This is a genomic window from Sphingobacterium sp. ML3W (assembly GCF_029542085.1).
Classification (GTDB): Bacteria; Bacteroidota; Bacteroidia; order Sphingobacteriales; family Sphingobacteriaceae; genus Sphingobacterium.
Window position 1 is genome coordinate 2997841 of the sequence record NZ_CP107036.1, and the last position, 230686, is coordinate 3228526.

189 protein-coding genes, 1 tRNA gene and 2 pseudogenes (2 of these 192 running past the window's edge) are annotated in these 230686 nt (G+C 38.9%); 62 read left to right on the forward strand and 130 right to left on the reverse strand.

The window, feature by feature from the left end:
• The 6 genes and pseudogenes from OGI71_RS12735 to OGI71_RS12760 all read right to left on the reverse strand — a co-directional run.
• On the reverse strand, positions 1-994 hold the 5' portion of the coding sequence (locus tag OGI71_RS12735; protein WP_223577858.1) for an MBL fold metallo-hydrolase. 506 nt of this gene lie to the left of the window's left edge; 994 of the gene's 1500 nt are visible here — the first part of the coding sequence; it begins with the start codon at positions 992-994; its stop codon lies beyond the left edge, outside the window.
• Between the two features lie 72 nt (positions 995-1066).
• The gene (locus tag OGI71_RS12740) at positions 1067-2314 is read right to left on the reverse strand and encodes an MFS transporter (RefSeq protein ID WP_282255851.1); all 1248 of its coding nucleotides are present in this window, start codon (positions 2312-2314) and stop codon (positions 1067-1069) included.
• A 551-nt stretch (positions 2315-2865) separates the two neighbouring features.
• Entirely contained in the window at positions 2866-3534 is a 669-nt protein-coding gene (locus OGI71_RS12745) for a metalloregulator ArsR/SmtB family transcription factor (protein WP_223577848.1), read from the reverse strand.
• A gap of 388 nt (positions 3535-3922) precedes the next feature.
• A pseudogene (locus OGI71_RS12750) lies at positions 3923-4147 on the reverse strand (colicin immunity domain-containing protein); the annotation flags it as partial.
• 85 nt (positions 4148-4232) lie between these two features.
• Complete coding sequence (locus tag OGI71_RS12755) at positions 4233-4586, reverse strand: ATP-binding cassette domain-containing protein (protein ID WP_282255852.1); 354 nt, start codon at positions 4584-4586, stop codon at positions 4233-4235.
• Between the two features lie 931 nt (positions 4587-5517).
• A complete protein-coding gene (locus OGI71_RS12760) occupies positions 5518-5841 on the reverse strand; it encodes a MerR family transcriptional regulator (RefSeq protein WP_282255854.1) in 324 nt (107 codons plus the stop codon).
• Between the two features lie 102 nt (positions 5842-5943).
• On the opposite strand from OGI71_RS12760, the gene OGI71_RS12765 reads away from it, so the two are divergent.
• A complete protein-coding gene (locus tag OGI71_RS12765; RefSeq protein WP_282255855.1) occupies positions 5944-6987 on the forward strand; it encodes a nuclear transport factor 2 family protein in 1044 nt (347 codons plus the stop codon).
• 49 nt (positions 6988-7036) lie between these two features.
• Positions 7037-7651 (forward strand): isochorismatase family cysteine hydrolase, encoded by a 615-nt coding sequence (locus OGI71_RS12770; protein WP_282255856.1) that lies wholly within the window; start codon positions 7037-7039, stop codon positions 7649-7651.
• Between the two features lie 59 nt (positions 7652-7710).
• Here the strand turns inward: OGI71_RS12770 and OGI71_RS12775 are convergent, their stop codons facing one another.
• Entirely contained in the window at positions 7711-8244 is a 534-nt protein-coding gene (locus OGI71_RS12775) for an STM3941 family protein (RefSeq protein ID WP_223577789.1), read from the reverse strand.
• Between the two features lie 736 nt (positions 8245-8980).
• Here OGI71_RS12775 and OGI71_RS12780 point away from each other — a divergent pair.
• From OGI71_RS12780 to OGI71_RS12790, 3 genes are all read left to right on the forward strand, one after another.
• Positions 8981-9598, forward strand: a complete 618-nt coding sequence (locus OGI71_RS12780) for a hypothetical protein (RefSeq protein WP_282255857.1) — start codon at positions 8981-8983, stop codon at positions 9596-9598.
• 842 nt (positions 9599-10440) lie between these two features.
• Positions 10441-11274, forward strand: coding sequence for a hypothetical protein (locus tag OGI71_RS12785; RefSeq protein WP_282255858.1), 834 nt, complete (start codon positions 10441-10443; stop codon positions 11272-11274).
• Between the two features lie 437 nt (positions 11275-11711).
• Entirely contained in the window at positions 11712-11900 is a 189-nt protein-coding gene (locus tag OGI71_RS12790) for a hypothetical protein (protein ID WP_282255859.1), read from the forward strand.
• A gap of 449 nt (positions 11901-12349) precedes the next feature.
• Here OGI71_RS12790 and OGI71_RS12795 read toward each other — a convergent pair whose 3' ends face one another.
• The 32 genes from OGI71_RS12795 to OGI71_RS12950 form a co-directional block, all read right to left on the reverse strand.
• Positions 12350-13666, reverse strand: a complete 1317-nt coding sequence (locus OGI71_RS12795) for a thioredoxin family protein (RefSeq protein ID WP_282255860.1) — start codon at positions 13664-13666, stop codon at positions 12350-12352.
• Between the two features lie 157 nt (positions 13667-13823).
• The gene (locus tag OGI71_RS12800; protein WP_282255861.1) at positions 13824-15416 is read right to left on the reverse strand and encodes a hypothetical protein; all 1593 of its coding nucleotides are present in this window, start codon (positions 15414-15416) and stop codon (positions 13824-13826) included.
• Positions 15417-15739: 323 nt separating this feature from the next.
• Positions 15740-18145: a polysaccharide biosynthesis tyrosine autokinase gene (locus tag OGI71_RS12805; protein ID WP_282255862.1), complete on the reverse strand. Its 2406-nt coding sequence runs from the start codon at positions 18143-18145 to the stop codon at positions 15740-15742.
• An 11-nt stretch (positions 18146-18156) separates the two neighbouring features.
• Positions 18157-18951: a polysaccharide biosynthesis/export family protein gene (locus OGI71_RS12810; protein WP_223577766.1), complete on the reverse strand. Its 795-nt coding sequence runs from the start codon at positions 18949-18951 to the stop codon at positions 18157-18159.
• Between the two features lie 62 nt (positions 18952-19013).
• Positions 19014-20099 carry a nucleotidyltransferase family protein gene (locus OGI71_RS12815; protein WP_282255864.1) on the reverse strand — a complete coding sequence of 362 codons (1086 nt, stop codon included), beginning with the start codon at positions 20097-20099 and terminating at the stop codon, positions 19014-19016.
• The gene (locus OGI71_RS12820; protein WP_282255866.1) at positions 20089-21213 is read right to left on the reverse strand and encodes a glycosyltransferase; all 1125 of its coding nucleotides are present in this window, start codon (positions 21211-21213) and stop codon (positions 20089-20091) included. The genes OGI71_RS12815 and OGI71_RS12820 overlap by 11 nt, the downstream gene beginning before the upstream one ends.
• 5 nt (positions 21214-21218) lie before the next feature.
• Positions 21219-22340 (reverse strand): glycosyltransferase family 1 protein, encoded by a 1122-nt coding sequence (locus OGI71_RS12825; protein ID WP_223577754.1) that lies wholly within the window; start codon positions 22338-22340, stop codon positions 21219-21221.
• Positions 22337-23488: a glycosyltransferase family 4 protein gene (locus OGI71_RS12830; protein ID WP_282255867.1), complete on the reverse strand. Its 1152-nt coding sequence runs from the start codon at positions 23486-23488 to the stop codon at positions 22337-22339. Before OGI71_RS12830 ends, OGI71_RS12825 begins: the two co-directional genes overlap by 4 nt.
• A gap of 9 nt (positions 23489-23497) precedes the next feature.
• Positions 23498-24778 carry a hypothetical protein gene (locus OGI71_RS12835; protein WP_282255868.1) on the reverse strand — a complete coding sequence of 427 codons (1281 nt, stop codon included), beginning with the start codon at positions 24776-24778 and terminating at the stop codon, positions 23498-23500.
• 6 nt (positions 24779-24784) lie between these two features.
• Complete coding sequence (locus OGI71_RS12840) at positions 24785-25780, reverse strand: glycosyltransferase family 2 protein (RefSeq protein ID WP_282255869.1); 996 nt, start codon at positions 25778-25780, stop codon at positions 24785-24787.
• Between the two features lie 10 nt (positions 25781-25790).
• Positions 25791-26870, reverse strand: coding sequence for a GDP-mannose 4,6-dehydratase (gene gmd / locus OGI71_RS12845; protein ID WP_223577746.1), 1080 nt, complete (start codon positions 26868-26870; stop codon positions 25791-25793).
• Positions 26871-26896: 26 nt separating this feature from the next.
• Positions 26897-27745, reverse strand: a complete 849-nt coding sequence (locus OGI71_RS12850) for a hypothetical protein (protein WP_282255871.1) — start codon at positions 27743-27745, stop codon at positions 26897-26899.
• A gap of 4 nt (positions 27746-27749) precedes the next feature.
• Positions 27750-28631, reverse strand: a complete 882-nt coding sequence (locus OGI71_RS12855) for a glycosyltransferase (protein WP_223577742.1) — start codon at positions 28629-28631, stop codon at positions 27750-27752.
• 8 nt (positions 28632-28639) lie between these two features.
• Entirely contained in the window at positions 28640-29572 is a 933-nt protein-coding gene (locus OGI71_RS12860; RefSeq protein WP_282255872.1) for a glycosyltransferase family 8 protein, read from the reverse strand.
• Entirely contained in the window at positions 29569-30558 is a 990-nt protein-coding gene (locus OGI71_RS12865; RefSeq protein WP_282255873.1) for a glycosyltransferase, read from the reverse strand. The genes OGI71_RS12860 and OGI71_RS12865 overlap by 4 nt, the downstream gene beginning before the upstream one ends.
• A 2-nt stretch (positions 30559-30560) precedes the next feature.
• Complete coding sequence (locus OGI71_RS12870; RefSeq protein WP_282255874.1) at positions 30561-32087, reverse strand: lipopolysaccharide biosynthesis protein; 1527 nt, start codon at positions 32085-32087, stop codon at positions 30561-30563.
• A gap of 6 nt (positions 32088-32093) precedes the next feature.
• The gene (locus OGI71_RS12875; protein ID WP_282255875.1) at positions 32094-33110 is read right to left on the reverse strand and encodes an acyltransferase family protein; all 1017 of its coding nucleotides are present in this window, start codon (positions 33108-33110) and stop codon (positions 32094-32096) included.
• A gap of 7 nt (positions 33111-33117) precedes the next feature.
• A complete protein-coding gene (locus tag OGI71_RS12880) occupies positions 33118-34080 on the reverse strand; it encodes an NAD-dependent epimerase/dehydratase family protein (protein WP_282255877.1) in 963 nt (320 codons plus the stop codon).
• Positions 34081-34089: 9 nt separating this feature from the next.
• Positions 34090-35256, reverse strand: coding sequence for an MraY family glycosyltransferase (locus OGI71_RS12885; protein WP_282255879.1), 1167 nt, complete (start codon positions 35254-35256; stop codon positions 34090-34092).
• A 58-nt stretch (positions 35257-35314) separates the two neighbouring features.
• Positions 35315-36475, reverse strand: coding sequence for an acyltransferase (locus tag OGI71_RS12890; RefSeq protein ID WP_282255881.1), 1161 nt, complete (start codon positions 36473-36475; stop codon positions 35315-35317).
• Positions 36476-36731: 256 nt separating this feature from the next.
• Positions 36732-37937, reverse strand: coding sequence for an OmpA family protein (locus OGI71_RS12895; protein WP_282255883.1), 1206 nt, complete (start codon positions 37935-37937; stop codon positions 36732-36734).
• A 1244-nt stretch (positions 37938-39181) separates the two neighbouring features.
• Positions 39182-40315 carry a hypothetical protein gene (locus OGI71_RS12900; protein ID WP_282255884.1) on the reverse strand — a complete coding sequence of 378 codons (1134 nt, stop codon included), beginning with the start codon at positions 40313-40315 and terminating at the stop codon, positions 39182-39184.
• A gap of 8 nt (positions 40316-40323) precedes the next feature.
• On the reverse strand, positions 40324-40755 hold the full coding sequence (locus OGI71_RS12905) for a hypothetical protein (protein WP_282255885.1): 432 nt from the start codon (positions 40753-40755) through the stop codon (positions 40324-40326).
• Between the two features lie 936 nt (positions 40756-41691).
• Positions 41692-42141: a response regulator transcription factor gene (locus tag OGI71_RS12910; protein ID WP_223585384.1), complete on the reverse strand. Its 450-nt coding sequence runs from the start codon at positions 42139-42141 to the stop codon at positions 41692-41694.
• A 672-nt stretch (positions 42142-42813) separates the two neighbouring features.
• The gene (locus OGI71_RS12915) at positions 42814-43653 is read right to left on the reverse strand and encodes a hypothetical protein (RefSeq protein ID WP_282255886.1); all 840 of its coding nucleotides are present in this window, start codon (positions 43651-43653) and stop codon (positions 42814-42816) included.
• Positions 43654-44177: 524 nt separating this feature from the next.
• Complete coding sequence (locus tag OGI71_RS12920) at positions 44178-44723, reverse strand: hypothetical protein (RefSeq protein ID WP_223585382.1); 546 nt, start codon at positions 44721-44723, stop codon at positions 44178-44180.
• A 66-nt stretch (positions 44724-44789) separates the two neighbouring features.
• On the reverse strand, positions 44790-45335 hold the full coding sequence (locus OGI71_RS12925; protein ID WP_282255887.1) for a hypothetical protein: 546 nt from the start codon (positions 45333-45335) through the stop codon (positions 44790-44792).
• Between the two features lie 108 nt (positions 45336-45443).
• The gene (locus OGI71_RS12930; protein WP_282255888.1) at positions 45444-48284 is read right to left on the reverse strand and encodes a hypothetical protein; all 2841 of its coding nucleotides are present in this window, start codon (positions 48282-48284) and stop codon (positions 45444-45446) included.
• Positions 48285-49495: 1211 nt separating this feature from the next.
• A complete protein-coding gene (locus OGI71_RS12935) occupies positions 49496-50929 on the reverse strand; it encodes a hypothetical protein (protein ID WP_223585379.1) in 1434 nt (477 codons plus the stop codon).
• Positions 50930-51103: 174 nt separating this feature from the next.
• Positions 51104-51484, reverse strand: a complete 381-nt coding sequence (locus tag OGI71_RS12940; RefSeq protein WP_282255889.1) for a hypothetical protein — start codon at positions 51482-51484, stop codon at positions 51104-51106.
• A 749-nt stretch (positions 51485-52233) separates the two neighbouring features.
• A complete protein-coding gene (locus tag OGI71_RS12945; protein WP_282255892.1) occupies positions 52234-52674 on the reverse strand; it encodes a hypothetical protein in 441 nt (146 codons plus the stop codon).
• A 932-nt stretch (positions 52675-53606) separates the two neighbouring features.
• Positions 53607-54062 (reverse strand): response regulator transcription factor, encoded by a 456-nt coding sequence (locus tag OGI71_RS12950; protein WP_282255893.1) that lies wholly within the window; start codon positions 54060-54062, stop codon positions 53607-53609.
• Positions 54063-55234: 1172 nt separating this feature from the next.
• Here OGI71_RS12950 and OGI71_RS12955 point away from each other — a divergent pair.
• Complete coding sequence (locus tag OGI71_RS12955) at positions 55235-57049, forward strand: mechanosensitive ion channel domain-containing protein (RefSeq protein ID WP_282255894.1); 1815 nt, start codon at positions 55235-55237, stop codon at positions 57047-57049.
• Between the two features lie 50 nt (positions 57050-57099).
• On the opposite strand, the gene OGI71_RS12960 is transcribed toward OGI71_RS12955, so the two are convergent.
• Entirely contained in the window at positions 57100-58026 is a 927-nt protein-coding gene (locus tag OGI71_RS12960; RefSeq protein ID WP_282255896.1) for a GDP-L-fucose synthase, read from the reverse strand.
• A gap of 149 nt (positions 58027-58175) precedes the next feature.
• Positions 58176-58712, reverse strand: a complete 537-nt coding sequence (locus OGI71_RS12965; RefSeq protein ID WP_282255897.1) for a cysteine hydrolase family protein — start codon at positions 58710-58712, stop codon at positions 58176-58178.
• A 254-nt stretch (positions 58713-58966) separates the two neighbouring features.
• Here OGI71_RS12965 and OGI71_RS12970 point away from each other — a divergent pair, with 254 nt between their 5' ends.
• Complete coding sequence (locus tag OGI71_RS12970; protein ID WP_282255898.1) at positions 58967-59428, forward strand: VOC family protein; 462 nt, start codon at positions 58967-58969, stop codon at positions 59426-59428.
• A 208-nt stretch (positions 59429-59636) separates the two neighbouring features.
• On the opposite strand, the gene OGI71_RS12975 is transcribed toward OGI71_RS12970, so the two are convergent.
• The 8 genes from OGI71_RS12975 to OGI71_RS13010 all read right to left on the reverse strand — a co-directional run bounded on the left by OGI71_RS12975 (position 59637) and on the right by OGI71_RS13010 (position 70604).
• A complete protein-coding gene (locus tag OGI71_RS12975; RefSeq protein ID WP_282255899.1) occupies positions 59637-60779 on the reverse strand; it encodes a TlpA disulfide reductase family protein in 1143 nt (380 codons plus the stop codon).
• Positions 60780-60814: 35 nt separating this feature from the next.
• Positions 60815-62236: a PKD-like family lipoprotein gene (locus tag OGI71_RS12980; RefSeq protein WP_282255900.1), complete on the reverse strand. Its 1422-nt coding sequence runs from the start codon at positions 62234-62236 to the stop codon at positions 60815-60817.
• Between the two features lies 1 nt (position 62237).
• Positions 62238-63050 carry a DUF4843 domain-containing protein gene (locus OGI71_RS12985; RefSeq protein WP_282255901.1) on the reverse strand — a complete coding sequence of 271 codons (813 nt, stop codon included), beginning with the start codon at positions 63048-63050 and terminating at the stop codon, positions 62238-62240.
• 12 nt (positions 63051-63062) lie between these two features.
• On the reverse strand, positions 63063-64550 hold the full coding sequence (locus OGI71_RS12990) for a RagB/SusD family nutrient uptake outer membrane protein (RefSeq protein ID WP_282255902.1): 1488 nt from the start codon (positions 64548-64550) through the stop codon (positions 63063-63065).
• A gap of 75 nt (positions 64551-64625) precedes the next feature.
• Positions 64626-68000, reverse strand: coding sequence for a SusC/RagA family TonB-linked outer membrane protein (locus tag OGI71_RS12995; RefSeq protein ID WP_282255904.1), 3375 nt, complete (start codon positions 67998-68000; stop codon positions 64626-64628).
• Positions 68001-68119: 119 nt separating this feature from the next.
• Positions 68120-69289: a FecR family protein gene (locus OGI71_RS13000; protein ID WP_282255905.1), complete on the reverse strand. Its 1170-nt coding sequence runs from the start codon at positions 69287-69289 to the stop codon at positions 68120-68122.
• A gap of 65 nt (positions 69290-69354) precedes the next feature.
• A complete protein-coding gene (locus OGI71_RS13005; RefSeq protein ID WP_282255906.1) occupies positions 69355-69942 on the reverse strand; it encodes a sigma-70 family RNA polymerase sigma factor in 588 nt (195 codons plus the stop codon).
• 293 nt (positions 69943-70235) lie between these two features.
• The gene (locus tag OGI71_RS13010) at positions 70236-70604 is read right to left on the reverse strand and encodes a hypothetical protein (RefSeq protein WP_282255907.1); all 369 of its coding nucleotides are present in this window, start codon (positions 70602-70604) and stop codon (positions 70236-70238) included.
• 31 nt (positions 70605-70635) lie between these two features.
• On the opposite strand from OGI71_RS13010, the gene OGI71_RS13015 reads away from it, so the two are divergent.
• The 7 genes from OGI71_RS13015 to OGI71_RS13045 all read left to right on the forward strand — a co-directional run bounded on the left by OGI71_RS13015 (position 70636) and on the right by OGI71_RS13045 (position 80495).
• The gene (locus OGI71_RS13015) at positions 70636-70920 is read left to right on the forward strand and encodes a hypothetical protein (RefSeq protein ID WP_282255910.1); all 285 of its coding nucleotides are present in this window, start codon (positions 70636-70638) and stop codon (positions 70918-70920) included.
• Positions 70921-71347: 427 nt separating this feature from the next.
• On the forward strand, positions 71348-71911 hold the full coding sequence (locus OGI71_RS13020) for a sigma-70 family RNA polymerase sigma factor (RefSeq protein WP_282255911.1): 564 nt from the start codon (positions 71348-71350) through the stop codon (positions 71909-71911).
• Between the two features lie 92 nt (positions 71912-72003).
• A complete protein-coding gene (locus tag OGI71_RS13025; protein ID WP_282255912.1) occupies positions 72004-72987 on the forward strand; it encodes a FecR domain-containing protein in 984 nt (327 codons plus the stop codon).
• 230 nt (positions 72988-73217) lie between these two features.
• The gene (locus OGI71_RS13030) at positions 73218-76574 is read left to right on the forward strand and encodes a TonB-dependent receptor (RefSeq protein ID WP_282255913.1); all 3357 of its coding nucleotides are present in this window, start codon (positions 73218-73220) and stop codon (positions 76572-76574) included.
• A 32-nt stretch (positions 76575-76606) separates the two neighbouring features.
• On the forward strand, positions 76607-78124 hold the full coding sequence (locus OGI71_RS13035; protein ID WP_282255914.1) for a hypothetical protein: 1518 nt from the start codon (positions 76607-76609) through the stop codon (positions 78122-78124).
• Positions 78121-79038, forward strand: coding sequence for a hypothetical protein (locus OGI71_RS13040; protein WP_282255915.1), 918 nt, complete (start codon positions 78121-78123; stop codon positions 79036-79038). Before OGI71_RS13035 ends, OGI71_RS13040 begins: the two co-directional genes overlap by 4 nt.
• A 32-nt stretch (positions 79039-79070) precedes the next feature.
• Positions 79071-80495, forward strand: a complete 1425-nt coding sequence (locus OGI71_RS13045) for a DUF5689 domain-containing protein (RefSeq protein ID WP_282255916.1) — start codon at positions 79071-79073, stop codon at positions 80493-80495.
• A 315-nt stretch (positions 80496-80810) separates the two neighbouring features.
• On the opposite strand, the pseudogene OGI71_RS13050 reads toward OGI71_RS13045, so the two are convergent.
• A pseudogene (locus OGI71_RS13050) lies at positions 80811-81098 on the reverse strand (transposase); the annotation flags it as partial.
• Between the two features lie 100 nt (positions 81099-81198).
• Here OGI71_RS13050 and OGI71_RS13055 point away from each other — a divergent pair.
• Together OGI71_RS13055 and OGI71_RS13060 are read left to right on the forward strand one after the other, a co-directional pair.
• Positions 81199-81804 carry a hypothetical protein gene (locus OGI71_RS13055; protein WP_282255917.1) on the forward strand — a complete coding sequence of 202 codons (606 nt, stop codon included), beginning with the start codon at positions 81199-81201 and terminating at the stop codon, positions 81802-81804.
• A gap of 10 nt (positions 81805-81814) precedes the next feature.
• Positions 81815-82576 carry a leucine-rich repeat domain-containing protein gene (locus OGI71_RS13060; RefSeq protein ID WP_282255918.1) on the forward strand — a complete coding sequence of 254 codons (762 nt, stop codon included), beginning with the start codon at positions 81815-81817 and terminating at the stop codon, positions 82574-82576.
• A gap of 177 nt (positions 82577-82753) precedes the next feature.
• Here OGI71_RS13060 and OGI71_RS13065 read toward each other — a convergent pair whose 3' ends face one another.
• Positions 82754-83578 (reverse strand): SDR family NAD(P)-dependent oxidoreductase, encoded by an 825-nt coding sequence (locus OGI71_RS13065; protein ID WP_282255919.1) that lies wholly within the window; start codon positions 83576-83578, stop codon positions 82754-82756.
• Between the two features lie 91 nt (positions 83579-83669).
• Here OGI71_RS13065 and OGI71_RS13070 point away from each other — a divergent pair, with 91 nt between their 5' ends.
• The 4 genes from OGI71_RS13070 to OGI71_RS13085 all read left to right on the forward strand — a co-directional run bounded on the left by OGI71_RS13070 (position 83670) and on the right by OGI71_RS13085 (position 85987).
• Complete coding sequence (locus tag OGI71_RS13070; protein WP_282255920.1) at positions 83670-84020, forward strand: helix-turn-helix domain-containing protein; 351 nt, start codon at positions 83670-83672, stop codon at positions 84018-84020.
• Between the two features lie 163 nt (positions 84021-84183).
• On the forward strand, positions 84184-84441 hold the full coding sequence (locus OGI71_RS13075) for a hypothetical protein (protein WP_282255922.1): 258 nt from the start codon (positions 84184-84186) through the stop codon (positions 84439-84441).
• Positions 84442-84626: 185 nt separating this feature from the next.
• The gene (locus tag OGI71_RS13080; protein WP_282255924.1) at positions 84627-85424 is read left to right on the forward strand and encodes a hypothetical protein; all 798 of its coding nucleotides are present in this window, start codon (positions 84627-84629) and stop codon (positions 85422-85424) included.
• Positions 85425-85822: 398 nt separating this feature from the next.
• Complete coding sequence (locus tag OGI71_RS13085) at positions 85823-85987, forward strand: hypothetical protein (RefSeq protein ID WP_282255925.1); 165 nt, start codon at positions 85823-85825, stop codon at positions 85985-85987.
• 127 nt (positions 85988-86114) lie between these two features.
• On the opposite strand, the gene OGI71_RS13090 is transcribed toward OGI71_RS13085, so the two are convergent.
• Positions 86115-86339, reverse strand: coding sequence for a hypothetical protein (locus OGI71_RS13090; RefSeq protein WP_282255927.1), 225 nt, complete (start codon positions 86337-86339; stop codon positions 86115-86117).
• 21 nt (positions 86340-86360) lie between these two features.
• Positions 86361-86618: a hypothetical protein gene (locus OGI71_RS13095; RefSeq protein WP_282255928.1), complete on the reverse strand. Its 258-nt coding sequence runs from the start codon at positions 86616-86618 to the stop codon at positions 86361-86363.
• 465 nt (positions 86619-87083) lie between these two features.
• Between OGI71_RS13095 and OGI71_RS13100 the strand changes: the two genes are divergently transcribed.
• Positions 87084-87269: a hypothetical protein gene (locus tag OGI71_RS13100; protein WP_104383004.1), complete on the forward strand. Its 186-nt coding sequence runs from the start codon at positions 87084-87086 to the stop codon at positions 87267-87269.
• A 20-nt stretch (positions 87270-87289) separates the two neighbouring features.
• The gene (locus OGI71_RS13105) at positions 87290-89008 is read left to right on the forward strand and encodes a hypothetical protein (protein WP_282255929.1); all 1719 of its coding nucleotides are present in this window, start codon (positions 87290-87292) and stop codon (positions 89006-89008) included.
• A 240-nt stretch (positions 89009-89248) separates the two neighbouring features.
• Here the strand turns inward: OGI71_RS13105 and OGI71_RS13110 are convergent, their stop codons facing one another.
• The 3 genes from OGI71_RS13110 to OGI71_RS13120 form a co-directional block, all read right to left on the reverse strand.
• Positions 89249-89905, reverse strand: coding sequence for a response regulator transcription factor (locus OGI71_RS13110; RefSeq protein WP_282255930.1), 657 nt, complete (start codon positions 89903-89905; stop codon positions 89249-89251).
• Positions 89906-90137: 232 nt separating this feature from the next.
• On the reverse strand, positions 90138-91334 hold the full coding sequence (locus OGI71_RS13115; protein WP_282255931.1) for a GTP-binding protein: 1197 nt from the start codon (positions 91332-91334) through the stop codon (positions 90138-90140).
• An 11-nt stretch (positions 91335-91345) separates the two neighbouring features.
• Positions 91346-91567 (reverse strand): hypothetical protein, encoded by a 222-nt coding sequence (locus OGI71_RS13120; RefSeq protein ID WP_282255932.1) that lies wholly within the window; start codon positions 91565-91567, stop codon positions 91346-91348.
• Positions 91568-92226: 659 nt separating this feature from the next.
• On the opposite strand from OGI71_RS13120, the gene OGI71_RS13125 reads away from it, so the two are divergent.
• Positions 92227-93036: a helix-turn-helix transcriptional regulator gene (locus OGI71_RS13125; protein ID WP_282255933.1), complete on the forward strand. Its 810-nt coding sequence runs from the start codon at positions 92227-92229 to the stop codon at positions 93034-93036.
• Here the strand turns inward: OGI71_RS13125 and OGI71_RS13130 are convergent.
• Positions 93033-95435 carry a TonB-dependent receptor gene (locus tag OGI71_RS13130; protein ID WP_282255934.1) on the reverse strand — a complete coding sequence of 801 codons (2403 nt, stop codon included), beginning with the start codon at positions 95433-95435 and terminating at the stop codon, positions 93033-93035. The two genes, OGI71_RS13125 and OGI71_RS13130, sit on opposite strands and share 4 nt — an antisense overlap.
• Positions 95436-96046: 611 nt before the next feature.
• Between OGI71_RS13130 and OGI71_RS13135 the strand changes: the two genes are divergently transcribed.
• Entirely contained in the window at positions 96047-96985 is a 939-nt protein-coding gene (locus OGI71_RS13135; protein ID WP_282255935.1) for a proline dehydrogenase family protein, read from the forward strand.
• Between the two features lie 832 nt (positions 96986-97817).
• On the opposite strand, the gene OGI71_RS13140 is transcribed toward OGI71_RS13135, so the two are convergent.
• From OGI71_RS13140 to OGI71_RS13180, 9 genes are all read right to left on the reverse strand, one after another.
• Positions 97818-100028 (reverse strand): DUF4838 domain-containing protein, encoded by a 2211-nt coding sequence (locus tag OGI71_RS13140; RefSeq protein ID WP_282255936.1) that lies wholly within the window; start codon positions 100026-100028, stop codon positions 97818-97820.
• Between the two features lies 1 nt (position 100029).
• On the reverse strand, positions 100030-101562 hold the full coding sequence (locus OGI71_RS13145) for a YaiO family outer membrane beta-barrel protein (protein ID WP_282255937.1): 1533 nt from the start codon (positions 101560-101562) through the stop codon (positions 100030-100032).
• A 4-nt stretch (positions 101563-101566) separates the two neighbouring features.
• Complete coding sequence (locus OGI71_RS13150; RefSeq protein ID WP_282255938.1) at positions 101567-103003, reverse strand: glycosyltransferase; 1437 nt, start codon at positions 103001-103003, stop codon at positions 101567-101569.
• 23 nt (positions 103004-103026) lie between these two features.
• The gene (locus OGI71_RS13155; RefSeq protein ID WP_282255939.1) at positions 103027-104163 is read right to left on the reverse strand and encodes a HEAT repeat domain-containing protein; all 1137 of its coding nucleotides are present in this window, start codon (positions 104161-104163) and stop codon (positions 103027-103029) included.
• A complete protein-coding gene (locus OGI71_RS13160) occupies positions 104156-104536 on the reverse strand; it encodes a response regulator transcription factor (RefSeq protein ID WP_223583678.1) in 381 nt (126 codons plus the stop codon). The genes OGI71_RS13155 and OGI71_RS13160 overlap by 8 nt, the downstream gene beginning before the upstream one ends.
• A 483-nt stretch (positions 104537-105019) precedes the next feature.
• A complete protein-coding gene (locus OGI71_RS13165) occupies positions 105020-106438 on the reverse strand; it encodes a TlpA disulfide reductase family protein (RefSeq protein WP_282255940.1) in 1419 nt (472 codons plus the stop codon).
• A 151-nt stretch (positions 106439-106589) separates the two neighbouring features.
• Positions 106590-108074, reverse strand: coding sequence for a RagB/SusD family nutrient uptake outer membrane protein (locus tag OGI71_RS13170; RefSeq protein WP_282255941.1), 1485 nt, complete (start codon positions 108072-108074; stop codon positions 106590-106592).
• A 2-nt stretch (positions 108075-108076) separates the two neighbouring features.
• Positions 108077-111700, reverse strand: coding sequence for a SusC/RagA family TonB-linked outer membrane protein (locus tag OGI71_RS13175; protein WP_282255942.1), 3624 nt, complete (start codon positions 111698-111700; stop codon positions 108077-108079).
• Between the two features lie 164 nt (positions 111701-111864).
• The gene (locus tag OGI71_RS13180) at positions 111865-113016 is read right to left on the reverse strand and encodes a FecR family protein (protein WP_282255943.1); all 1152 of its coding nucleotides are present in this window, start codon (positions 113014-113016) and stop codon (positions 111865-111867) included.
• Positions 113017-113246: 230 nt separating this feature from the next.
• Between OGI71_RS13180 and OGI71_RS13185 the strand changes: the two genes are divergently transcribed.
• Together OGI71_RS13185 and OGI71_RS13190 are read left to right on the forward strand one after the other, a co-directional pair.
• Complete coding sequence (locus OGI71_RS13185; protein WP_282255944.1) at positions 113247-113807, forward strand: RNA polymerase sigma-70 factor; 561 nt, start codon at positions 113247-113249, stop codon at positions 113805-113807.
• Between the two features lie 442 nt (positions 113808-114249).
• Positions 114250-114411 carry a hypothetical protein gene (locus OGI71_RS13190; protein ID WP_282255945.1) on the forward strand — a complete coding sequence of 54 codons (162 nt, stop codon included), beginning with the start codon at positions 114250-114252 and terminating at the stop codon, positions 114409-114411.
• 335 nt (positions 114412-114746) lie between these two features.
• Here OGI71_RS13190 and OGI71_RS13195 read toward each other — a convergent pair whose 3' ends face one another.
• The 6 genes from OGI71_RS13195 to OGI71_RS13220 are packed head-to-tail and all read right to left on the reverse strand — an operon-like array spanning position 114747 to position 119339.
• The gene (locus OGI71_RS13195; RefSeq protein ID WP_282255946.1) at positions 114747-115448 is read right to left on the reverse strand and encodes a lycopene cyclase domain-containing protein; all 702 of its coding nucleotides are present in this window, start codon (positions 115446-115448) and stop codon (positions 114747-114749) included.
• A complete protein-coding gene (locus OGI71_RS13200) occupies positions 115445-115903 on the reverse strand; it encodes a sterol desaturase family protein (RefSeq protein ID WP_282255947.1) in 459 nt (152 codons plus the stop codon). Before OGI71_RS13200 ends, OGI71_RS13195 begins: the two co-directional genes overlap by 4 nt.
• 37 nt (positions 115904-115940) lie before the next feature.
• Positions 115941-116777 (reverse strand): phytoene/squalene synthase family protein, encoded by an 837-nt coding sequence (locus tag OGI71_RS13205; RefSeq protein WP_282255948.1) that lies wholly within the window; start codon positions 116775-116777, stop codon positions 115941-115943.
• Between the two features lie 4 nt (positions 116778-116781).
• Complete coding sequence (gene crtI, locus OGI71_RS13210) at positions 116782-118260, reverse strand: phytoene desaturase family protein (protein WP_282255949.1); 1479 nt, start codon at positions 118258-118260, stop codon at positions 116782-116784.
• 12 nt (positions 118261-118272) lie between these two features.
• Entirely contained in the window at positions 118273-118689 is a 417-nt protein-coding gene (gene uraH / locus OGI71_RS13215) for a hydroxyisourate hydrolase (RefSeq protein WP_282255950.1), read from the reverse strand.
• A gap of 8 nt (positions 118690-118697) precedes the next feature.
• Complete coding sequence (locus OGI71_RS13220) at positions 118698-119339, reverse strand: helix-turn-helix domain-containing protein (RefSeq protein ID WP_282255951.1); 642 nt, start codon at positions 119337-119339, stop codon at positions 118698-118700.
• A gap of 242 nt (positions 119340-119581) precedes the next feature.
• On the opposite strand from OGI71_RS13220, the gene OGI71_RS13225 reads away from it, so the two are divergent.
• Positions 119582-120283, forward strand: coding sequence for a family 16 glycoside hydrolase (locus tag OGI71_RS13225; protein ID WP_282255952.1), 702 nt, complete (start codon positions 119582-119584; stop codon positions 120281-120283).
• A gap of 52 nt (positions 120284-120335) precedes the next feature.
• Here the strand turns inward: OGI71_RS13225 and OGI71_RS13230 are convergent, their stop codons facing one another.
• On the reverse strand, positions 120336-120734 hold the full coding sequence (locus tag OGI71_RS13230; protein WP_282255953.1) for a hypothetical protein: 399 nt from the start codon (positions 120732-120734) through the stop codon (positions 120336-120338).
• 431 nt (positions 120735-121165) lie between these two features.
• On the opposite strand from OGI71_RS13230, the gene OGI71_RS13235 reads away from it, so the two are divergent.
• Positions 121166-122443 carry an AI-2E family transporter gene (locus OGI71_RS13235; RefSeq protein WP_282255954.1) on the forward strand — a complete coding sequence of 426 codons (1278 nt, stop codon included), beginning with the start codon at positions 121166-121168 and terminating at the stop codon, positions 122441-122443.
• Positions 122444-122518: 75 nt separating this feature from the next.
• Here OGI71_RS13235 and OGI71_RS13240 read toward each other — a convergent pair whose 3' ends face one another.
• Positions 122519-122746 carry a hypothetical protein gene (locus OGI71_RS13240; protein WP_282255956.1) on the reverse strand — a complete coding sequence of 76 codons (228 nt, stop codon included), beginning with the start codon at positions 122744-122746 and terminating at the stop codon, positions 122519-122521.
• Positions 122747-122761: 15 nt separating this feature from the next.
• Between OGI71_RS13240 and OGI71_RS13245 the strand changes: the two genes are divergently transcribed.
• Positions 122762-123073 carry a zf-TFIIB domain-containing protein gene (locus tag OGI71_RS13245; protein ID WP_282255957.1) on the forward strand — a complete coding sequence of 104 codons (312 nt, stop codon included), beginning with the start codon at positions 122762-122764 and terminating at the stop codon, positions 123071-123073.
• Between the two features lie 217 nt (positions 123074-123290).
• On the opposite strand, the gene OGI71_RS13250 is transcribed toward OGI71_RS13245, so the two are convergent.
• Together OGI71_RS13250 and surE are read right to left on the reverse strand one after the other, a co-directional pair.
• Positions 123291-124415 (reverse strand): aldo/keto reductase, encoded by a 1125-nt coding sequence (locus OGI71_RS13250; protein ID WP_282255958.1) that lies wholly within the window; start codon positions 124413-124415, stop codon positions 123291-123293.
• 19 nt (positions 124416-124434) lie between these two features.
• Complete coding sequence (gene surE, locus OGI71_RS13255; RefSeq protein WP_282255959.1) at positions 124435-125169, reverse strand: 5'/3'-nucleotidase SurE; 735 nt, start codon at positions 125167-125169, stop codon at positions 124435-124437.
• A 54-nt stretch (positions 125170-125223) separates the two neighbouring features.
• Here surE and OGI71_RS13260 point away from each other — a divergent pair, with 54 nt between their 5' ends.
• The gene (locus OGI71_RS13260) at positions 125224-126132 is read left to right on the forward strand and encodes a diacylglycerol kinase family protein (RefSeq protein WP_282255960.1); all 909 of its coding nucleotides are present in this window, start codon (positions 125224-125226) and stop codon (positions 126130-126132) included.
• A gap of 110 nt (positions 126133-126242) precedes the next feature.
• The gene (locus OGI71_RS13265; RefSeq protein WP_282255961.1) at positions 126243-126830 is read left to right on the forward strand and encodes a hypothetical protein; all 588 of its coding nucleotides are present in this window, start codon (positions 126243-126245) and stop codon (positions 126828-126830) included.
• A 157-nt stretch (positions 126831-126987) separates the two neighbouring features.
• Here OGI71_RS13265 and OGI71_RS13270 read toward each other — a convergent pair whose 3' ends face one another.
• From OGI71_RS13270 to OGI71_RS13320, 11 genes are all read right to left on the reverse strand, one after another.
• Positions 126988-128259, reverse strand: coding sequence for an RICIN domain-containing protein (locus OGI71_RS13270; protein WP_282255962.1), 1272 nt, complete (start codon positions 128257-128259; stop codon positions 126988-126990).
• A 32-nt stretch (positions 128260-128291) separates the two neighbouring features.
• On the reverse strand, positions 128292-129173 hold the full coding sequence (locus OGI71_RS13275; protein WP_282255963.1) for a metallophosphoesterase: 882 nt from the start codon (positions 129171-129173) through the stop codon (positions 128292-128294).
• Entirely contained in the window at positions 129164-130927 is a 1764-nt protein-coding gene (locus tag OGI71_RS13280) for a RagB/SusD family nutrient uptake outer membrane protein (protein ID WP_282255964.1), read from the reverse strand. The genes OGI71_RS13275 and OGI71_RS13280 overlap by 10 nt, the downstream gene beginning before the upstream one ends.
• Before the next feature lie 72 nt (positions 130928-130999).
• Entirely contained in the window at positions 131000-134464 is a 3465-nt protein-coding gene (locus tag OGI71_RS13285; protein WP_282255965.1) for a TonB-dependent receptor, read from the reverse strand.
• Positions 134465-134580: 116 nt separating this feature from the next.
• Positions 134581-135564 carry a FecR domain-containing protein gene (locus OGI71_RS13290; RefSeq protein ID WP_282255966.1) on the reverse strand — a complete coding sequence of 328 codons (984 nt, stop codon included), beginning with the start codon at positions 135562-135564 and terminating at the stop codon, positions 134581-134583.
• Positions 135565-135641: 77 nt separating this feature from the next.
• Positions 135642-136211 (reverse strand): sigma-70 family RNA polymerase sigma factor, encoded by a 570-nt coding sequence (locus tag OGI71_RS13295; RefSeq protein WP_282255967.1) that lies wholly within the window; start codon positions 136209-136211, stop codon positions 135642-135644.
• 408 nt (positions 136212-136619) lie between these two features.
• Positions 136620-136904, reverse strand: coding sequence for a hypothetical protein (locus OGI71_RS13300; RefSeq protein ID WP_282255968.1), 285 nt, complete (start codon positions 136902-136904; stop codon positions 136620-136622).
• 26 nt (positions 136905-136930) lie between these two features.
• Positions 136931-137515: a hypothetical protein gene (locus OGI71_RS13305; protein ID WP_282255969.1), complete on the reverse strand. Its 585-nt coding sequence runs from the start codon at positions 137513-137515 to the stop codon at positions 136931-136933.
• Complete coding sequence (locus OGI71_RS13310; protein ID WP_282255970.1) at positions 137506-140217, reverse strand: GH116 family glycosyl hydrolase; 2712 nt, start codon at positions 140215-140217, stop codon at positions 137506-137508. Before OGI71_RS13310 ends, OGI71_RS13305 begins: the two co-directional genes overlap by 10 nt.
• 837 nt (positions 140218-141054) lie before the next feature.
• Positions 141055-141957, reverse strand: coding sequence for a dihydrodipicolinate synthase family protein (locus OGI71_RS13315; protein WP_282255971.1), 903 nt, complete (start codon positions 141955-141957; stop codon positions 141055-141057).
• Between the two features lie 27 nt (positions 141958-141984).
• The gene (locus OGI71_RS13320) at positions 141985-142485 is read right to left on the reverse strand and encodes a cupin domain-containing protein (protein ID WP_282255972.1); all 501 of its coding nucleotides are present in this window, start codon (positions 142483-142485) and stop codon (positions 141985-141987) included.
• A 101-nt stretch (positions 142486-142586) separates the two neighbouring features.
• Here OGI71_RS13320 and OGI71_RS13325 point away from each other — a divergent pair, with 101 nt between their 5' ends.
• Entirely contained in the window at positions 142587-144008 is a 1422-nt protein-coding gene (locus OGI71_RS13325) for a PLP-dependent aminotransferase family protein (RefSeq protein ID WP_282255973.1), read from the forward strand.
• A 269-nt stretch (positions 144009-144277) separates the two neighbouring features.
• Here the strand turns inward: OGI71_RS13325 and OGI71_RS13330 are convergent, their stop codons facing one another.
• From OGI71_RS13330 to OGI71_RS13355, 6 genes are all read right to left on the reverse strand, one after another.
• Positions 144278-146680: a PQQ-binding-like beta-propeller repeat protein gene (locus tag OGI71_RS13330; RefSeq protein ID WP_282255974.1), complete on the reverse strand. Its 2403-nt coding sequence runs from the start codon at positions 146678-146680 to the stop codon at positions 144278-144280.
• A 135-nt stretch (positions 146681-146815) separates the two neighbouring features.
• Positions 146816-148630, reverse strand: a complete 1815-nt coding sequence (locus OGI71_RS13335; protein ID WP_282255975.1) for a RagB/SusD family nutrient uptake outer membrane protein — start codon at positions 148628-148630, stop codon at positions 146816-146818.
• Between the two features lie 13 nt (positions 148631-148643).
• Complete coding sequence (locus OGI71_RS13340) at positions 148644-152006, reverse strand: TonB-dependent receptor (protein WP_282255976.1); 3363 nt, start codon at positions 152004-152006, stop codon at positions 148644-148646.
• Positions 152007-152260: 254 nt separating this feature from the next.
• Positions 152261-153361 carry a FecR family protein gene (locus OGI71_RS13345; protein ID WP_282255977.1) on the reverse strand — a complete coding sequence of 367 codons (1101 nt, stop codon included), beginning with the start codon at positions 153359-153361 and terminating at the stop codon, positions 152261-152263.
• Positions 153362-153412: 51 nt separating this feature from the next.
• The gene (locus tag OGI71_RS13350; protein ID WP_282255978.1) at positions 153413-153958 is read right to left on the reverse strand and encodes a sigma-70 family RNA polymerase sigma factor; all 546 of its coding nucleotides are present in this window, start codon (positions 153956-153958) and stop codon (positions 153413-153415) included.
• 223 nt (positions 153959-154181) lie between these two features.
• Entirely contained in the window at positions 154182-155480 is a 1299-nt protein-coding gene (locus OGI71_RS13355) for a crosslink repair DNA glycosylase YcaQ family protein (protein ID WP_282255980.1), read from the reverse strand.
• Positions 155481-155668: 188 nt separating this feature from the next.
• On the opposite strand from OGI71_RS13355, the gene OGI71_RS13360 reads away from it, so the two are divergent.
• The 3 genes from OGI71_RS13360 (at position 155669) to OGI71_RS13370 (ending at position 157966) form a co-directional block, all read left to right on the forward strand.
• Positions 155669-156046: a nuclear transport factor 2 family protein gene (locus OGI71_RS13360; RefSeq protein ID WP_282255982.1), complete on the forward strand. Its 378-nt coding sequence runs from the start codon at positions 155669-155671 to the stop codon at positions 156044-156046.
• Positions 156047-156386: 340 nt separating this feature from the next.
• Positions 156387-156728, forward strand: coding sequence for a hypothetical protein (locus OGI71_RS13365; protein ID WP_282255983.1), 342 nt, complete (start codon positions 156387-156389; stop codon positions 156726-156728).
• Between the two features lie 299 nt (positions 156729-157027).
• Positions 157028-157966 (forward strand): alpha/beta hydrolase, encoded by a 939-nt coding sequence (locus OGI71_RS13370; RefSeq protein ID WP_282255984.1) that lies wholly within the window; start codon positions 157028-157030, stop codon positions 157964-157966.
• Between the two features lie 120 nt (positions 157967-158086).
• Here the strand turns inward: OGI71_RS13370 and OGI71_RS13375 are convergent, their stop codons facing one another.
• The 3 genes from OGI71_RS13375 to OGI71_RS13385 all read right to left on the reverse strand — a co-directional run bounded on the left by OGI71_RS13375 (position 158087) and on the right by OGI71_RS13385 (position 160453).
• Positions 158087-158743, reverse strand: coding sequence for a hypothetical protein (locus OGI71_RS13375; protein WP_282255986.1), 657 nt, complete (start codon positions 158741-158743; stop codon positions 158087-158089).
• Positions 158734-159228 (reverse strand): sigma-70 family RNA polymerase sigma factor, encoded by a 495-nt coding sequence (locus OGI71_RS13380; RefSeq protein ID WP_282255988.1) that lies wholly within the window; start codon positions 159226-159228, stop codon positions 158734-158736. The genes OGI71_RS13375 and OGI71_RS13380 overlap by 10 nt, the downstream gene beginning before the upstream one ends.
• A gap of 232 nt (positions 159229-159460) precedes the next feature.
• Positions 159461-160453, reverse strand: a complete 993-nt coding sequence (locus OGI71_RS13385; protein ID WP_282255989.1) for a phosphotransferase — start codon at positions 160451-160453, stop codon at positions 159461-159463.
• A gap of 175 nt (positions 160454-160628) precedes the next feature.
• On the opposite strand from OGI71_RS13385, the gene OGI71_RS13390 reads away from it, so the two are divergent.
• Positions 160629-161705, forward strand: a complete 1077-nt coding sequence (locus tag OGI71_RS13390) for a DKNYY domain-containing protein (RefSeq protein ID WP_282255990.1) — start codon at positions 160629-160631, stop codon at positions 161703-161705.
• Positions 161706-161968: 263 nt separating this feature from the next.
• Here OGI71_RS13390 and OGI71_RS13395 read toward each other — a convergent pair whose 3' ends face one another.
• Complete coding sequence (locus tag OGI71_RS13395) at positions 161969-162298, reverse strand: hypothetical protein (RefSeq protein ID WP_282255991.1); 330 nt, start codon at positions 162296-162298, stop codon at positions 161969-161971.
• 428 nt (positions 162299-162726) lie between these two features.
• Between OGI71_RS13395 and OGI71_RS13400 the strand changes: the two genes are divergently transcribed.
• Together OGI71_RS13400 and OGI71_RS13405 are read left to right on the forward strand one after the other, a co-directional pair.
• Entirely contained in the window at positions 162727-163449 is a 723-nt protein-coding gene (locus OGI71_RS13400) for a ferritin-like domain-containing protein (RefSeq protein ID WP_282255992.1), read from the forward strand.
• Between the two features lie 21 nt (positions 163450-163470).
• Positions 163471-164304: a ferritin-like domain-containing protein gene (locus tag OGI71_RS13405; protein WP_282255993.1), complete on the forward strand. Its 834-nt coding sequence runs from the start codon at positions 163471-163473 to the stop codon at positions 164302-164304.
• A 62-nt stretch (positions 164305-164366) separates the two neighbouring features.
• Here the strand turns inward: OGI71_RS13405 and OGI71_RS13410 are convergent, their stop codons facing one another.
• Positions 164367-164633: an anti-sigma factor gene (locus OGI71_RS13410; protein ID WP_282255994.1), complete on the reverse strand. Its 267-nt coding sequence runs from the start codon at positions 164631-164633 to the stop codon at positions 164367-164369.
• Positions 164634-164707: 74 nt separating this feature from the next.
• Here OGI71_RS13410 and OGI71_RS13415 point away from each other — a divergent pair, with 74 nt between their 5' ends.
• Both OGI71_RS13415 and OGI71_RS13420 read left to right on the forward strand, forming a co-directional pair.
• A complete protein-coding gene (locus OGI71_RS13415; RefSeq protein ID WP_282255995.1) occupies positions 164708-165157 on the forward strand; it encodes a hypothetical protein in 450 nt (149 codons plus the stop codon).
• Positions 165158-165228: 71 nt separating this feature from the next.
• Complete coding sequence (locus OGI71_RS13420) at positions 165229-165552, forward strand: helix-turn-helix domain-containing protein (protein ID WP_282255996.1); 324 nt, start codon at positions 165229-165231, stop codon at positions 165550-165552.
• A gap of 2 nt (positions 165553-165554) precedes the next feature.
• Here OGI71_RS13420 and OGI71_RS13425 read toward each other — a convergent pair whose 3' ends face one another.
• The 3 genes from OGI71_RS13425 to ppsA form a co-directional block, all read right to left on the reverse strand.
• Positions 165555-166013, reverse strand: coding sequence for a VOC family protein (locus tag OGI71_RS13425; RefSeq protein ID WP_282255997.1), 459 nt, complete (start codon positions 166011-166013; stop codon positions 165555-165557).
• Between the two features lie 112 nt (positions 166014-166125).
• Positions 166126-166926, reverse strand: coding sequence for a DUF1080 domain-containing protein (locus OGI71_RS13430; protein ID WP_282255998.1), 801 nt, complete (start codon positions 166924-166926; stop codon positions 166126-166128).
• Between the two features lie 263 nt (positions 166927-167189).
• Positions 167190-169622: a phosphoenolpyruvate synthase gene (gene ppsA, locus OGI71_RS13435; protein ID WP_282255999.1), complete on the reverse strand. Its 2433-nt coding sequence runs from the start codon at positions 169620-169622 to the stop codon at positions 167190-167192.
• Between the two features lie 126 nt (positions 169623-169748).
• Here ppsA and OGI71_RS13440 point away from each other — a divergent pair, with 126 nt between their 5' ends.
• The 3 genes from OGI71_RS13440 (at position 169749) to OGI71_RS13450 (ending at position 172007) form a co-directional block, all read left to right on the forward strand.
• On the forward strand, positions 169749-170633 hold the full coding sequence (locus OGI71_RS13440) for an AraC family transcriptional regulator (RefSeq protein WP_282256000.1): 885 nt from the start codon (positions 169749-169751) through the stop codon (positions 170631-170633).
• Positions 170634-171022: 389 nt separating this feature from the next.
• Positions 171023-171104: transfer RNA gene (locus tag OGI71_RS13445), tRNA-Leu, on the forward strand.
• A gap of 420 nt (positions 171105-171524) precedes the next feature.
• Complete coding sequence (locus OGI71_RS13450) at positions 171525-172007, forward strand: hypothetical protein (RefSeq protein WP_282256001.1); 483 nt, start codon at positions 171525-171527, stop codon at positions 172005-172007.
• A 231-nt stretch (positions 172008-172238) separates the two neighbouring features.
• Here OGI71_RS13450 and OGI71_RS13455 read toward each other — a convergent pair whose 3' ends face one another.
• The 5 genes from OGI71_RS13455 to OGI71_RS13475 all read right to left on the reverse strand — a co-directional run bounded on the left by OGI71_RS13455 (position 172239) and on the right by OGI71_RS13475 (position 175961).
• Complete coding sequence (locus OGI71_RS13455) at positions 172239-172622, reverse strand: hypothetical protein (protein ID WP_282256003.1); 384 nt, start codon at positions 172620-172622, stop codon at positions 172239-172241.
• Between the two features lie 130 nt (positions 172623-172752).
• Positions 172753-173721, reverse strand: coding sequence for an ROK family protein (locus OGI71_RS13460; protein WP_282256004.1), 969 nt, complete (start codon positions 173719-173721; stop codon positions 172753-172755).
• Positions 173722-173983: 262 nt separating this feature from the next.
• Positions 173984-174724, reverse strand: a complete 741-nt coding sequence (locus tag OGI71_RS13465; RefSeq protein ID WP_282256006.1) for an SDR family NAD(P)-dependent oxidoreductase — start codon at positions 174722-174724, stop codon at positions 173984-173986.
• Positions 174725-174892: 168 nt separating this feature from the next.
• A complete protein-coding gene (locus OGI71_RS13470; RefSeq protein WP_282256008.1) occupies positions 174893-175351 on the reverse strand; it encodes a hypothetical protein in 459 nt (152 codons plus the stop codon).
• A gap of 172 nt (positions 175352-175523) precedes the next feature.
• On the reverse strand, positions 175524-175961 hold the full coding sequence (locus tag OGI71_RS13475; RefSeq protein ID WP_282256010.1) for a GNAT family N-acetyltransferase: 438 nt from the start codon (positions 175959-175961) through the stop codon (positions 175524-175526).
• A gap of 656 nt (positions 175962-176617) precedes the next feature.
• Here OGI71_RS13475 and OGI71_RS13480 point away from each other — a divergent pair.
• Together OGI71_RS13480 and OGI71_RS13485 are read left to right on the forward strand one after the other, a co-directional pair.
• On the forward strand, positions 176618-177649 hold the full coding sequence (locus OGI71_RS13480) for a hypothetical protein (RefSeq protein WP_282256011.1): 1032 nt from the start codon (positions 176618-176620) through the stop codon (positions 177647-177649).
• Positions 177650-177802: 153 nt separating this feature from the next.
• Positions 177803-178441 (forward strand): hypothetical protein, encoded by a 639-nt coding sequence (locus OGI71_RS13485; RefSeq protein ID WP_282256012.1) that lies wholly within the window; start codon positions 177803-177805, stop codon positions 178439-178441.
• Positions 178442-178963: 522 nt separating this feature from the next.
• On the opposite strand, the gene OGI71_RS13490 is transcribed toward OGI71_RS13485, so the two are convergent.
• The 3 genes from OGI71_RS13490 to OGI71_RS13500 all read right to left on the reverse strand — a co-directional run bounded on the left by OGI71_RS13490 (position 178964) and on the right by OGI71_RS13500 (position 182161).
• Positions 178964-179971, reverse strand: coding sequence for a bestrophin family ion channel (locus OGI71_RS13490; RefSeq protein WP_282256013.1), 1008 nt, complete (start codon positions 179969-179971; stop codon positions 178964-178966).
• 262 nt (positions 179972-180233) lie between these two features.
• Complete coding sequence (locus OGI71_RS13495) at positions 180234-181484, reverse strand: outer membrane beta-barrel protein (protein WP_282256014.1); 1251 nt, start codon at positions 181482-181484, stop codon at positions 180234-180236.
• On the reverse strand, positions 181484-182161 hold the full coding sequence (locus OGI71_RS13500) for a sigma-70 family RNA polymerase sigma factor (protein WP_282256015.1): 678 nt from the start codon (positions 182159-182161) through the stop codon (positions 181484-181486). The genes OGI71_RS13495 and OGI71_RS13500 overlap by 1 nt, the downstream gene beginning before the upstream one ends.
• Before the next feature lie 63 nt (positions 182162-182224).
• Here OGI71_RS13500 and OGI71_RS13505 point away from each other — a divergent pair, with 63 nt between their 5' ends.
• From OGI71_RS13505 to OGI71_RS13520, 4 genes are all read left to right on the forward strand, one after another.
• On the forward strand, positions 182225-183073 hold the full coding sequence (locus OGI71_RS13505; protein ID WP_282256017.1) for a hypothetical protein: 849 nt from the start codon (positions 182225-182227) through the stop codon (positions 183071-183073).
• Positions 183074-183229: 156 nt separating this feature from the next.
• Positions 183230-183634 carry a cytochrome c gene (locus OGI71_RS13510; RefSeq protein ID WP_282256018.1) on the forward strand — a complete coding sequence of 135 codons (405 nt, stop codon included), beginning with the start codon at positions 183230-183232 and terminating at the stop codon, positions 183632-183634.
• Between the two features lie 12 nt (positions 183635-183646).
• Entirely contained in the window at positions 183647-184195 is a 549-nt protein-coding gene (locus tag OGI71_RS13515) for a YceI family protein (protein WP_282256019.1), read from the forward strand.
• 18 nt (positions 184196-184213) lie between these two features.
• Complete coding sequence (locus OGI71_RS13520; RefSeq protein ID WP_282256020.1) at positions 184214-185152, forward strand: DUF5777 family beta-barrel protein; 939 nt, start codon at positions 184214-184216, stop codon at positions 185150-185152.
• A 154-nt stretch (positions 185153-185306) separates the two neighbouring features.
• Here the strand turns inward: OGI71_RS13520 and OGI71_RS13525 are convergent, their stop codons facing one another.
• The 8 genes from OGI71_RS13525 to OGI71_RS13560 all read right to left on the reverse strand — a co-directional run bounded on the left by OGI71_RS13525 (position 185307) and on the right by OGI71_RS13560 (position 200188).
• A complete protein-coding gene (locus tag OGI71_RS13525; protein ID WP_282256021.1) occupies positions 185307-187637 on the reverse strand; it encodes a glycoside hydrolase family 95 protein in 2331 nt (776 codons plus the stop codon).
• Positions 187638-187681: 44 nt separating this feature from the next.
• A complete protein-coding gene (locus OGI71_RS13530) occupies positions 187682-190051 on the reverse strand; it encodes a discoidin domain-containing protein (RefSeq protein WP_282256023.1) in 2370 nt (789 codons plus the stop codon).
• A gap of 95 nt (positions 190052-190146) precedes the next feature.
• Positions 190147-191355 (reverse strand): DUF4998 domain-containing protein, encoded by a 1209-nt coding sequence (locus OGI71_RS13535; RefSeq protein ID WP_282256024.1) that lies wholly within the window; start codon positions 191353-191355, stop codon positions 190147-190149.
• A 33-nt stretch (positions 191356-191388) separates the two neighbouring features.
• Positions 191389-192567 (reverse strand): DUF5000 domain-containing lipoprotein, encoded by a 1179-nt coding sequence (locus OGI71_RS13540; RefSeq protein WP_282256025.1) that lies wholly within the window; start codon positions 192565-192567, stop codon positions 191389-191391.
• Between the two features lie 53 nt (positions 192568-192620).
• Positions 192621-194534: a RagB/SusD family nutrient uptake outer membrane protein gene (locus OGI71_RS13545; protein WP_282256027.1), complete on the reverse strand. Its 1914-nt coding sequence runs from the start codon at positions 194532-194534 to the stop codon at positions 192621-192623.
• A gap of 20 nt (positions 194535-194554) precedes the next feature.
• On the reverse strand, positions 194555-197917 hold the full coding sequence (locus OGI71_RS13550) for a TonB-dependent receptor (protein WP_282256028.1): 3363 nt from the start codon (positions 197915-197917) through the stop codon (positions 194555-194557).
• Positions 197918-198109: 192 nt separating this feature from the next.
• Complete coding sequence (locus tag OGI71_RS13555) at positions 198110-199285, reverse strand: FecR domain-containing protein (RefSeq protein ID WP_282256029.1); 1176 nt, start codon at positions 199283-199285, stop codon at positions 198110-198112.
• A 303-nt stretch (positions 199286-199588) separates the two neighbouring features.
• Complete coding sequence (locus OGI71_RS13560) at positions 199589-200188, reverse strand: sigma-70 family RNA polymerase sigma factor (RefSeq protein WP_282256031.1); 600 nt, start codon at positions 200186-200188, stop codon at positions 199589-199591.
• A gap of 519 nt (positions 200189-200707) precedes the next feature.
• Here OGI71_RS13560 and OGI71_RS13565 point away from each other — a divergent pair.
• The gene (locus tag OGI71_RS13565) at positions 200708-201181 is read left to right on the forward strand and encodes a hypothetical protein (protein ID WP_282256032.1); all 474 of its coding nucleotides are present in this window, start codon (positions 200708-200710) and stop codon (positions 201179-201181) included.
• Between the two features lie 19 nt (positions 201182-201200).
• Here the strand turns inward: OGI71_RS13565 and OGI71_RS13570 are convergent, their stop codons facing one another.
• The 7 genes from OGI71_RS13570 to OGI71_RS13600 all read right to left on the reverse strand — a co-directional run bounded on the left by OGI71_RS13570 (position 201201) and on the right by OGI71_RS13600 (position 210554).
• A complete protein-coding gene (locus OGI71_RS13570; protein WP_282256033.1) occupies positions 201201-201776 on the reverse strand; it encodes a hypothetical protein in 576 nt (191 codons plus the stop codon).
• A gap of 32 nt (positions 201777-201808) precedes the next feature.
• The gene (locus tag OGI71_RS13575) at positions 201809-202771 is read right to left on the reverse strand and encodes a hypothetical protein (protein ID WP_282256034.1); all 963 of its coding nucleotides are present in this window, start codon (positions 202769-202771) and stop codon (positions 201809-201811) included.
• A gap of 194 nt (positions 202772-202965) precedes the next feature.
• Entirely contained in the window at positions 202966-204324 is a 1359-nt protein-coding gene (locus OGI71_RS13580; RefSeq protein WP_282256035.1) for a Gfo/Idh/MocA family oxidoreductase, read from the reverse strand.
• A 182-nt stretch (positions 204325-204506) separates the two neighbouring features.
• Positions 204507-205085, reverse strand: a complete 579-nt coding sequence (locus tag OGI71_RS13585; RefSeq protein ID WP_282256036.1) for a fasciclin domain-containing protein — start codon at positions 205083-205085, stop codon at positions 204507-204509.
• Positions 205086-205089: 4 nt separating this feature from the next.
• Positions 205090-206463 (reverse strand): RagB/SusD family nutrient uptake outer membrane protein, encoded by a 1374-nt coding sequence (locus OGI71_RS13590; protein WP_282256037.1) that lies wholly within the window; start codon positions 206461-206463, stop codon positions 205090-205092.
• Positions 206464-206472: 9 nt separating this feature from the next.
• On the reverse strand, positions 206473-209565 hold the full coding sequence (locus tag OGI71_RS13595) for a TonB-dependent receptor (RefSeq protein WP_282256038.1): 3093 nt from the start codon (positions 209563-209565) through the stop codon (positions 206473-206475).
• A 539-nt stretch (positions 209566-210104) separates the two neighbouring features.
• The gene (locus OGI71_RS13600; RefSeq protein WP_282256039.1) at positions 210105-210554 is read right to left on the reverse strand and encodes a protein-disulfide reductase DsbD N-terminal domain-containing protein; all 450 of its coding nucleotides are present in this window, start codon (positions 210552-210554) and stop codon (positions 210105-210107) included.
• A gap of 630 nt (positions 210555-211184) precedes the next feature.
• On the opposite strand from OGI71_RS13600, the gene OGI71_RS13605 reads away from it, so the two are divergent.
• From OGI71_RS13605 to OGI71_RS13625, 5 genes are all read left to right on the forward strand, one after another.
• Positions 211185-211682 carry a DinB family protein gene (locus OGI71_RS13605; protein ID WP_282256040.1) on the forward strand — a complete coding sequence of 166 codons (498 nt, stop codon included), beginning with the start codon at positions 211185-211187 and terminating at the stop codon, positions 211680-211682.
• A 502-nt stretch (positions 211683-212184) separates the two neighbouring features.
• Entirely contained in the window at positions 212185-212802 is a 618-nt protein-coding gene (locus OGI71_RS13610; protein WP_282256041.1) for a zinc-ribbon domain-containing protein, read from the forward strand.
• A 31-nt stretch (positions 212803-212833) separates the two neighbouring features.
• Positions 212834-214369 carry a glycosyltransferase family 39 protein gene (locus OGI71_RS13615; protein ID WP_282256042.1) on the forward strand — a complete coding sequence of 512 codons (1536 nt, stop codon included), beginning with the start codon at positions 212834-212836 and terminating at the stop codon, positions 214367-214369.
• A gap of 20 nt (positions 214370-214389) precedes the next feature.
• Positions 214390-214941, forward strand: coding sequence for a putative glycolipid-binding domain-containing protein (locus tag OGI71_RS13620; protein WP_282256043.1), 552 nt, complete (start codon positions 214390-214392; stop codon positions 214939-214941).
• Between the two features lie 259 nt (positions 214942-215200).
• Entirely contained in the window at positions 215201-217489 is a 2289-nt protein-coding gene (locus OGI71_RS13625) for a family 20 glycosylhydrolase (RefSeq protein WP_282256044.1), read from the forward strand.
• A 133-nt stretch (positions 217490-217622) separates the two neighbouring features.
• On the opposite strand, the gene OGI71_RS13630 is transcribed toward OGI71_RS13625, so the two are convergent.
• Positions 217623-218291, reverse strand: coding sequence for a class I SAM-dependent methyltransferase (locus OGI71_RS13630; protein ID WP_282256045.1), 669 nt, complete (start codon positions 218289-218291; stop codon positions 217623-217625).
• A gap of 359 nt (positions 218292-218650) precedes the next feature.
• Here OGI71_RS13630 and OGI71_RS13635 point away from each other — a divergent pair, with 359 nt between their 5' ends.
• Positions 218651-219208, forward strand: a complete 558-nt coding sequence (locus OGI71_RS13635) for a hypothetical protein (protein ID WP_282256046.1) — start codon at positions 218651-218653, stop codon at positions 219206-219208.
• 26 nt (positions 219209-219234) lie between these two features.
• Entirely contained in the window at positions 219235-219747 is a 513-nt protein-coding gene (locus OGI71_RS13640) for a GNAT family N-acetyltransferase (RefSeq protein WP_282256047.1), read from the forward strand.
• An 87-nt stretch (positions 219748-219834) separates the two neighbouring features.
• Here OGI71_RS13640 and OGI71_RS13645 read toward each other — a convergent pair whose 3' ends face one another.
• A complete protein-coding gene (locus OGI71_RS13645; protein ID WP_120258965.1) occupies positions 219835-220218 on the reverse strand; it encodes a helix-turn-helix domain-containing protein in 384 nt (127 codons plus the stop codon).
• Between the two features lie 210 nt (positions 220219-220428).
• Between OGI71_RS13645 and OGI71_RS13650 the strand changes: the two genes are divergently transcribed.
• Positions 220429-221112 carry a YceI family protein gene (locus tag OGI71_RS13650; protein WP_120258966.1) on the forward strand — a complete coding sequence of 228 codons (684 nt, stop codon included), beginning with the start codon at positions 220429-220431 and terminating at the stop codon, positions 221110-221112.
• Between the two features lie 116 nt (positions 221113-221228).
• Here the strand turns inward: OGI71_RS13650 and OGI71_RS13655 are convergent, their stop codons facing one another.
• Complete coding sequence (locus tag OGI71_RS13655; RefSeq protein WP_282256048.1) at positions 221229-222965, reverse strand: hypothetical protein; 1737 nt, start codon at positions 222963-222965, stop codon at positions 221229-221231.
• A gap of 341 nt (positions 222966-223306) precedes the next feature.
• Between OGI71_RS13655 and OGI71_RS13660 the strand changes: the two genes are divergently transcribed.
• Positions 223307-223774 (forward strand): GNAT family N-acetyltransferase, encoded by a 468-nt coding sequence (locus OGI71_RS13660; protein ID WP_282256049.1) that lies wholly within the window; start codon positions 223307-223309, stop codon positions 223772-223774.
• 22 nt (positions 223775-223796) lie between these two features.
• Here the strand turns inward: OGI71_RS13660 and OGI71_RS13665 are convergent, their stop codons facing one another.
• Positions 223797-225326, reverse strand: coding sequence for a DUF2931 family protein (locus OGI71_RS13665; protein ID WP_282256050.1), 1530 nt, complete (start codon positions 225324-225326; stop codon positions 223797-223799).
• Positions 225327-225529: 203 nt separating this feature from the next.
• On the opposite strand from OGI71_RS13665, the gene OGI71_RS13670 reads away from it, so the two are divergent.
• Entirely contained in the window at positions 225530-226159 is a 630-nt protein-coding gene (locus tag OGI71_RS13670) for a GNAT family N-acetyltransferase (RefSeq protein WP_282256051.1), read from the forward strand.
• Positions 226160-226370: 211 nt separating this feature from the next.
• Entirely contained in the window at positions 226371-226988 is a 618-nt protein-coding gene (locus tag OGI71_RS13675) for an HPP family protein (RefSeq protein ID WP_120258970.1), read from the forward strand.
• Between the two features lie 69 nt (positions 226989-227057).
• Here the strand turns inward: OGI71_RS13675 and OGI71_RS13680 are convergent, their stop codons facing one another.
• A complete protein-coding gene (locus tag OGI71_RS13680; protein WP_282256052.1) occupies positions 227058-229487 on the reverse strand; it encodes an outer membrane beta-barrel protein in 2430 nt (809 codons plus the stop codon).
• A 253-nt stretch (positions 229488-229740) separates the two neighbouring features.
• Positions 229741-230145, reverse strand: a complete 405-nt coding sequence (locus OGI71_RS13685; RefSeq protein WP_282256053.1) for a VOC family protein — start codon at positions 230143-230145, stop codon at positions 229741-229743.
• 179 nt (positions 230146-230324) lie between these two features.
• Here OGI71_RS13685 and OGI71_RS13690 point away from each other — a divergent pair, with 179 nt between their 5' ends.
• A protein-coding gene (locus OGI71_RS13690; protein ID WP_282256054.1) for a hypothetical protein crosses the window boundary here: on the forward strand, positions 230325-230686 show its 5' portion. It continues 22 nt past the right edge of the window; 362 of the gene's 384 nt are visible here — the first part of the coding sequence; it begins with the start codon at positions 230325-230327; its stop codon lies beyond the right edge, outside the window.

Genomic DNA, 230686 nt, shown 5'->3' on the forward strand with positions numbered 1-230686 from the left:
TTACAACTGTACCTGGTATACGGGTGTCCACGATGACCAATCCATTCTCCCGCGCTTTCAAGAATTGTCTTGTTGATAACTTAGCGGCCTGAGGGAGTTGAATATGTAATGGCCGGGGTAACCTGTTTTGCTGTTTCATCACCGCAAAGTATTTCGGTGGGTCGGGTTGCCCATCTAAGATATATTTGACAAAACTATTTTCATCCTTAAAATGGAAAGCTTTGCTGTTTTGTTTTTCATCTTTTAGGGTAGAGGTCGGGGCATCACTCAGCGCTTTACCACAGAAGGAGCCGGCTCCATGGCCGGGCCATATTTCGATCCCATCATGAAGTTTTGAGAATCGCTGCAGTGACGCAAACAACTGTCGAGCTCCCTTGTCTTGCGTACCATGTTGCTGGGCTACTTTTTCCAACAGATCGGGGCGCCCCACATCACCGATAAAAATAAAATCTCCTGTAAGGGCCTTTTGCGGTTTATTAGAAAGCGAAAGATCTGTCAGCAGGAACGTCATGCTTTCCGGAGTATGCCCTGGGGTATGTATGGCTTCAACAATGATACGTCCCAACTGGAACTGCTGTCCATCTTTGATCGGACTGTGTGGAATATGGTATGACCAATCTGGATCTGTCTCGCCAGAAAGGATCAATTCCGCCCCCGTAGCGGATGCAAGTTCCTGAGCACCACTTAAATAATCGGCATGTATATGTGTTTCTGTAACTTTTGTGATTTTTAACCCATTCTGTTTAGCGATATCGAGATAGGTATCAATATCCCGCTTCGGGTCGACTACGAGAGCTTCTTTGGTTTCCATACTGGCGATCACATAGCTGGTCTGTGCTAATGTAGAATCAAAAACACGTTCAAAAAACAACGTACCTGTACTTGGACTATGGCTGCTTACCCTTACTTTTGTATCTGCAATTGTCAACAGTGGAGCCGCCAAGGAAGCCGTCCCCAGTATAACACTTGTTTTTATAAAATTTTTTCTTTCCATATTATTCTTTTTTTAATTTCCAATATTTTCTCAATCTAGTATCCTACATTCATCAGCCTTTACTTATCATTCTTAGTCGTTGACCGCTGTTGTCTTCATGTTTAACCAAGCGATCACCCCCGAGATAAACGTAATGATTCCTGCGATGTGTACAGCCCAGATCAGACCAAAGAAATTGCCGACTATACCTGCCATCAAAGCACCGACAGCATACCCCATATCTCGCCAGAAACGGTACACGCCCAATGAAGAGGCCCGCCAACTGGGATGGGCAGCATCACTTACCGCTGCTAGCAAAGCCGGATACACCATCGCTGTACCAACCCCTAATAGGACAGAACCGATCAATCCGGATTGAAGTGGGTCAAATACAGCCAATCCGATGATAATATGTCCCAAAACCTGAACAAACATGCCCCAGACAATAAGTGGTTTCCGACCCCATCTATCAGCCAGAGGCCCCGTGATAATCTGTCCTACCCCCCATACAACGGGGTATATGGCTTTGATCCACCCCACTCCTTCCAACCCGACTCCTAATGACATAAACAGTAAGGGGAATACGCCCCAAGACATTCCGTCATTGAGATTGTTGATCAATCCGGCCTGCGAAATGGAGAACAAGTTCCTGTTTCTCATGGAGGTCTCCCTGAATACCCACCACAGGCTTGGTTTACCTTTGTGATCCTCTGAAGCCGTTCCTCTTAATTCCATAGCCTCCAACTCCGCATATTTTCGGGTATCTTTGACTAGGATAATTGATAGGAATAAACCAATAATAGTATAAACAATACCAATATAAAATGGCTGAGGACGCAGCCCATAATAAGAAGCCAGATATCCTGTCAAAAGTGCTGTCAATCCTACCGCCCCATAACCCGCTGCTTCGTTCAACCCCATGGCTAAGCCACGGCTCTTACGACCAACCAGGTCTATCTTCATATTTACTGTCATTGACCAAGCCAATCCCTGACTTATACCCAGTAGCACGTTGGCAAACAAAATCCAATTCCAACTGGGACTAAATGCCAAAAGAAAAGGCACGGGAAGTCCCACCAACCATCCCCATACCAGTACTTGTTTGCGGGTATAGCGATCGGCTAGTACACCCGAAATCAGATTCGTGAGTGCTTTGACTACGCCAAAAGCAATGATAAATGAAAAAACAACCACATCGGACTTTATATTGAACTCATTGGTGCCCACTAAAGGTACAACAGTGCGTTCTAGCCCAACCATTCCACCCACCATCATATTAACGAGAACAAGTAATGTAAACTGCCTCCAATTTTCTTTAAGCCCTAATCTGATCTGCTCCACTTGTTTTATCTATTTATTTATTATTACTAAAAAGACTCCTCGCTTATGATATGGTACATCTATTGGCTCCAGCCTCTAGATCCGCAGGATCAATGCCTTCATACTTGCTGGTTTTATTTAGCGCTGCAATTTGACTAGTTCTACCTGCAGCACTAACTGTTACGATCGCTATTTCTTTGGAAACAGGAAGATTGTCAAAAATATCTTGATCCCCTTTGTTGAGTGCTTCGTATGCATCAACATGATAGCTACCGTGAATATTCCATTCATCACGCTGATCCTGCGGTCTAACATCAACAATTGCTATTTTCTTATCGGTTCAAGCAGCTGTTGCAACTCGTAAACGCTTAAATCTTTTGTGCTCATTTGTATTATTTTGAGTATAATACAAAAGTAGCAAAAACAAACTATTCAATAGAATTATTGAATAGTTTGTTTTAGATAAAAAAGAATAATTCAATATAAACAACTCACAGACAATAATTTACATTAAAAAAATAGCGCTAAAACTTTGGTTATAGCGCTAGTTAAAACTGATTTAAACAGTAATATCATTCAGAAAGATCGACTGGATATCCTTTGATTGCCCATTCGGGATACCCTTCTTCTAGTCGGACGGCTTTATATCCTTTTTCTTTCAACAGGGCTACGGCCTCATCTGCATACACACAGAAAGGACCACGACAATATGCCACCAACATCTTACGTTTGGGGAATTTTTTGAATGAATCGCCCAATTTATCAATAGGAATTGACATCGCTTGATGAATATGGCCTCTATGATATTCTTCTTCTGGTCGGACATCTAAGAGTATTACCTCATCATTTTCGAGCATGGTCATTAACGTTTGAGCATCGATAGCCGACATATCCTCATGGTGTCCTTTACGAAAATCACTGACCACTTTCTCCACTTCGGCATTGAAAGCGATTCCTAATCCACGGAGGGAAACCCAGGTTTCATAAACGCTCTCACTTGCAAGCGTATAGTTTATAAAGTTCCCATTTCGGGTCACAGTCACCAATTTTGCATTTTTAAGATTTTGTAGATGTTGGGATGCATTTGCAATAGACTGTCCGGTATAATTAGCTATCTGTTCGACAGAAAATGGTCCTTGGGCCAAAAGATCGATAATTTCTAACCGCACAGGATTAGCCATTGCTTTAGCTACCTTTGCCAACTCAGTATATACTTTGTCTTTAAATTCTCTTTTATTCATAGTGCTATCCAAAAAGCGCTTCGCAAAAGTGAAATATTGATGGCGCTTAATTCATTGCAAAGTTATGAAAGACTTTACACTATTCAATTAAATTATTGAATAGTGTAGTTTTCTTTGCATTTACTCCCCCATTTTCTTTTTGGCATTAGAGAAAAATAAAGATATTGCCCTGAATTTTAGAATTCATCACTCCCTCAGACAGGATGGAAGATCTTGAACTGGTGGCGAATTCATAGTTTATCTGAATACTCCCCCAAAGCTCATTGAGTTGATCTTCGTCGTATGGATTCGCTTTCCTTTCAAGAGTAAAATACAATTTCCCGCAATCCATTTTTTCAAAATTTAGTTATTTACGATATCAATTCTTCAAGCAATACGAAATGAGCTCCTAGCCGTCTTTTAAATTCAGATTCACTAATATAAATTGATCCCTCTCATCATACAATTCATCAGGAGCATATTCGTCCACATCCAAGAATAGCGTATCCAAAATTTGGTAGATTCCATTGTCAGAAACAGATGCCATCCAGTGGATATCTTCCCTCCTAAGCTGAAGAAAGCTCGTCTCGAAAACTGATGCTGTGATCTCGTTATTTAGGAAAGCACGTAGTAAATAAAGCTTAACAACAACACATGATGGTTAGTAAATAATTTAATAGAAAAGCTTCAAACAGGCTTATAGTATCCAGCCAGTTTACTTAAGCCGCCACAATTTTCTTATCTTGCTTAAACTGTTTGTCATATAATTGGATGTAGGGTATACAGCCACAATTTATTAATGACTGATGGTCACCTAATGCTTCGATCTGTCCTTTGTGAAGCACAATTATTTTATCGTAATCTTTGATTCTTGAGAAATCATGAACAATTGCCATTAAAGTCTTTTCTTCTAAGATATCTTTTAGATTTTGATAGATCAGATGCTCAGACATTGCATCTATTGAACTTGTAGCTTCATCGAAGATTATGATATCGGCGTTCTTATATAATGATCTGGCAAGTGCTACACGTTGACGTTGGCCGCCGGACAACTTATTACCATTTTTGCCCAACGCTACATGCCCTGAGGATTAAAATATTACCAACCGGCAATAAAATACCAATCGTCTGTACCAACGATTATGCCTCCTGCCTCTGCTTCCGCATTGTAAACCTTAATGTCTCCTTTGAAGTGATTCATGTTTGTGCTCATCCTTTTTTATTTTCTTTAAGTTATTATTAACAAGAACTAAATTAGCCACAATTATTTTTAATGAAAAATAATTAATTTAAAATACATGACATTACACGTATACTTGTATTTAATAATACCTTGTGATACATGGTAGTTATATGAAGAGAAAAGGAAAGGTATCTTAGGTGTATGTCGCATGATATGCTTTTCCGCTATGCTACGTAGAGAATAAAGGCAGCAGTTACATTGGCCGTAACCGTTACATCAAAATATCTGATGTGTATGGGAGAAAGTAAATAATTAGATTTTAATAGCCCAGAATTCAGAGTAATTAAAATCTGAAGCCGAAACAAGTAGATTCATTTGTGTATTCCAAAGCAATGAGTTCGTCATCACTTTTGTTGAACAGTTTTATACAAAATCTACATCATGTCTGGATGTCATAATAGGGCTATTGGTCGAAAACCAAAGTTAGGTATTAATTATTGAAACAATAAAAATACCTAAACAATAAATTTACACTATAAAATTACGACAAATGTATTTAAACAACATAAATAAAGAAAAGTAGCAAGCCAAACTCAGCTAGCACACTATACATACCCTTTATAAAATAGCATCAATAACGGTGTAAACATCCACCACCAAAGAAATCAAAAGGAAAATAATTTCGATAAAACAGCCTATTGTCAGATCATGTAGTGGCTATTACACATAATTTGTTTATCACATTCGTTCGTTTATCTATTTGGTCAACTATTTAAAAATAAATAAATACACGCCATCATAAATTCGTGTTGCCCGATATTCTAATCTTTTTTATTCTGCAATTTATTCAACGTTTCTTCAATCATCTTCATCCGATTTTTTACCTTTTCGGCTGATGCGTCTAACGTATATCCCTCGTCCAAAAGTTCTTTAATAAGCAACATTTTTTTAATGTTCTCATAGTTGTACCTTCTGTTTTTGCCCTCCTCTTCGGTGAGACTTATAATAATTCCTTTTTCTTCCCAATAGCGGATTTGCCTTGGAGGAATACCAGTAATCTGCGATACTTCACCAATTCCGACAACCAATTTATCTAAAAAATCAAAGTCAAAAGACAGGTCACTATTTGTTTTCGATTCGCTCATTTTGTAATTTATTTACAATTTATGTTGCAAATATAAAATAATAGTCCTTATTTTGCAATTGTAAATAATCTACAATCTATGATTATTTAAAACAATAAAAGTATGAAAACAGCAATTTTGATTTTAAGCGTATTGATGATGACAGTAAATGTAAATGCACAGACAGTATCTTTAAAAGATGCTCAGTCCTATTTAGATGAATTTAAAAAGCATATTGAAATCCCCCAAGACTACAAGTTTCAAACTGCAAGTAAGGTTAATATGGATAATACCCCGGCTTATTTATTCCGCTTTGAGAAATCGTCCAATAACGGTCTAAAAGGAGAGCATTATTCATTTGTAATTTCAGAAAAAGATAAACAGATTTTGGGTTTTACGAATATGGATAAAAAGTATTCCAATACAAAAATGCTATTAAAGCCGGAAGCAGAAAAAATAGCAAAAGACTTTCTATTGAAGTTGGATAAATCATTAGCCAATGCTCTACAAAACCTTTGGATAGAAACACATGATGAAGAAATTTACGTTAACGAAAAGAAAACAACCATAGCGGGAATGAAGTACAAATGTTTTCGAGCTTCGCAAAATGATTATGCGTGGGTAATTGTCGGCTTTGACGGCTCCATAATTACATTTGAACGTAACATAAAGTGGAATAACGACGAACATAAACGCATTACAGAGAAATGGTTGCACGATAACTGGTTGGTTGAAAATAATCTGGATTTTTTAAACACATCAACAGACGAACAAACGCTAAGAAAACTCGTGGAGGAAACCTTCGCAAACGGAGCTTTGAATAAACTGAACTTAGAGGAAATGCCTCGAGGATTTCACCCGGATTTTTCTATCCTCATAGCCAAAGAAAATAACCTTTTCCGTCTTCCGCTGCGTAACTGGATGAAAGTTGTAGAAGAATACAAAAGCAATCCCGAAAAGGTAAGCTCTGGAATTAGAAATCTTGATTACACCATTGATATTTTAGGAATCACCGAAAATACTGCAGTCGTAAAAACACAATTTTTCAGAGATAAAAAACTCATTATTACGGATTACCTATCCTACATTAAATATCCCGACGGCTGGAAAGCCGTTGCAAAAATTTCTAATGAACATATTGTAAATCCATTACAGCTTAATCTTTAAATCAGATAATATGAAAATGTCAATTTTATTTATGCTAACATTTTTAAATATGAATTACCTACAGGCACAAACAAAAGAAAAATCAGCACTTATCCTTATCGAAACACAAAACGAATGGATGCACAGAGACGGAAAATTGTATAGGGCTTTGGTAAAAGACAAGGAAATGATGCACAATTCAATCGCTAACATTGAAAAGGCATTAGACTATGCAAGAAAGAACAACATTGAGGTTGTCCACGTTGGGTTGCGGTTTGAAAAAGGCTATCCCGAATTAGCGAATGGAAAAAGTGGCTTGCGGAAAGCGATACCACTAGCAGGAACTTTCCCAATAAATGAATTTGGCTCACAGTTTTATGAAGCGGTAAAACCTAATGACGGTGAATTTGTGGTTACCGGACGAGTTGGCGCAAGCGGTTTTACGGGATCGAATTTAGACGTATATCTGCGAAACAACAAGATTGAAAATCTGTATTTGGTGGGTTATGCTACTCACGTTTGTGTAGAAAGTACCCTGCGTGATGCCCACGAAAAGGGGTACAATACTTTTTTGATTTCCGACGGAACTTCTGCATTCAACCGTACGCAACAGGATTATGTTTTAAGCGAAGTTGTTCACCACTTTGGTGACCACTTGACAACCAAAGAATTTATGAATAAGTAAATACTAAAATTACAAAGCGGTTTGTGGTTTTGATAGCTACACCGCTTTGTTTGGTTGATTTAATTATTGCTGCGTGCATTGTCCCAGTAGCTAACAAAGAGGTCAAAAAGTGTCTGTGCATCGAGGTCGATCTCAGAAGCTGAATAAGTCAGATGTAATTGCTGAGTAGATTCTTCATAAGCCATTTTTTGAAAAATTTTGGAAAGTCGCCCTTTATATTTCGCCCTATTATGCAGAGATACGACTACCAGCATGTCACCACCAACTTTTTCTAATTGGATATTAGTCACATCAGACCATTCTCCCTGACCAAAAGCTTTGGATAGAGGTGTTGTTTTTCCCGAAAAATAGCAGGAATCTAATGATATCAAAGCTGATTTATCCCGCAAACTAATAAGCGTTTTCAGGAAAAAGTACAGCATGATTACCAGAAAAGTCGCCGAAAACACAAGCGCCCTTATTCGCAAGATGCCGTCGAACAGTCCCATACAATATAAAAGTATAATAAAAAGTAGTAGGCATATACCAGCCGTAGAAAATAACAACCTTGTCGTTTTCTTTTCATTTCTATATAAATTTGTTTCTTTTTTCATTTATTTACCTTATTTTATATTAATTTGATGTTTTTCTGCGTATTTCTGTCCCATACTAGAGAGTTGATCGGATTTAGCAAACTATTAAACCGTAAAATGCTCCTGAGCGACTAAAACGATTAGTCAAATCTATTGATGATATAGCACTATATAGGTGCATTTAATAAAAAAATAGGGACAAATCATATATACTATTTTATTACCTGTCAATACTCACTCCCATAAGTGACTATCCGAGTACCAATAGACATCTATTCGACGAAAATAAAAAGCATTGTACTATGAAAAGATACGTTCATGACAGTCTTGCTAATTGGTTAAACGACGCAAGTAAAAGTTTACTTTTCTGTATATGAAAAACATGGGTATAACAGGAGCGCTGTCGTGAATAATTGAGAAATTGAACAGCTGAATTTTCACATAAAGTGTTTCGCTACGAACTCATAGATCAAAGCAGATTTCCTACAGCTCCTAGCACGAAGAGAGGGCTATGCTATCCTTAATGATTTAACCTTCAAAATCAAGTAACAATTTCTATGCAACAAAATATTATACAAAATATCACACGTTTTTGTACGAAACAAAAGCGCTTGGAAGAATTATATACTTTTATTTGACAGGTATATAAACTTAAGTTTGAATAAAACGTCATTTAAGGAAAATAAAATATTGAAAACAATAAGGTTGTCTTATTAAAAAGAATTGTGCATTATAAAAATTTCAAATTATTACAACTATGATCATCTTCGGAACAAAAACAAAACTATTATCAAACAGTCCTGAAAACTTTTTAGGCGATTGTGATTATTGCCATACACCCAAGTCGGTATTTGCCCACAAAGAGGTAAGTTATTTCCATATATTCTGGATTCCTATATTTCCCTATAGATCAAAGATTATAACAATTTGTGGGCATTGTAAAAGAGTAAACTCTCAATCTGACATCAACCCACAGACACTAAACGAAATCCGGGCCAAGGGAATGCCCAAGATCCCTAAAAGATACTTTTTTGGTATCATACTGATCGCGCTTCTCTTTTTAGCAATTATCATTGTCGGAATATTTTCCTTAAGCAAAACGGATGCGTATCTGGATGACCCCAAAATAGGTGATGTATATAAAATCGAAATGAATGAAAGTGGCAGATCAATATACACACTTTATCGCGTTGCCGATGTTACAGCAGACTCGATAACCTTCTTAATGAATGATTACGAGGCTACTGACAGAAAAAGCTTCCGCAAACTACAGGAACAACATGCGGATAACTATTCTGAAAAAATCGTCTTATCGCGTGCCGAAGTACTAGAATTGTATGAGGAGAATCAGATATCCACGATAAAAAGAGATTAGCTGTGAGCGCTAATTTGCGCTCTACATTTCAATGGCCTTAATTGTTGATTCATCAAGGGCCTATCCATCAAGGAATAGATTAACCCAAACATGGCTCTCGCTGTCAGAAAATGAATTTATTCTTCCTACACATTACGGCTAAAACCAATTTACATATTGTCATTCGATTTAGATTATCCTAACGAATTAGAATCGGAATATAAGAAAAGGGCACTGACAAAAGGAGTAAAACCAAACATACAAAACACTAATAAAAACCAACTTACACCATTCAAACGAAATATCATACGAAATGTCACAACAATTGTATTTCGTAAAGATCAAAATATAATTTTTCTCATTCTATTTGTTTGATTACAAACGCAAAACTATTAAGATAATTTAATAGTAGCTTACGATTAAGCGACTATTATGTACACCGAGATGCTATAAGTTTAAGATGTCCAACATGGAGAATCTAAAAGCATCTGTACGTATTGATGATACAATTGCTCGCGTGAAAACAACCTCATAATAAAAAAAATCATTTACAAATATCAATTCGAAACTTTATGGATTTTAAATTAGTCATACGAACGTTTGCATTTGCTTTGCCTATTTTTTCCGCAATATATTGCATTATATTGCTACTGGTCAACTTATATAGCCGCAAACATGACCCCTTTTCTAAGCGGTTGATGTTTCTGTTAACTGGATTCTATATGATAGAAATACTCTATTGTATTAGTATTGCAATGTGTTTTTATTATAACGATGTTTACAGATACTCTATTCCGATCAACCTTTACTGTATGTTTGTTATACCTATACTCCTATATCATGTCGTTTTTAAACTAACACGGTTGCGCAAAAAAGAACAGTTCAACCTCTGGCATTATGCCATTCCAGTTTTCTTTCTGATAGCATATATTCTATGTACTTATATTATTCCGTTTTATTTTCAAGGATCACTAAGCTATTCGTTAAATACAACACATCGTTTTGGGATATTCGTTCATTTTTATACAAAATACCGATTATACATTCGGCTGTTGTTTAGTATTATCTATTTGGTTCTTGCCCTAAGGAGAGTAATAAAGTATAAAAAAGAGATCATTGAATACTCTGCAGATATTGACGCTTCATCATTAGGTTGGCTCTATCAGATATTCTGGTGTCTGGCTCTTCTGCTTCCAGCACCATTTCTGTATTACTTCGCTCCAAAAGGCGGTCTTTCAGAATATACGACTTCTATTATAACACTGGCGCTCATTACTATTTTTAACAGTATACTGTGCTACAATATTTTTTCCAAAAACTTTGTGCTACTAACAGAAGATATGATATTTCATGAAAAGGATAAAATTAACGCATTAGCGAAAAGTAGGATTATCGATCCAGTAGTTTTTGAAGACTATATGCGTATTGAAAAACCCTACTTACGTCCTGACCTCAAAATCACCGACATGATCAAACCACTTGGAACAAACAGAACCTATCTATCAACCTTTATCAATCGCCATTATGGGAAAAATTTCAGCTCGTTTATCAATAACTATCGACTGAAGGAAATTGAGATTTTAAAAATGGATCCAAACTACAAAAATGTTAAAGAAGAAGAGCTGATTTATATCGCTGGTTTTAAAAGTCTGAAAAGCTATCAACGAACAAAAGGTATAGCAGGGAAAATAATATAGGTCGCACAAAAAAGCTCCAAAATCCGAAGAATTTGGAGCCCGACAATATTCCTTCTGCTGAGGTTGCGGCAGGGAATACGTCACATCTACCTATGAATATAAAACATTCGAAAGTAATCAATAAAAAAAAGAAATATCGCCATATCATACAAAACAAACCGACCTATTATATAAATCTGCTCTGTATGTATGTAACACACTTTGTCCATAATCGCTAAAGCACATATGCACAATGAGTTTCTTTTTTTACAATTTGGCAGTTAGGTTTGTACCCTAGATACCAACGAATTTAAACTGAATTTCCATCTTTGGATATCAAAAAGATTTAGACTCTCAAAATAGAGAATTTACAAATTACATTTTTATTAAGCCGGATCTGGTGGCTATCGATCTGAAGTAAATTGAACAGAAAAGCTTAATAATATAAAGATTAACAAATGAAAAAAGACAACACAACACTGGAAATGAAAAAAAAGCAAAAATACGTTTCACCGGTTCTTGAGATTGGTATTATCGAAATGGAATGTGGTATAGCAAAGGGCTCAGCAGGTGTCAAGCCTGGCCCGGGCATTGAGGAAGAATGGGAGACCGATACCGAAGAGGAAACAACAGTCAAATGGCAGTAAATAGTCCTCTCTTTAGTTCCAATAGAGAATAAATTACTAAAAAACTATTAGGATCCTTCAGATTTGATATGCTGCCAATGTTGCCCAGATGAAGATCAAATTCGCGCTCGATTTGGATGACAATAACATCTAATATTCTACCTCATTCAAACGAAATTCAGCAGTTAAAATGCGTGAAAACTGAGAAGAGAAAGAATTGACGATGTTATTATCACACCGAATTAAAACAGTTGTCATAATAGCTCAAGAAATTACAACTGTGGGTACGTAAGCCGGATGAAATATATTTTTCTAGAAGAATGAAAGGCTATTGGAATTAGGGAAAGGGTATCGCTGCAAAGGAGGGCACAGCGGTAGGTCACGGAAACTGGAATATTAGAAAGGGAATTTAATAAAAATTCCCTTTTTGGAAATAGTACTGACGCCAATCTATCATGATTATGTTGTATTTAGAAGTTAATTGAACCGCCACGGGAAAGGATTTTTCCTTCAGCATCGATAAGGAAAAGCGTAGGAACCCCGGTAATACCATAACTTTGAAAGTTCTCCCCCTTTACACCTTGATAATCACAGTAGGTATCTAACCATGGAAAGCTGTGAATCTTACTATTGAATATCTTCTCTTCCGAGTCTGCCGAAAGCGCTATGACACGCGTACCTGAAGCCTTAATCGTCTTATATTTCGTCGATAGTTGTTTTAGCGTTTCCATACTATTTGGATCGTCAGATTGATAAAATATAAGTATCGTACGTACAAAATCCTTCCCAGAAGCATTTATACTTATCGTTCTTTTCTTCATTTTATTGCTTTTGGAACTTGTCCCTGTTTTGAAAACAAGATCGGGAGCAACAGAACCTACCGTACCTTTTATGTAAAAGGCCAATGGCCCATCAAAGGCTGTAATCTTACCGGACGAAACAACTGTCTTGGCAATATATCCTATATAATCATCATCACCCCGCTGAACCAAGCGGCTAGCAATGTCCTGTGCTAGTTCGGTAAAAATCAAAGGAGATTTTATTCGTGAAGCTATTTTTTGAAAATCCGAAGTAAATCGAGTCGGATCTTTCAGTACGTCAATACGACTATATAACCAAGAATCGATTACTGCATTCCAATGCCCCGAGGTATACAAGGTCTCCCAATTGAGCTGATCACGAATAAAATCAGCTACATTCGCTGCTCTTTCGTGCTCTTTTTCCAGCAAATGGGTCCCAAATCCAGCCTCAACATTACAAATCTGTGTCAACTGACTAATATAATCTCCCTGTGCACTTAGACCTTTAGACAAGCTGGCATAGGCTTCTTTTTGCTTCCCGAGCTCATCTGTTGCTGCTGAACTTAGCGCTTGTCTATAACGTTCAAGAATATCATTGCTGGAACTGTATAATCTATTGAACTCTTTATTTTTACCATTGTCAGCATATATAATGTTACTTTCATTTGGCTGTGACGATTCACAGCTTACAGAAAAGTCCGTACCAGGGATAAACATATCTAAGCCACCCCCTTCCGTCGTCCCAGTAATTAGCCATCTACTCATCCCCGTGTAAGGTGCATATTCTTTGGGAATAGTTAATACGAATTTACCATCCTGTGGAATAGTGCCTTGGTATATAGTCTTGGGATGTCCCCCCTGGAAAATAATAAAATCATATTTTTTGCCCGTGAAATGAGGAAAATACATACTGATAGTTTGTGTTTTCTGCGTACAAGAAAACAGGCAAGAAAAGACTAAACTAAATAATATAATTGTTTTATACATGTTTTGCTAATTATTACGCTATTGCCTCTGATAACTTACAATAAGTATAGCCAATAGTTTGTTAAAATGCTATTTATATATCCTTGTCCTTTATAGTACTAGGATATATAAATAGCACGCACTATAGTAATTAAAATTGAATCGTCCTTACAATTTATTACTTCATTTTAATACAGCGAATTGGGGTGGACGACAAAGCAGTCCCGGTTACACTTACCCAAAAAGTTCCATTTTGCCTTATATTAGCCATACTTCCATAAAATGAGCTCCCTAAAGAATAAGGAGTTGCAGCCCAATACCACGCCTGAACACCGCGGTCCTTAATATTGCCTATATCGTAGGGAGAGGATGCTTGCCACGCTCTAAACCCCGCAGCTGGAAGCATAAGTTTCTCGCCAACCATAAAGCCTGCCTCAAATAAATTCTGCCCCCAAGTATTCCCTGTTCCACTTATGACATTGTGTTGAAATAATTTTTCAAAATCATCCCTAGTCATTACTTGATAAGTACCTGGACAGGGATCTTGCGTTCCTTTTGCATCATTCCAACCCGACTTAGTCTCCCCCCCTGGTTGGCTAATAATACCATTTATATCATCATTTACATTCTGCCTATTACCGATTTGAGAATAAATCCCAACAGAGTTCTTGTTGCCCCATTTAAACTTAGCCCCTTGGAGATCCTTGTGGGGTACAAAAGGATTTCCATTCTCATTCGCATACATATTATAACATGCAACCTCTCTCCATTCCGTTTTATTGGGGCCAAAATAAGCACCGCAACCATCGGCAGTCATATCAAATTTAATTTTCAGACTTTTCTTTTTACCACGGGTAATTGTGAAAAAAGGCTTGGTGGTTATCGTCCGCTCAGTATCATCAATATTAATAGTAGCAGCAAATGTCCCCTGTCCAGTAGTCTCCCCATTGACAAATATAGGCAATAAGGATACATTAGTGGATCCGGTGGTATGACTATATGATAAGTCCGGTATTTTCCCGAGAGGAAAGAATACCTGAGTAAAGGTGCCGTTTTTTAAACTGAATTGTCCATACTGAAAATTCGGGGTGATAATAATATCTTTAACACTTTTGATCCGCTCTCCTTTGGTCTCGAGATTTGCTGTAATCAAGGCTACTTTATGTTTCAAAAGTATTTTTAAAGGATTGTCCTTCCCCCCCTCAGGAACAAAGTCTTCATTGATGAAATACATCAGGTCTTTACCCTCCAAATAGTTATATATAACATTGGCATTATCAAAAGTTTCATTGGTTGAAAGAAAAGGTAAACTATTACCTTCGTTCGCATAAGCGACCATAGTATAGGATATCCCTCCGTCCAATATGAGATTATCGCCCACAAGAGCTGTACCATTAATGACTATATAATCCTTATGAGTTTTATATATTTTGCCCTTAGAATTATCATAAGCCACCACGCGTAGAGTACCAGAAAATGCGGCTCTGTTAGCGGCTCGTGCTTTGGGAGCAATTGTCGGAACCGCTTCAATACTTATATAGTTACTGGGATCTATCATTACAATAGTTTTCTCTGGTTTCATGCTTCTTGAAGAAGCTTTAGTGTCCGGAGTATCTTCATCGTACGCATCTCCTATAAAATTGATCTTCACAACCGCTGCCCCCCCTGGTACCGAATGGTCATCCTTTTCCTTTTTATTACACGACGTGATCCATAAAAAAGGAAAGATTATGGCTAGCCCTAGCATTTTTCTAAAATTTAGCTTCTTCATTCTATTTTAATTTATTATTGTAATTCAAAAATTTAACCGCTCTCTTATGCATTCATTAATTGTATTCTCCTTCATGTCAGAGTCCATCTTTTCAAATACGCTCCATCCGACCACACTTTTCAATAGATATGGACAATTAATTAAGCAGCAAATAATAGATCGTATCTACTAATCCGGAGGCAAAGATGAGATCTCAACAAGTTCTTTGCAGGATATAGTATAAAAATCTGACTGACACATTGTAAAAAAGATAAGTTATCATTACTTATATGCAATCAAAAGAGTACTTCAGAAACAATAAGCCATTCTAAAGTTTTATATCATCATTTTCTCTTTCTACCAAATACATCACCGATGGACCTAGTGAACCTCGCCAAAATATTTCGACTTTCCTCATTACCATACCCATAGCCATGTCCATAGCCATAGCCGTATCCATAGCCGTAGCCAGACTGTCCCAATTTAAGTCCATTGAGGATTAAAGCGAGATTTGACAGCCTTTTTTCCTCATAGATTTTCTGCAGTTCTGGGAGCTGGCGCTTATCCATTTTCCCGGCACGGATCACAAACAATGTCAAATCCGAAATCCGATCTATCACGGTAGCATCTGCAACTATTCCCATAGGTACTCCATCAATAATAATATAATCATATCGCTCTTTTAGATCAGTGATCAGTTGGTCAAGCCTTTTACTGAGCAATAGTTCTACAGGATTGGGTGCTTCGCTTCCGATAGGTACATAGTCAACATTTTCGATACGCAGGTTGCGATGAATAATATCATCCAAAGTGACATTTACATCGGATAGATAATGGCTCACACCCGTTCCTTCTTTAATACCTACCCGTTTACTCAGCGTTCCTTTTCGTAAGTCAAGATCGACGACAGCTATTTTTTTGCCCAAAAAGGATAATGTGTCTGAAAGATTCAAGGAGGTAAATGTTTTACCGACTCCGGGGATAAATGATGTCAATGAAATAACCCTTGGCTGCTTCCCTTCTCTCGACATAAAGCTAATATTTGTACGGAGGATACGGAAAGCTTCTGTCAGGGCATCCCTGCCGGTGTTATTCACCAAAATATCGCCTTGATTTGACCGTTTGGTTTTGACTAATGGTATCTCTCCCAATAACGGTACATCAATTGCATCTTCAACATCTTGGCGGCGCCTTACCTTGGTATCGAGAATGGAAAATGTCAATATAATAATGGCTGGTAGAATGAATCCGATCCCCATTCCTAAGCCAATTTTTCTTATTTTACTTGGGGCGATCGGCACGGTTGATACGATCGCTGGGTCAATAATCCTGATGTTATCTTCGGTCATCGCTTGGTTAATAGCATTCTCCTCACGCTTGTTCAAAAGATAAAGATAGAGCTCCTCTTTTACCTTTTGCTGCCGCTCTACAGACAACATTACGCGTTGTTTTTGTGGCACCTGCATGGCTTTGCCTCGCGCGGCATACTCCTCCTTCTTCATATTCCGGGCCTTAATATTTAAACCATCTATGGTATTATCTACAGCTCTTCCAATATTGCCTCGCATTGCACCCAGGGCTCTGTCCAGATCTTGTACCACGGGATTGGCGTCACTACTCCCTTCTATCAAACGATTACGTCTAAGGAGTGTCGTATTGTAGTCGTTGATCTGCGATTCGACACTGGCATCGACCAGACCCGTATTGTTGGGGATCAATTCATTTTTTTTGCTTCCATCGGCTAGATAACCACGCATCATTTGGGCAAGATTAATATCGGTTTCGACCTTAGTGCGCTCGGATTGATACAATCTCGTATCTTCAAAATAGGCCTCCCCGACTCTGGCAACATCCATCCCCTGGTTTTGTGTCCGTAAATCTTCGATACTCGATTCAACAGATCCCAGCTCCTGTTCGATAATCGCCAGCCGGTTCTTGATAAAATTAGCCGTATTGATACCAATCTGATTTTTATCTTGCAGGGCAACTTCATTGTACACATTTACCATCTCTGCAATCAGTTCAGTAGCCCGTGTGGGATTGGTATCTTCGGCTACAATCTGCAACAAGGAAGCTTCTTCCTCCATTTGAGTGATCGATAGGGCCGACACAAAATAATTGACCATGCTTTCCAGCGCGTATTTTTCGACTTTGATTTCCTGATCCATATAGATCTTACCAAATCCCTCCGTCGACTGTATGATCACCTGTCCAACTGGGGTATTGACGGGTTTATCTAATACTGCTCTGATCTCACCTATCCCCTCCCCCCTACTCCAATTGGTGAGAATGATGTCTTTGTTCCCTAGTAGGGTGACCGTAAAAGAAAAGGAATCTTCTGGCTTTGCCTGGGGAACAATGACTCGTACCGGACTTTCCTTATAAAGTTCTTTCCGGCGCAATCCCGCTCTAACGGTATAGCTCATTTCGGCCCCTATGCGGGTAACGGTCTGACGCATTAACTCCTTGGACTTTAGTTGGAGGATCTCACTTGCCACACTGATGGAACTGTAAGCCTCACTCGTCCGGGAGATGCGGGCAGTCCTGGGCGTATTCAACGGTGTCTTTATAATAATCGTTTCGTAACTACGATAGATAAAAGGGGATTTGGCATATTGATAATAGTAGTAAGCGCCAAATACGAGAATGGATAAAGCAAACCATTTCCAATGGTACAACAGATGTCTTAAAACGTCTAAAATATTGATTGTTTTGTCTTTTTGTGTTTGGGTATATTGTTCTATTTTCATTTTCGAGTATTTTATTTTAGCAACGTCAATGTTGCTAAGATGATGGAAACCACACCCATTGCTATGGAGGTGAATCGCCAGGTTCTGTCTTCACGTGGAGTACTTTCTGCACCTACGGGCTCTACATATACAATATCATTCTGCTGAAGATAATAAGCGGGGGAGTCAAAAATATCCTGAGATCCAATATCGTTCAGGATCTTTTTGCGAACTCCATTCTCCTCGCGAATAACGGTCACACGGTCTGAAGCGGCATTACGTGTTAGCCCTCCAGCCTTGGAAATGGCTTCCAATAAATTGATGCGTGCATCGGGCACATCAATGATACCCACGCGGTTGACCTCGCCCATCAGGTTGACTTTCAGGTTCAATAGCTCAACTTTGACAATTGCATCTTTAATGTATCCACCTTCTGATAATCGATTAACCAAAAGATCACGTACCTGCTCTAGAGTCAACCCTTCGAGATGAAAGTTGCCCAAAATCGGAAAAGTAATATTACCCTGCTGGTCAATCAGATAAGTTGGCGCATCCTGATTATTACCACTCGTATTCGATCTACTCCCTTTTTCATCAGCAACGTAATTGCCTCCTATCACATTGAATGGAGCCGCCAGTTCGGGGTTCTTAGCACTGATTTTGATACTCAGCCGGTCACTTTTCTGCAATTTTAACATCGGTACCTCGAGCATTTGATAGTCTATATTTGGAACCATGTCGTTGACATATACCACTTTCTTGGAGGTCATACACGAAGTAAATAGACCTAAACCAAGCAAAATAATCCATAAAGTGAATTTTTTCATTTCTTAATAAATATTTAATTTTTGTTGATTTTATTTTTATACTACTGTTTCTCTGTGCCAAGTCATCGCTTTCTTTTATTTAAAAGATGGATAAACGGAAACCATAAGGCTTCTTTAGGTGCATGGGAGAAATATTTTGTTAGCCGTCGCAACAGCATGCCCGTCTTGTTTTTACGAACAATATAGGGGCCTTCTGTTTCCTTAATATAGGATGTATCAGTAAAGCCAAAGTTGCCACCGTGCCAGACCTCATCTATGATAGACAGACCAGAGTCCATCGTATTGCTTGCAAAAGGCAGTTTATCCGCCGGCAAACCGATATAGTCTACCAGTAGTTGGTGTACCGCTGATATCCAATTTATTACACCAAGATCACTATAGAGGAGTTCCAATCGCTTGCCATCAAGTTTTGCCGCGTATTTGTCATAAAGTGCGGCCAGATCACAAAATTGACGGAGACCGATACCAAAAGATAGTGAATGCTTAAGAATGTGTGCTGTAATCTGAACAACTTGAATCTGAGGTGCCAGTACGGCTATCTCGCGCCCTCCGATTGTGAGGGTTGTATCTGGAAAATCTGCCCTTATCTGTTTCAACAGATTTTTGGAGAATGGATTGTGGAAATCAAACAGGCGATCATGAAGGTCTGTTTCATAACCTTTCCAGAGATAAACGGGACTCCCTCTCCCCAACGTTGGCACACCTTTTTTGGTGAGTTGCAACTGGGCCAAATCAAAGTGTCTTCCTTTATCAAAATACCAATCGATATCACCACAGACACGGTGCTGGGGTACTCTGTAAGCCACCGCGACCCCCTGGCCTTTTAGTAAGATTGGGCACAAACCATGCGTCATAAAAAATATGTGTTGTTCTGCTATAATATCGTTGGATAAGCGGTTGCTACGCTCGACCCTGTCGACCAATACGGACCATTTTTGTCGCATTTCTCTGGGAGGTAAATTTTCGGGTGCCAATAATAACAATCCATCGTACAACAAACCTTCAACTGTTTGCTCCACAGCGCGGGCATAAACTGCTGACCATTCCTCTGCCGATAGCGGAAACAAGTCAGCCTCCCATATATTTTCACCCCATAAGCCACTCTTCAATAAAAAAAAGAAAGCTCTTTCAATTCTATTATTTTCCATATATCTGCCTACATTTTTCTACCATTTTCTCTCTCGTAAAATAGGTACGATACCGTTGCTTACTTCCCGCTGCATATTGCTGATAAAGTGTTGGATCGGTACCGACTCGACGAATCGCAAGGGAAAGTTCCTCGGGATTTTCCGGAGGGACAACCAAACCGGAGACGTCATGCTGATTTACCCAGCTTACGCCTGAGCCCGGAATTTTTGTTGATATTACAGGCTTTCCACAGGACATGGCTTCGATCTGCACAATAGCAAAAGCCTCCGTTTTCCAGATAGAGCTTAAACAAAAAATATCCGCTGCTGCAAAATAACTGGACAGTTCCTCATCACGGACAAACCCGATCATACTCACTCTTTCTTCTAGTTTCAAATCGCCGACCAGCTTCTGAAGCTGATCATGAAGGGGACCCTTTCCGCCAATAATGACATGAAAACGTTCATCTAGCGCTTGAGCTGCACGAATCAGATACTCATATCCTTTGTATTCTACGAGACGTCCTACAGCGAAGACAATGATTTTGTTCGGATAACGTTTTCTAATTTCTTCTATACCCGATGCCTCCTGTTCAATAGCATTTACGCCAATGGGCACATAATCAACTTTATGTTGTACATGCTGCAAAAAGGGCGACTCCCGTACATATACCGGCGTGGTACCAACAATTTTATCTGCTCTTTTTATCAACCAGTTCTGGAGCGGTTTATATAACTTGAGCAATGTTTTTTGCTTAAGAATATCCGAATGCCAATGCAAGATGACCTTTTTCTTAAATCCTGAAAGATAAAGGGCCAATGTGGCCATTGGATCTGGATGATGGATATGGATAATATCATAATGGTGAGCAATCTGTCGAAGCCTAGCGATCATACCCGGAGCCAACATAGTGCCCGCCACTTTTATGGATGTATTGACCACAAACAACGTGGCATAATCATTGATTTTGATAACGGAAGCAGGGTGCCCTTCAGTCGAGGCACATAACATATCGCAGTGTACCTGTTGGGCAGATAGTCCCAACATAAGGTCATACATCACTTTCTCAACTCCACCCCTGATCGGATAGAATTTCCCCAATTGCAATATCTTTAAACTTTTTGTTGTTTCCATAGCCATCAATTTTTAGTGCCTTTCAATAATAAATCAAATAGTTCTTTCCAATTATGCGTCACCGGCCGCTCCAGCACTGGATGCGGAATCGCCTGCAGGAAAGTCTCGTCTTTCTCAATCAATCGCCGCATCTGCACGGCAAGTTGCTCCGGCCGATCGGGATCAAAAAAGGCAGTTTTGGAACTCCCTGCTGCTGTTTCGTGTGCATAAGGAAAATCAGCTAGTAACATCGCTTTACCGAAGTCGGCAAACTCCGTAATGGGTAAACCCCAAGTTTCGACCTTTGAGGGAAACAGGAGACAATCACTTTGCTGATAATAAGCAAATAATGCATGCCGGGGCTGAAATCCAATAAAGACTAAGCTTTGTAATGATCCCCACCGCTCATGGATCCACTTGGCATAGCTATTTTCATTACCACGTAAGGTGATATATACAGTAAAATTGAGCAGACCGTATTTTTTCTCAAGGATTTCAACCGAACGACAGATGCTCTCAAAGTTTTTATGGCTGTCAGAGGCCGCGGGATAGATAAAGGTATATTTTCCTGCTTCTCGTTCTGGTATGGTATTGCAATCCTCAACAGGTTGTAATTTATTGGGCAAAGCAAGGATTATATCTTTTGGAGAGAGCGCAAACATATGCTTAAACTCATTTTTCAGCCATTGCTGCTGTACGATAACTGCACTATTCTTTTTTATACCAACGCGGTAAATCCACCTACTGAATAAGGCAAATAGTACAATTTTAGGTGCCCGAAAACACTCCGCCAGCGTCCAGCGATAGAAAGGGAATGGATTATGACAATAAACCGCTTGTCTTTTTGCATATACAGCAGGCGTCGTATCGTGCAAAGAAAACCAAAGATCAATAACACCTATTTGCCTAGAAATTTTCTTGAGGGACACATATTCATACCAAAGGCGATTGATCCATCTTTTCTTCGGCCATTGTGTCTCGATATAGTCAATATGTGGGTAATCTGCCAATTCACGTTTATAGACTATAGCAATGATGCGATAAGCGCCGCCTTCGGCCAGCGCAGAAAGATAGGCCAGACAATTGCGAAGAATCGTCAATGTCCCACCCTTATTTAGATTTACAGCAGATATAACAATTGTTTTCATGCTTGTTGTACTTCTTTAAATAAATTCAACCATTGTTTCATCACTTTTTCCTTCGAAAAGCGACGGGACATCTGTTTCGCCTCACATCCCATGATAAGTCGTCGTGTGTCATCTCCCATTAATAGCTTTAATTTTGCCGCAAAGTCTTGTTTATCCCCTTCGGCGATTAAAAATCCATTTCTGCCGGCCTCGATAATATCTTTCGGCCCACATTTACAAGCATAGGAGACCATCGGCAGACCACATGACTGTCCTTCTGCCAGTGCCATGCTCCATCCTTCATAGCGCGAAGTCACTGCAATGATGGAACTCTTAAGGTATTCTTTTTGAATATCCTTAACAGGCTCACACAAGCTAATCTGCTTATTTAAGCCCAAGCGATCTATCCATCCCTGTAGGAAACTGTGCTGTTCACCTTTTCCAAAAATTTTCAGTTTCCAATCCGGGAAATCAGAGACTACTAAAGCCCAAATTTGAATGAGGTCTTCAAATTTCTTTTGATGGTCAAACCGCCCCACAGCGATTACTGTCTTTTCGTCCAGTGCCGAACGCTCTTCGGGTTGAAAGGTATTCGCATTTGGAATTACAGTAATATGATCCAGATTGCCCCAATAACCGCGGTCTTCTTGCGTCAGAACAATAAAACGTTTGTATTTTTTTACGTATTTTAAATCCAGGTTACTACGATATCGGTTAACCATTCCCCAGATTCCTTTCTTGCCGTATTGCAATCTTTTAAAACGGGAAAAATGAACCTCCAATAATTTGTAACTGCCATCTTTTATTTTCCAAAGAAAACCAACTTCGTGATCGAACATAGAGATCGTAATGTTTACTTTGAGAGCTATTAAGGCTTGTGTGAGTCGACTATAGTGCAACCGTTGCTTACTAGGATAGCTGTATAACTTTTGAAACAAGCCTTCTCCATTACTATCCTCATAATTAATCCCAAGGTCAATGCATTGAATAGCCGGATCTAATTCAAAATAATGTCCGCGCTGTTTTTGATCTGTTGTGATAATGGTAATTTCATATCCATTTCTCGCTAGATAGTTGGCTTTGTTGGCCAGTACCCGTTCCATTCCCCCAGCCTTGTATAAGCTGGAAATGCAATAGGCTATTTTTATTTTTTTATCTAAAGATTTCATATTCAATTTCTATTTAGAGGTGGGTATTACTTTCTCGTGTGAAAAATATGTATGGTATAAATAAGGGCTTCCCATTACTAAAAAAGGGGCATAGACGAGAAATATATCTGTAGAAACCTTAAACCAATTGACGAGCAGTAACAGAAAAAATAGTAAAAACAGTTGCCTATAGCAGGTGAATTTTTGAGCCAACGCAATGGATAAGTAAACAAAAAATAGTGTAAAGGTGCTGAGCCCCAATAGCCCACTATAGAAGATAAACCGGCAATAACCAATGTCAGTACGTACTGCAAACCAATCCGAAAAGGTAGCTTTTCCGATAAGCCAGGTTCGAATATCATTGGCTTCGGGCCAAATCCACATCGTACCGTTTAAGCGGTCTGTCGAATCTGTCCGCCATTCGCCCTCCTCTACCCAATTAAAGAATCCCTCGAATCCAAAACGCAGCAATTCTCTAACTGCGGGATTTGTCTGATAAAAGTAAGCTCCCACGAGAAAAACAAGCATAAAGGTGATCAATATCGTAGCCCATAGTTTGATATGGACATAGTTGATATTGGGGCCAAAACGGCCCATCGTTAAAATAAGGTATCCGATTCCACCCACCATCCCCAATAAGGTAGTCCTAGACATCATATTACCAATTCCGGCAATCAACAGAAAAGATAAGATATAAAACGTTACCAGTCCTTGGTTATGCCGTATCTGATCATCTTTAGACAGCAGTACCGCAATCATTATTAAAACAGCTGAAAAGCGTACACCCGCCACATCCAGAGCAGCGCCTATCCCGTAGATACGTTCCACTTCATTTAAAAACTCGGTAATACCATTGCTGAAGTAACGGTCCACGAATACTTTCACGGCAGGTACAAAATCAATAAGTAAGGCTAGTGCACACTGAAGTAAACAAACCACTATAAGATAATTGACCAATAAGCGTACAGACAGTTTGCCATGTACCTGAGCGATGGCCGTACAGGCCACATAGGAGGCCGATAGCCAAATCCACATTGATATGAAATAGGTCGCATATGAATAGTCCTGTGAATTATTTATATCTACTGAATATACCCCGATCAACGAGAAAACGGTAGCGATAGCTGACGCAATCAAAATCTCCTTAGAAAATGAAGCTTTCCCCATTTTAATGAGATGATAGCCCATAATGGGGATACCTAACACGGCCAACATTATCTTTGTATTCACCCCCATTAGAAAGGTAAATTCAAAAGGAAAGAAAAAACAACTGGTCAATACCACTGTGAGAATAATCTGCACTGTTTTCATGTAATTTTATTTAAAGATGACACCGTATATAAATCTGATGACCAAGTGATAGTAAAGTTTGAGTATCCAATACTGCCTATTAACCGCAGCATATTGAATAAATTTTATCCTTTTATTAAACAGGGGATTTTGCTTGATATAAGCGTTTGCATCGGGGTACCAATCAGACCAACGCTGGTAGGATTGTATATCATTTGATATCAATAGGGGCAATTTGACATTAAGTTTAAAAAACTGAATATCTTCATCTAAGGCTTTCCCGTAGCGCGATTTCAAAAACTGAATCGTTTGAGTGACATTATGAAGCAGCTGATCCAAATGCCTAGGAGTCATATTTTGTGTATAAGCCTCCGGATTGAGTTGGACATAGTGATATAAAGCCGACGGAAGATAGGTGACCTTATTGGCATGCGAAATCAATCTGATCATCGTCATATCCTCGCCCATACCGTACCCGTCTGGAAACCAATGATCAACACGCTCATATAGCGTACGTTTTACAAGTTTATTCCAGACATTGAAACGAATCCGTCCGCCAAGCATCAACTTGACAAGTTGAAATCCCGTTACCTGGCCATATGCCGGTGGGGCCTGGCTCATATAGCGCTCATTGTTTTTAAAAGAAAGATACCAATCGCACCAAACTACATCTGAATCAGTACTCACAGCCGTATTGTAGAGTTGTGAAAGCGCATCCTTCTCAATCCAGTCATCGCTATCGCAATGAAATATAAACTCGCCTTTAGCGACCATTAACCCCGAATTTCTTGCCGAAGGAAGTCCTTTGTTTGTTTCGTGTCTTAAGATCGATGTCGCTGCTGCCCGATCAGGAAATTCAGCAATCACCTTTTCTAAAATCGCGACACTATTGTCGGGACTGCAGTCATCTACAAAAATATATTCTACCCCTTCCATGTCCTGCATGAAAAGCTGACGGGCATTGCGTTCGATAAAACGCTCGACCTTAAAAATAGGCACGATAACGGAAATAGCTGGTCTCATAAAGAATGCTTTATTTTAATCTTAATCGCTTCAACTGCATTAACATATCTTCCTGAACCATCTCCTTTACCAAGGCAGCTAAATCTGTTTTTGGTTTCCAGCCTAGGTTTTCTTGAGCTTTTGAAGGATCTCCAACTAATAGCTCTACTTCCGTAGGGCGATAGTATTGTGGGTCTACCCGCACCACAACATCACCAACATTGATGATGCTATTGGAATCAATCTTCGATTTTACCCGGCCAATTTCATTAACTCCACTACCTTCGAAGGCGAGTTCAATGCCCAATTCGGCAAAAGCCAATTGTACAAAACGCCTTACAGAAGTTGTTGTTCCGGTGGCAATGACATAATCTTCGGCCTTATCCTGTTGTAACATAAGCCACATAGCCTCGACATAATCTTTAGCATGCCCCCAGTCACGTTTAGCATTAAGATTTCCAAGATATAAGCAGTCCTGCACTCCCATCGCAATTGCACTCACAGCCATAGTAATCTTGCGGGTTACAAAGGTTTCACCTCGACGTGGCGACTCATGGTTAAATAAAATACCATTGCAAGCATAGATACCATAGGCTTCACGATAGTTTTTGGTAATCCAAAAACCATAGATTTTAGCAACACCGTATGGCGACCGTGGATAAAAGGGTGTAGTTTCTTTTTGAGGTACTTCCTGTACTTGGCCATAGAGTTCCGATGTGGAGGCCTGATAAACACGAGTTTTATGCTCCAAACGTAAGATACGAACTGCTTCCAGAATCCTCAGCGTACCAATACCGTCCACATTGGCTACATATTCGGGTGAATCAAAAGAAACTTTGACATGAGACATAGCGCCCAGGTTGTAGATCTCGTCGGGACAAACTTCCTGAATGATACGAATTATATTGGTTGAATCAGTCAGATCACCGTAATGCAGCTTAAAGTTGACATGCGCTTCGTGCGGATCTGCATATAAATGATCTATCCGCTGTGTATTGAACGAAGAAGACCTACGTTTGATACCATGGACCATATATCCTTTTTCAAGTAGTAATTCAGCAAGGTAGGAACCATCCTGCCCTGTAATTCCTGTTATTAATGCAGTTTTCATTTTTTTTATATTTTATTTTTCAACCTTTATGAAGAGGTTATGATGTGTTTAAATTTTGCTTTCCAGTAGTTGTAAGTATCTTTCCCCATTAGCTCACGCATTTTTCCTTTGCATTGCAATAGGCTATAGGCGAAATAATTCTTGACCCGTATTCTGGATCCGACAACCGCTGCGATACGCTCCGTCTCCATCTTTGCATCCATGATTTGTACATCGTCAGTATGCAAGTGAGCTAAAGCTGTCAATACGCATTGATCATGTTTATGATGGGCTAACTCATTGTTTCCGTAGGCTCTCTCATCTGGATCAGGATCGACAATAAGATCAGGCTGTTCCAGCATGATTTTCAACCAGTCTCGCACAAAGTGATTATCCTTGCCCCGGCAAAATAATAGCCCTCCCCAGATCTTATTGTACTTTTCGCCATAGGCTTTATCCTCCAGCATTTGCTGAAAATAGTCGAGTGTCGCCTGCTTGGTCCAGTACTTTATTTTGGTTGATGTCTGGCCGAATACTTCCCATTCTGGCATCTCATCCTGATATTCAAAACATAGTGTATTGCACTCTTCAAGTGCAGCAAAGTATGTTTGCCAGTCCTCTGAAGAATATAGGGAGCAGCCCGCATCTGCATAGACTACGATACTGTTATCTCCATATTTCCGGAGAGTCTCCCAGATTATAGCTGGTTTCCAGACCCAATAGCCAGCTCCCCGGTTATGTGCCATCAACGGCGAATGCGTGATGTAACTGGGTAGGTCGTCTGGTGTGAAAAGTAAAACAGCATCAAATATGCCCAGACGATTAGCTTGGCGCCCTATCCTTTTTAGGGAATAAGCCATTTCACTATTGGCGTAGGAAATAAATATCTTTTTCATGTATCTACCTTAGAAAATTGTATAATTTATAGTAAAAAACAGGGAATAAAGCTCGCGTATAGCCTGCAAGCCACACCGGTACAAAGCGGTAGGGAAAACAACGCCGCTGGAACAAAAGGCTATTATGCAAATTGAAACCCAAAGGCGATCTTAGATAGCGAAAACGTTGCTTGAGGGGAAGTTCTCTAAATATTGTATCGTCTCCTTTGACGTGATCATTTTCGCATATCCCGAGATAGGTACGTAGAATAAATACTGGAAAACCATGTTTATAAGCACGATATGAATAATCGTGATCGCCTCCACTGTGTTGATAGCCATCGCAGAATATACCTTCTTTTAGCACGACGTCTTGAGATACACAGGTGATATTACCATGAGCTGCCTGACAGTTTTGGAATTCACCGTTAGGTAATACAAATTGGTCCTTTAGGGTCCATTTATTGATATAATTAAAGCCGCCGTAGCTGAGTGCTGTTTTTTCTTTATTGTAGGTAGACCCTACATAAATACCACCTTTGCCGAATTTTTGCTTGGAATAATCATCTGCGGCTTTAAGTTCCTGCCAAATATTAGGCAAAACAATACTGTCATTATTCAGCCAGAGGTAAGCATCAAAACCGCCTTTTGCAATTGCAGCACGCCAAGAATGATTCATTCCTCCATTCCAGAATAATTGCCCATTGCCTGCCAAAATTTGTATGTTGGCGTCTGGAAATGTAGCTAGCAATCGTTCTCTAGTGCCATCTGTACTACCGTCATCTGTAAGAAAAATGGAAAAAGAAATATCCAGCCCCTCAAGCGATGCGTCAAACAGACTCTGCAAACAGGAAATCGTCTTTTCTATACGATTAAAAACCGTCATCAATACTGCTATATGTTTCATAATATTTTTTATTTTAATCTTCCTTTTAAAAAGTATCGGGCAAGTATTTTCACTCTTTTCAATAGGGGCAACCGATCATATTCATCCAGCTTCAAATAGAAAAACTCAAAATAAAACTGGGGGTCATAGTACAGCGAATTACGGTAATATTCCCACCATAGGTCCATATTAGGACAATAGGTATTCCATGGCTTCGGACCATTGTAATGCACAATGCCTATCTGCAATACAGCCGCAAGTTCAGCCGGAGAATACAATGATTGTCGCTGTTGTTTCGATGCTAATTCGAAAATTTCAATTGTACCGCAGAAAACAGGTGGCAGTCGCTTGATTTTACCCTTACAGACAATATTGATAATATCCATATCCTGATAACGATATTTGGATCGCTCCACCTCTTTCTTGAACTGCATTACAATATTGTCTTTACGAAGTAGCGACAGATTCAAAATGAGATTTCCAGATAGTATGTATTCCTGCCAATTTAATTGCAGTTTAGACAGATAAGCACGCTCTTGTTTTTGCAACCCTCCCGTGAAGCTAACGCCCCCCACATAGTAGTTGCTCATATCTGTTGAATTGAACAGCTCGGATAGATCTTCGCGAAAGATCACATCTACATCGTGGTACATCACCTTGTCATATTCGCTAATCACATCTGGAATCATCAAACGATAGTAAGCCGCAACAGTGATGTTTCGTATTTCAAAAGCATCTGAAAATACTGTTCCTACATTTCTGTAGTTTATCTTAAAATTGACGTATCGCTCATTCAACCTTTCCAAATATCCTGTTGATGGATAGCTGCAACTTGAAGCATGTAAGATGAAAATATCATAAAATGTATCCGGTCTGGCATGCTCCAGCAAAGAAGTGATACATACCCCGGCGGGTAATATGAGGCGATCGTCAAAACAAAACACTATAGGTATAATATTCATTTCTTTCCTCCTTTGACACGATAAAGTGCTTTTTTTAGATTAATCCAACAGATCACAGGAAACCATATCTCCTTGGACGCGCAAAATCCAAGTATTCTATAATGCAGAGGGAATTTTATGTGCCACACCAAAGTATTAGTTTCGGGATGTATCTCTCGCCAACGTTTGAAATCTGCTATGTCGCTTGACAGCAATAATCTTCGCTTGCCATTGGCAAGAAAATCATTCAGATCTCTTTTACTGATCGAGCTGATTTTCTGATCTTTGATAAACCGGACAATATCATCATTGTTAGCTATTTCCTCATATACCCTTTCCATACGGATATCTCTCGTCATTGCCGTAGGGTTGGATTGAACATAATGATAAAAGCTGTTTGGTTCACGTGCGATCTTACGGCTATAAAATAGTACCTTAAATAGAAAATTTCGGTCCTCGCCCATATTGCAGCCGGGCAAGAATCCTAACTGGTTACCAGTAATAACTGCTCTTAAAAAGAGTTTATTCCATAACATTCCCTGCATTTCTCCTCGAATTAAAGCTTTCATATAATTGTGCTTGTTTTCAGATATGCGCTGCTCATCTAAGTATTGTTTGTCTTTAAAATCCATAAAAAATGGACTCCACACGATATCCGCTTTTGTTTCGACCGCTCTTCCATACAGGTCAAAAAACATATTTTCATCTACCCAGTCATCCGCATCAACCCAACCGACATACAATCCGGTTGCATGTAATAGCCCACTATTTCTTGCGCAGGCAACGCCCAAGGTCTTTTTATGTTGAATGATCTTCACAGCGATATGGTGATTAGAAAATTTACGAATTGTTTCTTCCAGCACCTTCAAACTGCGGTCCGTAGAACAGTCGTTCACAAAAATGAGTTCCAATCCATGTAGGTTTTGCTTCAACAGACTCGCAGCACAACCTTCAAGATGCTCCACGGCATTAAAAAATGGAATAATAACAGAAACCTTGACTTGCATAATTAATTACTTTTAATAAAAGACCATTTTTTAATACTTTCTTTCACAAACTGCTTCTCAATCTGCTCCATGCCCAATAGGTAAAGAAATACAAGCATAAACAGCACGCTCACAACTGATACTGTCAACAGTCGTAACCAGCCCGGAGACATAAATTGATGCACCAAGAAAACACAGGGCAGAAAGGGGATCACAACTACCAAAATCCTCCCTATTATATTATTCAAGTACCTTTTATAGCTCATTTGTATAGCTGGCGCCACAATCCATACACGTATCAATTGTGCAAGTACAGCAAGAGCTAAATGAACCACAAAGACGATTTCCGGCGGATAACCCCATCTCAAAAACAAATACGAGACTGGTAAGATCATCAACAGGGCAATACTTTCCCAAAACTGGAATTTTTTAATCCTTCCAGTAGCATGGATCGCTGTTACCAATGGATTGCTTAGGGTGGAAATTAAGCCTGTCAACAGGGTCAACCGAATAAATGTAATTGTCTGAACAGGAACCGGCCCCAACCATAAATTGAGTACAAATGATGCTTCCAAGTAGAGTGGGACAGAAATAGCCATTAGGAGTAAAAATGAAATTTTCGAGCTACTGCAGATCAGTTTATGCATATAGTTTAGATCTGAGATAACATAGCTTTTGGTAATTTGCGGATTCAAAGAGGTCTGAAAATTACCAGCAAATCCATTAATTGCATTCTGTACCTGAAAGGCAATCGCGCGAGCAGCATTGACGGCCGGACCAAAGTAAAGGTTTAGCAAAACATTTAATCCATGTGTTACCCCCAAAACAGCGAGGTTTCCGCTGACTGTCCAACCAGCAAACACAGACATTTCCCTGAATAACTGCCGATCCCAAACAAGCTTCAGCACATGTGCTTCTTTGAAATTGCGATAACTAACATAACCGTATAGAAAAATAATGACTAAAGATGCTGCACAACTAAAAACCCCATATAGGTATAATTTGTCTGCGCTAAATAATCCTAGTAAAAAGACTACCCCTAAACGAAGTAAAACATCCACAAGAGATATGGTTGCCAAGATTCCCATCCGTTCTTTGGCGATTATTAATGCTCCGAAAGGGACACTAATAATACCAAAAAGAGAAGACAGCACTGAAAGATGATACACCCAGAGTGCAGCAGTCATCCGGTCTGGGGCAATAACCAGTTTATTGCATACAAACCAAAGCCCAATAGTTTCGCTCAATAATAGGATAAGTCCACCTAATAGTAAATGGATGGAGAGACTCACATGAAATGTCTTGACCAATCGTGCAAAATCGCCTGTTCCGATCTCATAAGTCAAAAATCGTTGCGTCACTCCGGCTAAAGATGTGTTCAAGAAAGTAAGCATTATTACGATCCCTGCGACGACATTGTAAATACCAAAATCTGCCACACCGAGTACTTGCAATACGATACGGGATGTATACAAACTGATCATTAATGTAAACAGCATCCTGATGTAAAGGAACATGCTATTTTTTGCTATACGGCTACTTCTTTCCATTCTAACTCAAAAAATTTTGTTTAACCATGATACCCGCTGCTCGTATCTTAATACCCAAAATGCCAGGCTTATCGTTACCAATACTGTAAAGAGAAATCCAACCCATTGCGGCAATTGAAAACTATAGAAAACCGACTGATAGGTAAAGAAGACGAGCATATGCGTAAAATAAATCACTGTGCTTGCTTTACGGATTTTTTTACCATAGGCTTGGCTCAGCCAAGGGAAAGACAATACGAACAACTGAAACACGGCATAGGCGCCCACTAGAATACACAACTCTGATAAAAGCGGGATCTCGAAAAAACCAAGGGCCACGGCCCCTATACTGGTAATAAGAATATTGGTCTTCGACCAGTACCGTCTCGAAAGACCTAAATACAACCCTAGAACCACAAAAGTCAACGCCGTAAAAACACGTACCGAACCAAATGAATTATGCCATATTTTTAACCACATATATCCTTCGGCTTCGACTGCTTTAACAATGATGTCCCACGAGCATGCAACGAAATAACTACCAAACGCATAGACCAGAATAAACTGGGGCGAGATCTGCTTTTTTAAGAAGATCAATAGTACCATAAGTGTGTAAATCAATGCCATCAGATACCATAAGGGCCATGAATAATAATTCTCCCCACGTAGGAATATATTTCTAAAAAACAAGGCAAAAGCTAACAATGGATCAGTATGCTGCTGATAAAACCCATAGATTGTCAAAGGCAAATACAAGATTGTCCAGATGACATATAATTTTGTTATCCTAAAAAGGTAATCGCTGAGGATCGTATAACACTGTCTGTAATCGACAGGAACAGTTATCTTTCGGGAAAGCAGGTATCCTGAGGCCACAAAGAAAAATGGAACTGCTAAGGCAATAAAAAAATTATAAAGGGCTAAGCTAATTCCAGAAATTTTACCGGCCAATGGCTGCGTATGAATCGCTACAACCACTATCGACATGATAAATTTACCGATATCCAATCCTCCCGTAGTATTCACCTGATTTGCGTTTCCCATGATCCTTCTATATTGCATTAAATTCGGTCTCTAACATACGCTGTAGGCCTTGCTCAAGTGTGAACGGAGGTGTGAATGTCGATTTCGTGACTTTGGATGCATCGTATATAGTCACTGCACAGAATTTCTTGACACGGACAGAACTAATGCTTAATTTCTTGCGGGTTAATACCGCCAAAAGATCAAAACCATAGCCACCCAACATGCCTAGCCAGTATGGTATATGGGTCGTGGGAATAGGCTTATTCAAGAGTGCTCCCGTCAATGAAACAAGGTCATTGGTGTTGAAGTCAGGTTTATCGACATAGTTATAGACATTATAGCCCTCCTGCTGTTTAAGGGTCAAAAAAGCTAAAAATGCCACCACGTTACCAACATAGGCCATCGACTTGCGATTGTTGCCTTTACCGATCATCATAAACCTTCCACTGGCTATCTGCCGGAACAGATTATATACATTTCCACGATTGCCTTCGCCAAAGATCACCGATGGTCGTACAATGTTAATATTCCAGTCGGTATGAGTTTTATACCAATCTTCGAGTACCATTTCAGCCTGCCATTTACTGATGCCATAGTGATTAAAAGGTTCGGCTGCGGAAGATTCATTGGGATTATTTTTATCCAAACCATAGATTGCGACCGAGCTGATAAATAAGATGCGGGTAATTCCATTTGCTTCCATCGCGGCAAGTGTATTTTTCATACCCTCCACGTTCACATCATAATACAGGGATATCGGGCTTACATCATCACGATGTTCTGCTGCCAATAAAATGACAATATCACTGCCGTACAGCTGTTCAGTTAGCAGCTCTTGGTCCAATACATTTCCAATTAAACTAATTGTGGGATACGATGTACTGCCTACCTTATCGATATTCAGTACCTTATTCATCCCCAGTTTATGAAAGTGGGTAATCAGATGGGTTCCTACAAATCCAGAACCTCCTATTAATGTTATTTTCATGACATTAAATCAATTAGATTTTAAAATATTTGATATTTGTGTACTGCGGGTCAGCTTTTCTTTCGAAATTTTTCTTTTATCAGTTTCCTTTGTCTTTTCCATTAAGCGGTATCCTTTGAGAAAAAGTATCCAGATCAGGAGATCTGCCAAGACCACTAGGTTATTACTGATCAGCTGTACCATGATTATATTGAATACACAGTAAAATAATGTGAGCAATAAGATTGAAACCATCGTTGTTCGGTGGCTCATCCCCATCTCCAATAGATAGTGATGTAAGTGACTACGATCAGGTTTAAAGAGTGGTTTCCCTCTTCTCCAACGTATGCAGATAACTCGAGCTACGTCAAACAGGGGTACGATCAAGATTGAAAAAGCCACGACGATTGCACTTTCTGAAAGAGGTTTGATATAGGTATTGTTCATTGCGAAACTTATAGCTAGAAATGCAATAGAATAGCCTAAAGTCATGCTACCAGTATCACCCATAAATATTTGTCGCCGGCGACGGGTCACCCCATAGACATTAATAAAGAAAAACGGGGCGAGCACTCCTACTGCGATAAATGCAAACAGAGCGTGTATCCATGCACCATAATAGCTAAACAAAATCCCCAGTACAATACAACCGACACCAACCACACCGGAACAGAGCCCATCCAATCCGTCGATCAAATTAATCGCGTTGATAATTAGTACAACCATAAAAACAGTAAAGGGAATACCAATCCAAGGTGAAAGCTCCGAAATAAATGCAACACCATACAAATCATTGATCCATAGCCCTGATAAGGGAAAAAAGCAGGCGACCACAATCTGGACAAGAAACTTCCACTTGTAATTTATGCCAATCAAGTCATCACCTATTCCCACAATAAAAAGAATGAATAGACCACAGAGCAGCAGCATGAAACTTGGTAATATCGCCCATGATTCTAGGCCAAGATCCATATTGATAACCTTGATCATAATGACCAAAGACATGACTAATACACAGCATTGAATGGGTGCAAAAGCTACTCCTCCGAGACGAGGAACAATCCCATGGTGCTGCTTCCTTGCATCAACCGGATCAAACAAACGCTTTTTATAGGTTACAAGAATTATGAAAGGAATAAAAATCCTACTCAGCAGCATTGCTATTAGTCCAGCAATAAGAATCAAAACCAACTTCATTTCCATCATCAATATTTTTAATAGTAAGTATATAAGTAGATCCACCGATCAAACTGCTCTAACGTCCAATGCTGTCAATAAGCTTTTTGCCTAAACCTATAAATGGTTTTTCGACGGTTACAAATGAGATTTTAGCAACTAGATAGCTTGATAAAACAACAAGCAAAAAATAAAAGGCAAGAGAAAACACACCGTAACTTCTCCAGCTTAAGGGCAAGAAATCAAGTCCGAACGCGAAAAGAAAATGAAAAAGATACATCGAAAAAGAAACTCTCCCTATTTCTCCCAACAACCTTATGTTCAACCCTTTATTCTTCCTAAATAGCTCTATGAGAAATACAAACGATAGACTAGAAATTACTGGAATCCATGAAAATAAATAGCCAATCTTCAGGTACCACAGCAGAAGGCAAGCTATTGTGAGAAAGCAGCACCCAAACAGATCCAAATACCAGCTATACTTCGCTTCACCTAGTTTTAAATAAAAGAAATATGCTATTCCAATAAAAAAACAGGGTAATTGATTTGCGATATTGAAATACAAGAATGTATTATTTGCCAGATATAAACCATTCCAGGAAAACAATTGGACAAGACCCTGTGCAACAATAATACCCATCGCTACAAAAAGAAAGATCTTGCTATATGAGTTGATAAAACGGCTTGTAAACTTAAATATCATTGGAAACAGCAAATAGAAAGTCATCTCAGTTGCTATAGACCATCCTCCCGGCACGATCGTATTATTGGCTGAAGGCAAAAATCCATGTAGAAATAAAAAATTAGCCAACAAATTTAAGGCTGTGTAATTCCTGATATCAAAGAATGCTAGATTATAAACGCCCAAATAAGAAATAAAAAAATACAGCAGAATTCCCAGCCAATAGATTGGAGTAATTCGAAATACGCGACGAATCGCATAATTCCGTAAAGGCCTTTTTTCATGGCTTCTATTTTTAGTAGAAAGACAAAGTGTATAAGCTGAGGCTACGAAAAACAACTGTACTCCCATCTGACAATATTTTGCGAACACGTCTGTCACCCGATCAAGGTTTTGAATCCCAACCATCGTATGAACTAGCACAACCATCAGAATGGCGATCCCCCTAATACTGTCTATGTATTGATATTTTACTGCTGACTGATCTTTATTGACTTCTCCCGACTGGTAGGAATAATTCCCCACAATCTCAGAGCCATCCATTAATGTTGTTTTCATGGCGCTAAATCATTATAAATTCTTTGTTATTTATGTATTCAGAGATAGTTTCTTTTTGAGAGACTTCAGTGTAACTGGAATATCTCACACATTTCAATAAGTCGAATCCCTGAGAAAGAAAGCAGAGCAGGAACTCTACCAATACATACACTTACTTATTAAGGGCAGTGTATAAGATTCATTAGAGCTTTAAGAAATGTGCAGCCTTTACGCAAAAAGGCTACACATGCTCATGAATAAGAGAATTGAACACGTTTTATTTTGCTATGGTAATTACCGCGCGGCTTAAACGGGGATCATCATAGTACATATTATCAACACCTCCCTCATAAGACACCTCTAATTGGCCAGGGTTAACATCAAATTCATGTACTAGAACATTATAAATTGCTTTCGCTCGCTCGCTGCTGATTCGGTTGTTGAATACTGCTGTACCCGTACCCTTGTCAGCATAGCCTGTTACTTTATAGACAACATTTTTGTTTCCAGCCTTGATCACTTTGGCAAAGAAACCGAGGTTTACTCGTGCTTCGTTGCTCACGATACTTTGGTTAATCGGAAATGTAACCAATATCGGTGCTGCTAATATTTTCTCTTCAACTTTAATCTCGGTAATAGTTTTTCCCTGGGATGCCAACAACTGTGCTTTCAATGCCTCATTGTCTTCCGACAGCTTGCGTACTTTTTCACGCAGGCTGTTTAACAGCTCATCACTGTAGCTGATAACCACGCTGCTCGGTTTTTCCCAATCTCGTTTTTTGAACTTATAAGTCAGTCCTAGCAATGCAGACAAATTTCCATCTTGACGGCGATTTCCAGTTTCACCATCAAACCGGTCATTCACCATTGCACCTCGCACGTCAAGGGTTAGATCAAGCGCATCACTTAAGCGAAAGCTGTTGTAGATACCAATATTCGCACTCACTTCTTTTGCTGCAGGAGCCTCGTTCGTTACCATCCAACCCAAACCCACATAGGGACTAATGGAATAAAAACGGTCATTCTTGTATCCGCTGAAGATATTGGACAAATTGAATAAAACATCACCATGAATATGGAAATAATTGAATTCTTGGTTGTATAGCCAATAACCATCCCAGGGTTTACCAGTATACTTTTCACCAGTAGAGTGACTTCCATTTTGAGTGGCCCCTTTTATCTTATATCCATTAACACCAGCACGTACCCCAATCCCGGGACTGAACCATTTACCCAGATTGAATTCAAAATTGGGCGTCAGACGTTCAGAAAGCTTCATCTGTTTGTTGTGATCACCAAAGTAAATCTGGGCGCCCGCACCGACATTGATAAACCAGTTGTCCCAGAAACGGTTGGTTTGTACCTGATACCTGTCATTGGATACTGTGACAACGGTATCTGGCCTGAAGTCAACTTGCTGCGCCTGTGACATCTTCGCCCCCGTTACAGCTAAAATTATTGCGAATGTTTTTTTAAAAACCATTTTGGTTAAAATTATTGTTTAAGTAATATTTGCTATGTTATTGTTATATTTCCTCAGCGTCTATTGTTAGAATCTAGTGATCGCGTTAAGCAAGACACCCAACTAATTCCCAGCGGCCTTTTTGATTGTCTCTTGATTTGTGTGCAGTGTTATTTTTACTCATTGTATATTGTTTTATTATATGTTGAATTATTTCTACTTAACCTCTTCTATATATTCGTATCTACAGGTAATTTAGAATCCTTACCATTTTTGATCTTAATAAGTTAAAAGTGACTTGATGACCTGACAGCCGGTGTCAAATTCTATTGTGGTCCAAAGGTGAGAACTCGCCTTAAAATTTCTGGAATATTGTGTAAAAACATGACTGCCAATTTGTAAAACAAAGGATAAATCAATGTTAAAGCTTCAATTAGCACATGTTTTGTCTTTTTTTACAGAAAAAAATTTCATTCGAACTTTATCGAAAATCTCATCCGCCGAGCGATGTATACAGCTTAAATTTGGGCATCCTGTTGTCTTTCTATTTTGTTCGGGATTTAATCTAACCGCGCACACAGACCACTTCTCAAATATTGCGCAATAATATTTCGAAGAATGTGATAACATACGGTCATTCAACTTCAATAAGGTTATTCAACATCAAGGCATCTAGTTTCAGAAATTCCTAAAACCAGGGCGTTCAACTATGAATAAACGAGCAACAAGATTTTAATTATTAACAACTTAATTGGAAGAAATACGATAGCTTATCATGGAATTTGCTATAATTGGGTTAAAATAAGACATAATGAAACCCAGAGTATTTACAGCATAATTCATTTGCGATTTGGATGCTGCCGATATACACTGCAATAAGTTTGAAACAAAAAAAGAGCTCCAAAACCCGAAGATCTTGGAGCTCAATCATCACTTCCTCTGCTGGGCAGCAGCTTGAAATGATTTTCATCTACCTATGAAACCATTATTAAAATGTTCTCGAAAGTAGTAATTGAATTGAAAAATATACCGCTATATCGTACAAAATAAATGACTAACTGTATAAATGTAGAAAAAGTCGCATTATTGTTTTAAAATCGGGCACACTATTTCTATATCCTTGAATTCACACTTAGTATCATTGTGATGTCAGCCTATAAGTAATCGTCCTGCTCTAGACACCTATTTTCCCCTCATAATTAGATTTCATATCGAATAATTGTAAAAAAAAGTATTTTACAAGGAAAATACAAAAGAGAACGGTCCTATCCCTTTAATTCCGAAATAATATGCTTTGTTCTCTGATAGCTTTTGACACTTTTAAAACCCGCCGTATAAACAAGTTCCTCCTCCTCAAAGCCTTTATAATAAGGATCCGATCGAAGAGCTTCAATTTCGCGCATCCGACAAGTATTTATAAATGTACTGAAATTCATACCATAATACTGATTGATAAAATTTGACAGATAGGTTCGGTTGGTCCCTAATGGTGCCATAAGATCTGTAATTTTAAGATCATGACTTAAGTAAGGTTTTTCAGCATCCATATATTCTTCAAAGACCACGGGATCAATGGGATTACCTGCGATATTGTCGTCCGAAATCTTATCTTTTTCTTGAAATATAATATCTTCGGTTAACAGCAAAAAATTCTTGGAGAAAATATTGCAACATAAAATACTATTAAATATAACGATCAAAGTCAATCTGATGACTATTGTCACATAATCAAAAAGACTGCCAACGACAGAAAAATAATGAACGAAAGTAATAGGAAACAAAATAATCAGGCAAAAAAGTATCTTATATAACCAAGCTAGGGACGAAGTACCTATATCAGCAGAGTATTCTTTGATCTTTTTTCTATAAGTAAATACTCGATGGAGGGATAGAATGATATAAAAAGAACTAAAAATCAGCCTAAAAAAAGGTGTCAGTTTTGCCAAAAATAAGACAAACGATTTATATTCAGGATAAGCATCCATTCCACCTTTTAGAGAACCAAAAATGTTACGAGAAATTATAACGATACAGACACTAGTTAGTAGAAAGAAAAAGACAGGGATGCCATAATGCCAAAAATTGAATTCTTCTGCTTTGCGTAAACGAGTGATTTTAAAAATAATATGATATAATAATACAGGAATAAGCAGCATACTAAAATAATACACCGGAATTACATAATTAGAGAGATCTTTGTAATGAATAAAAAATAAAATAGTTATACTGTAAACTATCTCAATACAGTAAAAAATAACTAATAAAAAGGACAGCCTTTTAGTAAAAACATCGTGTTTATTAAAATACAAATTTATAAACAACAAAATAAGACAATACAGAGCAGAAAAAATCGGCAATGCAAAAGCCAATACTTGTGCTAATAAGTTTAAATCCATCATATTCGAATTTATTTATCAATTTTGTGTTTTTCTTCAAGTTTCTTCTTAACCCGCCAGTAATTACGTAAGCTGCCAAATCCAGCCATTGTAATAAGCGCCTGCAGATCTTTCTCCTTATGGTCCGGATCTTCCATCAATGTATCTAACTCCCTAAGTCGCCACAAATTGATGTAATTACTAAAATTAACGCCATAAGCTACATTCACAAACTTGGAAAAATAAGCCCTATTTGTATTAAAAATTTTCACTATCTGATCCATTTTTAGATCCGGGTCAAGGAATGGTTTATTTTCTCGAAAATAGGAGTCTAATTGTGCTTGCGAAAGAATTGAAGTCGCTTCCTCTTTCACTTCAATTATGTTATCCTTTTCCTCTGATATACTAACTTGAACATCATTTTCAATCCGGCCTGAAGGCATCAAAATTTTATTTATCTGCAAATAGGTCTTTTTTAAAACGTAATTCCTTTGCAACAAATTATAAGTTAAGATTAGATGTTGCACAGGGATAAACAAGGCATATAATAAATTGTTATACGATGTGAATGAATACAACCCTATAAATGCTATCAGAAGTAATATTCTAAAAAACAGCACGTAATTCAACCATTTAATTTTGCTCCAATCCTCGTACCTCCCCTCTGACATTAACTTGGTATAGCTATCATAAAGGTGTCGAATCATTAAATAGGTATAATACACCGAATACAGTGCTACCGAAATGAAAAGATATGGTATAAAAAAATTAAAGACATCATTATGTGAGGGAAAAAAAGATAATGAACTAAAAAAGAATAAACTAACCGCAAAACTCAGCAGGAACGGAATCACATAATGGTATCCACCTATTCTCTTTTGCTCGCCCATAGATGTGATAATAACAATTACATGAAAAAATACGACCTGCATGAGATGTAGGTTGAATGCGACAAAAGGAAGAATATATTGAAATGAACTACCAGGAACCTGAATCATTAAATTAAAGATCCAGTTAAAAATCATCTGACAGAAATAGATCAATAACAGTCTTTTAAGATATCGTTCGATAGATAAAATTCGATCTCCGTATGCAAATAGCAAAAAAAGTATACAAATGATAGATGATGCGACCGGGGTTGCGGCAATTATGATTTGGTAAAGTTCATTCATAGGAGACCAATAATATTAATATTCGAAATAAATGACTATAAAAAAACGCGCAAACTAGAAGGGTACTTTTATAATAGTATATAAATTTATTCATTTTCACTCACAATTGGATATAAAGAAAAAAAATATTTTAACCTTACACCCCGTATGCAAATTCTTTCAATTGAAATCTCATAATGTTGTTTAAAAGTAGGGAGACGGTCGCTAAAAGTATTCGTTTAACAGAAATCACCCACGATCAAACGCATAATGATTTGTCTTGGCGGGATTATCTATTTTGAGTTGCTTTATATTGTTGAATACAATCTGTTCTACTCTTTCGATCAATATCCTATCATTTATACTTTTTGAAATATAATCTGATGCACCTAATTGCAATGCTCTACTAATCTTGTCGCTGTCTAAATCATCGGTATACATAATAATCTGACTATTGGGATACAATTTCTTTAGATGTGGAATACTATCGATACCATTCATAAATGGCATATTGACATCCACTAAAAAAACATCCGGATCTTCAAATTTAGCTTTGAATGATTCCATGCCAACTGGAGAAGAGGCTTCTAACACTATTTCAAATTTTGGATTCGTGTGCTGGGATAGCTTCGCCCGTGTAAAAAATCTAATGATTGAAGAATCATCGATAAGACCTATTTTAATTGTTTCAGTGTACATAATTATCAACTTTACTTGATTTCTACAAAGAAATAGAATGCTAACAACCACAGCACTGCTTTTGATAAAATCATTAGTGACATATAGTCAATAACATGTTTTTACCTTAAATCTCACTAAATTTAGAATTCGCCGAATGATAATTGCATAAGCCACAAAATATATGCAATAGAAAAAAAACCGTATAAACACTTTACAGCAATTTCACTTTGTAATAACTGAAATTTCTATATTTAAGTTGTCTACGCAACTTAATAAATAACACCTTGATAAGTATATAGGCCCATTTTGATTAGTCTCTTAAATGACACTTATTAAATTAGTAATTGCTCACTTTTACCGATATATATTAAGATTACTCTAGGATGTCTTCGATCAAATTAATACTAATAATTTAGGCTTAATTGAAATTGTAGGTTTTGCTTCCAAACGAATTTAAATATAAAAATTTTACTATTCGTCATAGGCAAAGATTCTTGTATCTGGTATATTAGCTACCATATTTCCAGTGTACTGACAATTCCAATCTAATGATTTCCGAATAAGATAAACAATATAACTAACAAAGGATAGCCCCTGTCATAAGAATTGATCCATGAGAACAAATCGTTTTAATGAAGTTCTCTTTTTGCCTAATTTTTCTAATAACTACTCCACGTACAAGAGGACGTATTATTTTATAACCAGGTCTTTTTCCGCAATCTTAAGACTGTGGCCTCGGCCTGCATCCAAGATGGCAACCAATAGATAAGAGCCTGGCAGTAATTGCTCGCTCAGTGGTAGATTCAACCGCTGTTTACCCTGTGGCATAATGGCAAAATAGGCAGGCTCAGTCTTGATCTCGGCCCCAGTAATTTTATTGGTGATTTCTAACCTCACAGTGCCTGTCTTATTAATCTGACCTGTATTGGCAAAGGCCAATTGTACCTGTCCATTTCGCATGGTGCCAGTTGGACCAGTGTAGATCATGGCATTGATCTCCATATCGCCAAGCGAAGTACCTAAAGGGTTGTAAAACACCTGTATTCCAAACTCATAGGCGACCAGTATCCCTATTCCTGATTGATCAGCGTTATCTGACTTACTGGGATTGGTCTGGGTCAGGAAAAGCATGCTATTGTAGGCCGATTTAGAGGCAAGCTTATGTGGTACGGCGCAGCTGATTGTCAGATTTTTACTCTCGCCGGGGCCTAGTTCAAAATTGTTTTCGCTCACTTCAATCCAATTCGACATAGATTGCGCCATACTTCCGTTAGGATGGTACTGTCGATTTCCGGTACTGTCCCTATCCCAGTCACTAAGACTAGACGTAAAGCTATAAGTCTTGGTCTTGCTGCTGTTGGTCATCTTTACATTTCTGCTGACAGTCTGCCCAGCCAAGCCCTCAAAAGTAAGGGTAATAGGAGATACTGATATATCCTGCGCCGCAGCTGGAATAACGAAAACAAGAACCAGTAGGAGCTGATGAACAAAATGCTTCAATTGGAGGTATATAACTTCTATTTTAATCATTATCTTTTATTGTTAGTTGTCACTTTTATTTTTTAATACACAAGTAATCAATCCGCTATGAATACCCGACACGACCTTATTGTCTGGACCAGTCATTATTATTTTCTTCGAATCGGTCACTAAGATACTGTATTTGACAGCATATTTTTCCCAAAAGCTGGTTCCGTCGTTATGGCACTGTAAATAGCTTTACCCTGTTGACCTCTATCGGATCCTGTCTCGATGCAGATTCAATCTGCAATACAGATACCCATATGCTGATATCGCCACCTGAGCGCGTAAAACTACTACCATTAGCCTTTGCTCCGATGATATATAGTGCTATTTGGCTTGTACAACATCAAAATACACATTATCTTTTTATTGTACATATTTTTGTTGGCACTTTTAGTGCCTATATAGCAAAATAAGGGAACGGACAGTTAAAAGCGTACCGTCCCCAAATACCGATTTACTAAATTATGATACATTTACTATGGCACCCTAGCTTTTTAGCAAAGCTACTGGCCAGTTCTAATCTTTTATTAAGGAGCTGTTACTGTAAATACAAATGTTGCTTTATACGGTTCTTTAACCCCAGTTGCCAAGGTATTATTTACCGGGATATCATACTTAACATCATACCCTTGCCCAAAGGCTGTAGCTGTGCCTCCTGTAAAGATGTCCTGTGCCATTGTAGTTGGCGTAATAGCTGTCCCGAAAGCTCCTTCTCCTGTTTTGGATGCAGAGATACGCAGGATATCTAAAGGTAGTGTCGAGTTTGCAGAGGTAAAGTTTGCCTCGTTGGCCTTTACAGTGATCTTATAGGCTCCTGTAGCTACCGCATTGATCTGATTTGTAATGATCTGTGTCTGCTCATTATTATATTTATCAGCATTGTCATACACGAAACTTAACTGATCTGCTCCTGTAGCACCACTACCACCTTCACCGCCACCACCGGCACCAAATACGTCTTTAAGTTCTACATTAACTGTAATCGTACGGCTGTCGGCGGACTGTGCCGATGCAGTATTATACCCTAATCCTGCTGTTAATAATATTGCCAGTCCTAAAATTTGCTTTTTCATTGTTTTTGTTTTTAAATATTAAAATTATTGATTACTTACTTGTATCCTATTTTCGCCCACCACTTATTAAGGAGCTGTCACTGTAAATATAAATGTTGCTTTATACGGTTCTTTGACTCCAGTTGCCAAGGTATTATTTACCGGGATATCATACTTAACATCATACCCTTGTCCAAAAGCTGTAGCTGTGCCTCCTGTAAAGATATCCTGTGCTGTTGTAGTTGGGGTAATTGCTGTACCGAAAGCTCCTTCTCCTGTTTTGGATGCAGAGATGCGCAGGATATCTAAAGGTAATGTCGAGTTTGCAGAGGTAAAGTTCGCCTCATTGGCCTTTACAGTGATCTTATAGGCTCCTGTAGCTACCGCATTGATCTGATTTGTGATGGTCTGTGTCTGCTCATTATTATATTTACCAGCATTGTCATACACGAAACTTAACTGATCTGCTCCTGTAGCACCACTACCACCTTCACCGCCACCACCGGCACCAAATACGTCTTTAAGTTCTACATTGACTGTAATCGTACGGCTGTCGGCGGACTGTGCCGATGCAGTATTATACCCCAACCCTCCTGCTAATAATAATGCTAGTACTAAAATTTGCTTTTTCATTGTTTTTGTTTTTTAAATGTTAAATTATTAATTACTTACTTGTATCCTGTTTTCAATTATATGATACGATCCATGAGTGAATACTCCTAAAGCATACTCAAATTTTCATTATAGTTTTTTGATCTCTACGCTTCTGCGCATATCTTTCGATGTAAAAATAAGATGCTGTTTTTCAACACTTTTAACCACCGAAATATCCTGCCCATTATTTTCTATATGCAAGGGAAGACGACTTACATCAGCATATATTTTGTACTTCGCTTCGGGTAGGTATAGATTAAATGCCCCAACATTATTTGTTGATGTTTGGAATCTGACGTTTTCATCATCAACCGAAATGGCTAGGATTTGTATCCCTGACATATTGGCGATTCCTTCTCTAATATATTCGTTCTGAATAACCTTGACCTCACCGGTAATCCGATTGGTCTTCACCAATGGAAGGGGATGTTTCCTATTTTTTGAGAGTAAGACTGAACTGTTGGCTCCTTGTAGTAATGTCCAACCCTCCATGTTTGATATTTCTGGAGTGTATGTATCACCCACTGTTCCATTGAAATTTACCTCCCCACGTTTATTGGATACAGCAGAAAGATCATTGATCGAAAGGAGTATATCCGATAGCAGAGGTTCTCCTTTATCCCGGATACCGTTCCTATTCTGATCGTCAAAACAGATATAAGTCAGCTTTCGTACAGATGAATTCCGTTCTCTACCTAATTTCTTCTCCACTCCAATACGGATTTGTCTAGAGGTATAGAGGTCTTTATCACCCCAATGTATAATAGGATCCTCATAGTTTATTCCTGTTTCAGGATTATAACGTGTCATCAGAGTATATTTATTGACGCCATAATTTACAGAAGCTGTAAAAGCCCAATCGTTCTTGACATTCCATCTACCATATATATTCAGCATATAATTTTCGCTTTTATTGTATCCATAGTAATTATACATCAGCGAATAATTGACGCTTAACTTGTTTTCTAGGCCGACAAATGCTCCCGTTGGCCCAATAGTAAATACATCATACTCTTTTTTTCCTACGTTGACCAAAGCATCAGACAAGTAATAAGGATTGCGTTGATAGTATGCAGTCAGTCCCCATTGCTTAAAGCTGTAGGAAAAGTCTGTTTTTAATGAATAGAAAGGTGCCGTGGGCCGTCCAGAAGTATTCTCCGATGTATACCCATGATCCGTCGATAAGCTCATGCTATGGTCCATGTGATGCAGGTTGAACAACAATTTCGCCCGATATGATTTCGACATCCAGTCTGTAATTTGGGGCTCCTTATCTGCAGCGATCTGCGAAGCCATAGATTGGTACATATAGTAGGGATACATACCGACACGCAGCTGTTCACTCAATTTAACACGGTACCCCAGCTCATAGTTCTGCTGCTCTGAATAGTTCGACCGTCCAAAAGAAATATTCGTTAATGTAGTGTTCAAAAACTTGGGTTTGTTGCTCTGGAACCGTACCGAAGCTGACAAGGACTCTTTGTCAGAGATCCGCATACTTCCGTTTCCATTGAACACGAATAAACCTCTATTGAACCCTCCATAATATGGGCTACCGTAGAATACAGACAGATTTCCAGCAGTATTATTATCAACAGCAGATTTCCAACGATAATTAAGGCCTAAGGTGTATCCCAGCTCCTGCTGTTTATTCATTTTAGATGTGGTCTGATAACTAACACCTGCATCAGCGGTCAGCCAATGCCCCATTTTATGGATCAGGTTCTTTTTTATGGTATAAAGCGAAGTATTGAGCTGGCTATAATCCTCCTGTGCATTGAGGAGTACCATCTCGAGGTTTTCACGCTCAGCTGTTGCATCACGATAGGTCGCAGCAAGGGTATACCCCCCTCTTTTCCACAGATGATTGTCGGTAAGCAGCATATTATCGTTATCAATAGCTGTAATCCCTACAGTCTTATTTTTATCCAGATTGTAGCTCAGCTTCCCTCCTTTTCCACTTACATTAAAACCGTAGTTCTCATTGACAGATCCCAAATGTACATACCATCGTCTTGTTTTCAGATATACATAGGTATCACTCAGATTATATTTTGACTCATTTTTCAGATAGGAATTCAGATTCAGATTGTATCCCCATTCTTTCTTTGTTTCCCATTGATACCTTCCCGATCCCGCCAATTGTACCGAAGAAAAATTATTGGCGTTAATAAAATTCAGGCTTAACACATTCGGACGGTTGGAATATATGTCCTGATAGCGCATGACAAGGTTTCGATTATGTGAAAGTGACATAATCCGAATATTTTTTTGAGCAATAAGCTTACCATGCGGATCTATCGCCTTTATTTTTACCGCAAAATCAGCGGTGTTACTAGGCGCCCCTACATTCGTCGCGTTGATTTGGATAAGCTGATTTTGCCCCGGCTCAAGGACAATCTCGTTATTGTCAAAATCAAAGCGAAGACCTTTGGGCACATCTTCAAATTCCAATTTAAAGGATAAGGGCACCAATCCAGAATTTATAGTCCGAAGCTCCAATTCGGCGGAACTACTGAACTGCCTCAAATAAAGTTCATTATATGGAGTCTCCAATAAGAGCTCGGATTTTGCATCTAATAGTACAATAAACTGCGTAGCATAGATATTTCTATCTGACGAATCTACATTATAATACGACGTTGAGAAATCCTGGCTGGTTGATTTTATGGTATTCTGGTTTGCAAAAAACTTAATCGGCACTTGTTTAATTTCACCTCCGGCTAATACGATGCTATCCGGCAATTTAAGTAAGGCATTTTCATTGGCATTATCCTTATATTTCCGAAGGACTATCTCACGATCAGATTTATTCTTAAATGCAAGAAAATTTGAAAATGTTTCTCCGGGTTTTACCGTTAATGTATCTTGTACAAAGCGAATATCTATCTTAGACGTCTGAGCTGTAACAAGCAATGCATTTATCATAAAACCAACAGCAAAAACAATCCGCGGAAGATTTTTAAAAATTATGTTCTTTAATATTTTATTGCAATTTAAACTCATATTATTTCTCAGTTGCCATTATCAAATTATGATATTGTCAAACGCGTATATTCATTTGACAGAACAAAGAGAAGGAGAATGTTTTTGTTTATTTACGTCAAACATATATTCGTAATGACAAAACGTATAGTTTTTTGGTAAAAAATACAAATAACTGAAAATCAGTGTTTTTAATTTAAAAATTTACTTTTAGTCACCTTTTTTATTACAACATCTCTATTTGATTTTCCCTGAAATCAACCGATAGATTTTAAGAACAAACTATCATACAAAATATCATACTCTTTTATACGAAATAAAAGATCACAAAGAATATATATATGTTTATTTGCTAGATACATCCTCTTAAATTTTGAGATAACACGATATAATCAAAATAAAATATTGAAAATAATAAGATTACAAAAACTAGGGAAGCAATTAAAATGGAGCTTTATGAATTATAAAAATATCAAATCATTCCAACTATGATCATCTTCGAAACAAAAACAAAATTATTATCAAACAGTCCTGAAAAATTTTGGCGAAATTGTAATTAATGCCATACTCCTTAATCACTATTTGCCCATAAAGGGTGTTATTTAGTGTTTTATATGGTTCTTGCCATATGGAGAGTAATAAAATATAAAAAAGAGATCATTGAATACTCAGCAGATATTGATGCCTCATCATTGGGCTGGCTCTACCAGATATTCTGGTGTTTGGTTCTTTTGTTTCCCGCACCATTTTTGTATTACTTCGCTCCAAAAGCTGTTCTATCTGCATATACTGCCTAAATTATAACATTAGCGCTTATTACTATTTTTAACAGCATACTATGTTATAATATTTTTTCCAAAAACTTTCTACTATTAACAGAAGATATGATATTCCATGCGAGGGATAGAATTAGTGCATAGCGAAAAAGTAGTATTATTGATCCAGTAGCTTACATCAATAAAATATTATATATTCTCATGGAATCTGCTTTGATCGATAAAAAGAGAGCTCCAAAACTCGAGGAGCTTGGAGCGCAAACATTACCCCATACTGGACAGTAAATGACTAGTTGTATAAATTTGAAATAACTTGTACATAAGATTTTAAATTCAGATACACTATTTCTATGTGCTTGAATTTCCTCTGTGGTATTGTTATTGTGGCGTCAACGTATAAGTAATCGTGCCAGTATAGACACCTCCTACGGTAGCTCCGATTGGGAGGGTACTTAGTATATTTTTTGCCTCGTTACTAGGTATACTATATTTTATGCCATATTTTTTATCAATGGCTATTTCATCGTTTCCTGTAATAAATAACTGAGGAGAGGTAGATAAATTCACTGTATTGAACCCGGCAGTATTTTGCCCGGTAGCAGGGCCTAGCTGAATCGCCGACACCGGTATACTCAGCTCTGAATCAACGCTGGTAAAGTGAGTACTGTTGGCTTTCACACTAATCGTATAAGGCTGCAACTGACTCACAACAAGGTGATCAGGATATTCCTTAGATACTCCTTGCTGATAGTCATTTACACTCTCCAACTTTAGATCAATCTGTGTTGTACTGACCGAAAAACTGCTTAGATTTGGAACATGTATATTAAGTACTCGTGAGTATTTTTTGGTAATATCTCCTGTATAAGAGTCTTTAAAAATTAACTCAATAGGCACTGTATAAATACCTGGCTTTCTAAAATATTGCTTCATGCGCGCAGATGATATAGCAAGGCTTTCCTGACCCAATAGAGATTTGTTACCTGGGGAGATATTTTTTGTCCGCAATATTGTGGGGTTATCCATATGCAAAATTACAGAGCCAGTTCCCATATGGTAAGTAGCAACATTTATGGGTACAGGCTCAATATTCATATTATCCAGACTTTTAGCGACAAATACCGGAGCTGTTGCCCTAAGAATAGTGGAAAAATCTATTGTATGTAGCACCGTCTTGATTTCAGAATGCTTAACATCTAATCCAGATAAATAATCTGCGCTACCGTTTACATAAACATCCCATACTGGGGCCCAGTCGCTATCTGTCATCTCACTCAGCAGCGGTACATCTATCGCTACAGGCATTGTCCTATTGGGCACCAGCCTACCACCATTACTATTCATATCATATAGAAAAACATTCATCCCATACCTTTGTTTATACCAAGCGTAATTGGAGAAATTTGGAATACTGAACCATAAACCAAATTTTGTACCTTCGGGGAATGTGGCGTTACTTTCATTCACCAAATTAGAACCCATGCCACTTGCCAATATTGTATGGCGCATCGCTCCGTCACTCGTTGTCAATCCAGCTTTGATAGACCTCGTGCTTAGCCTCCAAGAAAGCTCAGGTCTATTCGTTATATGTGTGACAATATCACTTAGCGCATAGATTGAAAAAGTAGAGGGTCTAGTACTAGTATTTTTTTCGAAAGTAATCTGAGCCCCCACTGGAGAGATAGGTTCCGCAGCGCCTGAAGATTGTAAAAAATCAGCCTTAGTAATATTTATTGTTGTATAATTCTGTGCATTGACTACCTCACTGGACAACAAAATACCCAAAGTAGCTACTATATATCTAACATTCATAATTTTTATTCCTATTATTTTTCACCTAAATAAATTTATTATTTATCCTTTTTCTTACTTCCTGTTCTACTAATAAAGCATTCAACAGAAATCAAATTGATATTACACTTTCACACTACGCTAAGTAGACTTCATATCGGGTCCTTTGAAAAGATATTCCTCAATAGAACGGATTTACCCTTTTAATTCCGAAATAATATGCTTTGTTCTGTGATAGCTTTTGACACTTTTAAAACCCACTGTATAGACAAGTTCCTCCTCCTCAAAGCCTTTATAATAAGGATCCGATCGAAGAGCTTCAATTTCGTGCATCCGATAAGTATTTATAAATGTACTGAAATTCATACCATAATACTGATTGATAAAATTTGACAGATAGGTTCGGTTGGTCCCTAATGGTGCCATAAGATCTGTAATTTTAAGATCATGACTTAAGTAAGGTTTTTCAGCATCCATATATTCTTCAAAGACCACGGGATCAATGGGATTACCTGCGATATTGTCGTCCGAAATCTTATCTTTTTCTTGAAATATAATATCTTCGGTTAACAGCAAAAAATTCTTGGAGAAAATATTGCAACATAAAATACTATTAAATATAACGATCAAAGTCAATCTGATGACTATTGTCACATAATCAAAAAGACTGCCAACGACAGAAAAATAATGAACGAAAGTAATAGGAAACAAAATAATCAGGCAAAAAAGTATCTTATATAACCAAGCTAGGGACGAAGTACCTATATCAGCAGAGTATTCTTTGATCTTTTTTCTATAAGTAAATACTCGATGGAGGGATAGAATGATATAAAAAGAACTAAAAATTAGCCTAAAAAAAGGTGTCAGTTTTGCCAAAAATAAGACAAACGATTTATATTCAGGATAAGCATCCATTCCACCTTTTAGAGAACCAAAAATGTTACGAGAAATTATAACGATACAGACACTAGTTAGTAGAAAGAAAAAGACAGGGATGCCATAATGCCAAAAATTGAATTCTTCTGCTTTGCGTAAACGAGTGATTTTAAAAATAATATGATATAATAATACAGGAATAAGCAGCATACTAAAATAATACACCGGAATTACATAATTAGAGAGATCTTTGTAATGAATAAAAAATAAAATAGTTATACTGTAAACTATCTCAATACAGTAAAAAATAACTAATAAAAAGGACAGCCTTTTAGTAAAAACATCATGTTTATTAAAATACAAATTTATAAACAACAAAATAAGACAATACAGAGCAGAAAAAATCGGCAATGCAAAAGCCAATACTTGTGCTAATAAGTTTAAATCCATCATTCTGAATATTTATCGTTTTTATGTTTTTCTTCAAGTTTCTTCTTAACCCGCCAATAATTACGTAGGCTGCCAAATCCTGCCATCGTAATGAGTGTCTGCAAATCTTTCTCCTTATGGTCCGGATCTTCCATCAAAGAATCTAACTCCCTAAGCCGCCACATATTGATGTAATTACTAAAATTAACACCATAAGCAACATTTACAAACTTGGAGAAATAAGCTCTATTTGTATTAAAAATCTTCACCATTTGCTCCATCTTGAGATCAGGGTCAAGGAATGGTTTATTTTCTCGAAAATAGGAGTCTAATTGTGCTTGCGAAAGAATTGAAGTCGCTTCCTCTTTCACTTCAATTATGTTATCCTTTTCCTCCGATATACTAACTTGAACATCATTTTCAATCCGGCCTGAAGGCATCAAAATTTTATTTATCTGCAAATAGGTCTTTTTTAAAACGTAATTCCTTTGCAACAAATTATAAGTTAAGATTAGATGTTGCACAGGGATAAACAAGGCATATAATAAATTGTTATACGACGTGAATGAATACAACCCTATAAATGTTATCAGAAGCAATATTCTAAAAAACAGTACGTAATTCAACCATTTAATTTTGCTCCAATCCTCGTACCTCCCCTCTGACATTAACTTGGTATAGCTATCATAAAGGTGTCGGATCATTAAATAGGTATAATACACCGAATACAGTGCTACCGAAATGAAAAGATATGGTATAAAAAAATTAAAGACATCATTATGTGAGGAAAAAAAAGATAATGAACTAAAAAAGAATAAACTAACCGCAAAACTAAGCAGAAACGGAATCACATAATGGTATCCACCTATTCTCTTTTGCTCGCCCATAGATGTGATAATTACAATTACATGAAAGAATACGACCTGCATGAGATGGAGGTTGAATGCGACAAAAGGAAGAATATATTGAAATGAACTACCAGGAACCTGAACCATTAAATTAAAGATCCAGTTAAAAATCATCTGACAGAAATAGATCAATAACAGTCTTTTAAGATATCGTTCGATAGATAAAATTCGATCTCCGTATGCAAATAGCAAAAAAAGTATACAAATGACAGACGATGCGACTGGGGTTGCGGCAATTATGATTTGGTAAAGTTCATTCATAGGAGACCAATAATATTACTTTTCGAGATAAATGACTATAATTAAAATGCGCAAATTAGAAGGGTACTTTTATAATAGTATATAAATTTATTCATTTTCACTCACAAGTGTATACAAGGAACAAAATATTTCAGTCATACAACTTATATGCAATTCTTTCAATTGAAATCCCATAATATCCTTTGAAAATAGGGAAGACTCATAAAAGTCTTACTTAACAGAGATTATGCAAATTCAATCTCAAACGCATAATGATTTGTCTTGGCGGGATTATCTATTTTGAGTTGCTTCATATTGTTGAATACAATCTGTTCTACTCTTTCGATCAATATCCTATCATTTATATTCTTTGAAATATAATCTGCTGCGCCTAATTTCAGCGCGCTGCTAATCTTGTCTCCGTCTAGATCATCCGTATACATAATAATCTGACTGTTGGGATACAATTTCTTTAGATGTGGGATACTATCGATACCATTCATAAAAGGCATATTAACATCCACTAAAAAAACATCCGGATCTTCAAATTTAGCTTTGAATGATTCCATGCCAACTGGAGAAGATGCTTCTAACACTATTTCAAATTTTGGATTCGTGTGTTGGGATAGCTTCGCCCGTGTAAGAAATCTAATGATTGAAGAATCATCGATAAGACCTATTTTAATTGTTTCAGTGTACATAATTTTTTACTTTACGTGATTTCTACAAAAATCAAGATTACCGATTATCATAATATTACTTTTGATAAAATGGTTAGTGACACATTGTCAATAGTATGTTTTTACCTCAAATCTTACACACTGAGAAATTGTCATTACTATTATTGCATATGCTATAAAATACTGAAAAGTTAAAAACAGCTTATAAACTTTTTTAATAAACTTAATAGGCTTAATTTCTCATTAATACATTTTTTAAAGTTGCCTATACAACATTAAGAATCACCTCTTCTAGTTGTTAATTGACTAATCAATCATATTTCCCTAACAGCACCTGAAAAGTCAGTAATTGCTCACTTATCTTACATTAAACCAGATTTATCTTTTGAAGGCCAATTCCATAATAGGAATTTGGGTAATTAAGATTTTAACTTTTATTACAAAAGTGACTTAGCTACAAAAATTTACTATTCGTCATATCTGAAAAGACCAGTATCTCGCCTGTTATTTTCTTTGGGAAACATTCAAAAAAATAAATACAAAACATTATACAAAATGCCTTCTATTTTTTACAGAATAGCTGTCATGGGAATAATTATCTATTTAATTTGCATTACATTGAAATAATATCTCACTGTTAATCAATCCTATATATAGACAAATACTATAACAGTAATGATAGGCAAGCTGTTCACAACGCTGTTTATTTTAAACTCAAAGACTACTCAATCAAAGAAAGGAAAAACGTTATGTTTAGAAACAAAATTGATCTATATTTTCAAAATCTTGATGAAAAATGGAGAAATCTATCTTACAGAGAACGGATAGGTTATACAATATTTGGCTATTCTGCATATGTGTTTTTAATCGTTGTTTTGATTTTTTACACAATTGTTGCGATATATCATTTACTCGATCACCAAGTGGTAAATAGATATTCGGGAAACCCATCCATTAAAAAAGTGGATGTTTCACATATAATAACGAGGGACGTCGCTAAAGACGAAACAAACACCTCAAAAATAAAATAACAGGGAGAACAAAAGTATACGCAGTTTTTTTTCAACTTGCACATAACCCGCAACAACTGTACTCACAGTCATCCCATACCTTCTGGTTTCAATATCCTGTATATCACTATCCGATCAGGATGGCTATCCTCACAGATTTCAAATAAATTTTACATTAGAGATATGAAAAGATTATACATTTTTTTCTTAACGATTATACTTTGTTTTTGTTCAACTTTCAGTGCGATATATGCACAAGAAAATGATTCGATCAATAAAAAAGAACTTGGTCTAAGTACTCTGCTAAATGATATCCGACAGCAGCAGATTAATGATTCGCTTGAGCGTATCAAGCTCCAGCATGAAATCGCCAGCCTCAAAAGCCTCAACAGCCGTAAGAAAGAAAATCTAAAACAGCAACTTAACGAGTTTGACGAAGAGAATAACATGCGTAAGCAACAGTTAAAAATCCGGGTCGATTCGATCAAAAAAAATACCAAGTCTTACGCCGTAGCACCATTTAATGACACGCTCTTTTATGTGTATAATAAGTTAGGGGCGTCTCTGGCCAAGGATCGTGCCTACAATGTGGTCAATAGAATTCGTAACCTCTATGAAGATGACTTTGTAAAAGTTGATTCTTTCAAAATCGAAAACAATGAAATCAGTGCAGACATTGTTTACAAAGACCTGATCATCACCTCTATAACAGAACTGGATGCACTACTTGAAGGAAAAAGTAAAGATGAGATTGCAGCACAATATCTCAAGCGTATCCAAGAGGCTATCAATCAGGAACGAGCAGATAATAGCATTAGCAAAATGCTGATGCGAACTGGACTTGTCCTCTTGATTCTCTTTACATTTTCGATTTTGGTGTTTTTGATCAACAAATTGAGAAAATATGGAACTAAACGACTTTTAACTGAACGTACAGAACGGATCAAAGACGTGAAAATCAAAAATTATGTATTGATAACTTCTGTTCAGAAGACTCGTATATTCATTAACATCATCAATATTGCATACTGGGGACTAATCATGCTGATTGCTTTTATTATGCTTCCTCTCGTTTTCAGTATCTTCCCTTTTACGCAGAGTTGGGCCTCAAATCTTATTGGTCTTTTTACAAAACCTTTGAAAAAGACAGCTATGGCCATTTGGGATTATATTCCAAATCTGACCACAGTTTTCGTTATCCTATTCGTAATGCGTTATGTGGTACGGTTTGTAAGATATATTTTTAACGAGATTGACAAAGGTAAACTGGAGGTAAATGGCTTTCATCGTGAATTTGCTATGCCGACATTCAACATTATCCGCTTTCTACTTCAAGCCTTCACATTGGTACTTTTATTTCCCTATCTTCCTGGAGCGAATTCAGACATCTTTAAAGGAATATCTGTTTTTATTGGGGTATTATTCTCACTAGGATCTTCTTCTGCCATTTCAAATATTATCGCTGGTCTGGTTATTACCTATATGCGTCCTTTCCGTATCGGCGACCGCATTACAATTGCCGATAAGACCGGTATCGTCATTGAAAAGTCTCCATTGGTAACCCGGTTACGCACGATTAAAAATGAGGAAATCACGATTCCAAATTCCTCCATCCTATCAGGCAATACCGTCAATTATTCGACCTTTTCAGAAGAAGGAATATGTTTTCAGGTTGAACTCACAGTGGGGTATGAAGAACCTTGGCAACGTATACACGAATTACTACTTAAAATTCCACCACGTATTGCACGTGTAAATCAATTTCCCGAGCCATTTGTATTGCAAAAAAAACTCGATGACTTTTATGTTCTTTATGAACTGAATGTTTACATTTCCAAATCAGGCGAAATTGACCTAGCCAAGTCTGAAATCTATCAGCTTATTCTCAATGACTTCCTAGCTGAAGGTATCGAAATGAATGGTCCGCACCTCTTTTCAAAAGTAGATTATGTACCGCAATATCAAGATAAAAGTACGAACACATTGAACAACGATTGATTCAATACCGAGATGGACGTAAATATCATTTAACAATTGTAGGAATCAGTTTATTCTTTTTTCAGGAAATCAGTGTAGGCTAATTTAATTCCTTCGCGAAGATTGATTTTATGTTTCCAGCCTAAGGCGTGTAATTTGGATACGTCCATCAATTTGCGTGGTGTTCCATCCGGTTTACTGCTATCGAAAGAGATATTTCCTTCATATCCTATAACTTCTTTAATGAGTTCTGCAAGATCCTTTATACTGAGATCTTCACCGACGCCAATATTGACAAATTGTTTTTCGTTATAATTATTCATCAAAAATACGCAGGCATCAGCCAAGTCATCCGAGAAAAGAAATTCCCTTAAGGGGGTCCCGGTACCCCAGATAACAACTTCATCCAAGTTATTGACTTTTGCCTCATGGAATCTTCTGATCAAGGCTGGTAAGACGTGGGAGTTTTGAGGATGATAATTATCGTTGATGCCATACAGATTGGTCGGCATGACTGATATGAAATTACAACCGTATTGGTCGCGGAAAGCTTCTACCATTTTAATACCGGCAATTTTGGCGATGGCATAAGGCTCATTCGTAGATTCCAATGTACCGGTCAACAATAAGTCTTCGTTTAAAGGTTGTGGCGCCATCTTGGGATAAATGCAACTTGAACCTAAGAACATCAGCTTTTTGACCTCATTATCGTAGGCGGATTTAATCACATTACCCTGTATCGCCATATTTTCGTAGATAAAATCTGCGCGATAGGTATTGTTCGCCATGATTCCACCGACTTTAGCCGCAGCCAAGAATACATAGTCAGGTTTTTCTTCGTCGAAAAAATCGGCAACTGCCTGTTGATTGCGCAAATCTAGTTCCTGCGACGTACGGGTCACGATGTTATTGTATCCAAGTTCTATTAATTTGCGATGTATTGCCGATCCTGCCATTCCTCGATGGCCTGCTACGTAAATTTTAGCGTCTTTTTCCACGATATGTTACTGATTCCTGCAAACTTAGATAAATTGCTTTTTATATGCAATATAATTTGCCCTTATAAAAGCAATTGATCGCTGTGCTCGCAGTCCTCAAAATTTGCTTTTTTCTTTTGTGTACCACATATGGTATATCCACTAAATACTTAAGTCGCTAAAATAGCATCACAGGATTCAACTTTGATCATCCCTTGCGTCGCTGTCATTTCTGACCATAACCAATTGAAATAGGCTATCACCTGCTTAGCGGGGATCATTGTTCTGTCCGCCGTCGTATGTCCATCAGAAACTACGGTGATAAAATAATCTCTTGTTAGCGCTGATTTTATCGTGGCATCCACACAGAAATCTGTCGCACATCCGGTCACGATCAGTTCCTTCACTCCCCTACTCTTCAATATCGTCTGAAGATCAGTTTTATAAAATGAATTATTCGTTGTCTTAGAAACAAATATATCTTCAGGACCTCTGATCAATTCAGGCAATAAAGACCAATCTTCTGTACCAGGAAGGAAGCTGTTCTCCTTTGTGCCATCATGTTGTATAAAAATAACTGGGTCACCGCTCTTTCTAAACTGTTGAGATAGTTCGTTGATCCGATCAATGACACCAAAGGTATCATACCGCAGCGTATAGGGCTTAAAACTGCCCTGTTGCATATCTATAATTAATAAGGCCTTCATCCTAAACTCACTTAACGATAATTTGATGGATAAATATAACAAATGTTCATTATCAAACAGCACATTAGACCACAAACGAGATGCAATGCGTTATATATGCGGTTCTATTTCTTATCCTATGCCAAGTCGGTCGAAGAACAAATCTGTTAGATTTGTAAGACTGTAAATGATCAAAATTCAGATGGAATGAAATAGAGGAGTATCAATTATAGGCGATACTGAAAAAGAAAAAAATAACCAAAAAATATAAAGCTATGCAAAAGATAATTCCAAACCTATGGTTTGACAGCAACGCACAGGAAGCCGCAGAATATTATCTATCGGTTTTCAAAGATGGAAAAATAATCAATATTACTTATTACCCAAATTCAGAAGCCGAAGGACTGGCTGATTTCCAGAAGGATTTTGCCGGAAAAGTGCTTACCGTAGAGTTTGAGATTTTGGGAATGCGCCTTATCGGGATCAATGCAGGACCGATATTCAAATTTAACGAGGCTATTTCGTTGATGATCCCCTGTAGAGACCAGACTGAAATAGACTACTACTGGGAAGCACTTACATCAGGCGGAGGACAGGAGAGTGTCTGTGGATGGCTGAAAGACAAATACGGATTAAGCTGGCAGGTTTCGCCTGAAAATTGGGAGGAACTGAACAAAAGACCAGGCGCATTCAAAAAAATGATGGGAATGAAAAAGATCATTATTGCCGATTTCTAAAAACAAATTGATTATCGGCTTTAAGATCAATATGCTTTATACACCAAATTCCGATGCTGGTCGATCACAGTAAATTAAAGGAAATCTTGAAGACAAAAAAAGAAGCCGTATCCCAGAAATTGGATACGGCATTTAAAACGACCTTTTTTAAGTTAACGCATAAATATTTGTATTGGATATAATGATGACATATGCATTAGCATAACGATCAATTACCAAAAATCTTGGTTAATTCTTGATGTAGAAATTCACCTTTGAGATTAATCGCCACGATATTTCCTTTAGGATCTACCAAATAGTTTTGTGGAACAGCACGAACCCCATATAATACGGCAGCCTCATTGCTCCAACCTTTTAAATCAGCGACATGAATCCAAGGTAAACCATCGTCTTTGATCGCTTTTAACCAAGCGCTTTTTCCCTTCGTATCGTCCAAGGATACCGCAAGAACCTCCAGACCTTTACTTTTATATTTATTGTATGCTTTTAGTAAATTCGGATTTTCAGCGCGGCAAGGACTGCACCAGCTCGCCCAAAAGTCAACCAGTACATATTGTCCTTTGAAATCCGACACCTTGACCAATTTACCTTGGGTATCAGGCTGTGAGAAATCAGGTGCCTTATTACCGATCTTAACACTTCTCTCGGCCAGAAAGCGTGCTTCTAGCTGTCTAGCATTTGTCAACTGCCGTACCTCCTTGGATAGCTTCAAAAATATAGGTTCGATTTCACTCAACTTGCGCTTATTGGCTGCATCAATAAGAGCGTCCACCGCAAAGATTGAATTTGGATTTTTTGAAGCAAAAGCAAGTTCCTTTACCCTACGTGCCTCAAATCGAGCTTCAAACTTCTCGTGAATGGCCTTATATTGATCATTTGCATCCGGAGCATCTTTATTCACCGCAGCAAAAGCTTTGTTTCCTGCATCGATAACATCCATAAAGCCTCCGCCAATCTCGTTCAAATAGGCAACATACTCATCATGCAAAGGAGATCCCTTGATCGAGGCAGTTCTTAAAGAATCCTTAATCGCAATAGTATAATTTTCATTACCCAAATAAAAATAAAGGCGATCACCGATATTTTGCGCGATCAATTTGCCTTTTCCATCCTTGTCAAAGACCATTCGCGAATACGAAGGTTCCTCCACAACTCCCTTAAAATTAAATTTCCCATCTATGATCGCAGACGAGTCCGACGCAGGAAAACCATCTTTTGTATAATCCAAATACACTTTTTTACCATTGAATGCCTTCGGTGCATTTCCTATGATTTGGAAGTTTGCCTGTTGTGCAAATGAAAACATTGGCGAAAAGGCCAGGGCTAAAGCTACTATTTTAAAATTTTTCATATTTTCTTATAATTAGATTTGATTGCTATTCCTATTTATTTACGCCAGGTCATATCTACAGGGTTTCCTGGTATACCATCGATTTTTTTGATAAGCTCGCCAGTTTTCCCTACTTGGATATCTAGATAATAGAGTGTTCCAGCTGATCCCACAATCAAGGTATTCTCATCATCCTCCAATTTGAGCATAGTGACATCACCCTTGATATCTGTTTTTAATACCTGCACTTGTTCACTCAAAGGATTATAGCGAAAAACTTGATTTTGCGCTGCCACGTAAATATAACCGCTACGACTTGCCAGCATTTTCGTTTCAGCGGTAATCCACTCTGGTCGTACAAAAAGCCGTTTATGCCCCGATGTGAAGTTAAACGGACCAGCAAAGTTCGCATTGAACATCAACTCGTAGATCTGACCAGTGGCATTTCTCACATAAGCATAAGTATCCGCATTATTGATCTGAACCAGTTGTAACAAGTCCATACCGACATTAGTAGGATTAAAAACATCTGAATTAATAGCACTATACTGCGTTCCAAAATACATCGGTGAACCATAGAGATTAATGCGAACAAATTGCTTTTTATTTTTCTCAAAGGCAATTACAGTAAAATTATTATTGGCGGCCGAAAGTACAAATTTCGACGCCAGATCATATTCGCCATCTGCATACGTACCAAACATACCATAGGTGGCCGACTGATCCCATGTTGTTGTAGCCCCACCATAGAATTTGTCATTGATTATGCCCAATAGAATACCTTGTGGATGGGCTTGAAGACTCCCTACGTTAATGGTGGGCGGAGCTAAAAAGAAATTATCAAATAAGGTCCCTGGTTTTAGACTCTCCTTTTTTAACGTATTGACATTCAATCTAACTCCTGCTTGTTTTGAAATAATCCAATAACCTAAGGGCGTATTGCCCGTAAATTGATTCTTTACATAGTGCAACTGCAAGGGATCTACCGGTAGAGGTTGGCCATTAATGGCCTCATAAATATTAGCTTGCACACTGTTGTCAGGTTTAATGAAAGATAGCTTACCAGCACCCTGATCTTGCGACAATACTAAAGAACCCCGAGAAAACTCCGTAACCCCCTGAATTTTAAACGGGTAAAAATATTTCATTCCATTAGCTTTGTTTGTTACGGTAAGTCGAGCTGTATAACGTTTTGCTTCTAAACCAAAAACTATCCGTAGCGCATTCCCTTTATAATGGTTCGCTTCTGGTACAAGGGCCTCCGGCACATCAATACGCCAGTCACATTCCAAATCTTCGGTAGCTATTCCCGTAATTTTGGGCTGTACAATTAGACTATCGCCAGTCATTGCTTCGTAGAGTGTATCCAGATTTTGTAATACTGGCGACTCAGGCATATCGATAACATAATTTCCTTTGTCCTTATAACAGGCACCTAACACCGTCAACACGACAATGCTCATGATCAATTTTTTCATTTTATCTAAGCTCCTTTCCTGATTCATCAATAAAGAAAAATTTACCCACTCCAGTATTTTTTTTCAACAGAATTGGCCGATTGGGATTGTCCTTATGGTAGAAGATATAGCTCTGACCATTATCTTTGCTTTCCAATACATAGCCCTTTTCGGGATGATCCGCTACCCATTTAAAAGGATCATTAAGCATAATGGTCAACAAGTTGGCAAAATATAGATTCTTTGGAGCATCCAATCCATCGGTGGATAGTTGCCGTTGTTCCGTCGCTATGAAAAATAGCTGGTGCCTTACTCGGGAATATTCACCTAATGGCGACCAACTATCCCACCAATTTGGTTTTTCCAATTGTGCCGAAAGAATAATATACGTTCGTATTAGCCGTGGATCATCAATACCAAAATCTGGGCTCGCTTTCAATTTTAAAATAAGCGACACCGATTTTTCTTCTAAATCTCTCGTATTGTGAATAATTAATGGGACGTAGCCCGTTCCTTGATCTGCCTCCAAAGGATATTCCGCCGACAATGCTTCATAATGTTCATTGCTGCGAGCCGTGGAAGAATCTTCCTCCACGTAAGCCTGAAAATGGCGTTGATTGCCCATTCGATTGCCCATTAACCGAACAGGGATGTAGAGTGTATCCGATGCTCTAGTCATTTCATAGGCAAAAGTATATACGATGCTATCTCGTGCTTGCTCAGTGAGATCGAAATAAACATTGGCATCTGCGTTATAGGTCTTGAGTTCTGTTTTCTGACAAGAGAAGAACAGACAAAAAACAAATGCAAGCAGTATATAACTATTTTTTTTCATACTTTTTCTATATTAGCGTTCTCCATAAGTTATTTCATCACTCGGCAATGGCCACACAAAGATTTTTTGATTTGCTGGAATAACAGTGCCTTTTTCTCCAGTAATAGGAGCGTTTAAACGCTTGTAAGCGTAGAAGAGCTGCCCTTCGGCATACATCTCCTTGCGGTATTCCTTTAGTAGTTCCGTGCGGAATTTTATTGCCGTTGATACATCAGCAGGTTCTCCTATACCCCGCTGTATACGCACCTGATTCAGATATTCTGCCGCTAAAGTCGGATTGCTTTCATAGTTGCATTCCGCAGCAATATAATAGAGTTCACTGAACCGTATCGCCGGCGCCATGAGATAATGTAGGTTTGCCTCAAAATCGTCACTGAATGTATTTCTATTATATTTTACCAATGAATTTACAGCTGTAGTACCCACACTGATTGTGGAAAACCATTGTGTGTAACGTAGATCGCCTCCGCCATTTCCACCAACATCATATATTGTCCGTCCTTCCTCTTTGTCGAGATTCATTCGGCCTGAGCCAAACCACTCTTGGTTATACTCTCTATTCATACCTGGAATGTACCAGCCAAATAATAGCTCTTTATATAAAATCCGGTCCTTCTTATCCTCCTTTACAGATTGAAAATCAGTACTATTTGTCCAGGGAAACTTTTTGGATGCAATTACTTCCAGTGCATTTGCTAAAGCTTTCGGTTTATCTCCCATATAGAGATAGACCCGGGCTAGAGTACCACATACCGCATAATAATTCAGCCGATGTCTCCTATTTTGCAAAAAGAGACTGCTACTGCTCAATTCCGAGTTCGCCAACGTGTCCCTTTCTGTTGGATACCCTATTACATAAGAAGCCGCGCGTATTGGATCTACCTTTAATAAATCTTTCGCGATCGTCAGATCTGCAATGACAGAATCCAGCACTGCGGACACTTTGCTCAAGGGCGTCGTTTTATTTGAATATTTTGTGACATAGGGGATTGCATCTGCCTGCGCATTCACGATAGGTGCTGGAGCAAACAAACGTAAGGCGTCGAAATGAAGAAACGCACGCAAAGCCAGCGCCTCACCCTTGATCAAAGCATAGTTGTCTCCAACAAACAGATTTCTTTTTCCATCGATTTCGGCTAATAAGAGATTAGCATTCACTATCCCATGATATAAACCTTTCCAAATATTGTCTTTGCGATCTTTAAAGTCGCCGTCATCGTATAAAAATCGTGCGGTCTTCTGATAACGAAGAGGATCATTGTTTGGAATGGTATAATTCTGCACCAGGACTTCAGGTGTGCCAATTGTCAATTCTTTACCGTACAGATCGCCGTTAGCACAGCGGGTATAGATTCCCAATAGTGCTTCCTTAAAACCATCCTCCGTAGTAAAGAGCCGGTCCTTTTCGACCTCACTCTGGGGCTGTATATCCAGCCACTTCTGGCAGGAAAACAGACAGATACTGCAAAGTAAAATGATAAATATATTTTTCTTTTTCATATGTTAGTTCGTTTGTATCAAGTAATTTTCACGAGTAAGATTGTTATCAATCTACATTCTTGGCCTTAACAAACCCTATTTAAATCTAGCCTGTAATGTTAAGGTCACTGATCGTGCAAAAGGATAGTTAATGCCCCGCTCCTCCTTGACATTAGACCAGCGAAAAATATCATTGCCGATCAGGCCTACGCGCAAACTCGCCAGCGCCAAGCGATTGGCAAAAGCTTGATTCGCATCGTAAGAGATATTCAGGGATTGCAGTGTTAATAGATTGTCTGGCATCACAAAACGAGAAGATAACTCGCTTCGTCCCAAATCCTCAATACTCTTAAAAAACGTGTGATCTCCCGGATTTTTCCATCGTTCCTCAAGTACTCTGGCATCCACATTGTAACGGGGGTCTGCATTTTCCACGCGATCTACGAGGGTCTGGTTATAGGTTTTGCCCCCCATACGCGTTTGGAAATATGCGACCAACATCCACTGCTGGTAACGTAAGGTACCCCCGAAAGACCCCTCCATTTTTGGCGTAGCTACTCCAACTACCGCGATATCCCGTGGATCCCAGGTATAGGTCAGGCTACCATCTCGTTTCACAAAGACTTCCCGTCCGCTTTCAGGATCTATACCCAAAGATGGAACTGCGTAAATGGCATCCATTGACTGCCCTTCCTCATAACGCAATAAGGGTACAGCTTTAAATTCATCTTTCTGCTGCTCCTCATCTGCGCGTTCATTGTAACTTTTCAATGCATTGGAAATACGCACAATCTTATTGCGATTCTGTACCAGATTAGCCAGCAAGCTCAATGTCCATTTCTCACTTTTGATCGCCTGCCAATTGACCCCGAGCTCGATTCCCTTATTCTCCATATCGCCCAGATTTTCCTTATAGGAACCAAATCCTGTTGAAGGAGCAATATTGATGTCGGCCAAAATATCTTTCGTGATTTTACTATAGTTACGCAATGAAAACGTTAATTTGTTACTCCAAAAGCCGATATCTACACCCAAGTCCACCGATTGCGTCCTTTGCCAAGCAAGGTTCTCATTGCCATAATTACGTACTGTACTTCCCAATCCCGACGAGTACCAATTGTTTTTATCATAAGAATAAGTAACGCGCGACATATAAGGGTCAAATTGAACCGAACCCGTCAAACCAACAGTTGCACGAAGGCGTAGCTGACTAATTACCTTTGTGGCAAACCATTTTTCATTGTGCATATTCCAGCCGATTCCCGTCGACCAAAAAGGCGCAGTCCGCTTATTTGCGCCAAACTTTGACGAACCGTCGATGCGTAAGGTCGCATCAAAAAGATAGCGGTTGTCATAACTATAATTACCACTTAAGAAAGAACCAAATAAACGCGAAGCGCCCACATTCGTTTCCGGACTTTTTCCTTCTTCATAACCTTTCGCAAAACCAATATCAGTAAAACGGTCATTCGGAAAACCAACCGCTTTGAAGTAGCGTTCATCATAACTCTCCGTTCTTATATTGGCACCGGCGATCATATTGAAATAGTGCTTCCCAATATTCCGGTCCCAATTCAAACGTACATTCCCATCCCAATACAACTCGTTATTGCTATAACTTCCATAGCTTCCTCTTTCATCTGCCCTAGAAGTTTCGTAGGAATAAAATTCGTTAGACAAAGGCGAGCGGAAATCGTCACCCGTATTCATCCGTTTCAACAAAGAAAGCAATCCCCGAAGGCGCAGCCCCTTACCGAGATCAACGTCAGCTGAAAGGTTATTCAATAATTCGGTATAGCCCGATTTGTTATAGCTGCTCAATGTTGCATCATAAGCAGGATTTAGCACATATTCCTCATTTCTATTTCCTGAAGGATCTACCCTGATCCAACGATCCGACAATTGTGTGATATTACCCTGATCGTCTTTCAGTCTATAATAAGGATTCATTTTAACAAAATTTTCAAAACTACCATAAGGAGATTCACGCCCATCGACGACAGTAATGGAGAGCTCATTTTGAAAACGGATTTTATTTTTTGGATTGTAACTAAAATTTAATCCTCCGGAATACTGGTTTCTGCCGGAACCTTTCATCACCCCTGGACGCGTTTGGTAACGCATATCCACGCCATAGCGAAAAGTTTGTGCACCACCTTCCAAGAAAACACCATGTTTTTGCCCAATTGCTGTACGTACCGGTTGCGATAGCCAATAGGTATCTATTCCGCCAAGCACATTTGCTAGTTTATGATAATATAGTTCGTCCAATACATCCTGCGATTGACGTTGTTTCTGACCATCATAAAGCCCGGCAAGCTTCTCATAAGCAAGCTTATCCGTTGCATTTAATAGATTATACCCTGACAAATCTGGCATATTTACATTCGTTTCATGCGTGTATGTAACCTGCAATTTACCTTCTTTGGGAGCCTTGGTAACGATTACCATTACCCCATTGGCTGCACGCGAACCGTAGATAGCACTCGCTGCTGCATCTTTCAGCGTGGTGACACTCTCAATGCGTGTCATATCCAGATCCATTACTTTTTCTAGGCTCACTTCAAAACCATCCAAGATAAAAGCAGGTAAATTCATCGTCGTCGTGACATTATCACGCCGTAGCACATCCGTGCTTCCACTAGGTAATGCCGAGGATCCACGCACATTAATATTAGGCAGCGCATTCGGGTTGGAACCGGCTAAGTTATTAGGTAATATCTTAAAAGATGGATCGAACACCTGCATGGCCTGCAGCACGTTCTGCGGATTGACCTGCCGCAATTCATCGCCACTTTTGGTAATGGCGGTCCCCGTGTAGGAATCTTTTTTCAGCGTTTGATAACCCGTGACGACAACCTGATCCAAGGCATTCGCCTCTTCATCCATCTGTATCGAATAATCTTCCTTGTTCTCGGCTATTTTGAGTATAAAATCTTTGTAGCCGACCATACTCATTGTAAGCGGTTGCATATTCCCAACGACTGAAAATCGACCATCCTTATCGGCGACGGCAATTGCACTGCCCCCCTGAGCAATATTGACTCCGTATAGTGGCTTACGGTCTTTTCCGAAGATCTGACCCCGGATTTGTATTTGGGATGATTTTTCAGTCGTAGGGGCAGCCTTCTGTTCATTCTTGCGCGCGCTTACCTTCTTTTCCAAAAAGATCGTTTTCGATTCAATCGTATATCCGATCTCCTGAGTCGTCAAAATTTTGTCCAAGAATAGTTTAAGCGGCATTTTGTCGGCTTTGATTGAAATTGGCCGAGCCGCCTCCAATATCTTTTTAGCACCGAGAACTTCATAGTTCGTCTGAAGTTTGATTGCCTGGAGCACGTCCACAAGGGGAACATTATGCCCAGTATAGGTTACTGTTTGTGCGTTGACCCGATGGCTAAGCTGGAGTAGGAAAGCAAAAAATAGCCATAAAAAGGGTTTGGTCGCTTGTGAAAAACAACTTACTTTCATTAATTTTAGTTAGTTTAGTTAGGTTAGATTGCGGGATCTACTGTCCAATTTATTAATTCATATTCGTGATGTTATGTAATATTTTCTTCGTTACTTTCCTCCTTTCTATATTTTTAGGTTTATTTTTTTTCAATAATAAGTTTTCCATCATCTGTTAGCTGATAGGACAAGTCCTGATCTTTCAATATTTTTAATATCGTAGACAATTTACTTGTCCTGAATGTTCCTCCGAAAAATGCAACGTCAGGTATCTCGCCCTTATAAACGACATCAATAGCATACCATTGGGATAACTCATCCATAACTTCCCGGAGCGACTTTCCGTCAAAGTTAAATTTACCATATACCCAAGCCATTTCCTGCTGCACATTTACGGTACGCTTGGAGAAACTCGCCCCATTATTGATTGCCTGGTCTCCAGGTAGTAAGGTTAGTTGTCGATCTTTCAATCGCTGCCTTACGCCCACCTTTCCCTCTAGCAATGTTGTTTTCGTTGCAGCTGATGTTTCGTAAGCATTTATGTTAAAATGTGTTCCTAACACCAGGACCTGTTGATTTTTGGTATGGACGACAAAAGGTTGATCTTTACGTTTGGCAACCTCAAAGTAAGCTTCTCCTGTCAGCGTTACCTCGCGTTTGTCTTTTGCAAAAACGGTTGGGTATGTGAGCACTGTCCCAGCATTCAACTTGACAGTCGTACCATCAGGCAGTGTCACATCATAGGTGCCACCCCGTGGGGTTTCTATTGTGGCGGAGACCGCTGCATTGATTGTCGCCACCTGGTAACCATCATTGTATCGTATTCCACTGCTATCAATAACAACCTGACTTTCACCCTTATTCAACTGATACTGTCGACCATCCGAAAATTTGATAATCGCTTGATTTGAAGCGGGCAGCCGATCGTTTACCATTGCCGTCTGCGCATCCATATGCTGACCTTCATCCTTATTCCAATACCAAATGCCAGCAATAGTGAAGATGACACTTGCCGCAGCAACAAAGGGCCATAGCCTTTTCAAAACAACGACGGTTTTCTTTTTAGTTTGGAACTGGATTTTGGACTTCAAGGAATCGAAATTACGTTGTTTCTCAAAATACTGAAGACCTATATAAGCTTGGCGTTGCTTTTGTCCATCCTGGAAACGTCTATAGATCTCCTTATTGCGCTCCGATTGGTTTAGCCAGCTGTCGAGGATCCTTCGGTCTTCGACTGTTAGTGTCCCCTGCATTTCTTTTAGGACCAGTGCACTGATATGGATAAGTTTTTCTTCTTCTAGAGCGTTCATGTTGAGCTATTTCAACAATAGATACCACACCGATTTAAAAAAGTACCAAAGACATTTAAAAAAAATTAAAATTTTCCAAAAAGTACGATTAATGACAGAAGATAATTGAAAGAATCTCGTGTTAAATATTGTCTGAGAAGACTTAACGCACGCATTTTCTGATTTTTCACCGTTTGTATATTGATATTCAAGAGGTCTGCTACTTCCTGATTGCTATTTCCTTCCAGGTAGGTCAGCTGAATAATTTCACGGGCTTTGGGCGGAAGCTTCTGAACGGCATCATACAATTCAGCCATGGCTTCGGCATAAACAATTTCTTGAAGATGGGAGTTTTGATCCTGATGTTGCTGCGCCGCATACACGTCCACACGATTCACTCTGCGCTGGCGTGCGGTCTGATGGTTGAGCCCCACGCGTCGTGTCGTCTGATACAGTGCCGCTTTTAAATGTGCCAAACTCTCAAAATTACGTTTTCCTTGCCATAATCGAATAAACCCCTCCTCAGCGATATCCTCCGCTTCTTTGGTTTCATCCACAAAGCTGGAAGCATATAAACAAATTCGACTGAAATAACGGTTGTATACCTGCGCACAAGCCTGCTCCTCCCCTTTTAGGAAGTCTTCAAGCAGTTCTTTTTCGCTCGTATATTTCATGGATAGATTACTTTAACTAGGTTGATAGTTCCAGTTTATAAAGATAACTAAAAAGAATCGATACTTCCTATCCCAGTGATGCGCATAAATTCGTCCTACTATTTTTACCTCCTATACATTGTACACCATAAAATTTTCAGCAAATGCTGCGATCGCACTTGAGCCAGCAATAATATATTCAGAAGTAACACTAATTCTTGCTTTTCTGGCGGAAATGATACCTATGCCTAACCCGATATCAATTAACCTGATAAACAATGGACATGAAACCTATCTATTCGCTAGCTATTTACCTAGTGTTTTAATTGTTTGGATCTATACTCTTCCTGAATCATTCCTGCAGAAATATATTTATTAGGAGATGCTTTGTAGATTACCTCTGCAAATTCTAACGCATCAGCAATTGAATAAAAAGTATTTATCACGCCAAAAGGCTCATCTGGATCAACCAACGAAAACGCATAGATGTCCAAGAAATCTTCATTTCCTTCGTCAAAGGATTCAAAATAAGTCACAGAAAAGCTTTCGTCGCTTTCCTTATCAATGCTTAACCATTTGAGTATGGTATAATCTGTTTCCTGAACAACACCCAACCATTGCTCCACAGACTTTCCTAGTCTCAATCTGGCTCTGATTTGATCATCCTTTAAATACTGTATCATAAATAAAAACCCAATAAATGAATTTAGTAAATTGCATTATGGAAAAGAAAACATTCTGGCAAATAGAAGAAGTGAGAAAGATATTTATATTGAAAACGTAAACGGTGATGACTATGACAAAATTAATGACAATCGAGGAAAATTTTTAAATTTCTTTATCCTATCCCAAGATATAAAAATTACCAAGAGTATGATTTATCAAGATGAATATGCTCCATTTATAATTGTGGGAGAAGGAGGACGTAACAAAGAAGATAGTATTGAGCGTATTAATTTAAGACTTCTAAGATTTTTAATGCAATTAAAAATAAGCTAAAAAAAGACGAGCTTATTGGTATGGGGGTAGAGGGTGGCTCTGCACTTCATAGTAATTATTTTTATCAAAAAAATCTGGTTGGCAAGAAAACCTTTAAAACAGATTTTTATAATGATAAAGCTCCATTAGTTAATGTAGAATAATTAGGTTCATAAACAAACGATGCAACCAGTGCGATGGTAAATTTTGTAGAATGCGAGCGTTAAAGAATAGTTTCTACTTTAGCGCCAATTATTTTTAGCATCCTCTCAAAGATATGGCTCAATCATATAACAGCCCGCTTAAAATTGCAGAAGATTTCAGGTAGTGGAATAAAAAGGATTTAAGGAAGGGATTTGATAACACTATATTAACATCTAACAAATATTTTTGTAGAAATTTCAAGAGCCCTATGGTGTCAGCAAAAATTATAGATCGTCATATAAACATGTGGTTAAATGGCGATGAAGCAGCATTTAAACACATTTTTGATCATTATTATCCGCGCTTATTGTCTGCTTCATTAAAACCGATCAAAAACCATCAGGATGCCGAAGAACTTGTGATGAATACATTGTTAAAAATCTGGCAGAATAAATATCGGATCGGTCAGATCAATGGTCATTTAACGAATTATCTGTTCGGAATACTGAGACAGGAGATTGCGGGTTTAGCACGAAAGAAAGTTCTCTTGACAACAGATTATGCGGATGTCCCGCTGCAGTTGCTAGGCTCCAATGATCATCCCCAGTTATCGATGAAGGAATTGCAGGCCGGTTATCAGGCTGCATTAGATAAGTTAAGTACCAAACAGCGAGAAATCTTCTTGATGAGCCGCAGTCAATTATTGACACAAAAAGAAATTGCGGAGCAAACAGGCCTCTCGATCCACACAGTAAATAACCACATCAGTTCAGCTTTAAAAATCATTCGTCGGGAATTAAAAGAATACCCTCATATCATCGTCTTAGCCTTTATAACCACACAATCTGTTACAGGACTGTTAAATTAAAATTAATAGATTATTAAGTTTAAAATTAAGCTAGTTATATCTGACCTATTGCACATTCTTATATAAAAAGGCAACAACAAGGCCTTCGGTATATGAGAATAGAACGACCATCACGCAAAGCGCTGATTACATATTTTGAGGGATCAAGTTCCCACGAAGAAGAAAAATTGATTCTTCATTATTTATCGTTGGATATCGATGCGGAATATATAGCATCCTGCATGAAAGAAGCTTGGTCCAACTTAGATGGAGAATCTATGATTCTCTCCGAAAGTCAGCAGATTCGCGCTTGGAATAATTTTCAGCTGCATCAAAAGGAACTGGTTCAATTTTCAGACGAAAGAAAACATAACTGGTTTGTTTACGCTGCCTGCATCGTTTTCCTCATCTTGAGTACAATGGGCATATTCTGGCACCAACAGTTCTCAGAGAAAGAGGCTACTTCTATCGTATATCATGCGGGATTTGGAAAACAGCAAAAAGTACACTTAAAGGACAGTAGTACCGTACTGCTCTTTCCGGGATCCTCCCTAAAAGTTACAGCTGATTTCAACCAAGCAGAAAGAAAAGTTTCATTATCCGGACGGGCATATTTTAAAGTTACACACAACAGCCAAAAGCCGTTTGAAGTACAAGCGGAGCGTTTGACAACAAAAGTATTGGGCACAAGCTTTGAAGTCAATACGGATAGGTTAGACCACCAACAAACAATCACCCTGCATACCGGGAAAGTAAATATTCGTGATAACAAATGCACGCTAGCCAATCTGCATCCAAACCAGCAGCTTATCTATGACCAAAAGAAGCATCTTTTCAGGATAATCAATGTGGATGCATCCCAGACGCTGTCATGGATCAATGGTGAGCTCAGCTATGACCTGGTCCCGCTCCAGCAAATCTGTCTCGATCTTGAGAAATGGTATAATGTCAAGATCGAAATCAAGGACCGTCAGCTAGCCAACAAAAAGATAAGTACAAGCTTCAAAAATACACCAATACAAGAAGTGCTACATATTATTTCCCTTGCGACGGGAATGTCATACACAATAAAAGGAAATCTTATCAAAATCTATTAAAAGAAAGGAGATGAACAAGAGAAACAAATAAAAAAACCGTCCTGTTGACGCAGAACGGTTAAATCTTAGGCTTAATAAACTTCGCCTATTTAACTCAAAATCCGGGATTAAGGCCCATTGAATTTTAAATACAAATGAAAGAAATTTTATTAAAAAAAAGAAAGAAAAAACTGTATATCATTGTACACGTGCTAGTTCTCACGTTATGTCTCTTAAGTTCGTCATCTGTCATGTCCCAAATACTTGAAAAGAGAATTAGATTGTCTACGGGAGACATCAGCGGTTTACAGATTATTACCGCAATAAAGGAACAGGTCCCCGGCGTCCGATTTACTTTTGACGAACAGACAAATTCAAAATTAAAAGGTCATATTGACAACTCTACTTCTTCTTTAACCTTGGAGGAACTGCTTTTATTGATCAAAAAGAAGTTGGGAATCAATTATGAGAATGAGGGTCAAAACATCATCTTCAGTTTGCCTCCAGCTCCCCAAAAACCGGTGCAACAGAAAGGCAATGGTGCTATCAAAGGCCGTATTGTGGAATTTGAGAGCTCACAACCTCTTCCGGGCGCAACAGTCTATATCAAAGAGCTAAAAAAAACGGTGCAAAGTGATCAACAGGGTTATTACCATTTCATAGATCTTCCCTCGGGAACGTATTCATTGCAGGCCTCTTTTATAGGGTTCAGGCCCGAAGTAAGTACCATACGGGTTTCTGCAACAAAGGAAGAAACTTATGACATCAGGCTTCAGGGAGCAAATGTCCTGGACGAAGTCGTCATTACCAATTCGAGAAAAATCAGGACCGCCGTAGCCCATACTTCGGAAAGACAGCTACTCTCAGAAATTAAGAATGCGCAGACGCTGACCAGTGGAATATCGAGTCAGGAGATCAGCAAATCAGCTGATCGAAATGCGGCCGAGGTGGTCAAAAAAATTGCTGGTGTAACAGTGAGAGACAACAAATTTATTATTATCCGAGGGATGAACGAACGCTATAACCTGACTTATCTGAATGGCAATATCGCACCGTCAACCGAACTTTACTCCAGGGCATTTTCATTGGATCTTATTCCAAGCCGCATCATAGACCGAATTTTGGTCTATAAATCACCGGCACCGAACCTCATGGCGGATATGACTGGCGGTGCTGTAAAAATATTTACCAAGGATGCACGGAACATCAAGCATTTTGATCTGGAACTACAGTTGGGAGTCCGCCCCAATACAGCATTTTCTTCACAGTTTCTAACCTATCAGGGGAGTGGAACTGATTTTCTGGGATTTGATAATGGATTACGAAAATTGCCATCTGCAGTACCAGGATATGGAGATTTTACGAAAGCAACTTTGGTTCAGAAGAGTTATGTCGATAACTTCAGTCCATATCTGCAATATGGTCATAAACTTATGCTCCCCATGATGCAATTAACAGCCAACTACTACGATTCATTTAAGCTCGGGTCAAAAAGAGTAAGCATGTTGAGTTCGCTGAGCTATAAAAGTGAGGGGCAGCAATATGCGGTTAATCGTGCCAACAGCTTTTATGGAGGTGATCTCGATAGAACCCATGTGGTCACGCAGGAAAATCAAAGCACGGAAATGGCCCAACTGAATTTATTGCAGAACTTCACTTATGTGATCAAAGACAGCAGCACGCTTATGTTTAAGAATTATTTTTTACAACAAGGTCAAAGCGGCACTGTGGTAAGGACAAGCAAAAATGATCAATACCTCGTCAACGAGCAATCAAATGACCTCGCCTATTTAACTGGGCTGACCTGGAGAGACCGTAGCCCCGGCTTTGATCTACAGGAGCGAAATATCATCTTAAGCTATACGCAGCGGTCGCTATATTCGGGAAATTTTAGCGGCGATCATTATTTGGAAAAAGGAAAGCAGCGATTGGAATGGAACCTGGGTTACACATACAGTATTCAGAAAATCCCCGATCAGCGGGTAATCCGTTTTCAAAGGAACCGTCAAGATGGCGCCAGAGTCATACTGCCCGGCCCGGAAAACCTCAATTGGACTGCGGCTTATCGTTATGTCCCCGGACCTGATGATATTGAAAACAAAGACAATAGCCTGGACCGTGGAATGTTATCAAGGTCCTGGTCGCAAAATACTGAAAATGTCTACAATGGCTCTGTTGATTACACTTACAAATTACAGCCTTGGATTACCCTTAAGGCGGGTACATACCAACAATGGAAATCCAGAAAATTGTTCAGACGGGTCTATACTTTAAACGAAGGAGATTTGAACAGTGCCGGTTATCCGGAAAATCCTGTTATCGGCGGCAATGGAAATTTTATGGATTTTAGTAAAGTGTTCTTTCAGGAACAAGATCTGGGAAAAGTCTGGAGCACGGACTACCTCAGAGATGATGGTAGCGCATTGAAGATATTCGACCGCACCAGTGGCTCCGATGCCTACATCGCGACCGAGCAATTAAATGCTGGTTACGCTGCCATAAGTCTTCTCCCCTTCCACCAAAAATTGGATATCTATGGTGGTTTACGCGTAGAACACAACCGCCAGAAGGTCGCTGGTGCAATTCCACCTGAACGTGTCGGTGACGTGAACAAACCCGTTCTTGTTGATAACAAAAGGACAAACTATCTCCCCTCGCTCAATATAGGCTACCGACCGACCCAACAAATGGTGCTCAGGCTAGCCTATGGACAAACGGTAAATAGACCTGAATTCAGAGAATTATCACCCTATAGTGAGCTCGATTACCTCAACAACCAGACCATTAAAGGTAATAATCTTTTGAAGCCTGCTGAAGTAAAAAACTACGACATGCGGATTGAATGGTATCCGAAAGATAATGTAAATGCCGAAGTACTTAGTGTCGGGGCATTTCACAAAAAGCTGAAATCGCCGATCGAACGGATGATTTATAGAAGTTTGTATTTTGGAGGGCCGGCTACCGTTAGTTTTGGAAATGCAGACCAAGCCACAGTAAAAGGAATAGAGCTTGAAGTACGGAAAAACCTAGGATTTATGTCCAGCAGCTTCTTCAGTAATCTGTCGGTATCCGCCAATATTACCTGGATTAAAAGTGAGGTCAAAAAAAATATAGACACCACAATAAATAAAAATATAAATCCTGGTCTGAATCCCTATTACACGCGTCAATTGCAGGGACAATCCCCATATATCTTTAATGCAGGCCTCTACTACGACAACGCCGGGTCGGGCACAAAAGTAGCATTAAACTGGAATTTAACTGGTCCGAGTATCTATGCCGCAGCCAATGGTTCTGCCTTCAACGTGGATCTTCAGGGTACTGTGCCCATTATCAATCAAGGCGAACAGGGAAGTTTAATTGAACTGAAAAGACAGCTGCTTGATTTTGCTCTGACACAAAGGCTATTAAAAAGTCTTCAATTCAAACTGAGCGTACAAAACATACTCAATCAACCGATACGGATTGCCGAAGATGAAAACTTTACCTACAAATATGAGAAGGCAGTCTACCAGGGAAAAGACAACGTTGACATCAGCGGAGATATGATCAGTAACCAATACAAAACTGACCGTCATATCATTTGCTCTTTTATGTATTCTTTTTAATACTGACCATGACATCAAGAAAAAATAAACACATGAACTATAAAATAGCTGCACTGCTCTTTGGACTTTGTACCTGGCTAGGCTCCTGCCAAAAAGTGGATGATTTTAAAAACACACTGGATGCCCTGCCGCAAGTTAACAATGAAGCAAAATATGCCTATAAAAGTAGTTACATTGTAGGAGATACGATGGTTATTATCGGACGCCTACAACCTAACAATGGCTTAAAGATCCAAATCGGTCAGGCTGAAGCCGCAATTGTAGGGGCCGATACGTTGCATTATCGTCCCAATAGCTCGGATTCCAGCCAAAGTGTATTGGACCGGATCAAAGTGATCATTGCAGAAAATATGGGCTCCGGACAAAACATCCCAGTTCGGATAACATCGGGTGGCTATCATCTCAACGCCGCTTCCATCAGCATTTTTTCGCAGTTCGGTTCAGACAGTTTTGAAGCTGCCCTAAAAGTGGTAAATCATGCCAAAATGAGCGACCCCGCCAATGTGTTTTTACATTGCGTCAATGGCAAGGGTGACTTATACTTTTATGAACCGGCCACAGGTACTCTAAAGGTGGTAAAGAAGGCGGGCGCAATAGAAACTCTCCTGACAAGAACGCAACTAAACAATGCTAATTTTACCTTAGACAATTTTGTCACTGGGGGTGTCAATCCACAAGGGACCAAAGCATGGCTATCGATAAAAAGCAAGGAAGACTACCTACTTATCGAAGCTGATTTTGAATCAAAATCCATCAAAGAACTCAATCGAAGTAAAGCATATAAGGCTCCTTACACAGGCGATATCAAGACATTAAATCTTCAAGTCACCACGGGAATTTACCCAGATACAGAAGGCCACGTGTTCCTGATAACACCAGGATTTCTGTACGGGTGGCTCTATACAGCATCTGCTTCAGTAGCGATATACGATAGTAATAAGGGTAAACTGGATTACCTATTCCGAAGTGAAGCATCACCCATGGAAATACCCGGTGTCAATTTCGAGGGGATCAATCCAATTATTTTGCCGGATGATAATATAATGTATGTCCCTACCACAGCTGGAATTAAACTATATGATCTAAAAAGCAGAGTGCTACTTAGATCAGTTAATATTCCTCAAGAAAGTTACGGGGCCATTCCAAAGAATTATATCGGACCATTTAACAGACTTAAGATAAATTTCGCTACACCATTAGGAAACCCCAGCAAACCCGATATTGCTTTCGGATTTTTACCCAAGCCTAATCGCAAACTTGTCTTCTTATTGTATCAGTATCTGGATGGACAAATCATTGGAAGCCCTGGAAAAAATATTTCTTCACTTGTCGATGGTCCCAAATGGATCGGCTTCGACTTTATAGAAGGTAGAAGTTATCAGTATGCCAAGGGCGCTGCAGACATCGATGGCTATAACTTCGAACCCTATGCATCACCTGGAAAACCTTCCAGTATCTTTTCAGACGAAATACTCAACTATGATGAGGCAGGACATTTGTATATGACCGCAAACGGAAGAAAAAGTATTATAAAAACAGCAATACGATGATAAAAATTAGAAAAAGAGCTCGTTATATGATATCGGTAGCTAGCTTGTTAGTAGCCATAACTGCTTGCAAAAAAGATTTAGATGCGGTGATTCCCGGTAATGGAGAAGCCATAAAAATAAACTACATCGCGAATTCGGACGTCCTTAGACAATATAAAATCGGCGGAATAGGAATTTTTGTCGATACTATACCGCATCATAACACTGGAAATTTCCCTTTTTTCGATTTAATCTCGGCACCGCAAAAACTGGAGTATCCAAATTTTTTCAGTACAGTCCCCGGGTTACTGTATGCGAATTACCTGTCCGGTCAGCACCGTTTTAAATATAACTATATGATCCCCGATTCGTTATCCGGCAGTTTCGGATCGAGACCTGATAAAATGCTTATTGACACAGCACTTGTACTGGAAAAAGATGCAGCCTCATTGCTCTATCTCGTGGATGGATCCATTGGAAGAGAAAACAGTGCGCCTACTTTCAAAATAATGGCTATTCCTGCCAACAGGGCGCTCAAATTAGACAGCACACAGGTAGCGGTCACCATTTCACATCAAAGTCCGGATACAGAAAACATCAGTTGCAGCCGGATAACATCTAACGGAGAGCTAAGCCAGGAAAATTTACCACAAGATCTTGCTTATGGGCAATCGACACCTTATTTGATCTTTGGCGTAAAAGATGCTTCCAATGGCATCTTAGGGCTACGAATATACAGCAAAAGCAAGGGTAAAGAACTGATAAACACGGGGATCCCCGCCAATGGCGGACATGCTTATGTGCTCGCAATATCAGGCTTTCAAAACGAACAACAGAGGCTGTTACCACTAAAATTGAACAGCGACCACACTGTCCAATATGAAAAGGCGACTATTTTTCCAAATCTACGGGCTTCAACAAGACAGATCTGGTAGCAAGTACTGATCTCAAACCATGAAACAAAAATATGAACAGAAATATCACCTTATTGACGCTATTAGTTTTAACACTTTTTGCTGGCTGTAAAAAGACGGACGCTCCAGATCTTCGCCCCCTATTTTTGGGTACAAAGAACATTACGCTCCGGGAATTAAAAGCATTGAGTACCAAAACCGAAATTACACTGCCAGCCGGAGATGAAGGTCTGCAAATCAATGGCGTTGTCATATCGGATTTCACAACAAAAAATATTGACACTAAAACAATTATTCTGCAAAGTGAAGAAACGAGTAATAACACAGGAATCGTTATCCGATTTGACAGTGTTCCTAGTTTTAAACTGGGCGAGCGGATCCAAGTCAATCTAGCCGGTCAAAAGCTGGTGAACATAAGTGGAGAGGTAGCATTGGTAAATATACCGCTTTCAAATGCCAGATCCAGTGGAACAGGCTATGTGAATATTCGGACTACAACGATCGATAGCTTATTGAAACATGCAGATTTGTGGAATGGTACATTAATTAGATTATATGATGGTGCACTATCTGGTGGAAATGGGAAATATACTGGAACCCTATCCTTTAAGGAAACTGAAAAAAATGCTTCAATCAAATCACAGGTCGTTCAGGGAGCTCTTTTTGAAAGCACAGCCTACCCGACAGAAGTAAATGAAATAATTGGAATATTACGCACAAATGGAACCGAACATTTTATCGATATCAGAAATACGAAGGATGTCGTTTCCGCCGCGATAACCCGCGTGGTCACTGATGATATGCACATAATAGGGATTGCCAATGATCCCTATAGCAACAAATGGTCTGATCCAAACTTATTCTCTACTGATATGGAAACATCCTTTTCAAAGTATACGATTGGCTATGTCAGTGGTAATCAGTATCCCAACGCCATGGATATAGATTTTCTTGAAAAGGGTCGTCCTTATTTTTATTTCTATACAATGGGAGGCCCCTATGATAGTTTTATATCCAATGCCCTTACCATTCCAAATCTATATACGCTTCAATCTGTCAAAGAAATCCGAATTACTTTTGCCGGAAGTAAAGCCAATGGGCTTATTGCCACTACCGCCAATGGGGACAGCTTAATTGTGAAGCCTTTTCAATCGGAAAAAGATGTCTTTAAATTAGCTTTGGAATTTTCGGACAATGGCTACCCGATAGATCATATTCCATCGTTAGAATCGTCATCTTTCACAAAGACAGGAACTTTTTATACTGTTACTTTTACCATTCCGAAAAGAACAGAAATTCTGCGATACGCTCCGGAAGATCCCGCTTCGGCTGACTATTTTTATACAAAAGTGGATGGTTGGCTGGCAAGTCCCGGGTTTAAAATCAAAAATCTTTCTACCCGAACCGCAGCTGATCCCTATTCATTTTCTCAGCCCTATGCTCCTATAATTATATCGAAAATCGAATATGCCTTTTAATATCAATCGGATTTAACGTCCGTCGATATATGTTTGGATAAAACATATACTTATACAAATGAAATAGAAGGGCAAATATGCTGTATTTGCCCTTCTAAAATTGGCAAAATATATGCTTCAACGATTAATCTCTAAGTTAATAAATCGGGTAAATATCAAGAACTATCAAACAGAATAGTTCTGTACGGTGCTATCTGATTTCGATGTGTTTTGCATCGTTATTATTAAATGGAACAATTGCTAACAGCTGTGCTGAAGCACTAAGAAAGTCAGCATTATGTTGGTGTTGAAGTCAAACTTGACCTCTCCCCGAATTTAGGAGTGTTCTAAAGTAGAAAATTCCGCTGTTTTGACCTGTTTTTCGATAAACATTTCAGGTGTCAGATCCTCCAAACAGCTATGGAGTCTGAAGATATTGTATTTCTCCCTCCAGACTTCATTTTTTTCCTTCGCATCTTCCAATGACAGAAACCAATGTGCGTTTAAGCACTCGTCCCGAAAACTTCCATTGAATGACTCAATATACGGATTATCTCTTGGTTTTCAGGATATAGAGAAAACTAATTCCACCTGATGTTCATAAACTCACTAGGAATATTTTTCTTCCGGTTTATAAATCAACAGGTTCTTTAAATATACTGGTTTTCAAGTATTTCGATTGTTAATGAAAAATGTTAATTTTAAAGGAAAGTTAATACTAGACATGATGAAAAGTATAAAATGGTTACTTCTGATTTCGTATGTACTTTTTTACGAAACGTTTGTAAATGCCCAGGATAGACCCATTCCTGTTTTTCCTGCCTCATCATTTAACAAGGACCAGGCTGACGACATGCTTAATAATGGAACAGCAATATTACAGGGAGTTGTAGTAAAAAAGAAAAAGAATCCGGACAATACCTATCTGGGTATTATAATAACACTTTTTCCGTGCACATCCTATTTTGATGAATGGTATGAATTAAACAAAAAGAATAAAAAAGGAAAAACGCTTGCAATGATGTCGCCTGAAGCCTACTCTTACCGTATCGTTACAAAGGCGTCAGATAAGGATGGTACGTTCGTATTTCGAAATTTAAGACCCGGGAAATACTATCTCCAAACAATGGTACGTCAAGGTAAAATGCATGAAATGTGGAACCAGGTAGGCACGTCAATGTCTGTTGGTTACAATATATATGGTCAGGCTGTCACCTCTTACTCTCGACCGATATATGAGGACTTTAAGTTGTTTTACGAGACAGACGACCTAGTGAAAACCTTAGTCGAAGTTACCTCCGAAGGGCAGATTGTAAATGTTAAGCTTTAAAAAACTAACTATGAAATGTTGTAAAATACTATTTAGCTTCATTTTATTGATGCTATGTCTATCTTCCGTTAACGCGCAGGTCGTAAATTTCCCTGATCAAAGTTTCAAACAGGCACTCATTAATAAGAAAGTAGATGCCAACAATGATGGTGAGATACAGGTATCAGAAGCGCAGAAGGTTACCAAATTGTATCTGGAAGAGACCGCCTTTTCATCTATGGAAGGCATAAAAAGCTTTAAGAATCTAGAGGAATTTGGCACATACAAAAACAAAATCAGGCAGGTAGATTTGCAAGGGATGACCAACCTTAAACGCTTGTACCTTGTGGGCAGCGAAATAGAAATATTAAATATAACAGGTTGCGTCAATCTTGAGCACCTGTCGCTAATTGGCAATAGGCTAAAAGATATAGACATAACCGCATTTAAAAAACTGACGGAACTTAGCCTGAATTACAATCAGCTTACTAGAATAGAGATACACAATTATCCTGAGTTAAGGACAGTAAATCTTTCAAACAATAGTATTGTTGATTTCAAGATCGATAGTTGCCCCAAACTGCAGTCCCTCATGATTCAGAAAAACAGAATAGCAGGGGATTTAGATCTCACCAGATTTCTGGATATGCACGATTTTTCAGCCGACAATAATTTGCTTTCAGCTGTAAACATCCGTGGCTTAAAGAAGCTGGCATCTTTTTCCTGTTTGTATTGTAATGTTACCACACTGAATTTAAGCGGTACAGAAAGCTTAGTCGATCTGATATGGTAAAGTTATCGAACATAATTTACATGACTGCTAGAACATAGATCTTGTCGCTAACGCGCTGCTCGACGACAGGAAAATAATTACTAGACGGATAGTGGTAAATACAAATACCCAAATATAAAAACATTAGAAACATACGTGTTATGATATTGAATGGTGAGAAAATGCTGGTTGAGTGATTTAAAAGTCGACGTTTCTAGCACTGGCTTCACTTGTCTCAACGCAATGTTCCAGTTCTCGGATCTTTGCTTTCATAATCTCTATCGTTCCAGATGTTAAAGGAATTCGAAACAAGCTATCCGAATTAATTACTGCTTCAATAATAGCATGTGCGGCCTTTACCGGATCTCCCGATTGTTTGCCGTCCATGTTTTTGGTACCGATTCTAATGTTCCCTAATTTATTTGTATAATCTTGTAGTTCATTTTTGGCGTACCGAACGGATGATCCAAAAAAACCAGTGCGCAAAGCTCCTGGTTCTGCAAGCAGCACTTTTATACCAAATGGTTCAACTTCTTGTTTCATAGCCTCACTCATTCCTTCTAATGCAAACTTGCTCGCCGCGTAAATACCATTTCCAACCCCAGCAGCAATACCCGCACGAGAGGATATTTGTACGATGGAACCTTGCCCGCGGGCTCTCATATGCGGAAGCACGTTCTGGCAGAGCTTCCATACCGAAATGAAGTTCACCTGAAATTGATCATTAATCTCCCACTCCTCAAACTCTTCGAGCATACCGAATGCACCAAATCCAGCATTGTTTACCAAAACATCAATTTGTTTATGATCCTTAATTATTTTTTCAATAAGCGAAGGTATCTGCTCCGTCTCTTTTAAATCAATTATAAATGCTTTGGCGGGTATATTTCTCTCGAAACTCACTTTATCTTCTTCCTTGCGCACTGTACCAATGACGATGTCTCCCATAACGGTAGCTTGTCTTGCTATTTCTCGGCCTAGCCCCTGCGATACACCTGTAATAAGCCACACTTTCTGTTCCATATTTTACTTCTTTGTATTACTTAAACAAAAGTATTCGATACCTTTACCAAATACAAGTACCTACAAATTTGTATGTACATACAATAAATTTATGCGAAAGAAAAGCTCAACAAATTTTCTGAATGAAACAGATCTGCTGGAAAGCTGCGGTATGTTCTATACCTTGTCTATTATTGGTGGCCGTTGGAAAATCGGCATATTAGCCTCCTTATTGGACAATAAAGTTTTACGCTACTCAGAGATAAAAAACAAACTTATGAATATTACAGAAAGAATGCTGATCAAACAACTTAAAGAACTGCAGAACGATGGCCTCATCGTTCGGACCGATTATAAAGAAATTCCACCTAAAGTGGAATACCGCATCAGTGAAAAAGGTAAAAGTCTCGAAACTGTTTTGCTTACCTTACAACATTGGGGTAAGCAATACCGAAATTATTGAGCATGTCTCCAATATACAATATATCATTCGCTCCCCCTTGTCCTCATCTTCTATCTGCAGTCCTTCCAATTCAGCGCCAACGATTCATAAATCTCATCAAGCGAATTGTAAATCTTTTCATAAACAAAACGCAAACCTATATATATTTAAATTTAAGATGACGATGTTGAAAAATTATCAATTCAGTAAAAATCCGCTGTATTATGTTTATGCGCTGATCTGGTTGGGCGTGTTCATGACCTTTGCCTTCTACCTTTTCTCAGGGGCGATGTTCAGGCCGGAGAACGGCAAGATCCATATTGTTGCAATTCTTATTGGTTGGGTGGTGCAATATCTTGGCCTAACACTGACTTGCCTGATCATCCTACTTTTAGGAATATACAAGGCATTACGAACTGTGTTGGATAAAAAAGAAAATTGATTCCCTATAATCTTTGTATAACATGACAACAGAATAATTCAAGTATAGCCGTATTCACTCAAAATGAAATTGATTATATTAATATGACTGTCTCTTTTGCTCGATTTGATGATATATTAGAAAAGTTTTCATGTATTTTTAGTATTGAAAATAGAGCAAGAGTTGAGCAATAATTTATTCAGAAAATGGGATATAGAAGTTATTTATATCTGAGAAAAACCGGCAGAAATTTATACCTCTTTGAGGCAAACAATTCATTGCCATTTTTTTGGATTACACTTATAGACAAAACAATATTAAAAAAATATTTTCAGGATTGGCAAAAGTCTCTAGCGCATCAAGAAGCCTATAATCAACAGAAATTTGAACAATTTTCAGAACTAAATCCTACTAGTATTACTATAAGCGAACAAGCTTTAAATATGAACTCGTCAAAAAGCAGGATATTTTTACAAAAGCATTTTCCAGAAACAATTCCACTATTTGATGATTTTATTACGTATATCAAAGCACAATTTGAAACCGATGACAAGCTGGAAATTGACATAACTCAATTGTCCGCATTTTACAATTCGCTAAATAATTTCTACAACATACTTGACAATGAATTGAATGCAATAGAAGCAGATAATCCGGCCGACATAAAATTTTTAGTAATTAAAGATCTAATCGGACAAGGAACTGGATTTGCGATGAGTGAAAACAAAGAATTTTCATCATTTTTGTCTTATCAGAAAGAACTAAAAAACAGGAATATCGCAGTTATTGTAGAAAAACAAAAATTCAACAAGAAATCATTAATAATTGCCATTATCTTATTTCTGTTATGTCCTGTTTTTTCAATAATTGCATACAAAATGTATAAAGACGAAGGGCTTACAGCTATGATTGCATTGATAGGAATTTTAAATCTAGGGTTTTATTATTTTTCGATTTGGTCTCTAAATAAAGAAATCAATAACTTTCTCGAAAAAAGGACTTGACTTAACCAAATAATGGTTGACCATAGAGGGAGCAGATATTGACCTCTCTCCGAATTTAGGAGTGTTCTAAATAGAAAATCCGTCTGTTTTTCGGGGAGAGGTCAAATTATAATTTACGACAGAAAACACCCAAAAATATACTACTGATTCAATAATCCAGAGACGAATATATTAGTGAAATTCTGTAATTTTATTAAACCATGTAGTAGATCTAGTAAAAATCGGTTCTTTAGGAAAGGGATTGCATGAACTAGATTTTTGAAAGGATTGAATTAACGCAACTTTTTATAACAGTACTATATAAAATATTTATGTTGATAAACAGAAATGAAATGTTAAGGCTGTCCGATGAAATTTCAGACATGCTAATAAAGGAAAACTATAATCATACTCAAGTTATGGCAATGTCACACGAGAAGCTAATTTCATACTCAGAAAAGCTTGCATTGCTTTATGACATGGATGAGTCTATCCGTGATGCTTTCCATGAGGAAGATACATTAGATTATTTTAAGATATTGCTGAAATTTGACGTTGCCTATAAAACCAGATTTCAGAAATAGGATCCCTCAATTTGGCAAGTTTTATTTTTTACAAACGCCAATTAAAATAATACCAACTATTTCTGAATATTGATTCGGAAATCATTAATTCCTCCTACATGAAAAGCCGTTCAAAAAAAGCTCGTAGCTACATGGTAGATTTCAAACGCCCTTCGTCCGATAAAAGCTGATCCACATATACCCTAATCTCCTTTGGTAACATCAGATATACTGGTGTTTTTAAATTCTCCTTTTGCTCGCCCTTCTCAGTAAAAATACCTTTAAACCCTTCATTAAGCCATTTTCCTTCGTCTTCCAAATAGGCGCTATATCTATTATCCAAAATTTCAATAATGTTTTTACTATTTTTCATTTGTTCGGTTGTTTATTCTATTTATTTATCGTCTTTTTTTCTCGAGTCGGTGGTCTCCTTAGCTACTGTTTTAGCATTGTCAATTGGTAAGGGATCTTTCTTTTCTTTTTGCTTTTCTTTTTGGATTTTTTTTAAATGTAGAATAATGGTGGAAGCGGGAACCTCATATTTCTCTACGGCCTCATGTAAAAATAAATAACCACTCATTATATCTGAAATTGCACATTGGACCCTCGCTTTATTCGAGATTCTCTTGCCATCATTATTATCTTTTTCCATTGCAGTTTATTTTGGGTATAACTTACTGTCTACTTCGGATGATGAAATATCGCAAGCAAATGTGGTTCTTTTTATAAAAAAAAAGCATTTTATCTGCCTCTCATTACAAGCTTGTAGACGCCTAATTACAACATGTAGATTTATTTCTACATAGTCATGATTAAAACACACACATTCACACTTCATACATCGGACAATATTTAATAAAAGTGCAAACATACATGTGTTAACATTAATATTTTTAATATTAAAATATACTATATGTCTAAATTTGAAATATTAAGTATAAATGAAAAACATAACAACTTGTAGCCATTACGCTACACCGTAGTAGTTTGACATCTACATACAAAACATAACATACTGCAAAACAATGATTTTTAACATTTATGGATATAGTTTTGCTCACGTAATAATGACTATGCCAAATAAATCACAATTATCATTAATTAAAAAATTTTAAGTATGGAAAAACAACAAAAACGCAAATCTTATGTGGTACCGAGTGTAACCACTACGATTGTTGAATTAGAACAGGGCATCGCCGCGGGATCGGCTTCTGTTAACCCCGGAGATTCGTCCAATCCTTCGAGTCCCAAAACTGAAGATTGGTTTGATAACGGCAGTCAGAATTCAGACTTTGATATTTAATCTTAAAAAAAAAAGACAAGATGAAAAGTATAATATCAAATAAATTAAGAAGAAACATTTCTGGAGCGGCCGTATTTTGCTTATTACTAGCCAGTTTCACATCCTGCTCTTCGAAAGAAGAACAGATGGCACCAACCGAAGATGGTGCTGTGCTGAAAGTTGGTGTGAAAGGAATAGAAGAATCAATAATCGGTGGAACAGGAAATAACGTAAAAATGTCCAATAAAGGAAATAGCGGCATTAATAAACAATCATTAGTATCATTTGGAAGCGTGGACGCTTTTGTGGACTTTGGTGAAGGTACACTTGGTAACGACGTTCCGGTTGTAACAAAGGCCAGCTCAACTGATACATTGAGCAAAAAAGCCGCATCAGGAACAACGAAAGCGGTGGCATCATCTCAAATGGAAAATGGCACTAAATTCCGTCTTCTGATCTACGATGCTGCTAACGCTTTAGTCGTTAATCAAGTTGTTACTTCAGGAGTGGATCCACAGATCAAGGTAGACGCCAATAAGAAATATACTTGGTATGCCGTATCTGTAAATGAAAAGAATGCAAGTGTTCCTGATGTAAATGGTGCCGGAGTGGTCTCCCGTAGTGGGCTAGAGAACAAAGATGTATTGTATGCTTCGGGCAGTGTCAATACAGTAAATGGTGAGAATTATTTGGAGATAACATTTAAACGCATGACCGCTAGAATTCAGGTGAAATTGAATGTTAGAGGGCTTTTTGCCAGAATAGAAAATAGTACGAGCATTTCATTAGTTAAAAACAGTACAAATACGACTGTTTTGCAAATGGGTGATTTGAATATGCTAACGGGGCAGTTTAATAATGTGGTAAATGTAGACAAAGCGGTATTAGGCTCTTCGATGGTAGAGGAAAGTGGAAATCCTGCTGCTACAGTTAAAGTAGCAAGCTTCTTCACATTGAGCACGGAAACAATTCCTGCCAATAGTTTCAAGATGAAGTTTAATACGTTGAAAGTTACATTGGATGATTCGCGTGTAAGAACATTTACACCATTAACTTACACTTATCCTGGCGCCTACACTCCGACAATAGGTAGTACCTATGGATTGAATATCCGTCTTATTGAATCTCCAGTTAAAGTTAAAGGTGTTTTATGGGCACGATCCAACCTGGTATATAACGCAGCTGAGATGGACAAATATAGATTAAAATCCAATCCAGGAGGATCAACTCCGGCTACTAAGGACACAGAATTCTGGAACTGGAAATCTTCTACACCAACGGGGGCTGCAGGCAGCACGGACCCTTGTGCTTCGGTTTATCCGGAAGGAACATGGCGTATGTCAACAAAACAAGAATGGGAATCCATCGGACAACCTGATGATAAGCAAGAGGTGTTGGGATTATTCTGGGGTGCGCAATATGCATACAAATGGAATAGAGACAGTGATTATCCTAGTAATCCGGCATATGACGACAATGACCTTACCTTATCTTTTGGTGGATACCGTACTAAGCCAAGCACATTGGGTGGATCGACATCTGTAGTAGGGAGCCCGGGTGGTATCGCTTTAGGTGCTTTTGCCTCTGGGGAATGTCATTATTGGACTTCCGACAATAGAGACTCCAATACAGCATTTGCTGTGAAGTCAGCATTTACAAGGGTTGCCTGGCTATTCTCTTGGGGAAATGTAACTTACCCTAATCTCAATAAAGCCGAGGGTAGAAACATCCGTTGTGTAAGACAAATTGTTAATAATTAAATTAATAAAAGCTTTAAATCTATAAGCTTTTGAAATGGCATAAATAGTCACTTGAATTATACCCCGAGAAATGAAATTCCCGGGGTATAATTATTTAAATTAGATCCGAAAATATTCTTTATTGACCTAGTTACCCTTTGTAGGCCAACAGATTATTCAAATATATAATAAAAATAAGGAACTGTCCTTTGAAAAATTTGGAGGAGAAATCGCGACCCAAAATAATCAAAATAAAAAAATTTATTCTAAAAGTTTGTTTTGAAACGCAAAACGCACAAGATCAGCTGTATTTTTAGCCCGAGTTTTATCAATCAAATGCTGCCTAATCCCTTCAATTGTACGCTTGCTTAAAAAGATCTGATCTGCAATCTGAGCATTGGTATGACCTTGCGATATTAATTCTAAAACGGACAGCTCTCTTTCATTTATCTCATAGCGCTTAAGTAAATCTGATTTATCGTAAGTCAGGGGGATTAAAGTACTATATTTATTGATGATATCCATAGCAATAGAGCTTGCCAAATACTTTTTGCCTTGAACAACTTGATTAACGCCAAACAATAGCTCAGTATAATCTGTACTCTTAGTCAGATAGCCATCTGCTCCGGCATTGAATGCATCCACAACCACGCCGCTATCTTCAATCATCGACAGTACCGAAGCCCTTATATCTGGAAACCTAGTTTTCGCAATATGTATCAAAGCAACTCCATCAATTTCTTTCATATTGATGTCAGTGAGTACCAGATCGGGTGTTTTATTTTTCTCAAGATAATCCAAAGCTTCTTCCCCACTGCCCACTTCATCCACGACAAAAAGGTCATTACAAGAATCTAATATCAGTCGTATACCATTACGAACTAAATTGTGGTCGTCAACTAATAGAATTTCAGTCATTATTCCTCCGAAATTTAAGCAAGTATATAACACCTAACCGTTAAGATTGTTCGACACAAGAGCTCATTTTTTCATGCAAAATAAGTGGCCACAGCCACTATTACTCTGAACGGATAGTCAACAACCCATCCTTATTGTAATTGATTTCAAAATGGGAGCTAAAAAATTCTGAGCAGCTTGTTACATGTCCGTAATTTTCATCCAATATTGGCGAAATAATTAACACTAGGCACTAAATATTTTTGGGAAATTCATCTTTCCACCAAGTGAAACGCCAATCGTCCGCCTCCTCGTCGGTCAATAAACAAGATTCCAACTCTTTAATATATTTCTCTTTCTCCAAATGTTGCCCTATAAACACCAACTCGTTTTTACGATCCTCCCATTCAGGATGCCAGCGTTTTAATAGATCAGCTTTTATTTCGGGGTAAATTGGATGTTGGTACCGCACCTCTTCTGGCATGCTACTCCACCACGAACCGGCAGTCTCCAATCGGACGCTCCCGCCAGCTTGACTAAAACTAATTGCAGTATCCGGCCTCGACGCTAACCAAAATAATCCTTTAGCACGTATAATATTATGAGGATAATGTTCATTTAAATAACTGTGTAATCGTTGCGGATGGAAAGGTCGCTGGGAGCGAAAAACAAAAGATGAAATCCCATATTCTTCAGTTTCGGGAACATGCTCCTCCGTTAGTTCTTTTAACCAACCCGCAGACGAAGAAGCTTCTTCAAAGTCGAACATTCCTGTTCCCATGATCTCCTTTGGATCAACTTGGCCAAATTGGGTACGAATCAGCTTCGCGCCTGGATTAAGTTTACCAATTGCTGCTTCCAAGGTTCCTATGGTCTCCTCCGACACAAGGTCTGCTTTGTTTAAAACAATGACATTAGCAAACTCTATCTGATCGGTCAATAAATTTACAATTGTCCTGTTATCCCTATCATCGTCGGCGAGCTCCCTATCTAACAAAGTTTCTGAACTACCAAAATCCTTGGAGAAGTTGAAACAATCCACTACAGTAACCATTGTATCAATAAAGCTGAATGACGAAAGGTCAATATCATTGTTAGAATCAACATAACTGAATGTCTGTGCAACAGGAATTGGCTCTGAGATACCTGTACTTTCAATCAGAAGGTAATCAAAACGGTCTTCTTTGGCCAAACGTTCAACCTCAACCATGAGATCTTCCCTTAATGTACAACATATACATCCATTACTCATTTCAACAAGCTTCTCTTCTGTGCGGGATAGCACATTCTCGCGCTCCACGGATTGTGCATCAATGTTCACTTCACTCATATCATTTACAATTACAGCAACTTTCTTGCCTCCCTTGTGATGAAGTATATGATTCAGCAAGGATGTTTTACCTGCCCCCAAAAAGCCACTTAGAACTGTGACTGGTAGTTTTTTTTTCATTTTGATATAAATTAAATTCTATTTTTTTTCTCCACTGAGTTCATCACAATGCGCATCCATTTTTTTATATTCTCAAGGTGCTCTATTCCATAATTGGAAACAAAACGTTGTGTCTCCGCATTGGAAAGATCTTCATAAACTACCAGACGTTGCTTGGCAAATTCGACCGTTAACGGAATACCACATTGTTTTTCAATACACCACTTCCAGTCTTCAAAGTTTTTAGGAATCATGCTCATTGTCTTTTTATATAAAAGCAAAATTAAGAACAATAATTCATAAAAGCAATTTAGTTGCATTTGATAATTGTATTCTATTTGACATAAGTATAATTGCTTGTGGCCTTTATTAGGAATCAGCAGGTATATACTTATCTGAAATGATGGCTGATCAACCACAAGACTCTTTATTGCATACAAACCCTCTAGGTATGCATTAAGCCAAAATTGATTGCCATTCTTTTAAGTAGGGTTAGTGCCGCTATCTGAGAAAAAGAAAGCGTATGTAAGCGGCAGTGAAGATATACCGAAGCATCCCAGAATTTATGAAAATTCATGAAATAAGATTTCATATTTATAAAGTTTGCCGTATATTAAAAGCATAAATTTCGAAATTGAATTTATGCCTATAAAGAACCAACTCTTCAGGGCACCCTAGCTGTGTTAGAAATGAAGTGATTACTTTTAATAGTTCAACAGGTACAGTAACATCCTCAGGAGGATGCTGCTATAATGGCAATCTCATCTTTTTTACTGCATTGTAATATTTGTGAACATCACATACCTATCAATTTGCTGGCTACGATGATGCTTAAACCGTGATCTAGGACAATTTCCTGCGATACTATAAAATACGAGGATTTATTTTATTTTTACCTTTCAAATTGACTTACATGACCAGCAAAACCATCAGCGTAAAAGATAAACTCGAGCCCCAGAAATTATTAATGGTTGCTGCATTTGACAATTCAAAAGCTGTAACCAAACCACATAGGCACAATGGATACCTTGAACTGGTGTTTTTATCAAACACATCTGGAAAGCAGATAATTGACGGCAGGGAAAGTCCGATTAAAACACCATGCTTACTGATCATTAGAAAGGAATCTGTACATTACTGGGAATTGGTGGTTCCAATCGAGGGCTATGTACTCTTGGTAAAAAAATCATTTGTAGAACAGAGCTTAGATCTTGAAATCACAAGGTTGGTCGATGAGATCAGTCAATTTGACATCCTTTACCTAAAAGAAAATGGAGTCATTCCGACTCTCCTACAATTGCTATCACAGGAAGAAAACAAAATATGTCAGGAGGGATTGTTTAAATCACTCTTAGCTAAAACTCTCGAAGATATTGGCAAGATGGATCAATCCACATCGGTCTCCAACGACCTGTATGTCAAATTTATCGAACTGTTAAATGCAGATTCAAAAATCATAAACAGTGTTGCATACTATGCGTCCCTACTGCATACAAGTCCCCAAAATCTGAGTGCAGCCTGCAAAAGAAATACCCATAATACGGCCTCTCAGATATTGGCAACCTATATTATCAAAGAGGCGAAAAGACTAATTTTCTATACCAACAACTCGATCGCCGAAATTGCTTTCGTATTGGGTTTCTCAGATAAATCAAACTTCTCAAAATACTTTAAACGATACACGGACTTTACCCCTTCCGAATTCAAGAGACAACATGACTAAAATTCCTTCTCACCAAACTCACTCTTGGGTAATTTCGAAAGCTGATTCAGCTTATGAAAATTAAAGCTGAGGTTAAGCATCAATATATTTTTTTCATAAATATAATTAGTGGTAGTAAAGAAGTCATGTGAGGATGTCGTAATACGCTGCTCATTGACACCCCATTTGCCAAGTTCAATGAACTGCCATTGACACTGTGCTTTGATTGATCCTTTCAAAAAGGTCTTGCTCAGATTGAAGTGGGGGGTGACAAACCTAGAATCCTTTCCCTGTACGGTAGGTCTTCCGGAAAGATAATTTACCTGCAAACCTGTACTCCAATTCTTGGTCAGATCTGCCTGAATTCCGGCATTCAGGGAATAAACCCAGTCACTATTACTATTTGTCTCTTGATAAGTCAGCACCTGCCCAGAGATCTTATAACGATACAGGTTAAGTCCACCGTTGACTCTTAACCAAGGAAGAAGCTTTCCCTCCCCTCCCAGTTCTGTCCCCCAGCGGGTGGCATAATCTGCATTGGTAAACACCCGATTGAGTATTGTATCTGCATACACAGAATTGACCCGTTGGATCGGATTTTTCGTGTGTTGGTAGTAAATGTTTAAGAATATACTTCCTGTTTTTAATTTCTTCACAATACCCGTCTCGACATTCGTGGTAAATTCTGGAAGCAAGTTGGGATCTCCTTGTTCCAATGTCTCCGAGTGCTCGCGTTCGGGTATGGGATTTAGCTCAAAATTGTTATTTCGTTGAACGCGGCGGGCAGCAGCAAACTTCCAGGACCAATCCTCGCTGAGGGTATGCATCAAATTAAATGTAGGATACAATTGGTGGATTGAATACGGATATTCCACGCCAGTATTGACTAAAAGTACCTCACGTTGATAATATTCATAACGAAGCCCAAGTGACAACTGTGTCCCTTCAAGTTTATGATCATATTGGCTAAAAATAGCATGTACTGTATTATTTGCATTTAACTTTCCTGTAAATTCGGGAATAAGTTTAATTGCCTCACCTGGCTTTTCAGTGGCGAAATATTCAAAGTTACCTTTCTGCCGATCATTTCTTAGTTGGTAACCACTCAATAGCTCTCCATGCGGCAATTTCCATTGATGTTGGACCGAAACCCGTAGGCCACGTAAAGGATTGGTATAATTGTTATTTGTCCATTGGACAGTATCAGCCCTATGGTCAATATTCGCATTCTTGGTCGCCCCATACATATTGGCATATTCATAAATTGCACCTGCCTGCAATAAATGGGTATCACTAAACTTGTACTGATAATTGAAATCAATAAGATAAAATTCTCCCTGCTTATTCTGCAGATTGGAGTTGAAATAATTTATTCTTGAAAGTTCTTCGCCCGTTGATGGACGAATTGTTCGATTTGTATAATCGATATCAGCCAGTCGGTCCTGAAATTTCCGGGACGCCAGAATACCTAGATTAAATTGCTGTTTTTGTGATAGCGCATAGGCACCATTCAGTCTAATCCCAAAATTGTACTTATCGAAACTCCGTTCACCTCTAGATGGAAAGAACGTCTGCCGATCTCCGATAATCGTATATACATCACCTTCCCGAAACCCCGCATTGTCATTGCGCATATAATTGGCCGAACCACTCCATTCGAGCTTATTTTTTTTGAACTGGAATGAGATATCTCCTCCAAATCGCTTTTGTCCCCTCTTGTTCCCATAATCATCTATACTGGGCAATCCTCCCTGAAGATTAAATATCCAAGCAAATCCATCCGACGCAGCTTTTTTTGTCATAATATTGATAATACCTCCTTTACCATCAGGATCAAATTGAGCAGAAGGACTGGTAATATACTCTACATCGGTCACATCATTAGCTGCGATCTGGCTTAAAATTGTCACAGGATCTAAATAGGAAGGTTTACCATTGATAAGTACAATAATGCCCGTATTCCCGCGCATACTTATATTGCCATTTCCATCCACAGCAGCTGATGGTAGATTTTTTACAATATCCAAGGCTGTACCACCGACTGCATTTCTATACTGGCTTGCTTGATATCGCTGCATATCAGCTGAGTGCTTCTGCGCGGCAAGCTCTCCGGTAATCTTTACTTCGGTCAACCGCTGATCCGTACTGACAAGTGCAATTTCAGTTAGATTGGTCTGGCTTCTACCATCAAAATCCACAACTATTTTTTTTTGACGATAGCCAATAAATTTAACCACAATAGCATATTGTCCTTTTTTCAGGTTGAAAAAATGGAAGCCGCCCAATGAATCCGTAACGGTGCCATCGACAACATGGCCGTGCATATTGAGAACTGCAATACTGGCAAACGAGATCGGTGACTGTGCAAGGGAATCCTTTATCGTTCCAGACAGTATGCCTTTTTGTGCTTGCACCGTCATTATTATAAATAAAAAGCAAAGTAAGGTAAAAAGTCTTTTCACTGATGTCTAAGTTTCCTCAAAAATAGAAAAGTTAATAACTATGCCGTACTTACCTGAAAATTATACCACAGTTTTTTCAAATCGACCTTAACTTTATTGAAACGATAGGTTCAAAATTAATAAATATGGCCTTCAGATATCCCACGAGAGGATTTGAGACCTACTTTGGCAAGATAGGGCTGGAAGGTCTGCTATGGAACAGAAAAAGGGATCTCCTGTTTATCGGAATATCAACTTAAAACTCAGAGGAAAATGCAAACATCATATCCCGTCTCGCAAAGAAAAGCTAGCAGTTCACAGCGCAGTTAACGAAACCTAGTCAATGAATTTTATGAGTGACCCGCTAGCTAATGGGTGTAGATTCAAGGAACTGAATGTCCTTGATGACTATAATCGGGAGTTATTGATAAACGAACCTTTCTATTCAATACCTCATGTCAGAAATAGCACTAGTGTCACATCTGTGTAGAAAAACTTTATCCGTTATAGACTACTACTTGGAATAGGAATTTCATTTCTTTCTACTTTCTAAATTATATATTTTACACAGTTAATTTTAAGATCGCTAAATGGAACACTTACTAACAGCTGGTGCCGAAGCACTGAGGAAAGCTGCATTAAATGAAGGTGCTAAAGCTTATATTTTGAATAATGAAGCACTTTACAAGCTAATGAAGAAAGCCGCTGACCGATATATTGGTGGTGAAAACCTTACGGAAACATTAAAAAAAGTACAAGCGTCAAATGATATTGGTTTTAAATGTTCGATCGAGTATATGGGTGAAAGCACACGGACAATCCCGGAAGCTGAAAAAGCAACTGCTGAATTTTTGGACATCTGTGATACAATACGGCAACAACATCTCAATTCAACGATTTCACTTGACCTTTCGCACATTGGGTTAGAAATCTCTGAAAGCCTCTGTTACGAAAATCTTTCCAATATATGTGAATCAGCCAAAGGTAAAGAAGTGATCATCAGTGCAGAAGGAACGGAAAGGACTGACCGCATATTAAAGCTCTATCAGAAGGGCTCAAAAGAATTCTCAAACTTGTCCATCACATTGCAAGCTTATCTCCATCGGACAAGGGATGATTTTGATGCGATGTGCAAAGAAAGGGGGCGTATCCGAATGGTGAAAGGGGCTTTCGAGACAGCCAAAGGCTTATCTCTACCACGTGGGCAAGAACTCAACGAACGCTATCTTTACTATGTCGAACAGCTGCTTTCAAAAGGTCATTTATGCTCTATTGCGACGCATCACCATGAAATTCAACAGGGGGTAAAAAAGCTTATTGAACGGCTACAGCCTACAAAGGAATGCTATGAATTTGAAAGTTTATATGGTATACAGACAGAACAGCTAGAACACTTGAGGGATGAAGGCCACCCCACAAAACTGTATTTCGTATATGGTCAGGAATGGTATCTCTATCTTTGCAACAGATTAGCCGAATATCCGCTAAATTTATTCAGAGCTTTACAAGACATTGTCGAAACGCAGTAATCATTTAGGTTATAAATATAAATCTCATTAACGATCATAATTACTACTACACAAATATTATGAGTAGATCAATTCATCTTACAAACACATATCAATAAAACACTGAAAGGCCTTAGAAGGAACTTCGTCTTTTTGTAGATAAATAAAATAGTCATTGTACCGTAGTACAAGAGATTTAGACTTGGAATTTAATAAAGAAAGTGAAGTTTCTCCCAAACTTCACTTTCTAAAATCGGAGTAATTTCTAACGATCTACACCATAATAAATTTCAATTTCCCGATAGACAGACTGATGTGCTCGCTCTATTGCATCATTCGCAGAATAGCCATATTTAAGATATACATCTAAGTAAGTGTTAAAAAGCTGCGTCCAATATCCAGGGCCTCTTCTTCCCTAAGCATCCATCTGATTATCCAGCTTTTGTCTTGACTGAAGATCCAACTGAGGGCTGCTTTCCGCTGAAATCTTCAAACTCTGTTTTGACGCGCTATGCTGAGCCTTTGCTACCTCAGGGGTCAACTTAGCAAATGATACTAGGCAATACCTGTAAAAATTAATTTTTCATATTTCTATCTTTTATAATTAAACTCGTTTGGATGCTTTTAAAATGGACTAAACCATTAAACATCTGCTTTATACTACTAAAACACGGGTTAAATAATTGTTCTTACAATCATGGATCTATATTTGGAGCAGATACACTTGTATCCAATGCATTTGGAACGAAATATACAATTCCTTATATACTTACGCATATCAAAAACGAATAGATTATTAACATTTGAAAAAACAGGGTTGATACTTAGAGTATTCAACAACAATCCAATTGGATTACTCCACCCAGATTTCATCACAGGCAATAGAGACCTTTCGTGTGGGATGATAGCGCCATTCCGGCAGGGAGGGAAATGGTAAGGCATAAATGCGAATTATTTTAACATCATCCGCTACCGGAGCTTTAAATTTAACTTTCTGCACCGTATAGTCCTCGTCTATTTCTTCAATTTTAGAGGAAAGTAACTCCTTAAAATTTTCACCATCTTTTGAAGCCGTGATGCGGATCTCTTTTGGAATAAAAATCCAATGTCGTGCATCCTGAAGGAAATTGAGTTCTATAGCGTCCACTTTTTTTGTCTTTTCGAAGTTAAAGGCAATCTCCATAGGTTCTCCCGTCCATAAAAGCCAATTATAGCTATAATCCAGATAGCCAGGCACACTATCAGTCAGGGTCCGCATACCATTGGCAGGGAATGAAGGGTCAAAAGGGTATTTCATCGTCATTTTTGCTTCAGAGGCTTTATTCCCATGTACTCCTGCACTAAATATTTCACTCCATTCTTTCGCGTATTGGTCAGGCGAAGCTCCCCCCTCTGCAAGTTCAACTACGCCGAGTTTCTTCGCATCTTCAACAAACCGTTGCAGCTTGCGTTGTACATTTGGTCTAACATTCCATTTCCCATTCTCCTCGAAGAATATCCCATGTTGACGTGGCCCATAAAACCGTGCCTGTTGTAAGTAGGTATAATCCAACCCAAGACCTAACCATCTAATACGTTGTTCCATTAAACGGTTGCCCTCACTTAGTACTTCAGCTTTCTCCAACAATGTACTATAGTGTTCCATTTTCTCCGGGCTTAAATAATCATTCCTGTTATCAATTGGATTGCCGTATATCGACAAGGGGGATGAGACGGCGGGCAAAGCATTTCGCCGGGCATTGAGATAGGCTTTGACAGTCTGACCGGCCTTGCCATAATAACCATTTACAAATTCATCCGTAAGCTGATCTTCGGAGACGGTACTATCCCACATCAGATGAGCTAAAATATAAGCATTTAGTTCGGCCATATCACTATAGCTAGCACCCCCGCCCTGCAAAAAAACACCCTCCACCCCTTGTTGTTTTAAATAGTCCAGACTTTTCTGAAATGTTCCCTGAATAGGAAAAGGGGCTAGGTAATTTGTAAACTGTGTTAAATAATCCCATACAAAAACATGTGCTGCTTTGGATTTCCATTCACGCAGCTGCCTGCGGAATGTAGCTGCAGAAGGTTCATTGCCAATATCACCTTTACGAAAAGCATCAATATTGCTTAATATCACGGAAACATTGTCTGCTACGCGAAGATGCGCGGGGGCATTGGCCGTCTGTAGGTAAGCGAGGGTTGTAAATTGCTCATCCGGAAATTTAGCGGCTACCCTATTCACAAAGTGGATCAAAGAACCTTGGGCTCCGCCTTCGCGTTTATCAATAGCTTGACAGCGTTCACAGGTACAGCTGCCGATATCGTCATTGGGCGCTATCGACCAGTATTTAGCTTGCGGATTTTCAAGCATTTTTTGCCTGAAATATTCAACGGTATGTTCAAAAACAGCTTCGTTGGAAAGACAGAGCTGCGTAGCTTGTCTTTTCCCATGATAAAGCGAGTAGTATTCGGGATGTTCTTTAAAATAAATGGATGGCGGTAATATCTTGTTGAACGTATGTCCCCAATCCCCCCATTTTTCTTCTAAATTATGTAGTCCATACCAATCCAGATACTCCTGATCCAGTTCTATCGGAAAATATACTTCGCGAAACTGAAAATTAGGTTTCGCAAAAATATGATAATCTGCATCCATCACCAACGAAGATAACTTGGGAATGAAAGTATTCTCCCTGCCGATATACCATTTACGTGCTCCGATAACATCTCTCACATAACGGTAAGCGCCATAAAGAACACCGCGGCCACTACCTTTGATATGCATGTTAGCTCCATTAAACTGTATCGAATAACTATCTTCCGGATATGTATTGTCTATTGATACCTGTTCCAATATAATCGCCGGCCGGTCTTGTTCCTTGGCCTGCAAGTCAAATGCCGTACCTGTACTCAATTTTGTAAATTCGTTAATTACCGCTGCTGCTTTTAGCAGGGTCGAATTATTTTGGTCAGTACGGATAACATAATTGGCCACACCGTCACTCACCAGTGTAATACGCTCTTTACCCTGAGCTATTGTTGCAACAAAAAGCAGACACAACATATACTTCCACATATTAAAAATATTTCCTTAATGAGAGATTCAGATCATACTGATTCATAAATTTATTTTCAGCCACCTTGTAATAACTCCATCCGCCCATAAGGGTAAATCCCCAGCTGTCGATACGATGCTGCCATCCGGCATTGACTGATCGCGACAAAAAACCAAATCTATTGTTTAAAAACTGATACCGGGAAGGATCGTCTGGAGAGGTTCCGATATTACCAATGATGGTGACATAGGAATTAGGCTTTTCATTATTGTAATAGTGCCTTACTGCCAGTGAGTAAGCCCGATTCCAACGCTGTTCATCATGCAATAAAAATCCCCGGAGATAGACAAAAGTCGGCCCAAAATAGCGGCCTGCAGAGGCCACCATTCCATAGTTGTTGGTATGGTCAGCAGATCGCACATAACGTCCTCCTACATCAAAGAGCCAAAGGCCGGCCTCCCGATAAAGACTATATGCTGCCCTCCAGGTAGGAAATACTGTTCCATCGGCCCAGGCAAGATGATGATAAGCATATAGTTTTGAACTATAATTCAACCAAGCATCTAATCCCACCTGATACCCCTTTTCTCCCCTTCTATTTCCGTAGTTGAACTGACCAATAAACATATTTTTTTCGCCCACTTTCTTCCCATATTCCACTCCAGAAATAAAGAAGTGCCCATTAGGCCTATCTTGTGCACTTTGTGTATGATTGAATCCGACATAAAAACTATAGGGCAAATTTTCACGATATACTTTTGCTTGTTGACGATAACGCTCCACTTGCGGTGATTGCTGCTGCAGTTGTTCCATATAGGCCAACGCGGTTTGATAATCTTTATTTGCAGCAGCGATATTCGCTAACTGTTCTCGCATAAACACGGTACTATCCCCTTTATCCCAAAGCATTTCATAGCCAATTTTGGCTTTATTATATTCCTTTCCGGACATATAAGCACTGGAGCGGAGGTATAAATAACGGTTATCGTTAGCATCTGTCTGCTGCATACTGTCCGAAATCGCAATTGCTTTTTGCAGTTCTCCCCGTTCAATAAATTTTAGTCCTTCTTTGTACCAATTGTCGATGTTACGATTGATAGAATTTTTCATACCCCTGGCTTCAAATTCCTGATAGGCTGCTGCCAGTTCCATATCATCAGGAAATCGGGCACGCGCCAGTTGCCAAACTTTCCTGGCTTTGTCTATATCGCCTTTCGCTTCATACAATAATGCCAAAGGGGGGTAGCTGTCTTTATACTTCGGATCACTTGCCATTACTGTTTCGAAATACGGAATAGCCCAATCTCTCCGTCCCATCTTTTGGTAGCTCAATCCCAGGATATAGTTAAAATCAGTATACTGCGGATATTTCGCCAATACCGTCCGGCTCAGCATAACCGACTGGTCAAGCTTCCCCTCACGCAGATAGCTGATTGCCTGCGGCACCAAACTATCCACATCGTATTTTTCATTTTGCCAGACCACCTGTGCTGTAATGGTATCTGCTAAAAAGGACTGACAGAAAATGACTATTAATATCAATAATTTGTTCATTGCTCTATTTTTTTGCCCCATTCGGTGATAAGGGTGTTAAAGTACCTTTGCGTTTCATTTCTCCCCAGGCATGTTTTTTACCAAAAAGCTCCTGTATATATCCTTTGATAGAACTGTACACAATGATCGGATGATATATAAAGGGTTCTAAAAATGCGGTGAGGCATAAGCGAACAATATCCTGCCTGCGCTTATAATACTTATAGACATAATTGTCCAATAAAATCGAAAAGCTGGTTAAAAAAACCGAAAACATATATACGAAAACCAGTAGCAGAATAGCCATCTGCCAGTTGATTCCATTTGTCAGGATCAGATAGATATAAAAGAATATACCCAGAATTTCCATAATTGGCGCGAAGAATTCAAAAATTGCATTGTAGGGAAATACAATCAGTCCAAACTTTCGATAGCTAGGATTGAAGAAAGCCTTGCGATGTGTTCGCATGATCTGCATGAGCCCCCTAGCCCACCGGATACGCTGCCGGGTCAGCATTTTCAGGCTATCTGGTCCTTCTGTCCAGCATAATGTCTGCGGAATATATTTGACCTCATATTTTTCGTTATTGTCACACATCTTCATACACATCCTCGTCACCATCTCCATATCTTCCCCTAAGGACTTTGGATCATATCCTCCTGCCGCAATCAGAATTTCCTTGTCAAATAAGCCAAGGCCACCAGATACATTGGGGATACAATTCAGGTAATTCCATCCCATTTTACCAAGAAGGTATGACCGGATGTACTCCATCTCCTGAAATCGCGCGAGGATGGGTTTAGGTAAGGCCGCTTCAACTAGCATCCCCGAGTCCACATAACTCGAATTGGACATGCGTAAAGTGGCCCCCACAGCAATGACACGTTCCTTAGCATCCAATACAGCCTCCATAAGATACACAAGTGTATCATTGGCTAGCACACAGTCAACATCTGTATTCAATATATAAGGAAAGGCTGCAACATTTATTCCTGCGTTAACCGCATCAGCCTTGCTTCCACCATTTATCTTGTCAACGACAGTTAGGTGTTTATGGGAAATATCACGTGATTTATAAATCGCTTTAATTTCCTTACAAGGAACCAAGTAATCGACCAAAAAATCGACCGCCACCAGATCGAATTCTTTGATCAGTTTTGCCAAAGTATCATCTTTACTTCCGTCATTAACAATGACGACCTCATATCTTGGATAAAAAAGGGTCATCAACGAACGGACATTATTTACAATAGTAACCGACTCATTGTAAGCAGGTGCGACAATACTGACTCCCGGCGCAATTTCAGATTCCATGAGCGTTTGAATACGTCTGGAATTGCGTTTTCGAAGGTTCTTACGGATCGAAAGCGATGATATCCGAAACAGCATAACATACACCACTAAAAGTAAGAAACAGTATAATCCAAAAACAAACTCTACTGAAGAAATAAAATGTGTCATATCAAAACCTTTCCTCTAAATATTTAAATATAATGGACCATCGGGTGATTAACATAGCGGATGAGTTTGCTCTCCACGCGATCCCCCTGTTCATCAATTTTTCGCAAAAGCGGTGTGCTGTAAGGCTTTTGAGCGACTAATGAGCGATAAGCGTGCTTTCGCAGACTTAATGGCAAATTGCTGTCCATAAACAATCGGTTCAGGAAATCAATTGATTTTCCTTGTCCGACTCGGCCGAGTGCCTTCAGTATTTCCAGCTTAGCTGTCAGGCTACTTTCCTCCATATATAGCTCCTGCAATCGCTCCTCACTATCCCTTGCCAACAGCTTTCCCAAAGAGTTAACAGCTTTTAAAGCAGTTTTTGAGTCTTTATTGGCGTCAATTAATTTCCAGAGTCCCGCTTCATTTAATTCTTGATAATAGACCATCAGATCCATGACCAAGCTGTTAACTGCAAAGGCTTTTGACATATCCAACCATTGCGAAAATGCATAGTCGCCAAAATAGTCACCCTGGACAATTGTCTGAAAGATATCAAGCGCATGAAGCTGACTGATTCCATGTAGACCTTCAAATACCCTGTCAAAGGCCTGTTCACCTTCCACCTGTAACAGATATTTGGATGCCGCGACACGGATCTCAACCTGAGGGCTTTTGAGTAACTGATCCAGGATCTTTTCCTGAATAGGTACCTTCATCAAGGCCAAATTGGCCAGGGACCTCACCGTTGTCACCATGTTTGTGGCCGAATGTCTAATCTCATATTGCGCTTCCTTATCAAAGCCCAGTTCATTGAAAAGATGCCGCATACTCTGGCCTTTCTCTCCGCCAATCGTGAAAATAAACTCGTGTATAACATGTCGCACGACTTTACTCACGAGCTTATTATTCAAATCCAGTCCCAATTTATCCACAGGGAAATGACTGGTCCTGTTCTCCACCAGAACGTGTTCATAGATAAAATCTCTTAGAGTCGGATAGATCCGGGAATAGACTCTCCGATACCGATAATCGCGATAATAAAAGAAGGCGATTCCAACAAGACAAGCAGTCCAAAACAGCACACTCAAGACCAGGGCAACGATAACGAGTACCGGCCAACCGTCGCCTTCAAAAAAGGCACGAATATCATGGATGATATGGGCTAACGTACTAAGCATGACCAATTCTCAAACGTACACGTGAAATCAGTTCGGAGGGAGATATTGGCTTTTTGATATAATCATTTGCACCCACTTCAAAGCCCTCCACAATACTATTATCATCGCGATATCCTGAAATAATAATAACCGGTACTTGATTATTCGTATTGCTCTTTCTGATTCGGTCTATAATTTCAAAACCATTGGCAAAAGGCAATGCCAGATCAGTAATAACCAAATCAATTGATTCGTCCGAGACCAGAGAAAGCGCTTCCTTGCCAGATTTGGCAAGGAGTAGGTCGTACCCCTCCCGTAAAAGAACAAATTGCATGGTGCTTAACAGAATCTCATTATCTTCGACAACAAGGATTCTCTTTTTTTTGTCCCACATAGTGTGTTTGTTTAGTTTTTCATAGTGAAACAAAATTTGATAAAAAAAAGAGAACTCGCTGTAGTACAACAACTACAGAATGCCATAGCTTATTTAAACACGGTTTTTATCGAAAAATTCAAATAATATGACATTAAAATGACTATATAAAATAAGTCTGTAATAATTAAATACTTGAGCTACTATGTAAAATTTAAATTCTTAGGATCAAACATATGAGCGGGGGACATTTTTAAGACTCCTACCGTGACATTTCATTCTGCTCAATACTGGGGTTTCGTTGGTAATAATTTAGCATTCTTAATCTTAGGGAGTAATTGAAAAATAACAGTATTAAACAGTAAAAACAACACATGCGAAACAGTAAATCGATCATAATATTATCTCGAATATTGATAATGTCTTTTAGCTATAAGCGATAAAAGCAATGGTATTTTGGCAATATGCCAAAATACCATTGCTAAAGAATGAAAACACTACCGTCTATTTTTTATCTAATGCCTTCATCAATTGACTATAAGTTTCGTCATAGCTCGGTCTTGGAGCATCATTATCTAGTATTTTGCCATCCCTACCGATGATCACATATCTGGGTATACCCGAAATATTGAATGCCTTAGCAACGATACTTTTAGTTCCACCTTTTGACAAAAGATGAACTCCTTCGATCTTATCATCAGCGATCGCCGTTCTCCATTTGGCTTCATTATCATCTATACTGATATACAGAAAGACCAAATCTTTATTATCCGCAAATTTAGCGTGGAGTTTAGGACTACCACTTTTCATCTCCTGTCTACATGGCGAACACCAGCTTGCCCAGAAATCTATATAGACGACCTTTCCTGCAAAATCTTTTAAAGATACTTTTTTACCGTCGATATCATCCAGCTCAAATGGTGGCGGCATAGCGCCAGAAGCTAATTTCAAAGCACGATCATAAATTCCCTGAAGCTCCTTCACATGGACATCACTTCCTCCATCTGCCGCAAACTTGGTGATATAGGACTTGTAATCGTTGACATCTTTAGCATTTAACAGTAGATTGTTGACAGCGGAAAATAATGCCAACTCCCTGATTTTCCCAGTGAGATTCGTTTTGATCAGATCATATTCCATCATACGCTTTTCATCTTCTTTCTGGACGACAAGACTATCTTCTTTTCCGATTTCCAACATGTGCTTGTATCTCAGGTAGCTCGGTAAACTTCCTCTAACAAACCTGTTATAGGGATAATAAACGAGCAGCTCATCTGAAATCTTCACTTTCTGGAGCATATCCAAATAATCTGTCGGCATGACTTCCGTAAACTTCTTTTTCAGCCCCTGACTGATCATGTACGGCATGATCATTTCAAATCCCAAGCCCTCGTAATAGAATTTGAGGTACTGAAAATCGAAAAAATCCTTGCTCACTTTTGATTTATTGGCTTCTAAAAAGTCAAGGTTGTCTTTGCGCATCTGTGCAATCCGCTCATTTAAGACCTCCGTCGACATTTTTGTAGCATCCAGACTGGAATAATTTTTTATATAAAGAGCCATTAGCTCCTTGTAGGCGATAGCATTTTCCTTTCCCTTACCCGAAAAAGTCGTTGCATCTTTAAAATCCGTTTTAATGAGAAGATCATCTCCGGGCTCGATGTAAAGATTTAGCGATCCCTTGACAGGCTCATCCATGCCCAATCTGACATCGATCGGTTTTTCCAATGCGGCAGAAAATTCAAAAACACCATCGGCATTCGGTGTGAGCATTTTCACATCAGTCTCCCCATCTTCAAAACTGAACCACATGGTCTTTCCGACCAGGGGCTTAATATCCACTCGGACACGTGTTTTCTTACCCTGCCCAAATCCGATACTGGCATACATGCACAGTATAAAAACGATTACATAATTTTTCATATTCTCAATCTATTTTAGTTGTTATTTATTATTTATGTTGACTATGATTCAAAATTTAGTCAGTTATATCTAGCCTGACTGCATGAGAATATCCTGGAGTCTCTACCTTTTTGATGATTTTTAGCTCAAATCACCTATAAATTTGGACGTGTTATGGATTCTGCTGCATAGCTGGATTTGACTGCAAAATGTACAATGGGAACCGAAAAGTCAACCGCTCAGGTTTCAGCTTGAACGTCGCCGTTACCTTGCCATCTTTATCATACAATTGATGGGTATCGCCAACAGTGCCCTTATGATCCGGATCAACAGAGAGTCTGCGCATATCCCACCATCGCTCGCCATTCATAAAGAACTCGCGTGTACGTTCTTCCAAAATAAACCGCGTTAGTGTGATTTTATCAGTAGCTATTGCTGCTGGAATCCCAGCTTCGGCAATTGGCATCCGATTTTTTCTCAAGATCACCAGGTCTTCTACAGCACCGATCAAATCACCAAGCCGAGCTTTGCATTCGGCCCGCAGCAGGTAGATATCAGGAATATTTATCCCCAAATTGGTAAGTCCACCTCTTCCCCAGGCCCGCTGCATCCCTTGAGGATATAGGGCTGTCATCCCAAAGGAGAAGCTGCTCATAAACTGTTTTCTTAGGTCAGTATTGGCAAAACTCTTCACTGCTTGGGGATTGAGAACAATTCCCGAAGCAAGATATACATAGAGATTCGTTGTAGATTTTAAATATAAAACCTCTTGATCCGCGTAAGGATCCAGTCCTCGGGCGGGACCAATAAATGGGTTGACCGGGGTAAATGCACCGCCACTGGCCAGCTCTTTAGTATAATCATATAAGCCTATCGGTATACTGGCGCCGGCCAAATCTTGTAGAGATGCACCCAGTAAGGGCAATGCCAGCTCAAATTTTCCCATATAGACATAGACCTTTCCCAAAAGTGCTTCTCCAGCAGATCGGGACATCCGGATCCGGTTACTTGTTTTCTGCGGAAGATCAGGAATGGCCGCTTTGAGATCGGCTACAATCTGCTCATACATTTCTTTTACAGTAGCCCTTGTAAAAGTCGTTTGGGTAACATCGGCAATTTTATAAAGCGGGGTTGCCAGATCAGTAGATGCCGTCGCTTCATTGTAGGGTTTCCCATAGTAATTCACCAGCATAAAATGAGCATATGCGCGCCCGGCTAATGCCTCGGAAAGGATTGACTTTTTCTGACTTTCGGTACCATCTTTGGAATCTAGCACTTCATTAATTATCTTATTATAGTAATATAACTGCCGAACGAGCGAGTTAAATTCTGAATAGTTTTCGTCAGCAAGATAGATATCATCCTCCCAACGAAAAGCTTTCTGATCCGATAGCCGGAAGGTCCCGGTACCCAATACGGAAAACAGGGGGGCATATCCGGCAAGCTCATCTGACATCAGGATATGCGATGCCAGGGCTTGCCCACGAATAGATTCCGCATTCAGCAACAAGTCATAATCTGACGTTTTTTCGGCAATCAGAAGTCCTTTTGGATCGGTATCCAAAAAATCCTTTTTACATCCCACCAAAGAAACCCCAAGCATCAAAAGGGACATGATCTGAGTAATATTTTTATTGACAACTCTCATAATGTTCATTCTTAAAAGGTTAAATGGGCTCCGACCGTAACAGTATTCTGGTTAAAAGGCATTGTTCTGGCCCCGTAACGCGCCATTTGAAATTCGGGATCTATACCATCCTTATTATTTTTCCACAACATAATATTGGAGAACTGAAGCCGGAAGCTTAAACCCTCCAACCGAATTCGTTTGATCATATTATCCGGTACCTGGTAAGAAAATGCCATATCCCTGATTTTGATATAGGAAGCACTCACAACATTCCGGTCGGCGCGGATATAATATTGTAGGTCGCGGCCTTCGTTGGCACCAGCATCACTGAGAAAAGATGGGATATTTGTCTTCAATTCGTCTCCGGCTACTTTCCATCTGTTCGCAAAATCTGCATGCAGGTTACCCGACTGAAAATTTTGGTTCGCAATAAAGCTTCCATTATTATTTACGGTATAAGTCTGATTCACATCCCTGAACATGACATGGCCGAGGTTGTAAACCATATTGACTGTAAAGCCGAAGTTTTTATAACGGAATGAGTTGCTGAGTCCGCCACTCCAAACAGGCTGGTACACGCCCATGTAACTGATATCTTCGGGTTTGGTATCTTGTCGGACTTTGGTGATCGTACCATCCGCCCGATAAACCTGGGGATCCCCCACGTTGTCCAGACCAGCATATCTATAGGCGAATACGCTAAAAGCCGGATAATCTTTCACGTAATCCGAATTAATCAATGCATTCCCAGTAGTAATGGGTGATACCAGATAACCAAAATCAGTTACTTTATTTTTATTATAAGACATGGTCAGCATCGTACTCCATAAGAAATCTTTTCGTTCGATATTGACGGTATTCAATAGTAACTCGACACCTGTATTGCGTAAGCTTCCCACATTCCCGTTGATAAATGTTGTTCCGGTAAGTGGATTAATGCCAAGACGGCCGAGCAGATCGGAAGTCTCTTTACGATAAAATTCCAACGATCCGCTGATCCTGTTATTCAACAAGCCAAAATCAAGCCCTAGGTTATAATTTTTTGTACGCTCCCAAGTCAGATTTGGATTAGCTAAGGTGCTTATACTTAACGAAGAGCCACCGGGTGCATTGGGATCCGCTCCTGCCGCTAAGACATCTTTGGATGAGGCAAAACCCGGCGCAGGCGAATTGCCTGTAATACCATAGGTCGCCCGCAAAGCGAGCAAGTTCACCGATGGCTTCACTTTTTCCATCCAGGACTCCTGGCTCAGCGTCCACTTTAGCCCTACACTCCAGACAGGACGGCGCTGTGCGGATTTATTGATACCAAATAAATTACTCTGGTCATTTCTCCAACTAGCATTGAGCGTATATTTTCGCGCAAAGGTATAGCCTGCATTCGCATAATAAGAGGTAAATCTACTGCGTGGAACAGATTCAAGCTCTCCGAAATAACTGTTGACCGGTAATTTGGAACTCGCACCCGATAGGGGTAAAATAGGATTGAGCACGCCTGTAGAACTCAATGTTTTATAATCAAGCATCGCATAAGTCTGCAAAGTCGGATCATAGCCGTATACCCGGCTACTATTAGTGGTTGTCACACGCTCCTGGGCCTCCTGTCCAAGCAAGGCCGTCAACTGATGCTGATTATCGTTCCAGCTCATCGTGTAGCTCAACTGATTTCGAACAGACCAATTTTCCATGGTGGCATTATTGACACTGTATTCTCCTCCAGTCGTTGGAAGGTGATAGACAATATTTCCATCTGCTCCTATTTTGGCAAAATTCACCACATTGACACGCTGCTGATAATTGCTCTGGTCAAAATATTGCTGTGTGCGGTAGTTTCCACGCACATAACCGTAAACCCCTTCAAACCGCAGCCCCTTTATAATATCTATCGTCAGCCCCGAATTAAAACGTCCTGTGAAATTTCTGTTGTTGCCCTGTCCGCTCCCAATGTCGTCAAGGGGATTAAAGGCCAGTCCAATCTGGCTCAGGTTTTCAATAGATGGACGCTGCTGCTCAGAAAGATAGCCCATGTAATTCACATTCAGTGATTTCCCTGAAGCATCCTGAAATATTTGATAAGGCAAAAACTGATTGTTGATCGTCTTATAATTCTGGGAAGACATAGACTGATAGTTGAGATCAGCAATCAGGTAGGCCTTCAGAAAGCGGTTGAACGCAAAGTCCTGACGTGTATTGATCTTGAATGTCTCATCCTTGCTACCCGGAGTTGCGGAACGGTTGTTTGTATATGCTAAGGAGTTATAAAAAGTATGCTTGTCACCGCCACCAGCAATAGATAAGGTATGGTTCATGATCATGGCCGGCCGGTAAAATAGCTCGCCAATCTGCCCCGTATTATTGATCCGCGAAAGGCTGTCAAGCTTTGACCTGCCTTGCGCTTCTGTCAATACACCGCGGTGGATATCATAAAGAATCTGTCTATCAGGTGTCAATCCCGTCGACACTCCCGTATTGGGATTATAGGTAGTTACTGTTGAATAGGGTTGTTTAACAGGATCAAAGGTCTCTTGGGAGGCCTGAATGAATTGCGCACTGTTGAGCACTGGAAAGTAATTATACTCGGGGCGGCCCTGAAAATTAACAAAACCATCGTAGGTGATCCGCGTTGCTCCACTCTTGCCCTTTTTGGTCGTTACGACAATTACACCATTTGCTGCTCTTGCTCCCCAGATTGCAGCGGCAGTAGCATCTTTAAGAACAGTGATATCTGCGACATCCTGTGGATTTATAGCTGTGATGTCGTTGATATCCATGGCAATGCCATCAACTACAACCAAGGGGTTTGTATTCGCTTCAATGGTGGTGAGTCCACGGATCAGAAAAGGTGAACTTTTGCCATATATAGTGTTGGGTGCATTGTTGATCACCAGACCGGGGACCAAACCGTCCAGTCGCTGAATCAGATTCATGGATCCTGTACGGTCAGCTACAACATTCATATCTGGTTTGGCAAAAGATCCTGCACTTCGCTCCCTGGCCAGTGATTGATACCCGGTATTGATTAAAACCTCATCTAAAGTTCCTGCAAGTTTTAGTTTGATGGTTCCCAGGTCAATCGCCGCCTTCGCATTATAGTCTTGATAACCAATATAGCTTATTGAAATATAAGCCTGGCTAGGAATGCTTCGCAATGAAAACTCGCCATTGGCGTTTGTCATCGTTGCTGCCTTCTTCCCCTTGGCAGTCATTGAAAAGTCGCCAGTTTCTTCATTTTCAGTAGAAGTAATGGTCGCAACGGAAATTGTCGCGCCTTGCAGCGGACCGCCGTACTGATCCAATACCTTACCCCGTACATCGATCTCCTGTTGGCGTATGGGGGTAGCTTTAAGCCTCTTTGAGGGAGACGCGGTGACCACAATTAATTTCCCGTCCATTTGATAGGCAAGATCTTGAGCATTTAAAAGTCGCTTTAACGCCTCATCCAAGGTTACATCCGTCACATTGATCTTCACTGGCCCAACCCCGTCCATCAATTTGCGATCGAAGATGAAATCGTACCCTGTTTGATTCCTGATCTTCCGAAAAACACTCTTTAAAGAACTATTCTTTTCATTCAGGGTTACCCGCTGTCCAAAGGTCGTGATAGCATATACTTGCATCACAGACATAAATAATATGACGGTGGTTAGGCGCATAATGGTCAATTTAAAACAAAAATTTTTATACATTTGAGTTAAATATTGGTTAGCAAAACACGATTAGGTTCCAAGCTGTAGTGTTTTGAATTAAATAATTGATATTTACTTTTCATCGTCAGAAGGATAAAGATCCTTCTGACCTTTTAGTTTGTTTTCATTTTTTACCTACTTATAATAATCCTCCTTCCTCTGATTTTGAATCTTATGTTTGTTCCTTTTTCTATTTTGTGCAACACATCTGCGAGCTCGCTGCTACGTGAAATCCATCCGTCTAATGTGATATCATTAATTGGTATTCCCGTATAATCAAATTGCACATTATACCATCGCTCGATATTCCTTAATATCGTTTCGAAATTTTGCGACCCCAGGGCGAACTCCCCATTTTTCCAGGCCAACATTTCGTCTACATTGACTGTTTTAACATCAATAACGCTTTTGCTAACACGGGACTGCTCCGAAGGTTTAAGAATCTTAAATGATTTTGTTGCTAAATCGGTAACTTTTACAGAGCCTTCGGCCAAAGTTGTCTCGGCATAAGGCTGGTCCGGATAGGCATTGATATTGAAATGCGTTCCCAATACAACAACCTGCTGTTTATCCGATGACACTATAAAAGGTCTTTTCCCATTTTTTGAAACCTCAAAATAGGCCTCACCTTTTAATTTGACCAGGCGAACTTCAGGATCATTGAATCCTGTTTCAAATTCGATAGAAGAAGCTGCGTTTAACCATACTTTTGATTTATCGGGCAAGGTGACCATATAGGTTTCGCCGATTGAGGTACTCAAAATATTAACACCCTTGCCCAGCTGCTGATTATTTTCAACTTCATACTGAAGTTGACCATCTGCAGTTTTAGTTATACGAATCCCATTTTCAAATGCCAATTCTCCTGTCCTTTCGGCTTCTAAGGAAATCCGCCTTCCATCAGCCAGGGTCAGCGTTGCACCAGTTCGACCAGACAAAATGCGATTATCCACTGACGTAGCAATATCTTGATCTTGTGCTGCGTCACGGTGCTGAAACATAAAAAAGGCTATGCTCAAGAAGATCAGGAAGGACATTGCAATTGCAATACGTGGCCATAGCACGACCTCCCGTGACCTATCGATCTTCTGAATGATTTTTTCTAATATTCGCCCTTCCAGCTGCTCTTCAGACGCTGCAAAAGAGCTTGATAACTCAACCTCTTTTTGCAGATCACTATTATACCATGAATCAAACGCCTGTAGTTCCTCTTCTGTAATGGTTTTATCTAGCCATTTTGAAGCTAAGTACTGATACTGTTGTATATTATCGTCCGGTTCCATAGTTAGGGCTTTTAAATGATGTCTCCTGTGAAATACAAATCCCTTAGTCGATGCTAAAAAATATTTTTTTTATGTCTAAGATCCCCCTTGAGTTGCTTTTTTAACAAAACAAGGTAAGCTGAAAATTTATTATAGACATGAAATGATTTTTTTTGTTATTATTTTCAAAATAATATACAGATTTGCATATCACTTGCTTTGATGGAGGTAGATAAAGTGCTGTATAAACTATGATCGACTTTAGAACTTATCCCGATGCTGACCTGATCGCTTTGATGATCAGAAGTGATCATAATGCTTTTGCTGAAATCTATAAAAGGTATTGGAAACGGCTATTCCACGTCGCAAGCCTAAAACTCAATAATCCCGAAGAAGCAGAAGAGGTGGTGCAAAATATATTTGTATCCTTGTGGGATAGAAGAGAACAGCTTAATATAACGACAAGCTTAAGCGCTTATTTGGCCATATCAGTAAAATATAGAATTATCAAAGTACTGGACAAACATTATAACCAACAAAAATATGTGAAGAGTATGACCACATCTATCTTAGATGATTCGACACAACAATGGCTTGAGTTTCTCGATCTCAAAGAAATACTCGAAAAAACTATTACCGAACTTCCAGAAAAATGTCAGCTTGTCTTTCGGATGAGCCGTGATAAACATATGTCTCAGAAAGAAATAGCGGCAGAACTAAATATCTCCGAAAAAACAGTGGAAGCCCATCTCGGTAAAGCAATTAAGACATTACGGAACAAGCTGAATAGATTCCTTATCTTACTTTTGTAACGAATGTGCCTCCTGGCCTATGATCTCCCTACTTGACTACCCCTATTCATGCCAGGTTCAAATAAGTTCTCCTTAAAAATAGCTTAATAACTTCTTCGTTACGAAGGAGATACTAAACTCTTTATTCTGGATAAAACGATCATCTCCCTTAAATCCCACTCCAAAACATCCCCACGCCCGAATTAGCGCAATTTAAATTAACACATGTTAAATCATCTTTACGAAAAACCGTAAACATTTCTCTACAATAAAATTTATAAGCACACGAACACATAAATTAAATAAAACAGCATCCCTATAATTGTAACAACGAAGTTTTAGATATTAACGAAAACACACATATTCTAAGAATATTTAAAATCACACGGCATTAGCATTAGGTCTTTAGTTATATGGTATAGTTAAACTAAAACAAATATTACACAATTAAAAAAACAAAATCATGGACAAAAAAACAAATTATTGCGCACCACAGATCCACGTATCTGTGATCGAACTAGAGCAAGGAATTGCTGCAGGCTCCAACTCAAATCGGCCTGAACATTCACATGAGGGACAGGAATGGGGGCAAAGTCATAATCCTCATAATGATAATAACGAGTAGCTATAATCTATCAAAACGCATTTCCTAGGATAATTATAGCGAAAGTGCGTCAACAGGTAGTTCTGTGTTTTAATAGACAAGAACTACCTGTTATTTTTAATAAACTACTTTTCAGGATGGAATTACTGCAATAAAATGGACACACCTTTAAGCTGCAATATGCCTGTCGTTGAGACGTATGTTCTGCAAAATCGCGATTCACCCGCTCAGGTCCCTACTTTACATGATCCAATTTTTTGGAGATAGGTCATAAGAAAATTATTCGGGATCATCAAGATTAATCATTTTCGGTAACGGGCAACATTTTACTGTCCATGAGTTTTTTACAAGAAAAATTATGAATTGGGATCATGTGATCTGGTTTGAAATTTTTTGAAAAAATAAAGTACCCATAGAAACTGGGTGTATCCATAAACCGCATCTTCTATAGGAATGGTGAGTATCCGAATACCCATAAAATCCGCTGGATTATAATTGACTATTGGTGATTCCAATCCTGTTCCTGTGAGTATACCATTGACAGGCAAAAATCCTAACATAAGTACTGTGAAAACCAAAGAGGCCCGGCTTATCCATTGTACCCGCATAACAAAGTGGAACACCAGTAATGTCACTATCGTGACTACAGCAGTCACCAAGGTGTATATTCGGTCAGCATAGCGAAGCGCTACAACTGCGCATACAATTATACTGACAAAGACAATAATATTGTTAAAAGCACTAAGATGTTGCCATCTAAAAAATTTATCCAGGCAGAAATAGGTGAATATGCAAGAAAAAGGAATAAAGATAAAAAATAACCATTCCTCCAAAGGTAATCCAACCAAGACAATGCCCAAGGTATACTTTGTATTAAACCACCAAACGCCACGACTGGTAAACCAGACATCCCATGCAATAAAAAACAGTGCAACAATAACCGAAGCTTTTAAAAATGGGACAAACTCTCGATCAAATCGAAGCCGCTTGTCGAAGGAAGCGACAAAACATATTATGACCGTAAAAAATAAGATAAGTGAATAAGTATACTGCATCATGTTTTTTCATTATTACTGTACATTTTAAAGTATTTCAACGGAACATATAAAAAGCCAAAGCACTCTCCTTCTTCCTTGACCAAATGTTTGTGATGCTGCTTGTGGGCACGACGAAGTGCCAAAAAGTACCTATTGTTTGTTTTACTCAAAAATTTGAAGCGCTGGTGGATAAAAATATCATGCACAAAAAAATAAGCCATACCATAGAACATAATCCCCAGGCCAATATAAAATAGGTAATTATAATCTTTTAGCGATCCAAAATACATTAGCGCAATGGTAGGCAATGCAAAGATGACAAAGAAGTAATCGTTCTTTTCCAAAAAACCTTCATTGCTATGATCATGATGGTCTCTATGCAATACCCATAAGAAACCATGCATAATATACTTATGGATAACCCAGGTAGCACCTTCCATGACAACAAAAGTGATCAGTACAGTAATAAAATTCATATGTTTATTCGCTGATTATTTTAAATTTTAGGCAGATTTATAAATAAGCGACTTTGTATCGCAAATAGCTTTTGAGAGCGACATAGGCTTTTTGAGTATTGGGTATTCTAATTCTATTTTCTAAAATTTCCTTCGATGATTTCTTTCGGATCTTTGCAAAAAGTGAAAGATAATATTTGTAAGCCAGATAGACACCAAACTTAGCCGAGGAAGGCAATTTTTTAATGCCCAAAAGTGCTTCTTGAAACTCCTTGTGGATTTCATCTTCAATCTGGCTTTTGAGTACATTATCAAATACAGCCATATCCAAATTTGGAAAATAAGTGCGACCGAGGATATGATAATCATCTTTGAGATCCCGCAAAAAGTTTATTTTTTGGAATGCAGATCCAAGTTTCATAGCATAAGGTTTCAAATCCTCATAGCGTTGTTTATCTCCCTCAGTAAAAACCTGTAAGCACATCAATCCTACAACCTCTGCCGAACCATAAATATATTCTTTATAGCGATCTGAATTATAATCTATCTTTTTCAGATCCATCTCCATGCTATGCAGAAATTGATTGATAAGGTCAATGTCGATGTCATATTTGCGTACGGTCTCTTGAAAGGACTGCAAAATAGGGTTCAAGGAAATTTCTTCTTCCAAAGCAGCGTTTGTTTCTAAATACAGGCGCCTCAATAATCGTTGCCGATCATATCCATGAAAACTATCGACGATTTCATCTGCAAGTCTAACATAGCCATAAATCGCGTAAATACTATGACGGATGCTTGGTTTCAAAGCCAAAATGCCAAGCGAAAAGCTTGTACTGTATTTCTCAGTTGTTTTTTTGCTCACTTCATAAGCGAGTTCATCAAATAACTTCTTCATGGTCTTATGATTTATGATATAATTCAATGGCTTCTTTAGCGACTATCTTTCCAGAAATGATGGACGGCGGTACACCAGGACCAGGTACAGTCAACTGACCTGTATAAAAAAGATTGTGCACTTTTTTATTTCTAACCTTTGGTTTCCATACCGCAGTCTGCTTAAGTGTATTGGCCAATCCGTAAGCATTTCCACCGTAGGCATTATAATCGTTCACAAAGTCGCTGACACAGTAACTTCGTTTATATGAAATCTGTTCGTATAGATTTTTTGTACCAGTATGCTTTTCCAGACGTTCTAACATGTGCATTAGGTATTCTTCACGTATATCCTCGTTATCCGATATATCTGTCGCCAAAGGCATCAACAAGAAAAGATTCTCAGCATTCGAGGGTGCAACATGAGCATCCGTTTTGGAAGGACAACAGGCATAAAACAACGGGTTTCGAGGCCATTTTTTCTCTCCATAAATACAATCTATATGATCATCTAGGTTATGTTCAAAAAATAAAGTATGATGAATCAGATTAGGAATAGTGGATTTCATACCAAGATAATAAATCAGGCTGGAAGGAGCAAAGGTCCGGCTTTTCCAATAGGCATCATCATAATTTCTCAATCCTTGGGGCAATAGCGATTCAATATGGTGATAGTCCGCTGAAGCAACAACAAGATCAAACTTTCGATTTTCACCATTAACTGTGAGCGAGGTGACCGCTTTATTTTCGATCTTAAGTGCTTCAACGCAGTGCCCAAAATGAAAAGTTGCTCCTTGTTTTTCAGCTACCTGCTGCATAGCCAGCACGAGCTGAAAAAATCCTCCTTTGGGGTAATACGTTCCCAGTGCATAACCGCCATAATTCATCAGACTATACAATGCCGGAATATCTTTGGGTGAGGCACCTAAAAAAATAACGGGAAATTCCATCAAGGTCCGTAACCTTTCATCCTTAAAATATTTTGCAACGTAAGTCCTAAAGCTTGATAACAGATCTAATTTGAACGCGCTACGTGCAATTTTTGGAGAAGCGAACTCCAACCAACTATGGCAGGGTTTATTGACAAAATCACGCATCCCGACTTCATATTTGAATTTAGCTGCCTGCATAAATTTGTCCAGTTTCCTACCTGCCCCCAGTTCAATCCGTTCGAATAATTGTTTTAAATCCTCGTATGATTCAGGCACACTGATCTGTCCGGAATTAAATATCATCTCAAACTGTGGATTCAATGAAACAAGTTCAAAGAAATCAGCTGTGCTATGGCCAAAATCCGAAAAGAAGGACTCTATAATATCAGGCATCCAATACCAGCTGGGTCCCATATCAAACCTAAAGCCTTCAGGCGTGGAAAACTGACGTGCACGCCCACCTGCCAGTACATGTCTTTCAAAAACATGCACGTCATAACCCGCCCTAGCTAAATAAGCTGCCGCCGAAAGCCCCGAAAAACCTGCACCAATTACTGCTACTTTCTTTTTCATTTTCTTCTGATTTTAGCTTCCTCTATACGTGGAGTACCCATATGGGCTTACCGTGATCGGAACATGATAATGTCTATTGTCTTTTATTTCAAATATTACCTCGATATACGGATAAAAGGTTTCTATTTTTTGATTCAGAAAATAACTTTGGGTATGAAATTTAAGCTTGTATATCCCTTTATTAGCGTCTTTTCCAGATAATAAAAAATTACTTATGCGACCGTTGGAATCCGTTTTTTCACTGGCTACAGCAGTCCATCGGTTATCTGGCGCCAACTTCTCCAAATCAACTTTAACATCCTGGGCTGGGTTTCCCTTAGAAATATCCAGAATATGACTTGACAATTGATAATGAGGTTTTTGTGCATAGGTTGTCAATCCAAAAACAAGGAAAAACAACATAAAAAAGTATCCTATTCTACTAATCATCTGTTTCGCTATATTTTAACTTTGTCCAATAATTGTTCTGCAGCAATGTTTTTATCGTAAATCACTTGGTGGAAATCGCTCAGTTTAGTTAACAAGTTGATAAGTATCATTTTTTCCTCATTAGTGAGATCACCTGAAACAATCCGAGTAGCGTGACGTATGCGTCCCATTTGCTGTTCCAATGCCAATAAACCAGTTTCTGTAATGTAAATCACCTTACTGCGCTTATCCAATTCAGATTCCTCCTGACTTACCCATCCTTGTTTGAGCAAACGATTTATAATAGCCATACCGACTGGCTTTTCATGAATATTTCGTTTGATCAATTCCATTTTTGTCATCTGCCCAAATGATTTTAGCGTAATCAAATAGATAAATTCCTCTTGGGTAGAAAAATGAGATCCCCAAATTGCAGCTTTTGAATAACTCTTAGCGAATCTATTCATATGCACAATTAGAGTACTGATGACACTCTCCGGACTACGCCCATTTTCCTTGCCTTCCCAATGTGGATCGACAAGCATATTACTTTGCTCATTTACAACCCAGCGCTTAAACCCTTCAGCATCATTGGCATAATTACCATTTAAATTATCTGCCTCGAATTGCTCAATCAATGGTAGGATTCCTTCTAAAAGTTTATACTTCATGACTCAAAATTAGAACACTAATATACTATTAAAGTTTTATTTATTTTTAAATAATGATTTTTTAGAATAAAAATACACTAAACACCAGGGAGTAGGTCTAGACATGGATTGGTAAAAACATCATTACGATGGAGTCTTAACCCTTAAACTAGGTTAAGGGTATTTCTTAAGGTAGTTTATTAATTATTATAGTTGGAATGGGATAACTTTGCTATAACTCATAATTCAACTACTGATAAGACATGAAAACAATTAAGTTTTACACGATTAATTATATGCGGGTTTTTACCATCATTTTATTTATGGGATTAACCGTAAACTCAACGTATGCACAAAAAATAAAAATCGAAGAAAGTAACCTTTCTGCTATACAGACCTCCATGTCCATACAGAATATCGATGGCAAAAGAGCTGTCCGAGTGACTAAATCACCAAAAGTGCTTGCTGACGATGAAGCAACCTATGTCAGGATCAATGACCTCGACTTTAAAGATGGCGTGATAGAGGTAAAAGTTTTATCACGGCTACTTCCAGATGCACCAGCACATGCCAGAGGTTTTATTGGTCTAGCATTTCGTATCAATGAAAATAATTCCCGATTTGAAAGTATCTATCTACGTCCTACAAATAGCATCGCAGATGATCAGTTGAGAAGAAACCGGACTATTCAATACTTTTCCTATCCAAATTTTAAGTTTACGGATTCCCGAGCTACTGCCCCTGGGCAATATGAGTCTTATGCCCCTATTCCACCAAATGAGTGGATCAAATTAAAAATTGAGGTAAAAGGTAAAACAGCCAAGCTATTTATAAATGACGCCAAGCTACCTAATCTTATTGTTAATGATCTCAAAATGGGCGCCGATAAAACTGGAGCCATTGGTCTTTTTGTCGATATCGGAACCGAAGGCTTTTTTAGGGATTTGAAAGTGACAAGTAAATAAGTCCTCAAATAGAGAAATTGAATTTTTGAACAGCTATATATAGCTGCAATATCTATTTATAATAGTTTATCAGAAGGACTCCCTCCCCTTCGTTATCCAGCACCAATTCACCGTCTTTTAAAACGGTACCGTCTTTAGCTAAAATCGATATCTGATATTTGGCTCCAGGTCTTCCACCGTCAATCGAAACGGAGAATCCAGCACCACCTATCGCATCTATCAATGTTACTGTCTTTTGCCAAGGGGCCGTAACAATCTCTTCATAGTCATTAGGAATATTATAAGGATCTGTAATTGTAGGGGTATATTGAACTTGCGCCGTTGTTGCAGGCCCCTTTAAGGTATAAGTAACCTGAAAGTTCGATGAATCTGAATTCTCGTCTTTTGTACAACTAAGGCAAATAAAACTAACGGTGCATAACAGCAAAAATATTTTAAAAGCTCTTTCCATAGATAAATCTAGTTTTGTCTTTAAACCCAATTATCGTACCAAATGAAGAATACGAACTATTCCTGAAGATTGATCCTAAAAACAATAAGTCCCCTATATGAAATGCCATTCAAAAGCAATCTTCCTATTTCTATCATTATTTAGCATTTAGCGACAGGAACCATATTGGAGGAAGCCTAATTAAGTAGCAGAGAGTAAAAATAATGATTTCATAAAAATCCAAAACATTATGTGGGCGATTCTGCTTATAGATATAAGCATGATAATAATGAAAATCAGTAAAAAATCTTGTAAACAGGTAATTATAAGGAAAAATATCTTGGCAAACAGGGCAAAGAATGCACTTTTATATAAACTTTAGATTGCATAGGCATACACTCGATCTCGCTATCGTGAACATAAATAAATATAAATAAGATTTGCAAAATTACATGGAAAATAATGATATCAAAAAACCTTATTCCTTTGAATTGGCATCGAGCTTATTAGCATTGACTCTCATCCTTGCTCTTATGTATGTTACACAGGGTGTATTGCTTCCTGTAATATTTTCAATATTAATTGCAATATCTCTATACCCACTTGCTCGATTATTTGAAAAAATAAGGTTGGGGAAGGCTTTCTCAGCGATATTGGCAGTTATTGTGTCCATTGCTTTAATTTCTGGGTTAAGCTGGTTTATAATCTATGAGAGTATCCTCATCGGGAAAGATGCCTCAGCTATTACTGAAAAGGTGATCTCTGTTTTGGAAAGCGGACAGAAATGGCTCGAGGAGACTTTTGGCATCGAACGTACGGAAATCATGGAGAAACTCCGTGAACAAACCAATAAAACAATGGGAAACGCTGGCAGTATGTTGTCAAGCACTTTTGGGTCTATTGGCAATATATTGGCAAGTGCGATTCTGGTACCCCTGCTGACTTTTTTCTTATTGTATTATCGTGACTTCTTTCGTGAGTTCTTCTTTAAAGCATTTAAATCCTCACCACAACATAAAGTAAACGAAGTATTAAATAAAATCTACAATGTCGTACAAAGTTACCTTGTTGGTCTGATCACAGTAATGGGCATTGTAGCAGTATTAAATACAGTGGGCTTAATGGTATTGGGAATCGACTATGCATGGTTCTTTGGTTCATTGGCATCCCTATTAATGCTATTACCTTATATCGGAATAGCTATCGGATCTATTTTGCCTGCACTTTTCGCTTTGGCAGTAAAAGATAGTGCCTGGTATGCAGTAGGTGTGGTAGCATGGTTTCAGGTGGTACAATTCTTAGAAGGTAATATTATTACCCCCAATATAGTGGGTAGCAAAGTCAGTATCAATCCTTTAATGGCAATTATCGGCATTCTTTTAAGTGGTATGCTTTTCGGGTTAGCTGGATTAATCATCGCTTTACCTTTGATAGCAACACTAAAGGTGATATTTGATGCGAACCCAAATATGGAAGCCATAGGTTTCTTGATCGGTGAACCTGAGAAAGAACACCTCAAGCGTAATTCCACGCAGGAACTGCTGATGAAATGGGGAATTGTAAAAATGCCAAAAAACACTAAAAATATAAAAATGGACATAGACGTACATATTGAAGATAAAACTAAAGGTACGCCTAATACGGAAATAACTTATACCGAAATCAATGAGTCTGAAGAACTCCCTTATAAAGATCCACCGAAAGAGGATTATAAAAATGCTAATAAATGATTTAACCTAAAAAAAGCAAATTGTAAACCTCTTAATGGGGTTAGAAATAGGCCAGCATACTCCATAAGGATAGATTTATTTCGCGGTGACATTTTCTGTACTCGTTGAATTTTTAAACATACGGCCTGAAAATAAAACGTTCAAACAAATATCGGATTCAAACCATAATGATTTGTAAGCCATATTTATATTGATAGCCTGTTTTATTCCAAAATAGGCTACTGCAATTACTAAGTTAAAAATTGCTAAATAACACCATAGTAAAGCTATTGGTTTTGCATTTTTGATTATATTGTTTTTCATAAATATTCGAAAAATATGAAATGTCCAAACTGTAACGAAACACTACTGATGACGGAGCGTCAACGAATTGAAATAGATTACTGCCCAAACTGTAGGGGTATATGGCTTGATAAAGGTGAGCTGGATAAATTATTGGAACAAGCAGGCAACGACAACGACAGTAGCTATGCTAACAATAGAGAATCTAGCAATTACGATAAGTACGAAAGAGAAAATTATCAATCACAGCAACACTACAGCGATAATAGGCACCATTCGGACAATCACAAGTATCAACATGGTCGAAAGAAAAAATCTTTTCTCTCCGATCTTTTTGATTTTGACTAAAAATAGTCTATTTGAATTATATATCAACAAGTCTGACATATATCGGACTTGTTGATATAGAGAATAAAAAAACATTTTTAGTGTGTATAATTCGCCTTCAGCATTTTGATCTCTTTTGGCCTTACCAGAACATTCCGCAATCAACAACATATAAAGGCATTTACGTTCAAACCTCGATTGCTAAGAAACCGATATTGAAAGAGGCAGATCTAATGTATTAAGCCTTCGGTACCGGGGCATTTTTTACAATGAGTTTTTCATGCTTTAATTCCTCCCAAAAATCGGCCGGTATCTTGGTCTTGAAGGACTGGGCATTTTGTATTGCCTGCTCGACGGTATGTGCGCCTGGTATAACACCTGACACTTCGGCTGGGGCCGCCGCAAACTGTAAAGCTGCTGTTCGCAGATCCACAGCATGATTTTCAGCTACACGCTGTAAGGCGTTCAGTTTTTCCTTTACCCCGGCAGGGAACGTTCCATCATATAAATAACGGTCTTTACCAGACAGAAATCCAGCACATAAGGGTGCACCTACAACGATGGACACATCTTTTTCAGCTACTTTTGGAAAAACCTTATTCAGATCATCCTCATGTTTGATCAATGAATATTGGCAGGCAGAAAGAAAGATATCGGGATCTGCAACACTCAATGTCTGCAATATAGGTTCAATGGTATTAACACCTAACCCCCAGCCTTTGATAATCCCCTCTTCTCTCATTTTAGTCAGCTCTGGCATCGCCCCTTTGGCCGCCGCCTCAAAATAGTGCGCATAACTATCTTTCATATTGCCATTATCAGGTGAAAGGTCATGGATAAAAACAATATCTATAGACGATAAGCCCAAGCGCTGCAGACTATCTTCCACACTTCTCCTGACACCAGCAGCACTATAGTCATACTTATAACCAAAATTTAGTTTCCCCTTCCATAGTATTTGTTCCATCGTAAAATCTTCTTTCGGTTCCATAAGTCGCCCTACTTTAGTCGACAGTGTAAAACTGTCACGCGGTTGGTCTTTTAAAAACAGACCCATTCTACGTTCGCTGATCCCCAGACCATACCATGGAGAGGTATCAAATAATCGTATCCCTGCATTCCATGCGGCCTCTATTGCTTGTAGACATTCAAGATCTGAGTTTTGCTGAAATCCATTACCCAATGCGACCCCACCAAATCCAGCTTTATCAACGGGACGAAATCGTTTCTTTTCTGTTAAATTTTGAGCTGTTGCCATTTTATGTTCTTTTAATGTTGTTGATAAAATATCAGGTGTCGCCGCACTCAGTGCAAAACCTGCACCCGCAAGGGCTGTCTCTGCTAAAAATTGCCTTCTTTTCATATGTCTGATCCTATCGGTCTCATTTCCGTTCGCTTAACATTCTGGCCGAAAGTTCATCATGTGCAGTCAAATCCAGCCGTAGCGGCGTTATGGATACCAGTTTATTTTCTACCGCCCAGCGATCTGTCCCTTCCTCCGCCGGCTCAAGTGGTACTACCGTAATCCAATAGTTTTTTCTTCCCATGGGATCCTGACCAGGTACTACATTGCCATCATAGAGCCGCACCGATTGTCTTGTCCATACAACTCCCTCTGGTTTTGGAGGGAAATTCACATTATATAGCGCAGGACCTTTATCATTGAGCAAGATCTTGAGTACATCATCGGTCCATTGAGATAGTCCTTCAAAATCTGGCTCCGTCTTGCCGACTGGTGTACTCAGCGCGATACCTCTAATACCGAGGAGCATGGCCTGTTTTGCCGCAGCAAGTGTGCCTGAATGCCACATGGAATTACCAAGGTTGGACCCCATGTTAATGCCCGAAAGCACAACCTGCGTATCGGGAAACATATGCAAGCCTAGCGCTACACAGTCCGCAGGTGTCCCATTCACCCGAAAAGCATCAATTTCCTCAAATGTAATGGGGGCAGTACGATAACTCAGGGGGCGAGAATGAGTAATGGCATGACCCATGGACGACTGCTCAACATCTGGCGCAACAATCCTAACGGTACCAAACTGCCTCGCGGTCTTTGCTAGGGCGGCTATGCCTGGTGAATAGATACCGTCGTCATTGGTGATAAGTATATTCATATTAATTGTCCTTTTCTATGAAAACCAATCTCAAGCAGGCTTTGTTCAGCTGATATGAAAGAACATGGCAAAAAAATAAGATTAGTACACAATCCAGCTGCTGGGGATGATGACAATGGCGACAAAGACGAACTATGTCAGCTGATTGAAGAACTGGGACACCATTGCACAGTAGTCGCTAAAAAAGATGCCGTCAAAAAGATCGATCCAGAGACCGATATCATTGCCTTAGCCGGTGGCGATGGCACGATAAAAATGACTATTATGGCGCTATTAGAAAAAAAGCTACGATTTAAAAGACCGATAGCGATCTTGCCCCAGGGGACAGCAAACAACATCGCCATTTCTTTGGGTATTCCTTTGGACTGTAAACAGGCTATGAGTCTATGGAGTCAGTTCCAGCTTAAAAAATTCGATGTTGGGATGGTAACAGGTCTAGAACGAAAACCCTTACATTTTATCGAATCTATTGGCTTCGGTCTATTCCCCATACTGATGGAGAAAATGGGTGAAAAAAAATTAAATACCGCCAGTGCAGAAGATGAAATTAGGATCGCGCTCAAGCAACTCCGAAAATTAGCGCTGACATTCCCAGCCAAAGTGCTCAAACTCGTAACCGCTACGGGTAGCATTGAAAAAGACTGCATTATGGCTGAAATCATGAACATCTCGAGCATGGGCCCCAGACTGGTACTAGCTTCGGATGCTGATCCGGGAGATGGACAATTTGATATTATAGTCGTAAGCGCCGATCAACGCCAGGAACTGGTTGCTTATATAGATGGGTTATTGAATAAAAAGAACGTGACATTTAATATTGAGCCTATTAGAGCAAGCCGCTTAGCCATGGAGTGGCAGGGAACAGAATTGCACATTGATGATGAGTGCAAGGCTTATGCTGGAGAGCAACTCAAGATTTCATTGCTCGATAGCTTGATCGAAATTATTGTGGAAGGCAAATGATATTCTTAATCAAAAAGAGATTTGCCATTCCAAAACTAGTAGCAGATCAGTAAGCACAAATAACTAAGAAATAAAATGTATCTTACCTAGAGAATTGCTATCCCGCTATTATGTCCAAAAAGAACATCGAAAAGATCAGCCTATTGATAGAGAGAATTAAAGACTGGAATAGTTTAAATGATGATGAACTATTTCAGTTAATAAAAGAGTTTGAGAAAATGCCAAGGTTAGAAGTTTCCGGATTTTACAATGACCTTTTTAACGACGCCAAATTGGTGGAAAACCTTTTGGCTATTTATGACAACCATTGTGACAAGACCAAGCTTGTTGTTCTTCTAATCTCTTCCATCGGAAATATGATACAGCGATATCACATACCTGAAACGAAGGCCATTTATGAATTCATGTTGAAAAATACCTATAGAAAAAATGTAGGTGCTTATGTCGCTTTATTTCTGCCAAGATTGATTTCTTTTAAAACATATAATAGCAAATGGAAGTATATTATGGACATCAAAATGATGTCGCCAAAAAAGGTAGCGGAAAGTGCTTTTGAAAGCTTAATAGATTTATATATGGATAGTATTCCGGTAGAATATAAAGTTGTGGCTAGCGATTATTTTAAAAACAAAGCGCAAAAGTCTAATAATGAATATGGAAAGCAGTATTATTTAGATTTAGCAAGTAAAATTCGGTAAATGATGAGACTGTAACCTGAACTGTGTCAGTTCTTATGGACCAAAGAAAAAAGCGCGACTTTGAATATTAAATTCGCTGTCGCGCTAACATTGAACACTAAATTACCAATCTTTTATCAATTTAAAGGCAAAATAAATGCCTTGATTGCTGTCAATTTTATTGTTTCACCAATCTGAATTTTTGTGCGTTTCCTGTATGTGCTGAATAGATCTGTATCGGGGTATCGTCTGCGGTACTTGAACCATTTACATCCAGGTTTTTACCCGGAGCAGATGCAGGCTCCAGATTATAATTACCGCTTCCCACATAGCTGATCTTCCACCGTTGCGCAGAAGTGTTGGCAAAAGTGGCGACCTGTACAGGTGTACTGTTTACCGATCCCCCACCCCGTACTTCCAGTACTTTAGTCGTATCAGCAACGCTCTTCAATGCAAAATATCCACTACCCACACTTCTCAACTTCCATACCTGATTGGATGATGTCGGATAATTGTAAGTCCATAAAGTAACATCTTCACCATTAACGGGTGGATTGCCATTAACATCAACGAGCTTGCTAGGTTCTTTTGTTAAAGCGGACGCGATCTTGTAATTCGCTCCATTGATCAGAATACCCTCTGGCGAATAAAATGTAATCAATAAAATATCGAGATGTGCATAAGTTGCGAGTTTGCTTGCTAAGTCAGTTTCACCATAATAGCGTGATAATGCCCAGGCGTACATCTTTACACGTTCACCGCCAACAGTTTTAGTTGGAAAGTAGGATTTCATTGCATTATCAACAGAAGCATCATAACTAATTCCGTCCACCCCATAGGTATTCAGTTTACTATACATATCGTCCATAACCACCTGCTGCTGTGCAGGGGTCTTACCGTTCAAGTCTGACCAGTTACAATAATAGCTCACCTTCCAGCCGAGCTGTTTGAATCCCGTCAAATGCTGTGGATACATGCTTTCTATCAACACTCTATTTTTAATAGAATATAGGCTATCCATTTTCTTCAGTGTCTTTAAAAACAATTGTTCATTTGTAGCGCTATTCAAATCTTTACAATCTAACCAAAGTGATGTAAAATCTGGAAGCTTATTGTTTAGATTCGCAAAATACTGTTCCAATGTCTGCCCTGTGGCTGTTCCGGCTTCATGGCCTATAAGACAGGTCGGTTGACCATTTTTATTGGCTACATATATATCTACTTCGAGACTCTTGATACCTTCGTTGATAATCTCATCAACTTTAATCAGATCGTTAGCACGATGTGCACTGACAAATGTCGGCCCAGCCAATGTCGTATTGACTTTACTCATTTTTTGGGGAGCGTTCTCGTCATTTTTGGCAATATCTTTCTGACAGCCGACAAATAAGTAGATCATACAGGCAAACAAACAGACTGCCTTACCAAACATTAACGTTGTTTTTCTCATAATTTTTGTATTTTAATATTAAGTTTATTCATTTAAAAAGCAATTTTTCTGGATGTCATCCGACCTTCTCCATGGAGATTCAGTTGATGTACTCCCAGTTCCAAAATACCATAAGCATTCTGATCAGCGGTTTCGATCATCCCTTCAAGTGTAATCATCGGAATACCTTTGTAACTTGCAAAATTACCCGGATGATGATGGCCGGATATCACGGCCTTTACAACGGGGTATTTCTCAATGAGGCCCAATATCTCTCGATTATTCAATGCTTCGAGACCGTTCTCAGGATACAAGGGGTGGTGTGTAAAGACAATCACCTTTTTTGCCTTTGACTGTGCCTTTTTGAGCTGCTTTTCCATCCATTTGAGCTGCGTTGTGCTTATGCCACCATTCCAGGGCTGATCATTGCCTCTTTTTCCTGTTTTGAGTCCATCATTAAGCATCTGCCAGGTCTGTCGCTCACCCGATCCTGCTTTGGTGGCATACTCGGCAAGTTCATTGGTATTAAGCAGGATAAATAGCCATCCCTCCTTCTCTACTGTATAGTAAGGATTCGGCATTTTATAAGACTTATATAGGCCCGATCCATCCTCAACATCCACATAATCATGATTTCCCAAAATATTGTAGATGGGTCTTTTGAGTTTGTGGAGTCGCTGAAGTGCGGGGGTCAGATCTTTTGGCCCTACATCGACCAAATCGCCTAGCATGACTGTAAAATCTACCCCTTCCTTATTGATAGCCACAACAGCCGAATCCAATTTGGCAAGTGAATTTCGGTAAAAACGGCTACCGTGGGTATCTTTATCCGCATATTGTGGATCAGCTATCAGACCGATCCTGACCACCGATTGTCCTTGCCCCATACTATAAAATAGGCTGAAGAGCAGCGATAAAAATAACTTTATTCCCATCCTGGATTTTGTTTTAGATTATTATTCAAAGTGATTTCATTCAAGGGAATACATTCGAGATAATCCCGATTTTCCTTAAACCCATAACCATTGGGCAGCTGTGTCACAAAAGGATCCAAGAGACCATCCGCATCAACTTTATAATTAATTTTAGTACCTGTCCAGTCTGAAGCCGCGAACGGGTAGCCTTTGGGACGTTTTCCTTTCAGCAGCTTATGTGCGGCCCATCTGCGGATATCGTCATAGCGAAATCCTTCTGCCCCCAGCTCGACAGTACGTTCACGACGGATTTCTTTTAACTGGTCTGATAAATTATAACCATAATCAGCATACCTGTCGTTATTAGGATCGTTGGTAATAGCAAAATCCGGCATACCTGATCTTTTCCGGAGCAGATTGATCGATTTGGCATAATCGACTGTTTCGCCAAGTTCAGCCTTTGCTTCGGCATAATTCAATAATGCTTCGGCATAACGGAAGACAATGGCGCCCGTTTCATCACTTGAACTCCAGGAAACCCCGCCACCCGCCAAAGCCGATTTTGGATCATTTCCCTTCCGAATCTGGAAACCAGTATTATTCAAGGCCTCACCGGATTTATCCAAAAATGGTTTCTTAAAGGTAGCTTTACCGAAGGTATTGTCCCACATCAGCGCACCCGGTGTCCAGATCGTCTGGGACAGTCTTGGGTCACAATCTGTCCGAATTTTTTCTAAAAACGCATTACCTTTCACCGTCTTGCCAAGGGTAAAATAATCGTATGGCTGACCATTTCGCCCCAGATAATGCTGCACCTGTTCGAAAGTCATGGATATTCCCGCAGTACGGTCAGATACATAGATCTGGAAGGAGTGCGACAGATCGCGGTTGACAGCATAAGCTTTCCAGAGGATCACCTCTTTATTGGCAAGTTGGTCTTTCAGGGAAAATAATTTACAGTAATCGTTTTCAGGATCATTATTGCTATATAGGGACATGCCATATTTCGTGTCCATCAACGTTTCGGCAGCCGCAGCAGCTTGACGGAAGTACTTATTGGGATCGACGCCAGCTGTACCAAATGCTGTACCTTTGTGGTATTTCTGCCAGCTGCCTTCGAATAAGGCGACTCTGGATTTGAAGAGCAGGGCAGCCTGTTTGGAAAGCCGATTGTTTTTACCTTTTACTGTAGCCACTGGCTCCAGATATTCTATCGCTTTATCTAGGTGTGCCAAAATCGAATCGACTACCGTTGTACGTGGGTCACGTGCTTTGAATAGTTCCTCAGAGTCCATCTCCAATGGCTCCGTATACCAGGGAACATCACCGTAGAGCCTGACTTTTTCGAAATAAAACCAAGCTTTAAAGAAGTGCGCCTCGCCTAAAAACTGCTTATATTTTTCAAAAGGATCTTTGCATTTCGTATAATTCTTAAAAAAGATATTGACACTACGGATATTACCCCAGGTCCAGTTTCCGCCTGATGAAACCGGCGATTCCGTGCCATTTAAAACTGTACTGGGCGAACTGGATATCTGCACATCGGATCCACGGGAGCCATCCCAACCGATCACACCGAGAAAACTACCTACGGTATTAAAAGCCGGGAATACCGTATAGAATTGCACCGTATAATTCTCCAGGTCTTTGGCTGTTTTCCAATAGCTTTCGTTTTCAATCTGTGTCAATGGCGGTCTGTCCAAAAACTCTTCGGAGCAGGAACTGGCCAACAGTACGATAACTGCCGTATATAATAAGGTTATGATTTTTTTCATTGGTTATTGATTTCTTGATATAATTTTCTTTCGCCATCCAAGTAGCTTCCTTTACATTCGAATCAAATGCTGTTACAGCGAAATATTTATCCCGAATGCCCAAATTGCCTGCGAAAACATGCCCTTGCCATCTCCATATTGGCCCAACATTGCTGTTTCGGGGTCAAATCCGCTTGGGAGTTTGGACAAAGTGTAGATATTCTCACCGGAGAAATAAATACGGGCGCGTTTTAATCCGATTTTCTGAAGCATTAACGGCGGGATGGTATAGCCAATCTGCAGATTTTTAAGGCGTGCATAGGCACCATTCTGCAGGTAGCGCGTCTGCATTTGCTTATTCTTGCTATCTTGAGTTGTATTACTGTAAGGCCGCGGAAAATAAGCTTCAGTATTTATACCAAGTCCCGAATACCGGTCGCCTTCGGTATCCCGGTAGTAATCCATGTGATGAGGGAATAGCGAAGACTGATTCCAGGCCCTAAAACCCCAAAACACATTACCATCCAGCCATAGATCACGTTTTCCCGTACCTTGAATAAACACCGCGATATCAACATTTTTGTAGTTAGCTGTTAAATTAAGTCCATACTGATAACGACGCGTCGAATTACCAATGATTTTAAGGTCACCGTGGTCATTGATGGTGTTTTTACCATTATTGATTAGGCCGTCTCCATTGAGATCCCGGTACTCAACGTCCCCCGTCTGCCAGGCCTGGCCGTTGATAAATTTTTGATAACCTGATGCATTGATCTCGTCGGCACGTTCCTTGGTTTTGATCAATCCGGCAGTTTCATAACCCCATATTTCACCGTCATCTTTGCCGATATAATCCGTTGTCAGGATACCTGTAGGGTTGGTATACTTTGTAATTATATTTTTATAATCAAATACATTTGCTGCTACGGAATAGTTAAAATCCGAGCCTATTTTTCCATTCCAGCGCAAGCTAAAATCCCAACCCATGGTTTTGAGCTCCGAATTATTTTTCCTCGGAATAGTGGCACCCAACACGGCTGGCAATGCCTGTGCCGGTCCGAGACGATCATAAGTCAGCCGTTGATAATATTCAAATTCGGCCTGCAGCCGGTTTTGGAAAAATCCCATTTCGATGGCGGTATTCATGGAGCGTGATGACTCCCAGGTAAGATAGCGGTTTACCAGGTTTGGCGCTGTTGTGTAAGCGGGCCGCATTCCATCAATAAGCCAGCCCAGATTACTTTGCACCCCTAGTAAGGCCAGATCCTGATAGGAGGCAACGTTTTGATTACCGAGCTTCCCCCAGGAGCCCCTTAGTTTCATAAATGGAATATAATCCAGCAGTGGCTGCCAAAACAATTCCTTAGAAATCACCCAACCAACAGATACGGAAGGGAAAGCCCCCCAGCGTCTGCCACGGGAAAATTTGGATGTACCATCATAGCGCACATTTGCCTCAATCAAATATTTGTCCGCATAATTATAATTTAATCGTGCAAAATAGCCTAAAGTTGACCAATGCGTGAGTCCGTCACCGACCTGCATTTCACCAGTTGCCGTTGTAAAAGATGGGATATCGGGGACAATTATTTCCCGTCGTAAGCCACTCATGGAATCCAGTTTACTGATTTCATTCTGGAAGCCAGCCAGCGCCGTAAAATGATGATCTGTTCCTAAATCTAAATTATAGGTTGTATAAATATTGAGCGCTTTGTAGGTTGTATTGGATTTTTTCTTTTGAATATACGAAGGCACGGTAAGTGCTATTGGCACCAATGTGCCGTCTACTTCATCTTCATAGGCGACCTGATTGACCCCGGCATAGTCAAAAATCTTATAATCTATCGAATAGTCGGCATTTATTTTCCAGTTTTTAAGCGGACTGATTTCTGTTGCCAGGCGTTGTACCAGCGTATTATTTGTTAATTTCTGACACCCCGCCTGCATCTGTGGTACACGTGAAAGCTGCGAGTAATAACCATTTGGCGATTTAAGGAAAACCTCGGGATGCGTTCTCAAAATCTGGTGTATAATCATACCATATTCCCCTTCACCATTATATATAGGTCTATCACGCACTGCATTTGTCAGACGCGTATTGGAACTGATCTTCCACCAGTCCGTAATATTGGCGTCGATCTTGCCCTGAAAATTGTAGCGTTTATATTTATCGTCTACCATTTTCAGCACCCCTTTTTCGGAAGCATGTCCCAGCGACAAAAAGTAGGACATATCTTTTGATCCTCCTTTGACAGAAAGGTTTTCCTGCATCCGCTGACCATTTCCGTAATGGATATCGATCCAGTCGTTATTGCCATTTGAGAATTGATAGGTAGACCACTTGCGGGGGTTGTTGGCATCGGGCACAGTTTCGGGCAATGTCGGGTCATCTATATACGCGATGATCCGATCTATTGTGGATTCGGAAAACAACCTAGCAACCCCCTGGTTGTCATGCATCTGATTCATGGCCCGTGCGAATGTGTAGGAATCCACCATCTTCGGTTTATCGATAATGGTTGTCGGCCCCCCATTCATTGAAAAATCAACCTGTGGCTTCTGATTTGCCTTTCCCGATTTGGTTGTAATCAGTAAGACCCCATAAGGTGCACGGGCACCATAGATTGCCGAAGCAGCGGCGTCTTTTAAGATAGAAACACTTTCGACAGTATTCGGATCAATCGTATTAATATCACCTGCGGTACCATCGATCAGAACATAAGGCTTACCCTGCCCCCTGATCTGCACAGAGGGAGCCGCACCAGGTTCAAAACCATTGTTTCCGTAAGCTATCGTCAGGCCACTGACTGTTCCATAAAGCGATTGAGAAACATTGTTTACCGGTCTATCCTGTAGGCGCTTGCCATCGACAACGGCAACAGATCCCGTCAGGTTAACTTTCTTTTGGACACCATACCCGACCACCACCACCTCATCGAGTTCACGTGCCAGGCCAGTTTCCAAACGTATCACGAGATCCCCTGCGCGCTCATTCGTCACCAAGGTATCCACTGCCTTGAACCCCATAAAATGCACGGATAAGGTGTCCGAAGGGAAAATTGAATGGAGCAAAAATCCCCCCTTATCATCACTTTTGGATTTTGTATTGGCACGCTTTAAATTTAAGGTAGCCCCGGAAACGGGCATACCAGATGGATCCACGACTTTTCCAGAAATGGATCTTCCCTCTTGTTGTGTCTGCCTCGCCAAAACAAAGCCATTATCAGTCTTTTTTACCTGAATACCATAAGGAGTCAGTAATCTCCGTAAAACTTGTTCCAAAGATTCATTTTTTGTGTCAAATTTGGCTATACTAATACTTTTTAGGCCTAAGCTCTCTGTGAACGAAATGTCTGATCCCGACTTCTTCTGAAGGTCTATGATAACGTCGCGCAGTGTGGTCTTTTGATAATTTTGGTTGTATATTTTGCCATTTGCCTGTGCAAATGTACTGTTCCAGGGGACAGCACTAGAAAATAGCAGCAGCGCCCCCCCGAGGGTTAAAGAAAGGTATTTGTTGCTTCTTTTTTCTTTTATAATTAGTTTTTTGTTAATCATTTGTTAATTTTGTATTGATTAAAGGTTTTACATCCATGAAACCGATTATGGAATCGGGTCAGATAGATTCCATAATTTTCTGTAAAGGGTCTTACACTATGTGAGCCCTTTTATTTTTAGTATAAAATGATCTCTTTTCCCTCCTGCTTATTTTTGATACTGATCTTTTTTCCGGTCAATAACTGAATCTCTTCTAGCGCAGCTTCCATTGTTTTGGATTGCCGGAAGCTGATGTTGTAGCGATCCATTAATAGTTTTTCATCAGCTGTATAGAGTGTGAATCCGTAGAAATTTTTAAAGTTTTGGTTCAATTCTTCAAAGCTGGCCTGATCTAGCTTAACATGGTCAGACAACCAGGATGATTCCAAAGCATACTCAGCATTGGTCAATTTAAAATCACTAGACTTGCGATCATAGACTATATTTTCATCTGGCATCAGTGTGCGCAGATTTTTTAAGTTATCGTCAACTCGAACCTTACCTGTACGCACGGATACGGATGTATTATGGATATCAGGATAAGCTTTGACATTAAAACTGGTACCCAGCACCTTAATATGCAATCCACCACCATGGACGATGAATGGTCTGGAAGGATCTTTTTTGACATCAAAGAAAGCTTCTCCATACAGATTTACCTCCCGCTTGCGGTTGTAGTCACCAACAGTAAGACTAGAATTCGCATTCAGGATCACTTTTGTACCGTCGTTTAAGATGACTGTTTTCCGTTCGGCGGTACCGGTGGATATAGTTCCTTTATTAAGATAGGCTGTCTTGATTGGCTTGATAAGATTATCGATCTGCGATACCGAAAAGTATTGATGATATAAAACGGTAGAAAGTATCAAGAATAAGATGCTCGCAACAGCTCCATATAAAAAGCGATATCGGTAGCTCGATCGCTTGACTGTGTATCCTGCCGCAGCATCAATAATCCGGGTCCTGAGATCGCTTCGTTCCGGAACGAAGTTTATATCTGAAGTTTCGGGCTCTTGTTGGTCCAAGGTTTCGTACCAATATTCCAAGATAAATTTCTCGGCTGCATTGGCTGTACCATCTTGGTACTTCTTGATTAGCTTTTTTAACTGTTTGTGATCCACGCGTAATCTTTTCTAGGTTTGCTCTTTCTAGTAAGACAGTTGGTGAGAATCAAAAGTATGTAAGGAATTAAAAAAAATTATTTGATCAGCAAAAATGATAATAATGCTGTCAATGAACGGGCAAATTCAGGATGCCGTTCGATCAACATGGCTTTGATGCGACGGTGCATTTCAGCACTGTAACCTTTGACAGTCTGCTCCGCAAGGCCTAATGCGACAGCAATCTCTTTTAGTGTAAAATCTTCATTTCGTAGCTTAAAAATCTTTTGCATATGATCTGGCAACTCGTTCAAAATTTCCGAAAACAAGGTATTCAAATCTTTTTCAATTAATAGGTTTACCAAGGAGAGATCCACAACCTCGAGATGTATTGACAGCCTATCTTTCACATCCTGATGAAGTTTTACCTTGACAAAATAGTTCATAATTTTATTCCGGAGGGCTACATGGAGGTAATTATTGACTGAGCCATGCACAACGATGGACTCTCTTTTAACCCAGAGATTGACGAAAAGGTCCTGCACAAGATCCTCTGCGTCCTGCAAATTTCCAATTTTTAGGAAAGCGCTTTGCGTTAACTTGTCGGTATGAGTATTCACCAACATTTCAAAATCAGAAATATCTTTGATTAATAGTGTCGATTTCATAATCTTTCTGCTGGCGATATGATTGGTCGTCACAACAAACTTACATGATTTTTTCAATTTAAAAATCTAATTATGAAAACAAACGTTTGCGTAAATTTGATATTATCTTTTCAGTGCATTTTGTACTTGCTTTTTCACAGAAGATTAAATCTTTCCGCAATTTCGAAGTCGGACAAATTCACTCTTCTACGGTTTTCCTATCTCTTTGCGTGAGCAAAGAGACAAGATCACCGTTCTTTCTCAAATGTTCGGAAAGTCTGTTATAGTGTGTTGATAGTGCCTATTTTTGAAAAAGTATTTTCAGAATAGACATTGTTATGGTTCAAGACGATATGGACAACCAAATTGTCATTATAAAGATCCTCTATTTGATAAGAACCGGATATAATACGTTAAATAGCATAACCGTTATAAAATAGAATTAATGACCGTATAAATCCCGACAATCAATGAAATCAAAAGGAATGCGAGTATAATAAAGCAGCCTATTGTTACAGCTCTATCTTTCCAGCTCGATTTAGCTGCTTCGGCTTCACTAACCTTAATCATCGAAGGATCTTCAATCTGTTTTAAAACAATCTCAGAATCTTTAAGCATCCAAGAGACCCCTTCCAATGCAATATTCTGAAATGCCTGTTCTTGTTCCTGATGTTCAAAATCCTTGGCAGCACATAGTAACTGATAAGGAAACAATCTAAATTACTTCAAAATTAAACGCATTATTCTGTCGATTTTGTTATCTGCTCACGTAAAATCTTTTCACGGTTAGCATCCCAGTATTTACAGTCAAGTTCAATAAAGATTGAACTATAGGGAACCAAGGATTCTGTTTTCAACACAACCACTTGAAAAAGTTCTGCCGCCTGATCCATTTTTCGAAAAACATCTTCATGCATTAAAGACTGCAATTTTACCTGATGAAGTATTGTATCCAAGCTCCTTTTATATTCCTTTAGCCCCGGAGCAATACTGTCATCCAGATATCCGATCTCTTTATCCGTGTAGAAAATAGGTTTGACATGAGGCTGCTGATTGAGCAGTCCAACCACGCCGCCAAGAACTTCCGGCATTGGCTTTTCTGTATCAATAAACAGAATATTATCTCCGGCAGGTGCAGGATAGGCCTTGTCGACAACTAGGATCCAATTGCGATGACCAAGTAATGGGAGCTTTCGCGAAAGAAGCTCATGCCAACCCGGTTCTATTGTAGGATCAGCTAAATGGCTCGGAGAGGAATTACATCCAATCATCACACAAAGAAAAGCCATCAACAATGAATGATATCCCCATTTGCTCATGACCATAGGATATTAATTTTATCACCCTTATGTAGGGCTAGTTTATTACTAAAAACTACAACTAGACGTCCATTTGCACGTTTTAATTCCCCTAGCGCTATAGGCTCGTCATTTTGTAAGACCTTGATTTTCTTTTTATCCGTTGTCAAGTCAGCAGAATTGCCCAAATGGAATTCATTGAGCTCCAATTGGCCATATTGCAGGGTTAACTGACAATCACATTTTCCCGTTTGTTGCTTTTGGGTATAAGTCCCCCAGCCCTGTGCTGTAGTAAACGGAGCTTTGAAATCGGCGGCTCCGATCTTGGGCGCAAATCCGATTTGGCCCTTGGGGCCATGGTAACTGAAACCACAGGCATTGATAAAGGTTCCGTAACTCGCCATCGCACGCGCATAGTGATCGCTGCATTCAATTTCGTTAAAGGGATTTCTTTTTGCAGCATGGTAACGGTCGTGAATTACCCTGGTCATGACCAAACTCTCGTCGATCATGCCCTCAGCCATCATGTGCGCAGCTACTTGATGTTCAAATCCGCTCATACATTCATGAAAATAACCCAATTGCCAAGTGGTATTATCCCCATAGGCTTTATCCTCATTTTTTGGATTGGTATTCATGACCATCCCCCCTTCACCTGCCAGCGCATAAGGTCTACCCCCAAGATGCGTCTTGATATAAGGCCCTACATCCATAGTGAAGTTGTACTTCCATAGCGCTTTCAAGGCGGACAAGGTTTTCTCTTTACTATTGACACGCGGCATATCCACCTGCGAACACCAGGCTTGTCCATACACTTGATCGATATGACAGGTATTATAGGAACCTAGCTTCGTACGCCCTGCTGCTGCATTCGGCCGATGGATATAATACTCGCCATTAAAGAGATGTTTGTCCATATTTTCCGATCCTTTTTTGACATAATCCAGGCAAATCTGCTGAAACTTCTTATCACCAACTTCTCCTGCCATATATCCAGCTGCCTGCACCGCCGCTAGACAGAGCCCGACAATCCAGGCGATTTCTCCCTCCCAGACTGCATCTAATGTATTTTCCATTGGCGTATCGGTCATGCCATCTCCGTTTTTATCCTGATCGAGGACAAACTGAATCGCCTGTTTAAGTTTTGGCCAGTTCCGTTTTAAGAATGTTTCATCAGTACTCATCTGATGATCCCGATAAAAACGAAGGATAACACCAGCCTGCCCGTCGATGGCGGGTCTTTTTTCGTATTCTGCCCGGAAGATAATTGCGCCCGTTTCTGGCTGAAAACCGACTCCGAGATCTGTTACTTCACGCAAATTCCGTTCAAGATCAGGGAATATACGGCCCATGGACTGTCCATATTGCCAGACATGGGTACAAGTACCGGCACAGGCACCAATACCCTCCCAACCCCAGAACCTTCCCGAGGCAAAGCGCATGGTATTCGCCGTGGCCAGCGTTCCGATATTAACAAAGGTCCGATCCATAAACCAATGCGGTAATGTCGAATCATTCCAAGTCTGCTGCCACACTAGCGTTTCTACATCAAGCTTTTCTCTGTTGGCTATATAGTAATCGATTACGGCTACGGCATCCTTAAATTTCGTGCCATACCAATATCCGGCTTTGGCATCTTTAAGATTTTCCTGCAACTTTGGATGGGGATGGTTAAAGTGCCAGGAAATCGCAAAAGAAATTTGGCTATTTTCTTTGGATTTTATTGTACGCTTGACAGTAAAGGCTCCAACCTGAAAATCAGAAAAACCGATTACTGAATCACTATTATCTGGTTTTAAGCTATGTGGTGCTACAGGCCATTTTTTTAATCTGGTAACCACCTCCGCCTGTGGATCTATACATGTAAAAGCCATGGTTCCAGAATCTCCAGCTTGCCTGGCAGCATCAGGCACTTGATCACAGCTATAACCAAGTACTTTGATACCTGATCCCTCAGCCAAATGCGACACCTTTTTGACAGCATTGAAATCTTTACGCCCCTTATGGACTCCATTCTCCATCCAACCGGTTATAGCGACTTCAATTGTTCTATCAGTCTTATTCTCAAGCGTTATATGCAAGGTTGTCAGTGGCAAAGAAGAATTATCTTGGTCTAATGGAATAAAAGGTGAATAGGCCGTAAGCACAACATCCACAGGAAAGTCTGCACTACTGTAAGTTATACGACAGGTGGGATAAGTGGGTTCAAATACAATCTCATCCCAATGGTTTTCCCGAAGTTCCTTGACCACATGCTTACCATTGAAAAAAACGGACACAGCAAAGCCTTGTTCCATACCACGAAGATTATCGGCAATAGCTGGTTCGACATAGGCAGACCCATCACGTGGACGAACACGTACAAGTTCCTGCCCGTTATTCCACATCACGTTTTTCGGTTCTATTCCTTCGCGTTCACCATCATATGCAGTATTAAATATCTGCCACAACCATAGTCTACCATCACCACCGATATAGACCGTACCTGCATGCAAGCCTCCTACTGGCATGCCGATATAACGTAATTCGTTCTTACTTTTTCGGTAGGCAATTTTCTCGCCCCTCTGATATAAAGAGGCTAGCCATTGCTTATCTATATCCTTCTGCTCAGTAATATTGTGTATCGGGTTGTCCCAGGAAAATATTGATTTGGACCAAACTGTAAAATGACTGCCCAGTACAGCAAGACCAATTAAACTCGTTTTCTTAAAAAAGCTTCTTCTATCCATACGTTTTATATAATCACCATCCGGGATTTTGTGGAAGTAAATTTTTTGTTTCTATCTATTGCATTCTATGGAATTGGCCAGTTAGCAAAACCTTGATCGGGCTTGGCATATTCAGGTTCATTAAATTAAGATACATAAAACTGCTGATTCCTCCACCCTCACTATTGATTTTCTCACATTTATTGTAAGCCAGAAGAAGCTGATAAGCAACATAGTCCCATTGGGGCACCACACAGGCATAGCGAGTGACATAAATGTCTTTTTCAATTTTTGAAAAAAACGGGATTATATTAAAGAGGTGAAGAACGTGATGGTGTACCGACACCGATCTGTTCGCAACGAGCTTTTAAAAAGCTAAAATTCATCGTAGTTTATTCTAATCGTATTACTTATAGGGGTCGCTACGCAAGTTAAAATTAGACCTTGCTGTAAGTGAGCCTCTGCTAAAACAAAATTTCGCCTCAAACGCACTTCACCTTCCTCGAGCATGCATACACATGTTCCACAATTACCGCGACAGCAACTATACGGTGCAGCAATCCCTGCATTGAGAATGGCATCAAGCAGGGATATTTTTCTGTCCCATGGGATTTTGCTTGTGATGCCATTCAAGGTTATTGAAACGAATACACAATCTAATCGTACAGTATCCGTTTCGCTAGATTTCGATTTTTCATCCAGATTCATATTTTTCTTACTTCAAAAAATTATAACGAGATCAGTTTATAAAGCCCGAATAATTTTCGCGTTTCGGGCTTTAAAAATTATTATTTCAAATCATCAATAGCCCCGCTAAAGTCAAAATGTCACACATTTTCGTTAACCCGGCTTTCTGTTCTATTGATAGTGGTATTCTTCGCTTTTTAACGCAGTGAGTATAGTTTCTAATGTTGCGATCTCATGATCACTAAGCGGTCCCAAAGGGCTCTTAAAACCGCCCCCACCTATACCCAGAATATCTAATCCGGCCTTAATAGAGCGTGGCAATCCTTTAGCTACAATAAATTTGAGCAGATCAACCTGCTGATAGAAGAGCCTTCTCGCCTTTTCTAGATTATTTACTTGAATAGCTTCGTACAATGCTATATTCAGTTCGGGAATGAGGTTGGGAGCCGCAGTACACCAACCTGTTGCTCCGGCCGTAAAAGCTGCTAACGCCAATGGATTGGAACCATTGAAAAAGGCCACTTCTTCACCCAATTCTTTCCTTAAATAGTGCATACGCTGAATATCTCCTGTACTCTCCTTGATCATGGTCACATTGGGGATTTCGAGCAGGCGTCTCAACAATGTTGGCGACATATCCACACCACCTGTTGCAGGATTATTGTATGCCATTATTGGAATAGAAATTTTGGATGCCACGGCATCATAATGCTTTACAATTTCATCATCAGTCAATTTCCAATAACTCATTGGTATAATCATTACGGCAGTGGCGCCAGCTTTTTCCGCAAACTGTGCATGGTAAATGGTCTTTTCCGTAGTCAGATTGGAAACACCGACTAACGTAGGGACACGCCCTGATACCTGCTTCATGGTGGCTTCAGCTATTGCTTCCTTCTCTGCGTCATTCAAATATGGTAGCACACCTGTACTCCCTAATGGCGCAATCCCATGTGAACCCGCAGCAACTAAACGTTCAACCTGCTTTTTAAACAAAGGGATATCCACGACCTCATTGTCGTCGAATGGCGTAACAGGATAAGCGATTATCCCTTTAAATGGTACATGATTCATATGCTTTCTATTTTAATGTATGCTGAACTAAAAATCTCTTCCTTCTTCTTCGCGCAAGGCAACACCTAGGTTTTGCAGTTGTGGTGCATTTTCACAAGCGATGTATTTTGCACTTTTGGTATCACTGGTATTTTGGTGTTGATGCCAAGCCCAGGACGGAATATAAACGGCATCGCCGGCTTCCCATTCTACAATTTCGTCCTCCACTTTGGTCCAACCTTTGCCCTCGATCACATACAGGACAGTCTCATAGGTATGACGATGTAAATGTGTTTTTTGTCCGGGCAATAGTCCTCCGATCGTCAAACTAACATTTTTGCTCGGTAAGTCCACGAAGAAAACGGGATGCTTTCTTTCCGCTGAAAACTGATTGTGTACTCCAGCGTTTTCAACATTCTTATGAATAACATGCGAAGGTTTTACATAGGTAGGCCTTGCGAAGGTTTGGTGAAAATCTTTAGAACTAAATTGTTTTTGTTCAGGGTGAATTGATTTTTTCACTTCTGTTGATGCTTCTAATTTCGACATAACTTTAAAAATTTTAATGTTCATTGCATTATTGCATAACAAAAATATGCTAACTTTGGACTAGCATTGTGATACAGATTTTATAAAAATAAATAGTCCAGATGTTACGAGAGTGGGAATTTCAAATACAATTAGATGAACAATCAGATAAGGCCATTTATCTGCAGATCGCCGATGCAATCATAAACGACATACATTCCGGCCGATTAAAGGCGGGTGATGCTCTGCCGGGCAGCAGAAATCTGGCGCAGCGACTGAAAGTCAATAGAAATACCATAGTAGAAGCATTGAGTGTACTATTGATAGAAGGTTGGCTCGTTTCCAGAGAGCGGCAAGGCACTTTCGTTGCTTCGACCTTGCCCGATTTTAAGGAAGCTCAAACCGCAACACCGATTGCTGCATCAATAAATGATACCTCAAGCGGATCTACTCTACTACAAATTGATGACGGATACCCGGACAGTAAAATTGCACCTGTTAATGAATTAGCTCGGGCATACCGTCAAATTTTCAACCAAAAAGCGAAGTGGCAATTAATGGGGTACAGCAGCGAATTTGGGAATCTAGAATTTAGAAAAGCTGTGGTTCAGATGCTCAATCATCAACGGGGAATGCGGGTGAATGAACAGCATATTTGCATCACACGGGGGAGCCAAATGGCCATGTATCTCGCTGCTCAATGTCTGCTTTCGAAAGGAGATTACGTAATCATTGAAAATCCTGGATATAAACCAGCTTGGGAGGCTTTTGACCAAAGCGGAGCTAAGTTGCTACCAGCAAAGGTGGATAACGAAGGTCTAATAATTGAGGATGTAATGACGTATTTGAAATTGCACAAAAACATAAAAGCTATTTATGTGACTCCGCACCGTCAATACCCAACTACAGTCACATTGAGTCTAAAAAGAAGACTGGAACTTATCAAGCTTTCCAATAAATATGGAATTACCATCATTGAAGATGATTATGATAATGAATTTCATTTTGGTTATCGTCCTACTCTTCCACTGTCAAGTTTTATGGAGCTTAAAAACTACGTTTATATTGGCACCATGAGCAAGGTAGTTGCACCGGCATTGCGTATCGGTTATATAGCTAGTAATGACTATACTTTGATCAAGAAAGTGGGCCGCTTGCGCAAGATTATCGATGTGCAGGGAGACAGTATTATGGAACAGGCCGTTTTACAATTGATCAAGGATGGTACCATAAAACGTCATATAAAAAAAGCAACAAATTATTATAAGACAAAAAGAGATATTACTGAAGCATTACTAAAAAAACACCTTGGAAATAAAGTATCTTATAGCAGCCCAGAGGGTGGGCTAGCGTATTGGATTGTGCCTAAAAAGCAGGTCGACTGGGTGTTGATTTTGGAAAAACTCAACATGAAAGGTTTCAGCATGATCAGTCCGGAGAGTTACAGCTTTGACAAAATATTCAATGGTATGAGATTGGGGTACGCATCGCTGTCTGATCAGGAATTAGAGGATTTTATCAGTGCCTTGGCGGACCTGTTTTGAGTTAATAAAATTTTGAATGAGATTGACGCATCATCAGCAACTCCCTCGGAAATACAGGGTTATTTACATACTGCTATCGCGCCCCAGCACGCCACTCTGATTTTCTGCGTGGATATTCTAATTTTTTACAAATAAAAAGAAGTTGGAGAACTGGAAATTTTAAGTTCTCTATTAAGCTGGGCAATATAAAGGTTAGTTGCCCAGCTAATTTTGATAATATTATTAAACTATTCCACCTTAGTCTAATTGTGGTTTATATTCAAAATAATTTATTTTTTTGTTGTCGTTATATTAAAACAATAGACATTACCCGCAAAATCCGCAACATAGACTTCATTCTCATGAATGGAGACTTCGGCTAATATCGGTGTGCCCAGATTAACCTTTTGCACCAAAGTTCCATCTAAATTCAACACATATAGATAACCATCTGATCCGCCAAAAAACAACTTTCCAGCCGCATAGCGGACACTGGATTCGACAGTTGCAACTTTCTTATGAAGATCAGGACTTGAGTAAGCAGAGCTGTATATAAGGGCCTCCTCAGTCTGGAAACTCCATTTTTCGGTTAATGCATTACGATCAAATGCTTTTATCCCATTAGTCGCTGTGGGCATAATCACCAATTCCTGTGTTAACAAGGGTGAGGCCATAATCTTAAAATCATCATCAGTTTGGCTTTTAGTTAACACAGTTCCTTTCTTTTGATCCAATCTAAAAAGATTGTTCAGTCCGGCTACATAAAGCGAATTTTCATCTGCACTGACCCCTCCAGTTCTAAATCGCAAACCATCTTCATTTTTCTTCCATAGGAGTTTTCCTGTCTTGCTATCGTGAACAAATAAAGCATTCCAATTTGCACCTGTAATTAGATAGCCATTGGTGATCAGTAGTTCTCCAGGCATACCTTCACCACCATTCCAGTCACTATTCTGCCATATTGTTTTCCCATCTTCGACTTTTATTGCTGATAGATAATTACCTGCGCCAGTATAATAAATACCATCGCGAACAACTCCAGCACTTACGTATCCTGGAAGCCGCCCCCCACTGAGATCCTTTTTCCAAATAAGTTTACCATCTTTTTCATCAATTGCATACACCGTACCACCCATATCTGTTGCCAATACCAAGCCATTGCTATAGGCCAATTTCTGTTTAACAGAATTTTGCGTTTCAAAGCTCCAAAGAATTGCTCCTGATTGCCTTGTTAATGCCTGGATTTTGCTTTTACCACCAATAGCGTCATCAATACTGGCAACATAGATCCGTTGTCCCTGTACCAGTGGTGAACTCTTCCAAATATTCGCTCCAATATTTTTTGACCAAGCCAATTGAAGAAAAGCTGTAGAAGTAGGTTCATTATGCCAAGCAAATTTCTTCAACACCTGTGTGCTATCACCATAATTTACTTCCAGCATAATATCATGCTGCTGATCGGTAAGGCGCGGAACTGTAAAATTTCCACGCCAGTTCCAGTCGCTGACGGGTTTCAATTTAGCCGTTTTTATTGCATTTCCCAATTTATTTAATAGTGTTGCATATACCGAAATAACATTCTTTTCCGTATGATACACACTTGCGCTAATTTCTATTTCTTTTCTGTTTGAAATTTGCATTTGCTTGCTTTGTGGGTAAATTAACGCTATGTGGTCCGACAGATAAGGATACTTTGGTGTTATTTTGCTGACCCCACTTTTATCCACATCAATAACCAGGAATTGAGCTACAGAATTATCTATTCCGCCTTTATTAGGAGCATTTGTGGATATAACCGCAATTCCATCTCTGCTGCCGAAACTATAATTATTGTGCCAATGGCCATACAGGTATGCTTTTAGATTATACTGCTTCAAATCGATAGAATCTGCTTTGCCTCTCATCACGAAATCTTTTCCGACAAGCAGGTCGTGATTAATAAAAATAAGCGGTTTATCTTTTGCTTTTAGAGCGAGATCTTTTTTCAACCAAGCGATTACTTGATCCTGACTATAACTGGGCGCATAATCACCGCCAGGCATGGGCGTAACCACAAAGTGTGCTGGTCCTGCCTCAAATGAATAGTAGACCGGTCCAAATAAATCCTCAAATAGTTTTTCACCATACTCACCTTTGACAAGGTCATGATTGCCTACTGTATAATAGGTCGGAACACCCATCAGTTCCGTATTTACCTGTCGGGCATGAAACTGCATCCCTGGCTCGTAGCAGATGTCGCCCGTATGCATAATCAGTGTAGCATTTTGTTGCTGCGAAAACTTACGAATATTGTCTATCCATTCCCCATATAGAGGGGTTTCGGTATCGGTAATCTGAATAAACCGAAGCTTATCCGCCTCTTGCTTTTCATCTTGGATTAAACCGAAATCATAATTTTCTAGCTTTGGATCAATCTTAATATAATGAGTTCCACTTGCTTTATAACCAGCTGGAACACGCACAAAGAGAAATCTGGCTTTATCATTCTTTTTTAGGTTAAAGCTTCCATCTTCAGCAGTTTTTACAACCTGGTAACCATCGGATAATACAATATCTTTCATTCCTTTTTCAGCGCTTTCCATCTTTTTGTTCTTATCAAGATCCAAAAAGACATGCCCCTTATATTGAGCGTAAATTGCATTACTACATAGTAGTAGCAGTGATAGTATAAATTTATGTGTAGAACATTTCATATAAAACTCTAATTGTAAATAAAGATAGGGTGCCATCCATCGATTGGAAGTACCCTATCTTTAACCTTAAAATTTGTAAAAAACAACTCTTTTAATTTAGTCTTTTAGCACATTATCTAACATAAAACCAACTCCTTACCAAAAGTTTGTCTGTACCAACTTACTACCATCCAGAACCATCTGACTATTAGCAACCGGATAATAGTAATACTTCGGTTTTTCAAATGTCTTCTTCTTATCTCTGGCTACAGTGAACATTATATGTCCATTGTTTCCATTTTCAAGATAAATTGAAGTATTATTACCATTGGCATCTTTTAAATAATACAGGGAAATGTTCTTCTTTTCCTCTTCTGTCAAGTCTTTAATCGGACCGGTATCCTTTGCAGATTCGAGTATCGCAATATCAATTTTACCATCTCCGGTTACATCCATCGGGCCTAATGCCTTTACATACATCCCTTGTTGTTGATCGGCCAGACGCTCGCCAATTTCCCACCGAAAGACATCTCTGTAACGTTGGCCTTCACAAGCCAGTTCGACACGTCTTTCTCTGCGGATCTCGAGGATAAGTCCAACATTGCCACCTTTCACATTTGAGTAGTAAGCTTTCAATATGGGATCAATATTGGCATTAGCTTCCCCCAGTTGCATGGCCGGCATACCCACACGTGTTCGCAAGAGGTTGATCGATTTGTCGAGATCAGCCTGGCTCGTTAAAATTCCCAGCTCGGCTTTGGCTTCCGCAAAGATTAACAGGATTTCGGCGTACCGGAATACAAAAGCATCAGTATAGGCTGATTCCCAGGCGATCATTTCGGTTATTTCGGGGTAAAACTTGATCTGATTGTAGCCACCTAATGTCGGTTTCAGGCGATGTGGCGTTGGAACATTGATTGGCTTAAATCCGGGTTTCATAAAGGTCTGCTCAAGACGCGGATCGCGGTCAACGAATACTTGGTCAATATTCTTTGTTTTATAACCTGCCTGTTCTGTAAAACGTTTTCCATCTTTCATCAGATAACTTTCCATCAGCGTTTGGCTCAGTGCCCATTCATAGTCCAATACCGTATGTGCATTACGTCTTCTTCCTAAATCCTTATCGTAATCAATAAATAGGATAGTCTCAGGATTCGCCTGCAGGTTAAGACTTATAAATAGATCCCGATAAGCACGGTTAACACCACCAGCATTACTGATTGAAAACTTATTTGACTTCATAATATCCTCAGTAGCAGAAACCGCTCTTTGCAGAAAAGTATTGGCCGATCCGCTCAGATTCAAATAAGAGTGATATTTACGGAAAGTTCCTTCTTGCAAGGCGAACTGCGCTAATTGTGCCAAGGCTCCCCATTTCGTAACTGTCGACTTGTGCCCATCGGGTTTGATATTGGCAGCGGCAAATTCGAGATCAGCCATAATTGAATCCACAACAAGCGACCGGCTGTCTTGTTTTTTGTGCAATAGTTCAATATCTGATGTTCCCATTGTCTGACTATACCAAGGAACATCACTGTACTGGTTGACCTTATCGATATAAAACCGTGCACGAAAGAACTTTGCAATACCGATGTAATGGTTCACATCGGCGGCACTAGCCCCCTTCACACGCCCAGCATTTTCAAGAAAGAAATTAATATTTCTCAATGCGGACCAACTCCATACTGCTGCATTCTGCGCGCTCACGCCACCACGCATGATCTCATCAATCGTACTTCCAGAATTGTAATGTGCCAGATTATCTGTCCCAAGATCCGCTATCGGCGCACTCAAACTACCGTAGAAACCATCGGTATAAGTTTTAAGATCGTTTACATTGCTAAAAAACACTTCCGGTGTAACCGATGTGGTGGGATACCTATCCATGAAATCATCGTTACAGCTCATGATCAGGAACAAGGCCCCCAGCAACGCTCCAATCTTGATAATTTGTCTTTTTATATTTTGCATGATAATAGTCATTTTAGAAATTAAAGTTTAACCCAAAAGAGTAGGTCCTTTGGAAAGGATATGCCGTCCGATCGCCAACAATTTCAGGATCGAGATAATCCATGAGTTTGGTAAACTCAAAGAGGTTTTCACCGCTGATGAACAGACGCAATCGGTCTATCCCCCATCTATCTGTCATCAACTTAGGAAGCGTGTAACCCACGGTCACATTTTTTACCCTTAAATAACCTGCATTCTGCAGATATTTGGTCTGTGTCGCGGCTAGTTCAATACCACTCTGCTCGGCCACATAGGATTTCGGTCTTGGCAAATACGCATTTGGATTTTCAGGCGTCCAATGGTCCAAGTTAAACTTAGTTAGGCTCGCCCAGGGCTGCGCATATATACCCCAAAAATAGTGGTCACCACCTGGGGGATAATAATTTCTTTTTCCGACACCTTGCAGGAACACACGCAAATCAATTCCGTTCCAGCTTGAATTCAGATCTATACCGTAACTGTAACGCTGTCTGGAATTAGCGATAATCTTGTAATCCCCATGATTATCCAAGGTCCAATCCCCCCGGTTTATTTTGCCGTCACCGTTGATATCAGCAAACTTGAGGTCGCCAGGTTCCAATCCCCTTGTACCGGGATAAGAAGTGACATCATTTTGATTGGCGTGCGCCTTGATCTCTTCCTGAGATTGGAAAAAACCCAATGTGGTTAGCCCCCACATCTCTCCCAATTCCTGTCCGACATAATAATCGCTTAAGTTATTTTTAGGATTATTGTATTTTGTAATATAAGCTCTACTGTCTGCTAAATTAACCCTTGCGGAGAATGAAAACGGTTTGCTGGCCACCATAAACTCTTTATTATATCCAAGTGTTAATTCCCAACCGTTGGTTTTTAGGTTCGCCGCATTTTCAAGAGGAACCCCCGTACCAAGCACGATTGGCAGCGTCCTACCTGCTGTCAACATATCTTTGGTATCACGACGATAGATATCAAATGAACCGAAAAACTGATTTTTAAATAAGCCGATATCCACCCCAAAATTGGACTGGGTAATGGTTTCCCAGGTCAGGGTCGATGACACTAAGCCCGGACTACCCACAATGGGCACGACCTTACCGTCCAAAATGGCACCACTGCCTTTAGACATATTGGCAATGTATGGATAATAGTTGTCCCTCAAATCCTGGTTTGCCAATGAGCCGTACGATCCCCGCAGTTTAAAATTAGATACAGTTTCCTTTAGCGGCTGAAAAAAGTTTTCCTGCGAAACTACCCAGGCTGCTGATACCGAAGGATTGAATGCAAAACGATCTTTTTTAGGAAATCTTGAGGAGCCATCATAGCGGAGGTTAGATTCCAGGATATATCGATCTTTATACGTATAGTTTAATCTAGCAAAAGCCCCTCTTACTGACCAGGCATAATCAAAAGCACCAACAGAAGGTGTTTGGCCGGTGGCAAGACCTATTGTCGGCAGCGAATTGGAAATCAACTGATCCCGGGATGCCGAAAATGACTCGTATATCCTTTCTTCCTGATTGAAGCCCAGCATCACCGAAAAATAGTGATCATTGAGTGTCCGCTGATATTGTGAATAAATATTGTACACATTATAGCGTGTTTCATTACTTCCATTGGAGGCATAGCTATTGAAATTTTGCCTGTTCATCACATTTGGCCCTGTACTGTAGGCAAGCGGCAACTGAAAGAAGTGTGATTTTCCTGAAACCCTTCTAAAGGTCGCGTCCCCATTTAAGGTCCAAACATTTTTGATGAAGTCGATTTTCGCACCAAAACTAGTTTGAAAATCGTTGATGCGACTGATACTGCGGCCCCCTTCGGCTACAGCTCCGATCATATTTACCCCAGCCTCGGTATAGGAACCATCCGGATTTCGGACGGTATTTAGCGAAGGTTGGCGGTTAACATTATGCCAGTAAAGGTAACCCTGATCAATTGCTGAGGGCTGATCATACTTATCATTTGTAAAGGTTGTATTATTTGATAAAGTAAACCAGTCCGTGATTTTGTAATCACCTTTTGCCCTGAAATTATAACGGTCATAGGTATCGGGACTGATCCGCAGCATACCATTTTGTCTGTAGTATTCACCAGAAAGGTAAAATGAAGAGCGTTCATTCTTTTGCGCGATGCTGATATTGTTGGTATATGAGGGTTGTATATTTTTATAGACTTCCTTAAACCAATCCGTAGATCCCAAATAGATATAAGCATTTGGATTTTGTGGATCGACGATCACACGTGGCAATGAAGGATTTTCACTCAGCTGTTTACCATATTCGAGCATTTTCTCATCGTAAAGATTGTACCATGGTGCTGACATGATATTCCTGTATTTCATTACCTGATACGGATCATCCTCTATCTCTACTGTACGTGTTATTGCTTTTGCCGCAAAGATTGAGTTGGCCGTGACCTTAATTTCCTTCGTTGTACCCGATTTAGTCGTAACCAGTACAACCCCGAAAGCAGCGCGACTACCATAGATCGCTGCTGAGGCTGCATCTTTCAATACAGTAACACTAGCAATGTCCATTGGATTCATACGATTGAGCTCCTCGTTAGTTGCTGGAATCCCATCAATAACAATAAGTGGCCCACCACCTGACAGTGATGTATACCCTCGCACATTGATCCCTGGCGAGCTATTGGCTCTTCCAGAGGTCGGTGTAATATTAAGATTAGCCATAGCGCCCTGCAATGCCGTCCCCACATTTGTAATCGGTCTACTTTCCAAAAACTTTTCACCGATCTGATCTACAGCTCCCGAAAGATTGATCTTTTTCTGCGTACCATAGCCAACAACGATGACCTCGTCGAGATGAGACTCTGCAGTTTCCATTAATACGTCCGCTCTGTTCTTGTCTGAGACATTGATTTCAACATCTTTATAGCCCACAAAGCGAAACAAAAGGATTGCTTTCTCTGGAATCCGTATGCTGTAACGTCCATCCTTATCGGTTTTTGTTGATATTCCAGCTACCCCCAGTACAGTCACCGTCACTCCTGCCATTGGTCCGGAAGCATCTTTCACAGCTCCTGACACTTCACGATCAGTCTGTTTTTTTTCTTTAATGACGATCGTACTTCCCATGATATCAAAGATCAAATTGCGACCACGCAATGTCTTTGCCAATGCAGCCCTTACATCAGATCCTGCCACAGAAATATCTACACGTGAGGCATTTTCAAATAGCCTTTCGTCGTAAAACAGACGCAACTTGGTCTGGTTGGAAATCTCTTTAAGGACAGTTTCAATTTTGGCATTCTTCAAGGACAGATTTACTTGTTGCGCATATCCAGATGCTCTAACACCTACCGTAAATGCCAGCAACAGTACACAAATCAACTTCATAGTCAAAATGACTTTAATGCTTAGGGTATAAGAATGACTTCTCCGGTCCCCCCATGCTATTAATGGAGAAAAAAATTTCATAACTTTGAATTGTTAAGGGTTTAATAATCTATAGAATTCGTACTTCGATAAATTTGGCCTTTTACAACAGGGGATGCGTCAACATCCCCTTTTCTATTGTATAGAACCTTTTGGTTAATTCGTCTGGTTATATCATATCTTATAAATTTTAATTGGTGAAAAATTTAACTGTACTAACGAATGATTATATGCCGTCCATCTATTTCAAACTTTCGATTTGTCGCAAACGACAGAATGTTCAACACCTCGGAAAGTCTGGATTCCCGGCTAAGCGTTCCATTAAACCTATTGCTTACGGTGATATCCTCCGCATTAATAAAATCCACATTGTACCACCTAGAAATTTGACTAATAATTTCCGAAAAGCTGCTACCCTCAAGTGAAAACTCCCCCCGTTGCCAAGCTGTATTTTTTTGTATGTCTGCTGGCTGTATGCGTATTTTATCCGTACTAATGATGGCTTCATTTCCTGGGAGAAGATAGGCTTCGTCCCCTTGACTCATAATTTTCACCTTACCTTCTACCAATGAGGTATTGATTTCTTTATGGTAGGCATTTACATTAAAACTCGTACCGAGTACCTCGATAACAGCGTTTTCAACTTCGATCCGAAAAGGTTTTTTGGCATCTTTGGCTACTTGAAAAAAAGCTTCTCCAATCAATTTTACTCGGCGTTCATCCCCTTCAAATTGATCTGGGTACTGTAATGTTGAAGCAGCGTTTAACCATACCTGGGTACCATCGTTCAACACAATACTATAGGTGCCCGCTGCTGGTACTTCTAATTTCAGATTCCCCTTAAGTTCAGCATACTTCATGTTTTCAACCTGATCTTCCTTTCCCAAAGAATGTGCTTCCCCATGCTCATTGGAAAGTCTCGCATAACGCTCACCAGGCAGAATATCATTTTTATACTGTCCGGTTGTATCCGGAGTAATGGCCGCAAGCTGTGGAGCAGGGCTCGTTTGTCCTTGTTGCAAGAATAAAACAGTAATAGTTAACGCAAAGAGAATTGAAGCAGCAATGGCAATCCGTTTCCAGGTAAACACATTTTTGTTAGGTTTCATCTTATCCATCTCCCCTTCAAATTTGTGCATCAAAACATCTTTGGATCGACCTAACAACACCTCTCTTTCATCCTTTGGCAGTGTTAGTTCCTCATCAATTGAAAAGAACCATTTGGTCACAATCCGCTCTTCATCTGGATTGCATTCGCCCCTGAGATATTTCTTTAGTAATTTTTGAGCTTGCTCTCTTTGATTATCTTCTGTCATATATTAATATAACCTCAGATAAGCTGTACAAGTACCGAAAAAAAATGATTTTTATTTCGCTTTTAGTTTTAAGCGACTTAAAGCCAGAGAGATATTATTCTTCACGGTCTGTTCGGATATTGATAGTCGAAATGCGATTTCTTTGATGCTCAGGCCTTCTACACGACTGAGATTGAATGCGGACTGCATTGTGGAAGGCATCTTAGCGACTTCATTATCCAGCAAAAAGGATAGTTCTTTAACCATCAATTTCTCATCGCTGTTACTTGCGCCAACTGGTTCGTTGGTTAGTGGAAGCACAAGTCGCTCGAAATATGAAATCCGCTTTTGATCCCTGGCCATCCAGTCAATGACCTCGTATTTAGCAGCTTTGAAAAGATAGGGATAAATAGATTCGTCGATTTCTATTTTATAGCGTCTGTTCCATAAAGATGTAAAAACCTCCTGAAGGATATCTTCCGCATCTGTAATAGAACCAATCCGCTTTAATATAAAACTTAATAAAATATCCGCATAGCGATCAAATAACACTGAAAATGCCTGTGTATTGCCTTCTCTCACAATATCAAACAATTCTTTATCAGACAGATCTCTCATGACACATTGATTATTATGTACGCTATATCAGATTTCCAGAGGATTTTTACAAAGTTATAATTGTGATGTTAATATAACATTAAATTGTACATCCTGCAAGGTACAAAATAATAAATTTTAAAAATAGAGTATTTAAATTAGGTTAATATCGAGTTAGCTTATAAGACCCCATTTCTGATCACGTGTAAGTTTTCCAAATTCTACAGTTATGCCATATAAAAAACTAGAAACGTGCCATTATTGGGACAGAAGTCGCTTCATATTGGTAAAAAATATTGTTCAGAAATATGACTAACGAATTATTCAAGGGACTTACCTGTGTTAATTTTATGGATTCACACCCGTTAAAAGTGGCGAATTTTTTTATTATTTCCACAAAAGGCTCTCCCCACAATTCGAAATCTATAGATTGTTTTTCTATATGCAGATGAATCAGTTCAAGTTGTTTATTTTTTCGATGCGCTTTGCAATCTACTCTACCTATAAATGTGTTGCCAAATAAGATAGGTAAGCAAAAATATCCGTATTGTCTTTTCTCCTTTGACGTGTAACATTCAAGTCGATAATCGAAGCCAAAAAACTGTTGAACACGGTCACGATGAATAATAGCATTGTCAAACGGTGATAGCAAACTAATTTCCCCATGAGTCTTAGCTATTCTTCTGTCTACTAAATCGCGTAGAACATAAACTGACGGATAGCCTTCAATAGTAACTTTCTCTACTATATCATCTTCTATCAGAGCATTCAAAACTTCATTTACATTGTTCCTGATTGCTTCGCCTGCTTTAAGATGAGTAATCTGTTTGACAGTAGTCCATCCATATGCTTTTAAATAAGTTTTTACTAAATACTCCGCAAATTCAAGTGAACTTGGTTTTGTCAGGTCGATATTGTTTGGCAGCACTCTTTCTGCGATATCATACGTCTTTTGCATTCCATCGCGTTCAGAAATCATTAAATCCCCCTGCAGGAAAAGCCGTTCCAATGCAATTTTTGTAGGTTTCCAATTCCACCAGCTTCCCATTTTTTTAGTTTCATTTTCAAAGTCTCTCGCCCTTTTGGGACCTTCAGCCCGAATAGTATCTATGACATACTGCATCACTTTAGGGTCCGCATTGTAGTAATGTGATTCATTTTGTTTTACTTCCAACATTTGCGGCAAAACAAAACGGAAATCCTTCATCGGAAGATAAGACGCAGCGTGAAACCAATATTCAAATACGTGATGCTCCTTTACCAGCTCTTCGAGGTAGCTCACCTTGTAATCAGGGATTCTTGTCCAAAGCGTATGATGATGTGCCCTTTCAACAATTGACAATGTATCTATTTGCAAATAACCAAGATGTTCCAGTCCTTTGAGTACGGCCTTTTTCCCATTTCCGAACGCTGATCTGCGAAGTAAGCCCTGGCTTTCTAATGTGATATTTTTTAACTGCTTTATGGTCAATTTTTGCTGCATTTCTTTTATTTCTCTTACCGAAAGATAGGTTTCTACTTCTACATGCTCTCCAGCATTCATTTAGTCTTTAAAGAGGGCTAATATCGATATTAATCAGGATAACCGCTATGTATTTTTATGATCCAATGGAAGCGATCAATAAACTTTTTATGATTCAATCAAATTTACGAAATAAAGTATGCCCAGTAGTCGTGTGGTTTTTTTTGTTATTTTTAAAGTAAATAATGTTATTAATTATATAATCAATTATGAGTAAAGTTACTAAAGAAGATGTTGCGGATGCAGAAAATCAGCTTTTCTTGGCCCAGTTGGCAAGCAATGTGGATGCTCTGGACCAGCTGTTGTTTGATAATCTCATTGCAGTTGCACCAACGGGACAAATGCTAACCAAAGAAATGGACTTAAATGCGCATAGAACAAAAGCAATGATTATTGAAGAGGCTTCAACAGAAATTGATGATATCAGAATAACTGGAGATACCGCGCTTTCCATCGTTACGATGACGGCAAAAGGCAAAGTAATGGGAGCACCATTGGAAGGAAAATTCCGGTATTTCAGGGTTTGGAAATATGTTGATGACAAATTAAAAGTCATTGGTGCAAGTTTCATGCAATTGCCTGAATAAGGATGTGATGAGTCGCTTGCATGGCGGTTTTTCATTACGCTATTGTACATTTCTGCAACAAATAAGAAAGTTATTTGGCAAGCAAGTTATCGCTATTCATGTAGTTCACTTACACGTGTATACACCGGAAGTCTACTTTGATATCTAACGCTAAAAGTTTTTCGTTGGTATTTTCCGAATAAAGGAACTTTTCTTAATTTTCGAAATTATATTGAACAGAGATCTATTGTTAAAAATTTCCTGCAAATAATCACATGATACCGCATCAATAGATTTTTCACCTAACTTAATGGAAACTAACACCGATCGCAGAAGGTAAATATTAACGCAAGATTTACATATGAAAACTAAAATCACAGGTAGAGAGAACACATATCTTCCAGTAGCTTGGGAATACCATGAGATTATTAAAGAGCAAATCAACAACAAAAACAGTGGAAAAATATTCTACTTTGAAGAGGACAAGAAACTCGGCGAAGCGCAGGGATCCATTATCGAAATAACAGAAGAAAAAAATAAAGGTTGTTTTATAGTGATGAAAAATGGACTTCGCATAAGAATAGACCGCATCATCACACTCTTTGGAAAAATAGGTGCAGCCCATGATGAATATAGTGCTTATGCGGACGCTTGTATGGATTGTACCGGCGGTTATTCAAAAGAAGAACTGGAGGACATGTAGGCCAGTTATATACTCCAAAGACTAACCAAAGTAGAGTTAAAAAATCATTTTCATAAGTTACTTCTAAAGTATTTTTGTGCCATAAATCAATAGTTCCGAGGCGTGAAAATTCAGTATCCAATCAAACCCAGAAAAAATTCATTAAATTCTTCACCGATGTATTGGTACTTTTACCGATTAAAACAAGCACTTCACCTAAATAACACCAAGATAAGAAATTGGAATTAACTAAGTTAGATGCAGAAAATAATAGTGCACCATTAACATTTAAGCAACATAACTTTAAAGATAGATCCCCAATGAAAAAACACTTACGTATAGCTTATTCTTATCGTAAATCATTAGCTCACTATGCGAAAGAGAGATTACATATAAGCGTAATTTTACTCTTACTTTTTCTATTACTTACTACAACCAACATAATCGCTCAAACTACAGCATACACAGTAAAAGATATAAAATTTAAAAGTAAAGGAATTGAATTGTCAGGGACAATTTTCAATGCTTTAAATTCGAAAATTGGAATTGTTCTGGTTCATGGATCTGGACAAGAACTTAGATATAGTGAGTTTGCAGCGCAGTTGGCAAAAAAAGGAATATCTGTTCTAACTTATGATAAGAGAGGCGTGGGTGAGTCAGGAGGGGAATATGCGGGTCCCGAAGTTGGCACGAATAATATTGACTCCGCAAACCTCAATCTTCTAGCAGAGGATGCTAACGCAGCAGTTTTAACTCTCAAAAATTATTTTGGGCAAAAATTAACATATACTGGTCTCCTGGGGTTCAGCCAGGCTGGCTGGATTATCCCTTTGGCATCAATTAAATCAAACAAGGTGGATTTTACGGTCATTTTTAGTGGGGCGGTAGTTCCTACATTAGAACAGCTCCGTTTTCAATTTTTTACTGAAGGAAAGGCAAATTTCTGGACGGATCACACCGAGCAAGAGGTCAGAGATCATATCCGAAACGCGCCCGATAAATATAAATTTATTACAACCGATCCGCAGGTATCCCTTAGCAGCACAGATACACCTGGACTCTGGCTTTTTGGTGGACAGGATGTGCAAATTCCTGTCGGCTTATCAATTGACCATCTCAATTTACTTAAAATTGAAGGAAAACCATTTGAATATTGTCTATTTCCAGAAATGGGACACTTTCTAACAGCTTCGGACTCTTCAGCCCCTATTAAAATAGCCCTAAACTGGATCAAAAATCTAAACGAAAAAACGAGATAAAAGAGGATGCACTAAAAAGTAAAATTCATGAAATACTAAAATGAACCTGAGAACGCTCTGTTTCAGAAACTTTATATAGCCCAGGGGCGCTTATTGAATTGACCATCTTAATTGCACTACCTAGTTTATATCATTCACTTGCCTTTCATTCAGATCTTCGACAGGTAGCTCTTCCAATTCAGCTATATAATATTTTAGATCCACCACCATATCTTGATGAGGTTTGGCAAATTTTTTAAAAAAGTAGTGATGCACGAAATAGAAAATTAGCCCATAGAGAACAAACCTAAAAAGGACCACAGCGTCGAATATTGAAGCAAGATTAAAGGAATGAATATTCTTTAAAGAGAGTGCCATGATCAGTATGAAATACAGCACTATTCCTGTCAATCTATTGAACCTCAAATAAGCTGAGATAAGCTGTTGTATATTCTTGAAGCGATCAATTAAGGGTAAGTCTTCCTCATAACTCTGAAGAATATTTTTTCGTAATTTGTAGGTTACATAAATCATCGCCGATTCAACCAATGAGCCAAGAACAAAATAGTAGCCCCAGAAAGCGCTGTCATAGTAATACAGAACAATACCAATAGCAAGGATGACAAGCATTGAGCGATACTGCATATTCTTCCCTGAGTTCCGATCGATCAGATCAAGCAAGCTTGCTGATTTTTGTGTTGTTATTTTTTCAATAGTATTTTCAGGTAAGTTAATCACTGTCGATTGGCCATCAATACTATTTTTTTGCATTTTATATTTCAGTTGATCTAGTTCCATGGTGATAGTTGTTTACTTAGTTCCTTCAATTTTGTTTTGATTCTCGATATTTTTACGGCTACATGATTGGGCGTCATACCCATAGTCTCAGCGATATCATTGTAACTATAGTCTTCAAGATAGAGTGCTACCAAGGCTTTCTCCACCTTATTCAACTTACTTATTGCCTGATACATAAGCAAAATTTCCTCATCCTCGCTGTAAATAATTTCGCAGTAGCTTTCTTGATCAAACTGTAATTCTGCGAGATTGTGCCGGCGATCCCGCTTGATATATGTAATAGCCGTATTCAATCCCACTCTATATAGCCAAGTTTGAAATTTGGCATCACCTCTAAAGCTTTTGAATGATTTCCAAGCCTGTAATACGATTTCTTGAAATAAATCTTCCCGATCGGCTTTATTGTCTACATACATGCAGCATATACGATGTACGATCGTCTGATTGGAAGCTATCAACCTTATAAAGTCTCTTTCAATATCCATACTTTTCTGAGGATGTTTTATTTTGTTTTACTTGTTTGTTAGTCTCTAAAAAATTAAAAACATTACAGCACAAGTAAAAAAATCATGCTGATCGTATTCTTTAAATATCGGATACATTGTACCGCAACTCATTGTGTTTAAAGGATTCTTATTGCTGTTATCCACAAACGATCTTTTGAGAGCTCTGTACAAAAAAAGTATCTTGGGTGTGATTATTTCGCAGTGAAAACTATCACTTGTCCCAATAATTATCCACGATATGTTTTAAAAAGGCTGTGTAAAAATTTAAATGCGGGGGTTGGCTAAATGCAGTGAATTGATCGTGGGTAGTATGGAATCCCATATAGAAAAGCCAAAATCCCAATGAAAGATAGGGTACTGCAGCTAATTCCTCATCTCTGATAGGGCGATTGAGACGATAACCATCTATAAAAATACGATATGATTCATTAGCAGCCTGCTGTGTCATCCTTCCGGTGTATACATCTAAGATGAGATGTTGCCAAAAGGTCATGATATCATTCACCAGCCAACCGGAACCCATGAAATCAAAATCAAAGAAAGTCACCGAATCATTCTCGAAATGAAAATTTTTGGGCAGAAAATCAAAATGGCAATAGCCCTTTGAAAACCTCTCTATATCAATTTGCGACAATTTTTGTTCAACACGATGAGCCATTTCACAAAGCCAGCTATGTCCTTCGACGTTTTCCTTAAATATGGACCTTAGTTTTTCCAGAGGTTTAAAAACTGTTGTTTCAAGATCAAAACTCCATCTTGCTTCTCCCAAACTAATTGTGGATGCGATATTGTGAAAACGTGCCATTTCGCTTCCCAAAACACGGAGCTGATTTTCACTCAATAACTGGACGACCCGACCTCGTGCAAAACTGAACAACACCGCATAACGCTCCCCCTCTACTGCTTCGAGTTTCTGTATTGCTTCTCCAAAAACATCAGTGATCGGATAGGATACAGAGACCTTTGCCTGCTCTAAAGCTTGCAACAATTTCACTTCCTCCCTTATCTGCGGTAAACTTCGATGCGATGAACGATAAACCCGCAATATAAATTTGGCTTCAGAAGCTTCTATGAGATAGGTATCCCCTACCCCGCGAAGCAGAAATTTACATTGAACATTTTCAAGTCTATATTTCTCTGAAATCAGCGAAGATAATGCAGTTGGACATAGTGTCGAATAAGTAGCAGGAAAAACGGATTTCATTTCATAAAGATATCTGAATATTTAGCAGATTACAAATACACATCCATTCCAAAACCAAATATTCCAAAGCACTCATAGCTCTAATATTAGTTTTGGTTATCTATAATTTTACAAGAAAATTCCCCTTTTTAAAATTCCACAGCGTAAATTTATATAAAAGAACACTATAAAGAAGATGGCATCGATTCTACGAAACAGGCAAGTGAAAAAATACTTTTTTTTCCTGGCTTGTATTTTACTCAGTTTTTGTACCTCATGTAAGGATATTGGCGAACTGGCTGATAAGCAAAAATCGAGTTCCTATTTTATCGATTCCAAAGGACAGGTAGTCTATTGTCAGAATGGGAATTGGTTTAGCTTGGGCGTATTGCAAATGCAGGCTGATGCAAAATCGTTTGAGGTTTTGGCAGAAGATATAGGCAAAGACAAAGACTCGGTTTACTTTCGTAATATGACACAGAAACTGGTAGACAAGAATTCCTTTTATGTCGACAATCAAGTTCCTAAAGATCGTTTTCACGTATATTATATTGATCACGTCTTGGGCTTTAATATCATTGAAGGAGCAGATCCAAAAACGTATGAAATAATAAGCAATCATATCAACTGGGCTCGGGACAAAGACCATTACTTCTACTCTAATGATATGATACAGGCCGATCGGGAAACTTTTGCATTCGTCAATGACTTTTTTCTGAAGGATAAAGATTCTGTTTATGTTTCGCCTAATATCGGAAACTTTAGATCAGTCATGCCTAACACCGGAAATGTTGAAGCCATAAACAAGTATTATATGAGAATCGCAAATACAATATGCTATCCCCCTTTTCAGCAGGGCTCTACTGCCATAACGAAATCATTTGATTCCATACATACCATTCGCATGCTTGATCAGGATATAATTTGTGTGAACAATAAAACCATCCTATTCCGAGGCAAAGATTTTAAATACACAGATGTTGATGCCACCTCCTTTCAGTTATTTCCCGTGGATGAAAAAGGTGGAATATATGAAGACAACCCTTATTCAAAAGACAAGAACCATATATACTATAATCAGGAACTAGTTCCTGATGCGGATGTAAAGACATTTATACCCATCGGTCGTGATTTCGGAAAAGACACTAAAAATGTATATTATCGAAAACAACGGCTAGAAGGTGTAGATGCAGCAAGCTTTAAAAAAGACGGTGATTTTTATAAAGACAAACGAGGTAATAAATTCAGCGCTTTGACAGGAAATAAAGTGTAAATAAATATCTCCTCCGAAAGGAGCTCGCTGGAGGAGATATAAGTTACCCGACACAGCACCAGCAGTAGTAAATTGTACTCCTTTCACCTTAATTTATTCGTACAGATGCATATGACCTTGTAATACAAGCTTTAAATTGTGTTCTTTAGAAAGATCAAATACTTGTTTCTAATTTGCAAAGGTATCAAAGAAAGTATAATGTCCCTCCAGCACAAGTTACTTAAAGCTAAACTGTTGCAGCATCTATATTTGAAAAGTCTCCACTAATTCCGAAGTAACATATTGTATGTGGCCAAATAAAACTCATCGATCAGTTGCTTAATTAAAGCATCTTTTTTGCTATCTACGGCCAGTCCGACCCAATTTTTTGTTGGAAGATATTTACTTCGAATCCATTGAACAGACAATTCCACTTGCTTTTCCGTGCGCAGCCATTCTAATCCACACTCGTTAAAATAGATCTTTTCATTAAATAAATCCATAACAACGAATGGTCTTTTCTTAAAATAGAAAATACTCATATCAAGATCAGCAAGCTCATTAAAGCTAATATATTTTTTTAGATGCATATAGGCATTTATTTCGGTCAACATAATGGTCTATTTGTTTTATCGGTTCGTAAAATTATCCATTGGTCCAGATCATTAATCACACCTGATTGATTCGTTTATCAGTTGAAATTAGCTACCAGTTCCCTTCTTGAAATTTGGTTTATAAGTTAGTTACGAATCAAATCTAGGTGAATCGGGGTTGCTCGTTGGGATAAATTTTGGTCTAATAGGTGGAAAAACGCAATTTTATATTGCCAATTGGTTTTTTAACTGAAATGCATTTGAATATCTTGGCATTTGAAATAGGTAGGATGACAACATCCATTCTAATATGAAAAGCGATGGTGGTAATCTTTAATTCAATTTTTCAGTACAAATTTAAAAAAAAATGAATCTCCGCAATCCAAGCAATCCAAAAAGTCGTAAATGCTTATAAGTACAGAAAAATTATAAACTAAAAGACTTTTGTTATGAAAAAGATAACACCACACAATGAGCCACTATTGACCTCCGATAGTGAATTTGAAAAGAGAGATCTCGGACGTAGAGATTTTCTGAAATTTGCAGGTGCCGGTGCCGCCTCACTCGCCATTCTTGGGGTGGCAAGTTGTAAAAAAGACCGTGATGACGATATGGATAATGGTGGTAAAGGCATGTACTTCGGTAGTGGGGATATTGCCATCTTAAACTATGCATACGCACTTGAACAGCTTGAAGCTGCGTTTTACATCCAGTTAGTCAATAATCCTTATTCTGGTATTTCCGATATGGAAAAAGCTTTCTTTACAGATATCCGTGACCACGAGATTGCCCATCGCGAGTTTTTTAAAGTGGCTTTGGGAGCGAAAGCGATATCTAGTCTTGAATTCAATTTGTCAGGTATTAATTTTAGCAGTCGAGCATCCGTCTTAGCCACCGCCAAAACATTTGAAGATCTTGGTGTTTCAGCTTATAACGGTGCCGGTTGGTTGATTAAAGATCCGAACTATCTCCTTTTAGCAGGTAAAATCGTATCGGTTGAGGCCAGGCATGCTGCCTGGGTGCGGGATATGATAGACAATGGTAGTTTTGCTAACCAAGAAGTTGTCGATTCAAATGGGCTTGACCTAGCCAAGAGCCCTAGCGTAGTTTTGAGCGCTGCGGCACCATTTATCAAATCAAAAATAGATGTAAAGGATCTACCCACCTATTAATTCACTTAAAATCTGATTATCATGAATCTCTTAAACGTTTTTGAACAAATAAATGCTGTAGATCCTGAATTTAGTGATCGCATCAGTCCACGTCGCGAAGCTATTAAAAACCTGGCTTCTATGAGCAAAAAAGTAACATTAGCGGCACTCCCTTTTTTTATTAGTGAGCTCTTTAAAAAGGCTTATGGTGCCACTGCACCCACTGATGTCAATGGTGTGCTTAACTATGCCTTGACCTTGGAATATCTCGAAGCAGAATACTATACGATGGGTGTTGCCAAAGCTGGTCTTATTCCATCGGGTAGGCCACTTGGTGCCATCACCACAATCCGCGACCATGAAGTTGCTCATGTCAATTTCCTCAAACAGGTACTTGGCAATAAAGCTGTTTCCAAGCCTACATTTGATTTTACCGCTGGTGGTACCTTTGGTAATGTCTTTAGCAATTACGACACCTTTTTAGCTATCGCACAAGCTTTTGAAGATACTGGAGTACGAGCATACAAAGGACAGGCCGGAATACTCCTTGGTAATCGGGTTGTACTTACAGCAGCTTTACAGATCCATTCGGTAGAAGCGAGACATGCTTCCCACATCCGTCAGATGCGACGTGCCCGCGGCGGTGGCGCAGCTGATCAAAAACCATGGATCACAGGAAGCAACGACTCCGGCATCGGTGCAGTTGTAGACCCTATATATGCTGGTGAAAACAATATTACACAAGCTGGAGTGGACATCACAGGCCTCTCTGGCGCTATGGGAAAAATATCAACAAATGCGGCTACCCAGTCTTTTGATGAACCTCTTTCTGCAGAAGCTGTACTTAATATCGCAGGTTTATTTATTAAAGCATAACAAAAAAACGTAGTTTATCTGTTTAGCATGTCCTGGTTTGTTTATCGAATCAGGGCATTTTTTTAGATACCACCCATGACACAAAGTTCACTAAGCGTAGGTACGTCTTTGCTGCCCTCATCCTCGAGTGTAATAGCAAAAGCTTGCGCTTTGGGAATGTCTAGCATTTTGCTTGTACCATCTACTTTTACATCCAATGGAAATACGCCAGCATTCACCGGCTGACCATCAACCATCGCCCATAATTGATATTGCTTACCTTTTGGCGCGATAGGCATTTGCTCGATATTTAGGTAAACTGCTTTCGAGAGCTGATCCCAAAATAACAAAGCATGGAGATCTGGCTTAGTTTTGGATAATAATTACACAAAGTTTTATTATTGAATGTAATAAAGGAAAAATTATGCTACATAAAGTTCTTATTTTGAGTTTAGGTATCTATAGCCTAGTAAGTTGTACTTCCCAAAAGAATGTTAACGCATATGGAAAAGAGTCAGAAGGCATAGATCTATTTGAGGGACAACAAAAACTATTGAAAGAGTATCCGTTGCAGATTAAGTTCAACCGTATTGTAGAAGAAAGCCGTTGCCCTGAAGGGGTTGATTGTATATGGGCTGGGGTTGCTGTTGCCGAAATTGAAATAACGAGAAAAGCGGCCAAACCTGTCATTTTGAATCTCGCTACCACGGATATGCAAACAAGAGGTTATCAGAAATCTACTAATTTCAGCGGATATACCATTGAATTACAAAATGTTGCTCCCTATCCCACTACAGAACGCAGGGCACAAGATTTAAAAGGAAACTACAAGATTTCCATTTCTGTACAAAAAAGTAAAATAAATGATGTTTAATAAGAGAATGATGATCAAAGCACTGTGGAGTAAAAATAAAAAAAACTGTACTCTTTCAAGCTATAATACATATGCGTAAAGAAAATTCGACTAATGCCATCAATGAAAAAGCACTACAACAATATTGCAGTGCTTTTAAAACACTATCATTAATTAGTGGGCGGTGGAAGCTTTCCATTTTATTCAAATTGCTTAAAACTAAGACAAGCTATTCGGAGTTCAAACTCCTTCTGCCTGAAATAAGCGACCGGACGCTTTCTAAACAATTGAATGAATTAGTGGATGATGGATTGATCTTAAAGAATAAGAGTAAAGTTTCGTCGATGTATACATTGACAAATAAAGGCCTGAAACTCGAGAAAATTTTAATCGATCTTTCTGCATTTCATGATTAAGATTAACCAAAATCTATTTTTTCCAGAAACTCTATCACTTCCCCATTAGGACTGTATACCAAACTATTTCTCACAGAAACAGTTTTGGTACCATTTGATAAATCCAACTCAAACAAGCCTTGACTTAGGTCTTTGGCTCCATATTCAAGAGCTTGTTTTCTTGCCGTATCCGCATCTTTTACAACGAAACATATATGAAGCAAAGCATTCTCAATGTATTCGTCATCCGGTTTTCTTTTTCTGCCCTGTGTAGGTATAGCTCCATTTTCATCACATATCTCTAAATAATAATTGATAGCTCTATTATGAAGCATCACACATTTTTCTAAATTGAAATCCGGTAAAGACCAGCTATGTACTATTTCGAAGCCAAAATTCTTATAAAAATCTACAGTATGCTCAAAGTCTTTAGCTTTAATAGATATATGATGAAAACCGATGATATTATTTCTTAAATCCATGTTTCTAAGTTTTATATTTCCAAAGGTACCCATCAATAGATAGCAATAAAAGGGCTTACAAAATTGTTAGTATATGTAGTATATGAAAAGAAACAATAAAACATAGCAATCTTTACTTGCTTGGTCGGGGGAGTTCTTTGATCCAGATATTTTTAAAATCTACCGGTTGCCCTTCACTCTGCAAGGCGATAAATCCACTACTCAACAATTTACCATCAATCTTAATTTTGGGATCATACCCATTTGCTGTCCCCCCTCCGATCTGCGGTTTTGCGTATTCAAGAACGGTATCACCGTTAATAATATGTTTGATCAGTGAATCACCTAATACAATCAATTCACCTTTAACCCATTGATCACCATCATAAGTCTTGGAAGTCGAATTTAAACAGTGTGAAGAAGCGATCTTACCTTGGTAAACCACATTAGTCCCTGGGGAACACATATTACCTGTAGGCCGTGGCTGGCCATCACTTAAACCACCCAAAAGCTGCATTTCCACAGAAATGGGCCAATCTTGCTCTTTCAACATTGTTCGGGGATCTTGTGAATGAAACATGACACCACTATTGCGTAATGTGTATGAAGGTGCTCCTTTATGAAGATCACCCACAAATCTGTATTCAAATTTCAGGTGATAATAAGAAAATGGTGTTTTATAATATAAATGACCAAACTGATCATTGAAATCACCGTATTGATCGTACCTGATCTTAATAATTCCATCTTCAACCCTAAAGGTATTCCCGTAATTCTCACCAACTTCGTGGTGATGAATTTTGACAAACCAATCATTAATATCCTTTCCGTCAAATAATGGTTTCCAACCTGTCTTATCGGAATTTCCCTTCATTCCTGCACAGCTACCAAACATCAGAGCAGCGGCTAGAATTATATAAATACATTTTTTCATTTGATACTTATTTGGTTTAAATCGAATAGCAATATACGATATATTCCAATAAGCTTCATTGAACAAAGCTCCTATCTTCTACAACCTAAGTTCACTTCTATCTTTTCAAACCTCAAATCAGATTTTCCTATAGCCTCTTTTCAAAGATTCTTTTCTTGGAAGGTTCACTTTTTTTAGGACCTAGGAAACTATGGTAAAAATCATAGCGGAACAACTTCTAATAAGAGATACTCCCGAGGTTTTAATCCCGGGAGTTTTTTGCATTAATAAGCGACCAACTTCTCTTCGATTTCTTTGATGGCCTTCACTGTTTTCATAAAGGAATCGGGTGTAACGGAAATTGAATCTATGCCCTCTTCGACCAGAAACTGTGCAAAATCAGGATAATCGGATGGACCTTGCCCGCAGATACCAACTTTGACTCCTTGTCTCTTTGCAGCGCGAATAAGATTCGCAATCATTATTTTGACCGCAGCATTGCGCTCATTATATAAACCGGAAACTAAGGCTGAATCGCGATCCACTCCAAGTACCAACTGAGTAAGATCATTCGATCCAATGGAGAACCCGTCGATATGACGAGCGAACTCTTCAGCGAGGATGACATTGGAAGGAACTTCTGCCATCAGATAAACTTCCATTCCATTATCGCCCCGTTGAAGGCCATATTCCTCCATCACCTGATAAACCCGCAGCAACTCATCCACTGTACGGCAAAAGGGGATCATTACGACGACATTGTCGAGCCCCATTATTTCCCGGACCTTTTTTATCGCTTTACATTCCATCCCAAAAGCCTCCTTATAGGCCGCTGAATAATATCTCGAAGCTCCCCTCCAACCAATCATTGGATTTTCCTCTCTAGGTTCAAAGTGCTTTCCACCGGGCATATTATAGTATTCATTGGTTTTAAAATCTGAAAAACGAACGATTACCTTATTTGGATAATAGGCCGAAGCGATTTTACCAATTCCGTAGGATAGCTTTTGAATGAAATATTGCTGTTCATCTGCATAGCCTGCAATAAGTGAACTAATGTGGTTACTCAGCTCGATATCATTCAATTCCCGATGTTTTAAGAGCGCCATCGGGTGAATCTTGATATAGTTGTTGATAATAAATTCCTCCCGAGCCAAACCTACCCCCTTTGCTGGATACTCCGCATACTGAAAGGCGATATCTGGTGATCCAATATTCATCATTACTGGTGTACTCACCTCGGGTAGGTCAGAAAGGTCATGCTCGTGCTTACTATAAGGAATGCTTCCTTGGTAAATTAACCCTGTATCACCTTCGGCACATGAAACAGTAACTTCCAGTCCAGTAAGCAGTATTTCTGTCGCTCCATCACAGCCTACAATAGCGGGTACACCCAATTCACGTGCAACAATAGCAGCATGACATGTCCGCCCCCCTTTGTTGGTAATTATTGCAGCTGCCTTTTTCATAATCGGTTCCCAGTCGGGATCAGTTATCTCCGCAACCATGATATCACCTGTGTTAAAGTCGATCTCCTGTATATTTTGCTTATTGATTCCCTTGAAATTATGAATTCTCCCAGAGGCAATCTTGTCTCCCACTGCAATGCCTTTTAGCAGAACCTGCGATGACCTGTTTTTCGCATTGATTTTATATTCTGTAATACAATTGGATTTTTTTAGTGAATGAATGGTCTCAGGTCTTGCCTGAACAATGTATAAATCACCTTTCAAACCGTCAAGGGCCCATTCTACGTCCATAGGGCACCATTTTCTTTTGAGAGCAGTATAATACTCTTCAATAATACACACCCATTTGGATAGCTGAAGGATTTGCGCATCGCTTAGACAAAATCGCTTCGTGCTTTCTACTGGTGTATCTATTATCGTTACTGTTTCACTTCCTGAAACACTGTAAATCATCTGTAATTGTTTGCTCCCGAGCTTCTTTTCTACAATTGATGCGTACCCTTTTTTTAACAAGGGTTTGTATACAATAAATTCATCCGGATTCACCATCCCTTGCACAAGAAGTTCGCCCAATCCATAAGATCCATTCATAATCACAGCATCTTTGAAACCACTTTCCGTATCAATAGAAAAAGCGACTCCCGAAGCTCCTAAGTCGGATCGTACCATCTGTTGTATGCAGACAGAAAGTCCTATATTAAAATGTCCAAAATTAAATGCTTCTCTATAACTGATTGCTCGGTCAGTGAAAAGTGAGGCAAAACAATTTTTAATCGCTACCAACAGATCTTGCCTTCCCCTAATATTTAAATAGGTATCCTGCTGACCGGCAAATGAGGCATCAGGGAGATCTTCTGCTGTAGCGGAAGAACGGACCGCAACACCAAAGTCCTGTATATGCTCTAAACCGATAAGCTCTTCGTAGGCGGCTAGGATCTCCTGTTCCATTGCCGGTGTGAAAATACCTTGCTGAATCAATGTTCTTATCCTACCCCCACAACTGGTCAGCTCCCGCAGGTTTGTACTGTCAACACCTTTCAGTATATCTTTGATCTTCTGATCCAGTTGATTGTCGGTGATAAACTGAAAGTAGGCCCTACTGGTCACAATAAATCCATCTGGAATATTTACTCCTAAAGGTTTCAAATGCTGTAACATTTCTCCTAAGGAAGCACTCTTCCCTCCTACCAAATCAATATCCTCAATAGAGGCTTCAATCAGGCGCATTGTAAATCTGTTATCGTTCATTATACAATTATTTTACACGAAGTTAGGCTGCATTTTTTGAAGTCATTTGTTAAATATTAAGACAAACTGATATTATTTTAATAACTTTATTTACATCATAAACATATTTGTATTTATATTATATAAATGGAAAACTATTTTGGACAGACCATCCTAACGAAAAATTCGATGTTTACCTTTGCAACTGCTGATGTTTACCATGCAGCAAACAGCTTCCACAGCCATCGTGAACTCGAGCTGATTTATATCTGTTCGGGGCAGGGAACTTTTTCAATAGGTCAATCTTCCAAAAGAATTTCCAGCGGTACGATCATCCTCATTGGGGCTAATGCGCCACACATGTTCAAATTCGAAACGAATCGCTATTATGACTATGCAATGAAGCACGGCAGGACACCAGTACCTCTCAAGCTGTTGACATTACATTTTGACCCCAACAAATTAGGGCAAGATTTTCTCAATCTCCCTGAAAACAATTTATTAAGCAAGCTACTAACAGCTTCAAAGGTCGGATTACAGCTAGAAGGACGAACAAAAACGCTTGCGATAAGGAAACTCAAGAAGCTAGAAAGCTGTGAAAGCTACGAACAGCTACCTTTGCTACTATTGCTAATAAATGAAATCAGCGCAAGCCAAGATATTCCCCAGAGCTGCGAAAATGACGATATCAAACCCTTTAAGAAAATAGACGAAACACGTTTGAGCAGGATCTACTTGTACACCATGGACAATTTTTACAAAGACATCAAGCTAAGTGACATTGCAGGCATAGTATATATGGTTCCGAATGCCTTTTGCCACTATTTTAAGTCTCGTACAGGAAGAAGCTATTTTGACTTTCTCATTGAAGTCAGAATCGAACATGCCTGTAAACTATTGCGTGACGGAAATGAGAGTGTTTCTGCAATCTGTACGAGCTCAGGATTTAACAATCTATCAAACTTCAACCGCTATTTTAAACAGCAAACCGGAAAATCTCCGATTGCCTATCGGCAGGAACATCGACAATAAGTAGTATTGTCATAAATAGTTTACTCTAAACATCCATAGGCAAATCAAAATAAGGATTGCAAGGGAAAAACTACCTAAGCCTCATAAGAAAACCTGGAGGTTTGTTCTTCCCTCCAGGCATTCTTATATAAAAATACGACAGCTATTTCGTTGAATTGTCTCCAAATAACTTATACGGGCTTATTTTAAGAGGATAAATTCACTATTCTAGGATAATTTCTAGTTCATCAAATTATTTTAGACAAAAATTAGCACCATCTGATCAAGGGGTAAAGGAACTATTTTGAAAATATCTGGTTCATTCTCTGCCCTGTACAACGAATGTAAGCAGAATACTTGCAAGATATTGCTTAGGTTTATATATTTGCGACATCAAAAGAAATCCTAATGCGGAAGTGGCGTAATTGGTAGCCGCACCAGACTTAGGATCTGGCGCCGCAAGGCGTGGGGGTTCGAGTCCCTTCTTCCGCACTGAAATCCTCCTGAGTTTAAGATCTCAGGAGGTTTTTTTTATTTTAAAATATCCTAGAACTATCCGAGCTCCCCCTATAGCCGTAGTCTATGTCTTATTCGACCAGATATTTTGAGGTACCATAACACCTGGAGCGCAAACAATTACACAAATAATTCATGATATTAGGATTAAACGGGTGCCCAAAACATAGAAATGCCACTAGGCGAACAGTTTTTCGCTGAATTATTTGCATCCTTTCAGGATAAATTCGACATCGCTTGGATGATCCACTTTGAAGGAAATAAAAAAATGGGAGCTTAAGGAAGCTCTTCAAACAAACCAGCTAAATATATACTGTCTATTACTCTATTTCCTGCAAATATATCGCTTGTGGGGAATGGAGTACCAGTTGCTTCGTACCTATTTCGGGATTTAAGATGTCGTCAGACTTTTCTCTGGGCTGTTCCATCAATAAAACCAATATTCTGCAGGCCAAAGAAGATCGGATATGGCGTTCGGCGATGGAGATCTACAAGTCTGAAACTTCTGATGAATATTTTATCGAACGAAGTGGTGGTGATCATCACAAATATTTCGGGAAGGTAACAGCATATTCAGACTATGTCTTTATCATAATGAACAGCAATACATTTATCCGCCAGCGGCATTTTATTTCAAGAATAAAAGACATCAATGAAAAGCTTAAAAACCCAGAATATAAGCTCTTTAAATTGCATTTTATAAGTACATGTATCAGCTTTAATCAGGAACCAATTGCACTATTTGAGATCTTTCAAAAAGCAGAAAGAAAGACGTTTATTTCCGATTCAATCAGCTTCCCAATTGACAGCGATGAAATTCCTCAATCTATTTTAAGGCAGCTTGAAGATACAGACGCAAACAGAATAGATTACAGATAGGTATTAGGAGGGATTCTCGGGTACAAGTTTTTGAACTTTTTGAAACTGCACTAATTAACGTTTGTATCAAAATTGGCATACCAATATATTTTGATATCTAGAAGGTAAAGCCTCAAATTAATGTTCAATACCCTTCTAAAAAAATCAGCATGGAAAATTCCATGCTGATTTTTTTTCAATTATCAATCGCTGCGAGTGTTAGCTCTACAGACTCAAAATTGTTGTTATAATTTAAGCTGACCAGTCGAATGGTTTTGTACAGGGGTCGCACTCAAATTTTAATACCTTACCTAGGCTCTTTGCTTTTTTACCTTTTTTCACAAACACATAAGCTAGGTCTAAATATTCTTCAACTTCCTTTCCACTTTCATCTCTACCTTTTAATATGACAGAATAATATTTTCCTTCACTATCTTTTTTATAAAACACCTCGTTAACGGTAACTTTTTTCGGTGTTTCATTATCACAACAGCTGCACCACAAAACAACAACTGCTTCCTTCTTGAGATATCCAACGGCTTTCTCTGCCTGCACCTGTGTTAATGCAGAAAGTTGATCTGCTTTTGAAAAAAAAGCAGTGCAGAGCAATACAAAAAGTAAAATGGTCTTTTTCATCTATTTAAATTTGTTTTTTTTAATTGTGTAGAAAGTTTTCAATTTTTAAAGAATAAGTTAAGCAAATACTATGCCCTTTAATAGTAAAAACTCTTACCCTCTCCCACAAATTAAATATGCATTATTATAATTATTTTTCCCAAACCAAAGCACTCGCTCCGAGAATGGCTGCATCTGCTTCCTCCAGTTCACTGAAAACCAGTTTCACCTTATTTCTAAATAAGGGAAAAAGATTTCTTTCCATGTGCAATTTCGCAGGTTTTAAAATAAAATCACCAGCTTTAATTACACCACCAAACAGCAGAATGGCTTCCGGAGAGGAGAACATCACAAAATTTGCCAATGCTTCACCCAGTTTCTGACCAGTATACCTAAAGACTTCAATGGCAATGGGGTCACCTTTTTCCGCACATTCATGAACAGTTTTGGAATTGATGGCATCTTCGGGGTATTGATTCAGCATTGACTCCGGAAATTCAGCTCTCATTTTCTTCGCAGTAATTGTGATTCCCGTTGCAGAAGCATAGGCTTCCAAACTTCCCTCAGAACCTGTGCTCCAATGCTTTCTTCCTCCCGGTTTGACGATCGTATGTCCCAGTTCTCCAGCAAACCCATCATGTCCATAAATAAGCTTTCCTCCAGCAACAATGCCGCTTCCTACACCTGTTCCTAAAGTGATCATAATAAAATCCTTCATTCCTCGTGCTGCCCCAAAAAGCATTTCACCATATGCTGCGGCATTCGCATCGTTGGTTATTGTACAGGGAATATTGAATTTGGCAGTCATTAAATCACCAAATCGAATCACGCCTTTCCAGGGAAGATTGGGGGCATGGTCTATTGTCCCAGTATAATAATTTGCATCAGGAGCACCAACTCCAATTCCATCAAAATTCTCTTCACCGCCAAACATTTCGATGAGAGGATAAGCTTTCTCATACAAAGCATCTATAAACTCTTCAACATGCTCATAATCATCCGTCCTTATGCTTCCTTTTTCAAGAACTTCACCCCGATGATTGACTACTCCGAATTTCGTATTAGTACCTCCGATATCTATTCCCAGCGCTACACGTTTTGATAAATCTATTAATGACATTATTATTCTTTGTTTCTAAGTTTTAAAATTATAAAAAAGATAGCATTTTATAGTGAATTAAACAAGGGATTAGTGTACCAGTTTGGATACTGACTGTGCAACAATACAATACAATACAACCATGATCTATTTAAACCGATATTGCAATGACAGCCTGCAATAACGATGTTAGTTCAATTATTGAAGATCATGAGCCCGATTTTATCCGTTCGAATTTGATCAGGTAAAAATCGGGTTCATGCGAAGATCGTGCCTCATGTCTTTAGTTCGTATTTTCTGCATAGTATAGATCTGAAAAGATCTTTGTTAGTTTAGAAGGATCTTCTCGCCAAGTATTATACATCCCTTGTCCCATCTCATCAGGTACAATGTCGAGTTTACCCTCGGCTATATATTCCAATATCTTTAGAGCTATACTATCCGGATCCGGCATATCCCAATCACTTCCTTTGTTCATATCAGTATCAATTGCCCCTGGATTTACAGCATAAACAGCAATTCCTTCTCTTGCCAATTCGATTCTGACAGATTGTGTTGCAGAGAAGAGGGCTGCTTTTGAAGCAGCATATCCGGCAATAGTTGGTAAAGGTGAATAAGCTGCAATTGAAACAATATTGATCATTTTCGATGGTTTATTTTTTATCAGAATAGGTGCAAACGCGCGCATCATCTTTATTGTTCCAAAATAATTTACCTTCATATCGTTATCCATTCCCAATAGGTCGCCTTCCAAAATATTTCCTGCACTTAAAACTCCAGCATTATTGATGAGGATTTCAGTATCCTGCGTGGCTTCGGCAACCATTGCGATTTGCTTATCCTCCGTAATATCCAAGGTCAATGTTACAACCCGATCATCATCAAATATTGGCATTGCACTCAAATCCCTACAGGTAGCATAAATCTTTCTTGCTCCATTGTTTAGTAAAGCTTTTAGGAGTGCCCGGCCTATTCCCCTGTTAGCTCCTGTAATCAGGATAACCTTATCTTTAAAAATCTGCATATCACTTGATTTATTAGTTAATACAAATTTATTTGGTTAGCTAAAAAGATAAAATCCGAAACTTGCTACATTTGTCATTCTTCACTTTGAAGTCAATAAAAATTCCTCCCAGAAAAATCTATCATTAAAGATTACAGCACTGATTTTGGTCATTTGCATTTTGTGACCCTATTTTTTAAAAGTCCAAACCTGCGTTTTTTTATCATATTGACCTGCTTTATCATTTTGCTTCAATTCCGTTAGTTTATAATCTCTGCAGGGATCACCTTCATCAATTTTAGCTATATAGCTTATTCTGTCTATTACACCGGGTTTGAGTTGTATATAAAACGTTCCATTTTCCATTTTTTCTAAATTAACGGCAATAAACTTTTGCGCTCTGTTTATCGTAAAAGAAAGGGAAATATGTTGGTCGTTTGGCGCTATTTTATATATTTCGATTCCTTCTACAGGATAAAGTGGGCTGTCACTAAATATTAAATCCTTTCCATTTTCATTTAGGTAATTAATGTTACCCACCATCGGAATATAAATCTCGGCACAGAATACGTTATCGTCATTGCTTTTACAAGCTCCAAGGGTAATAAAAAGCATGGATAGGACGCATAATTTAAAATATTTTTTCATAATTTATCTACTTGATTAGCATAATATCGAACGCCAATCCTCGTTGATTCGCTACATCATGAAGTAACTGACAGATTGCCTATTTAATTAAGGGTAGCTTTTTTAGAATGGATCAGGTGGCACATTCGGAATAGTCTTCGTTATGAAAAAAATAAAATAATAGAGCCGCAGCTTAGTAGCTATTAGCTTCTAATCCCATGTGTAGGATCGGATATTTTTTACCTTGTCCGTCCAATGCGGATCTTTTAAGAACTTTAAATCCCATATGCTTGTAGAAATTCACGGCTTGGATATTTTGCTCATTTACATCTACGTTAGTCACTTCTAAATGTTTTATTGCATGATAAATGAGTTGTTTTCCAATTCCTTTACCACGAAAATCATTGTGAATAAATAACATTTCTAGGTTCTCTCCAGAAATCCCCATAAACGCAACTAATACCCCATTTTCCTCATACCCCAACAACGTAACATGTTCAAAATAGGTTGGAATTTGCGCCTTATAATAATTAAAATCCTCCTCTTTCAGAAAATCATGTGTATTCAACACAGCACTCTCCCATATTAGAATCAGATTTCGATAATCACTCGTTTCAATTTTTCTAATCATACCTGTAAATTTTGAAGGGCAAAGGCCAGATTTTATTTGTGCAATATACCGCCCAAGTAAAAAAGCACCCCGTACGTTCATTATAATTTAAAATAAAATTTTATAGAATAAAATTACAATTATAGCTATATTTCCTAAAATAAATTATTTCTATGGCAAGATCCACAATATTCTTTCATAAAAAAACTTTATTTTTTAGCTTTTTAACATTTGTTTTTAGCCTAAACACATTTGCGCAACAAGTATCCAAAAACTATTATACCACGCTGTCTGAGGGGTGAAACTTATGAAAGCCCCAGCGAACAAGCAAATATCCTAACGACCGTTACCTAGGGTTCTAAAGTGACCTTCAATAATTTGGATGCAGAAAAGTTAACCATGCTAGACAATTCATTGGTCGTAAATGGAGCAAGAACTTTTTGGATGAAAGCAACACATAATAATGTCAGTCTACATTCTTCGCTAGGGCAACTTACACCTGTAGAATTTTTAATGAAATATGGAAAACAGGAGAATTTCCCAACATTCCAACGAGATAATAACAATAAATTCGATTGGAATTATTTAGTTTTGAATATAGCTAGTTAGAGTGAGAATACATCTGCACTCAAAAAAATGACACTTGGTTATGTGACATTAATTCTATATTTTGAAATATGATAAACCTGAATTACACTATTTTTCCCTTTCTCATCGGTATTTTAGCATACTTTAGCCCAGTAATGGGGAAAGCTCAAATGATATCTTTTTATCAGGTTACACCAGTTGAGATCCCAGGCTATTTTACAAAGACAATATTCCCATTCAATCCAACATTTATGAAGGGGAATAGGGTAAAAAGTGTAACCCTCAAAAGTCAAGAAAATGGAATTTCCAATCATTATACATTTGATTCCAACGGTCTTCTGGAGAACATAACCATGAGCCGATACAATCAAGAAAAAATAGATACTGTTTTTTATACCGCATATCACTATCAGAAAAATGGACTTGTTACTAGAGAAGCAAGGATTGATTATCATAGTGGCATCGTAACAATAAAGGTATATGGATATGATGAAAAGAAACGAATTGACAATATCAGAATCTTTTCGTTGAACGCACAAATACCCAATAGAACACAAAATAATGATTGGATGGGAGAACCAGTTCCTGGTTTGGATCAAATCATTCTCAAAGGATCATGGCCTGATGAAAATCAGTTAAATAACATGATCAATGAAAATAAGTTTTCCTCCTGGCGGTATCGTTACTTTACAGAAAACAATTTTGAAGCAGAGGAACGTACGGAATTCTTCGATTTTGTAAAAAATGGAGGTGGTCAAGATACCTGCCACCAAAAGATAACATATTATTATTTTAATAATCATCCTATTGTTCAATTTCTCCATTCTGGTTGCGCAGCTAAGACCATCCCCTCCGAACAATACGAATTTAAAGATGGACTGCTATTAGCAATCAATGAAACCGATGCTAGTGTTGAGCCTAGAAGTGAAAAATATACCTATGACAACAACAAAAATCTGATATTGATGCAAAATAGCTGGAATGGGCAAAAAGTAAGTGAACTGATCATGACCTATAATAAAAAAGGTTTTCTAACAACAATACAACGAAAATCTGAAACGGCTAAAATGGCTCATTATTTTGAAGATCGTAGCCTCGATCTGAATTACACCTTCTTTTGAAAACTTGCACCGATATTCTGGGAATTCTATTTATCGAATTGTAAAAGGGATATCACGGATTGTAAATAGATAAGATTTAATTTTATAGTAGTCATTAATTTTAGGCCTATAAAGGCTTATGCTATTTGCTCAGCCCTTTAAACCTTAGGCAAAATGACAACAGCAAACAACGTTCAGGCAATTGCAGAAAAAGTTAAATCCTTCGCAATGGGATTTATTGGCGCATTTTTTTTGGCTCTTGGAGTCAGTTATTTTAGTGAGCAATCATCTTATAGAATCCCAAGAATATTACTTCCTGTTTATGAATTTTTAGGAAATATAGGTTTAGCAATCGGTTTACTTATATTGGGAGGTATACTTTTATATAGTGCTTACATCAAATTTAAAAAATACGGTGGCAGACCGGTTATCATGCTGATTGTTCTACCCCTGTTTACACTACTAGCTTTTGGTTTAAATACATTCTTCAACAATAATCAGTCTGGCAAAAAAGGGTACAGTGCGCAAAATAGACAAGCGACAGAACAGGTAGGAAATGCAAATCGTCCCGAGTTAAACAATGAGAAAGCAGAAAAATATTTGGATAAACTGGAAAACCTATTCGCTGAAATGACCAAGGCTAAAGAGGGTGCTGATGAAAATAGGTTTAAGCTCCTGGAGACACAGTTTTTAGATCTGGGTACTGAATTAGCTATTATTATCCCAGAAATGGCTAAAACAGATCAATATCCAAGCTTCATACAGTATAACGCCTATGTATCAAACAAGATCCATAAGATGCGAATGAACTAACAGACTCCTAGCATAGTGATTGAAACGAATAATATTTCCAACAAAAGTTATAGCGCTTTCAGTTTAAGATATACATTTTCCTATGCTCCCGACAAGGATGAGAGAAATGATAAATACAGGGATCTTACATTAAAATTAGAACCAGTGTAGGATCTTTTTCGCTAGATGGGATTGAACGACAGATAGACCATGAATTGATCATTGATTAAAACAATACATAAACAAAACCTTCATGCTCTGATAAGCACCAACAGCCATGAAAATCAACTGAAGGTCCTTTCTGACCAATAGAAAACAGACACTTTCACAAAAAAAGGTTTTCAAACGGGGAGAATGAAAACCTTTAAATAACCAATTATAAACCTAAATTATGATAGTACAAATATAAAGATTTAAAATCATAAAAACAAAAATATCTACTAAAATAGTAGATATTTTTTTTCTTTCTGTTTTCATTCATTTACACGCATGCTGTTTTCGAGCTAAAAAGAACAAAAAGCTACGACAGACAGAATAAACGGTTTACATTAAAATATTATTTTCAGCAACAATAGGTTGCGGTAGCGAAGTCTCATCCAACATATCACGCATATCAATTTCGATCATTCGGCTAATTTGCGTAATCGGTATATCATTGGCACTACCTTCAAATGGGTTGACTGAGCTCTCTCCTATGGTATCCAAAACATGAAATGCCCATGCTACGATTGTAGAAAACAAAACATTAAGCCAAATGCTATATCCTTCCAGAAACGTCCCCTCGCCCAATTTATCATACTCCCGGAGCAAACCAAAAGGCAATAATAAAATAAACACAAACATCAGATAAGTCGTAACCGATGCGAAATTGCGCGGATAAGGAAAGTTTTTGATACGCTCGGCTTTTCCCTGATCATCGATCAGCCTGATGATCCCCTGTTGCAGCTCCAACCATTGAATATCATTGATATGCCCCTCTTTTTTTAGGGCTGCAACTTGTTCCGACTGTAATGCTAACAATTGGGTTGCCCTATTCTTTTTGGACAGAATATAAGTGAGTTCCTTTTCTTCCAGGTAGCCCCCCAACACTTCCTCCAACTTGCCATCCCATTCAGGAATACGATAATGTGTACGCAGAAATTCTTGATTGCTCTTACGGCTGGTATTTTCCCAATTACGTGGTTCCCTAAGTTGGTATCGCAATGCGGTAAGCCAGGCAAAGTGCCGGTAGAACACTTGTTTTACAATAGGATCCTGCTTTCCACCGGCTGTATCACGTACCAGAAATGCAAAATTACGACTGTCGTTAATCACGCTGCCATAGATCTGCCTCGCTTCCCAAATACGCCCATAACTCGCATTATTTTTAAATCCGACAATGAAAGCCAACCCTGTTCCCAACAGGGCAAGGGGTTGCCAGGGTAATGCAAGAAAATGCCAGCCAAAATAATATAAAGCGGTAGGGACTGTAGCTATTAAAAGTATCCACAAGGTATCGCGGAAAGTCCATTTGAAAAATTCCTGGGGACTGTATCTTCTTCCAGTATGCATAGTCTATTTGATAATATGTTTCTCTTGAAAATACGAAATATTCTGCATTAATCAACTGTCATTCATTAAGATCCACTGTCCTTCTACAGCATACTTTATTGAATACAGTTGTACCCGATTCAAGTATTATGATCTATCCGTATAACAGTATAGACGGTTGAAACAACCAATTGTCCCTGTCTTTTTCTTTCGTCCGATAGGATTATTCAGCTGTAAACAGGAACAGCTCGATGCTTGACCGGTATATACTGATCTTATCATGTTATAAACTCAATCCCAGTGTAAACGCGACACCTTTTGATTGTAAGTCCACATTCCCATATCCTATTCCTGTTAGAGGTATCTTAACAAAAGGTTTTATGCCTATATTGATCTTGTTGCTGATTTTCTTTTCAACCAATATCGAAAAGTCTGCTACACCAAAAATATGCTGGTTCTCTCCATTGACCTCATAGCTTACACTTTTTTTATCTCCGTAACTGCTTTTGGCTTCATAGACTGCACCCTTTTTGCCTCCAGAACTCGCTTCACCTTCATAGTCAAATGTATATTTTTCCTTTAGCATAAAATAACTGGACAGACCAGCACTGACATTAAACTTTACCTTTTTACTTTTCAATACCGTATAATTTGCTGTCAGGGGGACATCGATCACATCACATACGGCACTGACCTGGCTAGGCAACTGTGTCAGTTGTGGTGGATTCGAAGGAGAATAAAAGCTGTATGCTGACTTATAATTCTTCTTGGCATAGATAGCGCCAACAGAAACACTCAACCCTTTAATTAGTGGATAGGAATAAGCCAAACCAACGTTCTGACTTAAGGAAGATTTACCAGCACCTTTTACACTCGTTAGATCAGGTCCTGCCAGAAGTGTTAACACCGACGGTTCTCTTTTTGGCACACTGGGCTCCTCAATCTGCTTCTGATTATACAACGCTGCTAACCGATCTCCTGTTGTTTCAACCGGATCTATGGATAAGTTAAAACGTGGTAGTTTCCCAACTTTAAATTTCATTTTCGGAACTGTAAAATCGGTTTTTGTATCGATCCGCCGCATGATACCATGATTTGTTTCTGGGAGCGCTGCTATCGTATTATTTTGTATCAGCTCCCCACCAGTTTTTTCCCCCAGACTAAAATCAATATCTTCTTTCAAGCCGGATTTTATATTTTCCGTTTTTGCCAGAGGTGTTATCCGTGAAAGATCATGCTGAATAATAGTATCCCCTACCTGCTTCTCAGATTTATTTATAGCAGCGGATTGACCAGAATTATCCATTTTTTTGCTTTCTACTGGTAGATCCTTATTCCAAATAAAAAAAAGAGCGAGAACTGCGGCTGCTGCCGTAGATAATGCTATAAGGAAATACAATGTTGACTTTCTTTTATTTCGATCATTGTTCAATCGAGACTCCATCTCCTCCCAATGCGATTCATTAAAGTCAAAATTGGCTTCATCGAGACCTTCTCTAAAGATCTCATCAATCTTGTTCTTGTCCTTTTCCATTATGTATTCTCCCCAGTTTTACCTTTTGTCTCCTCTTGGCTTTTCACCATTTCAGCAAGTCGTCCACGGGCCTTATGCAAATTGGATTTTGAAGTTCCAACCGCAATACCCAACATGTCACTGATCTCTTCATGTCCATACCCATCAATCGCATAAAGATTAAACACTGTACGATAGGCCGGCGGAAGCTGATGTATCATCAGTAGCAAATCCTCGTAATTCAATTTTTGAGTTATCGTATCATTATCGGCAATAGCATGTTCAACCACAGCAATATCGACCAGGTAACCCTGTCTAATTTTCGCGCGATAGAAGTCTATTGCCGTGTTTGTCATGATTTTTTTTATCCAGGTAGATAAAGGCTTTTGATAATCATATTTGATTATATTTTTAAATACTTTAAAAAATCCCTCATTTAAAATACCTATTGCATCTTCTTTATTATCGGCATATCGTAAACATATACCCAGTGCCAGCGCATAATATGTGGTATAAAGATCTTTTTGAGATCTACGGTCCTCATTTATGCATCCCTTAATAATATGGATAGATTTTTCGTCAACTTCTTTTATCGCCACTCGATATTGTTGCTTTTCTTTTGATAAATATAGTATAAAATATAGTACGATGAGATAATAGAAAAGGTTGCCTGCTATGAAAAAAAATATTTTTTTCATAGCAGGCAACCTTTTCCAGGGCATGGTCGTAATGGTTAGTATCAACAATTAAAACTTAGTATTATGGAACTCAACCCAAAAAATGTAAAAACAGCCCTCATGGCCATCCTCATGTTATCCCTATTTTCGTCTTGTTCTAAAGATGACGATAAAGCTCCTGAAGATAAAAAGAAGGGAGTACAAACAGCTGCAAATGCTCAATTTGGCACCATTCTGACTGATGCTAATGGGAAAACGCTCTATTTCTTTTCAAATGATACAAAAGGCATGTCAGCATGTACAGGAAATTGTCTATCCACATGGCCGGTTTATCATAACAATGAGACAAGTTCGGATATGAAGATCGATAAAAGTCTTCTAGGTGAAATTACGAGAGCTGATGGTAGCAAACAAAGTACTTACAAAGGTTGGCCACTATATTATTATGCTGGAGACAGCCAATCTGATGCCGTAAAAGGGGATGCTGTAAATAAAATCTGGTATGTCGCAAAGCCCGATTATCTGCTCATGGTTGCCAATGCACAACTTATCGGGCATGATGGGAAAAACTATTTGGGAGATTACACAGAAGGTACGGGCAGCACCTTGTATTTAACCGACGATAAAGGCCGAACACTTTATGCCTTTAACCCCGACAAATTCAATAAAAATACGTTTACCAAACCCGATTTCAGCAATGATGTGGTCTGGCCGATCTATCAAATGGACAAAGGAGCCTTACCGTCCCTCATAAAATCGGCAGATATTTCGGTTATCGATGTTTTTGGCAAAAAACAATTGACTTTCAAAGGATGGCCTATGTACTATTTTGGTCAAGATCAACAACGTGGTGACAACAAAGGAATTAGCTTTCCTCGCCCCGCAGTATGGCCAATCTTGAATGACAAAACAACTATTGCACCTGCTAGCTAAATTCTAGTTTATGAAGCTACAATGATTTATTCGAATACACGGCCAGGTGAACTGGGTCCGAAGCATTCGGACGAGTCCCTGAATAGCAATAGCAGATAAAAACATGTAAAAAATAAAGCTGATAGCTTCATCAACTTCGAGAAAAAAATGATACAGATGAAAAAACTAAAAATAGCTAGACCACTCATCCCGAACAATAAGTTCACGTTTACTATTGCGACTATTGTTGTAATAGCGATTGCACTTACAGGATGTACAAAAAAACAAGCCGAGGAATTATCTCCTGAACCTCCGGGGCCGGAAGAAGTCACCGTGAACAATGTATCCTATACAAATTTTGCAAAAGCACTTTTTGAAACCAAATGCAGGTCATGCCATACCGCAGGACGACCTGCCAGTGCACGTTGGGAATTTAACGGATATAACTCGGTCAAAGATCATATTACAAAAATTAACAACGTCGTATTGGTGACCAAAACGATGCCCATCGGGGGCACCTTGACAGCCAAAGAAATAGAATTGCTGGATGCCTGGATCAAACGCAATACGCCGGAAAACTAATGCAAAACTCATATGAATAAGATACATATATACAGTATGTTCCTGTTTTTGCTCGGGAGTAAGGCGACATTTGCTCAGCAGACAAATTCCTTAGTCTCCAAAGCTGCAACTATTTCTTTTTTCAGCAGCGCCCCCCTGGAAGATATAGAAGCGAAAAGCAGTTTAGCGGGGTCCGCCCTAAATATCAAAACAGGAGAGATTATCTTTCGGGTAAAAATTACTTCATTCCAATTTGATAAAAAACTGATGCAGGAGCATTTTAATGAAAACTATATGGAGAGCGATAAATATCCGCTCTCTGAATTTAAAGGTAAGATCGATGAATGTGAAAAATTAGCCAAAGACGGCACCTACAAATTGAATGTTTCAGGTACTTTACAAATCCATGGTGTCGGTAAACCCTATTCTACCGCTGCGATTTTCAATGTGAAGAATGGTGCAATAAAAGCTATCGCAGCCTTTGATGTCAGACTGGCAGACCATAAAATCAGTATTCCCTCAATCGTCGGAAAGAAAATTGCAGAGGTCGTGAAAGTAAAAATAGAAGCTGCTTATAACTAATAATTATTCCATTCAATTATGAAAAGTATACTAGGCATAGTGCTATCTATTATTTCGCTGAAAGTAGTTGCACAGGAAGATCTCGATAAAATGATCAAGCTTGAAGGGCCAAAGAACGAAAAAGTTACTGCGACATTTAAATCGGGCAACTTAATAAATCTAAAAACTACTGAAACCATTCATCGAAATGAAATGGACTTCAGAGTAGATCACCGGTTTGGAGATATTGGAGGAAGTGCCGGTGGAGCGAAAAATTTCTTCGGTCTTGACAATTCAACAGATATCAGGATCGGTTTTGATTATGGTTTAACAGATAATATCAACATTGGAATCGCTAGAGCGAAAGGCGCCACAGAAGTCAGACAACTCTATGAAGGTAATATCAAATACCGCTTTGTTGAACAGACTATAGACAATAGTGTGCCTGTTTCGATCGCCTTTTTTGGAAGCACAGTCGTATCCGCGATGGAGGCTTCGGAAGAAAAACATTCGCCGGCAAGTTTCGAACGATTCAGCGACCGTCTGAGCTATGTGACGCAATTGATAATTGCCAGAAAATTCAGTTCGAATTTTTCTCTTACTGTTGTCCCCTCTTATCTTCACCGTAATTATACAGCCTATAATGACCAGAATAATATGTTTGCAATCGGTATTGGTGGTAGGGCGAAAGTCAGTAAACGGATAGCATTCGTTGCCGACTATTTCCTTCCCTTCCGTCAATCCTCGAAAAAGAAATACCGCGAAGAGCTAACTGGCCAACGCTACTACAATGCTTTAGGAGTTGGTTTGGAAATGGACACAGGTGGACATATATTTCATCTCAATTTTACAAATGCCACAGCGATACAAGAATCACAGTTTATCAGTGAGACCAACAGTTCATGGGGGAAAGGGCAATTTAGATGGGGCTTCAGTATTGCAAGACGTTTTAATTTTAACAAAAAAGAGAAAGGATAAAATCAATAAACACGCTGTACTATTGTTTGCCATCAACGACATTAGTTTAAAGCTGAAATATTATCCCCCAGACTATAGCGATCTAGGGGATAATATCAATAAGAAACTATTCGACTATTCAATGCAGATGAGAGGCATTCCTTTGAACAGCTACTTAAATATTTTTAAATGTGGTGTACCATTGGTAGCCACCATTTAGTCTAATTTTTATTTTCTCGGGTTTCGCAGAACGTATGGTATACTTGATCAATTTACCGTCTTTCCATTTCATGTCGACCGTATAATTGCCTCTCGCTTTGAGGCCTTTCACTTCGCCATTTTTCCATGCATCGGGCAAAGCAGGCAACAGATCTATACAGCCATCGTGACTCTGCAAAAGCATTTCCGCAATACCAGCTGTAGCGCCGAAATTGCCATCGATCTGAAAGGGAGGATGTGCAGAAAATAGATTCGGATAAACACCTCCACCACCGCCCATATTATTAGAGTCAGCTACGGGTTTTAGCATTTCCCGGATCAATTTGAACGCTCTGTTTCCTTTATGGAGTCTTGCCCAAAACAAGGTCTTATAAGCGATAGACCAGCTCGTACTATTATCTCCTCTTACCTCAAGCGTCTTCTTTGCTGCTTCCGCAAGCTCGGGAGTAGATAAAGGCGTGATTAATGGTGCTGGATAAACCCCATATAAATGGGAAACATGGCGATGGGTCGGTTCGATCTCCTTATAATCCTCCAACCACTCCTGTATACGTCCATCTTTGCTGATCACTCCAGAAGGAGGTATCGCCTGTAGCAAATTTTCCAAATCCTGTCTAAACGCATGATCAATTTTCAGCTTTTTAGAGGCTGTGATCACATTAGTAAACAGCTCCCGCACAATCTGATTATCAATGGTTGGTCCCATACAGATGCTCGCTGTCTTTCCGTTAGCCATATAGAAAGTGTTCTCCGGCGAAACTGAAGGGGAAGTAACCATCCAACCTGTTTTAGGGTCTTTCACTAACACGCTTTTATAAAATTCCGCAGAACCTTTCAGCACAGGATAGATATCTTTTAGATAGTTTAAATCATTTGTAAAAGCATAATGATCCCATAAATTGCTACATAGCCATCCTGAACCCGCATTTGATGCTCCCCATGACGCACTCTCGCCGGGCTCTGTAAATCCCCAGACATTGGTAATGACATGCGCAATCCAGCCATCAGCATTATAGTAAGCCTTGGCTGTTTTCTTTCCCGGTTCAACGAGACTTTTCACCAATTCCGCAAGTGGCAGATTCAGCTCAGATAGATTGACCACCTCTAGCGGCCAATGATTCATCTGTACATTCACATCCAGGTGATAATCCCCATTCCATGGTGTGTTGATCTCCTGTGCCCACAGCCCCTGTAAATTGGGGGGCAGCAATCCTACCCGGGTGCTGCTGATGCTCAGGTATCTCCCATACTGAAAAAACAAAGTGGCAAGTGACGGATCATTATTGAAATTGTTGTAGAAATTGGCTATCCGACGGTCTGTTGGCAAATCTGCAGCTGTCCCTTCCCCAAGATCAATATAAGCGCGTCTAAAGAGTTTGCTGAATGCAGCTATATGACTGCGTTTTTGCAGATCATAACTTTTTTTCATCGCTGCAGACAAAAACTGACCTGTCTTTTCTTCAAAGGCAAAGCCCTTGAAATCAGTTCCAGCAGAGACGTAAATCAACACCTCAGTAGCATCCTCAATAACCAGATTATTATTTTCCGGACGGATAGTTCCGTCTTTCAATTTCGCCTGTACCCGAGCCAGATACTTCATCCCCTTACCATCGGTACCGTTATTGAGCTGGCCGCACATCTGCAATTCGTTGCCCACCGTATTAACCTGATAGCGCTCAGGCCTATTCATCGCAATACGACAATTGAGCTGCCCCGGCTTGTCGGCTGTCAACCTGATGACATCGACGTCATCGTCAAAACTTGTAAAATACTCTCGTTTATAATTTACACCATTACGTGTAAATGTACAGTTCGCAATGGCTTGGTCCAATAGGAGCTCGCGACGGTAGTTCTCAACTTTTTGTTCCTTTCCCTGATCCCCCTTATAGGTGAAATCGATCTGCAATGCACCCATTGTTTGAAATTCACCCCATCTTTCTCCTGCTGAGCCTTCGCCTTTACAGACAAAATTGCTGTTTACCAATGCTTGCGCCTCATCATTTTTGCCCTGTAAAATAAGTTGCCGGATAGCCGGAAGACTTTTATAGGCCTCATAATTATTGGCATCCTGCGGACTTCCAGACCATAAAGTAATATCGTTCAAGACTATGCGCTCCTTTAAAATACCGCCATCGGGTGTCATTCCCAACCTGCCATTGCCCAGCGGTAATGTGGCCTCCCAAATTTCCGCTGGTTTATCATACCACAATTTTAAGGGCTTTTGCTGGGCAGATACAGTTGTAAGAGCGAAGCAACAAAAATAAAATACAGTTAACAGTTTCTTCATGATATATAGTGTTTCAGATCCCTCATTTTGTTGTAAAAAGCTAGTTAATCTCCATAAACCTTAAATTCATAGATATTGGCAATAGTCTTGTCTTTTGCAGGTAAAACTGTCAATCGTACCCATCTTGCTTTGATATTGCCCTCATCAACAAAACAAGGAGTAGATATTTTAGCGTTGTTGGTTTTATCTGCAAAAACAGACCATTTTACATTATCGGCGGAATACTCAATTTTGTATTGTGCTCCTTTATCTACGAAGTCCGTAAAGGTTTCACATCTTTTGATTTTCTGTACAGCACCAAGATCCACGACCAGATGCTGCTCGGTACCATCAGCTTTTGGACTCCACTTGGAAAGACTATTGCCATCAAATGCACCAATCAAGCTATGTCCCACGGGATCAGCTGGAGAGGTAGCTGGTTTCCATGCAGAGAGCAATTGACCTGAGGCCGGAGTGTAGTTGAGGACAAGGTTGTCGAATCCAGCAAAATTAAAGCCCGATACGTAACCTGCCGCGCCAATTGAATAGGTATCATCCTGTACATCAACAACGAGTTGACCATCTATGTAACCTTTGATACTGCTTCCTTTTCCAGTCAACTTCAGTTTATGCCATTTACTAGCATCCACATTTCCACTTGCAAGTATATTTTTCTTTGTCTGAAGTTTCCATGTGCCATCTTTGTAGATATTAAAACGATAGCCGAATGGAATATTTGATTGGTTGGCTTTATCGTAGGCTCCTCTCAAAATTAGCCCGGCATAACCTACTCCATTAAAGGCATCATTTTCGACAAAAACATCAGAGGATATCTCGCCCTGCTCCCATTCCGTATTTTGTGCAACAAACGTATAGGCACATTCATCCGGAATCCAGTGCGTGATATCGTTTACGAGCAGTTGTCTTAAGTATTTATTATTCCCTTCAGATTGCGCCAATTCAAAAGCACCCGAGTTGTCATAAAAGTATTTTGGCGAAAGCGGAGCTCTTTCTAAAGAGTAATTATCAAAATTATCACTGTACTTTGTTGGGAAGGCTTTTTCTTTAGGAATATTGTGCGCTCCCTTTTGCTGACCTGTCGTCGTCGTAATTGTATAAATACTCTCCGGATCAACTGCTAATGTAACTTCTCCGTTGACTACTGAAACATCTTCCTGTTGTACAAACTGGTTTTTGCTGTCCGACTTCCACACATGCAGCTTGTCCTTAGGAAGATCAGCGATATTGAATGTTAATTTCTGCCCCTCTGAACCACTGACCACGACTATACTATAATCATTGCTGCCATCCATATTTTTATAAGTACAATAAGCACCGTCACCACTGAATTCACCGCAGCCGCTATCTAGGTATTTCCATCCCGGTTTGGCAAACTGGTTAAAATGTGCTACTGCCCAGATCGTTGGCCACACCTCATAATATCCTGACCAAGGTGTAGTCCCTTTCATCAAACCTACATTCGAAAAACAGGAAATATCGGGCATTGAAGCAATCGGACACCACATATTTACTTTCACAATTTTCCATTTGATGTAACACCTTAAAATGTTTTTGGCTAAATAGGTCGTATTTCTCCATGATGCTCCGGGCAATGAAAAGTCTTCACCAGACCATAAGGGTAATTCTGTCAAAACCGAATTCGGATTTGGTTCCTCACCTCTATGTCCCCACATATAGGAGTCCGGATAATGATAGCTGATCGATGAAATTGTATTTCTGAACACCGAGTCTTTGACCAACAGATCACTAATCTCCCATGCTTTGCCAGCACCTTCGGGTGCATTTATTTTAATATCCTTAAAGCCATTTCGATCGAGTGTAGGTCTTAAAACATTGACAATCCAATCTCTGTTATAATCGCGTTCATTCCAACAACCTGAAATATACTTCATCTTGAGTCCCCAGTGTTTTGCACCTTCAATAAACTTGACCAAGTAGTCTGCGTTATCCTGTGACCATACCCCTTTAAACCATCCGGGCATACTCCATTCTAGGGCGTCAAGTTCTATATTCGGATTTCGATTTGCTGCTTCACGCATTAGCCAGTACTCAAATCCACGATTATAATGAGGTTTTTCCATTTCTGCCCTTGTTCGTGCAAAACTAGGCTCCGAGCCACAGGTCGTATTACCATCTCCCCCAATTTCTGTCTTAAGGTAAGTAAAGCCAGCACCGAAATTTGGTTTGAACAGGTAATCTAATATATCGCTTTTGGATTTATCGGCATAATCTATTAACAGCCTTGAAGAGGAGCCTGCACTGACAGCGCCGACCCCGTCAAAAAGCCGTCCGCTACCTTTTCCGTCGACCTTAATTAGTTTAGATGAACCAGCATTCGTCTGTGCTAAAGCGGCACTGACTGCAAGAGCTAAGTAAAGTGTTGTAAGTGTGTTTTTAAACATAGTTGGTTTCATTGTATTACCTGTTTGAATTTTATGTAAGTTTCAGGGCAAAATCTGACGGTTTCACCCTGAATATTCTTGTAATAGCGCATGCTAAAAAATGGTTATTATTTTGAGACCCGATCACTTGTCCAGAATGTCAATTCACCCATTGTGATAAATGTGCCTCCGCCCCAAGTGTCCAGTACTTTAATTCGGATATATCGCGCTTTAGGCGTTCCCGGTGGAAGTTTAAATTCTTCGCCTGCTTTTGCATAGTTGATATCACCTTCTGTTGTTTGTCCGACCGGTAATCCTGAGGGTTTTATGGATTGACATTCGGCCAGTTTTGTCCAGCTTGCCCAAGAACCATCCGAAGCAGGATTATTGCTGCCCCAGATTTCGAATTTCTTCACATTCTCAGCCCTAAAGATACGGTCTGCAGCCTGCCAGGTTCTAAAGCGGCTGATAGAAACAGATTCCCCCATATCAAAAGTAAACCATTGTGAAGGACCCTCAGTGGACGCGAAGCCTGTACCATCGTAGTTTTTATTCCAAAGATATTCCATCAGCCAACCCCAATTATCCCGAACATCTGTAGGAAGCGAATAGACCTTAAAGTTTGCCTTATCTACTTCTCGCTCAAATACTGGAAGTGCTACCTCACTCGGTGTTATAGAGAACTCATCTATTGCCTTGGGTTCGGGTAAAAATATAGATTTGTAAATAAGCTTAGTACCGTTCTTAAAGCCCGAAATCTCTGTTTTTAAACTTCCTCCCGGAATCACCACGGTTTGGGTAGTACCAGTTTCAGTAGTATATTTTAACTCAATGGACTTTTCACCCTCCAATGGAGAATTCCAGTCAATAAAGAGCTTGCTTCCATCCAATGAATAACTTAGCGTTTTCAACGTTCGGTTAGATAATACCTTTAGGTAATTATCCCCATACACCATACCAGTTCCTTGTTTTACTATTGATTTAGCTTTAGGCCCGGTGTATGTATATACATCAAAAGAATAGGTACCCTGAGAAAGATTATTAATCAACAGATCAACAGTATCTTTGCCAGTTGTTTTTACAACGTCTACTTCTGTCGAGTCTGCATTATTATTCCAGAAGGCCCTAACTTTGGTTATCAGTGGATCATTTCCCAAAACAACTTGTAATTTAATTCTGTTATTACCACCATGGACGAGCACAGTATCTGCTCTCCCTGGGTAGTAAATTTCGCCATCCTTTGTAATTTTTTTATACGCATCTTCTTTGGTACAGGAACTCATATATAATCCTACAGTGACAAGGAAGAAACAGGTCAGATATTTAGTCATTTTCATATTTTAACTATTAATTATTATTACACTAAATTTCTATTGTGGATTCCCCCACAGCGCTAATTCTGTAAAATTCACATAAACTCCATCTGACCAATTCCGCAAGGTTTTAAAGCGGATATACCTTACTGCGGGAGCATCTACAGGAATGCTGATGGTCTCCCCCTCTAGTGCAGCTTCAATATCAGCATTAGAATTCTGTCCCGGTGGCAAACCTGATGGTTTTATCTGTTCGTGTTCGGCTAATAATATCCAGTTGGTGAAACTGCCATCAGGGCTCGGATTGTTGGAACCCCATATTTCCACTTTTCTTGGATTATGAAGATGAAAATACCACCCTTGTCTCATAAACCAGACTAAACGGCTCAACTTAGCAGTTTGCCCCATATCAAAGGTAAACCATTGTGGCATACTTACCGGGTCAATGGTATGATAAGCTGTCTTATTACTTACATCACCATCAAAAAGATATTCAACTTCATTTCCAGGATAATTTTTCGCATCTGTACCATTAATATTTAATCCTTTCATTTTTGTTCTATCCAATTGTGCTTCAAAGAAAGGCTTTAAAGTCACATAGGTAGTATCGGATAAATTACCCCAGCGATCCCGTACCATCAGTCCAAATCGGGTTTCTACTGCAGCGAGATTTCTTGCACCGAAAGTTCCTGTTTTTAGCTTCGTATTCAGCGTTTTCAATGGCGCAAAATTGCCCAGTTTATCATTTGCTAAAATAACTATAGCTACATCCGATTCAGTCACATTCTGATAACCAACATCCAACCCGCCAAAAGCAGCACTAGCTACTAGCTTTTGTTTAACAAGCTCAAAAGGTGGTGTTTTGGGGTGCACTTTTACAAGCAATGGTACAGAGACATTTTCACTTTTATCCACGGCATATAACCTTGCTTCGTAAACATCCGTATCGGCAAACCCTTGTAAAACAACACTATCCAAATACCTACTAACCTTGGTGTTCCGAACGATCCCTTGTTTCGTCGTATACTCGGCCCTTATATACAACAAATCATCATCTTGTGGTAAGTTATAGGTTATTTTGGCCGCCCCATTTAAATTTTCCACCTGGGCGTTGCTCACAGGCCCTGGAGCCTGCTTATCACTTTTATCCATTGTCCCCACCTCCGTTTTACGACAGGATCCGATCGTTCCGACGAACAACAATCCTGCATATAACATATATATTAATCGATTCATTTTTGTTCTTTTCTAATGATTGATTTTGAATAGTAAGTTTTACCTAGCTTTTGTTACCAGCCTCCATTTTGAACCAGATTCGGATTTACTAGGATATTATCGTCTTTTATCGGCCAAAAATAATCCCTCGGACTGTTAAAACTTTGATTGAATAATAATATCCTTCGGTTATAATCGGCATATTCTGACCGAATCACATCCCAGCCATAAATGGGCTGGTTCAGAATCTCTCCAGCCTTTTTCCAGCGTCTGAGATCCCAGAAGCGGCTGCCCTCAAAGGCCATTTCAATTAGACGTTCCTGTTGTACAATCTCTCTTAAACCATTTTTATCGGCGTATTTATTTGGATTCTTAGAAAAGTTAGTCCAAGAAGACTCAACGGATTTAAGCCCCGCCCGGTCTCTTACCATGTTAAGGTATTCTAATGCAAGCGCCTTATCGTCTGTCTCATTTAATGCTTCAGCATAGAGCAAATAAAGATCCCCTAGCCGCACCACAGGCCATGGATAGCGTTCAACAACTACATTTATCGGAGTTGCAACCAGTTTCCAGTTCACCAGTTTCTTGGTATAATAACCTGTTACCGAATAAATACGGGTTTGTTTTTTCCCAGAATGTTGTCCTGATTTGGCCTTAATGTTAAAATTTGCATTTTCCATATACCATGTCGATCCATCAAATGCCATATCCGCATAAAAGCGAGGCTCTCTGTCAAAATGCAGACCAACAGACTGATAACCATTCTGTATCCCAAGATCTGCAGCTGTTGCAGTCCGCAGTTGGAATCTATTGGTATAGTCCCAGGTTTTATCTTCTGTAATAGGTACACCATTTTCTGTATAAAATAATTCAGCCATTTTCAAGGTAGGTGCGAGTTGCCCCTTTAAGCTTGGATTAGCTACATTTGGATCTAGTTGTGGACTGGCATAGAGTTGTAAGGTCCAGGTGTCATCTGGCTTAGTCGTTGTCCCCCAAATCAGCTCTGTATTCCATCTTTCACATACAGCGTTACGGATGCTCATTTCCGTTTTCGTGAAATCATCTACCGGCTTTCCCGGTGAATTAAAGCGATACAAATCTATATCCGCTTTTTTAGCAGCCGCGATGGCTAGTTTACATGCCTCTGCTGCTCGTTCCCATTTTTTCTGATCATAGGTTGCATTAAATAATGCACTTCCATCCCGATTCTTGATATTGGCAAAATCTGGATTTCCATTGAACAAAGGACTTGCCGCAGTAACAAGTACTCTGGCTTTAATTGCCAGGGCGATAGGTTTGGTTATTCTACCCAGTTCTGTACTTTGGTCTAATATTTTTTCCGGTAGCCCCACACTTCCCTCACCTGCAGCAGCCTCATCGAGTAGATTAACAATATAGTTTACAACGGAGTCTGTAGACTGTCGGCTTACCTTTACCTCATCCGGCAAGGCATTAATTGGCAAATTTTTATCAACAACCGGAATAGGACCATACATTCTGAATAAATACCAGTGAAAATAAGCCTTCAAAAATTTGGCTTCAGCAATCCAGCGGTCTTTCATATATGGCTCCACGTCTTTAACCCTATCAACATTTTCTAAAAATATATTACAGTTCCGAATACCATTCCACATGGATTTACCGTCAAAACTATCCCAATAATTCATTTCGGGCTTATTTCTATTTTGAAGTCCTCTAGCAATATTATACGGAGATAAGGTCGAATAATCTTCTCCGGTGGGCATTGGCCAATAAATCCAAAACTCGTCTCCAGTGTTCATACCTGGATTCATTTCCGGATGGCCTTCCCGAGGCAGACCATCATAACAGGTAAATAAAAACTTCTCTGCTTCATTGCGGTTGGCAAAAGCGTGATCAATGGTAGAGACATTGTCTGGAACCACATCAAGAAAATTTTTCTTACAGGAATTCATCATAAATAACAGCAAAGCCGCCGAAAGAGTAAAACAAATCGTATATCTTTTCATATTGAATTTCTTTTTTTGTGTTAGAATTGGACGTTTAATCCGAAATTGTATACTTTTTGAAGCGGATATCTTAGACCATTCCCCCCCATCTCAGGATCCCAGAGATCAAAACTACTTTTGACGAACAGGTTACTGGCATTTAGATAAAGTCTGATTGGTCCCACTCCCATTTTATCAAGCATCTTGCTCGAGAGATTATAGCCCAATTCCACTGTTTTTAGCCGTAAAAACGAACCGTTACGCATCCACCAGCTGGAAGATTCAAGATTATTCCGGTTAAGATTCGGGCTTAAGCGAGGCCAAAAGGCATATATATTACCGTTCTCCTCGGACCAGTGATCATCGGCAATAGCTTGTAACAAACCATGTTGATAGGCACCATTCATAACAAAAGGACTGGTTTTATCGGGGTCGATCCAGAAAGAAGACCGGCCGGACCCCTGAAAGAATCCACTAAGATCAAAGTTCTTATAGCCTACTGACAATCCAAAACCATAAATAATTTCAGGTACCGTCGGCAAGCCCAATGGGACATAGTCCTGTGATGTGATAATTCCATCTCCGTTCATATCTCGATATTTAATATCGCCTCCCATGACCTCACCGAAAGTCTGAACAGGAGAATTTTTCACCTCTTCATTATCGACAAATAGCCGCTCAGCGATCAGCCCATACCCTTGACTAAGAGAACGACCGACCTTAGAAAGATAAGCTAAATTGGATGGGTAATTAGGTTCTTCATTTACAAGCAATTTGCTGGTTGCATAGGTAAACGTTCCTCTAGCCTGTATCCACATATCACCAAAATTCTTACTGTAATCTATAGAAAGGTCGATACCTTTTCCTTCAGCCTCCCCCACATTAGCCCGTATGCCTGCAGATAATCCCATTGTTGTAGGAATATAAGACCTATTCATTAGAATATTATTTCTACGTGTCTTGTAGGCATCCAAAATAATATTGACACTGTTAAACAGACTGATATCCATCCCTAGGTTGACCGTCGACGCTTGTTCCCAGGTAATCGCTTCGTTTGCGTATCTGGAAATTGTCACCCCCGGTTTACTATATATATAATTTGTACCAAAAGCTGATCCGTGACTACCATCTTTTAGATTCACATCTGATAAATAAAAGAAACGATCATCTGGATCACCAATCTGATCATTACCGATCAAACCATAAGTTGCTCTAAATTTTAGTTTCGTTATAGTCTGTCTTAATGGTCTAAAAAACTCCTCATTCGATGCATTCCAGGCAGCCCCAATTGAAGGGAAGAAGCCATAACGATGATTCTTCGCAAAACGTTCAGAACCATTTAGTCCAAAATTTGCTTCAAACAGATATCTGTTATCGTAGCCATACGTAAATCTCCCCGATAGTCCCTGATTTCTATAAGGGAGAGAAGTCTGAAGCTTATCTGCATCACCAGTTACAAAACTCCGTAGTTGGGTAACCAACAAACCTCCTACACTATGTTTTTCGGAGAAGGTGTGATTGTAGTTAATAGCAGCCTCCAGATAAGAAACTGTATTTGCAACTTTAGCTCCTCGCTTAAAATCCAAATACTCTGTGGCATCTTTCTCATTGAGCAATTCCAATGAATATTTGTCACCTTCTGTACTAGTTGCATTTGCCCGATAATAAAAAGGAGTATATCTCCTACTCAGATCAAAATAAGAATAGCGCTGTGTATAAGCCATAAGCCTTGCACTCAGGCCTTCTGTAAGGAATTTAAAATCTTGCTTAATTTCAAGTTGTACATTTAATGTTGATGAATTTGATTGCTGAAATCCTGAAACCATTTCTGCATACGGATTGAAATACATCGCCTCCGTCTGCCCGTTGATTCTGGCATTCCCAAATAATGGATGTTCGGCATAAGGCATATCAGATGCCGGAAAAACAGCCGGAAAATTAACAGGATTTGCAGCTATTGCTCCCTGAAAGATATTTCCCCCTCCACCAATTGGTCCTTGATAGTCATCAAAGCTTCCCGAAGTTCGTACAATTCCCTCTGTTGTAGGTGTCAGTTTAACATTGACATTTGAACGGATCTGATAACTTTTTAGGTTAATATTATTATCGAATTTATTTCCATGGTCAGACTTTAACACACCATTATCTACGTTATAAGTTCCTGCAATATAAAATTGTGCGTTTTTCCCCCCACCACTCATATTCATATTAAATCGCTGGTTGATGGTGTAATCTTTGATCAACAAACCAATCCAGTCATTATTGGGGTAAAGAAAAGGGTTTTCCCCTGCTATTGTGCGATCTATCTTATTCTGGCTGTAAGGTAGGTCTTCAAGTGCATTTCTAGTCAATACAGCTTCATTCGCCAGCTTCATATAGGTGATATTGTCCGCCAATTTGAAATTTTGTGTATTCGATGAAATCGAATTCTCTGCCCTCACATTGAATTTTGTTTTTCCTGTGATACCGGATTTCGTAGTCACCAACACCACACCATTAGCTCCCCTAGCCCCATACAGCGACGATGCTGCTGCATCTTTTAAGACGGAAAAACCGGAGATATCATCGGGTTGTAATCTCGCCAATGCGTTAGAAGTGGATTCCATACCATCAATCAAAATCAATGGATCTACCTTCCCACTTCCAAATGTCGTGATCCCGCGAATAAAAAACTGTGCATTATCAGCGCCGGGTTCACCGCTCCGTTGAAAGGCTACAACCCCAGACAGCCTTCCCGCAAGCATCGTTGTCAGATTGCTGGTCGGTCCTTTCAATTCTTTCGGATTAATTGTAGTAATGGAACTGACCATACTCTCTTTTTTCTGATGACCATAAGCGACTACAACCACCTCATCCAGTTCGCTCTTATCTTCTGTTAACTGCACATCTATCTGTTGAAGCCCATCAATCGGCACTTCCTTTTTTGCATAACCAACGATAGAGAAAACAAGAATTCCCTTAGGATTCGACACTTTGAGACTATAATTCCCCTCAACGTCTGTCGTAGTTCCATTGCTTGTCCCCTTTTCCACAACAGAAACTCCCTGTAATTTTTTATCCCCTTCCCCTGAAACAATACCTTTAATCGAATGCTGAATGATCCGGTTCTCTTTTCTTTTGGAGATAATAATCATTCTTTCCTCTATCGCATACTCCAGCCCTAAGTTAGCTGTAACTTCCTTCAACGCCTCGTCAACTGTGGCATTCTTAACTCGAAAATTTGTCTTTTTTAACGGGTTGATCAAATCTATATTATAGAACATGTCGTACCCGGATTGTTTCTTGATCTCTTTCAGCACAGTTTCTATAGCTGCATTTTTCAGCTCGAGATTGATACGTTGGCCATAGCCCTCCGCAAATGCCGAAATTGAAAATAAAAATGTAATTACAAATGTTAGCTTCATTATGATTAGATGCTTGCGAGTACATATTACAATCCCAAATAGGCGCTGTAATAAACAATACAAATGCTTGTATTGAACTTTTAAATTCATACTTTTGTGATGTTAGGTTTTTAGAAAATTTTGTATTACCCTAATGTTCGCCGACGGTATGGCAGTACTGTCGGTTTTTTTTGATTAAGTTTCTTTCCCCATTTATTTTTCAAATTTTAGTGTAGTTCCCGTTCGGTTAATCTTGATATTTGCTGTCCTTGCGATCACATTTAGCGCTTTGTCCAGCTCATAATTTCTTGGTATAGTTCCACTAAACGTAAGTGCAGGAAGGGTTTCAAGATCCACATCAATATTGTACCATCTGGCGAAATCCTTCATAATTTCCTTTAATGTTGCATTATCATAAACAAATACACCATTCTTCCAGCCCAATACCTGTTCCTCGTTTTCAGTCTTATCTTGTTTCAAAGCTTTTGATTTTTTATCGAGGACAATTTGTTCACCAGGTTTAAGGATATACTCCTTCTGAGGTGATGATCCGATCAGATTCTGTACAGACACTTTACCATGAAACAAAGTGGTTTTAGTCGTTTGTTCATTTTCATAATTGTTGACATTAAACTTGGTTCCGTATACCTTAATCCGTTGATCGTGTGTTTTAACTATAAATGGCTTACGCTTATTGGTTTCTACGTCAAAAAATCCCTCTCCTTGAAGTTCGACCTCCCGTTGACCCTCTGCATAAAAAAGTGGAAATTTAAGTTGAGAATCAGAATTTAGAACCACAGCACTACCATCAGTAAGATAAATGCGAGATTGTCTGCCTTTGGCTGTCCGGATTGTTTGATAAATGACTTGAGGCTTAAGATTAGGTATACTATCCAGTACTTTAACATGGATATCCCCTAAACTATCCTGTAGAATTACAGTTCCATTTTCCCGCAATAACTCAACATTGGAAGTACCATCCAGCTTTATCTCTTTACCATTACTTGTTATCAATGTGCTTCGGTTATCTGCTATTCCTATACCGCCAGACTCATCGTCAACGCGTGTGTACCATAGCACTGAAATTGCACAGATTATTGAAGCTGCAGCAGCAATTGATATCCATGCGAATAGTTTCTTGTTGTTCTTTTTTCGGTTCTGATAAAAATATTCACGGTCGAAATATTCATCAAGCTGCTGAATAGCCATTCTAGCCTGATCATCTAACTCAATTTCCTCTTCATACTCCAAATCTTCCAAAATCAGTTCCTTGAAAAGTTTTGCATACTCCTTCTGGCGCATGTAATGCATTAACATGTGGATTTCTTCATCCGTGCACTGTTTAGCAAGATATCTTCTATATAAGTTTATTAATTTGGTTTGTTCCACAGTATAATTGGTCTTACTTTAACTCTATATACGTAAGCAAAAAAAATATCAACTATGCCAAATAAAAAAAAATAGAAATACCTGCAAATATGTCCTACGTCTTGCTCCTCTTGAGATCCCTAAGGGATATTTACCAATTTTAATATATAATGATTTGTAGCAGGATTGTGCTGATGTAGGTGAGAAATACAAGCTGCTGTTCCGCAAATAATATTACAAGAAAACAAAAGTAGTTCCGATTCTTAAGTGGGAAATATAGGGCGATATTGTAAATAATATTATAAAAAACAGTGGTTTCAGTTCCTAGGTGAGAAATATAGGGTAGTATTCTGCGAATAACATCATAAGAAAACAACAGTAGTTCCAATTCCAATGCGATTTAATAATACCAGTAGCTTTAACAATATGATTGTTGATTGTCGCTGTAGAAATATTCAACAATTTGGACACCTCATCATAGCTTCGGCCTTCGAGTTTACAGAGTACATATACTTCCCGACATCGTTCGGGAATAATGTCCAAGATATCATTGAGGTATTTCTCCATTTCTTTATAAGAGACCTCCGCTTCAATATCATTTACACATTTGCCTTTGGATAGAATCATCAACTGTTCACTCTTAGCTTGATCCGAAGCAATTTTCCGAAAATAGTCGTAAACTGTGCTCTGTGCAATTGTATAGAGATAGGATTTAAAATTTTTTGAAACATCAATCTGTGCTCTATTCTGCCAGACCTTTACAAATACGTCCTGAACGATATCCTGTGCAAACTCCACCGATCTTACCTGCTTTAATATACGGCCAAAGATCTGTGCTCTATAGCCGTAATAGAGTTTCTCGAATGCCTGTTGATTTCCCTCAGCCAGTTGTAAGAGCAATATCGCGTTGTCCTCTAAACTCATAATTCTATTTCTATCGAAGTTCAATAATCCATGGTTTTTCAATTGCATTACGATGTGCGGAAAAATAATTCATACTTTCTTCACATGTGCTTTTCTAGGTACTTGACGAGTTGAAAATGGCAGCAAAATTTCGTTGGGCCACCTGACAGTCGCCTGACAATTGATCTTTAAACAAAAGAAATAATATAAATTAAATCAGAAATGTATAAAACACGCAAAAACATGTAAAATATTACGATATAACCGATGTGTTTTTCTTTTTAAAAAAAGGAAGTGTCAAATCGGTACATGCCTTACAAAATGAGTGTACTATTTTTCTCAGAGCACGAGTTGTTTCACTTCGAGAGTAGTATCATGAAAATAGGTCTGCAATTGAGCCTGCCGCGTCGAAATGTCGAAGGTAAAAAGCTCAAAACTGGCACGAAATTCGATATCTTTTGAACAGACATAATTAATTAAATACTTAAAAAAACATAAAAACAACAAAATCATTTTGAGTTGTAAACTAATCTAAAACCTATGATCGTATCATTAAGTACTTATTTAATTATTATTGGGATATTTTGTCTTCTAATAGTTATCAAACCCTTATATACCCGATTTATCAAAAAAGAGGAAGGTAAAAATGATGCTGTATTGTTACTGCTTCTGTTAACTATTCCGATCAATTGGTTTACACCAACGATCTTAACAATTACCGACTGCAATAATTACACAAAAGAGGTTGTGTTGTTCCCAACAACAAAAGATGGTCTTAAAATTAACTATGGAAGGGCAACTTATATCTTCAATAAGTCGGATCGAAATTTAACGTTTGAATATTACTATTATGGAGATAACACACCAGCCAAAGGAGAGGAAAACAAGGAAATTGAACCGAAGCAAAATGCGAAAGTAAATGTTATTTCGATCGATTATATCCTCTCAGAACCCGCCGAGAGTGTATCCACAAAATCGGCCGGTGCGACAAAAACTGTATTGAGATGTAAATAAATAGGATACAGCGCATTCGTTATTCTTGCTGTATCCAGGCAAATTTCCCTTTGTTTAAATAGATAATACCTCCACCACAAGATTCAGCCTGGTGAATGAAAATACCATCGTTTACCAATTTGATCTTATCCGCTTCCTTTACTTCTTCATCTGTAATTATTTCGCCATCGTCATTTACGTTGTTCCAATAAACTGCTTCTTTGGGCGCCTTTTCAAAAATACCTACCCAATCTATATCATCAAAACCTTGGCCCAGGATATCAGTACCCATCCCTAGGTATTCAATCTTTTTGTTCCCAAAAATAAATCTTAAGCCATATTTCTCATTTTTTGTATTTTGGACAATCTGCACTGTATCCGTCAAATTGTCTCCGTCCAAATCACAGTGTACCGTACTCGGTTTATGTGTGCGGGATAAGACTATCGTGTCTGGAACCGTCTGGTCTACGGTATTCCGAGGGGGCTCATCATTATTTAATTCAATCCTATTTTCGACCTGTTTGGACCTGGAACTTTCAGTACTTTTATCTTGACACCCCAGTACCATGCACACTGCCAAAATGAGAGGAACTATAAAACGATTTCTTGTCATCATGTATATCTTAAGAAAAAATGATCCAAATTAGATTAGTTATCACAATTCGCAATAAATATGGGTTTCTGCAATATTTTTACAGCTGTCTGGGGTTCTGACGTTCCCTTGATCTGGTCAAACTTCATTAATATGCCATCGTAATGGTAGTCTGTGCTTTTATAGTCCAGTTCTTTTGCAGGTATCGCCCGATTGAGATATAGATTTTTGTCGGTATCATATCTGTAAGCTGCTAACTCTATTTCCTGATCCATATCATCATGGGTATTGTACCCATTATTTACCAGCTTGAAATCCGCATCAAAGGCGCTATCAAAAGATTGGTCTAAAAATTTCAGTTCCTCGAGCATAGAAAATTCTTCCTCTTTAGTAGATTTGCGAATAGGCATATCCGACTGATCACTGACTGCATATAATCCTTCTTTGCCTATTTTGAGAATAAAGTCATTGTGATACAAACTACTTTGCATATGTTGCACAATAAAATCATTAAAATCACCACTGGCAAAATGATACATCAATTTGGGTATCTCAATACCACGATCATTGTCCAGGTTTTCTCGCTCCAATAAGGTAATCCTATCCATCTTTTCATTAAACAGATGAACACTAGGAAAGTCTTTACAATTTGCATCCTCATTAAAAAGTGGCTGCATCTTATCTGGAAACTTTCCCACCAAAATCGCACTACTCAAACGATCCCCCATAAAACAAACACGCATCCCGCCTTTGATAGTCGGATTTTTCCGCGCATAAACATAAAATTGAGCGTCAGGATTTTTAGGTTGTAAATAAATAAGATCATTTTCGATCTTCCAGGTACCTTTTATTAATGTGCCGTACGCTATTATCAAAAATGTCTTGTTTTTGTTTATAACAAAGGCTGCATCTGAAGATTTATATACCCCGTCAATATGTTGTTCGCTTTGTTGTGCACAGACAAGATTAACGCATAATGTCAATAACAGCACAATTAGTTTATTAAATTTCAATTGCATAGATTCAATATTTAGTTAAATATCGCAAAAATGTCAAAAGATAAATTGGTTATTAACAATTAAGTGGTGGGAGAATAAATTTTCGAAGGTCTTTCACCAATATTTGATTCTCCCAATCGCTAGGTCATAAATCAAAATGATCAATAAAGATCATATGAAAACGATATACTAAACCACGATTACAATCTATACTATCACAGATAAGGATGTTGCCAGGGCATTCGATAAGGTCTTTTCAATAACTTGGTTGCTTCGGGATCACCGGTGCATATTTTTTTCAATGGATCATATTCTAACGGTCTATTTAATTGCATAGAAATATTGGCAAGTATACAACAGGCTGTCGATATATAGCCCTCTTCGATGTCAGCTACAGGCAATCGATCATGTTCTATTGCAGACAATAGATCCAATAGATGTTGTCGTGTGGCAGGAGCTGTGTGCAATTCAATTCTAGGCTCTTCCAGATCAGCTGGAAATTTATCTTTTTCATAAACTACGTCTTTTTTAATGGGAGTACCTTTACCAACTGGAATAAACTCATATTTCATCACACTTCCTTTTAGCGTTCCTTTATCCCCATAGATAATAAACGCCCAAGGATATTCAGGATCCACAGGATTGCCCCAAGTGCGATGTTGCCATATACAATTAAGCTCATCATATTCAAATACCGCTGTCTGTGTATCCGCAATAGTCGACTTTCCCTCTTTTTGCACATAGATTCCCCCTGTTGCACTAATTTTCTTTGGCCATTTGAGTTGTAATAACCAACGTACAGTATCAAACATATGCATACCCATATCACCTGTGATACCATTCCCATATTCCATAAAAGTTCGCCACCAACCGCCATGAGGTAAACCGTCGTAAGGTCGTAAAGGAGCAGGACCAGTCCACATTTCGTAATCGAGAAAGTCAGGAACAGGTTCCAGTGCCGGATTACCATTCCTTCTCATATGATAGTAACAGCACATTTCCACATGCGATATCTTACCGAGTAAACCTGGATCTATAATCTGCTTTTTTGCATCCATCAGATGCGCTGTACTCCGCCGTTGTGTTCCCACCTGTACTTTTTTATTATATTTTCGTGCATAACGGAGTATCGCTTCGCCCTCAAGTACATCAACACTAACGGGTTTTTGCAAATAGATATGTGCTCCCGAACGTATCGCATCTATTGCCTGTCTTGCATGCCAATGATCAGGTGTACCGATCAGAATGAGATCGAATTGATGATCGGCAAGCATTTTCCTGTAATCTTTGTAGAGCTTTGGAATCTGTCCTGAGCGTTGGCGTTCTGTGACCAATCGCCCCGCCTCCTGCAAATGACGGCTATCAACATCGCAAATCGCAACCACGTTGACATCGCAAACCTGCATCAGCCTAAATAGATCGCTTTTTCCATACCAACCCGCCCCGATCAGTCCGACCTTGATATTTTTAGGTAGACGTTCAAAGGATAATCCTTTAGCTTCTAAAGCGGATAAAGTAAAAAAAGCACTTGTCCCCAGAAGGAAGTTTCTTCGGTTCAGTGTATAATCAACCATAATTTACTGGCTTATTGTTTAGTATAAAACAAAACAATAAACTGAAGATAATGTTTATTGAGCTATCATTTTTCTATTGTATCCATTATAACCATAGGCTTTTCAATCTCTTAGTATTTCCATTTTCCCCCTTATACTTTATAATACAATACATTGAGAAAAAAAACAGACAATCAATACACCTATTTCGTCTTCTCGGATAAAAAAACAATGTGATCAACGACATGGATGACACCATTATCCGGAACTAAATTAGATGTACGGATTTGCCATTGATTATTGGTCCCTTCATTGATGAGCCCAACATAGGTACTCGTATGGGACAAATACATAATTTCACCTTTTTCAGTGCTATAGGCAATTGGTTTGTTACTTGGAGCCAAGGCAGGATCGCTAAAATTCACTATCGCCTTTACAATATGATAACGCAAAATATCCTTCAATATCGGCACCGGAATAGCGGCAATATTGTCGTATTTATTTTCTTTTAGATATGCTGTAAAAGCTTGATTGGTGGGCAGAATAAAGGTCGCTTTTTCTGTACGTTCATACAATGCTTCATCCTTACATTGCAAGATAACTTGTTTCAGTAAGGACAACGAATCCTTCCCCTGAATATATGTCCATGCTGACATATTCAGTTTACTATTGTCTTCCGCGTAGTCATATTCAAAGCTTTCTTGTATTTCACAACTAGAGAACAATGACAGCGTACCAAAACCGCATAGAAAAAAAATAACGATATATTTTATCCTCTTCATAAGATTATCTATAAAATTCATTTTGTTGCAAATTTGGGTTTTTAAGAAGTTCACCTTCGTGTATTGGCCACAGCAAATTTTGTTTATCGGAGAGGCCATTGATCGGCTTCATTGTCGAAATAGCGGTTTCACTTCGCAGGAGATCAAACCAACGGTGTCCCTCAAAACAAAGTTCTACAGATCGCTCATGCAAAATACTAGCAACTAAACTTCCGAATTGGCTTTGCGCCTTATTTTGATCTAAAGCTGGAAGCCCTGCACGGATGCGGATCGGGTTTAGTAAGTCCAATGCTTCGACAGGCTGATTTAAATGGGCATGAGCTTCAGACTTTAGTAATAGGATATCGGCCAATCGTGTTAATACAATATTGCCAGCTGAGGGTTCTGGGCTCTCATCATTAAATCCTTGTCCAAAAAACTTCCATATCTTACGGGGCTGAACTTGAGATACATCGTAAATACGAGGTTTGCGAAAATCTTCAGGTTCGATTGACGCTATAAAACCCGCACTGGGTACATAATCACTATCCGATCCATTGGCATACCAGACACGGAGGTTATTGGGTTGCACTTCATTGTATCCGACTTCAAAGATACTTTCGGTACTGCTTCCTTTTACAAAGATGTTATTCCAATCCTCAATTGGCACCAAGGCATATTGCGGGTCTGCTAGTACTTTTTCAGCCATTTCTATCGCCTGCGCATATTTTTTTTGCCACATATAGAGCTGCGTCAGAAAAGCATAAGCTGCTCCTTGGGTAATCAGTACACGGTTTCTGGCACCCGAATAGTTTGTGGCACAATTCTCCGTTGCCAAAATTAAATCTGCTTCAACCTTGGCTAATACCTCCGCCTCAGTGTTCTTCTTGACAAACAGATCCTGATCCAATCCCTCATATGGCTCCGTAACCAAAGGTACCTGCCCCCATATCCGAACCAAGTAAAAATAAGCTAGTGCCCTTAAGGCATGGGCCTGCCCAAGTAATTGTCTTTTAAGTTCGCTATCTTCAGTTCCGAATGCCTGTGGAATATATTTGATCGCATAGTTCGCCCGGGATATAACAGTATAAAAATTATCCCAACGCGCCGAATTGATAACCGGAGTCAGTGTGTTCTGTTGTAGAGCAGCAGGGTCACCGGCATGACGGGTCACAATATTATCGGCCCGCCCTTCTCCCCAGTAAGCAAAATTCTGGCGAAAAAGAGATTGCAGACCATTATAGATGCCATTGACACCAGCCTGCGCATCACTGGGCTTTTTATAGTAGCCCTGTCCAGAGACATTACTAATAGGCTCCTTATCCAGCAACGAATTCGAACAACCGCTAACGGATAAAAATAGAAAAGAACAAAATGTATATTTTAACAATTTTTTCATCACGATTTATTAAAGACCAAGGATTAAACCAAACATAAATGTGCGGCTCTGTGGATAAGAGCCCTCATCCAATCCTACACGAAGACCAGAATAGGAATTAACATCGGGATCAAAACCGGTATACTTTGTCCAAGTAATCAGATTTGTAGCGGTAACAAAAGCATCGAGCTTACGCAAACCGATACGTTTGCTCCAAGAAGGGTCAAAAGAATACCTCAAATTGATGTTTTTTAACTTCAGATAAGAGCCATCTTCGACCCACCTGCTTTGCACCCGACTATCAGACTGTTTTGGATCATCCCGAATCAATCGCGGAAAATCTGTTTGATCTCCCTGTTCCCGCCACCGGTTAAGAGCGTCAGTAGACAGATTATTATAACGAACAATTGAATTGCGCTGATGATTCAACTCACTATAAATCTGATTACCCACCGAGTATTGAAAAAACACATTCAAATGAAAATTCTTATAGCTAAAATCATTAGAGATCCCTCCGAAATACTTCGGTTCAGCATAACCAATAATCTCGCGGTCATTTTGATCGATAATATTATCATTGTTCACATCCTTCCAAATGGGATCTCCACCGGCAAATACGGGTCCATTCGCGCCATTTGTTAAGCCACTTGTATTGTCTTCATCACGCGCATACACACCAAGATAACGCCATCCATAAAATACACCTATAGGTAAGCCTTCCTGTAGGATATGGAAAGCCCCATTTTGAATATGACCGCCAGTCAGAAGATTCTTAGGCAACGATGTAACTTTATTTCTATTTAAGCTGACGTTTATATTTGTGTTCCAACTAAAAGCTCCCTCCAGATTACGGGTCTGTAGGCTAAACTCTAATCCTCGATTCTCAATAGATCCTATATTTTGTGTAATAAATTCAAATCCCGTAGTCCCGGGCATGGGCACATTATAAAGCAGATCTTTCGTTTTCTTCAAGTAGGCATCCGTAGAAAACAGGATTCTATTTTTTAAAAAGCCAAGCTCTAACCCGAGGTTATATTGACGCGTTGTTTCCCAAGTAAGGTTCGGATTGGGCATCACAGTTGGTGCCGCTCCCGAAAAATCCAAATAGTTCGTTCCTAAAGTAAACTCTCCTCTCGCGGCATAATCACCGATGGCCTCGTTTCCGGTACTTCCAAGGCTAAAACGAAGCTTACCATCGCTAAGCCAACCCAAATTCTTGATCCCTTTTTCTTCAACAAAACGCCAGCCCGCTGACGCAGAGGGAAAGAATCCAAACCGTCGGTTACGACCAAAACGGGAAGAGCCGTCTGTACGAAGGTTGAATTCCAACAAATATTTTCCGAGATAGTCATAAGTTACCCGACCGAAATAAGAAAGCATCGCATGTTCCGAAGCGATATTTACACCTGCGTTTGAAATGATGGATGCACCGTTCAATGTCCGGATATCATCACTCGGAAAGTATTCTCCATCGAGACCTGTCCGGTCATAACGCCATTTCTGAAAACTTATTCCCAATACCGCCCCAATATTGTGCTCATTAGCTACATTTTTAGCATAGGTAAAATAACTCTCATTGCCCCAGGTAAGGTTTCCGGAAGATCGTACAGCACCTTTATTATACCCCTCGCGGTAATCCAATATGGATGGCATAAATTCATCTTCTTTCATTGAAATATAATCCAGGTTTACATTGCTTCGGAATTTAAGATCTTTATAAAGATCAATTTCCAGATATTGGCTTCCAACGATGCGATTACTCTTGTTCAGGTTGGTTGCAAACAAAGCCATCCCAACGGGATTCCGCTGTCCGATCATATAACCATTCAGTGATCCATTGGGTAGATACATCGACATAATAGGTGGCCGTATCAATAAACTCCGGATAATACTCAGATTCCCTGAACCTGCAGCATTTGTCCGGTTGTTGACTGCATTTGTATAGGAAATACTCTGGCCTATCCTGATCCGATCGGAAATCGTAAAGTCGACATTCAATCGGGAGGTAAATCGCTTGTAATTGGAATTCAATATCACACCATCCTGATCCAAATATGATGAACTCCAGGCATATTTTGTCCCTTGATTCCCTCCTCGTACAGAGAGATCCAACTTATATTGCTTTGCTGAACGCATCAACTCATCCTGCCAGTCCACGTCACCACTGTTCATGGGATTGAGCGAATCAATAATTGTATAAAATGGTTCCTCAGGTTTCGCCATCCCCCGATAGGAATCCAAAACTGCTTCTCGATATTGCCTTGCGTTCAAAACACTTAGTTTGCGGGTCAGGGCGCTCACTCCCGCAGTTGCATTTAATATCACCTCGGGTCTACCTTCAGCACCTCGTTTCGTCGTAATCATCACGACTCCATTGGCAGCTCTAGAACCGTAAATCGCGGTAGACGCAGCATCTTTAAGAATCTCAATCGAAGCGATGTCGTTCGGATTGATATCCGTCATCGGGTTCAGCCCAGAATTTTCAGTACCGTTTAAAGAAGAAATGGAATTGGATTCCAGTGGAATACCGTCTACAACAAAAAGCGGATTGTTTCCCGAGTTCAATGAGGAACTCCCCCGAACGCGTATGCTCATCTCACCACCGGGTGCCCCGGAATTGGACGAAACCTGCACCCCCGCTGCCCGTCCCTGTAAAATTGAAATGGGATCCTGCAATGTTGTTTTAGCAATTTCTGAAGCGCCAACGGAAACAATAGATCCTGTTAGATTTCGTTTTTTCTGACGCCCATATCCCACCACAACAGTCTCTTCCATCAAATTGGAAACAGCAACTAGTGCAATCGTATAGCTTGCACGTGAGTCTATTTTTATCGTCTGACTCGAATAGCCCACAAATGAAAAAGTAATAGATTGCCCTATAGCCACGTCATCTACTACAAAGCCTCCCCTTTTATCCGTACTCACCGTCACATTTTTTGTATTGCTGAGCTTTAAGGTAACTCCAAGTAAAGGCGACTTTGTGGTCGCATCAATCACGTTACCAGTGATCGTCTTTTGCTGAGCCCCCACAATTCCAGGAAAAATTAAAATACTGCACAAAAAAAATAAGGATAAAACATAATATGGTCCTTTAAGGTTACACTGGTTAGCACTAAATTTCATATGAAGACTTTAAGTTTATATCACATATTAACTATCGATAACGATTAATAAAAAATATTTTAATGAAAACATTTACATTAAAACATTATGCATTATCAAATAATTAACGTTTGAAAAAAAACAATAGTATGCGTAGCGCTAATTTTAGTAACATTTATGTTACTAAACCACTTTCAAGAAACATTATATTGTCCCACTATCTATTTCATGAATGCTGTTTTCTTTCTCAACCAAGTCAATAAAAATTCCAAATGGGTTTTTCAAAATTTTGACGAACATCAAACCGCAGACTGCCTTGCTTGCGGAAATTATCATAATTTCGAATAGAAGGCATAAAGCAGGTCATAAAAAAGCCCTAGAGCGGGGAACTCTAGGGTCTTAGCCATATATTAACCTATTTTATGAAAAGTATTTGCATTATTAACGCATTATTGTGGCAACTTATTTTGTGCTATATTGAAAAAAATTAATAATTATAAAAAAATCCCATCTATAGCGCTATAAATGGGATTTTTTATACGATACAAAATAAGATTTTTTTATTTGATCGTTACTGCAAAAGCATATTCATCTGGAGGAAGACATTGTGATGCATCACATGCTTGCCATTCCACACTACCTTTCACAGTTGCTGTTCCTTTTTTCAAAGTCACCTTTTGTTGGAAGATCACCTCATTTGTAAAATATCCTACATCCATTTTAAAAACCTCTTCGTGCTTTACTTTTGGTTTTGGTTCAGCAGTTTTTCCTGCCAATACATAATCGGTCGCATTAGCAAATGTGAAAGAAGTCGGAATAGGTCCGCCATCCTTTACATTTTGCGAATAAATATGCCAGCCATTTTGAATGGTAGCTTTTACATAGACGACTGCCTCTTTGTTGTTCAGCTTTTTGCTAGCTACAGTCCATTTTACCGGTTTGTGAATCTGAGCAAAAGCACCAGTTATCATAAAAATAACTGCAGTCATCAACAATACTAATTTTTTCATTTTTTTATATTTATTTTGGTTTATTACACGATGTCCATTCCCCTACCTTCATATCCATTTTCCTCTATATGTAAATATGACGATATGGAAAGACAAAAAACGCTACAACAATATTCGCTATAAACAATATAAAACACAACAACAGGTTGATAAAACAATAAATTTTATTGAAAACAATGTAAAAAACAATACGATTTACATTTAGACAACACGTTTTTCAATATTCTCCCCTTATTTTTTTTGTGTCCTAAAAAATGAAAACAACCACTATATCATACTGGCTATACCACCCAAAGTCTACTATTATCCACTTAAAATCAGAGACAACAGATTTGTTACGTTGCAGTGTTTGTCAAAAATCATCTTTGGCACAGAAATCGCACTATATAAAACTCATAATTTAGGTTAATAATTGGTTAGGTTAGACCGCTTGAAGTTCCCCGCTTCAAGCGGTTTTTTTATTATAAATCTTCATATTCAAATCCATACTGACACATAGCTGTCAATATCCAAACTTATCTTTGACGTAGGATAAAAAAACAGAACGACCTATCATTTGTTCAAAAGGATGGGTAGAAAAAACAAGATCATTGTATCAAAAAATATTAAACTAATATATACCAAAACAAGATGAACACACTTCAACAACTAAAATCTGAACTTGAAAATGAGTATCAGATCACTAAAAATTTTATCGAACTTTTTCCAGAAGGCAAAAATGACTATGCCCCACATGAAAAAAGTATGAAAATCATGCCCCTTGCGACCCATCTCGTGGAGGTATTTGAATGGCCAAGTACAATTTTGAAAACGTCTGAACTGGATTTTGCCGATGGTGGCTACACGCCCACTATCCTATCAACGCGGGAAGACTTACTCAAGAAACTAGACCAAGATTATGACGCAGGCAAATTAGCCTTAGAAAATGCGGCCGAAGATGATTTAAATCCAATTTGGACCATAAAAAGCGCTGGTCAAAAACTCGCAAGCTGGACAAAATATGAAGCAATCCGTCATTCTTTAAATCAGATCACACATCACAGGGCACAGCTAGGTGTTTATTATAGGCTGAATAATATCCCCTTACCGTCAAGTTACGGACCTTCTGCTGATTCACAGAACTTTTAGTATAGTCCAACATAACTATAGTTTTTTGAATGAATATGCATAAAAACAGTCCGCGATCGACCTTCACTTATGATCTAAGACTGTTTTTATACAATTTCGCTTGCGCCCTATCCCAACCTGCTTCGTCCCTCAGCCGGGACAGCGTCAGGATGAATCCGTGGTGTTTCCGTAGTGAGTCCAAGGTGAGTCCGTGTTATACTCACTAAAACCACGTTCACATGATGGCCAGACTATCCTAACACCTACACTCAGGTATGGATAAAGCTCGAATCAGACACGAATAGTTCTCGAATATTTACCGAAAATAGTCCAAATACTCGGACTCGCTTGCCTTAAACACGGTCTTTTGAGGTTAATAACCGTCCTGTATCCATCAATCACACGAAGAGTCAATATAATGGCATAATTTTTGAAAAAAAATCAATTAACCAATTAGCGAATTATACTAAATAAGCTAGAGGTTCAAAGCAAATATAAGAAGCAGCATATTTAAACCTTGATTATGATTATTTTCGGAACAAGAACAAAGTTACTACAAAACAGCTCCAATGCAGCTGTTGGGACTTGCAATTATTGCAACACAGTCGGATCCTTATATGCCTACAAACAGGTTAAATACTTTCATATCTTTTGGATCCCCATTTTTCCATATAGTACAGAGATTATTAGTGTATGTAATCATTGCAAAAAAGTAAATTACCAACGTGAGATTGCCCCCCAAACCCTTGCAACAATCCGTTCAAGCGGTATGCCGAAGACACCCGTTGGATATTTTTCTGGATTAATACTAATCGGTCTTTTCTTCGGATCTGCGGCCGCAGCGGGAATATCCGGATCCATCAAAACAAAAAAATACCTGGAAAGCCCGGCTGCTGGTGATGTATATGAAATCAAACGGAAAGAAAATGGGAAATCCATGTACACGTTATACCGCGTGGCTAATGTCACGACGGATTCCATTACTTTCGACGTCAACGACTACGAAGCAGAGGGAACAAAAGGTCTTCGCAAATTGAGAAAAGAACGCAGCGATAGTTATTCAGAAAAGATTACTTTAGCCCGTGCAGAGGTGACCAAAATGAAAGCTGACAATCAAATATCTACGATAGAAAGAAAATAGAACTGGAGCTTATGGACAAATCCGTTCTTAAATGAAAAAACATATTATTCTAGTCAGCCTTATCCTGCTGAAATTTATCATTCAGTATCAATTGATAAGTCCAATATATGATTTACATCGGGATGAATTCTTACATTTAGATCAGGCCAATCACTTGGCTTGGGGATATTTATCAGTTCCACCGTTGACCTCTTGGCTTTCCTATCTCATCAAGATTTTAGGAAACTCCGTGTTCTGGATCAAATTTTTCCCTGCACTGTTTGGAGCGTTGACCATTCTTATCGTCTGGAAAACCATTGAAGAACTCAAAGGAGGTCTTTTTGCTTTGGTATTTGGTACATGCTGTGTTATTTTTTCAGTCTTATTTCGTTTAAATACGTTGTATCAACCCAACTCTTTTGATGTCCTGTCATGGACATTGATTTATTATTTTATCATAAAGTATTTAAACAGCGGACATAATAAATGGCTATACTTTATTGCAGTCACCTTTGCTTTGGGATTTTTAAACAAATATAATATCGCTTTTTTGATCCTAGGACTTATACCGGCCATTATAGCTGTTCCAGAACGTAAAGTATTATTCAATAGCAAACTTTATTATAGTATTCTAATTGCTTTTTTAATTATCCTGCCTAATTTAATCTGGCAATACATGAATAATTTCCCTGTTTTATATCATTTCAAAGAACTTGCTGAAACCCAGCTTATCAATGTCAACAGCTGGAGCTTTATCCGATCTCAATTTCTATTTTTTTTCGGAACTTTTCCTGTTATTGGCTTTGGATTACATGCTTTATTATGCTATCCCGCATTTCGAAAATATCGGCTATTCTTTTTGTCTTTTTTAATTACAATCGGTATTTTTCTATTTTTAAAAGCTAAAGACTATTATGCAATCGGTATCTATCCCATTTATTTTGCTTTTGGTTCAGTCTATATTTCAACACTTTTAGAAAATAAAGCGGGAAGAATTCTAAAATCTCTTTTAATTGCACTTCCCCCTGTTTTCTTTATTCCTGTTTATATACTGACATTCCCCAACAGAAGTCCACAATATATTGCGAACCATCCCGAAAAATACCGCAAAATTGGTATGTTGACTTGGGAAGACGGTAAGGATCATCAACTTCCACAAGATTTTGCGGATATGCTGGGATGGCGGGAGCTCGCCCAAAAAGTAGATGACATTTATCGCAAAATGCCCAATCCACAAAATACACTCATCCTTTGTGATAACTATGGTCAGGCGGGCGCTATAAATTATTATTCCAAACTTGGAATCCGTGCAGTCACCTTCAACGCAGACTATATCAACTGGTTCGATTTTAGTCATGTGTTTTGCAACTTGATTCGTATAAAAAACTCAAGGGAAAACCAATCTGAAATGAATGAAACCGCTCCTTATTTTGTACAATCTATACGCTCAGATTCCATTACAAACAAGTATGCAAGAGAATATGGAACTGTGATTTTCACATTCATCAATGCAAAAATCAATATCAACCAACGAGTCAAGAACGAAGTCGAACAAGAACAACGACAACATATGTTGCCCGTTAAATAATTACTTAATATAGCGATCAGATGAAAACAGTATTATGGCAGGGAGTCGCTTTCCATTCCCTGGAGTATTTCAACATACAGGAAAATGATGATCATTATGTTGTAGCATCAAAAATTATAGGTTCCTATCGGAAAAAAATTTATTCGATCTACTATCAACTGATTATAAATAAACAGTGGGAGATCGAAGAATTTCTTATTGATTCCGAGGTCAATAGGACCAAAAACATCCTAACTGGAAAAAAAACGGATATCAATTGGGAAATCAATCATTTCGACAATCCAAGCTTCAGGGGTTTTCAATATATAGATATTTCTTTAACTCCCTTTACAAACACGCTACCGATAAACAATCTACAGCTTAAAATAGGTGATTCAAAAGAAATAGATATCATCTATATCGACCTAATAAACAGCGACATCACTCCCGTTCGGCAACGTTATACAAGGACACATTTATACGAATATCTGTATGAAAATATAGTCAGTGATTTTACAGCCCGTATTCAGGTGGATGAGAACGGACTGGTCCTAAACTATCCCGGTTTATTTGAAAAGATAGCTGGAAATTAGTTTCAATCATCCCGAAATAAAATCAATACAAAGACTTCCCACAACCTTGTCCTAACAATGCCTTCTGATCAAAAAAACAAATCGGCACGTGTATAGGCTTTATAACTATGCTACTAGATAACAGTGCTAGCACACGTTTTTTTACCTCCGTTTATATAAAATATTTCTATATTGGCTCCGAGTTTTTCATGCTAAACCGACAAATTCTATTTGGCAAGCTCTTAAACACATAATTATTAAAAAATCACAAAAAAACTTTATGTATAAAGCTATTTCACTGATCCTACTATTGTCTGCTTTCTATTGGCCTAGTACAAGTTATGCGCAAGAAAAAAATCATATCCCCCAGCTGATCCCTTTTCCTGAACAACTGGAATCATCTACGGGTTTCTTTCAAATAGCAAAGGGAGAACTTTCCTATACGATTGATTCCGAAATCTCCTCAAACTCCTTAGATCAATGGGTACATCTTTCATTATTCGGGAAGATTCCTAAAAAGAAGGTGACACATGCCAATGCAACACTACGATTGGTTAAAAAAAACGGCCTTTCAAAAGAAGGTTATGAATTAACGATTGATAAAAAAGGAATACAGGTTTCTGCTTCTTCGGATCAGGGACTATTTTACGGACTACAGACAATACAACAGCTGTATCTTCTAGCTAAACCCAATGGCAGTATTCGTTTGCCATATCTGTCAATTAAGGATCAGCCAGCATTTCAGTGGCGCGGTGTGGAACTAGATGTAGCGCGACACTTTTTCTCAAAAGATTATTTATATAAGTTTATCGATCTCTTGTCGTCCTATAAATTCAATAAGCTTCACCTGCATTTGACGGATGACCAAGGTTGGCGTATCGAAATAAAAAAGTATCCAAAACTTACTTCACAAGGTGCGTGGAGAACGTATAATAACCAAGATTCGGCCTGTCTTGCGAAAGCGAAAGATAACCCCGATTTCAATCTACCCAGCGAATACAAACGTATCAATAATGGACGGGAAGAGTATGGAGGGTTTTACACACAACAGGATATCAGAGATATCGTCACCTATGCCTCGAGCAGACATGTGGAGATTATACCTGAGATAGATATGCCCGGACACATGATGATCGCGACGAAAGCCTATCCAGAACTACTCCTCGACAGTGAAACTGCAGGCTGGGGAAAACAGTTCTCGGTGCCAATCAGTCCATGGAAAGAAAGTAGTTATACATTCATAGAAAACGTACTGAGCGAGATTATCGAACTTTTCCCTTCCACTTATATTCATATTGGTGCCGACGAAGTGGAAAAAGACTCCTGGTCAAATTCAGCCATAGCTAAAGCATTTATGAAGGAGAAAGGCATAGCAAATTTACATGACTTACAAAGCTATTTTGTAAAACGTGTTAATAACTTCATACGTTCGAAAAACAAACGCAGCATCGGTTGGGATGAAATACTTGATGGTGGTTCGGATACATCGATGACAGTTATGTATTGGCGGGGATGGGTAAAAAATGCACCTCGTGAGGCGGTAAATCGTGGTCATCGTCTCATCATGACACCTACCAATCCGTTGTATTTTGATTACCTCCCCAATAGTAGTAGTTTGGATGCGGTGTATAACATGGCTGTCATACCATCCGATATTCCGAGCAACAAATCAAATTTAGTTCAGGGAGCGCAGGCAAACATATGGACAGAAATGATTCCGTCTACAGCCCGGTTAGAATTTATGATTCTGCCAAGATTGAGCGCCCTGGCAGAGCGGGTCTGGACCAACAAATCACTATATGAGAGCTATAGAAATAGATTAATCGCGCACTTTGGGCTCTGGAACAAAATGGGACTACGTTACCGTATGCCAGATTTAAATGGTTTTGCCGATAATCAAGTGATCATTAACGGGCAATCCACGTTGAAAATTGAGAATGAACTTCCAGAAAATGCAATACATTATACCACCGATGGTAGTCTACCAACTCAGAAAAGCCCGGTACTAAGCGATTCACTTATTGTCAAAAACGAAGGAGCCATACGTTTTGCAACGATATCTTCTTCAGGAGCAAAGAGCGAATTGTACCAGGTGAATTTCAAGAAAGACACCTGGAAAAGAGGTGTTACCGAAGATGTAAAGAATATGCGCGCAGGATTGACTGCAACGCTATTTAATGGAACATTTGCAAACACAGCTGCAATAACAGGCAAAGCGGTACGCCAGGAGATTATTAAGAATATCCATTTGAGTGATACGATTAAAATGCCTTCATTTGGCGCAAAAATTAAGGGTTATCTATATGTGAAAGAAAAGGGGATCTATAATTTCTATTTCACTTGCGATGATGGTGGAGTTTTGCGCATACATGATCAGGTGATCGTAGACAACGACGGACAACATGCTCCTATTATGAAAAGCGGACAGATCGCCTTAGAAAAAGGATATCACCCGATTAACATCGATTTCATAGAGGCCGGAGGTGGCTTTACGCTAAAACTTCAATATCGTGTTAATGCTTCCAAAGTTACCGACATACCCGACGATCATCTCTTTCATAAAAACTAAGGTTAAAAGGGGTGTCCACAACGGATACCCCTATTTTTTTATTTTACTCATATCCCCCATAGTCTCTTTCAAATATTCAATTCCCAATGGCTTACTTTTTGAAAAGCTTCTTTACCATTTACATATTGAAAACTTAATTTTTCTTTGTCATCCAGCCCATATAAATCGTTGATTGAAAAAAACGTACCGGAACCTCGAACCCCGCTTCAACACATAACGCTGCAAGCCGATCCTCAGACACATGAAAAAGCTCCTTCTCTATCCTATTCAGTCGAAGACTGATCTGCTCTTCTGGTATGTCATCGGACAATAGAAGTCTTAGAATTTTCAGATTTTCTTTAATCATGCTGCTATCTCCTGTGATATCCAAGATCACAAGTGGTGCTCCCACAACCAGTCTTTTTCCAATCTCTTTCAGTAATGTTAGTTTATTTCCATTATCTTCAAGAAAATGAAGAACCAACAATAGCGTAGCCGCATCATATTTTTTATCGTTTTTCAAATCTTGGATCAGGGCTTCAACAAGTACAACGTTAGGATATCCCTCAAGTTTCTGCCGAGCCTGTTGAATCATTTCTGGGGAGGGGTCTATCCCTGTTATATTCCATGTTTTCCCCTTTGCGACAAGCTTCTGTATCTCATTACCAGTTCCACAGCCAACAACCAGCAGTTCTCCGGGATCCGTATCTGTCAACAGCTTAGGCAAACAATCCAAAAAATAATGATAATTGGGAATCCAGGCTTCAACGAACTGATCATAGCCACTCGCTCTTTCATTCTCAAATAATTCTACTTTATTCATATCTTTAAAAATACTACTTTGAAAAAAGGCAAATCAAGTGTTACGCTATAAAGATAGCTCAATTGAACCAGTATCTCTTTTAATTAATCCTTTTCAATTGAAAAAAATTATATTAAACTAACATTCTGACCAATAACCTCTAGCCAAATTTATTGGAAATACATCCCCCAACAAAAGCCGGTAATTATTCTTAAAAAAATATTGTCTTCTGTTCTGCCATCTATACAACCAAAACTTTTACTATCTTTATTCTACTTAGCCAGAGTTATGATAACGACAAATAAAAAGCCATCTGGATGGACTAGATGCAACCAAGACAATTTGTCAAGATCAGCTCAAAAATATATTAACAATACTATATGAGCTTTTTAAATTTCTTAAAAGGACAACATAAATTAAAACAGATTGATGTTAGTGAAGACCAGGACTTTGTTGATCTGCAGTTAACGATAACCAAAAACTGGAATGATGAAAACCTAAATCATATTATCCAGGCAAAGGGGCTGTGGGGGGAAGAAACAGTCGGTATAGAAATCTCATTTCGACGCGATATGAAATTGGGTATCGTCGACACAGAAGTAGACAAGAAAAGATTTTATCGAGAAGGGATCAACTTCTATTCCATCGGGGAATTGAGTGATAATTTTGCTAAAGCTTTAAGTAGCTTATTTAAAACTGAGGCCAGCTCTTTCAAGATGCTTGACACTGTAGGCTCCACAGCATTTGTACTTAGTGGCCAACCAGAGTATTTTGACGAAGAGTATATAAAAACAAAAATTTTCTTCGACGATACAAACGAAAAAGATAGCTATGCAGAATGGTATGTGAATATTGACCTAAAAAATAGAATTCTTGAATTAAGGGAAAAGGATCAGGAGTATCGAAAAAACATCATTAATGTGTTAACAAATAACTAGCTTTTCGATAATTTAGAAATTAGTACATGTCTATTCAGCTATTAGCATTTGAGTCTGACTCCTATTCTATTCGTCAGTTATTGGAAAGCGAATTCGAATATTATAAATCAATTCGTCTAGAAGCAATTCAAACGGAGCCCACCCTATTTCGATGGGGCGATCCAGCAGAAACAGATCTGTCCGATTTGGACTGGCAAGAGCGTATAAAATATCCCCGGATTGTCTTTGGACTTTTCAAAAAAGACGATCTGATCGGGATGACCAGCATGTTATTATTAAACGATACTGAAGCATATTTTGGGCAATCTTTTATTCGTCCCAAACATCGCGGACAAGGGCTTTCAAATCTCTTGTACAAAATTAGAATGGCCTGGGTCAATCCAAAGCAGATCAAAAGGCTCATCATTAGTCATCGGGAAATCAACACGATTTCAAAAAAAGCGATCCTACGCGCAGGTTTCGAGTATAGTCACCGGGAACTCGTACAATGGCTGGATGGCACAACTGGCTACTCATTGTACTACCGCTTAGAACTTTAACACAAACCTGATCTGATGTCTGAAATAAGCTCACAATAATCATTTTATTCGATTGAAAACCTATTGCGAATATAAAGAACAAACCTCCTATATAGCAGCTGAGCTAGTCCCGTCTTTTTGATAAAGTGTGCTTCTGTAAGTGATACCCCATTTAGCTATTTCATCAATAATGGGGCCTAATGTTTTACCACAATCAGTAAGCTCATACTCCACAGTAAGCGGCTTGGTATTCAAGACGGTTCTTCTGATAAGATGGTTCATTTCCAGATCTTGCAGCTCTTTGGACAGCATCTTTGCTCCAATCCCATCAACTTCCCTTAACAATTCCATAAAACGTAGCTTTTCAAACAACATTAATGTACCAATAATGTGGAATTTCCATTTACCTGCCAAAATCTCCATGCTATCATTTATCGCCAATATCCGCGTTTTACAGCCGGTGGAGGAACTTGATAGTGCTTCCTTTTTCATTTTACTTGATCTCCTTCTATTAATTACAAAAATACTGAATTACAGCGTCACAGCGTACTATCTTTTTGGAAAGTAGTTTCTTTAAGGAAACTAATACCAAAAATAAACTATCTATAATCTACCTTTGTATTCATAAATTAAAATGGCATGATTGATGCCGACGATACAGAACAATACAAACATCTTATTAAAAAATAAAACGATTAAAAAATGAAAAAACAATTAATCTCGGGTTTAGCCCTTATTTTGTTATTCGCTTCATGTCAAAATGCAACTGGAGACAAAGCTAAAACAACATCAGCGCAAGAAGTGACTGAACAAAAAGGACAGACTTATACTGTAGAGGCTGACAAAAGTACACTAAAATGGACAGGTTACCACAAAGGTGGTTTGAATCCAAGATATGGTGTCTTAAAAAGCGATGGTACACTTTCAGCTGAAAACAATGCTATCACTGGTGGATCTTTCACGATTGATGTCAATTCAATTGTAACAGACAGTGCTTCCGTAGACCCTACGACTGCAGGTGGTAAAAAATCAACAGATTTGGATGCACACTTGAAAAGTGCGGACTTCTTTGACACAGCGAAATACCCTACAGCTAAATTTGAAATCACCAAAGTTGCTCCATTTGATGCTGCTCAAGGAAAAAGCGTTGTTGCTGATGCTACAAACACTGTCAGTGGTAACTTGACAATCAAAGACAAAACAGTAAACGTAACATTTCCTGCTAAAATTACTTTCAATGGCGAAGAAGTTACTTTTTACTCTAAATTTACGATCCAAAGACAAGATTGGGGACTTACCTACGGTACCGAAGGTAATCCTCAAGATTGGATGATCGCACAAAATGTTGACATTGAACTTAATGTTACAGCGAAAAACGCAAAATAAGATTTCTAATGGCTGATACAGCCTCCTAGAATTCTGGCTATAATCAAGTTGGCTTACAGAAGAGCCAACTTGATTATTCTTTAACCTATTCGCATCCTTAACCTACCAAATCTGTATTATTCCCCATCCTGATCCACCAATTCCATTTTCTTCTTTAGACGTTGTTTTGCTTTTTTGATTGCTTCGGTAGATACACAGAGTAGTTCACTCATGCTACTGTTGTTTAGATCCAATTTTTGTAGAGCAAGTATACGCAGATCGTTATCTGTTATTTTTGAATAGTTTTGTTTCATTTGTGACAGATAACCCGGATGGACCTTATCAAAAACATTCTTGAATTTCAGCCATCGTTCATCGGTCATGATATGTGTCTGCAACATTGCATTTAAGCTGTCGGAAACCTCAGCCATGTAAGCAGGATTTTGCACTGACACCTTCACAATCTCCTGTCGGAGCTGTTGAATAGTTGTGTCATTTTGCTTGATCGTATTGGTAAATTCGCCAAGGGAATCTTTTAAAATCAAAAGCTCTTGATCGAGTAATTGCCTCTCGTAACCAAGCTTGAGCCGGTCTTTTTCAAGAAGGGCATTTCTCATTTTGATTTTTGCCTTTGATCTGTTGATTAAGAGCAATACAATCGCAAACACCAAAATCAAACAGACCCCAATAAATTGATATGTCCGTTTGGTGTGAAGTCTTTTTTCCTCAGCAGATTGGATCGTTCGATTATATCGCTCAGTCTCGCTTTGCCAAAGAAACCTTTGGATCTCTTTATCATTTATTCTTTTTTCTAATGAATCTTTTAATATCAGATAGACATGCAATTGTTTAAGTTCTTCCTCTTTTTGATTTAAACCACGAGCAATATCAGACAATAATTTTGAGGCCTCCATCTTATATTTCAGGAAATAGGGTTTTTCCTCCATCAGGCTTATGCTGGTTACAGCATATTGCTTGGCCAGTTTCCATTCCTGAAGCACAATATACCAACTTGCCAGATTAAGGTTTGCTCGCATGGCATCCTTTCGTTCGTCAAATCGCATAGAAAGATCGATATTCTTCCGAACTAAAGCAATTGCTTTTTGCCGATCACCCGCTTTCCAAGCCTGATCTGCTAGATTACCAGAAATAATGCCAATCCATACCGAATCTTTAGCCAATTTCGCTTCCGACATCGCTCGATTGAAATAAGTAACAGCCTGATGATTAAGCGAATCATTTGCTAGATACACTGCAATGGCATTGATTAGATCCACACGTTCTCTTGATGCTGATTTCGAAAAAGGCAATGCTTCCTGTAAGTAATCAACGGCAATACTATGATCTCCAATATAACTATAAAAATTCGCGATGAATTGGTAATGCTTAACTACCAATGGTATTTTTTTGATGTCAATTTTGGATTTTAAATCATTTGCACGCAAGAAGAATGGGAATGCTTCCTTTACTTTCCGATAGACATAGTTATAGTAGCCCTGTCGTGTATTGCCTATCATTTCCAATTCAATATTAGGATGCTCTTGAAGCAATTGCTCTGCAAGCCGATAGTATTGATCAGAAACATCATTAGTCCGATCAAACGCAATCGAATACCCATCTGCCATACGCATATAATATCCCCATTTCAGTATATTATTATGTTTCCTATCGGCGAGCGTTAGAACAGGAGCCAGTGTATTTTTCAATGCAACAGTATCCTTTCCAAAGTTAGCTGGAAACTGAAGGACAGCTTCCAACTGAAGAACGGGGTCTTCAATATGCGCTATTTTTTCTATAGATTGCCCAACGGCTATATTCGTACTTTTTATCGTCAGAATCGCTAGGAACAACATACAAAATAAATAAATTTTCATTTTTAAAAAGGTCAAGTTTTTATTAAAATGGCTAACGGTAACAGGCCAACTCGTAATAGATTTAATTTCCAGATCTGCCCTATTAAAATCTGACATTACCCAAATACAGTTGGAACTCCCAATAGTTATCGGAATGACTTCATTATTTATTTAGCAAAATGGTTAATATAGACTCATAAAGCGAGGGTATAGCCCCCGATTCACTGTCGTAAATATACAATTTATCCAAGTAAGAGATCAATGCCATTTTGTTAAAAAATTGTTAGCTCATTACTTTTTTCTAGGATTGGCGGTATATCTGTCTATTTTATACCATTATCGAAATGTGTTTATATTTGTATATGGAGATATCAATACGAAAAGGAATATTAAGCGAATTGCCCCAAATAAAAGAACTATTTGCGGGAACAATTGCTTCAGTATGTCAGATTGATTATAATGCAGAACAAATCGAGGTATGGAAATCTTCGATCAATAACATTGAACGATGGAATAATTTAATCAAAAATCAATATTTTATTGTCGCAGAGATAGACAAACAAATCGTCGGTTTTGCTTCATTGGATCATGGCAACTACATCGATATGTTATACGTACACAAAGATTTTCAGCGACAGGGCATTGCACAACGGTTATATGACCACTTGGAGCATAAGTCTAAATATTCAAATATGGAGACGCTAACAGCAGATGTCAGTAAAACGGCTAAACCATTTTTTGAACGTAATGGTTTTACAACAATTGTCAGACAGGTGCAAGTTCGGTCAGCCGTTGAAATTGTCAATTACAAAATGCAAAAGACTTTTTAACATCGACTGGTCTAGCTGAATATCAAAACTTCTCACCATATGCTATGATTTCGGTTTCCATAAGCAAAAGCTGGTGTTCAGCATTTTTTAATCGTGCGGTCGCCCTGCCATTTTGGGTATCTACGATAATTTCCATCTCAGCCTTTATATTTTTATCGCGATCAAAAAAAGCTTTGAATTTTTTAAAAACATCCGTTTCATCAAATTCAAAATTTACAGCACAACGGTTTTGATTTTTATCATACCATTTGATATATATATGCTGTGGAATTCCCCTTTTTTCAACTGTTACATTTTGTATTCTTTCATCGAAAGCAAAACGTTCAGCATTAAAATACTGAAAAATAACATCATACGTTTTTATTTCTGGAGCGATCACAAACTTTGGATTCCAGGTATAAGCTGTCCTTAGTTTATTCCAATAATCATCAGGAACAGGTTGATTTTTTTTTGCTATTTGTATTGCCAAAGGGATGATCATTGTATCTGTCAAGACCTTATTGCGCCACTCCTGATTAAATAAATCACCATAAACCAGCTCCTTACTATCAGAAACCTTCTGGCCAAAATCGATTTTCTTCGCCTGATAATGACCTATTTCGACCTGACGATACCCCGATCCTCCAGCCCATATTACCAGTCCTCCACCAGGTGCAAACCCGAAAATAATCTTGTCATAATGCTCCTCAACATCACTAGTTGCCCTTCTTTCTACATAGGGTTGTTTAAAAAGTGTAAGCAATTTATTATAATCTATTGCGTCATGGAATTGGTAGAAAGCATTCTCTGAAAACGAATACCAAGTAACATCAATTGCCTTGGGCAACGACATCATACTTTTATAGGTTTCGGCCCCTGCCTCCCCCCATTTTGCATGATAATTCACTGTATTTCCCTCACTAAATGTAAACTCATAATCCTCATCTTTCGGGAAAATGAATGTCCCTTTGTAGAGTTGTACCGGATAACCTGTTGGATTACTCATTGCACCAGCCCATTCAAATCGACCTTCTTTTAAATTATCTGCCTGATCTCGCCGCTCCCGTTCAGCTTCCCTAACCTCACGGCCAACAGTCGAAAAAATAGACACAAGCACACTAATTAAAATATAGCCCAAAAATGTTAGTATCAACGCTGTCCACGATCTTAAGCCCCAAACGAACGTAATGCTACTGAACAAACTCAAAAAAATACTCAAAATTAAAATCAAAGGGAACATTTCCAAAATTACTCCTCCTAGATCAGCATATATCTTGTGTTCATATTCGTCGCCTAGTGTACTGACAAAAAGCAACACTGGTAACAGTGTGGAAAATAAAAAGTAATATAAAAAACTATAAATACCTTCAAAGGCAATATTGGGTTTGTCAAATACATTGATTTTTTTTCGAAGCTTATTAAAATGAAAATAAATAAGGGTAATTAAAAGAAAATAGGGCGAAACACAGAATGCCCCATAAACCAAGTTCATATCAGCATCTTGCGTTAACAACATTGCCAATAATCCCAAAATAGTCACAACAAAGGCTGAAATTGTAGCTTTAAGAACCATGTATAGATTTTATTATTTATTGATAATAATATATAGCAGTATCCTGTCTACATTTTGCTTCAAATTCACAATTTGAAAAACAAGAACAACTTTACTCAAAAGTAATAAGAAATGAAATTATAAGTACACAACAATTCATATTCAAAGCAAACCAATACATATTCGTTCTATTTTTTATACCATTTAAGAACTCGATATTCGCAATGCTAAAAAAGAAAACAGATCATTTTGTTATCTTAGCCCATGAACAGAAAATACGAGTTATGCATTTGACGATTAGACCCGCACAACAACTTGATGCCGCAGTTGTACCTGAAATCATGTTAGAGGCGATGGAAGATATCATCTTTCGATTTATACAAAAGGAAGACAAAAAAGAAGCAATACATTTTTTAACCGATCTTTTCCAACAGACCGAAAATCTATATAGCCATGAAAATACTTTTGTTGCTGTAGATCCCGAAGGCAATGTTATGGGATCATTGACTGGATATGATGGAGATCATTTTCTTGCGCTACGACAACCAATACTGGAACTCATGCAAAAACAATACGCCAATGATCTAATCCCTGAACCGGAAACAGCAGGACAGGAATTTTACATAGATTCTGTTGCTGTCTCCACTGCTGCCAGAGGCCAGGGGTTAGGAACTGAGCTATTGAAACATGCAATAAAACATGCCAAAAATCAAGGTTTCAAACAGATAGGACTATTGGTTGATCTAGACAACCCGAATGCTAAGAAGCTTTATGAACGCCTTGGTTTCACTTTAGGAAACAAAATGCCTTTTGTCGGTGGGGAATACTATCATATGTATATTCAATTTGTTTAGGTTAATCTACAACATCCAGTTCGTGAAAACCATCAACATTATTATTCGAATATTGGTTTCTTCCAAAACACTAAAATTGTTAACTCAATAAATTGGTCAAAATAGAACACAGAACAATTTATAAGCCTATCTTATTTATAAATACCACAAGGATTAATATAAAAGATCTAAAAAGGAATTCTTAAAATTCCCTATTTTTGCGCAGATCAACATGAAAAATCAACTTCATCGGCAACTCCGTATTTACAGATATGTTATCTATCGGGAAACCTTAATAGATCCCTGGGAACATTTTTGGTCTTTTATTGGTGCATTCGTAGGCATATTTATCATCGCTTTTATTCAATCGCTTCATTTCCCACCATTGGAGAATGTTTTCCTGATCGGATCATTTGGTGCCTCCTCTGTTTTGGTTTATGGAGCCATACAAAGCCCACTTGCGCAACCTCGAAATTTAATCGGTGGTCATGTGGTTTCAGCAATAGCTGGAGTTACCGTAGCACAGCTACTCCCCGATATCATCTGGCTTACAGCCCCCTTTGCTGTAGCCCTGTCTATCGTATGTATGCAACATACCCGTACATTGCATCCACCGGGAGGAGCAACAGCGCTAATAGCAGTAAGTAGCGGAACCAAAATTTCTTCCTTAGGGTATTGGTATGTATTGAGTCCCGTACTCTCCGGCTGCCTGATTTTATTTATAGTAGCACTTATTTTTAATAATATCACCAAAAATCGACACTATCCTGTTAAAAGATCACGCTTACGTCGTTCACGGCGACAACATCTAAAATCACGATTTGAACGAACAAAAGGGACATCAACCTAATTTGAATTAGCTAACCCTATCGTACTATCCCACTGTCCGCATATCCATCTCGCTAAGCAGAAGACATTCTTATTTACGTCGATGTGGGATATGTTCCATTTCCAGTGGATTCTTTTCCTCTTTTCCTTCTTTTTGTCTACTGGCACCAAATTTCCAACTAAATGAGAGACTTACCGATCTGTGGTAATAATTGTTGGACGTTGTACTTCTGAATGAAGGTGCTACCGCCATACTCCTTTGTGTCATAACTCGCTGAAATGGATTACTTACTGTCAATACAATACTGGCTCTATCATTCCAAAGCTCCTTTTGAGCAGCAAATCGATAAGACCATTCGGCCGTATTTCGTCCCTGCAAAGTCACATAACCGTTGTTATAGTCTCCTGAAATCTGAAGACTGTAACCTTTAGATAGACCATATGAACTACTGAGATTAGCAGCATAAAATCCATTACTATTTCTTACCTGTAATGCTGCACTCCTAAACCAGACGTAATAGAGTTCCAGTCCACCATTGAGCATCCAATTCGGTTGCAGTTCCATGGATAGATTGACCTGTGTACCCAAGCGTTTATTTGTCGCAATATTACTGGGTGTAGTACGTGAAATTCCGAGACTGTCGACGACAGTAAGCTGCTCTATCGAATTATTGTTAGTACTATAATAGACACTACTATTCAGATTAAAACCAGATGCTGCATTATAATTGTGTCCTAATTCTACTACCCGAATCCGTTCAGGTCGCAATAGCGGATTTCCCGACAGCAGATTTCGTGGGTCACTGGCGTTGACATAAGGATTGAGATCCCATATCCACGGTCTACGTATCCGCTCTGTATAGGCGAATTTGAGTTCATGATGGTCATTTAACTTTTTAGCGACTAACATGGTAGGCACCCAGTCGCCGAATTTAGATTTAAATGAAGGTGTGGAACTCCTGAAATCAGCCCCCAATACTGTTGTCTCAAAACGAATCCCGGGTCTAATTGTCCACTGATCATCGGTTTCGATTTTTAAACTCATGTAGCCCGCCAATATCGTACTGTAGTAATCCATTTTATCCGACCGAGATGGGATTTCTACCAACTCTTCACTTCCCGGAGCATGTTCATTATTGAAAACAATGTAAAGACTACCGGAATTACTTCGCTTCAATTTCATTCCCGTTTCAATGACGTTTTTCCCGGTCGCATCTATAGGCTGCGTATAGTCCACCTGAAAATCAAAGTCCCAAGAATCACCTTTGTTCGGTCCTTTCTCCTTAAAAGAGCTCGCTTCGGACATTTCTTTTTGACTGGTTATGTACTCCGATCTATCGTTTGATCGGGCAGCCAGCCCAAGGATCTGCAACTCCTGTGCTTTACGTCTAAACCTTTTGAGATAATTCAGCGAAAGTTCATAGTATTTTACCGAATTCCGCTGCTGACTAAACTGATTATATTCAGCATAGGTTTCTCCATCCTGATATAAGTTGTAAAGTGAACTACGCGCAGGCCAACTGCCATACCAATAGGACAAGTCTGCTCCGATTTTTTGCGAGCTGTCCGGGCGGTACACAAATCCTAGACTTGCAGACGCTCCCCTATCCTTTTCAGTTTCATCATTGTGTTGTAAAAGCTCTCCGACCGATACCCTATTGGATAAGGAGGTTCTTTGCAGGGTTGACCTGTTTCGTTCTCGTTCAGCATTCATCGTTGCATTAAAATTGAAATCAAATTTTTCAGTAGTCGTAGACCAGGAGCCACTTCCAGATTGATCCAAGTTACCTAAACTGAAATCCAAACTTCCATGCGTTCCCCGGACAGATTTTTTTGTGATAATATTAATGATACCTGCAGCTCCTTCTGCTTCATATTTTGCAGATGGCGAGGTGATCACCTCAACAGATTTAATAGAACTTGCAGGAATCATTTTTAAGGCATCTTTCAAATTCTTAGCCATTATTCCAGAGGGAATACCATTAAGCAGAACTTTAATATTCGTATTCCCACGCATCCGCAATTCCCCATTACTTCCTACTGTTAACAGAGGAACTTTCCGCAATAGGTCTACAGCCGAACCAGCTTTATTACTGATATCAGAACCCGCATCATAGATCAATTTATCACTTTTATAGCGTATCGGCTTTCGCTTCCCTTTCACAACAATTTCTTCCAACGATTTAAGCTGACTGACAAGTCTGATCTCTAATACATTTGATGTAGTTATCGACTTAGACAGATGACTTTCATATCCCACATAAGTAACCAAAATACTTGGACTCCCAGTCTGCTGCTTACCGAACTTAAATGCGCCTCCCAAATCGGTAGTGACTGTCTGTAAAACTTTTCCCGCAGAAATCAGAGATACTGTTGCATGTTCGATCGGAAGTGCATTGCTAGCATCGACAACTTTTCCCTTAATTTCATAAATGGTATTTTTCCCACCTTGATGCTGAGCATATAAAGAAGGTAAACATAGGATAGACACAAAAAGAATAGCAATTGAAAAATGCTTCAAAACACGGAACATATTGTTTGGATTAAATACGATACAAAACAATAAGACTATGTTCTTTTTAAAAAATTTTAATGAGGAATAAGGTGAATAAAAGGCCAAACAAACTTCATCATCAAATTAGTAGCTTTGGTCATTCTCTTTTGGGTAGAGATTTAACAATTGCCATCGTCCATCAGTCATACAATTGATCAATTGATCAGATAATATGGACGAACGATGGCTGGTCGAAAAAATTTGCTTTCGAATGTAAATATTAAGCGCCTGGAAATTTACTCATATCCATATAAAATATCTCCCAAGTGTGGCCATCATAGTCTTCCACCTTTCTTAACTGCATAAAACCATGATCCATCATTGGCATTGGCTCTATTCCTCCTGCCGCCAGTCCTTTATCAACAATTTCATTTACCCGATCCAGACTCTCCACGGAGAGAGCAAACAGCCCAGCGATATGATTTTTTGTATCGGCTATCGGCTTATTCGTAAAGGATTTAAATTTATCATGGGTCATGATCATGACAAAAATATGCTCACTCCAAACCATACATTTAGCATCATCATCACAAAATTGTAGATTTACTTCAAAACCTAATTGAGTATAAAAATCCATTGATTTGTTTACATCTGCCACGGCGAGATTAATAAATACCTGTTTCATCTTTTAAAGTTTTAATTGCTATTGATAACACAAAATTGCGCATTATGGTTTACAAAAATCTTAGCATAAGACAATAAAATTCGTGCCTGATCAAAATCCCATATCAGCTGGCAGAATGAAGCTACAAAAGCTATATTTGTATAAGTATTAAGTATAATGTAATCCTTTAATTCTTAAACATGATCATCATAAGAACCTTCGGTGTTATTTTGCTCTTGCTAGGTTTATTTCTAGCATACGGGCTATCCAAAGACAGCAGGCTGATGCTCTTTGGCAGCAAAATTAAAGCCGATGTCATTGGGATAGACAGTGTAAAAAACAAGCGTTTCGGATATCTACATTATCCGATCCTCCAATTCAATTATAAGCAAAAACAAGTTCGTCTAGTGAAGGATTTAAGTAGCATTAACCCCAAAAAAGTACCTGCTCATATGGAAATATATTACGAGGAAGGTATCGGCATAAGTGATGGTTTTACCGATAGATATGCCATCTTTTCTATTATGAGCATCATCATGATAATCTTTGGCATCATAGCTAT

Bases quoted from the DNA above. Each gene is read 5' to 3' on its own strand.
- OGI71_RS12745 (WP_223577848.1), bottom strand. From the start codon at position 3,534: ATGAATAAAAGAGAATTTAAAGACAAAGTATATACTGAGTTGGCAAAG.
- OGI71_RS12760 (WP_282255854.1), bottom strand. From the start codon at position 5,841: ATGAGCGAATCGAAAACAAATAGTGACCTGTCTTTTGACTTTGATTTT.
- OGI71_RS12765 (WP_282255855.1), top strand. From the start codon at position 5,944: ATGAAAACAGCAATTTTGATTTTAAGCGTATTGATGATGACAGTAAAT.
- OGI71_RS12770 (WP_282255856.1), top strand. From the start codon at position 7,037: ATGAATTACCTACAGGCACAAACAAAAGAAAAATCAGCACTTATCCTT.
- OGI71_RS12775 (WP_223577789.1), bottom strand. From the start codon at position 8,244: ATGAAAAAAGAAACAAATTTATATAGAAATGAAAAGAAAACGACAAGG.
- OGI71_RS12780 (WP_282255857.1), top strand. From the start codon at position 8,981: ATGATCATCTTCGGAACAAAAACAAAACTATTATCAAACAGTCCTGAA.
- OGI71_RS12790 (WP_282255859.1), top strand. From the start codon at position 11,712: ATGAAAAAAGACAACACAACACTGGAAATGAAAAAAAAGCAAAAATAC.
- OGI71_RS12795 (WP_282255860.1), bottom strand. From the start codon at position 13,666: ATGTATAAAACAATTATATTATTTAGTTTAGTCTTTTCTTGCCTGTTT.
- OGI71_RS12800 (WP_282255861.1), bottom strand. From the start codon at position 15,416: ATGAAGAAGCTAAATTTTAGAAAAATGCTAGGGCTAGCCATAATCTTT.
- OGI71_RS12805 (WP_282255862.1), bottom strand. From the start codon at position 18,145: ATGAAAATAGAACAATATACCCAAACACAAAAAGACAAAACAATCAAT.
- OGI71_RS12810 (WP_223577766.1), bottom strand. From the start codon at position 18,951: ATGAAAAAATTCACTTTATGGATTATTTTGCTTGGTTTAGGTCTATTT.
- OGI71_RS12815 (WP_282255864.1), bottom strand. From the start codon at position 20,099: ATGGAAAATAATAGAATTGAAAGAGCTTTCTTTTTTTTATTGAAGAGT.
- OGI71_RS12820 (WP_282255866.1), bottom strand. From the start codon at position 21,213: ATGGAAACAACAAAAAGTTTAAAGATATTGCAATTGGGGAAATTCTAT.
- OGI71_RS12825 (WP_223577754.1), bottom strand. From the start codon at position 22,340: ATGAAAACAATTGTTATATCTGCTGTAAATCTAAATAAGGGTGGGACA.
- OGI71_RS12830 (WP_282255867.1), bottom strand. From the start codon at position 23,488: ATGAAATCTTTAGATAAAAAAATAAAAATAGCCTATTGCATTTCCAGC.
- OGI71_RS12835 (WP_282255868.1), bottom strand. From the start codon at position 24,778: ATGAAAACAGTGCAGATTATTCTCACAGTGGTATTGACCAGTTGTTTT.
- OGI71_RS12840 (WP_282255869.1), bottom strand. From the start codon at position 25,780: ATGAGACCAGCTATTTCCGTTATCGTGCCTATTTTTAAGGTCGAGCGT.
- gmd (WP_223577746.1), bottom strand. From the start codon at position 26,870: ATGAAAACTGCATTAATAACAGGAATTACAGGGCAGGATGGTTCCTAC.
- OGI71_RS12850 (WP_282255871.1), bottom strand. From the start codon at position 27,745: ATGAAAAAGATATTTATTTCCTACGCCAATAGTGAAATGGCTTATTCC.
- OGI71_RS12855 (WP_223577742.1), bottom strand. From the start codon at position 28,631: ATGAAACATATAGCAGTATTGATGACGGTTTTTAATCGTATAGAAAAG.
- OGI71_RS12860 (WP_282255872.1), bottom strand. From the start codon at position 29,572: ATGAATATTATACCTATAGTGTTTTGTTTTGACGATCGCCTCATATTA.
- OGI71_RS12865 (WP_282255873.1), bottom strand. From the start codon at position 30,558: ATGCAAGTCAAGGTTTCTGTTATTATTCCATTTTTTAATGCCGTGGAG.
- OGI71_RS12870 (WP_282255874.1), bottom strand. From the start codon at position 32,087: ATGGAAAGAAGTAGCCGTATAGCAAAAAATAGCATGTTCCTTTACATC.
- OGI71_RS12875 (WP_282255875.1), bottom strand. From the start codon at position 33,110: ATGGGAAACGCAAATCAGGTGAATACTACGGGAGGATTGGATATCGGT.
- OGI71_RS12880 (WP_282255877.1), bottom strand. From the start codon at position 34,080: ATGAAAATAACATTAATAGGAGGTTCTGGATTTGTAGGAACCCATCTG.
- OGI71_RS12885 (WP_282255879.1), bottom strand. From the start codon at position 35,256: ATGAAGTTGGTTTTGATTCTTATTGCTGGACTAATAGCAATGCTGCTG.
- OGI71_RS12890 (WP_282255881.1), bottom strand. From the start codon at position 36,475: ATGAAAACAACATTAATGGATGGCTCTGAGATTGTGGGGAATTATTCC.
- OGI71_RS12895 (WP_282255883.1), bottom strand. From the start codon at position 37,937: ATGGTTTTTAAAAAAACATTCGCAATAATTTTAGCTGTAACGGGGGCG.
- OGI71_RS12900 (WP_282255884.1), bottom strand. From the start codon at position 40,315: ATGATGGATTTAAACTTATTAGCACAAGTATTGGCTTTTGCATTGCCG.
- OGI71_RS12910 (WP_223585384.1), bottom strand. From the start codon at position 42,141: ATGTACACTGAAACAATTAAAATAGGTCTTATCGATGATTCTTCAATC.
- OGI71_RS12915 (WP_282255886.1), bottom strand. From the start codon at position 43,653: ATGATTAAAATAGAAGTTATATACCTCCAATTGAAGCATTTTGTTCAT.
- OGI71_RS12920 (WP_223585382.1), bottom strand. From the start codon at position 44,723: ATGAAAAAGCAAATTTTAGGACTGGCAATATTATTAACAGCAGGATTA.
- OGI71_RS12925 (WP_282255887.1), bottom strand. From the start codon at position 45,335: ATGAAAAAGCAAATTTTAGTACTAGCATTATTATTAGCAGGAGGGTTG.
- OGI71_RS12930 (WP_282255888.1), bottom strand. From the start codon at position 48,284: ATGATAAATGCATTGCTTGTTACAGCTCAGACGTCTAAGATAGATATT.
- OGI71_RS12935 (WP_223585379.1), bottom strand. From the start codon at position 50,929: ATGAATGTTAGATATATAGTAGCTACTTTGGGTATTTTGTTGTCCAGT.
- OGI71_RS12950 (WP_282255893.1), bottom strand. From the start codon at position 54,062: ATGTACACTGAAACAATTAAAATAGGTCTTATCGATGATTCTTCAATC.
- OGI71_RS12955 (WP_282255894.1), top strand. From the start codon at position 55,235: ATGAAAAGATTATACATTTTTTTCTTAACGATTATACTTTGTTTTTGT.
- OGI71_RS12965 (WP_282255897.1), bottom strand. From the start codon at position 58,712: ATGAAGGCCTTATTAATTATAGATATGCAACAGGGCAGTTTTAAGCCC.
- OGI71_RS12970 (WP_282255898.1), top strand. From the start codon at position 58,967: ATGCAAAAGATAATTCCAAACCTATGGTTTGACAGCAACGCACAGGAA.
- OGI71_RS12975 (WP_282255899.1), bottom strand. From the start codon at position 60,779: ATGAAAAATTTTAAAATAGTAGCTTTAGCCCTGGCCTTTTCGCCAATG.
- OGI71_RS12980 (WP_282255900.1), bottom strand. From the start codon at position 62,236: ATGAAAAAATTGATCATGAGCATTGTCGTGTTGACGGTGTTAGGTGCC.
- OGI71_RS12985 (WP_282255901.1), bottom strand. From the start codon at position 63,050: ATGAAAAAAAATAGTTATATACTGCTTGCATTTGTTTTTTGTCTGTTC.
- OGI71_RS12990 (WP_282255902.1), bottom strand. From the start codon at position 64,550: ATGAAAAAGAAAAATATATTTATCATTTTACTTTGCAGTATCTGTCTG.
- OGI71_RS12995 (WP_282255904.1), bottom strand. From the start codon at position 68,000: ATGAAAGTAAGTTGTTTTTCACAAGCGACCAAACCCTTTTTATGGCTA.
- OGI71_RS13000 (WP_282255905.1), bottom strand. From the start codon at position 69,289: ATGAACGCTCTAGAAGAAGAAAAACTTATCCATATCAGTGCACTGGTC.
- OGI71_RS13005 (WP_282255906.1), bottom strand. From the start codon at position 69,942: ATGAAATATACGAGCGAAAAAGAACTGCTTGAAGACTTCCTAAAAGGG.
- OGI71_RS13010 (WP_282255907.1), bottom strand. From the start codon at position 70,604: ATGATACAGTATTTAAAGGATGATCAAATCAGAGCCAGATTGAGACTA.
- OGI71_RS13020 (WP_282255911.1), top strand. From the start codon at position 71,348: ATGTGGTTAAATGGCGATGAAGCAGCATTTAAACACATTTTTGATCAT.
- OGI71_RS13025 (WP_282255912.1), top strand. From the start codon at position 72,004: ATGAGAATAGAACGACCATCACGCAAAGCGCTGATTACATATTTTGAG.
- OGI71_RS13030 (WP_282255913.1), top strand. From the start codon at position 73,218: ATGTCCCAAATACTTGAAAAGAGAATTAGATTGTCTACGGGAGACATC.
- OGI71_RS13035 (WP_282255914.1), top strand. From the start codon at position 76,607: ATGAACTATAAAATAGCTGCACTGCTCTTTGGACTTTGTACCTGGCTA.
- OGI71_RS13040 (WP_282255915.1), top strand. From the start codon at position 78,121: ATGATAAAAATTAGAAAAAGAGCTCGTTATATGATATCGGTAGCTAGC.
- OGI71_RS13045 (WP_282255916.1), top strand. From the start codon at position 79,071: ATGAACAGAAATATCACCTTATTGACGCTATTAGTTTTAACACTTTTT.
- OGI71_RS13055 (WP_282255917.1), top strand. From the start codon at position 81,199: ATGATGAAAAGTATAAAATGGTTACTTCTGATTTCGTATGTACTTTTT.
- OGI71_RS13060 (WP_282255918.1), top strand. From the start codon at position 81,815: ATGAAATGTTGTAAAATACTATTTAGCTTCATTTTATTGATGCTATGT.
- OGI71_RS13065 (WP_282255919.1), bottom strand. From the start codon at position 83,578: ATGGAACAGAAAGTGTGGCTTATTACAGGTGTATCGCAGGGGCTAGGC.
- OGI71_RS13070 (WP_282255920.1), top strand. From the start codon at position 83,670: ATGCGAAAGAAAAGCTCAACAAATTTTCTGAATGAAACAGATCTGCTG.
- OGI71_RS13075 (WP_282255922.1), top strand. From the start codon at position 84,184: ATGTTGAAAAATTATCAATTCAGTAAAAATCCGCTGTATTATGTTTAT.
- OGI71_RS13080 (WP_282255924.1), top strand. From the start codon at position 84,627: ATGGGATATAGAAGTTATTTATATCTGAGAAAAACCGGCAGAAATTTA.
- OGI71_RS13085 (WP_282255925.1), top strand. From the start codon at position 85,823: ATGGCAATGTCACACGAGAAGCTAATTTCATACTCAGAAAAGCTTGCA.
- OGI71_RS13090 (WP_282255927.1), bottom strand. From the start codon at position 86,339: ATGAAAAATAGTAAAAACATTATTGAAATTTTGGATAATAGATATAGC.
- OGI71_RS13095 (WP_282255928.1), bottom strand. From the start codon at position 86,618: ATGGAAAAAGATAATAATGATGGCAAGAGAATCTCGAATAAAGCGAGG.
- OGI71_RS13100 (WP_104383004.1), top strand. From the start codon at position 87,084: ATGGAAAAACAACAAAAACGCAAATCTTATGTGGTACCGAGTGTAACC.
- OGI71_RS13105 (WP_282255929.1), top strand. From the start codon at position 87,290: ATGAAAAGTATAATATCAAATAAATTAAGAAGAAACATTTCTGGAGCG.
- OGI71_RS13110 (WP_282255930.1), bottom strand. From the start codon at position 89,905: ATGACTGAAATTCTATTAGTTGACGACCACAATTTAGTTCGTAATGGT.
- OGI71_RS13115 (WP_282255931.1), bottom strand. From the start codon at position 91,334: ATGAAAAAAAAACTACCAGTCACAGTTCTAAGTGGCTTTTTGGGGGCA.
- OGI71_RS13120 (WP_282255932.1), bottom strand. From the start codon at position 91,567: ATGATTCCTAAAAACTTTGAAGACTGGAAGTGGTGTATTGAAAAACAA.
- OGI71_RS13125 (WP_282255933.1), top strand. From the start codon at position 92,227: ATGACCAGCAAAACCATCAGCGTAAAAGATAAACTCGAGCCCCAGAAA.
- OGI71_RS13130 (WP_282255934.1), bottom strand. From the start codon at position 95,435: ATGACGGTGCAAGCACAAAAAGGCATACTGTCTGGAACGATAAAGGAT.
- OGI71_RS13135 (WP_282255935.1), top strand. From the start codon at position 96,047: ATGGAACACTTACTAACAGCTGGTGCCGAAGCACTGAGGAAAGCTGCA.
- OGI71_RS13140 (WP_282255936.1), bottom strand. From the start codon at position 100,028: ATGTGGAAGTATATGTTGTGTCTGCTTTTTGTTGCAACAATAGCTCAG.
- OGI71_RS13145 (WP_282255937.1), bottom strand. From the start codon at position 101,562: ATGAACAAATTATTGATATTAATAGTCATTTTCTGTCAGTCCTTTTTA.
- OGI71_RS13150 (WP_282255938.1), bottom strand. From the start codon at position 103,003: ATGACACATTTTATTTCTTCAGTAGAGTTTGTTTTTGGATTATACTGT.
- OGI71_RS13155 (WP_282255939.1), bottom strand. From the start codon at position 104,163: ATGCTTAGTACGTTAGCCCATATCATCCATGATATTCGTGCCTTTTTT.
- OGI71_RS13160 (WP_223583678.1), bottom strand. From the start codon at position 104,536: ATGTGGGACAAAAAAAAGAGAATCCTTGTTGTCGAAGATAATGAGATT.
- OGI71_RS13165 (WP_282255940.1), bottom strand. From the start codon at position 106,438: ATGAAAAATTATGTAATCGTTTTTATACTGTGCATGTATGCCAGTATC.
- OGI71_RS13170 (WP_282255941.1), bottom strand. From the start codon at position 108,074: ATGAACATTATGAGAGTTGTCAATAAAAATATTACTCAGATCATGTCC.
- OGI71_RS13175 (WP_282255942.1), bottom strand. From the start codon at position 111,700: ATGCGCCTAACCACCGTCATATTATTTATGTCTGTGATGCAAGTATAT.
- OGI71_RS13180 (WP_282255943.1), bottom strand. From the start codon at position 113,016: ATGGAACCGGACGATAATATACAACAGTATCAGTACTTAGCTTCAAAA.
- OGI71_RS13185 (WP_282255944.1), top strand. From the start codon at position 113,247: ATGATCGACTTTAGAACTTATCCCGATGCTGACCTGATCGCTTTGATG.
- OGI71_RS13190 (WP_282255945.1), top strand. From the start codon at position 114,250: ATGGACAAAAAAACAAATTATTGCGCACCACAGATCCACGTATCTGTG.
- OGI71_RS13195 (WP_282255946.1), bottom strand. From the start codon at position 115,448: ATGATGCAGTATACTTATTCACTTATCTTATTTTTTACGGTCATAATA.
- OGI71_RS13200 (WP_282255947.1), bottom strand. From the start codon at position 115,903: ATGAATTTTATTACTGTACTGATCACTTTTGTTGTCATGGAAGGTGCT.
- OGI71_RS13205 (WP_282255948.1), bottom strand. From the start codon at position 116,777: ATGAAGAAGTTATTTGATGAACTCGCTTATGAAGTGAGCAAAAAAACA.
- crtI (WP_282255949.1), bottom strand. From the start codon at position 118,260: ATGAAAAAGAAAGTAGCAGTAATTGGTGCAGGTTTTTCGGGGCTTTCG.
- uraH (WP_282255950.1), bottom strand. From the start codon at position 118,689: ATGATTAGTAGAATAGGATACTTTTTTATGTTGTTTTTCCTTGTTTTT.
- OGI71_RS13220 (WP_282255951.1), bottom strand. From the start codon at position 119,339: ATGAAGTATAAACTTTTAGAAGGAATCCTACCATTGATTGAGCAATTC.
- OGI71_RS13225 (WP_282255952.1), top strand. From the start codon at position 119,582: ATGAAAACAATTAAGTTTTACACGATTAATTATATGCGGGTTTTTACC.
- OGI71_RS13230 (WP_282255953.1), bottom strand. From the start codon at position 120,734: ATGGAAAGAGCTTTTAAAATATTTTTGCTGTTATGCACCGTTAGTTTT.
- OGI71_RS13235 (WP_282255954.1), top strand. From the start codon at position 121,166: ATGGAAAATAATGATATCAAAAAACCTTATTCCTTTGAATTGGCATCG.
- OGI71_RS13240 (WP_282255956.1), bottom strand. From the start codon at position 122,746: ATGAAAAACAATATAATCAAAAATGCAAAACCAATAGCTTTACTATGG.
- OGI71_RS13245 (WP_282255957.1), top strand. From the start codon at position 122,762: ATGAAATGTCCAAACTGTAACGAAACACTACTGATGACGGAGCGTCAA.
- OGI71_RS13250 (WP_282255958.1), bottom strand. From the start codon at position 124,415: ATGAAAAGAAGGCAATTTTTAGCAGAGACAGCCCTTGCGGGTGCAGGT.
- surE (WP_282255959.1), bottom strand. From the start codon at position 125,169: ATGAATATACTTATCACCAATGACGACGGTATCTATTCACCAGGCATA.
- OGI71_RS13260 (WP_282255960.1), top strand. From the start codon at position 125,224: ATGAAAGAACATGGCAAAAAAATAAGATTAGTACACAATCCAGCTGCT.
- OGI71_RS13265 (WP_282255961.1), top strand. From the start codon at position 126,243: ATGTCCAAAAAGAACATCGAAAAGATCAGCCTATTGATAGAGAGAATT.
- OGI71_RS13270 (WP_282255962.1), bottom strand. From the start codon at position 128,259: ATGAGAAAAACAACGTTAATGTTTGGTAAGGCAGTCTGTTTGTTTGCC.
- OGI71_RS13275 (WP_282255963.1), bottom strand. From the start codon at position 129,173: ATGGGAATAAAGTTATTTTTATCGCTGCTCTTCAGCCTATTTTATAGT.
- OGI71_RS13280 (WP_282255964.1), bottom strand. From the start codon at position 130,927: ATGAAAAAAATCATAACCTTATTATATACGGCAGTTATCGTACTGTTG.
- OGI71_RS13285 (WP_282255965.1), bottom strand. From the start codon at position 134,464: ATGATTAACAAAAAACTAATTATAAAAGAAAAAAGAAGCAACAAATAC.
- OGI71_RS13295 (WP_282255967.1), bottom strand. From the start codon at position 136,211: ATGAAATCGACACTATTAATCAAAGATATTTCTGATTTTGAAATGTTG.
- OGI71_RS13305 (WP_282255969.1), bottom strand. From the start codon at position 137,515: ATGGTCATGAGCAAATGGGGATATCATTCATTGTTGATGGCTTTTCTT.
- OGI71_RS13310 (WP_282255970.1), bottom strand. From the start codon at position 140,217: ATGGATAGAAGAAGCTTTTTTAAGAAAACGAGTTTAATTGGTCTTGCT.
- OGI71_RS13315 (WP_282255971.1), bottom strand. From the start codon at position 141,957: ATGAATCATGTACCATTTAAAGGGATAATCGCTTATCCTGTTACGCCA.
- OGI71_RS13320 (WP_282255972.1), bottom strand. From the start codon at position 142,485: ATGTCGAAATTAGAAGCATCAACAGAAGTGAAAAAATCAATTCACCCT.
- OGI71_RS13325 (WP_282255973.1), top strand. From the start codon at position 142,587: ATGTTACGAGAGTGGGAATTTCAAATACAATTAGATGAACAATCAGAT.
- OGI71_RS13330 (WP_282255974.1), bottom strand. From the start codon at position 146,680: ATGAAATGTTCTACACATAAATTTATACTATCACTGCTACTACTATGT.
- OGI71_RS13335 (WP_282255975.1), bottom strand. From the start codon at position 148,630: ATGCAAAATATAAAAAGACAAATTATCAAGATTGGAGCGTTGCTGGGG.
- OGI71_RS13340 (WP_282255976.1), bottom strand. From the start codon at position 152,006: ATGAAGTTGATTTGTGTACTGTTGCTGGCATTTACGGTAGGTGTTAGA.
- OGI71_RS13345 (WP_282255977.1), bottom strand. From the start codon at position 153,361: ATGACAGAAGATAATCAAAGAGAGCAAGCTCAAAAATTACTAAAGAAA.
- OGI71_RS13350 (WP_282255978.1), bottom strand. From the start codon at position 153,958: ATGAGAGATCTGTCTGATAAAGAATTGTTTGATATTGTGAGAGAAGGC.
- OGI71_RS13355 (WP_282255980.1), bottom strand. From the start codon at position 155,480: ATGAATGCTGGAGAGCATGTAGAAGTAGAAACCTATCTTTCGGTAAGA.
- OGI71_RS13360 (WP_282255982.1), top strand. From the start codon at position 155,669: ATGAGTAAAGTTACTAAAGAAGATGTTGCGGATGCAGAAAATCAGCTT.
- OGI71_RS13365 (WP_282255983.1), top strand. From the start codon at position 156,387: ATGAAAACTAAAATCACAGGTAGAGAGAACACATATCTTCCAGTAGCT.
- OGI71_RS13370 (WP_282255984.1), top strand. From the start codon at position 157,028: ATGAAAAAACACTTACGTATAGCTTATTCTTATCGTAAATCATTAGCT.
- OGI71_RS13375 (WP_282255986.1), bottom strand. From the start codon at position 158,743: ATGGAACTAGATCAACTGAAATATAAAATGCAAAAAAATAGTATTGAT.
- OGI71_RS13380 (WP_282255988.1), bottom strand. From the start codon at position 159,228: ATGGATATTGAAAGAGACTTTATAAGGTTGATAGCTTCCAATCAGACG.
- OGI71_RS13385 (WP_282255989.1), bottom strand. From the start codon at position 160,453: ATGAAATCCGTTTTTCCTGCTACTTATTCGACACTATGTCCAACTGCA.
- OGI71_RS13390 (WP_282255990.1), top strand. From the start codon at position 160,629: ATGGCATCGATTCTACGAAACAGGCAAGTGAAAAAATACTTTTTTTTC.
- OGI71_RS13395 (WP_282255991.1), bottom strand. From the start codon at position 162,298: ATGTTGACCGAAATAAATGCCTATATGCATCTAAAAAAATATATTAGC.
- OGI71_RS13400 (WP_282255992.1), top strand. From the start codon at position 162,727: ATGAAAAAGATAACACCACACAATGAGCCACTATTGACCTCCGATAGT.
- OGI71_RS13405 (WP_282255993.1), top strand. From the start codon at position 163,471: ATGAATCTCTTAAACGTTTTTGAACAAATAAATGCTGTAGATCCTGAA.
- OGI71_RS13415 (WP_282255995.1), top strand. From the start codon at position 164,708: ATGCTACATAAAGTTCTTATTTTGAGTTTAGGTATCTATAGCCTAGTA.
- OGI71_RS13420 (WP_282255996.1), top strand. From the start codon at position 165,229: ATGCGTAAAGAAAATTCGACTAATGCCATCAATGAAAAAGCACTACAA.
- OGI71_RS13425 (WP_282255997.1), bottom strand. From the start codon at position 166,013: ATGGATTTAAGAAATAATATCATCGGTTTTCATCATATATCTATTAAA.
- OGI71_RS13430 (WP_282255998.1), bottom strand. From the start codon at position 166,926: ATGAAAAAATGTATTTATATAATTCTAGCCGCTGCTCTGATGTTTGGT.
- ppsA (WP_282255999.1), bottom strand. From the start codon at position 169,622: ATGAACGATAACAGATTTACAATGCGCCTGATTGAAGCCTCTATTGAG.
- OGI71_RS13440 (WP_282256000.1), top strand. From the start codon at position 169,749: ATGGAAAACTATTTTGGACAGACCATCCTAACGAAAAATTCGATGTTT.
- OGI71_RS13450 (WP_282256001.1), top strand. From the start codon at position 171,525: ATGTCGTCAGACTTTTCTCTGGGCTGTTCCATCAATAAAACCAATATT.
- OGI71_RS13455 (WP_282256003.1), bottom strand. From the start codon at position 172,622: ATGAAAAAGACCATTTTACTTTTTGTATTGCTCTGCACTGCTTTTTTT.
- OGI71_RS13460 (WP_282256004.1), bottom strand. From the start codon at position 173,721: ATGTCATTAATAGATTTATCAAAACGTGTAGCGCTGGGAATAGATATC.
- OGI71_RS13465 (WP_282256006.1), bottom strand. From the start codon at position 174,724: ATGCAGATTTTTAAAGATAAGGTTATCCTGATTACAGGAGCTAACAGG.
- OGI71_RS13470 (WP_282256008.1), bottom strand. From the start codon at position 175,351: ATGAAAAAATATTTTAAATTATGCGTCCTATCCATGCTTTTTATTACC.
- OGI71_RS13475 (WP_282256010.1), bottom strand. From the start codon at position 175,961: ATGATTAGAAAAATTGAAACGAGTGATTATCGAAATCTGATTCTAATA.
- OGI71_RS13480 (WP_282256011.1), top strand. From the start codon at position 176,618: ATGATAAACCTGAATTACACTATTTTTCCCTTTCTCATCGGTATTTTA.
- OGI71_RS13485 (WP_282256012.1), top strand. From the start codon at position 177,803: ATGACAACAGCAAACAACGTTCAGGCAATTGCAGAAAAAGTTAAATCC.
- OGI71_RS13490 (WP_282256013.1), bottom strand. From the start codon at position 179,971: ATGCATACTGGAAGAAGATACAGTCCCCAGGAATTTTTCAAATGGACT.
- OGI71_RS13495 (WP_282256014.1), bottom strand. From the start codon at position 181,484: ATGGAAAAGGACAAGAACAAGATTGATGAGATCTTTAGAGAAGGTCTC.
- OGI71_RS13500 (WP_282256015.1), bottom strand. From the start codon at position 182,161: ATGAAAAAAATATTTTTTTTCATAGCAGGCAACCTTTTCTATTATCTC.
- OGI71_RS13505 (WP_282256017.1), top strand. From the start codon at position 182,225: ATGGAACTCAACCCAAAAAATGTAAAAACAGCCCTCATGGCCATCCTC.
- OGI71_RS13510 (WP_282256018.1), top strand. From the start codon at position 183,230: ATGAAAAAACTAAAAATAGCTAGACCACTCATCCCGAACAATAAGTTC.
- OGI71_RS13515 (WP_282256019.1), top strand. From the start codon at position 183,647: ATGAATAAGATACATATATACAGTATGTTCCTGTTTTTGCTCGGGAGT.
- OGI71_RS13520 (WP_282256020.1), top strand. From the start codon at position 184,214: ATGAAAAGTATACTAGGCATAGTGCTATCTATTATTTCGCTGAAAGTA.
- OGI71_RS13525 (WP_282256021.1), bottom strand. From the start codon at position 187,637: ATGAAGAAACTGTTAACTGTATTTTATTTTTGTTGCTTCGCTCTTACA.
- OGI71_RS13530 (WP_282256023.1), bottom strand. From the start codon at position 190,051: ATGAAACCAACTATGTTTAAAAACACACTTACAACACTTTACTTAGCT.
- OGI71_RS13535 (WP_282256024.1), bottom strand. From the start codon at position 191,355: ATGAAAATGACTAAATATCTGACCTGTTTCTTCCTTGTCACTGTAGGA.
- OGI71_RS13540 (WP_282256025.1), bottom strand. From the start codon at position 192,567: ATGAATCGATTAATATATATGTTATATGCAGGATTGTTGTTCGTCGGA.
- OGI71_RS13545 (WP_282256027.1), bottom strand. From the start codon at position 194,534: ATGAAAAGATATACGATTTGTTTTACTCTTTCGGCGGCTTTGCTGTTA.
- OGI71_RS13550 (WP_282256028.1), bottom strand. From the start codon at position 197,917: ATGAAGCTAACATTTGTAATTACATTTTTATTTTCAATTTCGGCATTT.
- OGI71_RS13560 (WP_282256031.1), bottom strand. From the start codon at position 200,188: ATGAGTTTAGAGGACAACGCGATATTGCTCTTACAACTGGCTGAGGGA.
- OGI71_RS13565 (WP_282256032.1), top strand. From the start codon at position 200,708: ATGATCGTATCATTAAGTACTTATTTAATTATTATTGGGATATTTTGT.
- OGI71_RS13570 (WP_282256033.1), bottom strand. From the start codon at position 201,776: ATGATGACAAGAAATCGTTTTATAGTTCCTCTCATTTTGGCAGTGTGC.
- OGI71_RS13575 (WP_282256034.1), bottom strand. From the start codon at position 202,771: ATGCAATTGAAATTTAATAAACTAATTGTGCTGTTATTGACATTATGC.
- OGI71_RS13580 (WP_282256035.1), bottom strand. From the start codon at position 204,324: ATGGTTGATTATACACTGAACCGAAGAAACTTCCTTCTGGGGACAAGT.
- OGI71_RS13585 (WP_282256036.1), bottom strand. From the start codon at position 205,085: ATGAAGAGGATAAAATATATCGTTATTTTTTTTCTATGCGGTTTTGGT.
- OGI71_RS13590 (WP_282256037.1), bottom strand. From the start codon at position 206,463: ATGAAAAAATTGTTAAAATATACATTTTGTTCTTTTCTATTTTTATCC.
- OGI71_RS13595 (WP_282256038.1), bottom strand. From the start codon at position 209,565: ATGAAATTTAGTGCTAACCAGTGTAACCTTAAAGGACCATATTATGTT.
- OGI71_RS13600 (WP_282256039.1), bottom strand. From the start codon at position 210,554: ATGAAAAAATTAGTATTGTTGATGACTGCAGTTATTTTTATGATAACT.
- OGI71_RS13605 (WP_282256040.1), top strand. From the start codon at position 211,185: ATGAACACACTTCAACAACTAAAATCTGAACTTGAAAATGAGTATCAG.
- OGI71_RS13610 (WP_282256041.1), top strand. From the start codon at position 212,185: ATGATTATTTTCGGAACAAGAACAAAGTTACTACAAAACAGCTCCAAT.
- OGI71_RS13615 (WP_282256042.1), top strand. From the start codon at position 212,834: ATGAAAAAACATATTATTCTAGTCAGCCTTATCCTGCTGAAATTTATC.
- OGI71_RS13620 (WP_282256043.1), top strand. From the start codon at position 214,390: ATGAAAACAGTATTATGGCAGGGAGTCGCTTTCCATTCCCTGGAGTAT.
- OGI71_RS13625 (WP_282256044.1), top strand. From the start codon at position 215,201: ATGTATAAAGCTATTTCACTGATCCTACTATTGTCTGCTTTCTATTGG.
- OGI71_RS13630 (WP_282256045.1), bottom strand. From the start codon at position 218,291: ATGAATAAAGTAGAATTATTTGAGAATGAAAGAGCGAGTGGCTATGAT.
- OGI71_RS13635 (WP_282256046.1), top strand. From the start codon at position 218,651: ATGAGCTTTTTAAATTTCTTAAAAGGACAACATAAATTAAAACAGATT.
- OGI71_RS13640 (WP_282256047.1), top strand. From the start codon at position 219,235: ATGTCTATTCAGCTATTAGCATTTGAGTCTGACTCCTATTCTATTCGT.
- OGI71_RS13645 (WP_120258965.1), bottom strand. From the start codon at position 220,218: ATGAAAAAGGAAGCACTATCAAGTTCCTCCACCGGCTGTAAAACGCGG.
- OGI71_RS13650 (WP_120258966.1), top strand. From the start codon at position 220,429: ATGAAAAAACAATTAATCTCGGGTTTAGCCCTTATTTTGTTATTCGCT.
- OGI71_RS13655 (WP_282256048.1), bottom strand. From the start codon at position 222,965: ATGAAAATTTATTTATTTTGTATGTTGTTCCTAGCGATTCTGACGATA.
- OGI71_RS13660 (WP_282256049.1), top strand. From the start codon at position 223,307: ATGGAGATATCAATACGAAAAGGAATATTAAGCGAATTGCCCCAAATA.
- OGI71_RS13665 (WP_282256050.1), bottom strand. From the start codon at position 225,326: ATGGTTCTTAAAGCTACAATTTCAGCCTTTGTTGTGACTATTTTGGGA.
- OGI71_RS13670 (WP_282256051.1), top strand. From the start codon at position 225,530: ATGCTAAAAAAGAAAACAGATCATTTTGTTATCTTAGCCCATGAACAG.
- OGI71_RS13675 (WP_120258970.1), top strand. From the start codon at position 226,371: ATGAAAAATCAACTTCATCGGCAACTCCGTATTTACAGATATGTTATC.
- OGI71_RS13685 (WP_282256053.1), bottom strand. From the start codon at position 230,145: ATGAAACAGGTATTTATTAATCTCGCCGTGGCAGATGTAAACAAATCA.